Source organism: Paenibacillus ihbetae (assembly GCF_002741055.1).
GTDB classification, from domain to species: domain Bacteria; phylum Bacillota; class Bacilli; order Paenibacillales; family Paenibacillaceae; genus Paenibacillus_AQ; species Paenibacillus_AQ ihbetae.
This window is the reverse complement of record NZ_CP016809.1, coordinates 2,552,915-2,783,600: the sequence shown is the minus strand read 5'-3', so window position 1 is coordinate 2,783,600 and position 230,686 is coordinate 2,552,915. Positions and strand designations below refer to the sequence as shown.

200 protein-coding genes, 1 tRNA gene, 2 pseudogenes and 3 riboswitches (1 of these 206 only partly in view) are annotated in these 230,686 nt (G+C 53.4%); of the genes and pseudogenes, 127 read left to right on the top strand and 76 right to left on the bottom strand.

Annotated elements, in window-relative coordinates:
• The first annotated feature begins 272 nt into the window (after positions 1-272).
• The 7 genes and pseudogenes from BBD41_RS12475 (at position 273) to BBD41_RS12445 (ending at position 9,265) form a co-directional block, all read left to right on the top strand.
• Positions 273-2,078 (top strand): sensor histidine kinase, encoded by a 1,806-nt coding sequence (locus tag BBD41_RS12475; RefSeq protein WP_077570225.1) that lies wholly within the window; start codon positions 273-275, stop codon positions 2,076-2,078.
• Positions 2,075-3,637 carry a response regulator transcription factor gene (locus BBD41_RS12470; RefSeq protein ID WP_099477776.1) on the top strand — a complete coding sequence of 521 codons (1,563 nt, stop codon included), beginning with the start codon at positions 2,075-2,077 and terminating at the stop codon, positions 3,635-3,637. The genes BBD41_RS12475 and BBD41_RS12470 overlap by 4 nt, the downstream gene beginning before the upstream one ends.
• Positions 3,638-3,734: 97 nt before the next feature.
• Positions 3,735-5,060 carry an extracellular solute-binding protein gene (locus BBD41_RS12465; RefSeq protein ID WP_099477775.1) on the top strand — a complete coding sequence of 442 codons (1,326 nt, stop codon included), beginning with the start codon at positions 3,735-3,737 and terminating at the stop codon, positions 5,058-5,060.
• Positions 5,061-5,110: 50 nt separating this feature from the next.
• On the top strand, positions 5,111-5,986 hold the full coding sequence (locus tag BBD41_RS12460) for a carbohydrate ABC transporter permease (RefSeq protein WP_077570219.1): 876 nt from the start codon (positions 5,111-5,113) through the stop codon (positions 5,984-5,986).
• Between the two features lie 18 nt (positions 5,987-6,004).
• The gene (locus BBD41_RS12455; protein WP_099477774.1) at positions 6,005-6,874 is read left to right on the top strand and encodes a carbohydrate ABC transporter permease; all 870 of its coding nucleotides are present in this window, start codon (positions 6,005-6,007) and stop codon (positions 6,872-6,874) included.
• A gap of 320 nt (positions 6,875-7,194) precedes the next feature.
• A pseudogene (locus tag BBD41_RS12450) lies at positions 7,195-8,251 on the top strand (bifunctional transcriptional activator/DNA repair enzyme AdaA).
• A gap of 144 nt (positions 8,252-8,395) precedes the next feature.
• Positions 8,396-9,265, top strand: coding sequence for an arylamine N-acetyltransferase (locus BBD41_RS12445; RefSeq protein ID WP_157929294.1), 870 nt, complete (start codon positions 8,396-8,398; stop codon positions 9,263-9,265).
• Positions 9,266-9,365: 100 nt separating this feature from the next.
• On the opposite strand, the gene BBD41_RS12440 is transcribed toward BBD41_RS12445, so the two are convergent.
• Entirely contained in the window at positions 9,366-10,184 is an 819-nt protein-coding gene (locus BBD41_RS12440) for a helix-turn-helix domain-containing protein (protein ID WP_077570212.1), read from the bottom strand.
• 142 nt (positions 10,185-10,326) lie between these two features.
• Between BBD41_RS12440 and BBD41_RS12435 the strand changes: the two genes are divergently transcribed.
• Complete coding sequence (locus BBD41_RS12435; RefSeq protein WP_099477773.1) at positions 10,327-11,100, top strand: sugar phosphate isomerase/epimerase family protein; 774 nt, start codon at positions 10,327-10,329, stop codon at positions 11,098-11,100.
• Positions 11,101-11,135: 35 nt separating this feature from the next.
• Positions 11,136-12,155 (top strand): Gfo/Idh/MocA family protein, encoded by a 1,020-nt coding sequence (locus BBD41_RS12430; RefSeq protein ID WP_007130651.1) that lies wholly within the window; start codon positions 11,136-11,138, stop codon positions 12,153-12,155.
• 65 nt (positions 12,156-12,220) lie between these two features.
• Here the strand turns inward: BBD41_RS12430 and BBD41_RS12425 are convergent, their stop codons facing one another.
• On the bottom strand, positions 12,221-13,510 hold the full coding sequence (locus tag BBD41_RS12425; RefSeq protein WP_099477772.1) for a Gfo/Idh/MocA family oxidoreductase: 1,290 nt from the start codon (positions 13,508-13,510) through the stop codon (positions 12,221-12,223).
• 128 nt (positions 13,511-13,638) lie between these two features.
• On the opposite strand from BBD41_RS12425, the gene BBD41_RS12420 reads away from it, so the two are divergent.
• The 3 genes from BBD41_RS12420 (at position 13,639) to BBD41_RS12410 (ending at position 16,747) form a co-directional block, all read left to right on the top strand.
• Complete coding sequence (locus tag BBD41_RS12420) at positions 13,639-14,499, top strand: AraC family transcriptional regulator (protein WP_099477771.1); 861 nt, start codon at positions 13,639-13,641, stop codon at positions 14,497-14,499.
• A 235-nt stretch (positions 14,500-14,734) separates the two neighbouring features.
• Positions 14,735-15,856 carry a DUF4261 domain-containing protein gene (locus BBD41_RS12415; RefSeq protein ID WP_099477770.1) on the top strand — a complete coding sequence of 374 codons (1,122 nt, stop codon included), beginning with the start codon at positions 14,735-14,737 and terminating at the stop codon, positions 15,854-15,856.
• Between the two features lie 309 nt (positions 15,857-16,165).
• Positions 16,166-16,747, top strand: coding sequence for a hypothetical protein (locus BBD41_RS12410; RefSeq protein WP_099477769.1), 582 nt, complete (start codon positions 16,166-16,168; stop codon positions 16,745-16,747).
• Here BBD41_RS12410 and BBD41_RS12405 read toward each other — a convergent pair.
• The 4 genes from BBD41_RS12405 to BBD41_RS12390 all read right to left on the bottom strand — a co-directional run bounded on the left by BBD41_RS12405 (position 16,707) and on the right by BBD41_RS12390 (position 21,600).
• Positions 16,707-17,213: a hypothetical protein gene (locus tag BBD41_RS12405; protein ID WP_099480596.1), complete on the bottom strand. Its 507-nt coding sequence runs from the start codon at positions 17,211-17,213 to the stop codon at positions 16,707-16,709. The genes BBD41_RS12410 and BBD41_RS12405 overlap by 41 nt on opposite strands.
• Before the next feature lie 29 nt (positions 17,214-17,242).
• Entirely contained in the window at positions 17,243-18,202 is a 960-nt protein-coding gene (locus tag BBD41_RS12400; protein WP_099477768.1) for a phosphotransferase enzyme family protein, read from the bottom strand.
• Between the two features lie 215 nt (positions 18,203-18,417).
• Positions 18,418-19,092, bottom strand: coding sequence for a beta-phosphoglucomutase (gene pgmB, locus BBD41_RS12395; RefSeq protein WP_099477767.1), 675 nt, complete (start codon positions 19,090-19,092; stop codon positions 18,418-18,420).
• Positions 19,093-19,311: 219 nt separating this feature from the next.
• Positions 19,312-21,600 (bottom strand): glycoside hydrolase family 65 protein, encoded by a 2,289-nt coding sequence (locus BBD41_RS12390; RefSeq protein ID WP_099477766.1) that lies wholly within the window; start codon positions 21,598-21,600, stop codon positions 19,312-19,314.
• Positions 21,601-21,711: 111 nt separating this feature from the next.
• On the opposite strand from BBD41_RS12390, the gene BBD41_RS12385 reads away from it, so the two are divergent.
• The 4 genes from BBD41_RS12385 to BBD41_RS12365 all read left to right on the top strand — a co-directional run bounded on the left by BBD41_RS12385 (position 21,712) and on the right by BBD41_RS12365 (position 24,635).
• Positions 21,712-22,464: a helix-turn-helix transcriptional regulator gene (locus tag BBD41_RS12385; protein ID WP_077570194.1), complete on the top strand. Its 753-nt coding sequence runs from the start codon at positions 21,712-21,714 to the stop codon at positions 22,462-22,464.
• 355 nt (positions 22,465-22,819) lie between these two features.
• On the top strand, positions 22,820-23,290 hold the full coding sequence (locus BBD41_RS12375; protein ID WP_099477764.1) for a DinB family protein: 471 nt from the start codon (positions 22,820-22,822) through the stop codon (positions 23,288-23,290).
• Positions 23,291-23,334: 44 nt separating this feature from the next.
• Positions 23,335-24,003, top strand: coding sequence for a Crp/Fnr family transcriptional regulator (locus BBD41_RS12370; protein ID WP_099477763.1), 669 nt, complete (start codon positions 23,335-23,337; stop codon positions 24,001-24,003).
• Positions 24,004-24,080: 77 nt separating this feature from the next.
• On the top strand, positions 24,081-24,635 hold the full coding sequence (locus BBD41_RS12365) for a redoxin domain-containing protein (RefSeq protein ID WP_077570188.1): 555 nt from the start codon (positions 24,081-24,083) through the stop codon (positions 24,633-24,635).
• Between the two features lie 297 nt (positions 24,636-24,932).
• Here the strand turns inward: BBD41_RS12365 and BBD41_RS12360 are convergent, their stop codons facing one another.
• From BBD41_RS12360 to BBD41_RS12345, 4 genes are read right to left on the bottom strand one after another with little or no spacing between them, the layout of a single operon-like run.
• Positions 24,933-25,922 carry a ketoacyl-ACP synthase III gene (locus BBD41_RS12360; RefSeq protein ID WP_099477762.1) on the bottom strand — a complete coding sequence of 330 codons (990 nt, stop codon included), beginning with the start codon at positions 25,920-25,922 and terminating at the stop codon, positions 24,933-24,935.
• Positions 25,923-25,934: 12 nt separating this feature from the next.
• Positions 25,935-26,276 carry a hypothetical protein gene (locus tag BBD41_RS12355; protein ID WP_028406212.1) on the bottom strand — a complete coding sequence of 114 codons (342 nt, stop codon included), beginning with the start codon at positions 26,274-26,276 and terminating at the stop codon, positions 25,935-25,937.
• Positions 26,277-26,335: 59 nt separating this feature from the next.
• On the bottom strand, positions 26,336-27,961 hold the full coding sequence (locus BBD41_RS12350; RefSeq protein WP_099477761.1) for a thiamine pyrophosphate-binding protein: 1,626 nt from the start codon (positions 27,959-27,961) through the stop codon (positions 26,336-26,338).
• The gene (locus BBD41_RS12345; RefSeq protein ID WP_099477760.1) at positions 27,958-28,413 is read right to left on the bottom strand and encodes a GAF domain-containing protein; all 456 of its coding nucleotides are present in this window, start codon (positions 28,411-28,413) and stop codon (positions 27,958-27,960) included. Before BBD41_RS12345 ends, BBD41_RS12350 begins: the two co-directional genes overlap by 4 nt.
• A 953-nt stretch (positions 28,414-29,366) precedes the next feature.
• On the opposite strand from BBD41_RS12345, the gene BBD41_RS12340 reads away from it, so the two are divergent.
• From BBD41_RS12340 to BBD41_RS12305, 8 genes are all read left to right on the top strand, one after another.
• On the top strand, positions 29,367-30,707 hold the full coding sequence (locus BBD41_RS12340) for an ABC transporter substrate-binding protein (RefSeq protein WP_077570181.1): 1,341 nt from the start codon (positions 29,367-29,369) through the stop codon (positions 30,705-30,707).
• A gap of 5 nt (positions 30,708-30,712) precedes the next feature.
• Positions 30,713-31,663: a carbohydrate ABC transporter permease gene (locus tag BBD41_RS12335; RefSeq protein WP_077570179.1), complete on the top strand. Its 951-nt coding sequence runs from the start codon at positions 30,713-30,715 to the stop codon at positions 31,661-31,663.
• Positions 31,653-32,513 carry a carbohydrate ABC transporter permease gene (locus tag BBD41_RS12330; protein WP_077570177.1) on the top strand — a complete coding sequence of 287 codons (861 nt, stop codon included), beginning with the start codon at positions 31,653-31,655 and terminating at the stop codon, positions 32,511-32,513. Before BBD41_RS12335 ends, BBD41_RS12330 begins: the two co-directional genes overlap by 11 nt.
• Positions 32,514-32,620: 107 nt before the next feature.
• Entirely contained in the window at positions 32,621-33,340 is a 720-nt protein-coding gene (locus tag BBD41_RS12325; protein ID WP_077570175.1) for a glycerophosphodiester phosphodiesterase, read from the top strand.
• A 289-nt stretch (positions 33,341-33,629) separates the two neighbouring features.
• A complete protein-coding gene (locus tag BBD41_RS12320) occupies positions 33,630-35,078 on the top strand; it encodes an MDR family MFS transporter (protein WP_397311388.1) in 1,449 nt (482 codons plus the stop codon).
• Between the two features lie 59 nt (positions 35,079-35,137).
• The gene (locus BBD41_RS12315) at positions 35,138-35,713 is read left to right on the top strand and encodes a TetR/AcrR family transcriptional regulator (RefSeq protein WP_237087068.1); all 576 of its coding nucleotides are present in this window, start codon (positions 35,138-35,140) and stop codon (positions 35,711-35,713) included.
• 248 nt (positions 35,714-35,961) lie between these two features.
• Positions 35,962-37,284, top strand: coding sequence for an MFS transporter (locus BBD41_RS12310; protein ID WP_077570169.1), 1,323 nt, complete (start codon positions 35,962-35,964; stop codon positions 37,282-37,284).
• Positions 37,256-38,173: a polysaccharide deacetylase family protein gene (locus BBD41_RS12305; RefSeq protein WP_167392973.1), complete on the top strand. Its 918-nt coding sequence runs from the start codon at positions 37,256-37,258 to the stop codon at positions 38,171-38,173. Before BBD41_RS12310 ends, BBD41_RS12305 begins: the two co-directional genes overlap by 29 nt.
• Before the next feature lie 316 nt (positions 38,174-38,489).
• Here BBD41_RS12305 and BBD41_RS12300 read toward each other — a convergent pair whose 3' ends face one another.
• Positions 38,490-39,389 carry a hypothetical protein gene (locus BBD41_RS12300; protein ID WP_099477758.1) on the bottom strand — a complete coding sequence of 300 codons (900 nt, stop codon included), beginning with the start codon at positions 39,387-39,389 and terminating at the stop codon, positions 38,490-38,492.
• A gap of 160 nt (positions 39,390-39,549) precedes the next feature.
• Here BBD41_RS12300 and BBD41_RS12295 point away from each other — a divergent pair, with 160 nt between their 5' ends.
• The 14 genes from BBD41_RS12295 (at position 39,550) to BBD41_RS12230 (ending at position 56,396) form a co-directional block, all read left to right on the top strand.
• Positions 39,550-40,272 carry a response regulator transcription factor gene (locus tag BBD41_RS12295; protein ID WP_099477757.1) on the top strand — a complete coding sequence of 241 codons (723 nt, stop codon included), beginning with the start codon at positions 39,550-39,552 and terminating at the stop codon, positions 40,270-40,272.
• Positions 40,269-41,654, top strand: a complete 1,386-nt coding sequence (locus BBD41_RS12290) for a sensor histidine kinase (RefSeq protein WP_099477756.1) — start codon at positions 40,269-40,271, stop codon at positions 41,652-41,654. The genes BBD41_RS12295 and BBD41_RS12290 overlap by 4 nt, the downstream gene beginning before the upstream one ends.
• Positions 41,655-41,875: 221 nt before the next feature.
• The gene (locus BBD41_RS12285; protein ID WP_335582734.1) at positions 41,876-42,466 is read left to right on the top strand and encodes a TetR/AcrR family transcriptional regulator; all 591 of its coding nucleotides are present in this window, start codon (positions 41,876-41,878) and stop codon (positions 42,464-42,466) included.
• Positions 42,467-42,606: 140 nt separating this feature from the next.
• Positions 42,607-43,074, top strand: coding sequence for an SRPBCC family protein (locus BBD41_RS12280; protein WP_077570157.1), 468 nt, complete (start codon positions 42,607-42,609; stop codon positions 43,072-43,074).
• A 243-nt stretch (positions 43,075-43,317) separates the two neighbouring features.
• Positions 43,318-44,739: an aspartate ammonia-lyase gene (aspA, locus tag BBD41_RS12275; protein ID WP_077570155.1), complete on the top strand. Its 1,422-nt coding sequence runs from the start codon at positions 43,318-43,320 to the stop codon at positions 44,737-44,739.
• A 359-nt stretch (positions 44,740-45,098) separates the two neighbouring features.
• Positions 45,099-46,706, top strand: coding sequence for an ATP-binding protein (locus tag BBD41_RS12270; protein ID WP_099477755.1), 1,608 nt, complete (start codon positions 45,099-45,101; stop codon positions 46,704-46,706).
• A gap of 109 nt (positions 46,707-46,815) precedes the next feature.
• Positions 46,816-48,444, top strand: a complete 1,629-nt coding sequence (locus tag BBD41_RS12265; protein ID WP_077570151.1) for a Na/Pi cotransporter family protein — start codon at positions 46,816-46,818, stop codon at positions 48,442-48,444.
• 363 nt (positions 48,445-48,807) lie between these two features.
• On the top strand, positions 48,808-50,139 hold the full coding sequence (locus BBD41_RS12260) for a hypothetical protein (RefSeq protein ID WP_077570149.1): 1,332 nt from the start codon (positions 48,808-48,810) through the stop codon (positions 50,137-50,139).
• Positions 50,140-50,428: 289 nt separating this feature from the next.
• Positions 50,429-51,517: a DUF4349 domain-containing protein gene (locus BBD41_RS12255; RefSeq protein WP_077570147.1), complete on the top strand. Its 1,089-nt coding sequence runs from the start codon at positions 50,429-50,431 to the stop codon at positions 51,515-51,517.
• Between the two features lie 226 nt (positions 51,518-51,743).
• Entirely contained in the window at positions 51,744-52,760 is a 1,017-nt protein-coding gene (locus tag BBD41_RS12250) for an NAD-dependent epimerase/dehydratase family protein (protein WP_099477754.1), read from the top strand.
• A 1-nt stretch (position 52,761) separates the two neighbouring features.
• A complete protein-coding gene (locus BBD41_RS12245) occupies positions 52,762-53,844 on the top strand; it encodes a dihydrodipicolinate synthase family protein (protein ID WP_099477753.1) in 1,083 nt (360 codons plus the stop codon).
• A 39-nt stretch (positions 53,845-53,883) separates the two neighbouring features.
• Positions 53,884-54,567: an L-serine ammonia-lyase, iron-sulfur-dependent subunit beta gene (sdaAB, locus tag BBD41_RS12240; RefSeq protein WP_077570141.1), complete on the top strand. Its 684-nt coding sequence runs from the start codon at positions 53,884-53,886 to the stop codon at positions 54,565-54,567.
• Positions 54,564-55,484, top strand: coding sequence for an L-serine ammonia-lyase, iron-sulfur-dependent, subunit alpha (sdaAA, locus tag BBD41_RS12235; protein WP_099477752.1), 921 nt, complete (start codon positions 54,564-54,566; stop codon positions 55,482-55,484). The genes sdaAB and sdaAA overlap by 4 nt, the downstream gene beginning before the upstream one ends.
• 6 nt (positions 55,485-55,490) lie before the next feature.
• Entirely contained in the window at positions 55,491-56,396 is a 906-nt protein-coding gene (locus tag BBD41_RS12230) for a Gfo/Idh/MocA family protein (protein ID WP_099477751.1), read from the top strand.
• Positions 56,397-56,545: 149 nt separating this feature from the next.
• Here the strand turns inward: BBD41_RS12230 and BBD41_RS29790 are convergent, their stop codons facing one another.
• Positions 56,546-56,815, bottom strand: coding sequence for a hypothetical protein (locus BBD41_RS29790; RefSeq protein ID WP_157929293.1), 270 nt, complete (start codon positions 56,813-56,815; stop codon positions 56,546-56,548).
• A 122-nt stretch (positions 56,816-56,937) separates the two neighbouring features.
• On the opposite strand from BBD41_RS29790, the gene BBD41_RS12225 reads away from it, so the two are divergent.
• The 6 genes from BBD41_RS12225 to BBD41_RS12200 all read left to right on the top strand — a co-directional run bounded on the left by BBD41_RS12225 (position 56,938) and on the right by BBD41_RS12200 (position 65,432).
• The gene (locus BBD41_RS12225) at positions 56,938-58,560 is read left to right on the top strand and encodes an extracellular solute-binding protein (protein ID WP_077570135.1); all 1,623 of its coding nucleotides are present in this window, start codon (positions 56,938-56,940) and stop codon (positions 58,558-58,560) included.
• Between the two features lie 84 nt (positions 58,561-58,644).
• The gene (locus tag BBD41_RS12220) at positions 58,645-59,610 is read left to right on the top strand and encodes an ABC transporter permease (RefSeq protein ID WP_077570133.1); all 966 of its coding nucleotides are present in this window, start codon (positions 58,645-58,647) and stop codon (positions 59,608-59,610) included.
• On the top strand, positions 59,604-60,482 hold the full coding sequence (locus tag BBD41_RS12215; protein ID WP_077570131.1) for a carbohydrate ABC transporter permease: 879 nt from the start codon (positions 59,604-59,606) through the stop codon (positions 60,480-60,482). Before BBD41_RS12220 ends, BBD41_RS12215 begins: the two co-directional genes overlap by 7 nt.
• Positions 60,483-60,548: 66 nt before the next feature.
• Positions 60,549-62,789: a helix-turn-helix domain-containing protein gene (locus BBD41_RS12210; RefSeq protein WP_077570129.1), complete on the top strand. Its 2,241-nt coding sequence runs from the start codon at positions 60,549-60,551 to the stop codon at positions 62,787-62,789.
• Between the two features lie 27 nt (positions 62,790-62,816).
• The gene (locus BBD41_RS12205) at positions 62,817-63,815 is read left to right on the top strand and encodes a zinc-dependent alcohol dehydrogenase (protein WP_077570127.1); all 999 of its coding nucleotides are present in this window, start codon (positions 62,817-62,819) and stop codon (positions 63,813-63,815) included.
• Positions 63,816-63,857: 42 nt separating this feature from the next.
• Complete coding sequence (locus BBD41_RS12200) at positions 63,858-65,432, top strand: FAD-dependent oxidoreductase (RefSeq protein ID WP_099477750.1); 1,575 nt, start codon at positions 63,858-63,860, stop codon at positions 65,430-65,432.
• Positions 65,433-65,531: 99 nt separating this feature from the next.
• Here the strand turns inward: BBD41_RS12200 and BBD41_RS12195 are convergent, their stop codons facing one another.
• Positions 65,532-65,906 (bottom strand): hypothetical protein, encoded by a 375-nt coding sequence (locus BBD41_RS12195; protein ID WP_099477749.1) that lies wholly within the window; start codon positions 65,904-65,906, stop codon positions 65,532-65,534.
• 305 nt (positions 65,907-66,211) lie between these two features.
• Between BBD41_RS12195 and BBD41_RS12190 the strand changes: the two genes are divergently transcribed.
• The 14 genes from BBD41_RS12190 to BBD41_RS12125 all read left to right on the top strand — a co-directional run bounded on the left by BBD41_RS12190 (position 66,212) and on the right by BBD41_RS12125 (position 82,932).
• On the top strand, positions 66,212-67,438 hold the full coding sequence (locus tag BBD41_RS12190; RefSeq protein WP_099477748.1) for a family 8 glycosyl hydrolase: 1,227 nt from the start codon (positions 66,212-66,214) through the stop codon (positions 67,436-67,438).
• 390 nt (positions 67,439-67,828) lie between these two features.
• Positions 67,829-70,231, top strand: coding sequence for an arabinan endo-1,5-alpha-L-arabinosidase AbnB (locus BBD41_RS12185; protein WP_099477747.1), 2,403 nt, complete (start codon positions 67,829-67,831; stop codon positions 70,229-70,231).
• 254 nt (positions 70,232-70,485) lie between these two features.
• Positions 70,486-72,285 carry a sensor histidine kinase gene (locus BBD41_RS12180; protein WP_237087067.1) on the top strand — a complete coding sequence of 600 codons (1,800 nt, stop codon included), beginning with the start codon at positions 70,486-70,488 and terminating at the stop codon, positions 72,283-72,285.
• On the top strand, positions 72,260-73,441 hold the full coding sequence (locus tag BBD41_RS12175) for a response regulator transcription factor (protein WP_099477746.1): 1,182 nt from the start codon (positions 72,260-72,262) through the stop codon (positions 73,439-73,441). Before BBD41_RS12180 ends, BBD41_RS12175 begins: the two co-directional genes overlap by 26 nt.
• 291 nt (positions 73,442-73,732) lie before the next feature.
• Positions 73,733-74,650 (top strand): dihydrodipicolinate synthase family protein, encoded by a 918-nt coding sequence (locus BBD41_RS12170; protein WP_099477745.1) that lies wholly within the window; start codon positions 73,733-73,735, stop codon positions 74,648-74,650.
• Between the two features lie 12 nt (positions 74,651-74,662).
• Complete coding sequence (locus BBD41_RS12165) at positions 74,663-75,364, top strand: N-acetylmannosamine-6-phosphate 2-epimerase (protein WP_077570113.1); 702 nt, start codon at positions 74,663-74,665, stop codon at positions 75,362-75,364.
• A 48-nt stretch (positions 75,365-75,412) separates the two neighbouring features.
• On the top strand, positions 75,413-76,339 hold the full coding sequence (locus tag BBD41_RS12160) for an ROK family protein (protein ID WP_157929292.1): 927 nt from the start codon (positions 75,413-75,415) through the stop codon (positions 76,337-76,339).
• A 14-nt stretch (positions 76,340-76,353) separates the two neighbouring features.
• Positions 76,354-76,839, top strand: coding sequence for a NanQ anomerase/TabA/YiaL family protein (locus BBD41_RS12155; protein WP_099477743.1), 486 nt, complete (start codon positions 76,354-76,356; stop codon positions 76,837-76,839).
• Positions 76,840-76,882: 43 nt separating this feature from the next.
• Positions 76,883-78,289, top strand: a complete 1,407-nt coding sequence (locus BBD41_RS12150; protein WP_099477742.1) for an ABC transporter substrate-binding protein — start codon at positions 76,883-76,885, stop codon at positions 78,287-78,289.
• 96 nt (positions 78,290-78,385) lie between these two features.
• Positions 78,386-79,261: a carbohydrate ABC transporter permease gene (locus BBD41_RS12145; protein ID WP_077570106.1), complete on the top strand. Its 876-nt coding sequence runs from the start codon at positions 78,386-78,388 to the stop codon at positions 79,259-79,261.
• A gap of 9 nt (positions 79,262-79,270) precedes the next feature.
• Entirely contained in the window at positions 79,271-80,113 is an 843-nt protein-coding gene (locus BBD41_RS12140) for a carbohydrate ABC transporter permease (protein WP_099477741.1), read from the top strand.
• Positions 80,114-80,508: 395 nt separating this feature from the next.
• Positions 80,509-80,910 (top strand): DoxX family protein, encoded by a 402-nt coding sequence (locus tag BBD41_RS12135; RefSeq protein WP_077570102.1) that lies wholly within the window; start codon positions 80,509-80,511, stop codon positions 80,908-80,910.
• 33 nt (positions 80,911-80,943) lie between these two features.
• On the top strand, positions 80,944-81,570 hold the full coding sequence (locus tag BBD41_RS12130) for a nitroreductase family protein (protein ID WP_077570100.1): 627 nt from the start codon (positions 80,944-80,946) through the stop codon (positions 81,568-81,570).
• 258 nt (positions 81,571-81,828) lie between these two features.
• Positions 81,829-82,932 (top strand): hypothetical protein, encoded by a 1,104-nt coding sequence (locus BBD41_RS12125; protein WP_099477740.1) that lies wholly within the window; start codon positions 81,829-81,831, stop codon positions 82,930-82,932.
• 113 nt (positions 82,933-83,045) lie between these two features.
• Here BBD41_RS12125 and BBD41_RS12120 read toward each other — a convergent pair whose 3' ends face one another.
• The 6 genes from BBD41_RS12120 to BBD41_RS12095 all read right to left on the bottom strand — a co-directional run bounded on the left by BBD41_RS12120 (position 83,046) and on the right by BBD41_RS12095 (position 87,779).
• A complete protein-coding gene (locus tag BBD41_RS12120; RefSeq protein WP_007130585.1) occupies positions 83,046-83,480 on the bottom strand; it encodes a DUF6376 family protein in 435 nt (144 codons plus the stop codon).
• A gap of 248 nt (positions 83,481-83,728) precedes the next feature.
• Positions 83,729-84,199, bottom strand: coding sequence for a hypothetical protein (locus tag BBD41_RS12115; RefSeq protein ID WP_237087065.1), 471 nt, complete (start codon positions 84,197-84,199; stop codon positions 83,729-83,731).
• 408 nt (positions 84,200-84,607) lie between these two features.
• Positions 84,608-85,258, bottom strand: a complete 651-nt coding sequence (locus tag BBD41_RS12110; protein WP_099477739.1) for an amino acid ABC transporter permease — start codon at positions 85,256-85,258, stop codon at positions 84,608-84,610.
• Between the two features lie 66 nt (positions 85,259-85,324).
• Complete coding sequence (locus tag BBD41_RS12105; protein WP_167393016.1) at positions 85,325-85,978, bottom strand: amino acid ABC transporter permease; 654 nt, start codon at positions 85,976-85,978, stop codon at positions 85,325-85,327.
• Between the two features lie 165 nt (positions 85,979-86,143).
• A complete protein-coding gene (locus tag BBD41_RS12100; protein ID WP_034272895.1) occupies positions 86,144-86,953 on the bottom strand; it encodes an ABC transporter substrate-binding protein in 810 nt (269 codons plus the stop codon).
• 97 nt (positions 86,954-87,050) lie between these two features.
• A complete protein-coding gene (locus BBD41_RS12095) occupies positions 87,051-87,779 on the bottom strand; it encodes an amino acid ABC transporter ATP-binding protein (protein ID WP_077570719.1) in 729 nt (242 codons plus the stop codon).
• 192 nt (positions 87,780-87,971) lie between these two features.
• On the opposite strand from BBD41_RS12095, the gene BBD41_RS12090 reads away from it, so the two are divergent.
• Entirely contained in the window at positions 87,972-89,159 is a 1,188-nt protein-coding gene (locus tag BBD41_RS12090) for an acyltransferase (RefSeq protein WP_077570090.1), read from the top strand.
• 152 nt (positions 89,160-89,311) lie between these two features.
• Here the strand turns inward: BBD41_RS12090 and BBD41_RS12085 are convergent, their stop codons facing one another.
• Positions 89,312-89,845, bottom strand: a complete 534-nt coding sequence (locus BBD41_RS12085) for a P-loop nucleotide/nucleoside kinase family protein (protein WP_099480590.1) — start codon at positions 89,843-89,845, stop codon at positions 89,312-89,314.
• Positions 89,846-90,155: 310 nt separating this feature from the next.
• Between BBD41_RS12085 and BBD41_RS12080 the strand changes: the two genes are divergently transcribed.
• From BBD41_RS12080 to BBD41_RS12040, 10 genes are all read left to right on the top strand, one after another.
• The gene (locus BBD41_RS12080; protein ID WP_077570086.1) at positions 90,156-91,787 is read left to right on the top strand and encodes a cellulase family glycosylhydrolase; all 1,632 of its coding nucleotides are present in this window, start codon (positions 90,156-90,158) and stop codon (positions 91,785-91,787) included.
• A 22-nt stretch (positions 91,788-91,809) separates the two neighbouring features.
• Complete coding sequence (locus BBD41_RS12075) at positions 91,810-92,274, top strand: pyridoxamine 5'-phosphate oxidase family protein (protein ID WP_099477738.1); 465 nt, start codon at positions 91,810-91,812, stop codon at positions 92,272-92,274.
• A 330-nt stretch (positions 92,275-92,604) separates the two neighbouring features.
• Positions 92,605-92,805 carry a cold-shock protein CspD gene (gene cspD, locus BBD41_RS12070; RefSeq protein WP_006207896.1) on the top strand — a complete coding sequence of 67 codons (201 nt, stop codon included), beginning with the start codon at positions 92,605-92,607 and terminating at the stop codon, positions 92,803-92,805.
• A 173-nt stretch (positions 92,806-92,978) separates the two neighbouring features.
• Positions 92,979-93,221 (top strand): cold-shock protein, encoded by a 243-nt coding sequence (locus BBD41_RS12065; protein WP_028404717.1) that lies wholly within the window; start codon positions 92,979-92,981, stop codon positions 93,219-93,221.
• Between the two features lie 189 nt (positions 93,222-93,410).
• Positions 93,411-93,584: a hypothetical protein gene (locus tag BBD41_RS30005; RefSeq protein ID WP_167392972.1), complete on the top strand. Its 174-nt coding sequence runs from the start codon at positions 93,411-93,413 to the stop codon at positions 93,582-93,584.
• Positions 93,585-93,858: 274 nt separating this feature from the next.
• Positions 93,859-94,857, top strand: coding sequence for an ABC transporter permease (locus BBD41_RS12060; RefSeq protein WP_099477737.1), 999 nt, complete (start codon positions 93,859-93,861; stop codon positions 94,855-94,857).
• A 22-nt stretch (positions 94,858-94,879) separates the two neighbouring features.
• Positions 94,880-95,761, top strand: a complete 882-nt coding sequence (locus BBD41_RS12055; RefSeq protein ID WP_077570082.1) for a carbohydrate ABC transporter permease — start codon at positions 94,880-94,882, stop codon at positions 95,759-95,761.
• 172 nt (positions 95,762-95,933) lie between these two features.
• The gene (locus tag BBD41_RS12050) at positions 95,934-97,607 is read left to right on the top strand and encodes an extracellular solute-binding protein (RefSeq protein ID WP_206098301.1); all 1,674 of its coding nucleotides are present in this window, start codon (positions 95,934-95,936) and stop codon (positions 97,605-97,607) included.
• A gap of 116 nt (positions 97,608-97,723) precedes the next feature.
• Positions 97,724-99,724, top strand: coding sequence for a cache domain-containing sensor histidine kinase (locus BBD41_RS12045; RefSeq protein WP_237087064.1), 2,001 nt, complete (start codon positions 97,724-97,726; stop codon positions 99,722-99,724).
• Positions 99,699-101,282: a response regulator gene (locus tag BBD41_RS12040; protein ID WP_099477736.1), complete on the top strand. Its 1,584-nt coding sequence runs from the start codon at positions 99,699-99,701 to the stop codon at positions 101,280-101,282. Before BBD41_RS12045 ends, BBD41_RS12040 begins: the two co-directional genes overlap by 26 nt.
• A 181-nt stretch (positions 101,283-101,463) precedes the next feature.
• Here BBD41_RS12040 and BBD41_RS30000 read toward each other — a convergent pair whose 3' ends face one another.
• Positions 101,464-101,616: a hypothetical protein gene (locus tag BBD41_RS30000; RefSeq protein WP_007130568.1), complete on the bottom strand. Its 153-nt coding sequence runs from the start codon at positions 101,614-101,616 to the stop codon at positions 101,464-101,466.
• Between the two features lie 298 nt (positions 101,617-101,914).
• Positions 101,915-102,784: an AraC family transcriptional regulator gene (locus BBD41_RS12035; RefSeq protein ID WP_099477735.1), complete on the bottom strand. Its 870-nt coding sequence runs from the start codon at positions 102,782-102,784 to the stop codon at positions 101,915-101,917.
• A gap of 157 nt (positions 102,785-102,941) precedes the next feature.
• Here BBD41_RS12035 and BBD41_RS12030 point away from each other — a divergent pair, with 157 nt between their 5' ends.
• Positions 102,942-104,336 (top strand): MATE family efflux transporter, encoded by a 1,395-nt coding sequence (locus tag BBD41_RS12030; RefSeq protein ID WP_099477734.1) that lies wholly within the window; start codon positions 102,942-102,944, stop codon positions 104,334-104,336.
• Positions 104,337-104,545: 209 nt separating this feature from the next.
• Here BBD41_RS12030 and BBD41_RS12025 read toward each other — a convergent pair whose 3' ends face one another.
• Positions 104,546-104,878: a hypothetical protein gene (locus BBD41_RS12025; protein ID WP_157929291.1), complete on the bottom strand. Its 333-nt coding sequence runs from the start codon at positions 104,876-104,878 to the stop codon at positions 104,546-104,548.
• Between the two features lie 568 nt (positions 104,879-105,446).
• Here BBD41_RS12025 and BBD41_RS12020 point away from each other — a divergent pair.
• The 7 genes from BBD41_RS12020 to BBD41_RS11990 all read left to right on the top strand — a co-directional run bounded on the left by BBD41_RS12020 (position 105,447) and on the right by BBD41_RS11990 (position 113,326).
• Complete coding sequence (locus BBD41_RS12020; RefSeq protein ID WP_099477732.1) at positions 105,447-106,439, top strand: LacI family DNA-binding transcriptional regulator; 993 nt, start codon at positions 105,447-105,449, stop codon at positions 106,437-106,439.
• 149 nt (positions 106,440-106,588) lie between these two features.
• Positions 106,589-108,085: a glycoside hydrolase family 32 protein gene (locus BBD41_RS12015; protein WP_099477731.1), complete on the top strand. Its 1,497-nt coding sequence runs from the start codon at positions 106,589-106,591 to the stop codon at positions 108,083-108,085.
• Positions 108,082-109,503 (top strand): sucrose-specific PTS transporter subunit IIBC, encoded by a 1,422-nt coding sequence (locus BBD41_RS12010; RefSeq protein ID WP_077570067.1) that lies wholly within the window; start codon positions 108,082-108,084, stop codon positions 109,501-109,503. Before BBD41_RS12015 ends, BBD41_RS12010 begins: the two co-directional genes overlap by 4 nt.
• A gap of 141 nt (positions 109,504-109,644) precedes the next feature.
• On the top strand, positions 109,645-110,187 hold the full coding sequence (locus tag BBD41_RS12005) for an RNA polymerase sigma factor (protein ID WP_099477730.1): 543 nt from the start codon (positions 109,645-109,647) through the stop codon (positions 110,185-110,187).
• On the top strand, positions 110,177-110,998 hold the full coding sequence (locus tag BBD41_RS12000) for a hypothetical protein (protein WP_099477729.1): 822 nt from the start codon (positions 110,177-110,179) through the stop codon (positions 110,996-110,998). Before BBD41_RS12005 ends, BBD41_RS12000 begins: the two co-directional genes overlap by 11 nt.
• A 4-nt stretch (positions 110,999-111,002) precedes the next feature.
• Positions 111,003-111,707 (top strand): hypothetical protein, encoded by a 705-nt coding sequence (locus BBD41_RS11995; RefSeq protein ID WP_099477728.1) that lies wholly within the window; start codon positions 111,003-111,005, stop codon positions 111,705-111,707.
• Positions 111,708-112,108: 401 nt separating this feature from the next.
• Positions 112,109-113,326, top strand: coding sequence for an asparaginase (locus BBD41_RS11990; protein ID WP_206098300.1), 1,218 nt, complete (start codon positions 112,109-112,111; stop codon positions 113,324-113,326).
• 212 nt (positions 113,327-113,538) lie between these two features.
• Here BBD41_RS11990 and BBD41_RS11985 read toward each other — a convergent pair whose 3' ends face one another.
• Entirely contained in the window at positions 113,539-115,545 is a 2,007-nt protein-coding gene (locus BBD41_RS11985) for a S9 family peptidase (RefSeq protein WP_099477727.1), read from the bottom strand.
• A 413-nt stretch (positions 115,546-115,958) separates the two neighbouring features.
• Here BBD41_RS11985 and BBD41_RS11980 point away from each other — a divergent pair, with 413 nt between their 5' ends.
• The gene (locus BBD41_RS11980) at positions 115,959-116,543 is read left to right on the top strand and encodes a nitroreductase family protein (protein ID WP_099477726.1); all 585 of its coding nucleotides are present in this window, start codon (positions 115,959-115,961) and stop codon (positions 116,541-116,543) included.
• 113 nt (positions 116,544-116,656) lie between these two features.
• Positions 116,657-117,028, top strand: a complete 372-nt coding sequence (locus tag BBD41_RS11975) for a hypothetical protein (protein WP_077570055.1) — start codon at positions 116,657-116,659, stop codon at positions 117,026-117,028.
• A 113-nt stretch (positions 117,029-117,141) separates the two neighbouring features.
• On the opposite strand, the gene BBD41_RS11970 is transcribed toward BBD41_RS11975, so the two are convergent.
• A complete protein-coding gene (locus BBD41_RS11970) occupies positions 117,142-117,333 on the bottom strand; it encodes a hypothetical protein (protein ID WP_099477725.1) in 192 nt (63 codons plus the stop codon).
• 190 nt (positions 117,334-117,523) lie between these two features.
• Here BBD41_RS11970 and BBD41_RS11965 point away from each other — a divergent pair, with 190 nt between their 5' ends.
• Entirely contained in the window at positions 117,524-118,354 is an 831-nt protein-coding gene (locus tag BBD41_RS11965) for an aldo/keto reductase (RefSeq protein WP_099477724.1), read from the top strand.
• 82 nt (positions 118,355-118,436) lie between these two features.
• On the opposite strand, the gene BBD41_RS11960 is transcribed toward BBD41_RS11965, so the two are convergent.
• The 8 genes from BBD41_RS11960 to BBD41_RS11925 all read right to left on the bottom strand — a co-directional run bounded on the left by BBD41_RS11960 (position 118,437) and on the right by BBD41_RS11925 (position 126,728).
• Complete coding sequence (locus tag BBD41_RS11960; RefSeq protein WP_099477723.1) at positions 118,437-119,012, bottom strand: PadR family transcriptional regulator; 576 nt, start codon at positions 119,010-119,012, stop codon at positions 118,437-118,439.
• Between the two features lie 13 nt (positions 119,013-119,025).
• On the bottom strand, positions 119,026-120,531 hold the full coding sequence (locus BBD41_RS11955; RefSeq protein WP_077570047.1) for an MDR family MFS transporter: 1,506 nt from the start codon (positions 120,529-120,531) through the stop codon (positions 119,026-119,028).
• Between the two features lie 279 nt (positions 120,532-120,810).
• Positions 120,811-121,218 carry a VOC family protein gene (locus tag BBD41_RS11950; RefSeq protein WP_077570045.1) on the bottom strand — a complete coding sequence of 136 codons (408 nt, stop codon included), beginning with the start codon at positions 121,216-121,218 and terminating at the stop codon, positions 120,811-120,813.
• Between the two features lie 256 nt (positions 121,219-121,474).
• Entirely contained in the window at positions 121,475-122,536 is a 1,062-nt protein-coding gene (locus tag BBD41_RS11945; protein WP_099477722.1) for a BtaManbiosPhlase, read from the bottom strand.
• A gap of 166 nt (positions 122,537-122,702) precedes the next feature.
• Positions 122,703-123,650, bottom strand: coding sequence for an MTP-1 family protein (locus tag BBD41_RS11940; protein ID WP_099477721.1), 948 nt, complete (start codon positions 123,648-123,650; stop codon positions 122,703-122,705).
• Between the two features lie 60 nt (positions 123,651-123,710).
• Entirely contained in the window at positions 123,711-124,550 is an 840-nt protein-coding gene (locus BBD41_RS11935; RefSeq protein WP_099477720.1) for a carbohydrate ABC transporter permease, read from the bottom strand.
• On the bottom strand, positions 124,537-125,415 hold the full coding sequence (locus BBD41_RS11930) for a carbohydrate ABC transporter permease (RefSeq protein WP_237087103.1): 879 nt from the start codon (positions 125,413-125,415) through the stop codon (positions 124,537-124,539). The genes BBD41_RS11935 and BBD41_RS11930 overlap by 14 nt, the downstream gene beginning before the upstream one ends.
• Positions 125,415-126,728 carry an ABC transporter substrate-binding protein gene (locus BBD41_RS11925; RefSeq protein ID WP_099477718.1) on the bottom strand — a complete coding sequence of 438 codons (1,314 nt, stop codon included), beginning with the start codon at positions 126,726-126,728 and terminating at the stop codon, positions 125,415-125,417. Before BBD41_RS11925 ends, BBD41_RS11930 begins: the two co-directional genes overlap by 1 nt.
• Positions 126,729-127,089: 361 nt before the next feature.
• Between BBD41_RS11925 and BBD41_RS11920 the strand changes: the two genes are divergently transcribed.
• On the top strand, positions 127,090-128,121 hold the full coding sequence (locus BBD41_RS11920) for a substrate-binding domain-containing protein (RefSeq protein ID WP_223260658.1): 1,032 nt from the start codon (positions 127,090-127,092) through the stop codon (positions 128,119-128,121).
• Between the two features lie 252 nt (positions 128,122-128,373).
• Here BBD41_RS11920 and BBD41_RS11915 read toward each other — a convergent pair whose 3' ends face one another.
• A complete protein-coding gene (locus BBD41_RS11915; RefSeq protein ID WP_099480582.1) occupies positions 128,374-130,863 on the bottom strand; it encodes a UvrD-helicase domain-containing protein in 2,490 nt (829 codons plus the stop codon).
• Positions 130,864-131,022: 159 nt separating this feature from the next.
• On the opposite strand from BBD41_RS11915, the gene BBD41_RS11910 reads away from it, so the two are divergent.
• Positions 131,023-131,235: a hypothetical protein gene (locus BBD41_RS11910; RefSeq protein WP_237087062.1), complete on the top strand. Its 213-nt coding sequence runs from the start codon at positions 131,023-131,025 to the stop codon at positions 131,233-131,235.
• A gap of 31 nt (positions 131,236-131,266) precedes the next feature.
• On the opposite strand, the gene BBD41_RS11905 is transcribed toward BBD41_RS11910, so the two are convergent.
• From BBD41_RS11905 to BBD41_RS11885, 5 genes are all read right to left on the bottom strand, one after another.
• On the bottom strand, positions 131,267-131,893 hold the full coding sequence (locus BBD41_RS11905) for a hypothetical protein (protein ID WP_099477716.1): 627 nt from the start codon (positions 131,891-131,893) through the stop codon (positions 131,267-131,269).
• A 261-nt stretch (positions 131,894-132,154) separates the two neighbouring features.
• Entirely contained in the window at positions 132,155-133,282 is a 1,128-nt protein-coding gene (locus BBD41_RS11900) for an ArnT family glycosyltransferase (protein ID WP_077570031.1), read from the bottom strand.
• 155 nt (positions 133,283-133,437) lie between these two features.
• Positions 133,438-133,668: a hypothetical protein gene (locus BBD41_RS11895; RefSeq protein WP_077570030.1), complete on the bottom strand. Its 231-nt coding sequence runs from the start codon at positions 133,666-133,668 to the stop codon at positions 133,438-133,440.
• Positions 133,669-133,779: 111 nt separating this feature from the next.
• Positions 133,780-135,636 carry a bifunctional diguanylate cyclase/phosphohydrolase gene (locus BBD41_RS11890; RefSeq protein ID WP_077570028.1) on the bottom strand — a complete coding sequence of 619 codons (1,857 nt, stop codon included), beginning with the start codon at positions 135,634-135,636 and terminating at the stop codon, positions 133,780-133,782.
• 263 nt (positions 135,637-135,899) lie between these two features.
• Positions 135,900-136,517, bottom strand: coding sequence for a DUF5317 domain-containing protein (locus BBD41_RS11885; protein WP_099477715.1), 618 nt, complete (start codon positions 136,515-136,517; stop codon positions 135,900-135,902).
• A gap of 316 nt (positions 136,518-136,833) precedes the next feature.
• Here BBD41_RS11885 and BBD41_RS11880 point away from each other — a divergent pair, with 316 nt between their 5' ends.
• Positions 136,834-137,037 carry a cation transporter gene (locus tag BBD41_RS11880; protein WP_077570026.1) on the top strand — a complete coding sequence of 68 codons (204 nt, stop codon included), beginning with the start codon at positions 136,834-136,836 and terminating at the stop codon, positions 137,035-137,037.
• Positions 137,038-137,397: 360 nt separating this feature from the next.
• A complete protein-coding gene (nfsA, locus tag BBD41_RS11875) occupies positions 137,398-138,138 on the top strand; it encodes an oxygen-insensitive NADPH nitroreductase (RefSeq protein WP_099480580.1) in 741 nt (246 codons plus the stop codon).
• A 223-nt stretch (positions 138,139-138,361) separates the two neighbouring features.
• Here the strand turns inward: nfsA and BBD41_RS11870 are convergent, their stop codons facing one another.
• Entirely contained in the window at positions 138,362-140,686 is a 2,325-nt protein-coding gene (locus BBD41_RS11870; protein ID WP_099477714.1) for a helix-turn-helix domain-containing protein, read from the bottom strand.
• Between the two features lie 338 nt (positions 140,687-141,024).
• Between BBD41_RS11870 and BBD41_RS11865 the strand changes: the two genes are divergently transcribed.
• From BBD41_RS11865 to BBD41_RS11850, 4 genes are all read left to right on the top strand, one after another.
• A complete protein-coding gene (locus tag BBD41_RS11865; RefSeq protein WP_099480577.1) occupies positions 141,025-142,017 on the top strand; it encodes an ABC transporter permease in 993 nt (330 codons plus the stop codon).
• A 30-nt stretch (positions 142,018-142,047) separates the two neighbouring features.
• Positions 142,048-142,932 (top strand): carbohydrate ABC transporter permease, encoded by an 885-nt coding sequence (locus BBD41_RS11860; RefSeq protein ID WP_077570023.1) that lies wholly within the window; start codon positions 142,048-142,050, stop codon positions 142,930-142,932.
• Positions 142,933-143,026: 94 nt separating this feature from the next.
• Positions 143,027-144,580 (top strand): extracellular solute-binding protein, encoded by a 1,554-nt coding sequence (locus tag BBD41_RS11855; protein WP_099477713.1) that lies wholly within the window; start codon positions 143,027-143,029, stop codon positions 144,578-144,580.
• A gap of 270 nt (positions 144,581-144,850) precedes the next feature.
• Positions 144,851-145,027 carry an aspartyl-phosphate phosphatase Spo0E family protein gene (locus BBD41_RS11850; protein WP_028404736.1) on the top strand — a complete coding sequence of 59 codons (177 nt, stop codon included), beginning with the start codon at positions 144,851-144,853 and terminating at the stop codon, positions 145,025-145,027.
• A 136-nt stretch (positions 145,028-145,163) separates the two neighbouring features.
• On the opposite strand, the gene BBD41_RS11845 is transcribed toward BBD41_RS11850, so the two are convergent.
• From BBD41_RS11845 to BBD41_RS11815, 6 genes are all read right to left on the bottom strand, one after another.
• Positions 145,164-146,006, bottom strand: a complete 843-nt coding sequence (locus BBD41_RS11845) for a TatD family hydrolase (RefSeq protein WP_099477712.1) — start codon at positions 146,004-146,006, stop codon at positions 145,164-145,166.
• Positions 146,007-146,294: 288 nt separating this feature from the next.
• Positions 146,295-147,125 (bottom strand): ABC transporter ATP-binding protein, encoded by an 831-nt coding sequence (locus BBD41_RS11835; protein ID WP_099477711.1) that lies wholly within the window; start codon positions 147,123-147,125, stop codon positions 146,295-146,297.
• 193 nt (positions 147,126-147,318) lie between these two features.
• Entirely contained in the window at positions 147,319-148,074 is a 756-nt protein-coding gene (locus BBD41_RS11830; RefSeq protein ID WP_077570018.1) for an ABC transporter permease, read from the bottom strand.
• A complete protein-coding gene (locus tag BBD41_RS11825) occupies positions 148,071-148,364 on the bottom strand; it encodes a thiamine-binding protein (RefSeq protein WP_077570017.1) in 294 nt (97 codons plus the stop codon). Before BBD41_RS11825 ends, BBD41_RS11830 begins: the two co-directional genes overlap by 4 nt.
• Positions 148,365-148,479: 115 nt before the next feature.
• Positions 148,480-149,520, bottom strand: a complete 1,041-nt coding sequence (locus BBD41_RS11820; RefSeq protein WP_099477710.1) for an ABC transporter substrate-binding protein — start codon at positions 149,518-149,520, stop codon at positions 148,480-148,482.
• Between the two features lie 114 nt (positions 149,521-149,634).
• Positions 149,635-149,746: riboswitch (TPP riboswitch) on the bottom strand.
• A gap of 197 nt (positions 149,747-149,943) precedes the next feature.
• Positions 149,944-150,327, bottom strand: a complete 384-nt coding sequence (locus BBD41_RS11815; protein ID WP_099477709.1) for a VOC family protein — start codon at positions 150,325-150,327, stop codon at positions 149,944-149,946.
• A 303-nt stretch (positions 150,328-150,630) separates the two neighbouring features.
• On the opposite strand from BBD41_RS11815, the gene BBD41_RS11810 reads away from it, so the two are divergent.
• Both BBD41_RS11810 and BBD41_RS11805 read left to right on the top strand, forming a co-directional pair.
• The gene (locus tag BBD41_RS11810) at positions 150,631-152,169 is read left to right on the top strand and encodes a GGDEF domain-containing protein (RefSeq protein ID WP_099477708.1); all 1,539 of its coding nucleotides are present in this window, start codon (positions 150,631-150,633) and stop codon (positions 152,167-152,169) included.
• A 213-nt stretch (positions 152,170-152,382) separates the two neighbouring features.
• A complete protein-coding gene (locus BBD41_RS11805; protein WP_077570013.1) occupies positions 152,383-153,426 on the top strand; it encodes an EAL domain-containing protein in 1,044 nt (347 codons plus the stop codon).
• 262 nt (positions 153,427-153,688) lie between these two features.
• Here the strand turns inward: BBD41_RS11805 and BBD41_RS11800 are convergent, their stop codons facing one another.
• The 3 genes from BBD41_RS11800 to BBD41_RS11790 form a co-directional block, all read right to left on the bottom strand.
• On the bottom strand, positions 153,689-155,995 hold the full coding sequence (locus tag BBD41_RS11800) for a glycoside hydrolase family 65 protein (RefSeq protein ID WP_099477707.1): 2,307 nt from the start codon (positions 155,993-155,995) through the stop codon (positions 153,689-153,691).
• A 90-nt stretch (positions 155,996-156,085) separates the two neighbouring features.
• Positions 156,086-156,745, bottom strand: a complete 660-nt coding sequence (gene pgmB / locus BBD41_RS11795) for a beta-phosphoglucomutase (protein ID WP_099477706.1) — start codon at positions 156,743-156,745, stop codon at positions 156,086-156,088.
• 142 nt (positions 156,746-156,887) lie between these two features.
• Positions 156,888-157,922, bottom strand: a complete 1,035-nt coding sequence (locus BBD41_RS11790) for a LacI family DNA-binding transcriptional regulator (protein ID WP_077570010.1) — start codon at positions 157,920-157,922, stop codon at positions 156,888-156,890.
• Between the two features lie 611 nt (positions 157,923-158,533).
• Between BBD41_RS11790 and BBD41_RS11785 the strand changes: the two genes are divergently transcribed.
• Entirely contained in the window at positions 158,534-160,276 is a 1,743-nt protein-coding gene (locus BBD41_RS11785) for an alpha-amylase family glycosyl hydrolase (protein WP_099477705.1), read from the top strand.
• A 115-nt stretch (positions 160,277-160,391) separates the two neighbouring features.
• Here the strand turns inward: BBD41_RS11785 and BBD41_RS11780 are convergent, their stop codons facing one another.
• Positions 160,392-162,779, bottom strand: a complete 2,388-nt coding sequence (locus tag BBD41_RS11780; protein WP_099477704.1) for an ATP-binding cassette domain-containing protein — start codon at positions 162,777-162,779, stop codon at positions 160,392-160,394.
• Between the two features lie 167 nt (positions 162,780-162,946).
• Here BBD41_RS11780 and BBD41_RS11775 point away from each other — a divergent pair, with 167 nt between their 5' ends.
• The 6 genes from BBD41_RS11775 (at position 162,947) to BBD41_RS11750 (ending at position 169,774) form a co-directional block, all read left to right on the top strand.
• Positions 162,947-163,891 (top strand): helix-turn-helix transcriptional regulator, encoded by a 945-nt coding sequence (locus BBD41_RS11775; RefSeq protein ID WP_099480575.1) that lies wholly within the window; start codon positions 162,947-162,949, stop codon positions 163,889-163,891.
• Between the two features lie 142 nt (positions 163,892-164,033).
• Positions 164,034-164,708 (top strand): response regulator transcription factor, encoded by a 675-nt coding sequence (locus tag BBD41_RS11770; RefSeq protein ID WP_099477703.1) that lies wholly within the window; start codon positions 164,034-164,036, stop codon positions 164,706-164,708.
• Positions 164,705-166,165, top strand: a complete 1,461-nt coding sequence (locus BBD41_RS11765) for a sensor histidine kinase (RefSeq protein WP_077570006.1) — start codon at positions 164,705-164,707, stop codon at positions 166,163-166,165. The genes BBD41_RS11770 and BBD41_RS11765 overlap by 4 nt, the downstream gene beginning before the upstream one ends.
• Positions 166,166-167,410: 1,245 nt before the next feature.
• Positions 167,411-168,325 (top strand): ABC transporter ATP-binding protein, encoded by a 915-nt coding sequence (locus BBD41_RS11760; RefSeq protein WP_077570002.1) that lies wholly within the window; start codon positions 167,411-167,413, stop codon positions 168,323-168,325.
• Positions 168,322-169,038 carry an ABC transporter permease gene (locus tag BBD41_RS11755; protein ID WP_099477702.1) on the top strand — a complete coding sequence of 239 codons (717 nt, stop codon included), beginning with the start codon at positions 168,322-168,324 and terminating at the stop codon, positions 169,036-169,038. Before BBD41_RS11760 ends, BBD41_RS11755 begins: the two co-directional genes overlap by 4 nt.
• 1 nt (position 169,039) lies before the next feature.
• On the top strand, positions 169,040-169,774 hold the full coding sequence (locus BBD41_RS11750) for an ABC transporter permease (RefSeq protein ID WP_077570000.1): 735 nt from the start codon (positions 169,040-169,042) through the stop codon (positions 169,772-169,774).
• Positions 169,775-169,932: 158 nt separating this feature from the next.
• Here the strand turns inward: BBD41_RS11750 and BBD41_RS11745 are convergent, their stop codons facing one another.
• The 6 genes from BBD41_RS11745 to BBD41_RS11720 all read right to left on the bottom strand — a co-directional run bounded on the left by BBD41_RS11745 (position 169,933) and on the right by BBD41_RS11720 (position 177,005).
• A complete protein-coding gene (locus BBD41_RS11745; RefSeq protein WP_099477701.1) occupies positions 169,933-170,790 on the bottom strand; it encodes a Gfo/Idh/MocA family oxidoreductase in 858 nt (285 codons plus the stop codon).
• 33 nt (positions 170,791-170,823) lie between these two features.
• Entirely contained in the window at positions 170,824-171,906 is a 1,083-nt protein-coding gene (locus tag BBD41_RS11740; protein WP_099477700.1) for a Gfo/Idh/MocA family protein, read from the bottom strand.
• 170 nt (positions 171,907-172,076) lie between these two features.
• Complete coding sequence (locus BBD41_RS11735) at positions 172,077-173,009, bottom strand: AraC family transcriptional regulator (protein ID WP_099477699.1); 933 nt, start codon at positions 173,007-173,009, stop codon at positions 172,077-172,079.
• A 681-nt stretch (positions 173,010-173,690) separates the two neighbouring features.
• The gene (locus BBD41_RS11730; RefSeq protein ID WP_099477698.1) at positions 173,691-174,287 is read right to left on the bottom strand and encodes a TetR/AcrR family transcriptional regulator; all 597 of its coding nucleotides are present in this window, start codon (positions 174,285-174,287) and stop codon (positions 173,691-173,693) included.
• 7 nt (positions 174,288-174,294) lie between these two features.
• A complete protein-coding gene (locus BBD41_RS11725; RefSeq protein WP_099477697.1) occupies positions 174,295-175,050 on the bottom strand; it encodes an alpha/beta fold hydrolase in 756 nt (251 codons plus the stop codon).
• 206 nt (positions 175,051-175,256) lie between these two features.
• Positions 175,257-177,005: an alpha-glycosidase gene (locus tag BBD41_RS11720; protein ID WP_077569993.1), complete on the bottom strand. Its 1,749-nt coding sequence runs from the start codon at positions 177,003-177,005 to the stop codon at positions 175,257-175,259.
• Positions 177,006-177,444: 439 nt separating this feature from the next.
• Here BBD41_RS11720 and BBD41_RS11715 point away from each other — a divergent pair, with 439 nt between their 5' ends.
• Together BBD41_RS11715 and BBD41_RS11710 are read left to right on the top strand one after the other, a co-directional pair.
• A complete protein-coding gene (locus BBD41_RS11715) occupies positions 177,445-177,705 on the top strand; it encodes a metal-sensitive transcriptional regulator (RefSeq protein WP_077569992.1) in 261 nt (86 codons plus the stop codon).
• A gap of 153 nt (positions 177,706-177,858) precedes the next feature.
• Positions 177,859-178,872: an NADP-dependent oxidoreductase gene (locus BBD41_RS11710; protein WP_099477696.1), complete on the top strand. Its 1,014-nt coding sequence runs from the start codon at positions 177,859-177,861 to the stop codon at positions 178,870-178,872.
• A 116-nt stretch (positions 178,873-178,988) separates the two neighbouring features.
• Here BBD41_RS11710 and BBD41_RS11705 read toward each other — a convergent pair whose 3' ends face one another.
• From BBD41_RS11705 to BBD41_RS11695, 3 genes are all read right to left on the bottom strand, one after another.
• Positions 178,989-179,480, bottom strand: a complete 492-nt coding sequence (locus BBD41_RS11705) for a CcdC family protein (RefSeq protein WP_077569990.1) — start codon at positions 179,478-179,480, stop codon at positions 178,989-178,991.
• A gap of 216 nt (positions 179,481-179,696) precedes the next feature.
• A complete protein-coding gene (locus BBD41_RS11700) occupies positions 179,697-180,272 on the bottom strand; it encodes a TetR/AcrR family transcriptional regulator (RefSeq protein WP_099477695.1) in 576 nt (191 codons plus the stop codon).
• Positions 180,269-180,994 carry an MBL fold metallo-hydrolase gene (locus tag BBD41_RS11695; protein WP_099477694.1) on the bottom strand — a complete coding sequence of 242 codons (726 nt, stop codon included), beginning with the start codon at positions 180,992-180,994 and terminating at the stop codon, positions 180,269-180,271. The genes BBD41_RS11700 and BBD41_RS11695 overlap by 4 nt, the downstream gene beginning before the upstream one ends.
• A 241-nt stretch (positions 180,995-181,235) precedes the next feature.
• On the opposite strand from BBD41_RS11695, the gene BBD41_RS11690 reads away from it, so the two are divergent.
• From BBD41_RS11690 to BBD41_RS11680, 3 genes are all read left to right on the top strand, one after another.
• Positions 181,236-181,424, top strand: a complete 189-nt coding sequence (locus tag BBD41_RS11690) for a hypothetical protein (protein WP_099477693.1) — start codon at positions 181,236-181,238, stop codon at positions 181,422-181,424.
• 275 nt (positions 181,425-181,699) lie between these two features.
• The gene (locus BBD41_RS11685) at positions 181,700-182,230 is read left to right on the top strand and encodes a sigma-70 family RNA polymerase sigma factor (protein ID WP_099477692.1); all 531 of its coding nucleotides are present in this window, start codon (positions 181,700-181,702) and stop codon (positions 182,228-182,230) included.
• A complete protein-coding gene (locus BBD41_RS11680) occupies positions 182,223-183,629 on the top strand; it encodes a DUF4179 domain-containing protein (RefSeq protein WP_099477691.1) in 1,407 nt (468 codons plus the stop codon). Before BBD41_RS11685 ends, BBD41_RS11680 begins: the two co-directional genes overlap by 8 nt.
• Before the next feature lie 147 nt (positions 183,630-183,776).
• Here BBD41_RS11680 and BBD41_RS11675 read toward each other — a convergent pair whose 3' ends face one another.
• From BBD41_RS11675 to BBD41_RS11665, 3 genes are all read right to left on the bottom strand, one after another.
• A complete protein-coding gene (locus BBD41_RS11675; RefSeq protein WP_077569984.1) occupies positions 183,777-184,187 on the bottom strand; it encodes a hypothetical protein in 411 nt (136 codons plus the stop codon).
• 184 nt (positions 184,188-184,371) lie between these two features.
• A complete protein-coding gene (locus tag BBD41_RS11670; RefSeq protein ID WP_099477690.1) occupies positions 184,372-184,749 on the bottom strand; it encodes a cytochrome-c oxidase in 378 nt (125 codons plus the stop codon).
• Positions 184,750-184,921: 172 nt separating this feature from the next.
• Complete coding sequence (locus BBD41_RS11665) at positions 184,922-186,082, bottom strand: copper amine oxidase N-terminal domain-containing protein (protein WP_099477689.1); 1,161 nt, start codon at positions 186,080-186,082, stop codon at positions 184,922-184,924.
• Between the two features lie 244 nt (positions 186,083-186,326).
• Here BBD41_RS11665 and BBD41_RS11660 point away from each other — a divergent pair, with 244 nt between their 5' ends.
• Positions 186,327-187,406, top strand: coding sequence for a lactonase family protein (locus BBD41_RS11660; protein ID WP_077570706.1), 1,080 nt, complete (start codon positions 186,327-186,329; stop codon positions 187,404-187,406).
• Between the two features lie 176 nt (positions 187,407-187,582).
• Here the strand turns inward: BBD41_RS11660 and sleB are convergent, their stop codons facing one another.
• A complete protein-coding gene (sleB, locus tag BBD41_RS11655) occupies positions 187,583-188,242 on the bottom strand; it encodes a spore cortex-lytic enzyme (RefSeq protein ID WP_077570704.1) in 660 nt (219 codons plus the stop codon).
• Positions 188,243-188,806: 564 nt separating this feature from the next.
• On the opposite strand from sleB, the gene BBD41_RS11650 reads away from it, so the two are divergent.
• From BBD41_RS11650 to BBD41_RS11635, 4 genes are all read left to right on the top strand, one after another.
• A complete protein-coding gene (locus BBD41_RS11650; protein WP_099477688.1) occupies positions 188,807-189,901 on the top strand; it encodes a sulfate ABC transporter substrate-binding protein in 1,095 nt (364 codons plus the stop codon).
• Between the two features lie 40 nt (positions 189,902-189,941).
• Positions 189,942-190,790, top strand: coding sequence for a sulfate ABC transporter permease subunit CysT (gene cysT, locus BBD41_RS11645; protein ID WP_077569980.1), 849 nt, complete (start codon positions 189,942-189,944; stop codon positions 190,788-190,790).
• 22 nt (positions 190,791-190,812) lie between these two features.
• The gene (gene cysW, locus BBD41_RS11640; RefSeq protein ID WP_099477687.1) at positions 190,813-191,676 is read left to right on the top strand and encodes a sulfate ABC transporter permease subunit CysW; all 864 of its coding nucleotides are present in this window, start codon (positions 190,813-190,815) and stop codon (positions 191,674-191,676) included.
• A gap of 170 nt (positions 191,677-191,846) precedes the next feature.
• A complete protein-coding gene (locus BBD41_RS11635; protein WP_007130487.1) occupies positions 191,847-192,071 on the top strand; it encodes a YezD family protein in 225 nt (74 codons plus the stop codon).
• Positions 192,072-192,319: 248 nt separating this feature from the next.
• Here the strand turns inward: BBD41_RS11635 and BBD41_RS11630 are convergent, their stop codons facing one another.
• Complete coding sequence (locus BBD41_RS11630) at positions 192,320-193,210, bottom strand: hypothetical protein (protein ID WP_099477686.1); 891 nt, start codon at positions 193,208-193,210, stop codon at positions 192,320-192,322.
• Positions 193,211-193,683: 473 nt separating this feature from the next.
• On the bottom strand, positions 193,684-194,577 hold the full coding sequence (locus BBD41_RS11625) for a hypothetical protein (protein ID WP_099477685.1): 894 nt from the start codon (positions 194,575-194,577) through the stop codon (positions 193,684-193,686).
• 349 nt (positions 194,578-194,926) lie between these two features.
• Between BBD41_RS11625 and BBD41_RS11620 the strand changes: the two genes are divergently transcribed.
• Together BBD41_RS11620 and BBD41_RS11615 are read left to right on the top strand one after the other, a co-directional pair.
• Positions 194,927-195,559, top strand: a complete 633-nt coding sequence (locus BBD41_RS11620) for an NAD(P)-dependent oxidoreductase (RefSeq protein ID WP_077569976.1) — start codon at positions 194,927-194,929, stop codon at positions 195,557-195,559.
• Between the two features lie 215 nt (positions 195,560-195,774).
• Positions 195,775-197,517: an NAD(P)H-hydrate dehydratase gene (locus tag BBD41_RS11615; protein WP_099477684.1), complete on the top strand. Its 1,743-nt coding sequence runs from the start codon at positions 195,775-195,777 to the stop codon at positions 197,515-197,517.
• A 475-nt stretch (positions 197,518-197,992) separates the two neighbouring features.
• Here the strand turns inward: BBD41_RS11615 and BBD41_RS11605 are convergent, their stop codons facing one another.
• Both BBD41_RS11605 and BBD41_RS11600 read right to left on the bottom strand, forming a co-directional pair.
• A complete protein-coding gene (locus BBD41_RS11605) occupies positions 197,993-198,451 on the bottom strand; it encodes a hypothetical protein (RefSeq protein WP_077569974.1) in 459 nt (152 codons plus the stop codon).
• 73 nt (positions 198,452-198,524) lie between these two features.
• Positions 198,525-199,433 (bottom strand): SDR family oxidoreductase, encoded by a 909-nt coding sequence (locus BBD41_RS11600; protein ID WP_077569973.1) that lies wholly within the window; start codon positions 199,431-199,433, stop codon positions 198,525-198,527.
• Between the two features lie 191 nt (positions 199,434-199,624).
• Between BBD41_RS11600 and BBD41_RS11595 the strand changes: the two are divergent.
• The 4 genes and pseudogenes from BBD41_RS11595 to BBD41_RS11580 all read left to right on the top strand — a co-directional run.
• A pseudogene (locus BBD41_RS11595) lies at positions 199,625-200,440 on the top strand (VanW family protein); the annotation flags it as partial.
• 380 nt (positions 200,441-200,820) lie between these two features.
• A complete protein-coding gene (gene ssuE / locus BBD41_RS11590; protein ID WP_099480573.1) occupies positions 200,821-201,366 on the top strand; it encodes an NADPH-dependent FMN reductase in 546 nt (181 codons plus the stop codon).
• Between the two features lie 81 nt (positions 201,367-201,447).
• Positions 201,448-202,038 (top strand): P-loop nucleotide/nucleoside kinase family protein, encoded by a 591-nt coding sequence (locus BBD41_RS11585; RefSeq protein WP_099477681.1) that lies wholly within the window; start codon positions 201,448-201,450, stop codon positions 202,036-202,038.
• A gap of 196 nt (positions 202,039-202,234) precedes the next feature.
• Positions 202,235-202,993 carry an AAA family ATPase gene (locus BBD41_RS11580; protein ID WP_189636172.1) on the top strand — a complete coding sequence of 253 codons (759 nt, stop codon included), beginning with the start codon at positions 202,235-202,237 and terminating at the stop codon, positions 202,991-202,993.
• Positions 202,994-203,096: 103 nt separating this feature from the next.
• Here BBD41_RS11580 and BBD41_RS11575 read toward each other — a convergent pair whose 3' ends face one another.
• The 3 genes from BBD41_RS11575 to BBD41_RS11565 all read right to left on the bottom strand — a co-directional run bounded on the left by BBD41_RS11575 (position 203,097) and on the right by BBD41_RS11565 (position 204,702).
• Positions 203,097-203,900, bottom strand: a complete 804-nt coding sequence (locus BBD41_RS11575) for a DUF817 domain-containing protein (protein ID WP_077570698.1) — start codon at positions 203,898-203,900, stop codon at positions 203,097-203,099.
• 90 nt (positions 203,901-203,990) lie between these two features.
• Complete coding sequence (locus BBD41_RS11570) at positions 203,991-204,209, bottom strand: helix-turn-helix domain-containing protein (RefSeq protein ID WP_077569970.1); 219 nt, start codon at positions 204,207-204,209, stop codon at positions 203,991-203,993.
• A gap of 10 nt (positions 204,210-204,219) precedes the next feature.
• Positions 204,220-204,702, bottom strand: a complete 483-nt coding sequence (locus BBD41_RS11565; protein WP_099477680.1) for a DUF2975 domain-containing protein — start codon at positions 204,700-204,702, stop codon at positions 204,220-204,222.
• Positions 204,703-204,982: 280 nt separating this feature from the next.
• Here BBD41_RS11565 and BBD41_RS29995 point away from each other — a divergent pair, with 280 nt between their 5' ends.
• Positions 204,983-205,132 (top strand): hypothetical protein, encoded by a 150-nt coding sequence (locus BBD41_RS29995; protein WP_167392971.1) that lies wholly within the window; start codon positions 204,983-204,985, stop codon positions 205,130-205,132.
• Positions 205,133-205,278: 146 nt separating this feature from the next.
• Complete coding sequence (locus BBD41_RS11560) at positions 205,279-206,220, top strand: GNAT family N-acetyltransferase (protein WP_099477679.1); 942 nt, start codon at positions 205,279-205,281, stop codon at positions 206,218-206,220.
• A 288-nt stretch (positions 206,221-206,508) separates the two neighbouring features.
• Here the strand turns inward: BBD41_RS11560 and BBD41_RS11555 are convergent, their stop codons facing one another.
• Both BBD41_RS11555 and BBD41_RS11550 read right to left on the bottom strand, forming a co-directional pair.
• Complete coding sequence (locus BBD41_RS11555) at positions 206,509-207,540, bottom strand: ribonucleotide-diphosphate reductase subunit beta (RefSeq protein WP_007130468.1); 1,032 nt, start codon at positions 207,538-207,540, stop codon at positions 206,509-206,511.
• A gap of 1,105 nt (positions 207,541-208,645) precedes the next feature.
• Positions 208,646-210,979 carry a ribonucleoside-diphosphate reductase subunit alpha gene (locus BBD41_RS11550; protein WP_099477678.1) on the bottom strand — a complete coding sequence of 778 codons (2,334 nt, stop codon included), beginning with the start codon at positions 210,977-210,979 and terminating at the stop codon, positions 208,646-208,648.
• A gap of 195 nt (positions 210,980-211,174) precedes the next feature.
• Positions 211,175-211,408, bottom strand: a riboswitch (cobalamin riboswitch).
• Positions 211,409-211,764: 356 nt separating this feature from the next.
• Here BBD41_RS11550 and BBD41_RS11545 point away from each other — a divergent pair.
• The 9 genes from BBD41_RS11545 to BBD41_RS11505 all read left to right on the top strand — a co-directional run bounded on the left by BBD41_RS11545 (position 211,765) and on the right by BBD41_RS11505 (position 222,618).
• Positions 211,765-212,070 (top strand): MTH1187 family thiamine-binding protein, encoded by a 306-nt coding sequence (locus tag BBD41_RS11545; RefSeq protein WP_099477677.1) that lies wholly within the window; start codon positions 211,765-211,767, stop codon positions 212,068-212,070.
• 98 nt (positions 212,071-212,168) lie between these two features.
• Positions 212,169-212,240: transfer RNA gene (locus BBD41_RS11540), tRNA-Thr, on the top strand.
• A gap of 684 nt (positions 212,241-212,924) precedes the next feature.
• Positions 212,925-213,101, top strand: coding sequence for a hypothetical protein (locus BBD41_RS30270; protein ID WP_237087061.1), 177 nt, complete (start codon positions 212,925-212,927; stop codon positions 213,099-213,101).
• 690 nt (positions 213,102-213,791) lie between these two features.
• Positions 213,792-213,890: riboswitch (cyclic di-GMP riboswitch) on the top strand.
• Positions 213,891-214,130: 240 nt separating this feature from the next.
• A complete protein-coding gene (locus BBD41_RS11530) occupies positions 214,131-217,661 on the top strand; it encodes a DUF11 domain-containing protein (protein ID WP_099477676.1) in 3,531 nt (1,176 codons plus the stop codon).
• A gap of 196 nt (positions 217,662-217,857) precedes the next feature.
• Positions 217,858-218,505, top strand: a complete 648-nt coding sequence (locus BBD41_RS11525) for a hypothetical protein (protein ID WP_157929290.1) — start codon at positions 217,858-217,860, stop codon at positions 218,503-218,505.
• Positions 218,506-218,815: 310 nt separating this feature from the next.
• Positions 218,816-219,592, top strand: coding sequence for a hypothetical protein (locus BBD41_RS11520; RefSeq protein ID WP_099477674.1), 777 nt, complete (start codon positions 218,816-218,818; stop codon positions 219,590-219,592).
• 521 nt (positions 219,593-220,113) lie between these two features.
• A complete protein-coding gene (locus tag BBD41_RS30555) occupies positions 220,114-220,743 on the top strand; it encodes a ParB N-terminal domain-containing protein (RefSeq protein ID WP_335582733.1) in 630 nt (209 codons plus the stop codon).
• Complete coding sequence (locus tag BBD41_RS30550) at positions 220,655-221,407, top strand: DNA-methyltransferase (protein WP_335582732.1); 753 nt, start codon at positions 220,655-220,657, stop codon at positions 221,405-221,407. Before BBD41_RS30555 ends, BBD41_RS30550 begins: the two co-directional genes overlap by 89 nt.
• A 320-nt stretch (positions 221,408-221,727) precedes the next feature.
• Positions 221,728-222,618 (top strand): DMT family transporter, encoded by an 891-nt coding sequence (locus tag BBD41_RS11505; protein WP_099477672.1) that lies wholly within the window; start codon positions 221,728-221,730, stop codon positions 222,616-222,618.
• A 150-nt stretch (positions 222,619-222,768) separates the two neighbouring features.
• Here BBD41_RS11505 and BBD41_RS11500 read toward each other — a convergent pair whose 3' ends face one another.
• The 3 genes from BBD41_RS11500 to BBD41_RS11490 all read right to left on the bottom strand — a co-directional run bounded on the left by BBD41_RS11500 (position 222,769) and on the right by BBD41_RS11490 (position 225,800).
• Complete coding sequence (locus BBD41_RS11500) at positions 222,769-223,563, bottom strand: MerR family transcriptional regulator (protein ID WP_099477671.1); 795 nt, start codon at positions 223,561-223,563, stop codon at positions 222,769-222,771.
• The gene (locus tag BBD41_RS11495; protein ID WP_099477670.1) at positions 223,538-224,464 is read right to left on the bottom strand and encodes a DUF2268 domain-containing putative Zn-dependent protease; all 927 of its coding nucleotides are present in this window, start codon (positions 224,462-224,464) and stop codon (positions 223,538-223,540) included. Before BBD41_RS11495 ends, BBD41_RS11500 begins: the two co-directional genes overlap by 26 nt.
• Before the next feature lie 253 nt (positions 224,465-224,717).
• Entirely contained in the window at positions 224,718-225,800 is a 1,083-nt protein-coding gene (locus BBD41_RS11490; RefSeq protein ID WP_099477669.1) for an NAD(P)H-dependent flavin oxidoreductase, read from the bottom strand.
• A 242-nt stretch (positions 225,801-226,042) separates the two neighbouring features.
• On the opposite strand from BBD41_RS11490, the gene BBD41_RS11485 reads away from it, so the two are divergent.
• Positions 226,043-226,927 (top strand): LysR family transcriptional regulator, encoded by an 885-nt coding sequence (locus BBD41_RS11485; protein ID WP_099477668.1) that lies wholly within the window; start codon positions 226,043-226,045, stop codon positions 226,925-226,927.
• Between the two features lie 219 nt (positions 226,928-227,146).
• On the opposite strand, the gene BBD41_RS11480 is transcribed toward BBD41_RS11485, so the two are convergent.
• The gene (locus tag BBD41_RS11480; RefSeq protein ID WP_237087101.1) at positions 227,147-227,488 is read right to left on the bottom strand and encodes a hypothetical protein; all 342 of its coding nucleotides are present in this window, start codon (positions 227,486-227,488) and stop codon (positions 227,147-227,149) included.
• Between the two features lie 402 nt (positions 227,489-227,890).
• Here BBD41_RS11480 and BBD41_RS11475 point away from each other — a divergent pair, with 402 nt between their 5' ends.
• Positions 227,891-229,636 (top strand): ABC transporter ATP-binding protein, encoded by a 1,746-nt coding sequence (locus tag BBD41_RS11475; RefSeq protein ID WP_077569945.1) that lies wholly within the window; start codon positions 227,891-227,893, stop codon positions 229,634-229,636.
• On the top strand, positions 229,633-230,686 hold the 5' portion of the coding sequence (locus BBD41_RS11470) for an ABC transporter ATP-binding protein (RefSeq protein ID WP_099477666.1). Its footprint extends 761 nt past the window's final position; 1,054 of the gene's 1,815 nt are visible here — the first part of the coding sequence; the start codon lies at positions 229,633-229,635; the stop codon falls past the right edge of the window. Before BBD41_RS11475 ends, BBD41_RS11470 begins: the two co-directional genes overlap by 4 nt.

Here is a 230,686-nt window from a genome sequence, read left to right as displayed (position 1 = left end):
AAAGCATACGAAATTCGCGAGTAAACGGCGCTTGCTTATATTGCATATTTCTGCAAAGCGAAACGGTTTATGATCGATTATAGATGCAGCGCCGAAGGGAACGTTTATTTTCTCCCCTAAGTCTTTATTACCATTTACTTGAGACTTAAGAATCCTCTAAGATAGGTTATAAACTTGGTGGATGTCGACCGTTGTCCAATTTTGTAGTAACCGCATACAAAGATAACTAGCCTTACGGACCCATTCCCTAGGGTATAAATGAGGTGAACACATTGCAGCAATGGCTTGGGAAATCATTAAAGCATAAATTATCGCTGCTTATCATTATTACGACGATGGTTCCGTTGCTGTTTCTCGGCTTTTTCTCCTTTTACATGGCGGAAAGCCTGACGGAGGAGAAGGCCAAAATCACGGGCATGAACACCTTGCGCCAGCTTGAAGCGTATCTCGATACGATGGTGAAGGATGTTGAGAACATGTCGCTGTTTTTGATCGGCCATAACGGCGTGCAGTCCTATCTGAAGTCGTCCGAGAGCAATTACGTCCAGCAGACGACCGTCATCAACTTTTTGACCAATCTGGCGTTTTCCAAAGACTACATCGCCAACATTATCGTGGAGCCGCTCGGCAATAAGGACCCGATCTCCCACAAATCGCTGGTGCGGTCCGAGTTCAAGGACATTACGGAGGAGATTCCGGATTATTACGCGCAGCATCCGAAATGGTGGTCCTTCGTCCACCGTCAGTGGACTTTTGAAGGGGTCAGGAAGGTGATCACCCTGGCAAGGCCGATCCGCAGCACGGATAAGTACAAGCCGATCGGCAATTTGCAGATCAACCTCGATCAGGCGGTCATCGCGAATCAATTCCGGCAGGCGGTGCTGGAGAAGAGCGGCTTCGCGCTGCTTCTGGACGAGCAGAACAGAATCATCGTCGGCCCGCCGGATATGGAGACCAATCTGACGCTTTCGGATTACTATCCTTCCATCGGCGAATTTGAAGGGGACAGCGGCAGCATGGATTACGGCAAGGACGAAGACAAGAAGACGATTCTATATAAAAAAATGTCCAGCGTGAACTGGAAGCTCGTCGGCATCATCCCGTCGCAGGAGTACCGCTCGCAGAACCAATACTTCCTGAAGCTTACGGCGGTGGCGGTCACCGTGGCCGTCGTGTTCGTGATCGTGCTCGTCCTGTTTCTGATCCAGAAAATTACGAACCCGCTGTCCGTGCTCGCAAAGTTTCTGAAGAACTCCAGTCCCGAGGAGCCGCTGCCGGTCCTCCCGGTCAAAACAGTGGACGAGGTCGGTCAGCTGATTATCAGCTATAATCGGCTGAGCTCGCGGATCGTGAAGCTGACCGATGAAGTCAAGCTGAGCGAATCGCTGAAGAAGGAGGCGGACATGCACGCGCTGCAGGTGCAGATCAATCCGCATTTTCTTTACAATACGCTATCCTCCATTCACTGGCTGGCGCTGATGAATCAGGATGTAAAGATTGCCGAAATGGTGGGCTCGCTCAGCGACTTTTTGCGGTTCAGCCTGAATAACGGCCAGGAATACTGCACGATTCAGCAGGAAATCGCGCATGTTCGACATTATGTGAATATTCAGAAGATCAGGTATCCGGACAAGTTCGAGTTTGACGTCCGCGTGGAAGAGAGCTTGTATAACCGGACGATGCTGAAGCTGCTGCTGCAGCCCCTCGTGGAAAATTCCATGCTGCATGGTATTTTGAGCCGGGAAGGCCAAGGGACGATAACGATATCCGGGGAGCTCGTACCTGGCGGTATTCGCTTCACGGTGGAGGATGACGGAATCGGGATGTCCCCGGATCGCCTCAAATGGCTGCAGGAGCAATTGATGGAGCATCCGCAGCAGCAAGACCGGGAGAAAGCCGGGCGCGGCAGCTACGGACTGCGCAATGTGCATAAGCGGCTTCTTCTCCATTACGGACGGGATGCCGGCTTGGAGATCGAAAGCACGGAAGGCGCCGGAACCCGGGTCCTGTTTACCATACCGGATACGGTGGAGGACAACGGCCATGAAGGAAATGACAAAGGGGATGATAAACCTTGAAGGTACTGATCGTTGATGACGAAGTGATCATTCGCAATGGTCTAAGCACGGTGATTCAATGGGCGGAGCATGGCTATACGGTGCTTCCCCCCGCGGCTTCGGCGGAGGAGTCCCTTCAGCGGATTCCGCTCGAGATGCCGGATATCATATTTACCGACATCCGGATGACGGGCGCAAGCGGGCTCGATCTGGCTCATGAGGTTCGGCAGCATTATCCCGAGACCGAGATCATTATCATCTCCGGCTATGATGAGTTCGTTTATGCCCAGCAGGCGATGCGGGAGGGAGTCAGCGATTATCTGCTCAAGACGAGCAGGCCGGCCGAAATCATCGAGGCGGCCAATCAGGCGAGGGCGCGGATTGAAGCGCGCAGGCAGCATCATGCCAAGGGCATGGAGCAGGAGGCTGCCGTGAACCGCAGCTTTCTGCGAAGACTGCTTGCAGCGGGCTCTTCGCCCGATGAAGCGAGCATCGCGGAATTGTGGAACCGGTATCCCCGGCTTCGCATCGAAGCGGGCAAGTCTCTTCTCATATGGCTGCTGTCCATTCAAGCGATGGAGCAAGGGGGGGAAGCGTCCCGGCCGGCCGAAAGCAGTGCATCCCTCGGCTCCATGCTCGCCGAAGAGCTTCCCTGCGCCTGGATTGAATGGAACGGCGCGCTGCTCGTTCTCGCAAGAACCGAGCCTGGCGTCCCGGACCCGGTGATCGCTGCGGTCCGGGCATGGGAGACCCGGCACGGCTGCCGGGTCTTAGCCGCAAGCGGGCGGCCGGTTCATGAGGCCTCGGAGCTGCATATTGCCTTGGCTTCGGCTGAAGAAGCCGCCTCCTATGGATGGCTGCTCGGACATGAGCGGAGCATCCGCTATGAAGATATCTCGGGCCGTAAAGGGATCCGAACCGTATGCACGCAGGACGAAGAGGCGGAGCTCGCTTCGCTGCTTCGTTCGGGACAGGAGCCGGCTCTGTATGCCTGGATCGGGCGTTTGATCGAGCGGATATCAAGCGATCCGGAGGCTACCCCGGGATCGGTGCAGGCATATCTGCACTCCCTGCTCATCTACGCCCAGCGCTGGCTTGAACGCGCGGCGGCCTCTATCGGGCATTCCACCCCGCTGGCTTCCGAGGAGCCCATCCGTTTCGGGGAGTTAAAGATTTCGCCGGAGAGCGTGCTGACCCGTTATCTCGGGATGATCATGAAGCAGTATGGCGAAATGGTATCGGCAACGACGCCGGTTCAACGGGCGATCGCCTACATTCACGAGCATTTGGGCCAAAGCCTGTCGCTCCAGCAGGTCGCCCGTCATGTGCACATGAATCCGAACTATTTCAGCGAGATGTTCAAGAAGGAAACCGGTCAAAATTATATTGAATTCGTCACCCAGGCGAAGCTGCGGAAGGCCATGGTGCTGCTTCGGGAGACACCGGCCAAAATCAGCGAAATTGCCAATGAAATCGGCTATGAGGACATCAAGTACTTCAACCGGCTGTTTAAGAAATGGACTGGGCAGACTCCATCGGAATATCGGGCAAATCCTGAATTTTGTCCCTCTATGGACTGAAGTATATCCCCTGTGTAAGCGCTATATCCTCTTTTATACTGAAGACGATCATCAAGAGATTAACCCATCCGAACGATTATAAAAGGGGGATTTAACTATGAGACCAGGAAGAAAAATAGGTCTAGTGCTGCTGGCAATGTCTCTGCTTCTGGCCGCTTGCGGCGGCGGAAAGAGCAGTGAGAAGGCCGGCGAGAGCGCAAACGGCTCCGAGAAGGTAAAGCTGACGATCTGGCACAACTTTGCCGGTGACGATCTGCGGGCGAAGGCCGTTCGCAGCTATATCGATCAGTTCGCGCAGGATCACCCGGAGGTTACGCTGGATGCGCAGGCAATCCCGCCGGACGGCTACCGCCAGCGCTTGAGCACGGTGGCTGCCGCCAATGAAATGCCGGACGTATTCTTCGTTTATGCCGGAAGCCAATCATCCGAGCTGCATCAAGCGAAGCTGCTCCAGCCGATCACGGAAGTGCTGGATGCGCATCCGGATTGGAAAGAGAAGTTCCTCCCTGGCGCATTCGATCCGTTCGAATTTGAAGAAGGCCAGATTTATTCCGCTCCGCTCGGAATGTCGGCAACCTCCATTCTGTATTACAACAAGGCGCTCTTTGACAAGCACAACGTGAAGGTGCCGACGACGTGGGATGAAATGATGACCGCGATCAAGACGTTCAACGATAACGGAATTACGCCGATTGCACTTGGCAACAAGGCGCCGTGGGTAGCCCAGTCGACGATTCTCGGATCGCTTGCCGACCGGGTAACCGGTACGGAGTGGTTCAAGAATGCCGCTGCCCAGCAGGGAGCGAAATTCACCGATCCGGAATTCATCGAGGCGCTTGGGTATTTCAAGCAGCTCGTGGATAACAAGGCGTTCCAAGAGGGCGCGAACAGCATTGATAACACGCAGGCCGAGCAGTACTTCATTCAAGGCAATGCAGCCATGATGATCAGCGGTGCGTGGACCTTGACGAATCTTGCGGCATCTTCCACGGAAGAGCAAATGAAGGACATTGAAGTTACCACATTGCCGGCGATTCCAGGCGGCAAAGGTGAAGCTAATACCATTTCCGGCGGTGCCGGCGGCGGACTTGCGCTCAGCAGCAGAACCGAAGGCAAAGCGAAGGAGCTTGCGCTGGAGCTGATCTACACCGTGAGCGGACCGGAAGCCCAGAAATCCATCGCCGAGAGCAACTCCATGGTTATGTATGATGCCGAGATCGACCAATCCAAGGTTACTTCCCTGTACTACAAGGCGTATAACCTTGTGAAATCGACGGGAATCACGCCGGTATACGATGCTTATCTATCTGCAGAAGCAGCTGAAGTCATCAACAACGGCCTGCAAGAAATTATGATGGGCGGCTCCGTTGAAGATGTGGCTAAGAAGCTGCAGGATGCGCAAGCCAGATCCGCTACTCCGTAAATTACAGCCCTGAACATGCTAAAGGATAAGGATAGGAGGAGGAGGCTGCCATGCCTACAGCGATGAGAAGCAAAGGATTTATAGCCATAGCGCTTCTTCCTGCGCTTCTGTTGTTTCTGATATTTGTCATCATCCCGGTGTTCTGGTCGGCCTATTACGGATTTTTCAGCTGGAAAGGGTTTGGTGAAGCCACGTTTATCGGACTTGATAATTATAAAGAGATGTTCAAGGATCCGATCTTCTGGCGGGCACTTCGCAACAACCTGATCCTGGTGGTGTCCTCGATCATCGGTCAGGTGCCGATCGCGTTGGTTCTGGCGATCGTCTTGTTCAAAAATTCGTTCTTCAGCCGGTTCATCCGTTCGGCCGTGTTTATGCCGATGGTTCTCTCGACGGTGGTTGTCGGCCTCATCTGGGGGTACATCTATCATCCGCAGTTCGGAATCGCGAACCATGTGCTGGAGATGCTTGGATTGGAATCGTGGACCCGGGCCTGGTTGTCCGATCCGAAGGTGAATATGCTGGCGATCTCGATTCCGATCAACTGGGCCAACGTCGGGCCATACCTGGTCATCTTTATCGCAGCGCTGCAGAACATCTCCCCGGAGATTCATGACGCGGCCAAAATCGACGGATCCTCGGGCTGGAACAAGCTGAAAAACATTACGCTGCCAATGATCTGGAGCACGGTCGTCGTTACCATCGTGCTTTGTATCTCGGGAAGCCTGAAGGCGTTCGACCATGTTATCGTCATGACAGGCGGCGGACCGGCGCAATCGACGGAGCTGCTTGCCACCTACATGTACAACAGCACGTTCAGCGTCTATCGTTACGGTTACGGCTCGGCCGTATCCACCATGATCATGATTGTCAGCGCGATCCTGATCGCCATCAACTATTTTGCAACGCGCAGAAAGTCAAGTTAACAGGAAGGAGCGAGCGACATGAACTTACAGACAACCGGAACCGGAATCGCTTCGGGCAAGAGAACCATCATGAAGGGATTATCCGGGTTCGTCAAACTGCTGCTGCTTGGTTACGCCATTCTTACGCTCTACCCCCTGTACTGGCTTTTTACGAGCGCGTTTAAATCCAATCAGGATTTCTTCACCAATCCTTACGGCCTGCCGAAGGAATGGATGTCAGAGAACATATTCCGGGCGTGGGAGCTTGGAAATATGGGCCGCGCGATGCTGAATTCGACCGTGGTGACCATTATATCCGTCGCCCTGACGATTCTGCTCAGCGTACTTGCTGCCTATGTGCTGTCCAGATTCCAGTTCCCGTTCAAAAAGGCCGTCGTGGTTCTGTTCACGACAGGCCTGCTAATCCCGATTCACAGTACGCTTGTTCCGCTGTTCATAATGATGAAGAACATCGGCCTGCTCGATACGTACGGGGCGCTCATTCTTCCCTATACGGCGTTCGAGCTGCCGATCGCGATCTTCCTGTCGATGGCGTATATGTCGTCGATTCCAAGGGAGATCGAGGAAGCGGCCATGATCGATGGCAGCGGCTGGTGGGGAATCTTCGGCAGAATGATTCTTCCGCTCTGTATGCCGATCGTGGCCACCATTTCGATACTGGCGTTCCTGCGGTTCTGGAATGACTTCTCCTTCGCGCTCGTCTTTATCAACACCCAGGCGCTAAAGACGCTGCCGCTCAGCCTGTCGCTTTTCTCTGACGGCTTCGGTACGGATTATGCACTGACGATGGGCGCTATGGCCATCGCGGTCATCCCGACCATTGTCGCTTACCTGATCCTGCAAGAGCAGATCATGAAGGGCATGGTGGCCGGATCGATTAAAGGTTAAGCCAGCTGCAAGGGAGAGCATGCTCTACCGCGCAGCGGGGAAAGCAACCGATTTGTTTGACAAGTTCCATTTCATAAGCAGCTTGAAGCCCTCTACCGATTGATCGGAAGAGGGTTTTTTGTCGATACCGGTAGATTCAACGTCTGATGATTTTTTAAAAATTCATGCTCGATTTTCGGCGATGTCATGCTCGCAAAAGAAATATAATGAGAACACAATGACAGGTGCAGTTGCCCAGGATTACACCAAAGCAAAGCAGCTCATAACATGAACCGCTGTCGCACATGGTTTGCGAACATAGGATACGGGAGGAATTTTGCATGATATCAGCCTCGAATCAACAGGAATATTACCAGGCGCTGCTGGAGAAGAAGTCGGAATACGAGGGCGTCTTCTACGTAGGCGTCAAGACAACCGGCGTATTCTGCCGTCCGACATGCCCGGCAAGGAAACCTAAGATCGAGAATTGAGTTTTTCGGAACGGCTGAAGAAGCGCTGCTTGCTTCCTTCAGGCCTTGCAAACGATGCCGGCCGCTTTCGCATCCCAATCAGGTGTCCGATCTGGTGCGGCTGCTTGTAGACGCGGTGGAGGCGAACCCTGAGAAAAGATGGACCAACCGGGATTTTCAGGAGCTGTCGGTGGATGCCTCAACGGCAAGACGCCAATTCAAAAAGCGGTTCGGGATGACTTTTGTCGAGTATGCAAGGGCCAGGCGGATGGGGCTTGCCTTGAAGCAGATCCGGGAGGGACATGCCGTCATCGATGCCCAGCTCACGGCCGGTTACGAATCCAGCAGCGGCTTTCGGGATGCCTTTTCCCGGATTATGGGCGCAGCGCCTACCCGGTCCGGCCAGCACCGCATGTTAAGAGCTTCCTGGCTGGACACGCGTCTTGGGCCGATGATCGGGATTGCGGACGAGGAAGCGTTATATTTGCTTGAATTCGTCGATCGCAGGGGGCTGGAGCGCGAGGTTGAACGCCTTCGGCGGAGAACGAATGCGGCAATCATTCCAGGCTGCACGGCTCCCCTCCGTTCGATTGAGCGCGAATTGGGCGAGTATTTTGACGGGAAATTAGAGGCGTTTAAAACCCCCTTGCGCCTTTTGGGATCGCCCTTTCAACAAGAGGTCTGGAATCGGTTATTACAAATTCCTGCCGGCCAAACGTCATCGTATGGTGAAATCGCGGCAACGATGGGAAGGCCGACCGCTTACCGAGCTGTTGCCCAGGCGAATGGAGCGAATCAGCTCGCGATTGTCATACCCTGTCACCGCGTGATCAATGCGAATGGTGAATTAGGCGGTTACGGCGGGGGATTGTCCCGCAAGCAGTGGCTGTTAAATCATGAGAGAGCGATGAGTGACGGAGCTGAGTGATCAGACTTTAGTCGTAAGGGAAGTCTTGCTTTGCTAAGACTTTTTTGGTATCCGTTTTTTAGACGTTTGCATGACGCTTTTCAATGGAGGGTTCTTAAAATAAAGAATATACCTTGCAAAATTGGAGAGAGGAGACGGATCATCGTGATCAATCAAGAACGATTGCCTCAATGGGCCGCCAATTATCTGCAATATATTCAAGTTCCTTTAAGGGAGCCTTCACATGCGTATTTAACTGAAATCTGTACGGCGCATCTTAACCGGATTCCATTTGAGAATATCAGCACCCTGCTCCGGTTCCGCGAGTATCATCAACAAGGCCGGCTTGAGCAAGACGCGGAGAGATTCGTAAACCAGCTGCTGCAGTTCAATATGGGGGGAACCTGCTACATGATCAACAGCAGCCTTCATCGGCTGTTGACCGAGCTTGGCTTTCGCAGTCGCTATGCCTTACTCGGAGGGACTCATGTCGGTTTGCTTGTTCAGCTTCCTCATGAAGAGGAAGAGGTGTATGTGGATTGCGGCAATGCGGCACCATTCTTTCAGCCGGTTCGTTTGATGAGCGAGCCTGATTACGTGTCAGCGTATGCCGGTATTGAAGTAAGGCTTCGTCCTGCCGATGAACCGGGTACCTATACGTATCATCGGTATGTGGACGGTAAGCTGCTCACGGATCTCTTGTGGACCTTCGATCCGAGAAAAACCTATCAATTTGACGATTTCCAGCCTGCCATACAGCAATATTTCAAGCCGAATGATTTGTTTACTTCGTCTTTGCGCTGCCAGCTTTGGCAGCTGGATCAGCAGCGCTCGTTGTCCCTGGTCAACCATGTATTGAGCATCCGGGATCGCGATGGAACGGTCGAGAAGCGGATATTGTCGGATCTAGGGGAATTACGTGAAGTCATCGATCAAGAATTTAAACTCCCTAAGCTGCCGGTAGAAGAGGCGGTAAACGTTCTCCGGCAGCTGGGAGTGGATATATGGAAGGACAATGCAACCTCGTTTTCATAGAAGGCAAATCCCATAGGCCGCCGCCAGTTGGTTGAGGAATTCTCGTAGGCTGCTGCAAGTGGGTTGAAGAATGCTTATAAGCTTACGTTGAATAATACACTCAAGTGAGGCGTTCGGGACTCGCCGGGACGGTGGCGGCTTCCCGGAATTTTACCGGCGACATGCCGTAGTTGGCGCGAAAGACGCGGTGAAAGTAAGAATAGCTGGCGAACCCGGACGTTTCGGCGATTTCCTCCAGCGTCATCGTGCTGTATTTGATCCGCTCAACGGCGGCGTTGAGGCGGATTTCCAAAGCATATTGAATCATCGTCTTGCCGTAGTACTCCTTGAACAGCTTGACCGCCCGCGACAGGCTTAGGCCGACATGCTTTGCCGCATCCTCCAGCTTAAAGGTAACCGTGGCATGTTCCTCTACAAACCGCTTCAGCCGGAGGGCAGTAAAGGCGAGGCGGTCGGCCGGCTTCGTCTCGGTAATGGCGCGATCCAGGCTGAGGCACAGCCCGCGCAGCAGGTAGCCTGTCATCTCGTCGTTCTCCCCGTCCATTCCGCGCCGTTTCTCCAAGAGCAGATGTCTCCATAGTCCGAGCAGATGATCATCCAGCCCGATCCGGCTGACGACCGGGCGCTGCATGCGGCCCCACCACGCATCGATCCATGCCCCATCGCAAAATATGAAATAATCCCCGCTGGACACGCGGCCTTCCCCGCCGCCGTCCTTGACACGCAGTTCGTACTCGTCGCCGGGCTTCAGCAGCAGCAGATCTCCCCCCTGCACATGGTGGACGATTCCGTTGCAGTACACCTCACAGGATCCTTCCGTCTGAAGACGAAACAAATAGTTACTCAAGCCGCCCCGATGGCTGTTGCTGAATTGCTGGAAGTGGTACGAATAGTCGCAGATCAGCAGTCTTGCATCCATGATGGCCAAAACCTCCAGTGAAAAATATAAGCAGATAGTTCATGTTGCAGCCATATTGTTTATGTTCATTTTAGCCCATTTCCTTGTATGATAGTAGCAGATTGAGCATTAACCCAAATTTTGAATCGAGGTGCGCCAAATCATGAGAAGAATGAATATCGGTTTGCAAATGTACACGCTGCGCGACGAGACGGCACAGGATTTCCGCGGTACGCTCCGCAAGGTGGCGGAATTGGGTTATGAAGGTGTTGAATTTGCAGGCTATGGAGACATTCCCGCCGAAGAAATGAAAACGCTTCTCCAAGAGCTCGGGCTGAAAGCGATCGGCAGCCACGTCGGCCTGCATCTGCTTCGCGAGGATCTGCAGAAGGAGATCGATTACCTGAAGACGATCGGCGCGAAATACATGATGTGTCCATACGTCGCTCCGGAGGACCGCGAGAATGCCGAGGATTGGAAGGAGCTGTTCGCGTTCCTGGAAGAGGTAGGGGCGGAAGCCCGCAAGCAGGGTCTCATCTTCGGTTATCATAACCATGCATTTGAATTTGAAGATAAAGTGGATGGAGCTTTCGTATTTGATGCCATGTATGCGGCAACCTCTCCTGAAGCTGTGCAAGTGGAAATGGACGTATGCTGGGTACAATTTGCCGGGCAGGACCCGCTTGCCTATATTCCGAAATATGCCGGCCGTCTGCCGCTTCTCCATCTGAAGGACTTCAGCAAGGATGAAGAGGGCAACATGAAGACGCTGGAGCTTAGCCAAGGCGACGTGAACTTGCCGGGCGTCATTCAAGCTGCATCCGACGCAGGCACGGAATGGCTGATCGTTGAGCAGGACGTATGCCAGAATCCGCCGCTCCAAAGCGTGGAGAACAGCATGAACTGGCTGAAGCAGAACTATCTGAACCAATTTTAATTCGAACCCGAGAACGAGGAAAAGGAGAATTGTTCATGAGCAAAATTAGAGTAGCTGTATTCGGCTGCGGCGCGATCGCCCAGCGCAGACATATTCCTGAGTATGCCAACAATGAGAACGTGGAGCTGGTAGCTTTCGCCGACCCGGTGAAGGAGCGTGCCGAAGAAATGGCGGCCCAGTACGGCGGCACGGCGTACACGGACTACCAGGAGCTGCTGAAGAATGAAAAGCTGGATGCCGTCAGCGTATGTACGCCAAACTATCTGCATGCGCCAATGACGATTGCGGCAGCTAACGCCGGCCTGCATGTGCTGGTCGAGAAGCCGATGGCTTCCAATGCCGAAGAAGGGGAGCAGATGATCGAGGCTGCCCGAAAGAACGGCGTTTACCTGATGGTCGGACACAACCAGCGCTTGATGCCTCCGCATGTGAAGGCGAAGGAAATTCTGGACTCCGGCAAGCTTGGCAAAGTGCTGACTTTCCGTACATCCTTCGGCCATGGCGGTCCGGAGGGATGGAGCTTGGACGGACGCGACAGCTGGTTCTTCCGCAAGGAGGAAGCGGTTATGGGCGCCATGGGCGACCTCGGCGTGCACAAATCCGACTTCATTCGTTACTTGCTGAACGATGAAATCGTGGAAGTTGCCGGCTTCATCGGTACGGTTCATAAAGAAGGCACCGACGTGGACGACAATGCCACTTGTATCGTGCGCATGAAGAGCGGGGCCGTAGGCACCTTGATGGCGAGCTGGACGCATTACCGGGCCGGCGACAACGGCACCGTGCTCTGGTGCGAGAAGGGCGCCATGAAGATCGGTACGGTTCATGGCGACGAAGTGATCGTTGAGCTGACCGACGGCACGGTTGAGACATATAAAGTCGGTGCGATGGCAACGAACGAGAAGCAGGTGCCGAGCGGCGTTATCGACGAGTTCGTGGAGTGCATCCTGACCAATACGCCTCCGCGGATTTCCGGCGAAGAAGGTCTCCGTTCGCTCAACGTAATTCTGGGCGCGTTCGAATCCCAGGCTACCGGCAAAATCGTGAAGCTGTAATAAGAACATAGAAAAAGGCCGGTCTTAGGATCCTAGATCCATAAGACCGGCCTTTTTGTGCGCTCCTAGAAGCGGACCAGGCTATGAATATGAACCGGCATACCAGTTGCGATGGCGCGGTTGGCTGCAATTCCCGTGAGGATCGATCGGGCCCCATCGATATGATTGGCGGCGCGGTGGAATGGATCCTCCACGGCCTCACCGAACAGATCGTTCAGCAGAACCGGGTCGCCGCCGCCGTGGCCGCCTGCCTTTTCTTCAACCTCAACTTCATACGGAGCCCCGAAAATCGGAAGGACGCGCAGGCTTTTACCTTTCAACGCGCCTTCCAGCTTCTTATCGCCTCCCGAGTTGACGTAGGACTGCTCGATGACCGACATCTCGATCCGGCCCTTGGTCCCATTGATGGCAAGGCGGTATCCCTCCCATGGCTGGTAGGCGACCAAGGAATAGGTCAGGATGGCTTTGTTGCGGTAGCGGACGAGAACGCCCATCGTATCCTCGATATTAATGCCGTCCCCGAACACGCTCTGATCCCGCTGGTAGCCGTCCTCTTGCTCCGCATCCAAATACATCGCCTTCAGATGGTCATTGGAATCCAAATGGAGCGCGAAGGGATCGTCCTTGGCGACCGGATTTCCGGTCGCCCGGTTGTAGAACTGCGTTACCCCGCGGGCTTCCGCATTCTCCCTTCCATAATACATGAGATCGCCAAAAGCGAACACGGTTTCCGGCTGAGAGCCGATCCAGAAATTGACCAGATCAAAATGATGGGTGGATTTATGAACGAGAAGCCCGCCGCTATTGCGCTTATCCCGGTGCCAGCGGCGGAAATAGTCCGCGCCGTGGCGCGTATTGAGCAGCCACTCGAAGTGGACCGATGTCACCTGGCCGATGGTGTCGTTCATGATCAGCTCCCGCACTTTGGTATGATGGGGCGCATAGCGATAGTTGAAGGTGACCCGGATGTTTCGACCCGTCCTTTTGGCGGCATCCAGAATGGCTTGGCATTTCTCTTCATCGACGGTCATGGGCTTCTCCGTTACGACGTCGCAGCCGAGCTCCATGGCGCGGATAATGTACTTGTGATGCGTCCGGTCAATGCTTGTCACGATGACGTAGTCCGGCTTCTCCGTTTCGATCATCCGGTCGAATTGATCGGCGCCGTAGGTTGGCACCTCGGGGTGATTATATTTCTCGCGAAGCAGCCGGTTGGCATAGTTCATGCGGGTATGGTTGATATCGCAAAAGGCCGCAAGCTCGGATTGATCGCGGAAATGCTCGGCCAGCGCACCGTAGAAAAATTCGGCCCGGCCGCCGGTTCCGACCAGGACATAGCGTTTTTTGCTGCTCATCTTAAATCGCCTCCTTGAATATAGCTCAAGCCTATAACAAGGGAACACTTCTTTCTCCGCATTTTATGCGTAATCGCTTTCAAACCCCGCATATTTTGCTATAATTCAGAACAAGAGGGGGCGAGCGCATGGTGAGACCGTTCAAGGCGGAGTACCGCGATCCGGGCGGATACCTGGATATTGAATATGATCGCCGGATCGGGTATTTCTCGATGGCGACCGATCATCTTCATGACCATTACGAGCTGTATTATCTCTTGTCCGGGGAGCGTATTTACTTTATTAAGGACCGCTCGTACAGAGTGATGGCGGGGGACCTCGTATTCGTCGACCGGAATGCGGTGCATAAGACGCTGGACAGCGGCCGGCCCGACCACGACCGGGTCGTCCTGTATATAAGTCCAGGCTTATTCGGCGATTTATCGGTTTCGCCCGAGCTCGAGGAGAGCCTGCTGGAGCCCTTCCGCTGGGAGGTTCCCCTGCTGCGGCTTCCAACCGCCGAAGGAGAAGCGATCCGGCGCATCGTGGACGAGATGGTGGGCGAGATGATCCGCCCTCAAGCGGGGAGCGGCCAGCTGCTGCGACATCGCGCTTTGGAGCTGCTGCTCCAAGTTTACCGGGGCCGGCATCTGGGCCAGGTCCGCCCGGCGGACACCGAGCCGGCTCTTCATCCGAAAGCCCAGGCGATCGTGCAGTATTTGAACCGGCACTACCAAAGCCCCGTCACCTTGACCGGTGTCGCCGAAGACTTCCGGATCAGCCCGTATTACCTCAGCCGGTTGTTTAAACAGATGACAGGCTTTACCTTCAGCGATTACGTGAATCTGCTGCGGATCAAAGAAGCACAGCGTCTGCTGCGCGAATCCGGCGATTCCGTAACGGATGTCGCCTTGCATGCCGGATTCGGCAATTTCTCGCATTTCGGGAAAGTGTTCAAGCGGACCGTCGGCATGTCGCCAAGGGAATATCGTCGGCAGTACAGGCCGTAGGGATGAGGGTACCGAGAGCGTGATTGGTTTGGTTGCTTAAGAGGTAGCTGGGCGAGTACAGTGAGTGGCGTTTTGACATGGTCGTATGAGTTGAGGATATATGTAGTGGCAGCGACTGCCTCAGAGCCTCCAGGAGTGTAATGTGGCTGGGCATCTGCCGTTCTGTTGCTGAACCTGCTGGGCGCTGGTAGAATATAACAGATGCAATCTTAGATGATATTAAGGAGAGGAATCCATGACAGCTCAACAGCAAGCAGCCACGGAATCAATGATCGAATGGCTGGCCCATGAACAGGAGCTCGGCCACAAGCCCAGCAGAATCGAAATAGCCGGAGAATTTGATCTCCATGATATGCATTACTACATATTTAAATACAAGAAGTCCATGCTCGGCAAATGGCTGCTAGGCGTCTGCGGCGGCTACGAAAGCTCCTCCGACACCGATCACTGCGGACATGTGTTCAGCGAGATGCAGCCCTACAACCCCGACACAGCAGAGCAGGAAGCCATAGCCATGGTCGAAATGATCCGGGAATATTGGATGAAGCAGGCGGCAGCCTATGAACAAGAAACCGCAGAGGACAGCACGGCCGAGCAAGATGCATCCGGATCCGGCATCTTTAACGGGTTTGTTCTGTTGAACTCCCCGGAGTGTGACCTGGAACAGATCAAGGCCAATCTCCTGCATGATTGGAATATTTCCTGGTCCCCCGAAGAGGAGGGTGAATCCAGCAAGGAGAAGGACGGGATTTTGGTTTTTGAGGCAGAGGGCTGTATGGCGGCGGTCAGCTTCGTGGAAGCTCCGGTTCCGGATGGAGAGGCCGAGTATTACGCGCAAGGGAACTATTTGTGGCCCGAGGCGGCTGCGGTTACCCAGACCCATGTTGCGCAGCTGATCGTGGCGGTATTTTCACGCACGGGTTCCCCGCTGGACAGCGGGAAAATGTATGCCAAAGTGGCGGCAAGCTGTTTGAAGCTGCCGAATGCGGTTGGGCTTTATTCATCCGGAACGGTATTTCAGCCCGAAATTTTCGTCGATATGGCTGAGCTGATGAAGCAGGATTTATTTCCTCTGTTAAATCTGGTTCACTTCGGTTTGGTCGGATCGGAATCGGGCGTGAGCGGATATACCTATGGGCTGAGAGCTTTAGGTAAGGACGAAATTGAGGTGCTGGACAGTCAGGTGACTGCCGCCAAGCTCCGCGAATTTCTGATGGATATTTCCTTATATGTTGTTGAGCAGGACGTCACGTTAAGGGCCGGGGAAACCATTGGATTTTCGGCTGAGCATAAGCTGCCCATTACCCGCTCCGAAGGCGTGTATGTTCATGGTGACACGCTTAAAATCCAGTACTGATTCAAGGGTGTTAGCCGGGTTCCTCGCTCGCCGCGAGGATCCGCAGCTTTGCCAAGCTGCAGCAAAGAGTCTTTACCGCTTGGCGCGGTAAAGGCTTTTTTTTCTATAAATGACATGCTGCCAAACACGGATCCAATTGGATTAAACCTTCGAAATATAACTTAGTAAAGCACAGCTGGCCACCTAGTAAAAGTGGATTTTTGGTTATAGCATGTAACCTTGCCTTTCGTTTCGGAGTCTATAAGATATGAGCTAAATGTAGAAGGCCTTATTGAACGGGATCGCAAAGAGCGAAAGAGGTGCATGATTTTGAGAGGCTTGAAGATGCTTACGCTGATATGGATTTCTCTATTCGCATTGGCAGGATGCTTCGGGACGGAGCCGAGGGAGCCTGATCCGAAGCAAACCGTAGAGCAGGCTCAGGTTGGTAACCCGATGGACTCATCCGCAGCCGGGAAAGCCACTGGGGTACGGTTTACCCTTGAGCATGTAGAAGAAGCGTTGAAGGGGCAAGGGATCGACCTCCGCTCCAAGCATCTCAGCTCGGATTGGGTGCTAAGTGGCGTGCAAGCCATGATGTATGCGCTGGATGAGAACCAGCCGGAAGACTCAGGTATCGAGGAGCGAATCTCGGTGTACATTTTTGATACGGAAGAAGAACGCATCCAAGGCCAGGCTGATTTTCATAAGCAGACGGAGAAGTATAATATGCAGGTCCCGAATGTACATGAGCTTGCGAACGTCCTGATTCTTTACTGGCACCGGGAAAGCTTGGACGAGGCGGCCAATGCGAAATGGGAACAGGACATTAAGAGTGCCCTCAGCCTTCTGTCCGTTGTCAACAAACAGGCTATTCTTGAAAAAACCGCCCCATCGAGATGTCCCTCTTGAAGGTCAGCCCCAAGTATCGATATTTCAGCTCGACTTCCCGGATCGGCTCATCGTGCAATAAGCGTATCCCATAATTCAACGGGATGCGGGGGCTTTGGCCCAGCGCGGCCCGCTTGTCTTCCAGAGAGGGGTCAGGATGGAGGGGCATGTCTCCTAGCCCGACGAATGCGATATCGGGATTGCCCTCCAGATTGGAGCCGCCGACGAGGTGCAGCGAGTAACTCACGCCAAGCTCCGCCTTAACTGGCCGCTGCCCGCCGTTAACGAGCACGTCCAGCAGCTGCACGTCCGCCATCCCTTCGTTCACCGCCTCGAAGATGATCGTATGCTCTTGGTCGACCGTCGTAAAGAAATTCGTTTTAATCGGTGTGGGGCGAAGATACAGGAGATAGAACAAGGCGGCCGCCAGGAGCAGCCCCGCGGCAAGAAACAGAGTCCGCCGTGTTCGTTTCGTGGTTGGTTTCATTTTGGAATAAGCCCTGCTTTCCTTATCGATCATGATATCGGCAAATGAACGACCGGAGTGCCGGCCTCGATATCGGCTTTCATCCCTGCGAGATAATTGCGGGTCCGTCCGTCCAGTTCATGCCAATTAACGTATTTGGAGAAGTAGACGAAGGAGTAGACGTTTCGAAAATCAATGAAAAAAGGAATCCGCTTGATCCAATCGTTGCTGAGGGTATGCTCCTGAAGATATCCGGTTAAGAGCGCATCGCAGAAGCGGGAGGCAAACTCGGCTTTTCTAGGGCCGGGAACGGTCTGTACTGCATGATAGATCGAGATGGCGATATCGTAAGCGTACCAGTGATAACCGACGTCTCCGAAGTCGAAAAAGACGATGTCGCCGTCGTGGATATGGAAATTGCGATGGTGCAAATCGTTATGGACGATGCCGTAGCCTTGCGGATTATGGGGGAGTGAGGACAGCTCCTTCAGATACTCCTTCCATCTGGCGTGCACCTTTTCGCCAGCTGCATCCGGAAATTCATCCGTATAGATCGGATGGCTGTTCCAATGGGCAAAGCCCATTTGGTGAAGGAGAGCGGCGGAATCGTGCTTGCCGAGCGCATGCATCCTGCCCAGACCGCGTCCCCAACGCTCGATCACGGAAGCATCCGACTCCAGGTCGGTTAAAGGCTGACCCGGCGCGATCGTGAAGGCGACCACATAAAATAATTGCCCCTCATGGGCGACCTTTTCGATAAGAAGCCCCTCCCGCGAGGTTACGGATTCCGCGATGCGAAGGCCGTGTCCGGCCAGATGAGCCATCCAGGTGAGCTCTCGGATGATGTCAGCCTTCTGGTATTTGGCGGCATCCAAGAACTTTAATACGAAACGGGACCCATCTTCTCCGGCATACTCGAATACGCTTTGTTCAAAGCCCCCAAGCAGCTTGAGCGAATACGCTCCCTTGCCGAATTTCCCGGCACCTTGATCTAAAACGGCCTGTTCCATCGATATATCCCCTCTCTTCCGCTACTGGTCATAGACTCCCGCTTAAGGCATAAATCGCACTCATTAGATTGGGAATCAATCACTGTACTTATCAGTCTACCGAAGACGAGACGGGGTTGCAAAATAAGCCCTCCGGCAGCATCATGACCATACGAAAAAAAAGGGAGTGTCCCAAAGGCCGACAGACCTTTTAGGAATACTCCCTTGCCCCTTTATTACCCTTCGAACGTTAGCTTCAGCTCGCGGAAGTTAAGCTGCGACGTGTCTGGCAGCACGATATCCGCATGCGGGAATTGCTCGGCCTGGCCGATCGCAACCGCGAACATGCCTGCGGCCTTGATGGCCTCCACGCCGGACGAGGCGTCCTCGACGCCGATGCAAGCGGCCGGATCGGCGCCAAGCTGGGCAGCCGCCGTCAGGAAGATCTCCGGGTCCGGCTTGTTGTTCTTCAGCTTCGTCACGTCAACGATGACGTCGAAGCGATCCATGACGCCAAGCCGGGTAAGGACGGCAACGGCGTTCTTGCTGGCCGAAGCGATGCCGGTCGCCAGGCCCGCCGCCCGGATGTCGGCGACGAATTCGGCGATGCCGGGAAGCAGGTCGGCCGGCGTAATCGTCCCGATCAGCTCGACGTAGAGCTTGTTCTTACGGTCCGCCAGCTGGTGCAGCTCCTCGTCCGAATAGCTGACCGGCGTTTCCGCCTGGCTTAAGAGGAGCTTCAGGGAGTCCATGCGGGAGACGCCCTTCAGGTTCTCGTTAAACTCGCGGGTGAAGGGAATGCCAAGCTCCGCGGCAATGGCCTTCCACGCCTGGTAATGGTATTCGGCCGTATCGGTAATGACGCCGTCCAGGTCAAAGATGACGGCTTGAAGCGTTCTTCCTTCGCTCATGGTGCATATCTCCTTTTGCCAGAGGGAGCGTATCGATATTGGTACGTTCCCGTGATCTTATCAATCGTTGATAGCGGGATGGTGGATGGCGGATGGTCGTTCGTCTTCACCCAGCCATCCACGCAATCCGGGCAGTTATTGGGATTGGTTCCGAGCCTTGCACCGGAACATCTCATCCCATCGCGATCCAGGGGATTCGCCCCCAAAGCCGCGTGCTGTTTAGCCTTTAAGCGGCCGTTTCACCGGCTGTCCGGAAGCCAGCTCCACAAGCTCCTCGTACAGCTTGATTTCGAGGGTTTCGCCTTCGACGAGCTCGATCGTCACACCTGATTTTTCAATCGAGACGCCGATCAGCCGTCCCCGGAAGTTCAAGCGGAATGCATATTGCTCCCAATCCTTCGGCATGGCCGGAGAGAGGGACAGCCCGCTTTCCTTAATGCGCATGCCGGCAAATCCGTATACGATGGACATCCAGGTGCCGCCCATATTCGCCATATGCAGCCCGTCCTTCGTATTGCCGTGCGTGTTGTCCAGGTCCAGGCGCGCGGTTTCGATGAAATACTCATACGCCTTGTCTGTATTGCCGATCTTCGAAGCCATGATGCTGAAGATGCAGGAGGACAGCGAAGAATCGTGCGTCGTGATGCCTTCGTAATAATCGTAGGAGCGGCGGATCGTCTCGAAATCCTGCTCGTCCTCCAGCAGGAAATGGGCCAGCACAGTGTCCGCCTGCTTGCACACTTGGTACCGGTAAATCGTCAGTGGATGGTAATGCAGCAGCAGCGGATATTTGTCTTCCGGCGTGTTCTCGAAATCCCATACCGCTTTGCGCAGGAACGTATCATCCTGCGGATTGATGCCCAGCGTCTCGTCGTAAGGCAGCAGCATCGCGTCCGCAGCCTTGGCCCAAGCGGCGATTTCCGCATCGGTTACGCCGAGTCTGCCGCAGAGCGCTTTGTAGCCTTCCGCATCGTAGTCTTTCAGGATCGCGCAGCTCTTGGCAGCCCACTTCAAGTTATGCTTCGCCATCACGTTGGTGTAATAGTTGTTGTTTACACAGCAGGTATATTCATCCGGCCCCGTCACTTCATCGATATGGAACGCCCCGTTGTAATAATGGCCGATGTCCGCCCAGAGGCGGGCCGTCTCGATTAGCACCTCCGCACCGTAGGACAAGAGGAAATCCTGATCCTGCTCAGCCAGGTAATACTGAATATAGCTGTAGGCGATATCGGCGCTGATATGGTACTGCGCGGTTCCCGACGGGAAGAACGAGGAGCATTCCGTTCCCGAGATGGTACGCCACGGGTACAGGGCTCCCTGTTTATGCCCCATCTCGCGGGCTCTTGCCCGTGCCTGGTCAAGCGCAGCGTAACGGTACAGCAGCAGCTGGCGAGCGATATCCGGCTGGGTCATCAGGAATACCGGGAACATGTAAATTTCCGTATCCCAAAAGTAATGCCCTTCGTACCCTTCGCCGCTGAGGCCTTTAGCGGAGATGTTGCTGTACTTGTCCCGACCGGCGGATTGCAGCAGCTGGAACAGATTGAACCGGATGCCCTCCTGAAGACGATCATCGTTACGGATCGTGACATCGGCGGACTTCCAGTAATCGTTCAAATACCGGGTCTGCTCGGCGGTCAGATCCTCGAACGACAAATCCTGCAGCCGCTCGTGAAGCCGGATGCCCTCTTCCACGAGATCCGAGCCATGACGCAGGCTGTCCGTGTACATATTGTATTTCGTCAAAGTAACCGGTCCGGAGAGCGGGAATGAAGCGGTGAACAGAACTTCGCCCGATCCGGCTTCCAGCTGCACCTGGGCCTCGGAGCCTTCCAGACGGTGGCGCGTCACGCAAGCCGCACGCAGCTTGGAAGCCATCGTCTCGTCCATGACATAGCCGTCTTGACCTCGAACGCCGGCATCGATTACGGTCATTCGTTCCGCATGACCCGCTCCGACCCGCGGGTCGTTCGGATTCGTGTAGTTTTTTACATTGCCGTTCACCGTCGAGACGATGCGTACCCGGCCGTTGAAATTGACCGGCGTCAGCTCAAGCTGGATCGCAAACAATTCGCGGCGGGTGAAGGACACCAGGCGCCGGAACGTCAACCGGATTTCTTTGCCGGACGGAGAAGTCCATTGCACCTTACGCTCCGCATAGCCTTTATCCATGTGCAGATGGCGTTCGTGGGCTGAAATCGTCCCATGGTCCAGACGAAACGGCTCCGGCTCGTCGTCCAAGTAGACGAGAACGGTTTGAGCGTCGATATTGTTTACGAGCTTTTGCTGGGTATCGGGAAAGGCGAACAGTTTCTCGCCGTATGGAATTTCAATGACATCGTGAAAAGCATTCAGATAGGTTCCGCGAATGGTCGACATGGACGGGCCGTAGCCCTCCTCGAAGTTGCCCCGAACGCCGAGGTAACCGTTTCCAAGCGCGAACAGGCTCTCCATATTGAGCAGCGCCTGCTGTGATAATTCGGAATTTGAAATCTTCCAAGTCATCGTGTACACTTCCTCCCTAGCAAGGTTATGTTTGAATTTTAGAACCAAAAAGGGTTATATTATACTAAAATATTCAGATTTTTATCAATATTTTTAGGTGGTGTGCAAATAATGAAAGAGCTCTCCCGTTCGGCAAACCCGCCCTTCGTCTTGTCTTCCCGGATGCAATATTTGCGCGACAATTTTATCCATCCGCCGTTCGATTACGAGCATGAGCTGCTGGAAGCCATCCGTTTCGGCGACGAGGCCAAAGCGATGGATATGCTGCGCAAGATCAATGAGCTTGAAGCTGCGGTCTTGGCCACCTATCCGCTCCGTTCCAAGAAGAACGCGCTGATCGCCTCTTGTACGTTATTTACCCGGGCGATTATCAAGGGCGGCGTCGATCCGGAGACGGCCTTTCATCTCAGCGACACGCTTATTTTGGAAATCGAGAAGATCGGCGATGTGGAGCGCCTTGTCGCGTTCGAATACGAGATGCTGGTGCAGTTCGTCTCGATGATCCGCAAGGAGAAGGAAGAGCTGACGTATTCGCATATCGTGAATCTGGCGATCTATTACATTCGCGAGCATATTTTTCAAGAGCTGTCCCTGCAGGGAATCGCGGATCATCTGGGCGTCCACCCGAGCTACCTGTCCGACCGCTTCAAGCGGGAGACCGGCATGCCGCTGACCTCGTACATTAACCGGAGAAAGGTGGAGGAGTCCAAGCACCTGCTTGTGTACACGAATCAGCCCATTTCTGAAATTGCGTTTACGTTCAAGTTCTGCAGCCAGAGTTACTATACGCAGGTGTTCCGAAATTTTACGGGGATGACGCCGCGCCAGTTCCGTTTAAGCGGAGCCAAATCCATATCGACGTGAAGAAAGTCTGATCGGCGGGATTCAAAAATCGATATTTCCCTTGAGCCCTAAAGGCCGAATCGATCGCATCGGAAATGGTCCTCTGTCGGTCAGCGTCACGCGAGATGCCGGCGGGGCATCCTTCAGCGTGAAGGTGCTCGAAAATACGTCCGGATGTACGCTGGTCGGATTAGTAACACAGACCGTATAATATGCGGACAAACAACCTGGCTCTTAACCTACCGAAAGAGAGCCAGGTTGTTTTTTTATTGAAAACACGAGAACGTATGTTCTATAATATAGGGCGGACTCTTTGAACCAACTTACATAACCAGTTCATACTGAACAACAACCTAAGATAAGGGAGAGAACGGGAATGAATACCTTTTGTACATATGCGCTGCACCAGATCGAAGTGGCGGTGCTGTCGGTCGTGGCGATGATTGACAAGCTAACAGAGGAGGATCTGCTCGTTAGGCCAACGGCGGACAAGCATTCCGTCGGCGAGCTGCTGAAGCATATCGCGGTCATCTGCAGAGCCGACTTCCTCATATCCGGCGGGGCGACGCAGGAAGAGATGAGCGTTTACTACGCCGGAGTATCGCTGAACAATCTGAAGGATATCCAGGCTGAATTGTTAACGAGCTATTCGTACTTGGCGCAGGCATTTCATGAGATGAGCGACGATGAGCTGCATCGGGAGGTGACGTCCTATTGGGGCGCAGCCTATACCCGTTACGAGTGGCTGCTTGAGATTCTGGCCCACTTGTACCATCACCGGGGACAGCTGCATGCGATGCTGGTCCACTGCAATGGCAAAGACCCGAAGGTGCCGCTGTTCGAGTAAGATCCTTATCTAAATATCAATCTCTTTTAAGGGGGAAACGGAGCATGACTTCATTTCAGGACAAGCGATTGCTGGAAGTTTTTCCGTGTTTGAGAGATGTTTGCCCGGAGGATTGGGCTGAAGCCAAGCCTGAAGTGAGGATATTCTCCGCTAAAACGCGTCTGTTTCAGCGAGAGGAAGCAGCGCTCTATGGCATGTTATTGCTGAGTGGCAGTGCCCGCATCAGCCAAATCGGGGAGGAGGGGAGCGAGCGGGTCGTGAACAAACTGAATCCCGGCGAAATTTGCGCTCTCCTTGTCCTTAGTGGACTGAGTGAACGAGACTACCCGGCTGTTATAGAAGCTGAAACAGAGGTCGTGGCGCTGTTCATTTCCAAACTCAGTTTTCTTCGCTGGGTGCAAGAATACGAGTCGATTCGTAAAACTGTGTTCGGTAACCTCCTTGACGGAATCATGCATATGGGTGAACAGCTTCAAGGAAAACAGACCAAACCGATGGATATGCGATTGGCAGAAGCACTGCTGCGTGCCACGTCGGAGCAGCAGCCAATTTTGCGAATGACGCATGGCGAGCTTGCCGCCGAGGTCGGCACCGCCCGTGAAGTCGTAAGCCGCACTCTTCAGCGTTTTGAGTTGCAGGAGTTGGTGGAGAAAGGGCGAGGCTGGATACGGATCATCCGCCGTTCGGAATTGGAGAGGCTGTTTGGTGACTAGGTCACAGAAGAGGATTGCTCTTTCTGATACATTGGATCGGTAAATCAATCTTTTCCAAGTACAGGAGGTAACCACCGATGACTCACCAGCTTCAGCAGGGAATGGCCGCCCCGAATTTTCAAACCGTCGACCACTGCGGCAACCCCATATCGCTTGATAATTACCGCGGACGTAAAGTACTGCTAGCCTTTATGCGTTTTTCCGCTTGCGCCCTGTGCAATTTGCGCGTACATCAATTTGTCGACAGGTTTCCAGACTGGCAGCGTCAAGGTCTGGACGTTATTGCCGTCTTCGAATCACCGGAGGCTAATATGCGAACTTACGTTGGGACACAAAACCCCCCGTTCCCGCTCGTTGCAGACCCCAAGGCGTCTTTGTACGATTTGTATAGTGTCGAGACATCGGAAGAGAAATTACGCATGACAATGGCGGATGCGAACACGAAAAAGTTTGCCGAAGCAGCAGCAGCAGCAGGTTTTGCTCTTACTCCGGAGGAAGGCTCCAACTTCAATCGAATACCTGCTGAATTTTTAATTGATGAGCGTGGTATCATACAGCTCGCGCATTATAGCCGCATTGTTACTGACCATCTCCCGCTTGCGGTGATCGACAGGTATGCAGCAAGCAAATAACAACGCATTGCAGAAGGCATAATGACATTCAAGGTTGTTATGCCTTTCAGCTAGTTAAGCTAAAACGGTGTACGATAGGTCAATGCCTACACCGCGAGGTTGCAATAGGAGTTAATCGGCGGCTGCATAAGCTTTTAGTTAAATAAACAAATATACGCAGCTGGCAGGTTGATTGTCCCCCTGCACTAATCTATGATGACATGAAGAAGCCCGTCCATTGCGGAAATGGACGGGCTTCTTGCTGCAGATACCTTTTATTATTAACGATGAGAACGGTCAGCTGCCAGAGCAGGAGACTTAGTACTGCATCAACAGGCTGACATTTTGCCAACCCGCTCCCACCGTCCAGAAGACCAGGTAATCGCCGCGCTTCACTTTACCTGCCTGAACTGCTTCGTACAGTGCGAGGAAAGGGCTCGTTGTCGCGGTGTAACCGTACTTGTCCCCGATATAAGGAACCTTGTCATGATCAATGCCGAGGCGCTCGGAAACATGCTTGATATTGCCCAAGGTAAACTGGGAGAACATAAAGCCGGCAATATCATCCTTGGTCAGATGGTTGCGTTCCAGCAATATGCGGATCGAATTCACCGCCGATTCGGCACAGACCGAATCGTCGAATGGCGTAAACTTCACCTGCGCATCCTTAGCCGTAAACTCCTCACGGTACAGATTCGACAAGCCGTGGGCCGGGAAAAGGGAATTGTCGATGACGGACGTATCGGTTTGATAGACGGAATCGATCAAACCGCGGGTGCCTTCCACTTGCTCCAAAATCACGGCTACTGCCGATTCGGCAAAATTCGAATAATACACCGGCTCCTCCGGGCTGTGGACCGAAAGATAATCGGAGCCGACCACAAGCGCCCGCTCAACCCTAGGATTAGCGGTCATATAGCGGGAAGCCTGCTCGACCGCAACAAGGATGCCGGCACAATTCGCGTTAATGTCGAAGCAAGCCGTTAAGAGATCGCCTCCAAGGGCATGGTGGAGCTTCAGCGCATTGCTGGGTAACAAATATTCCGGTGTCTGGGAAGTGAAGATGATCAGATCCACGTCTTTTGCGGACAGCCCGCTCTTCTCCAGCACCAGCTTGGATGCCTGCACGGCCATCGTGAACGTATTCTCTTCCGGATTATCGATAATAAAACGCTTATTACGGCCCAGAGCGGTTACAAGTCCGGTAACATCCGTACCTCTTTCCGCAAAATAATTAATGTAGTATTCGTTGTCTACTTCATTAGCAGGATGGTAGATTTCAATCTCGCGAATTTGTACACCTCTCATGGCCATCTCTCCTTATTGTTCGATAATTTCGTAGTTGTCCAGCTTCACGCCCCGAGCTACACGCCCGAGCTGCATTTTCAGGATCGGATTTTTGGAAATGCGCAGCGTAACCTTTTTAAAGCCGTCTTTTTTATAAAGCTCGAAGCATCCTTCCAAAAGCGGCAGCGTCTCAGGCGCAGAGACGTTCAGCTTCGTGCAGTCGATGTCAATTTCATATTCCGGAACGGAAATGGTTGAAATGGCCTTGCCGTAAGCCTCAATGGATGCCATTCCGTCCTCCGGCGAGAAGGTGCCTTCCACCTCGGCATGAAATACTTTTGCAGCTTGATCGATTTTGATATTAAAGCTTCCCATGTTGCTCTTCCTCCTATGATCAATACATATTATGGTGAATTGGTGTTGTTCCTTATTGCTTATTTCTTCAAGGCCTTCAAGCGATCCAAGATCGGTGCAGGCTCACTGCCGTCCGTATTGACTTCAATGATGCAGGGCCCTGTCATCTCCCGCAGGAATCCCGGGATATCCTCCATATCCTCCAGACGGTCGACAGACATCGCTCGGATGCCGGCGATGCGCATCATGTCGGCGATGGAGATTCTCTCCTGCTTGTAATCCGGGATCGTGCGGTTATATAGAAACTTCTGCCCGCGCTCGACGTAAGACAGCATGGCGTTGTTAATAATGAAGTAAATGACGGGCAGACCGTATTCTTTAGCGGTAAGCACCTCGGTGCCATTCATGAAGAACGAGCCGTCGCCCGCAATAACGGCAACCGGGCGGGTCGAGTCCGCCAGATAAAGCCCCGGTCCACCTGCCATCGCCGATCCCATCGCTCCATAGTTCAGATTGATTTCAAAGTCGCCGCCGGCGGGCACTTCCAAATACTTCAGGACAAAGTTGGTGAATTCCCCGATATCGCATACATATCGCGTGTCTGCCGGCATCACTCGGCTCAGCTTCTCCAGAAACAGGCGCAGCGACAACCCCGTATGATTGGGCTCGTAGGCCTCGTTAAGCGGAGACGGCTTCTTAAAGGAAGCCGAAGACGGGCTCGCCTGCTCCACAAAATAAGGAACGGCGTCCCGAAGATCGGCAACGACGGCTGCATCGGTCCGGAACACTTTCCCGAGCTCTTTGGCATCACGGTCGACATGAATCACTTTGCGTCCGTCCACCAGGACGTCATTGAAGTTACAGGTAGAGGACTCTCCGAGGCTTGTACCCAAAATTAAAATGCAGGAGGCCTGCGAAGAGGCGACGTATTCCATCGCCGCATCGGTGCTAGAAAATCCGTAATTCCCTAAGTTCAGCGGAAATTCGGCAGGTATGATTCCTTTCGCCGATGGCGTTGTAATGATGGGCCACTGCAGCCGTTCGCTGAGACGCATGATCGCTTCGGCTGACGAGCGCCCGCCGCGGCCAACCATAATGATTCCTTGCTTGGCCTCATTCAGGAGGGCTGCAGCCCGCTCCAGCTCTTCCGGATTCGGGCGAATACGCTGGAGCGAGGAAGGCTCTGGAGCCGCAGGCAGGAGCGCCGGCGCTTCCATCCGCTGCACATCGATCGGAACCGAAATATGCACAGGCCCGCAAGGGGGAGTCAGCGCGATCCTTACCGCCTTATCCAGCTCGGCCAGCACATCGGCTTCGTTCATCACGGTGCTGCTGTATTTGGTGATGGGGCGGACGATATCCTGCGCATCCATCTCCTGGATGGCGCCCTTGCCGATCTGCCACCGGTTCACATATCCGGTGATGACCAGCAGAGGGGCTTTGGCGCGCATGGCATCGGCAATCCCGTTCATCATATTGCCGACGCCGACCGCACCGGCACCGGCACAAACGGCGAGCTTGCCGGAATTGCTGGCATATCGCGCGGCCATATAAGCGGCGCCGGCTTCATTTTTCGTAATGATCGGTTTGATATCGACATCAATCAACGCGTCGTAGATCGGCCCGATGATCCCGGCCGGAATCCCGAACATGCAGTCCACTCCGACATCTCGCAAATACTTCAGCATGGCTTCGGCTATATTCATGTAGAAGGATCCTCCTTATGCTGTAGTTGAAAGGCATCCCTGTATTCAAACACCAGTGATTCTGCACGTTGAACCTCTTCTTCCGTGAAATCATGCCGTGCTCCAATCGAGGCCACGACGACGATCCCCTTCACCGCCTCATGCTGCATGACAGGCAGAACCATAATGCTGTCGATCCCGAACAGGAAAAACTCGTCGGCTGACCGCGGATCGTTCTTCACGTCTTGCACGACAGCCGTTTGCGGATGCTCCATCATTTCGCGCAAAAGGCGGTCATGCCGGATGTAGACGGGATGCTCTGCATGAACGCTTTTCCACTTCTCCACGCCGAGCTGGTCTGTCTTCGTTTTGGATACCGGATTCAAACGGCCGTCCCGGATTTCATGATAGGCGATATCGGCCACGCCGGTGAGGCGTTCAAGCTCTTCAAACAGTGATGCTAATCGCTCCATGCCCATTTCTCCTCCGTATCAAAAAATGTCATTGTCCGATCGGATGTTTAGTTTCTTCGTCCGATTCAAGCAGCTAGGAGGACGTTAACATTTCTCCCTTAGCGGATAGCTTAAAGCCGCCGCTCTTGCTGTCCAAATTGTCGGTGTCGTTATGTTTGCTGAAGTAAGGTACGCCCCCTTTGTCGCAATGGCCGCGGCATTTCCGGGTACGGGCAAACTGCGGCTATTTTTGGAATTGCGTGTAACACACCATTTATATCGGATCCTTTTTTTCGTCCTTTCATGGTTTTTCGGAAATATTATAATTTTTTTCACATTTTCATAGCGTGTTATCCAGTTGTAGGGAAGCGATGGTTTCCTTTGATATGTTCGCAATGATATTTGTTACATCCGGCTAATTTTCTTTTAAATTCGACAAAAAAATACATATTTCGCTATAGACTCCTGCTAATTAATTCCTCTATGATAGATACTAAACATGATAGACACAGCTTGTGAGCAGTTTTGGCTATTCTGAAAGCGCTATCCTGGGGGAAGCGGCGAATAACTGAAGGATTGGAAGAGACTCAATCTGGCATGACCCCAATTCTATCGTTTTGTGCAGCGGTAACCGAAAGCGCATTCATAGGATGGCTGGTACTTGAGCAGGAGGTTGTTCACACATTTTTTGGTTCATACTCCCTTGATCAACCGTCGCTAACACGAGTGGTGCGTGTTTCATAGGGCGGTTCGGTCCGCAGTGAATGAATTGCTTAATTGCATATCGCTAGGGGTGGAGACGATGAGATAACCCTGGGAGGCAGCTGCTTTAGCTTTTGTAGGAGGTGGTGGCTCTTTTGGTTGCTCGTTAACGTCTCTATTTTTGTGCGCATTTTTTAGGGGATATCTAGGCTTTTGAATCACAGACAGCAGATATGCAGTGATAGGAACATTCGAAAGGGGCCAGAACATTGATGAAAAAGAAAACATGGTTGCTTACGCTGTTGACCATTTTGATGATCATGACGACCGCGTGCGCAGGAGGCAGCGGAGGAAGCGGGAACGCAGGGGGCGAGGTTAACCTCGATGACGTGGAAGCCGCTTCGATGGATCTGAAGAACGATACGACGCCGATCAAAATCCAGTATTGGCACTCGCATGCCGAAGCCCAGCTGGAAGGCTTGAACTACATGATTGCCGAGTTCCAGAAGAAGTATCCGCACATTACGGTCGAACCGGTATTCCAAGGCGGGTATCCGGATCTGCATAAGAAGCTGTCGGCTGCCGTGGCCGCCGGCGACGTTCCGGCTGTGACGAACGTGGAAGTATCTTCCCTGCCGAACTTCGCGGACAGCGGCGTATTCGCCGACCTGGGACCATGGATCAAACGGGACGAAGTGAAGATGGACGACTTCGCGCAAGGCATGCTGAACGCGTATGCATTTAACGGCAAGCAATACGGCTTCCCGCTGATCGTCAGCACCAGCGTCTTCGTGTACAACAAGACGATGCTGGACGAGCTCGGCGTAGAGCCGCCGCAAAAGTGGGACGAGATTGAAGCCTTCAACGCCAAAGTCGTGAAGAAGGAAGGCGACAAAACGACACGGTATGCCTTCTCCGTTCCAGGCTGGGATACCTGGTACTACGATCCGTGGAACATTAACGGCGGCGGGCAAATCCTGACGGAGGATATGAGCGCATCGGCAGTGGAGAACGAGGATTCCTTGCGCTACCTCCAGAACTTCTACAAGTGGCAAAACGAAGGCAGCATGCATATGGGCTTCGGCAAGGGCGCTTCCGACAATATGCGTCAAATGTTCCTGAACGGCGAGATCGCAATGGTACAGCATACATCGGCCATGCTGAAAATGTACCGCGAGAACGCGGACTTTGAAGTGGGCGTATCCTTCCTTCCTGGCGACAAGAAGCGTACCTCCAATATTGGCGGCGCAGGCATCGTGATGATGAACGGCGCCAAGGATCTGGAGAAGGAAGCCGCATGGAAGTTTATCGAGTTCATGACCTCGGCCGAGCATAACATCAAGTGGGCGGAATCGGTAGGCTACCTGCCGACCCGGAAATCGGCAATCGAATCGGAAGAAGGCGACCAATATTTCGAGAGATGGCCTCAGTACAGAGCGGTTTACGAGCATTTTGACGAAGTGACTCCGCGCCTGCAGCATCCGGCTTATCCGGAATTCAGCGAGGTGTACAAGGAAGTCATCGGCGAGATGGTGCTTAACAAGAAGGATCCGGTGCCGTTAATGCAGGAAGCGGCCAAGAAGATTAACGATATTCTGATGGATTACGAGTGATGTCTATGGGAACTAATCCAAAATTAAACAAGGCGGCGCCCAACCGGGCGTCCGCTTCCGTATCCAGACGGGTGTCGAATTCGGTCATCGAGAAATGGAAGGACTTTGCCTTTTCGGTGCCGGCACTGGTATTCATGGGGGCTTTCCTGTACTTCCCGCTCCTGTACTCCATTTATATCAGCTTCACGAACTGGAACATGACGCGCCCGGTGATGAGATTCGTCGGAGCGAACAACTATACCCGGCTGCTGACTAACGAAGAGTTCTATCAATCGATGAAGGTGACATTTCTATACACGCTCATGGATGTCGTCTTTACGCTGGCGATCGGCTTGCTGCTGGCGCTGCTGCTCAACGTGTCATCCTCCCGCCTGTTCGGATTCATGCGGGGCGTGATCTTCATGCCGTATTACATTTCCATGGTCATCGCGGCCATGGTGTTCACTTGGATTTATAACGGGCAGTACGGGCTTTTGAACCAGGTGGTATCCTGGTTCGGAATGGATCCGGTGGAATGGCTCATCAATCCTTCCACCGCGCTGCCGGCGCTTGTCGCCGTCTCGGTCTGGAAGGGCGTGGGGTTTGCCATGATCCTGTTCATCGCGGGCATGCGCGGAATTCCGGCGGAATATTATGAAGCGGCCTCCATTGATGGAGCCAGCCGGCTTCGGCAGTTCCGCAACATCACGCTCCCGCTCTTGTCGCCCATGACGCTGTTTCTTGTTATTACCAGCTTCATTTCGTCGATGCAGGTCTTCCAATCCATCGATGTCATGACTGATGGCGGACCGCTTAAGGCCACCAACGCAATCGTATACTGGATTTACACGATGGCCTTCGTCGAGTTCAAGACGGGCAGGGCTTCCGCACTGGTCATGATTCTGTTCGTCATTATATTGCTGTTAACGATGTTTCAGATGTGGGTCAGCAGGAAGAAGGTGCACTATGAGGGATAATTATATGGCCGGTTCGGCCGCAAACCGCAAACTGCTCATGACGCTTCGCATTATAGCAGCGGTCCTGGTCACTCTGGTCATGTTCTTTCCGGTATATTGGCTCTTGATCAGCTCGCTCAAGACGCAGGCTGAAATGCGAATGGCCGTACCGACGTTCTGGCCGCAGAGCTTCGCCTGGGAGAACTTCGCCGAAGCCTTCCGCGTCATTCCGTACGCGCGGTATTTCGGCAATACGCTGATTATGGCCGTAGGGACGATCATTCTGCAGCTGAACGTAGCGTTAATGGCGGCTTATGCTTTCGCGAAAGGGCAATTCCGGGGACGGGATGCGCTATTCCTGCTCGTGCTGGCCGCCCTGATCGTTCCCGAGCAGGTTACCTTCGTGCCCGTATACGTTATGATGTCGAAGCTTGGCTGGCTTGACACATTCTTGGCCCTCATCGTGCCTCATGGCGCTTCGGCTTATGCGATCTTCCTGCTGCGGCAATCGTTCAAATCGATCAACAATGATGTTCTGGAGGCGGCACGGGTCGACGGTGCGGGCCGGTTCTCCATCTTGTACAAGTTGCTGCTCCCGATGGCGCTGCCGACCGTCGTAACGATGGGCGTTCTGATCTTCATCTCGACCTGGAACTCGTATTTCTGGCCGCTGATCATGACCAATGACAACGATATGCGGGTGCTTACGGTCGGCATCGCGATGCTTCGCGATTCCATTGCAGGCAATGAAGCGATGTTCTTCCATATCATTATGGCATCGAGCGTTATGGCGATCATTCCGATCGTGCTTGTCTTTACGGTCATGCAGAAGCATATCGTAGCCGCTATGGCAAATTCGACATTTAAGTAAATAGGCATGCCAGAGCCACCGGGGCCTCACGCCCCGGTGGGCTTTCCATGTTAAGACGGCAGGCCGCATCATGGTAGTTTAACTAAGCTTACGAGGGGGAATGAACGATGACAGTACGTGGACTGGCCCATCGGGGGTATCCGCTGAAATACCCGGAGAACACGATGCTGGGCTTTCGGAAGGCGCTTGAGCTTGGGTACACGCATTTGGAGCTGGACGTTCAGCTGACGAAGGACGGGGTGCCCGTCGTAATCCATGATCCGACGGTCAACCGGACGACAAACGGGACCGGAGAGGTGAAGTCCTTCATGTTCGAGGAGCTCCGGCGACTCGATGCGGGGCAGGGGGAAGTCATCCCTACGCTGGAGGAAGCGCTGCTGCTGGCGAAAGACCGCATGACGGTGGATATCGAACTGAAGCAGACGGGACATGCTTATCCGGGGCTGGAGCAGAAGGTAATCGAGACGGTGCGGAATGCAGGCATGGAGAAGCAGGTGTTCCTGACCTCCTTCGATCATTATTCGATCGAGCGGGCGCGCACCCTGGATTCGGACATTGAGCTTGGCCTGGTTATTTACGGGGCAACGCCATCCGTATTTCCGTATCTGGATCAATTGAGGGCAAAGTATGTGTCCGTAAAATATGTGTTTATTACGCCTGAATTTTTGGAGGAAGCGCGAAAGAGGGAGATTCAGCTGATCGTGTGGACGCCTGACGATGAGGCGGTGCTCGAGTCCCTCGCGCAGTATCCGGACCTGTTGATCTGCACGAACAATCTGGAGGGCTGGGCGAAGGTGTACAAGGAGAAGATGCTGCAGAGCTCGTAGAGCTTTTGCAATGATTGCAGAGAACTTGACTTGAAGAGCTTCCAGCATGTAATGCAAGCTTGTTCTGCACTCCGCCGTTATGCCTACAGCGGGTTTGGAGTTGAAGCAAGCGGAATATGAATGGATAAGGGTAAGCCCGGGACGGTAGATGCCGGGCTTACCCTTTCTTTGTAAAGAATATGTAAATTTTTAAATTTCGGTTTGACTTGCGGACAATTGTCCGTTAGAATAATACCACGCTAACGGACAATTGTCCGTATATAGAGATAAGGAGGATACATTCTTGGATATGGGAGTGGGGCCGAGTTCGGCCAAAATTGATTTAAGCAAGATAAAGAGGGGACCGATTGTCGCAGCGCTGATTATCGGCGCGTTCGTCTCGATCTTGAATGAGACGCTGCTGAACATCGCGTTTCCAAGCTTGATGGAGCAGTTCGGCATCGGTGAGGGGACGGTGCAGTGGCTGTCCACGTCTTACATGCTCGTTGTCGGCATTCTCGTGCCAATCACGGCGCTGCTTCAACTATGGTTTTCGACAAGGCAGATGTTTATCGGCGCAATGTCGCTATTTCTTGTCGGGACCATTATATGCGGGTTCGCCCCAGTATTCGGGGTGCTGCTGACCGGTCGTATTTTGCAGGCAGTCGGAACGGGTCTCATGATTCCGGTGCTGATGAATACGATCCTCAGCATCTATCCGCCGCAAAACCGCGGAGCCGCCATGGGGATGATCGGGCTTGTCATTATGACCGCCCCGGCGATCGGACCGACACTGTCCGGTTTGATTGTTGACGCGCTGAATTGGCGCTGGCTGTTCTATCTCGTGATTCCGCTGGCTGCATTCTCGATTATTTTTGCAGCTATGTTTTTGAAAAATGTAACCGAGCTTACGAAACCGAAGGTCGATTTCATCTCCATCATTCTGTCGACGATCGGCTTCGGGGGCATCGTGTACGGCTTCAGCAGTGCCGGAGAGGGCTCCTGGTCTGATCCGGTGGTTATTTGGTGCATCACGGCCGGGGCTATCAGCCTGCTGCTCTTCGTATGGCGTCAGCTGAGCATGAAGGAGCCGATGCTGGACCTGCGTACCTTCAAATATCCGATGTTCTCGCTGGTGACGATTCTAATGCTTGTGCTGATGATGAGCATGTTCTCCACGATGATCATGCTGCCGCTGTTCCTGCAGAATGCACTGGGAATGACGGCGCTGGCGGCGGGTCTTGTCATGATGCCGGGCGGCATTATCAACGGACTGATGGCACCGATCACGGGCAAGCTGTTCGACAAGTTCGGGCCGAGAGTGCTGGTCATTCCGGGACTGATCCTGTTAGTTATTGCCATCTTCCTGTTTTCGCGCGTTAACGCTTCATGGACGGGTGGTTATGTAATCTTCCTTCATGTTATGATGATGATAGGGATATCCATGGTCATGATGCCTGCCCAAACAACGGCTCTGAATCAGCTGCCGAGACTGCTGTACCCGCACGGAACCGCAATTATGAATACTCTTCAGCAGGTGGCGGGAGCCGTCGGCATGGCGCTGTTTATCAGCATCATGACAGCAGGAGCTAAAAATTATGTCGTGACAACCGGGGATCTGAATCCGGTCGAGAGTATGATAGCCGGCCTTCATAGTGCTTTCATCACCGGACTTGTTCTGGCAATTGCCGCATTGGTGCTGGGTCTGTTCGTGAAACGCGCTTCTACGCCGTCTGAACAGGAACGGTCCGCCGCATAAGGATTCCTGTGTCGATGGGAAAGGATGCATGCATTCTGAGCAAAAAAGAGAATGACGAATTGAGTCAAAAAATCTTGGATACGGCTCAAGCGTTGTTTAATAAATACGGGGTCGAGGACGTGTCCATGCATCAGGTGGCCAAGACGGCCGGGATCGGCCAAGGCACGCTCTATCGCCGTTATCCAAGCAAGAGCAAGATATGCTTTTCCTTGATGGAAGCGAAAATCGATCGGTTCCTGCAGGAGCTGGATGAGTATCTTCGCAACAGTGATGAACCGGTCGCCGTCCGGATTCGGACGATTATCACCCGTGTGATCCTGCATTTTAATGAGGATTTGGAATGGCTTCGGGTGATGCTGACCACCGACAGGCTGGAGGAAACCAAGAATCAATTGTGCGAAAATCCGCCCTTCACCTATCTGCGGCTGCAGATCAAAACCTTGCTTGAGGATGCGGCGGAACAAGGCACCCTGATGCCCGTGGATCCGCAGTTTACTTCCGTCATGATGGCCTCGCTGCCGCGTGCAGATATTATCTTGTTCCTGCGCGACATGGGATACAGCGCGGAGCAGATTGCCGAGCAATATTGCCGAAGCTTTGTGGATCCGCTGTTTGTAGACCGTTCAACCCTATAGCATTCGCGGTAACCAAGCCGCTTCGCCTGAAGACCTGCCGGTCCTAAGCGAAGCGGCTTTTTCTGTTGCGTGCATCGGGCGCTGGTCTATAGCTTCAGGCGGGTAAAAGGGCAGGGTCTCGCGAGGCCTGTTGGCAAGGTGCCCATTGTCCGACACCGGCCGGGTGAGCAGGTATAAACCCAGGCTGCGGCGAATACTGTACACCAATATCGTCCATTCCAGGATGGACCTTTGGTGGGGGGATGCGCATGAAGCGCAGTTGGGTCAATTCGCCGTATTCATTTTCGCTCGGGATGTTTGCCATGATGGTTCCGAGCCAGGCGTTCAGCTCCTTTTACATCTTCTTTTATGTGGATCAGCTGGGATTGGGAATTGGGCTGGCATCTCTGGCACGGACGGTTTTTCTGATCTGGGACGCGGTTAATAATCCGCTGATGGGGTACTGGTCGGATCGGACAAAGACAAGAATCGGGAGGCGCAGGCCCTGGGTGTTCGGCGCGATTCCGCTCTTTATGCTCACCTTTGTGCTCGTATTTTCCCCGCCGGAGGGACTTGGGCAGAACGGACTGTTTACGTGGTTTCTGATAACCCTGATTCTTTACGAGGCAGTAGCAACGGTGCTGTGGGTCAATTACGGGGCCTTGTTTCCGGAGCTGTTCCGGGGCGACCGGCTCCGCGCCAAGGCTTCGGCGGTGCAGCAGGGCTATCAGGTCGTTGCCCTGCTGATCGGCACGGCCGTGACGCCGATTCTGTACGATGCGATGGGGTTCTCGAACATGGCGATTCTATATGCTGTGCTGTTCGGCGCGTTCATGTTCATATGCATGATGAGCGTCCGGGAGCAGGAGGCTTACCGGGAAGCAGAGCCGCTTTCGCTGGGCGCGGCATTCCGGGAAACGCTGCGCAACAAGAAATTCTGGGTGTTCAACATCTCGAATTCGTTCGCGCAGACGGTGAACGGGCTCATCAGCTCGACGATCCCCTTTTATGCCAAATATGTGCTGAAGATTCCTGATGACCAGGTGTCCCTGCTGCTGGCTTCGGTATTCGTATCGGTCATTCCGCTCGTATTCGTCTGGTACCGGATCATCCGCAGCATGGACGGCGTGAAGGCCTGGCGGCTGTCCTTGGCGATATACGGTCTGTCGGTCATTCCGCTCTGGTTCGGCTTTAACCTGGTCAGCGGCATCTTGGCCGGCATCGGCGTAGGCTTCGGGCTTGCCGGCTTTCTGGTGACCCCTGCGGTTGTCAGCGGCAGTATCATCGATGAAGATGCGCAGCGAACAGGCTTGCGGAGGGAAGGGATTTACACGTCCGTGAGCGGGTTTATTACGCGGTCGAGCGGTCTGATCTCCGCGCTTGCCTTCTGGGTGGTCGGGATCATCTTTGGATATGAAAGCGGCGACAACCCGGGGAACGATCCGGAATCGACCTTCCGTTATTTAATGAGCGTCGTTCCGCTATGCCTGCTGGTGGTTTCATTCCTCGTATCCTTCCTTACCAAAATCGAATTTTCTAAACCGATCGGAGGCGTGCATGAGCATGGAGCGAAGACTGATCATCAATTGTGACGATTTCGGGCAGAGCGGGCCGATGAATCAGGCCATCCAGCACCTGCTTGAGGAGAACAAGGCGTCATCGGCCACCATCATGACGGTCGCCCCCGGATTCGAGGAGGCGGCAGCGTGGGCCGCGCGGAGGAATCAGGCCAATGTGGGCCTGCATCTGACGATGACCAGCGAATTTGAAGCCTTGCGATGGCGAAGCCTGACCGGGCATCCCTCGCTTCATGATGCCGAAGGCTACCAATACCGGACGGTCCGCGAGTTCGAACAAGGCGCAGAGGCCGGAGCGGTGCTGAAGGAATTGGAAGCCCAGTACCGGCTTGCCCGCAGGGCAGGGATTCGGATTAGCCATGTCGATAATCATATGGGGAGCCTGTATGGGATAGAGACGGGGCGCAGCCTCATCCCTCAGATGCTGTGGAAGACTTCGCGCTGGAGGCTCCCGGTTCGGCTGTTCCGCTATATCGACCCGGAGGACTCCCTGCTCCGCTCCCTGCCGAACATCGAGCGTCCGGTAGCCCTGGCATCGGGCTTAGCCGATACATTCGGGGTTCCGATTCCGGATTATCTGCTCTCGCATCCCTTCCCCAAGCTGGAAGGGGAGACGTACGACAGCTTCAAGCAATCGATCATTGCCAGACTGTACCGGCTGCCGGAAGGCGTATGCGAAACGTATGTCCATCCGGGTGTGGAGGATGACTGGATGCAGGCGAATATTCCGAATTGGGAGAAGCGGGTGTGGGAATTTAAGCTTTTGTTTGACGATGATTTTGCCTACGGGATGCGGGATGCCGGCGTGATCCTGACGGATTACCGGTATGTCGAGGCGAATTTGAAGCGTCCCCGCGTACGGTCGGCGGTGAAGCTGGTCAAGGTGCTGGTCAAGAAATCGTAATAGGCGCCGGAGTCTGGCAAGCTTGGTCGCCGAATTCGCCAGCCGACAAACCCAAGCCTGCATGACATAGTCCAGCCAACAACTTGCCGGATCCAGCAAGCAGTCTCTGCCCGACCAGACCCGCCAACAAACTTGCCTAGCCTAGGCCCGCCAACAAGCCTGCCGGGTTCAGCAAGCAAGCCGTCCCGGAGCGGGTCAGCTATAATGCCTGCCTCGACTGGACCAAGCATCGAGCCTGCCGGGTCCACCAAGCCAAGCCCTGCCCAAACCGGGCAGGGCTTGTTCTTGAAAACGTAAGTATATCCATTCCTATAGACTATTCAGCGTCAGCGTCTTCCTTCGCAGCCTTCAGCTCCAGCTGGGCGATCTGTGCCTTATACTGTTCGAGAAGCTGGGCCAGGGCGTTCTTGATGGCGTCGGAGTCCTTTGATTCCACGGCCTGTGCAAGCTCCATTTGCGCTTTGATGAAGGCGATATCACGCTCGGTAAGTTTGACCGCCTTAACTTCCTCATGGCGGCCTGGAGCTGCTTCAATAAGGATATCATCCGGAGATACGGCTGCTGCCGCTTTGATAGCGATGCTCGCTTCTTTAGGCGAGGAGGTTATATCGCTAGCCGTACCATCGCTCTTAAGCTCTTTCCGTATGAGCGTTTTTACCCATTGCTTAGGGACGTCCTGGTCCGCGATATCGCTCGGTTTCGCGACATGTACCAGGCCGGCATCACCTTTTATCTCGTAATTTCCCAAGATCTCTGAATCTCCCAGGATCTCTGTAATTTCAACCGTTTTCGCAGCCTCTTTCAATTCCTTGATGTTTTCGCCCTGAAGGTCCGGCGCTTTAACTGCTGCAATGGCTATTCCATGGATGGGCGCCGACTTTTCCTGGGCTTCCGGATCCGGCTCAGTAGGAGGGGCTTCGGCCGCAATAAAGAAGGCCTTCCCTTCCGTTACAGCCAGCTTCTTGTATTTCTCCAGCGTCTGCTCCCAGTCTTTCAGCGTCTCCGTTGCATACTGCTTGACCAGCTCCAGCGGATCAGGCAGTATGCGAACGGAGGAAGCGACCGGACCGGCCTCCGTTGTCGTTTGGTATATCTTCACGTTGTGAAGGGGCCGATCCGTCGCAGACGAGTCTGCGGAGGCATGGGCCGTACCCGCGGAAGCCACAAGAAGAGCAGCCGAAAGGGCCAGTTTGCCAAAAACATGCTTGTGATTCATGGTAACACTCCTTTATTTGAGGGATAAGTTGTCTTACAGTTTCAATATACAGACCGGCATTGGCAGAACGTTGGTGCTTTTGTGGAAAAATAATGGCATTTCCCATCCGCCGGCCGCCGCTTGGTATACTGATAGAAGATAAAGCCCGGAGGTACATATGATGAATGCAAATGTGCTGATTGCAGTCGTTGACGATGACCAACATATCCGTAACTTGGTGGAGGCCTACTTGCGCAAGGAAAGCTACCGGACGGTAGGACTTGGAACCGCCGAAGAGGCTTGGGAGCTGTGGCAGACCAATCCTCCGGACATGTGGGTGCTCGATATTATGCTTCCCGGCATGGACGGATTCGAGCTGTGCCGGCGGATTCGCACGGAGGCCGAAGTACCGATCATCATGATTTCCGCCAAGGACAGCGAAGTGGACAAAATTTTGGGGCTCGAGCTCGGCAGCGACGATTACATGGTGAAGCCGTTCAGCCCCCGCGAACTGGTAGCCCGCATCAAGCGGCAGCTGAGCCGGTGGTATAAATTCCATCATGCAGGCGGTGCTTCGCAGCTTGCGCCGTCCGCGTCTGCCGCCATTACGAACGGCCGTCTCCGGCTGCTGCCGGATGAGCGGCGCGTATTTTGGGACGGAGCTGAAGTAGATATGACCAACAAAGAGTTCGAGATGCTCCGGGTGTTCGCCGAGCACCCGAATCGCGCATTCACGCGGGACGAGCTGCTGACCTCCGTATGGGGGGATGATTATTTCGGCAGCGACCGTGCGGTCGATCATCTGATCAAACGTCTGCGGAAGAAAGTGGAGCAGCTGCCGATCGAGGCGATTTGGGGGCACGGATACCGAATGCGGACCGAAGGAGGGGAGATATTGCCATGAAGCTGGTGCATCAGATCAATCTGGCGTTTGCGATATCGCTGATCGCCGTCCTGTCGGTGACGGCGGTGATCATTCATTATGTCCTTCTGGACCATTTCATCGGAACGCAGCGGAAGGACATGCAGTCTATAGGAGCCCAAATAACGGAGACATTGGTCAGCGCGGCCAAGAGGCAAATTCCGATTGAAGAGGCCCCTTTGGCAATGGCGAACGGGATTTCCACTTATCCGATCGTCGGCATGTCTGCCGTCATTACGGACACGCAGGGAAATGTGGTCAGCTCCACGCCGCTTCCTGCGGCAGTCCCGGCTGAGGCCGTCCCGGTCGAGGGTGGCGAGTACCAATCTGTCGGGGTAACCAAAGGCCTAACGGTCCGGCAGATACTCAAAGATGACCTCTTCCTTACGGAGGTGACCTCGGTGCCTCAAGGCACGCTTACGCTGATCACGCCGATCAGCAAGATCAAGGCGATCGAGCAGGCGCTGCTGGGACGGCTGCTGCTCGTCTTCGGCGCCGGGGCGGTCATGATGCTGATCCTCAGTCTGTTTATAACGAAAAAGCTGATCAAGCCGCTCATGCTGCTTCGGGAAGAGCTAAAGAAGGTGAAGGAGCGTCAGTTCTCGGAGGTCCGGCTAGTGGGCGCTCCGGGCGAAATCGGCGTGGTAGCGGAAGCCGTGCATGAAATGGCGAGTGAGCTGGAGCGGTACCACCATGTGCAAAAGCAATTTTTCCAAAATGCCTCCCATGAGCTGAAGTCGCCCCTTATGTCGATCTCCGGATATGCGGAAGGCATCCGGGATGGCGTGTTCGAAGGTGAGGATATCCGCAAGGGGCTGGATATCATCATGAGCGAAAGCAGCCGAATGAAAAACATCGTTACCGAAATGACCCTGCTGGCCAAGCTGGATAGCGAGGAGGATATTTTTCAGGCGGCTCCCGTCCATCTGAAAGAGCTGGTGGAAGAAGCCATCGAGAGGATCAATCCGGTCCTCGTCAAGAAGGGGCTGTCCGTGCATCTTTCCTATGCGGAGAACGAAACGTTAATCGTACATGCGGACCGCGATAAGCTGCTGCAGGCTCTTCTGAACATCGTCTCTAATGGTGCAAGGCATGCCAGCAAGCATATTTACATTCAGGCGGGCATTGAGAAGGGACGGGTGGTGCTGTCGGTCTCCGATGACGGGGAGGGAATCGCCGAGGAGCTCCTACCCTACCTGTTCCACCGGTTCGTAAAGGGGAAGAATGGGGAATCCGGTCTCGGCTTGGCCATCGCACGGGCGATTGTCGAGCGCTGCGGGGGGCTGATCATGGCTGCCAACCGCAAGGAGGGGGGCGCAGTTATCACGCTCGGATTCCCTCCGTATCGTGCTGCAGGAGCCTGAGCTGAAGCCGCTTAGGGACCAGGCTGCTGATACGAACGGCCCTTGGGAGGTAACGGATAGCCGCTAAAGCATGCATTTTGATCCGAGGGAAGATTGAGGGCGCGTGGAGTAAGCGGATCCGCACGCCCGATTACCATCTATTGACAATCGGAGTGCAATGGGCTAAAATACATACTTGATGATAGTGAACACTAACAATTGAAAGGGAGAGGATGCTTGGGGTGAAGCGTAGTAGTGAATCGATGAGCAACAAAGACAGACTGCTGCTTACGGCAATCGATCTGATGGCCTTGAAGGGATACAAGGGAGTATCGACCAAGGAAATCGCATCCGCCGCGGGGGTTAGCGAAATGACGCTGTTCCGCAATTTCGGAAGCAAGCAGAATTTGCTGGAGACGGCAATCGAACGCTTTTATTACGCCGGGGAAATGAAGCGTGTGTTTGATGAAGAGCTGGTCCGGGATCTGGAGAGCGACCTGCTGCTCATCAGCCGGCGATACCAGGACAGCATGAACCGCAACCGGAAGATGATCCGTATCGTGCTGCAGGAGCCTGAGCTAAAGCCGCTTAGGGACCAGGCACAACGACATCCGAGGCTGCTCAAGGAGCTGCTGGCGGAATATTTCGATCAGATGCAGCGCGAGGGGAGGGCAGCGCGAACCGACTCGGAAGCGGCGGCGTTGTCGTTCATGTGGATGAATTACGGGGCATTCATGAGCAGCTTGTTCGAAGCGGAACCGATTACCGACGGGAGTATGCCGGAGCTTCTGGTGAACGGGATCTCGCTGTTCGCAAAGGCGATGAAGCCGTGAGCCAGCCTCGTGCCCCGAAATTTACGCCAACGGTACAGGAAAAAGCTCGTCAAAACGATGTTTTTTTTACAAGTAATAGATAGTTAGCACTAACTAAAACTAAAGATAAAAGGCAAGAATGAAAAAGGAGGGATTTGCTTATGAAAGAGTCTCTTAATACACGCTCCGGGCAGAAGCCGGTCGGCTTGACCGCAGCTGCCGGTTTTCAGGTCGGGGTCCGCAGAACGTTACCGGTAACGCAGGAGGAGGCATGGCGCTTGCTGACTTCACCCCATGGATTGTCGCAGTGGCTGGGTGAGGTCGAGTCACTGGAGCTTGTCCGGGGAACGGCTTTTGCGACTAGAGAGGGAAACCATGGGGAATTGCGCGTCGTCAAGCCGCTGCACCAGCTTCGGATGTCATGGCAGCGGGCCGGCTGGAGCGCCCCCTCAACCCTGCAGATCCGCCTTCTGCCAACCAGGCAGGGAGGCACGACGATCAGCTTCCATCAGGAGAAACTGAAGGATCTGTACGCGAGGGAGCAAATGAAGGCGCATTGGGAGCAAGTGCTGCACCGATTAATGGAAGCATCCGATGGATTCGGCCGGGAAGAGAATGCCCGTGAGTAGCTTCTGCAGGGCCAATCTCGATGGAACGCCCTTCCTTCTCCCTTAAAAGCCTGTTCTTCAGGCTGGTGATTGCTGGCGCATCCGCACAAAATGATCAATCTTCCCTGACATCGGACGTAAACTATAGAGCGGGTAGATAGAGGATTTTCCCGTTACGAGCAGAATTCTATATATATCCGGGCATGATGGATGATAGCAGGTTCCCTGCATTTACAAAAAAAGAAAAGGCGATGGTGATTGTCCATGGGTATGCAATTTCGGGTTGAAAAAGATTTTCTGGGGGAAAAACAGCTTCCTGCCGAAGCTTATTACGGCATTAATACCGTCAGAGCCGTTGAGAATTTTCCGATCAGCGGCGTGCCGATCCACGCAGAGCTGATCTCTGCGCTCGGGGAAGTGAAGAAGGCGGCAGCCCTGGCCAATATGGAGCTCGGGCTGTTGCCGAAGAAGATCGGCCAAGCCATTGTGGAAGCAGCAGATGAAATTATCGCAGGCAGTCTCCGTTCGGAATTCATCGTGGATTCAATTCAAGGCGGAGCAGGCACCTCGATTAATATGAATATGAATGAGGTTTTGGCAAATCGTGCATTGGAGCTTCTAGGGAAGCAGAAGGCGGAGTATTTTTACTGCAATCCTAACAATCATGTCAATATGTCGCAGTCCACGAATGATGCCATTCCGACGGCGATCCGCATCGCCTCCTACCGTCTGGCTCAGGAGCTGCTCGCGGTGTTCCGGACGCTGGTGGATGGGATTCGGGCGAAGGCCCGGGAGTTCGATGATGTGATCAAAATGGGCCGCACGCATCTGCAGGATGCCGTTCCGATCCGGATGGGGCAGGAGTTCGGAGCGTACGCCAACGTGCTCAGCCGGGATATCGCCCGGATTGATCGTGCCGCGCAAGGGCTGCTCGTCGTGAACATGGGGGCGACAGCGGTTGGAACAGGACTGAATGCAACACCGGCCTATATGGACAGCGTGGTCAAGCATTTAGTGGAGCAGACGGGATTCGCCCTGAAGCAGGCCGAGGACCTCGTCGATGCTACCCAGAATACCGATGCTTACATGGAGCTCTCGGCAGCCCTGAAGGTATGCGCGGTGAATATTTCAAAAATGTGCAACGACATCCGCTTGATGGCCTCGGGGCCGAAGGCCGGGTTGAACGAGCTGAATGTGCCTGCAAGACAGCCGGGCTCTTCCATTATGCCGGGTAAAGTCAATCCGGTTATGGCCGAAGTGATGAATCAGATCGCCTTTCAGGTGATCGGCAACGATCATACGATCAGCCTGGCGTGCGAAGCGGGACAGTTCGAGCTTAACGTCATGGTTCCGGTGGCGGCGAACAACCTGATGCATTCCCTTAAAATTTTGAGAAACGGGATGGATGTGTTCTACAAGAACCTGGTGGTCGATCTGCAGGCTAATAAAGAACGCTGCAAGCACTTCGTCGATACCAGCTACGGCATCATTACCGCATTGAATCCGCATTTGGGTTATGATGTGGCGTCCCGCTTGGTGAAGGAAGCGCAGAAGACGGGCCAGAGCATTAGGGAGATTATACTGGAGCAGGGCCTGTTGACAGAGGAGCAGGTCGAGGTGATTTTGGATCCGTATCATATGACGTCCCCGGGAATCGCGGGCGAGGAGTTTCTGCTGAACCAGTAGACTGCTGGGGAGGCTAAATAACAATGTTTCGGATTACGGGGGAATGGTAAATACAGGCTTGCCGTAAACGGATAGCGCTTGAATAAAATGGCGGTGCAGGCTCATCCTGCGCCGTCTTTTTTTGCGTGGGCTCATCTCCGGGACCTTTATCCGGCATCCGGCACATGGTGAAGGAATCGAAACGGCCAAAAAAAGCCAAGGGCGGAGACAAGCCGTTATGGTATGATAACGTTAGATCCATTAGGCAGAGGGCAGGCCTTAGGGGCTTGTTGGCTTGGATTTCTGATGGTATTAAAGAGCAAAGAGCGATTTTTAAAATAGATGAAACGTAACAGTATTATATAAAGGGGTACGCACTTGTGGAAAATCAATACGGTGAAATCACGGATCGGGAGATAATACAGGATGCTAAGCAGCAGTGCAAAGACAAAGGGATGAATCCGGCGTTTCTTCCATCTCATCCTGATCGATTGGATCCCGAGACATTGGCCGCAAGGCGTGAAAAATACAAAGACTACATCGAAGTTACGCAGACGTTCGTTCGGAAGTTTCTCTCCTCGGGCTCAGGCAATCCGGTCATCATCACCCTTACGGATGAAGACGGGTACGTGCTTGATCTTGCAGGGGATCCTGCCATTATCGAAACGGTGAGAGAACTGGGAATCGGAGAAGGGATCGGGTACAGCGAGCATAACGGCCCAAGCTCGGTGCACCTATGCCTTCGCCATAAGCGTCCGTTCCGGTTAGTCGGAGAAGATCATTATCATCACATTCTCCAGCGGATGGCCTGTTATTCGGCTCCTTTCCGAAGCGAAGACGGATTAAGGATCCTAGGCACGCTTTCCCTCATGACGGATATCGAGTACGAGCATCCGCACCTGCTTGCACTGCTCTGCACAATGGCGGATTCACTCGAGCGCGAAATGTTTACCCGGAAGCAGAACACCCAGCTTCAAACCTTAAATCAGGTGCTCATGGACACAAAGTACCACGGGGTCATCATTACCGACGGCCGCGGGCGGATTCTGAAGATGAACGATTGCAGCTTAAGGCTGCTGTGTCCGGATGATGGCGACCGTTCGAACTATGTGAACCGGCCGATATCCGAGATTCCTGCGATCAGCCGGTATTATGAGGGGGTCATTAACCAGGGGGAATCCTGCATCGGCGCCGAGCTGACCATGGAGCTTGGAGGAGATATTCATCACTATATGCTGGATGTGCAGCCGGTCTACGACCGGGAGGGCAACCTCATCCGCGTGATCGGCACCCTGCGGGACATTACGGAGATGAAGCGAACGGAGGAAGTGCTGCGAAATACGGAGAAGCTGGTCTTTGCCGGACAGGTGGCCGTGAGCATCGCCCATGAGGTCCGGAATCCTCTAACAACGGTCAAAGGGCTGCTGCAGCTGGCCCATCGGGACACCCCTTTGCGTCATTATGATCTGATGATGTCCGAGCTGGAACGGGCCAACCTTATCGTCGGGGAATTTATGATACTGGGCAAGCCCCAGGCGACGGTGTTCAAGCTTGAGGATTGCGGCGGAATCTTGGAGGAAGTGCTCCAGCTGTTCGAGATACAGACCGATTTGAATGACATTGAAATAACCTGCACGCTTGAGCAGAGCGCCACCATCCGATGCGACCGGAATCAGATCAAGCAGGTGTTTCTGAATATTTTGAAAAATGCGATGGAGGCACTTCCTTACGGCGGCCATATTCATGTTCGGTTGGATGTATGGGAGGGGTATCAGCTGATTACCTTTACCGATAACGGCACCGGCATGACGGAGGAGGTGCTTTCCCGGATCGTGGAGCCGTTCCATACGACGAAGCCCGAAGGGAACGGCCTCGGCATGATGATCGTTCACCGGATCCTTGAAAGCCATCACGGGACGATGAATATTCAAAGCGAGGCGGGAAAAGGAACCTCTGTCGAAATCGGGCTGCCGATTCAGGATATGTAAACTATTAGATAGATGTATAATCATGCGATTCTATGATAAATTATCTGGGGGGTTCAGAGCTTTGCAAATCCTATCATCTTGATTATACAGTCTAAAGGGGGACTTATTCTTGGATTGGCAGGATATCCTGTTCAAATTTGTAGGAGGGCTTGGAATATTTCTGTTCGGCATTAAATACATGTCGGACGGGCTTCAGAAATCCGCAGGCGACAAAATGCGGGGGCTGCTGGCGAAGTATACGTCCAATCCGGTGCTCGGGGTATTGGTTGGCATCTGTGTTACGATTCTGATTCAATCCTCATCCGGAACAACAGTGATGGCCATCGGGCTCGTGAATGCCGGGCTAATGACGCTCAGGCAAGCGATCGGCGTTGTGATGGGGGCAAATATCGGTACAACCATGACCGCGTTTATTGTCGGAATCAAGATCGAGGAGTATGCCTTGCCTATTATCGCAATCGGAGCGATCTTTTTGTTTTTCTTTAATAAGAAAAAATTCCAATACATGGGTCAGATCGTATTCGGCTTCGGTGCGCTGTTTCTGGGATTGTCCACCATGAGCGGGGGCTTGAAGCCGCTTAGGGAGCTCCCGGTTTTCATAGATTTCATGGTTCAAATGAAAGACCAACCGTTCTTAGCGCTCCTTGTCGGCGTCGTATTTACGGTTATTGTGCAAAGCTCCAGCGCTACGATTGGAATTCTGCAGACAATTGCCGATGAAGGGATGATCGGCCTGCAGGGAGCCTTGCCGATTCTGTTTGGCGATAATATCGGGACGACCATTACGGCTGTGCTGGCCTCGATCGGCGCTTCGGTAGCCGCGAAGCGAACCGCATTAGTGCATGTCATATTTAACGTAATTGGATCTATCATTTTCATGATCTTCTTGGTACCCGTTCGCGATCTCGTCCTTTGGCTCGGCGAGGGGGTCAACATCCGAATGCAGATTGCTTATGCACATGGTATCTTCAATACGACGAACACGCTGATCTTCTTGCCGCTGATTCCGGTACTTGCCTGGATCGTAACCAGAGTCGTTCCAGGAAAAATGCAGGAAATCGAGTTCAGGCCGATGTACCTGGATGAGCGTCTGCTGGCGACGCCTGCCGTTGCGCTCGGACAAGCCCAGCATGAAATCGTACGGATGGGGCGGTATGCCCGCGAGACGCTGGAGGATGCGGCCGTCTTTTTCTTCACCAAGGACAGCAAGTCGGCCTCGCTTGCGCTGCAGAAGGAGCAGCTCATTAACGAGTTGAACCGGAAGATTACCGATTATATGGTAAGAATTCATCAGTCGAACGGCTTGCCGGCACAGGAGTCGGAGAAGGCTAGCGGCTGGCTGCAGACCGTGAATGATATTGAGCGTATCGGCGACCATGCGGAGAATATCGTAGAGCTGTCGGAATTCAGCATCAATAACAAGGTCGAGTTTTCCGAGCTTGCAGGACGCGAGTTGAAGGAGATGCTTGCAGTTGCTGATAAGGCTGTTGAGCGGGCAATATCTGCCCTGGAGCATAACGACGCCGAGGCTGCGCAGCAGGTGCTTGATTACGAGCGCGATTTGGATGAAATGGAAGCGCGTTTCCGCAAGAGTCATATCCAGCGCTTGAATCAGAATTTGTGTACGGGCAGCTCGGGTGCGGTGTATTTGGATATCCTGAGCAATCTGGAACGCATCGGGGATCACAGCAAGAACATTGCCCAGTTTGTGCTGCATGAGGAGGATTATACGGACTAACGAGCAAACGCTGACCGCTTCATCTTTCGGTCCGAATCGACCGGGATGGGGGTCAGCGTTTGTTATGTTGTGCGGGAAAATCCGGCGTGCCCGGTATTCTGTCATTCTTGTCGAAGAGCCTCCACATAGTTTCCGGGGGTAGTGCCGGTCATTTGCTTGAAATCGTGAATAACAAACGATTGATGTAGCACCGATATCGGCAACCGGCTTTAGCATGTCCGGCTGGCGATGCTTTCCGGCATTACAGCCACGTTGGCTTCTTCACTTGCCAAATTTTTGATAGCAGGTATGATTTAGGTAACCATGCCGGCTTGATTAACTCGAATCGCCGGTGCAAATCGAAAACAACGGGAGTGAAGGATCGTGAGTGAGAGCAGCCGGCTGCAGGTTCAGCAAATTCGCATCGGAGTCATTGGGACGCAGACCATTGTCGATAAAATCATGAAGATCATGGACACCTTCCCGTCCTTCGACCCGGTGCCGCTGGTATTTCAGGAAGAAGATGAAGCGCCTGCCTTGGCTCAACGAATCGGTGATGAGGTGGAGGTATTGTTCCTCTCCGATCCGTTGTCGCAGCGGAAGGTAAAGGAGAGCGGGCGCTTGGCAATCCCCGTTCATTATGTGCCGGTCACCGACGCCGGCTTGTATAAAGCGTTGTTCTCAGCCAGCCAGAAGGTGGAGCTTGCCGGCGGAATATCCGTGGATACGCTGACGGAGACGATGGTCGTGCGCACGCTGAAGGATTTACGCATCCCTTCGGTACGGGCCGTCGTCTATGATGGGCCGGCCTATGCCCCTAAGCAGCACATAACCGCCTTCCACCAAGCCCAGTACGAATCCGGTGCATGCTCCATTGCGTTTACCGGCGTTGAATCGGTCGCCAGGGAGCTGGCCACTCTCGGTATTCCGCATGAATGGCTGCTTCCCTCGGATCAGGATATCGTGGTGTCGCTGGAACGGGCGCTGTTATCTACGGCATCCCGCCGCAGCCGCGAAGGGCAAATCGTGGTCGGCATGATCAATGTCGATGATTTCGGAGCCCAGGCGCTCCGCCGCAGCAATGAGCACGAGGTGCAGAAGCTGAAGCTTGACATCCACCGGCTGGTGCTGGATTACGTGGAATCGCTCGATGGGTATTTGACCCATCTGGGCGGGGATGAATATTTGTTTTTTACGACACGGGGGATTTTTGAGCGGGAGAGCGGCGGGTACAAGACGATTCCGCTGGCCAAGGACGTGAACAAGACCCACGGGATTTCGCTGAGCATCGGGATGGGCTTTGGCAGATCGGCCAGCATGGCGGGGACGAATGCCCGCATTGCCATGCGGAAGGCGAAGGAGGTTGGCGGCAACGCCTGCTTCATCGTCCGGGAGGACGGAACGCTGATCGGTCCGCTGGAGATGGCCGATCCGGTGCAGGAGGTGCTCTCCGTGACGGATCCGGCGCTGATCAAGCGGGCGGAGGATGCGGGGATGACGAGCGCCTATCTGAGCAAGCTGCTGAACCAACGGGCCCGTTCCGGAAAGTATGAGTACAAGGTCCATGAGCTGGCGCATTTGCTGGATATTACGGTGCGGAGCGCGCATCGGCTGCTGCAGCTGTGGACCGACCACGGCCTTGTCGAGATCTCGGGGATCGAGAAGGTGCCCCGGGGAAGACCGAGGCAGATATTCAGGTTTACGTTTTTGGAATAGCATTTGATATGGCTTTGAGAACAGAACGGCGCCTTTTCCGTAATGCAGCGGAGGAGGCGTTTTTTGTGATGGACCGCAGCATCAAAAGTGGATTGGAGCAGGTGGGGCTAAGAGGGTGTCCTAAGCCGAATCGCCGAGCGCAATATGCGGAGTTAAGGGGATAGACGCGGCATATTGCGAGCCGTAAGACTCCGCCTGGATAATTTCTTTTAGCACGCCCGCAACCTTCCATATGATGGAACCGTTAGTAAATAAAATGGAAAATATCCATCGGCAGGGGGGCTAAAGGATGAGAAAGCAGAGTTTATGGATTGCTGTGTTGATGCTTATCGTGTTGCTGGTGAGCGGCTGCTCATCGGGTTCTCGAGCCAAAAGCGAAGGAGGTGCCGCGGGCGCCGAAACGCAAACAACGGCGGCGGATCATGCCTCAAACGCAGAAGGAGATGCGGCGGCCAAAAACGTATCGGAGGTAAAAAGCGATCGCAGTGCCGAGGAACCGGCATCAGCGGACGCCGAGCTCCCGAGTATGCCATCGCCTGCTCAGACTTCCGGCGCAGGCTTTAATTCGCAGGATTTGTCCAACGGGCTCAACAAAAAGCTGATGTACAAAGCGAATATCGTGATGGAGATTCAGGATTATGGCAAGGCGCAGTCTGAAGTCCGGAATATCGTGACGCTTTCGGGCGGCTATATCGTCAATTTCAGCGAAACCCAGTCCACGAGCGAAAGAGGCGGCACGTTTATCGTGAAGGTCCCTGCGAACGGCTTCTCCTCCTTCTTAAACCGTTTGGAGGACATTGCGCATGAGAACCTGCAGCGAAGCATTGAAGGACAGGATGCGACCGAGGAATACGTCGATTTGGAATCCAGGCTCAAGGCCAAGCAAATCATGGAGGAGCAGTACGTAGCCTTCATGAAAAAGGCGACCAAGACGACAGACCTTGTTGCTTTTGCCAACGAGCTGGAGCGCATTCAGTCGGAAATCGAGCAGATGAAGGGCCGGATGCGGTATATTGACCAAAACGTGTCGTATTCCACCGTAGAAATCAGACTTTATGAGACGCCGCAAAAAAAGGCTGCTCCGAACTCGTCCGCCGCTCAGGCACCGCTCGGCCAGCGGGTCTCCGAAGCTTTTCAAGGGAGCATCGACGTGATCACCATCATCGTCCAATGGATGATCGTCATATTGTCCGGCTCGCTTCCCGTCTTGGTCATCGCGGCCCTCGTGCTGCTCATCCTTTGGCTGGTTCGAAAATCGGGGCGCCGGAAACAGGAGGAGGCGGCCCAAAAACGAAAGCTGCTCAATAACGGGCCGACGCTTGAGGAAGGGCATCCGGAAGGGCCACAGGAGAAGGAAAAAGAAAAGAAAGACGAATAACAGCAGGAGTTAAACTTAAGAATACGATGCAGGCAGTCGCCTTGGTTTCAGATTTCTACTGTGCCAGGTTCTATACCGTCAAGAAATCTGAAACCAACAGCGATTGCAGAAACATTTTGCGTGCTTGCCCTAACATCCATCCATTTAAAGACGATTTAAAGATTTGTCTTTATATATCGTCCCCCCGTATGATGAAAGGGAATCCATACGAGGAGGAGATGGAAGGATGTTAACTGTTGCAGAATTAGAGGCAAAGCTTGCGGAGCCTTCGGAACAACTGGTCGCCGACCTGGCGTCATTGGATGGAGATATTATCGTGCTGGGCGTCGGGGGGAAGATGGGGCCGAGCCTTGCGAGACTGGCGGCGAACGCTGTTCGCGAAGGAGGCGGGGGCAAACGGATCATCGGCGTGTCCCGGTTCTCGAACCAGGAGGCCAGACGCGAGCTGGAGGAAGCGGGCGTCCACACGATCTCGTGCGACCTGCTGAACGATGGGGAGCTGCAGCAGCTGCCGGAGGCCCCGAACGTCATTTATATGGCCGGGAATAAGTTCGGCACGACCGGCCGCGAGTATTTCACCTGGGCAATGAATTCGTATTTGCCTGGGAGGGTGGCTGAGAAGTTCAAGCAATCGAAGATCGTGGTGTTCTCGTCGGGGAACGTATACCCTTTCTCCTCGGTAGGGAGCGGAGGTGTTAACGAATCGGTGGCGCCGGAGCCGATCGGCGAGTACGCGCAGTCCTGCCTGGGCAGGGAGCGGGTCTTTGAATATTTCTCCCACCAGAATGGAACACCGATGGCCATTTACCGTCTCAACTACGCGATCGATATGCGGTACGGCGTGCTGCATGAGCTGGCCAAGGCCATCCATGAGGACCGCCCGATTCACCTGGCGATGGGTCACGCGAATATTATATGGCAGGGGGATGCCAACGAGATGGCGCTCCGATCTCTCTTGCATTGCAGCACTCCGCCTGAGATCATTAACATTACCGGGCCGGAGACGATGTCGATCCGCTGGGCGGCACAGGAGCTGGCCAAACGGATGGGGAAAGAGGCGCAGTTTATCGGCACGGAATCGGAAACGGCGCTGCTGAATAACGCGTCGAAGTCGCACCAGCTGTTCGGCTATCCGAAGGTATCCCTGCTGCAGATGATCGACTGGACTGCCGCGTGGGTTCAGGCTGGAGGCGAAAGCTGGAACAAGCCGACACATTTCCAGGAGAGAAAGGGGAAATTTTAAAATGAGCGGACAGACCTCGACAACCGTGCAATTGGCACCTGAAAAATTGGCGGCGCTCCATCAAGGGCTCGTCATTCCGGCTCACCCCCTCGCCTTGGACGAGAACCGTAAGCTGGACGAGCGACGCCAGCGGGCCTTGTCCCGTTATTATGCGGCATCGGGCGCAGGCGGCATTGCGGTCGGCGTGCATTCGACCCAGTTCGAGATTCGCGAGCCGGGCATTGATCTGTACGAGCCGGTGCTGCAGCTGGCGGCCGAGGAAATCGGCAAGGCCAAGTTTAAGCGTCCGTTCATCATGGTCGCGGGCGTCTGCGGCCCGACTCCGCAAGCGCTCGAGGAGACGGAGATCGCCGGAAGGCTCGGTTATGACGCAGTACTTCTCAGCATGGGCGGTCTGGACGGCTGGAGCGAGGAAGACATCCTGAAGCGGACCGAGGCGATCGCCGCTAAAATGCCGGTTATCGGCTTCTACCTCCAGCCGTCGGTCGGCGGAAAGATCTTCTCCTTCGATTTCTGGCGGGCTTTTGCCGAAATTCCGAACATTGTGGCCATCAAGATGGCGCCGTTTAACCGGTACCAGACGATCGATGTCGTTCGTGCCGTCTGCTACTCCAGCCGCCGGGACGAGATCGCGCTGTATACCGGCAATGACGATAATATCGTGAACGATCTGCTGACCACGTACCGTTTTCAGGTCGACGGGGTGGCTGTAGAGAAGGAGATCGTCGGCGGGCTGCTGGGCCATTGGGCCGTATGGACACAGAAGGCCGTCGAGCTGCTGGAGGAGATCAAGGAAGCGAGAAAAGCCGGAAGCCTCTCCAAAGAATGGCTGACGCGCAATGTGGAAATTACGGATTGCAATGCGGCCTTCTTTGACCCCGCGCATGGGTTCGCCGGATGCATCCCGGGGATTCACGAAGTGCTCCGGCGCCAAGGGCTGCTGAGGGGCACCTGGTGCCTGAATCCGCATGAGACGCTGTCGCCGGGACAGGCTGAAGAAATTGATCGGGTCTATCGTGATTATCCGCATCTGAATGACGACGACTTTATTCGCGAGCACTTGGAAGAATGGCTTTCGGACTGATACAATGAGGGCAGAATAGTCGAAAGTGGGGAATCGCGCATGCGGTTTAAAGATGTGTTTTCAATTATCGGGCCGAGTATGGTGGGGCCGTCGAGCTCCCATACCGCCGGGGCCGTCCGGATCGGAAGGGCTGCGCGGCGCATTTTCGGCACGTTCCCCGATCAGGCGGAAATTGTATTTTACGGCTCCTTTGCCGATACCTACCGCGGTCACGGCACGGACCTGGCCGTCGTCGGCGGACTGCTGGATTTTGCCACGGACGATATGCGTATCCGAAGCTCCATTGAGCTGGCTGAGGCGGCAGGCATGAAGCTGACCTTTAAGACGGCGCAGAATGTCGCTTTCCATCCGAATACGGTGGAGCTGAGACTGACCAGCGGAGAGCGTGAAGATCGCATTGTAGGCGCTTCCATTGGTGGAGGCAGCGTTGAGATGCTCCGGGTGAACGGCTTTGACGTCAAGTTCACGACGAACTATCCGGTGCTGCTGGTCTTCCATGACGATACGCCGGGTATGGTGGCGCATATCACCCGGCTGCTCGAGGGCGGAGGCGTCAATATCGCCTATATGGATGTGGATCGCAAGGGACGTGGCGGTGATGCCCTCACCGTCGTCGAATCGGACGAGGCGGTTCCGCTGGAGCTGATGAAGCATATCGAGGGCCTGCAGGGCGTGCACCGCGTCGTATTCGCGGATTTGACGACTGAGGAGGCGGCGTCATGAAATTTTCCACATTGAAGGACATCATTGCCTGCTGCGAGAAGGATCAGGTGACGATCGGGCAGCTGATGCTGCAGGAGCAGATCAAGGAAACCGGCAAAAGCCGGGAAGAAACGTTCAAGCAAATGGCCGATTATTACGGCATTATGAAAGAGGCGGTTCATCGGGGCATTCATGAGCCGGTTCCGTCGAAGAGCGGCCTGACAGGGGGCGATGCCGTCCGGGTTCATGAATATTTGTCAACGGGCGTGCCGGCGCTCGGCACGGATGCCTGCACGGCGCTCGCGTATGCGCTGTCCGTATCGGAAGTGAACGCGTCCATGGGACGGATCGTGGCCACGCCAACCGCCGGCTCATGCGGCATCATTCCCGGCGTGTTCGTCAGCGCGCAGCAGCGATTCGGCTGGGATGACGAGCATCTGGTCATGGGGCTGTTCAGTGCGGGCGCCATCGGATATGTTATTGCCAACAATTCATTCATATCGGGCGCCGAGGGCGGCTGTCAGGCCGAAGTAGGCTCCGCAATCGGCATGGCCGCAGGCGCCTTGACAGAGCTGCGCGGCGGTACGCCGGAGCAGGCGGTTCATGCGGTAGGTCTTGCGCTGAAGAACTCGCTGGGCCTTATCTGCGACCCCGTCGGCGGTCTGGTGGAGATTCCGTGCATCGTCCGCAACGGCTTCGGCGCGGTTACGGCGCTGGCGGCGTCGGATATGGCGCTGGCTGGCGTTCGAAGCGTCATCCCGTCGGATGAAGTGATCGATGTCATGCTGGAGGTCGGCACGGCCATGCCGGCTAAGCACCGGGAGACCGCGAAGGGCGGGCTTGCACAGACGCCGACCGGCAAGAAAATTTTAAAGGACCTCTATGGTAAAGAAGGCAAGAAGCTGCGCGAGAAGGGTGCAAAAGGGAAGGGGGAGTAGCCGGATATGACGCTGTTGAATATCGGCATTATCGGACTGGATACGTCCCACGCGGTTGCGTTTACCCGGCTGCTGAACGATCCCGGACACCCGTACCATATTCCGGGCGGCCGGGTTACGGCTGCGTTCCCGGGAGGGTCGCCGGACTTTCCCCTTAGCGCCGGCCGGGTGGACGGCTTCACGAAGGAGATCAAGGAGCAATTCGGCGTCGCGATTCTGAGCACGCCGGAAGAGGTGGCTGCCGCTTGTGACGCCGTCCTTCTGCTGTCGGCAGATGGGCGGGTGCACCTGCGGCAGTTCCGCTCGATCGCTTCCTATGGCAAGCCGGTGTTCATCGATAAGCCGCTGGCGCTGCGTACGGATGAAGCGAAGGAAATCTTCGCCGCGGCCTCCGGCTCCGGCGTGCCGCTGATGAGCTCCTCCTCGCTCCGCTATGCGGATGCACTCGCCCAGGAGCTTGCCGGAGAAGGCGCAGACGGCATTCTGGGCGCCGACATATCGGGGCCGATGGATGTGCAGCCGACCCAGTCCCACTATTTCTGGTATGGCATTCACGCCGTCGAGATGCTGTATGCCGTGATGGGAAGGGGCGCCAAGGAGGTCACCGCGGTCTCTACGGAGACCGAAGAGCTGATCACCGGCGTCTGGGAAGACGGCCGTATCGGAACGGTGCGCGGGAGCCGGAGGGGCACCGGCCGGTTCACGGCGTTAATCCATCGAAGCGAAGGCAGCCGATTTATCGATGCCGGGGCATCGGATAAGCCGTGGTATGCCAGCCTGCTGGAGCAGGTCATGATCATGTTTACCGAGGAGCGAGCCGTTCTTCCGGCAGAGGAAACGCTCGAGGTGATCGCGTTTCTCGAAGCGGCAGAGAAGAGCAGGCTGAGCGGCTGCAAAGAGCAGCTCAAATGACCGTGTCATTGACGAATTTGATCGGTTGAAACAGGCGCACTACCTCCATTTCGGAGGAGAAAATGAACATCAAACGAACACATGATGTGAGGGATTTCCGGAGGGAAATCCCTTTGTTTTTTGTTCTATTTCTACCGCTTTAGCATTTTCTACACGGCCAAAAAGCCTGATGTATCAAGGGATTCGGCGATTTTAACGTCGGCTTCCGGGAAAAAGTCCAGCTGGATGAAATACGATGGTTTACGAAAACCTGAAAGCGCTTTTATGATGAGGGCGGGTAGAAAATGCAATATCGACTTCAGCCCGATGGCAGCTTTACGAATAGTAAGAAATGTATTCGCGAAAAAGCTGCACAGGACGATAGGACTTGGGAGGGGATAACCGCCTGCAGGAGCATCTAATGAACGATCATCATCCAAACGCATCACGCGGCAGGTCATGACTGAACGAGAATGAAGAAGGAAAACGACGGGGGTAGTATAACGAAGGCATCCTAGAATCCAGTTACTTACGAATATCCAGATTTAGGAGGAGCGCATATATGAGAAAACCAAAACCATGGTTTCGTATGGCACTTGTATTAACCATTATCATGTCGATGCTTGCTGCATGCAGCGGCGGGGGCAAGGGGGCTGCGCCGGAGGCGGGAGGCGGCTCAGGCGAAACACCTGCTCCGGCAGCGCCGGCCGATCCGAACCAATACGGAGATACGGGCGGGCTCACGCTGCCGCTGGTGGATAAACCGACAACCCTTACATGGATGGTGGCGAGCGAGAAGACGGACCTTAATGACTCTTTGCTGGCCAAGGAAATCGAAAAGCGCACGGGGATTAAGATCAACTTTCAAGCGTATTCCTCGGCGACATTCAACGATAAGCTGAAGGTGACGGTCGCTTCCGGCAAGCTGCCGGACATTTTCCACGGCCTGACGCCGTCGGAGCTGAAGAAGATCGGCAAGCAGAAGGCGGTCGTGGCGATCAACGAACACCTTGATATGCTGCCCAATTTCAAGCGGATGTACGTGGACGAGAATCCTTGGGTCATCCCATCCTATGGAGATGAATCCGGGAACATCTATACCTGGCCGGTGGCGAACATCAATCGTGACGTGAACCACGGCTTCCTGTACCGCAAGGATATTTTCGACGAGCTGGGCATTAAGGAATGGACGAATACCGAGGAGTTTTATCAAGCGCTTAAGAAGCTGAAGGAGGCTTATCCGGATTCCTACCCGTACGCCTCCAAGACGAAAGAGCATATTTTCCGCGACTGGGCATACGGCTGGGGCTTAGGCGGGGCCAACTATCCGGTGTATTACGATGAAGCGGCCAAGGTCTGGAAATATGCGACCGTGCAGCCGGAGCATAAGGAAATGCTCGATTTCATGAAGAAGCTGTACAACGAGGGTCTTCTTGATCCGGAATTCATGACCGATACCGACGATTCCTGGACCGCGAAGATGACAAGCGGCAACAAATCCTTCGTTACCTATGACTGGATCGGCCGCCTGGATCTGTTCTACAACCAAGTGAAGGACCAGAACCCGAACTATGATCTGCGTTACGGCAACCCGGTAGGTCCGACGGGCAACGGCAAAACGATTGAGAGCATTACGAACGGCTTCAGCATCGCGGTGGCGAACAATGATAACAAGGAAGCGGCCCTGAAGCTGCTGGACTACTTGACCAGCCCGTCCGGCGCCACGCTGGTGACGATGGGAGTGGAAGGCGAAACATTTAAGCTTGAAGGCGATAAAGCCGTTTATCCGGAGCTGACGGACGTTCCATTGGTGGATATCAGCGTGCTGGAGGACCGCTATGGTCTGTGGCTGCAAGGCTTGTACGTCAATGCCGACAAACGCAGCGTGTATTTCAACTACACGGAGAAGGAGCAGGAAGCCCAGGATAAGCTGCTTAACGGCAACAAATTCGAGCCGCTGGATCCGGTGCTGAACTTCACGGATGACGAAACGGCCACAATTGCGGAAATTCAAACCTCGCTGAAGAAATTGGCGGATGAATTCAACGCGAAGTACATTCTGAACAAGAGCTATGGCGATGCCCAGTGGCAGCAGTGGCAAACGCAAGCCGAAAAGCAGGGCGCCAAGCAGCTTGTCGACATCTTCAATGCCGCTCAGAAGAGACTGGATGAAGCTACGAAGTAAGCATCAACAGATATAAGGCTGATGGCGGCATCCGGGATTCGAAGCCCGGATGCTGCTCATCTTCTTAAGGAGGGAAAGAACACCATGGCAAGTGCAGGGACAGAGATGAAGCCGGCCGCTCCCCGCGGGGGAATCGGCGGACGAATGGTTGCAGCCTTTCAGCATATGAAGCGGGACCGGCAGCTGTTAATTTTGTTTATTCCGTGCCTGTTGTTTTATATTATTTTCCGATACGGACCCCTGTACGGCTTGATTATTGCTTTCAAAGACTACAGCGTGTTCACCGGAATCATGGAAAGCGATTGGGTGGGACTAAAGCATTTCGAGAAATTTTTCAGCAGTCCGGATTTTTGGCTGCTCTTTAAGAACACGCTGCTTCTCGGCGTATACAACCTGATTTTCGGATTTCCGTTTCCGATCATTTTGGCGATTCTCTTAAATGAGGTTAGGGTCCGGTGGTTCAAGCGTTCGGTACAGACGCTAAGCTATCTTCCCTCCTTTCTGTCGGTTGTCATCATCAGCAGTATGATTATCGATTTCCTCTCGCCGAACCAAGGGATCATTAACCAGTTCATCGCGGCGTTAGGCTTTGAGAAAATTTACTTCTTAGGGGAACCAAGCTGGTTCCGGACCATATACGTCTCCTCGGACATTTGGGCGACCGTTGGCTATGAGGCAATCATTTATATGGCAGCGATCGCGGGCATCAACCCTTCCTTGTATGAAGCGGCCAAGGTGGACGGCGCCAAGCGGCACCATATGATTTTTCGGATTACGATTCCCGCTATCCTTCCGACGATCATCATTATGTTCGTGTTGAAGACGGGTTCGATGCTGCGCATCGGGTACGAGAAGGTGCTCCTGCTCTACAGCCCGATGACGTACGAGGTAGCCGACGTATTCTCAACTTACGTCTACCGGAAGGGACTCATGGAGAGCAATTACAGCTATGGCGCAGCCGTGGGCTTGTTTGAAGCCGTTGTTGCGATGATCCTGCTGTTATCCTCTAATTACTTCAGCAAGCGATTGGGAGGCAGCGGACTATGGTAAACAAACGATTCAGTCTTCGAAACGTCTCATTGTTTGGCATCGTGAACACGATCATTCTGACGTGTCTTGCTATCATTACCGTCTATCCCGTGATATATATTACAGCCGTTTCGCTCAGCGCGACGTCCGAGGTGGTGCAGGGGAATGTTACGCTGTTTCCGAAGGGCTTCAATCTGGACGCCTATGCCCAGGTGCTTAATGACGACCGGGTGCCGCGCGCGTACCTGAATACGATCATGTACACGGCGCTCGGTACGGCCATCAACCTGCTCTTAACGGCCGTAGCGGCCTACCCGCTGGCCCGCAAAAACTTCTTCGGACGCAAGTTCTTTTTGCTGGCCATCATCATCACCATGTTCTTGAACCCGGGCATTATTCCGAACTATCTGATCGTCTCGGAGCTGGGGCTGCTGAACAGTGTATGGGCCTTGGTGCTGCCGAATGCGATCTGGACCTTCGAGCTGCTGATTTTGAAGAGCTTCTATGAGAATATGTCGGAATCGCTGCGCGAGGCGGCTGTCGTCGACGGTGCATCCGAATACCGGATCCTGTTCCAGATCGTGATCCCGCTCTCGAAGCCGGCGCTCGCTTCCATCGGTTTGTTCTACTTCATGGGCCACTGGAACAGCTTCTTCATCCCGATGATCTACTTGAACGATTCGGTGCTGTACCCGCTGCAGGTGGTGCTGCGCGATATGCTGATCTTCAGCGAGAACGGCAGCAATCCGAGCCTGGTCGACGCGGCGGCGCTGGCCCCGCAGGCGATGAAGAACGCAACGATCGTATTGTCGATGATTCCGGTGCTGCTGATCTATCCGTTCGCGCAGAAGTATTTTGCCAAGGGGGTTATGCTCGGCTCCGAAAAAGGCTGATCGTGAAGGGACCGGGCCCATGTGTGTTGAATATGAAGGGATGACATCAAGAGAGGTGAATCCATAATGAATCGACTGATCGCCAACAGAGGATTGCTTCAGATTTTCTTCGCTCTGCAACTGGTCATCGGCATCATGTTCATATTCAATTACATCGTGTACAAAAATTCCATCAGCGGGATTTATGACAAGGTGAGCGATAACAATCGCATGGTGATCAAAAACGTCATTCAGTCTTTCGATACCAGCTTCTCCTCCATCAACAACCTGATCTTCAACATTCATGCGCTTTCCTCGGACCGGATTCAGGCGGACAGCGGAGGGCTTGATATGGAGAGGGTGCTAACCCTGCAGGACAACTTGACGAGCATCGTGTCCAATGTGGATATCGTGGAGGACGTGATCATCTCGTTCGATGATCATGATCTTGCCATTACGACCCGGGGAACGAGCAACCTGGATGCCCTCTTTGACAGACGCTACACGTCCCAACGCTACAACTCGATGTTCTGGAAAAACTTCACCCGCTCCGAGCACGAGTTTACGGTATTTCCGGCCGAGGTATACATGGATCAGAGCAGCGGGTACGGGCGCAATCTGATGATTGCGGTGGACAGCAACAAGGTCCGGTTATCGAACAAAAACCTCATGATTCTGATCAACGTGAACAAGCTGCTGAAAGGCATCGACCTGAACTCGATGATCCCCGGCGCTTCGCTCATCGTGCTGGATGCGAACCGCAACGTCATACTGAGCACGGAGAAGGACCTGGATTTGGTGGACATCTTGAATGATGTGTATTTTAACCCGTCCCAGGAAGCTTCCCTGACGCATGGCAATTACGAGTACAATTTCTACAAATCCGACTATAACGGGTTTATCTATATCAACAAGCTGCCGTACAAGTTTCAAAATATCGATTCCGTCACCGACGCCAATCAGTGGATTATGTACGGGGCGATTGTGCTGGCGGTGCTGATGTCGCTGCTGCTCAGCGTTTACCTGTACCGGCCTGTCAAAAATATCGTCAAGCTGCTTGGCGGCAGCACGCTGAAAGGGAACGACTTCGTAAAGATTCAAAGCGGCATTATCAAGGTCCAGCGAGAGAACGAATCGCTGAAGAAGCAAATGGACCTAGTTGATGAAGAAATACGAAGGGGCGTCTTCCTGCAAACCCTTGATGGGCAGAATCATTCGCGGGAGCAGGAAATCCAGATGCAGAAGCAGTACACGCATTTTTTCCAGAGCAGGCATTTCGTGATGGCGGCAATCTATTTGCAGCCGGAAGACAAGCCGGACTCGGAGGGCGGATTCGTGCTGGAGGAGCTGACGGCAGCGATTCGAAGCGATTTGACGGCTCGTTACGAGCATGCGGTTGTGTATCATATCGAGCATTTGCAGTTTGTGGCGCTGATCGGCCTTGACCAGCCCTCGGAGCGAAAGAAGCTGGTGCGGCGGTTCGAGGACTTCCTCGAGGCAGCAAAGCAAAGTTATCTGCAGGCATTCGGGGTTTGGGGATGCGTCAGCCGGGCTTACGAGTCCAAGATCGGCAACTGCCGCGTCGCCTATGAAAATATTAAGGAAGGGCTGCTGTACCGGCATGTGAACGAGGGAACAGTGATTGTCGACACGGAACGCATCCGGTACGTCCCCGAGCTGTATTTCCCGCTTCAGGAGATCGAGAAGCTGAGCAACTGCATGTTGAGCGGTAAGGTGGATGAAGGGCTGCGGATCGTCAATGAGATCATTCAGGAGAACGTCTCACTGCAAATTCATCATCATCAGATGGTCCATATCGCCAAAAGCATGTTTTTCTTTGTCCTGAAGCAGGCGGAATCCTCCGCCGCGGACCGCAGCGAGCTGTTCCAGCTGGAGAGCGCCTTTATCCGCAAGGTCGATCATGCGTTTACGTACAAGGAAATTCAGGATGCGCTGGTTGAAGTGATTCGCGTGGTCGCGAATATGCGCAATCACGATCCGCGCAGCAAGCTGAATCCGGCATTCATCTCTCAATATATCGAGCTTCATTACATGGAGAATCTGTACCTGGACCATATGGCGGAGGTGCTGGATACAAGCTCCAAATACTTCTCGAATTATTTCAAGAAGACATTCGGCGTCAATTACGTGGAGTATTTGAACAAGGTCCGGCTGGCTCATGCCCGGGAATATCTCCGCAATACGGAGCTCAGCATCGCTGAAATCGGCGAGAAGACGGGCTACTCGAATTCGTCCACGTTCACAACGACATTTAAAAAGTATTGCGGCGTCTCCCCGAGCGAGTACCGTAAGGCCTCGGGGAAATAAGGGCTGCAAGGAAGCAGGAGGCATCATATGAAGGCGGTGGCTACGATTCAAGGCAATGTGATCATTGCCGATCTGGAGGAGCCGGTTGATGTGCCGGCGGGGCATGTTCGAATACGCACCGAGTATTCGGCCGTCAGCCCGGGAACCGAAATGACGTTTATCAAAAGAGCTTCGGATCAGCCTGTGGTAATGGGTTACAGTGCGGTCGGGGTGATCGAAGCGGTCGGGGAACGCGTCAGCGGCCTGTCGGTCGGCCAGCGCGTCGCCTGTTACGGTGCGCCTTATGTGCGCCATGCCGAGGTGCTCACCGTTCCCTCGAATTTGACGGCAGCGGTACCGGATGGGGTTGATCCGGAAGAAGCGGCATTCGCAGGTCTCGGAGCGATCGCGATTCATGCGCTGCGGGTGGCTGACTTACGCTTCGGCGAGTCTGCCGTCGTCGTGGGCCTGGGTATTCTCGGCCAGCTGATCGCCCAGATAGCGCATGCGGCGGCTTTCCCCGTCGCCGGATTCGACCTGAATCCGGAGCGGGTGAAGGAGATGCGGGAGTATATCCCGCATGCCTTCGATAGCCGTGAGCAGCTGGAAGAGAGCATCCGGCGCATGACGGGTGGGCAGGGCGTGGACAGCGTTATTTTGTGTGCAAGCGGCCCTGGGGAGGAGCTGATCAACGCCTCGATGGGTTGGATCCGGGACAAGGGGAACATCGTCATTGTCGGCGATTTGACCACCGTGTACTCCAGGGAAAAGATGTTCGTCAAGGAGGCGCAGGTCCTCATCTCGCGGGCAGGCGGTCCGGGACGCTATGATGCGAACTACGAGCTGGAGAACCGTGATTATCCGATCGGCTTCGTACGCTGGACGGAAGGGCGCAATGTCGCCGAATATATCCGTCTGCTTGCGGAAGGAAGAATATCCGTAAGACCGCTTATCTCGCATGTCGTTCCCGTAGAGCAGGCGGCAGGCGCCTATGAGCGGTATGGACCCGGCTCCACTACGCTCGGAACGATCTTTAAATACAGCTAATCAGGGCAGGCTTATAAAATACCGATACGAGGTGAACAGCCAATGAGTCAACATAGAGAGGCGGACATAATTATCCTCGGCGGAGGTCTGGGGGGGTGTGCCGCAGCGTTAGCGGCGGCTCGCAGCGGAAAACGCGTCATCATGACGGAGGCCGGAGATTGGATAGGCGGACAGATCACCAGTCAGGGCGTGCCGCCGGATGAGCATCCCTGGATTGAGCAGTTCGGCTGCACGGCGAGCTATCGCGAATTCCGGGCCAGAGTTCGGCAGTACTACCAATCGTGGTTTCCGTTAAAGCCGGAAGCCAGAGCGAGCGAACACTTCAACCCCGGCAGTGCGCTGGTGAGCACGATCGCCCATGAACCCAGGGCGGCGCTGGCCGTTCTCCGGGATATGCTGGCCCCTTACATCCACAGCGGGAGGCTCGTGATCCTTACGGAGCATGTCCTAACCCAAGCAGAAAGCGATGATGACCGGGTCACGGCCGTTTCGCTGCGGAACGTAAAGTCCGGCAATGAAATTACCCTTACCGGCGGGCTGTTTCTGGATGCCACCGAAGAGGGGGATCTGCTGCCGCTTGCGGGGATCGAGTATGTCACCGGCGCGGAATCCATGGAGGAGACCGGAGAGCCCCATGCGCTGTCCGGCTCGCCCGACCCGATGGATATGCAGGCATTCACTTGGTGCTTCGCCGTAGACTACCTTGAAGGAGAAGATCATACGATTCCGAAGCCGGATAGGTATGACTTTTGGAAAACGTACCAAGCCGATTTCTGGCCTGACCGCATGCTCAGCTGGAGCGGGCTCGTCCCGCATACGCTGGAGCCTGTCACCTACAGCCTGTTCCCGGACGGCAAGTCATTCTCGCTGTGGAAATACAGACAAATTCTGGACCGTGAGCATTTCGCCGCAGGCGCATTTGACAGCAGCGTGACGATCGTGAATTGGCCGCAGAACGATTATTGGCTGGGGCCGATCATCGATGTAAGCCCGGAGGAGCGGGAGAAGCATTTGAAAGAGGCCCGGAGCCTAAGCTTGTCGCTTCTCTATTGGATGCAGACGGAAGCCCCTCGTCCGGACGGAGGAGCCGGTTATCCGGGGCTTCGCCTCCGTCCGGATGTGCTCGGCACAGAGGACGGTCTGGCTAAGGCGCCGTACATTCGCGAGTCGCGCCGAATCCGGGCTGAATTTACGGTAAAGGAGCAGCATGTCGCCAGCGATTGCCTGCCTGATGGAAAGGCAGCGGAGTTCTTCGATTCCGTCGGCGTCGGCTGCTACCGGATCGATTTGCATCCAAGCACGGGACAGCGCACCTATATCGACATTTCGAGTCTCCCCTTCCAAATTCCGATGGGAAGCCTGATTCCGGTTCGGGTGAGCAATGTGCTGGCAGCATGCAAAAATATCGGCACGACACATATTACGAACGGCTGTTACCGCCTACATCCGGTCGAGTGGAACATCGGAGAGTCGGCAGGGTATTTAGCGGCTTATTGCGTGGAGCATGGTCTGAAGCCGTCCGAGGTCCGCAGGGATCCGGAGCGGCTGGAGGCGTTTCAGCAGCTGCTGGTGCGGCAGGGGATCGAGCTGTCGTGGCCATCCATTCACGCGGTCTAAACCAGGGTGGTGCAAGGATAATAGGGCGGTGCAGGTATGATCCTGCACCGCCCCTTTTAGGCTGCAACTATAGACCGGACGAACGAGGCTCCTTTTGGCTTAATATTTAAATAAATAGGACAGAAAGTAATGCAAAGCGGCCACCACCGATCCCGCCAGAACCAGGATGATAATGATTGAGATCGGCATCAGATTCATCGTGATGACATAGAAAAGAGCAACGTTGGCAGGATAGATCAGAATGTAGAGCATACGCCTGAACGCACGATACCTTTTTTGCTTTAAACCCAGCATGGCAGCCTGAAGGATCATGGACAGAAACAGAATAAAGAATGAAGGTGTGAAAAAAAAGGCCGTCGCAATGTCATTGAACAGAACCATTTCGTCATCCGCGGAATAGTTCGGCCAATATGTGATTACGCCGTACAAGGACAGCAGCGCAGAAACAACCAGCCATATATAATAAGGCAACATACCCACCACCTTTATCTTAAGGGCGTTCCTTTTTCGGATACTCCTCGTATTTCCCCTTCGCTATTAACAAACGCTTGGAGCAGTGGATTAGTTCGATGGTTGCTATCATTTTTTTTGAAATTATTGACGGGAAAACAAGAGTAGCGATTACATATTTAACCATTTTAGACTATACTTGGATTACAACGAGATTCTCCGTCACCGTGTCATCCGTTGATGAAAGGTGGTGATCGAAGCGAAATCGGCTGGACAAGCGGTTAGGATAACCGAAGTTTCAATTCGAATCTATGAAGGAGATGTGGTTGATGAAATCAAGCCGTAAGCGAGTCATCCGCAAGAGTGCGCTGTTGTTCTGTGCCGTCCTCCTGATGCTGCCGGCGGGACTGTCCATGGCGGAGAATCAGAGGCCGTTTCCGCAGCATACGACATATACGAGCGGTTCGATCAAGCCCAACCATGTGACGCAGACGGCGATGGACGAAGCCGTCAAGAGTAAGTGGAACAGCTGGAAGGCTTCGTTTCTCAAGCCTGCCGGCACGGGGCAATATTACGTAAAATACAACTCGGCCGGGGAAACCGTATCGGAGGCCCACGGCTACGGGATGATCCTGACGGTCATGATGGCCGGAGCCGATGCCAACGCTCAGACATACTTCGATGGACTGTACCGATATTATAAGGCTCATCCGAGCAACCAGAATCCATACTTAATGGCCTGGAAACAGAACAGCAGCTTCCAGAACATTGAGGGGGCCAACTCGGCGACGGACGGCGATATGGATATCGCATACGCCCTCCTGTTGGCAGATAGACAGTGGGGCAGCAGCGGAAGCATTAACTATCTGCAAGCGGCCAAGAACATCATAGGCGCAATCATGAGCCATGACGTGAATCAATCGCAATGGACTCTTCGTCTGGGAGATTGGGCGACGAGCGGCAGCTTCAATACAGCCACGCGCCCGTCCGATTTCATGCTGAACCATCTGAAGGCGTTCCGGAAGGCTACCGGGGATGCCAGATGGGATCAGGTAATCGACAAAACATACAGCATCATCAACTCCGTTCACGGCAGCTATAGCCCGAATACGGGGCTGCTTCCGGATTTCGTCGTGCTGCAGGGGGGGAGCTATCAGCCTGCGGCGGCCGGCTTCCTTGAAGGTGCGAACGACGGGAACTATTATTACAATTCGGCACGGACGCCTTGGCGAATCGCCACCGACTATTTGATGACCGGCGATACGAGGGCCTTGGGACAGCTCGATTTGATGAACGCGTTCATCAAATCGAATACGAGCCAGAAGCCGGCAAATATCAAGGCAGGCTATACGCTCGGCGGAAGCCCGCTTGTGTCGTATAACAGCGGCGCATTCTACGCCCCGTTCGGCATCAGCGCGATGGTCTCCCAGAGCCACCAAAGCTGGCTGAACGTCGTGTGGACCTATACGGCGAATGCATCGGCCGAGGGATATTACGAAGAAAGCATCAAGCTGTTCTCGATGCTGGTCATGTCCGGGAATTGGTGGAGCTATTAAACTCGGGTCTGCTAAAAACATTTAATTTATAAAAACATAAAACAAAACCCCGACCTCCGTTTGTGGTCGGGATTTTGTTCGTTCATTAAGATCCCATGCTCCGTGCAAGCTTCGGAGAGGGGGATGAGAATATAGAAAGGGCAGGGTTTTCTAAGGAAATTCGGTGGTTCCTTATCCTGGGTCTTTAAGACCATACCGATTCGCTTCGGATAAAATAAATAGAGAAGGGGATTGAAATTGGAGCATCTGCAATGATAATATCTTATATAATATAAAACGTTTTATATTTTAATGAATTAAAATCACCATGGTTCGGGTTTCATGTCACTCTTGTTCGTCCGTTTTGAAAGGGTTTACAAAAAATCAGCGATTGGTTGAAAGGAGCGTCGTATGCGAAAGAACATCATTCGAACTGGAGCTGCCGCAGCTGTTGTATGCGCTTTATTGACGGGAAGCGCCATGGCATTCGGGCAGGGGCCGGAGACGGGGAGCTTAGGCGTGAAAGTGGAGACGGCGGCAAAAAAGAAGGAGCCAAGCGCCCCGGTTTTCCGGGAGGCTTCCGTGCACGATCCCTCCGTGATCAAGGCTGGCGACACCTACTATGTCTTCGGCTCCCATTTGGCAGCGGCCAAATCCAAGGATCTCATGAAGTGGGACATGATCGCTTCCGGGGTAGTTGACGGAAATCCTTTGATTCCGAATGTAACGGAGGAACTGAAGGATACGCTGGCGTGGGCTCAGAGCGATACGCTATGGGCGGCCGATGTGATCCAGCTTGCCGACGGCAAATTTTATATGTACTACAATGCCTGCAAAGGCGATTCCCCGCGCTCGGCGATGGGGATTGCTGTAGCCGATCGGATCGAAGGGCCCTATAAGGATACCGGCATTATTCTGAAATCCGGCATGTGGGGCGAGCCGAGCGAGGACGGCACCGTGTACGATGCAACGAAGCATCCGAATGTGGTGGATCCGGACGTGTTCTTCGATAAGGATGGAAAGCTGTGGATGGTATACGGCTCCTATTCGGGAGGGATCTTCATTATGGAGATGAATCCTGCGGACGGCAAGCCGCTTCCGGGACAGGGCTATGGCAAGAAGCTGCTCGGAGGCAACCATAGCCGGATTGAGGGACCGTACATGCTCTACAATCCGGAGACGGATTATTACTACCTGTATCTTTCGTACGGAGGGCTTGATGCCGTTGGCGGGTACAATATGCGCGTCGTCAGATCCAAGAACCCCGACGGCCCGTTCTATGATGCGGAAGGAAACGATATGAGAGAGGTGAAGGCCGATCCGTCCTTGCCGCTATTCGATGACCGGTCGATCGAGCCGTTCGGCACCAAGCTGATGGGCAACTATCTGTTCAAGCGTTGGATTGGTGATCCGGGAGCAGGCCTGGGAACCGGTGCCGTATCCCCGGGACATAACTCGGTATACTACGATGAAGCAACCGGCAGAACGTTCCTGATCTTCCACAGCCGCTTTCCGCAGCGCGGCGAAGAGCATGAAATCCGCGTCCATGAGCTGTATATGAACGAGGAAGGGTGGCCTGTCGCAGCTCCGCTCCGTTATGCGGGAGAGGAAGCAGTGGACAAAAAGGTAACCCCGAAGGATGCAGCCGGGGAATACAAGCTGATCAACCATGGAAAGGATATTTCCGCAAACATCAAGGAGTCGCAGCCGATCCAATTGCATAAGAACGGCCGGGTGACAGGAAGCGTCTCCGGCACATGGAAAACGAGCGGCAAACAGCAGGTTACGCTGACTTTGGACGGTGTCGTGTATAAGGGTGTGTTTGCGCCGCAATGGAATCACGAGGCGGGGCAGCGGCTCATGACCTTTACGGCTTTATCGCCGGAGGGAACGGCCGTTTGGGGAGCGAAGCAGCCGGAGCGAAGCGATAAGCAGATTGCAGAGGACGTTCGAGCAGACCTGTCGCTCGGTGATCTGAGCGGCATCTTCTACGATTTGACCCTGCCTACCGAGGCGTCAGGCGGCACAACCATCCAATGGTCCACCTCCGATCCGAATGTGATCACCGCTGACGGCAAGGTGACGCGTCCGGCCGCGGGCTCCGGAAATGCGAAGGTTACATTGACTGCCGGGATCGTCAAGGGCAGCTACAAAACCTCCCGCTCGTTCGACGTCACGGTGCTGCAGCAGTCGGCCGGACCGATGCTGCTGAGCTATGGATTCGGTGAGAGTCGAGAGGGCGTCGTGATCGACAGCTCCCCGAACGGATATGACGGGCGGACGCATGGCGGTGTTCAGTGGAATGAGCGAGGTTATCAGGGCGGGGGCATTGATTTTGACGGCAAGAACGGATATGTTGAGCTGCCTAATCTGGTGACAGACACGGACGATCTAACGTTCGCCGCATGGGTGTATTGGAAGGGAGGCGCCCCGTGGCAGCGGGTGCTGGATGCCGGCAGCGGGCTCGCTAGGCATATGTTCCTGACCCCGTCCCAGCATACCGGCGTCCTTCAGTTTACGATTCACGGCGATGGCGGCGACCAAAGTCTCCTTGCTGACGCGCCGCTTCCGGTGAATGCATGGACGCATGTAGCCGTGACTCTTCAGGGCGACACAGGCAAGCTGTACGTAAACGGACAGCTGGTTGCCTCCGGCGATCATATGAAGCTGAACCCAAGCGGGCTGTTGACGACGGAAGCTTACTTAGGCAAAAGCCGGTTTGCGGCCGATCCTTATTTCAATGGAAGCCTGGATGAGGTTCGGATTTATAACAAGGCGTTAACCGAGAGTGAAATTAAGAAGCTGGCTGAATGAGCGGTTGTTATCTTAAACATACTGACGCGTTTTAGTATAGGTTAGATAAACATGCAGTTACACAATGTTAGAAGCAGCGGATAAAAAATCAAAGGGGCCCCGTCACTTGACGGGGCTCCTTTTTGTATTCCGAAAAGCCAAGCGGATGTATAAGCATGGCTGAGCCCGGCCGTTGAGAAAGCCTTTACAAAATCATGCCCCGAAGCCTAGACTAAAAATATAGAAGCAAGCTGTTCAGCAGGGGGAGTGATCTTGTGGTGCGTATCAAGCAATGGGCAAGCCGGCTGAATTCCATTCGCAACCGTATTTTTTTCTCCATACTGCTGTTTTTGGTTATCCCGTTTCTGCTTTCCAATCAGTATTTGGACAAGCCTTTGGAACGAACGATAGAACAGAAGATCGCGAAATCGGCCCAGGATGCACTGGTTCTGATGACCTTCAACGTCCAACTGTTTATGGAGGACATGCTGAATTCAGCTGTCGACATCACGATCAACGACGATACGAAAAGGATGCTGAAGGACCCGGGAGCCCTTAGCAAATATGAAAAGCTCAGGCTGAATGACGTTACGCTCAACCGTTCATTCAGCTCGTATTTTTCGAACACGTATGTTACGCTGTTTGACCGGCACGGGAATTGGTACAGCACCCGCTATCTGGAGGACAGCCTTTATCAGGAGTACATTCATTCGGATTGGTATGAGAAGATGATAAGCACCCCTTACCAGGTCCGCTGGATGTTTAATCCTCAGCAGTTTCTCTACACCGACCGTGAGCCGGTCATCTCCTTGGTGAAAAGTATCACGGAGCTTCAGAGCAATCAGAACATCGGCATGATCGTCTTTAGCGTTACCGAGAAGGACATTCGCAAATATTTGACCGGACTTGAGGGCGAAGTGTATCTTGTGGACAAACAGGGGAATATCGTTTCCAGCCCGAATCGGGAAATGATCGGCACGAGCATCGCGGAAGAATCCTATATGTCCAGTCTGTGGGCCAAGCGCAAAGGACAGGCCGTGGTGGAGAATGAGGACCGGAAATTTATTGTGAATTTTGATACCGTGGACTTGAATGGATGGAAAATCGTGCAGATGGTTCCCTATGACGCCGTCTTCAAAGAGATCTATGATTTACGTAAGGCGAAAGCCCTTATTGTTCTTCTGATCTTTGTTATTTTTGCCATGATTACGCTGTCCATCTCTTACGGGATGTCCAGGCCCTTGAAACTGTTGAAAAAACGGATGCAGGTGCTGGAGGAAAAAGATTTTCATTCCGTATTATCGGTGACGGGGCCCCAGGAAATTTCGTCCCTTATAGAGACTTATAATAAGATGGTTACGGAAATTCGTCAGCTGCTGAACCGGGTAAAGGACGAGTACCAACAGAAGGAAGACATGCGGTTTCGGGCACTCCAGGCACAAATCAATCCGCATTTCCTGCTGAACACGCTCAACAATATTAAGTGGATGGCTTATATACGTAATGACAAGGAAGTCGGCGACATGCTTTCCAGCCTGGGCGGAGTTTTAGAGCAGAGTATCGGGCGAGGCGGCACGCTCATTCCGCTGCGGCAGGAAATTGAGTATATCGACAATTACATTGAATTGATGAAAATGAAGTTTAACGACAAGCTTTCGGTGGAATATGATATCGCGGATGAGCTTTTGGATCAGGAAGTCATCAAAATCATGCTTCAACCTGTGATCGAGAACAGCTTGATCCATGGCATTGAGCCGATGTACGGGGCGGGAAGGATCGTTATCCGGGCAAGTAGACAGGAAGAGTGCTTTCTATTGACGGTGGCAGATAACGGGGTCGGCATTTCTCACGAGAAGCTGCAGGAGCTGAAAACGAGGCTGTCGTCCGGATCCGAAGAGCTGCCTGAACGCATCGGCATTAAGAATGTGCATGACCGGATTCGGCTTCAGTACGGAGATCCGTATGGAATTCATATTCACAGCCGAATCCATGAAGGTACAACGGTATCGTTCTTGCTGCCGGTGAAGAGAATGGAGGAAGGGGTTAACGATGACCTTAAAAGTGATGCTGGCTGATGACGAACTCCTTGTACGCTTAGGGATTAAATCGTTGATCGAATGGGATAAGCACGGTTTTTCCTTTATAGGAGATGCCCCGGATGGCATAAAAGCCCTTGAGCTGATGGAGGAGGAAGTGCCGGATATCCTGCTAACGGACATTATAATGCCCCGGATGGACGGGCTCGAGCTCATCGAAACGGCCAAAAAGCGCTATCCGGATATGCTGTTTATCGTGCTTAGCAGCCATAATCAATTCGATTATGTCCGAAAAGCCATGAAAATGGGCGTTGAGGATTATATCTTAAAGACGTCGTTAAAGCCGACGGAGCTGCTTCAGATTTTGACCGAAGCCTCCCAAAAGATTGAGAAAAACCGGGAGTATACCTTGCCAGACACCTCTGCATCGGAGCAAAGATATTCGCGTAAAGAGCTCCTGTCGAGCAAGGTGCGCGAAGGGCTTCAAACCCCCTTCCCGGTTGGAGGCGAGGTCAATTGGCAGGAGGAAGAGGATCTGCCTCCGGGGAGCTTCATGTTGATTATGCAGCCCCGTCTTTTGCGCGAAGGCGTGGAGGAGCTCTCCGCGATGAGGATGCTGACTCACCTCTTTCAATCAGAGCTGGGGGAACAGCTTGTCTGCAGCCCAATAGAGATGGAGGGCAGGGAAATCGTACTGCTGGTTGCGGAACGGGATCCTGCCGTCGTGACCGAGCTGTTGATCGGCGCATCGAGTCGGATGCTGGGCATTGCATTAAATGTCGGGGTAAGCGGATCCATTGAAGCTTGGCGGGATATTGGCTTTGCTTACAATCAGGCCAAAGACATGCTGAATGAGAACAGGATCAAGGAAACGGCCAGGGAGGATATTAAGCGTCTGCTGGAATTCATGAAAGAAAACTATGCAAAAGACATTTCGCTGAAAACAGCCGCGGACATTATTAACATGAGTGAGAGCTATCTCAGCTTTATTTTCAAGAAGGAGACCGGGACCGGATTCACGGATTATCTCAACAATCTGAGGGTGGATAAAGCAGCCCATTATTTGATGAATTCCCAGATGCCCATTTACGAGATTGCCATGGAGGTCGGATATGAAAATATCAATTACTTCGGCCGAATCTTCAAGAAAATAAAAGGGGTCAGTCCGCAAAAATACAGGGCGCAGTATAAGTGATGGATCAGCGAATGAGATTATCAGAGTCTGCTGAATAGGAGACTGTTTTCTAAGAGAAATGATCTTTTAGAAAGCAGTCTTTTGTGCGTTATACGGGGATGCGCAGATCCAAAAATAATGAACATCGGCACACGAATATGTGAACATGAGGTCGTTATCAAAACATTGTGAATAAAGTCCGTAAATCCGTTCCTGTCCCCCCTTCAGCCCAAACCCTATACTTACTGTAAGCCTTTTCAAATGTGTGAAGGGGAGAACCGAGATTGGAATAAGAAGGGGGAGCACGGCACAATGGGAAAGCATGATTTGAACAAATTCAGAGGTGTCATTGTTGCTTTCTACGGTTGTTATGACGGCAATGGAGATATCGACCCGCAAAGGGTACGGGATTTGGCCCGTTATTATCAGGATGCGGGTGTGAAAGGACTATATGTCGGAGGCAGCAGCGGAGAAGGCATGCTGCAATCAGCCGCGGAACGCAAGCTTGTTCTTGAAACCGTCATGCAGGAGGTCGGCGAAGAGATGACGGTCATTGCCCATGTCGGAGCACCTTCGACCAGGGAAAGTGTAGAGCTGGCCAAACATGCGGAATCCGTAAAAGCTGATGCCATATCGGCAGTCCCTTCCATCTATTACAGATTGTCTCCGGCTAGTGTAGAACACCACTGGAGAGCTATGATCGATAGCACGGCCTTGCCATTCATCATTTATCATATCCCTCAGCTTACCGGATTTCATCTATCGACGAAGCAGTTGGAGAAGTTGTCAGCATTGGATAATGTCATTGGTGTCAAAATCTCATCGGAAAGCACCTATGAGCTGCAGCAATTTAAAGCTGCGGGAGGGGCGGATTTTCTGGTTATGAACGGTCCGGACGAGCAGTATCTGGCAGGACGAAGCATGGGGGCGGACGGGGGCATTGGCGGAACTTACGGCGTGATGCCCGAGCTGTTTCTGAAGCTGGAGCAGTGCATTCAAGAGGGCAAGCTTGAATTGGCGCGCGAGTGGCAGACCAGAATCAACGAAATCATTTCGGAGCTGCTTCAGTTCCCATCGCTATACGGCGGCTGCAAAGCGATCTTGAGGCTTCGCGGGATGGATATCGGGGAACCGAGACTTCCGCTGCTTCCGATAACGGATAGCGATCAGGAAGCGGCAGAACGGCTTCATCAAAAGCTGACGAAATATATTGCACTGGCAAAGGCATAAGGAGCGAGGAACATGACGAGAAAAACGAATCGAACGATGTTCCCCGAACGAGGGCTGATCGTCTCCTGCCAGGCGCTGGAGCATGAGCCGCTCCATGGCGGAGATGCCATGGCCAAGATGGCCAAAGCAGCTATTCAATCGGGGGCGATCGGCATCCGTACCAACGGTGTGAACGATATTCGGGCGATCAAAGAGGCGGTAGATGTTCCGGTCATCGGCCTCATCAAACGGGATGTGCCTGATTCGGATGTTTTCATTACGCCAACGCTGGACGAAGTAGTACAAATCATCGCGGCAGGTGCAGACATAGTAGCGCTCGACGTTACGGACCGGGAGGACCGGCTAGCCACAGCTGCCGAATTGATCGACTTTGCGCATAAAGCAGGCGTTGCTGTAATGGCAGACGTCTCGACCTATGCGGAAGGAATGGCGGCTGAGAAGCTCGGCGCCGATTATATTGGGACGACGCTGTCGGGCTATACGCCGTACAGCACCCAGGCCGAGGGTCCGGACTTGGCTCTGGTGAGCAGCCTTGCCGCTGACGCTCAGGTGCCGGTCGTTGCAGAAGGGCGCATTTGGAGTCCCGAAGAGGCTGCATTGGCTCTGCAAGCGGGGGCAGCCTATGTGGTTGTAGGCAGTGCCATTACGAGACCTCAGCTGATTACGGCGCGTTATGTGGAAGCTGTGCGGCAAGTTATCGGATCGGAGGCGTAAAGATTGAACGAAGGGAGTTCACCTCAGGTATACGCCATAGGAGTAGACGTGGGAGGCACTAAGATTCATGCCGGAATCGTGGACGGGCAGGGAAATGTTCTACATTCGATCAACCTTCCAACACTCGCCGGGCAGAAGAAAGTGCCTGAACGGATTACAGAGGTCATTGAAGCGTTACTGGCCGAGCCCTCGATTAGAGACGCTTATCCTATCCAGGGTATTGGAATCGGGACCGCCGGACAAGTAAACCGCTCCGACGGAAGCATCCGGTTTGCTTCAGAGATTCTTCCCGATTACACGGGGGTCCCCCTGAAGCGGCTGGTCGAGGAGCGCTTCGGCGTGCCGGTTTACGTAGATAATGATGTGAATGTACTGGTTCTGACCGAGAAGACGCTTGGAACAGGCCGCGAAGCTGGCCATATACTCTGCATTGCGCTTGGAACGGGAGTCGGCGGCGCGGTATTTGCCGAGGGCAGGCTTGTCCACGGCGCATGGGGCGGCGCTGGAGAGCTTGGGCATCTTAGCGTGGATTTTAACGGCCTGCCCTGCGTATGCGGGGGCGTGGGCTGCCTGGAGCAGTACGCCTCTGGTACCGGAATCGCCAAGAGGATGCAAGCCAAACTGCTCTCCTTAGGAAGTGAACCGGCTTCACAGGTTGATGCAAGAGAAGTCCTCTCCCGGTGGCAGTCGGGGGACCCGGCTGCGGTAGAAGTCATGGATGAAACGTTCGCTGCTCTGGGCGCTGCCATCTCATCGCTGATCCACACGCTGAACCCTGAAATGGTGGTAATCGGCGGGGGCGTTGCCGAGGCAGGAGAGCCGTTCTTCGAACGAATACGGGAGGAGACGGCCAAACGCTCCATGAAATCTTTTGCGGAAAATGTGAAGATCGTGCAGGCGCATCAAGGGAATTTTAGCGGGATGATCGGTGCTGCGCTTCAAGTGTTTGAGCCTGCTGTCCATTCGGAACAATAAGGGAAGGATTAGCGATGATCATAGGACATAGAGACCATTGGGAGGCAGAGCGTGCATTTGCCCATCCGGTGATACGTAAAGCTGTCGATTATTTAACGTTAACGGACTTTGCTTCGCTTCAGACGGGACAGTATCCGATACAAGGCGAGGACATGTTTGCAAGAATTATTGATTTGAATACCGTTTCGAAGGATGAACGGCTTGCCGAGAAACACGAGCAGTTTTTCGATATCCATTACCTGCTGGAGGGAGATGAAACGATTGGCTGGAGCCTTCAGACAGGAGGCATCCCGTCTCCCGTAGAGCCCTATCGGCAGGATCAGGATGCCGCGCTCTATGGTGACATTCCATCCGAAATGCCCATCCGGTTAACGCCGGGTTCGTATATGGTATTGTTTCCGGAGGACATCCACCGGCCCGGACTTGCCATGGAGGATCCCGGAACGGTACGGAAGGTCGTTGTGAAAATCAATTCGGCGCTGTTCAAGCTGGCGGATTAGTTAAGGTCTAAACGGATTTTAAAAGATTGAGGGGGTATCATTCATGTTCAAGAAACGCTTTCTAGCGATGTTTACCGCATCCGTCATGATGCTTGCACTATTGGCTGCCTGCGGCGGCAAAGATTCGGGGACAAGCGGGGGCTCCGATAAGAACGCAGCGAACGGAAAAGATAATGTTGAGATCTCTTTATGGCTCACGCCACAGTGGAAGGGCGTGTACGATGCTTCCGAGGAGAATGCCGATTATGACAGCTTCTTTAAAGCTGCAGCCGAGAAATTTGCCGAGCAGTACGATAAGTACAACGTGAAAGTGAATGTGCAGGTCATCGCAGGGGACCAGCGTGATGAGCTCCTGAACGTCAACCTGAACGGCGGAACGCCGCCCGATATTTTCTTTGAGAGCGTATTCGCCATGGGAGACTTTGCTCATCGCGGCGCGTTGGTGCCTCTGAATGACATTATTGACGAGGAGTCGAGAAAAGACATCGCTCAAAGCTACTGGGATAACGTAACCTTCGGAGATAATATCTATTTCTATCCGTTCTCCCACAATCCCGGCACACTGGCGTATAACGCAGATATGTTCAAAGCGGCTGGCCTGGAGAACATGATCGGCGGAGAGAACGAGATCAAAACATGGACGCTCAGCGAATACGAGCAAATTTTGGAGACATTGAAAAACAATCTTCCGCAGGATAAATATCCTGGCGCACGCCCTATGGCCTTATTCGGCTTGAATAATCAAGGCGACACGTGGAATCTCGCTTATCTGCGAATGTTCGGCAACAAATTCTTTGATGATGAAGGCAATATTGTACTGGATGATGCGAATGGGGTGAGGGCTGCGGAATGGCTGAAGAAGATTTACACAGGCGGCTATAGCAATCCGGGAGCGGAATCCGTGTCCTCCAACGATGCGAACGCTATGTTCCAGAACCAGAAGCTGGCGATCAGCTTTACCAACGCAGTGCTGTTTAATAATGCCAAGGCCGATATGGAAAGCGGAAAAGCTCCGAAATTTGATATCCGTCTTGCGAATATCCCTTCGGAAAGCGGCGATCCGCTGTCCTTCACTTATGTGGTGGGATCAAATGTATTCAATACCGGTGACGAGAAAAGAACAGAGGCAGCCAAAGCGTTCGTTAAATTCTACTCGACGGATCCTGAGCTTGTGAAAGCCTCGAAAAACAGTATTCCGGTGCGAAGCTCGGTTGCGGATGAGCTGAAAGACCAGTACCCTCTGTTCGCGGCATATGATGCCAACTCGAAGTATTTATTTAACTTTACAGGCAACGTGCCGGGCTACAGTCAGCTTCGCCAAATTCTGTATCCTGAGCTGCAGGCGATCTTCATTGGCGAGAAAGAGCCGGCCCAGGCGGTGAAGGACTACCAGACTCAAGGCAATGCGGTGATTCAAAAGGCGAAGGAAAGCTCTAGCGTGTACAAATAATCCTCGCCCTGATACCGACATTACGATTCAGCGCTTGGAGCTCTTGTCCCTCAAAAAAGGCTCCAGGCCGCTGAATAAGAAAGGTAAAGGATACCCATGAAACTACGTTATCAACCTATAAGAGAAAGCATTACGGGTTATTTGTTTATTCTGCCTCAGTTCCTTCTCTTTCTCCTATTTGCGGTATATCCGATCTTGGAAGGGATCAGGCTAAGCCTATTCCGGGTCGATTATCAGAATGAAACCTTTGTCGGCATGAGCAATTATACGACGTTATTTCAAGATCCCGTCTTTTTCAAATCGATCGTCAACACCGTTATATTCGTGGTATTTATCGTTCTGCTTACAGTCATCTTTTCCTTGTTCGTAGCATCATCCATCTTTGATAAAAATGCCAAATACGTTTCCTTTATCCGGGGGAGCTATTATATCCCGGTTATGGTTTCCATGGTTGTTATGAGTATGGTATGGAGCTTTCTGCTCAATCCGGCAAACGGACTGATCTCCTATTTCACAAGCCAGGTCGGTTCGGGCCATGTCAATTTGCTCGGGAATAAAGCAACCGTCATGCCTGTCATTATTTTCGTTACCTTTGCCACGAATGTCGGTCAGGCTATCATTCTGTATATCGCGGCGATGATCGGAGTGCCGAAGGATTTATTCGAGGCGGCCGAGGTGGACGGGGCAAGCAGGATCAAAGTCATATTTAAAATCCTGATTCCGCTGGTGAAGCCTACAACCATTTATATCACCATCATTAACATTATCGCGGTATTGAAAATTTTCGTCGTCATTCAACTGTTAACCGGCGGTGGACCGAATAACGCCTCGGTAACCATGATGTACTATCTCTACAACAATGCATTCAAATACAACCAGATCGGCGTTGCTTCTGCTGTAGGGGTCATAATGTTCATCATTACGTTGCTGCTGTCCGTTCCCCAGTTGAGAGCGATGTTCAAGGATAAGTGAGGGATCAATATGCAGCTAATAAAAACCGGGAAGAAGCGGGAAAAGTTCGATGTGGTTGCGAATATAATCGTCATTTTCTTTGCGATCCTTAACTTGTTCCCTCTTTATTGGTTATTTACGAGTTCGCTAAAAAACAGCTCGGATGTTCTAAAAATGCCGCCGGACTGGTGGCCTGCCACCATTACCTTCTCCAATTATACCGAAGTATTCCAAAGTCAGCCCGCCTTGCGCTGGACGTTCAACAGCTTGTTCGTAGCGGGTGTAACAACGGTCTTTGTAGTCGTAGCCAGCTCTATGGCCGCCTATGCTTTTTCCAAGCTGAGATTCACAGGCAAAAACGTCATCTTCATTGTGTTCATCTCAAGCTTGATGGTGCCGAAAGAAGTTATGATCGTGCCGTTGTTCCGGATTTCCCAGGATCTCGGGCTCGTAAACAATCTGTTCGGAATGATCTGGCCGAACGTTGCTGCAGCCTTTGGCGTGTTTCTGTTGAAGGGCTTCTTCGATTCCGCACCGGATGCGCTTCGGGAAGCTTCCCGGATCGACGGAGCCGGTGAAGTCCGAACCTTCCTTCAGATTCTGCTGCCGATTGTGAAGCCGGGGATCGGTGCGCTGTTTATTCTGAACTTCGTCCAGGTCTGGAACGACTACCTTTGGCAGCTTGTGATCGGCCAGGATAAAGAGATGAAGACGCTCATGGTCGGGGTTGCAACTCTGATGCAGGATCTCAATCCGAATTTTGCCTACAAAATGGCTGGGGCTACGGTCGCTGCCATACCGATGCTCATAATCTTCATCATGTTCCAGAAATACTTTACAAGCGGCATCTCGATCGGCGCGGTAAAGGAATAATATTGATACCCTCATTTCTTACACGAGAGGAGGCATCCCTTAATGTCCATTAGGCATGGGATGCTTTTTCGTTGGTTTAAGGAATTTCGCTTGTCACCATTAAGACCATGGCCAATACAGAGCATCCATCCCTGCCGGAAAATCGGCGGGGATTTTTTCGGTTGCTTTTTTACATTAAAAAATAACAGTTGACACGAGGCTGATCATCATATATCTTGAAGTTAAGATAAATAACTATATAAAAGTTAGTTGATTAAAAGAGGTGAGTTAAAAGTGAATAAACGTTAGCGAATTTAATTGGATAAATTGTATATGTATGTTTCTGAATTAAGATAATCGATCAACAGGGTCGATCGTTTCTATAAATCATGTAAATAAACTTGGAGGTTTTTATAATGTCAATGGATTTCGGTTTGCTTATTCTTCGTTTGGTCATCGGGCTGTCGTTTATGGCCCACGGCGCACAGAAATTGTTTGGCTGGTTCGGCGGCTACGGTCCGAAGGGAACCGGGGGCTGGATGGAATCGATGGGCATCAAGCCAGGGGTTGCAGCGGCTGTCATGGCGGGTCTGATGGAGCTGGTAGGCGGGCTGCTGCTCGCTGCAGGATTTTTGACCGTGCTTGGAGCAGCGCTCATCACGCTGACGATGCTTGGGGCAATCGTTAAAGTTCACGGAAAGAACGGCTACTGGTCTACTGCGAATGGTTATGAGTACAATCTGCTGCTGATTGCAGCTGCGGTGGCGCTCGCACTGACCGGTGCGGGGACTTACTCCCTGGATGCATTGATCTTTTAATGAAAGAATTTGAGCGGAGGGGGCGTGAAAACAATGAATGATTTGACATCCTTAATCAAAAGCCGGAGATCCGCAAACCGGTTCATCGAAGGCATCGACATCCCGGACAAAACGCTGGACGACATATTTAATGAGGTGAAATATGCTCCTTCGGCTTTCAATCTCCAGCATGCCCGCTATGTAGTGGTAAAGTCCCCGGACCTTAAGGATCAGGTGTACGAAGCCGCCAACAAGCAGCATAAGATCCGGACGGCCTCTGCCGTAATCGTTGTGCTTGGCCATATGCGGGCCTATGAGGATGTTGGACGGATGAACGAGGGCTTCCTTAATCTGGGCATCATCGACAAGCTCGAATATGACCAGACGATTGAAGAGGTCACCCGGTTCTACGAGGAACGGGGAGCGTCCTTCATGCGGGATGAGGCGATTCGCAATGCAAGCTTGTCCGCGATGATGCTGATGCTTGTTGCCAAGGATAAAGGGTGGGATACCTGTCCGATGATCGGCTATGATCCCGAGCTGCTTCGTAAGGTGCTCGGTATTCCCGCTGAATATGTTCCCGCCATGCTGATTGCGATCGGCAAGGAAGATGCCGCGAAGCCTCGTCCGAGAGGCTACCGTAAGCCGGTGCTGGAGTTTGTCAGCTACGATCGGTTTTGAAGATGCGTAACGATTTATGATGCAGCGGACCTTCATATATTCCCGATGGGCTCGGTTGTCCCGGCTCGTGTGAGTAGGCGTGGAAGCCGGAGGGGTCAATGACAGCTATCGCACGGATGAATCCTTTTGTTCATCCGTGCGATTTTTATTACAGTATCAATTAACATTCGCTTTGGGAATGACGATGATGAATATATAGGGATTGACGGAAACCTTACATATACATCGTTGGTTGTCGTTACGAGGGGGTGTACAAGCTTGAATGATCGTATGAGGCGGTATCGCCGTTATGGAGGGCAATTCCTGTCGATTGCGTTGATGCTGATGGCTGCGGCGTGCAGCCAAGAGGGGACGTCGCCTCAGCCTTTGTCCGGCACGGTGCCGGCTCCCGTAGAGGAGCTCTCAACGGCTCGGGCGCAGCAGCCGCCAGCGGAGAAGTCCGAGGTGCAGCGTCCGGCAAACGAGGACAAGGAGCGAAAGGGCACGGCTTCGCAGAGCCTTTCCCCGCAGGAGGACAGCCGGGACCGCATGGCGGTCGATACCGTTCTGAAGATGTTTGAAGCGCTGCACGCGGAGGATCGCGAGGCGTATTTCCGGTATGCGGACATTGCCAGTGTTCGGATGACGCCCTCAAAGCTGGATGTGCTGATTGAGGAAGCAGGGAAGCGCGAGCTGAAACCGGAGCGCTTTCGTGCCTTCGATAAGCACACTCTAGCGGAAGACAGCAGGCGGCTGCTGTCCATCCATTACGGCAGCCAGGTCGAGCTTGTGCTGGAAGAGCTGAGCTATGGGGATCAGAATGTATGGTTTGTCAATGTGTTTCCGGACGGGCCGAAGGTGATCGACCATACGGCGATTTATCCGGGAGCATATGAGCTGGGAAGGGAAGCATCCTTCGAGGAGCTCGTATCGGCAGGCATACAGTCGGCCGCGGAGTACAGGGAGTTCCTGGCTTCCAATTATGATACGCCCCTCTGGACGCCGATTCAGACGGTTTCTCTGCTGTACCAGGCCGCTCAGGAAGGCGACGAGCAAGCCTTTGCAGCCCTGGCAGGGGGAGGCGAGGGGTATTATGCGGAGCTGTATGCATCGGATATGATGCCGTTCGCTGACTGGATGAAGGCCTATGGCAGCGTTCAGGCGTTCCCGCTGGAGCTCTTGCCCCGGGAAAGGGTTGCCGAAGCCTTTCGGGAATCCTGCGACGAGCGGTACGGAGACGCCTGGCAGTTCGTTGCCGCCTGGGAACCGGAGAATGCCGGGGAGAGACGCGGCGCGTATTGGATTTTGACACCTAGCGCGGACCAGACCCGGTATGTCGTCCGGGAAGCTTTTACGGGGAATCTTCAGCTTATTGTTCAGTGAGTCGAAATTGATCGCGATGCATGACTTCATCTGTCTTCGGACACAAGCGATAAGGCTGTCCTCAAGATCCGCGGGATCTTCGGGAACAGCCTTATTGCTGTGCCAATGTTCGATTATGGCTGGAGATTTTGGATCAGGTCCATGGTCTCGTTGATTTTGTTCACCGTCTCAACGATGCCGGAATTTTGGAGATCGGTCACACCATTTTGGATCTGGTCCATATATCCGTTGATGTCGGTCAACAGCGTGTCATTTAGCGCTACAAGCTGCTCGTGTATATCCTGCGCAAAAGCGGGAGCCTCGATCCCGTTAAACTCCGAGATGCGTGTCTTCATTTCTTCGAGCTCCTTGGTCAGCGTCTCTTTGGCATCCGCGCTCGTAGCCGCCTGTTGGGCCAGATCCGGGATGGACTGTGCAAATTGGGAAGCCTCATTGATGAACGTGCCGGCTTCCTTCGTATAATCCAGGGAATTGTTCACGCTGTCCAGCAATGAGCAGCCCGAGAGAACCCCCAGTAGAAGCGTCAGCAGCAAAAATCTCTTGATCATCTCTCATCCTCCTGTCGGCTTGTGCATTCTTATTGTTATATACGCGTGTAAGGGGAATTGGTTCGATATTTTTGAAGATATCAGGTAAACTTCGAAGGATCTGCTGCCTGATATCGCAAGAAAAATTACCGCTAAACGCGGTCTGTCTTCTGTTTAGGTGCATCGATAGATGTTTTTCTTATGGAAGTGACAGGAGACATGAGGGAGGCGGTTTTAATATTTGCTGCACAGGAAGCGGATCATTTCAATCACGCTGGCGAGAATGCCTCTAAGTCCGGCCCCAGATGCCGTCGTTTCAGGCTGCCGGGAAGCTTCAGGCTGTTTGCCTTCGCCAAGGAAGAGGCATCGACCGAAGAGGACGGTCCCGTATTCCCGCAGAGTCGGGCTTTGGCCCTTTCTTTACCGGCATTCGCGAACACGATGTATTCCTTGCCTTCTTCAAAAGTGTCCCAGCCGGTAGGATGGAGCGTGATCGTCCCTTCCTCCAGATCGCCCTTCCACCATTCCGAAACCGAGAAGATATAGGTGCTCTTCATGAAGTCGGAGTTCTCGTCGTAGGAGACGAGGGTTCCGCGGAACACGATATCCGATACTTTGAGCTCTTCGGTGATTTTTCGGGGCTCGGCACAAGATAAGGCCGAGGCTTCGGGGATCGCCGGGCCGGGCCAAAGACCCGCCATCAGGGAAAAGCCGACCAGCAGCTGCAATCCTTTCTTCATCGTAAGCACTCCTTCAAGAATCGATTAGCGATATGCTCATTAGACGATGCGTTGACGCACAGGGTTGCAGCCCGCTTGGATAATCACCGATTTTTCCTATGAATGAGCAGTGCGACGAAACGGCAAAGAACCGCAGGGGTAAAAGACCTCGCGGTTCAGCAGTAACCTTTGATTTAGGGAGCAGCGCCGCGGTTCAAAGCAGCTTTGCGATGTAAGAAGCAGCGTCGCGGTTCGAAGTAGCCGTGCCATATAAGAAGCAAGAATCCTTGCGGGTTCAAGCTGCAGCCCTGCGGCTTAAGGGGCAGCCTTAGGTTGCCTTGCTGTTCCAGAAGCAGCCTCGCGGTTTACGAAGCTCCGTTCTCATTGACGGAGGCTTCATCGGAGCAAGCGCCCTGGGTTTTCGTCTCCTTAAATCTGCCTGGCCTCGAGCCGCTTAGCGACGAGCGACAGCGAATAATTCAAGGTGAAGTAGAGCAGGGACGCAAATACAAGGGCCGGAATGACATAGGAGAAGCTGGATCCGCTTAGAATCTTTACGTTCCGCATCAGCTCCGGCAGCGAAATGATGATGGCCAGGGACGTGTCCTTTATCAGCGATATGAATTGGCTCACCATCGGCGGGGACATTCGGCGCAGCGCGAGCGGGAGGATAACATGCCGAAGCGTCTGCATGTAGGAAAGGCCCGAGGCGCGGGCCGCCTCAATCTGTCCCTTATCGACGGATACGAGACCGCTGCGGACGATTTCGGAGATCATCGCCCCTTCGAAGATGCTCAGCCCGACGACCGCCGCCCAAAAGGTCGGAATGCGGATGCCGGCTTGGGGCAAAATCATGCCGATGAAAAAAATGATCAGCAGGAGCGGCAGATTCCGGATGGCATCCACGAGAATGGCGACCGTCCTCGAGACGAAGGCGACCCTTGCATACCGGACGGTTCCCAGCACGGTTCCGATGATAAAGCTGAATAGAATTGACAAGCCGGCAACCTGTACCGTAATCCAAAAGCCCTGAAGGAGATATCGCAAATTCGGCCAGGAGTATGCGCCGATAAAATCCATCTTGTGCCACCTCCCTTATAGATGAGGATTTTGCAGAATTCCGAGATAGTCAAGTTGCAAGGGAAATCAGTTGCTCTTGGCAAAGCGCCGCTCCATGTAATGAACCGCCTGACTGAGCGGTATGGTCAGCAGCAGGTAGAACAAGGCAACAAGGGTATATACCGGAATCCCCTTGAACGTTTTCAGATTGATGATGTCCGCGTAGTACATCAGGTCGAGACCGGCGATGACCGCCAGCACGGAAGAATTCTTCACGAGATTAATCATCTGGTTGCCGATCGCCGGCAGCACGATTTTGACCGCTTGGGGCAGAATAATGCTCCGCATGGTTTGAATATAGCTGAGCCCGGAGGAGCGGGCCGCCTCGGATTGTCCTGAAGGGACAGCCTGGATGCCGGCCCGGATAGACTCCGCAACGAAAGCGGCGGTGTAGACGATTAAACCGAGCGTGCCGGCGGTAAACGGCTCCATTGCTATCCCAAGCGCAGGCACCCCAAGGAAAAAGAAAAAAACGGTCACCAGCAGCGGAATGTTGCGGATAAATTCGACATACACGGTGCCGACCACATTGAGGATGCGAAACGGAGCGATTCGGAGGACGGCAATCAAAGTGCCGAGAACCAAACTGCCGATCAGCCCGAGGAGGCTTGCCAGCACCGTCCGGCCCAGGCCCGCCATAAAATCATCCCAGTAATCGATCAGGATGCTGAAATCCCACAGGTTCAATATTCCTCACCTCCGATAGGGGATTGAGCTTGCCGTTCGGATAAGACGAAATCGCTCCCTCCCCCGATCAACAAGAGGAGGGGCGCATGCATACAACGGGAACACTTTGCATAAATAACGCTTTGCATGACATGAAAAACGCCTTGCAGGACTTGCAGATTATTCCGGCTTGATGCCCATCCACTGCTCATACAGCCGGTCATATTCGCCGCTTTCCTTCATTTCTTTAAGCAGCTCGTTGACGGTCTTAACAAACTCGGGATTCCCTTTCTTAATGGCCATTCCGTATGGCTCATCCGTAAAATTGCCGCCAACCAGCTCGTAATTCGGGTCCTGCTTTTGCATACCGAGCAGAATGGAATTGTCGGTAGTCAGCGCATCGCCTTGACCTGCCCGGAGGGCGGTGAAGGCATCCTGATAGTTCTCGAATTCCAGGATCTCGGCGTCCGGCGCTTTCTCGCGGATATTTTGCGCAGAGGTCGAGCCTTTAACGGTGAGCACTTTCGTATCTTTGTTCAGGCTCTCCAGTCCTGTGATCGGGCTGCCCTTCTTGACGAGAAGCGATTGGCCGGCCTCGAAATAGACGTCACTGAAGTCGACCTGCTCCTTACGCTCCTCCGTAATCGTCATGGTGGCGATGATAATATCGATATCCCCGTTTCGCAGCATGTCGATTCGCGTTTTGGAGGTGACTTCCTTGAGCTCGAGCTTGGTTTCGTCGCCCAGGATTTTTTTGGCGAGGGCCTTGGCCATATCGATATCGAAGCCCTCCACCTGGCCGGTAGCAGGGTCCTGCAGCCCGAACAGCTTCGTGTCGTATTTCACGCCGGCCACCAGTTTGCCGCGCTTCTTGATCGCCTCAAGCGTGTCAACCTCGCCAGAGCTGCCGCAGCCCGCGGCGATCAGCATGATGATCAGCGACAGCACCGCCGCGCTCCACCTGAACGTTCTGGACAATCTTCTATTCATTCCGGATCCCCCTTCAAAATCAATATTCTTCACGGTATCAATCATTTAGGTCATGAATAATCCCGAGACCAAGGAGCCTCTCGCTTCCTACTCCTGACTAATGATGCAGCAGACGGCTTAGAAAGGTTCGCGCCCTCTCTTCGCGCGGCTGCGAGAAAAACTCGGCCGCCGCAGCGTCTTCAATGATCTTGCCTTCATCCATGAAGACAATGCGGTCCGCCGCTTCCCGGGCAAACCCCATCTCATGGGTGACGATGACCATGGTCATGCCCTGGTGGGCAAGCGAACGCATGACGTCCAGAACTTCGCCGATCATCTCGGGATCGAGAGCCGAGGTCGGCTCGTCGAACAGCATGATTTTGGGATTCATCGTCAGCCCCCGGGCGATCGCCACGCGCTGCTGCTGGCCGCCGGACAGCTGGGAGGGATAGCTGTCCGCTTTGTCCGCAATGCCGACGCGCTTGAGATAGGTCATCGCCTTTTCCGTGGCTTCTGCCTTGGTCATCCCCAGCACCTTCATGGGTGCAAGAATGATGTTGTCGATCACCTTTTTGTGCGGATACAGGTTGAAATGCTGGAACACCATCCCGATATCCCGCCGGAAGCGGTTAATATCGATTCGCTTGTCATGCAGCCTCACGCCGTTTACAACGAGCTCGCCGTCGGTGATGCTCTCGAGCCGGTTGATGCAGCGAAGCAGCGTGCTTTTACCGGAGCCGGACGGCCCGACGATAACCACGACTTCCCCTTGCGAAACGGTCAGGTCGATTTCTTTCAGAACGTGAAAGCTTCCGAAAAATTTGTTGACGCGTTTGAATTCGATCAGCAGAAATCTCCTCCTATTCGCTAAATATTGGATGCAGCCTAAAGCCGGTTGTTGTCCGGCCTTGCCTGCCAGGCTCTTTTTACACTGGTATGGCAAAGGATGCTTGTTCCATACCAAATTCAGAAAAATTTAAGTACCAAGCCGGTGTAACCTGGGCTATAATAGGGGGCGTTCGGAAAAGAGGGGAAATGAATGGAGAAACGCGCAAAACTTACGGAAATCGACCTGGTTCGAGGCTTTGCGATGATGGGCGTGCTGATGGTGCATGCGACATCGTTCGCGACGGTCCAGATGCGCGGGGACGATTTTTTTGGCTTATACAACTTTTTGAACATATTTTCCAAAGTGGGCACGACGACGTTTATTTTTCTGAGCAGCTTCGTGCTGTTCTACAATTACTATCACCGTCCGTTTCGGGGCAAGGACCTTGCCCGGTTTTACCGCAACCGGCTGATGTACATTCTGGTGCCGTATTTCATCTTCTCGGTGCTGTTTTTTACGGTGGCCTGGTACCATCGGGGAGGCGTGACCGACGTCTCATCCATGCTGGATAGCTTCTGGCCCAAGCTGGCCACGGGGAAATCCTATACGCATTTGTATTTTATTTTCATCAACATCCAGTTCTACTTGCTGTTTCCGCTGATACTGCTCCTGCTGAAGCGTTTCCGGCGCTTTGCCGCCGTCTGCGTGCTGGCCGGAATCGTGCTGCAGTGGATCTTCTACTTGGCGAATGATGCATGGTGGCATGTGACGAACCGGAACAGCTGGTCGCTGTCGTTTCTGTCATATTACTTCCTCGGTGCCTGGATGGGAATCTACTATGAGCGCGTCAAATCCTGGCTCACCGATGCCAGGCATGCCGCTCGGCCGCTGCTTCGGAGGCTTGGCTGGGCCGCGCTGTGGACAACGTGGATCGCCAGTGCGCTGGTGCATATCGGGCTGCGTTATAATCAGAGGCTGCATGGGATCGAGGTTCACCCGCTTGTCTATGACGCGTTCTGGAACGTGCATACGCTGACAACGGCGCTGGTCATGATGCAGGTCGCCCTGCGGGTCGGCGGGAAGCGGAGCCTGCTCGTTCGGGGCTTTCGAAGAATCGGGGTGTATTCCTTCGGGATTTATCTCGTGCACCCGCTGGTGCTGCTCGTTTACCGGGACTATCGGCCGAAGACGGACCATTCCTGGCTTTTGCTCGCATGGTATGCTGGCGGACTGGCGGCGGCGCTGGTTGTCTCCTATTTGCTGGTGTACGGCATTCGGCGGCTCGGGGGCTGGACATGGGTCCTGTTCGGCAAACTGCCGGGCGGGGAGCGCAGGGGCTCGGCGGGAATACCGGCTTCAGCTGCTTCTACACCAGGGATTACCAAGGCGGCACCGTAAACATTCGGGATCAGCCGCGGTTCTTTCGCAGGATGAACTTAAGCGTTAAGGCACGTGGACAAGAAATAAGGGGGGCTCCCGGCAGAAGGCATCTGCCAATGGGGAACCACCCTTTTTGTGTCGCACGAACGTACTGCAATTTTTTGCCGATGTCATGCATGCATCTGAAAACGGGGATCCAGAAGAATTGCTTCCGCTGTGTCCTCGGGCCGTTTCAGCGTCGTGTCGTACAGGAACTGCCGGTTCTGCGGCATGGATTCCAATTTGTCCAGCAAAAATAAAGAGCGCTCCAGGGAATCGATATCCCCTCTTGTTGTCAGCCTTTCGGCGATTTTCTCCTTGTCTGCACGCAGCACAGCATATTTTATGCTTACATCCAGGTCGGACAACTGCCCGCAAAACCACTCGAGTTCATCCTCTACGACAAAATCAATCACGATATTCAGTCCTTGCTGCAGCACATTTCGCGTTAAAGCCAGAATGTTCTTCCAAGTTACGCTTAAGCGTTCATCCCATGAAAGCGGCAGCTCATGATGCAGCATATGAAGAAGCAGGTCGGCCTCAATCAGCACACACCGTTCCGCGCGCGCTGCCAATATCTTCGCTGTCGTTGATTTTCCAACGCCGAGCGGACCCGAAATCAAGTACAGCAGGCACGGATTATTCTCATCTGTCAAAGGGATCATCCTTTCCAAAAGCATATGGCTTGAAATTACCAAGGCTTAACGGTTATGCCTTACATAACTGTTCGGCTCAGAGTGGCGTTCTGTTCGCTTGCAGTATACCATGGCCGCCGAAGCAGCGGCACGAAATTTCAGGATGCATCCCTGATTTTCGGCAGCGGGAGGATTCGCCCCCCGGCCATCGTATAGAATTTTGGGTGTTACGCGTTAAGAGCCGAAGGCTGCTTCGCTGCTTCATCGGAAGCGGCGACTGGGAAATCGGCAGTCGGGAGTCAAGTACATTCGTTACAGACAAGAGAGCAGGGAGGATGACATGATGGGATTGAGCGTGAGCGGCAATTCATTGGTAAACGGTTTCATTCGGGCAGACGGCAAACGCCTTGTGAACGGGGAAGGACAAGAAATTTTGCTTCGCGGCGTAGGACTTGGCAGCTGGCTGCTGCCTGAAGGATACATGTGGAAGATGCCCGAGCAGGGAGACCGGCCGCGGCGGATCGAGGCTATGGTAAAGGACCTGATCGGAGAAGAGAAGGCAGCGGCCTTCTGGGAAACCTATTATGAGCGGTATATCGGCGAAGCGGATATCCGGCAAATGGCCGAGCAGGGCTTCAACTCGATCCGGCTGCCGATTAACGCCAGGGTAATCATGGAGGAGGGGCAGCAAAAGCCCTTTCAATTCCACGAAGGCCATCTTCGATTGATCGACCGGGTGATCGATTGGTGCAGGTCCTACCGGCTGTATGTTATTCTGGATTTACATGGAGCGCCCGGAGGACAGACCGGAGCGAATATTGATGATTCGGCGCGCGATATGCCGGAGCTGTTCACAGACCCGCTGAATATCGAGCGTACGGTGGCGCTGTGGCGGATGCTCGCCGAGCGCTACAAGGATGAGTGGATCGTTGCCGGCTATGATCTTCTGAACGAGCCGCTGCCGGATTGGTTCAGCGAGTATAACGACCGGGTTATGCCGCTCTATCGTGAAATAACGGCAGCTATCCGGGAAGTGGACCAGCGCCATATGATCATTTTGGAAGGCGTGCACTGGTCGACGGATTGGCAAATATTCGACGATCATTTTGACGATAACCTCCTGCTGCAATTCCATAAATATTGGAACAATCCGGATACGGAGAGCATTCAGAAGTATTTGGATCACCGGGAGCGATGGAATGTTCCCATCTTTATGGGCGAAGGCGGGGAGAACAACCCTCAGTGGTATACAGGGGCATTCCGGTTGTTCGAGGACCATAATATTTCGTGGAATTTCTGGACGTGGAAGAAGATGGACACAAGCAACTCGCCGTACTCGATCCGCAGGCCGGAAGGCTGGGATAAGCTGACGGACTACCTTGAGGGCGGAGCGAAGCCTTCCCAAGAAGAAGCCGAGGCCATCCTTCAGACGTACTTGGATAACCTTCTGCTGGAAGCTTGCGACGCCTATCCGAATGTATCGCGTTCGCTGTTTCGGCAGCTGCCGATCCAGATACCTGCGGAATTTTACGGCTACCGCGGGGAAGGCGTTTCTTACCACGTCGGCTCGAAGGCAGAAGGAAACATTGGTCTGCGGGTAAACGACGGCGTTCCGATGAGGATGATCACCGGCAAGGCCGAGAAGCCGAGCTACGCGCCGGAAGGCGGAAAACCGTGGGAGGCGGACAATCTGGTTTGCGTCCAGCTGCAGGCAGGCGACTGGCTCGCCTATGAGGCGCTGTGCGCCCAAACGGCTGCGTATCAGCTCGATATCCGGGCGCTGCTTCCGGAAGGAAGCGCAGAGTTAACGCTGCGGATCAGGGACAGGGAGCTGGTGAAGCTGTCTGTCAGCGGCGAAGGGTGGCAGGTGTTCAGGCTTGCTTCGGAGCTAGTGGTTGAAGAAGGGCCGGTCCATCTCGTAATTGGTGTCAGCCAAGGCAGGGTCGAGCTGGATTGGGTGGAGTTTTCTTAAGGAAAGGAAGGAGAGAACCGCTGTGACGCAGAGGGCTTTAATCTCGGAAGGTTTATGCCAGTGGCTGAACGGCCGGGAGCTGGAATCGAAGCAGCATGTCGCAATGATGCTGCTGACCGTAACGGAGGATTTATGGCCGCATACCGCCATGGTCAGCGCCGGGGAAGTGCTGGCGCTAACCCGGAGCACGATCCGGATTGCGCTGTGGCCGGGCACGGTAACGACGGGCAATATTCTTCGTTCCGGCCAAGCCACATTGGTGGCCATTCATGAGGGGGCGGCCCACTATGTCCGGCTTGCGCTTCGCGCACTTCCGGATGTGCAGGACTCCCGCCATCCCCGGCAGCGATTCAGCGCCGAAGTTGTGGCGGTTCGGGAAGACCGGGCGAAATATGCGGATATTCTGTCTGCCGTTACGATCCGGCTGCATAACTCGAATGATGTGCTGGAGAGATGGCGGGAGACGCTGCTGGAGCTTCGGCAATAATGCGATGCCTTCGATGAAGATGCACAGCTGCAGGAAGTCCCCCTAATTTTTAAACCGGGGGGCTGCCTGCTTGGTCTTCAGCGCGGATAAAACGCCGCGATTGCCCGTCAGATCGGGCTTGCGCACCGGTTCATTATGGTGTACGATTATTTTTTTAAATTATTTGCTATGTAAGCGCAGATGTGGTAAGATATGAATATCGAAATCGACCTGAATTCACATATTGTAGAGGGTTGTCATTTCAGATAACCTTGTGCAATATGTGAATTTTTTTATTCCGCTTGCGAAGAAAAAAAGGTCATATAAATATAAATCAAGGAGGATTCCCCCATGCAAACAGGAACTGTTAAATGGTTTAATGCTGAGAAGGGCTTCGGTTTCATCGAAGTTGAAGGCGGAAACGATGTATTCGTTCACTTCAGCGCGATCCAAGGCGATGGCTTCAAGACGCTGGACGAAGGCCAACGCGTTGAGTTCAACATCGTTGAAGGCAACCGTGGACCACAAGCTGAGAACGTTGTAAAACTGTAAGTACGAGCGAGGACTGCCCTTAATGTGTCACATTAAGGGCAGTCCTCTTTTCGTTTTTCAACAAAGCAGGATGTTCAGGGGTCCCTGCGGAGTTGGGCTGGCTGCAGCCGAGCTCACGTTTGCAGGAGGGTTGTTTTTCGATTTCTAACGACAAGCACAAGGAGGAGCGTTATATGTATTCGCGTAAAAACTCGATGGAAAGTATTCCTGAGGAAATTACGGAAGTGTGGGCATGCACGAAGGAAGACTGCAAAGGGTGGATGCGGGACGATTTTGCGTTCGACACGGAGCCTGTGTGCCACTTGTGTCATTCCCCTATGGTCAAGGAAACGAGAAAGCTTCCCCAGCTCATCAATACGAACAAACAGCAGAAATCGCTCAGCAAGGGAATCCAGATTAACGGAAGCAGCAGCTAATACCCAGAGATAGAGCCGGAAGAAGGGGGCTCGGGGGGTTCGCTCACGAATACCCCGATACCTGGAAATTCGGCCAAAACTGATTCATCGGATGGAGTTTGGTTAGGTAATACACATGTCCCTGTCATAGGTTGTCAGATTTTTAGGCAAATCTGCAGGGGTGTAATTATTTAAAAGGAGTGAATCATATTGAACACGCATAGCGAGGTACTCAAGCGCAACATCGACAACATGATCATTCAGGATAACCAAGGAAGCCTCAATGATCAGGAGAAATTCATCATGCAGAAGCTGATGCGCGAGAAGTTTCAGCAAGAGCATGAGAGCAAGCATGAGCAGCGTGAGCAGGAGAAATCGGAGTAACCGAAAGATAGCAGCTTAATATAAAATGAGAACATGAGCGGGAGCGAGCATCAGCTTCCGCTCATGTTTTTTTGTGTGCAATTTTTTTGTCGGCGTTACGGACACGGGATGCCGAGTGAGTCTAGCAAGGCGGATTCCCGAAATCACCCGAAAAATGAGCACCCCGATACGAAATCTGAAACCTTACGAGAGGATGCCGTGTGGGACTACAATATAGCTAAGGATTTGAAAGGGTTTACAAAAATAGAGAGACATCAACCTGGAGGTCATAACCATGCGCAATCAACCCCATGCCGAACCTGCAGCAGAGACCGGAGGGGGCACGGCGCCTGCGCCGCCCCTTGAGGACGGGAGGAAGTTTGCCCGAAGCCGATGGCTCAAGAAGCTTTACAGCCAGCGGCATCTGCAGATCATGGCGCTGCTCGGCGTCATCTGGATGATCATTTTCAACTATATCCCGATGTACGGCGTCATCATCGCCTTTAAGGAATTCAACATCGTCAAGTCCATTGGCGAGGCCCCTTGGGTAGGACTGGAGCATTACAAGGAATTTTTCGCCAACGACGATTTCACGAGCGTCATGCGCAACACGCTCGGGATCAGCTTGCTGAAGCTGTTCATCGGGTTTCCGCTGCCGATCATTTTTGCGCTGTTTCTGAATGAAATCCGGTCGTTTCGCTACAAGCGGACGATCCAGACGATATCGTATTTGCCGCACTTCATCTCCTGGGTTATCCTCGGCGGCATTCTGATGACCTGGCTGGCGGATGTCGGCATTATCAACAAAATCCTGCTTTCCCTGAACGTGATCGATCAGCCTATTACGTATTTGGCCGAGCCGAAGTACTTCTGGGGCATCGTTATTACGTCGGATATTTGGAAGGAGCTCGGCTGGTCCGCGATCATCTACCTGGCGGCCATCGCCAGCATCTCACCGGAAATGTACGAGGCTGCCACGATCGACGGGGCGGGGCGCTTTCAGAAAATGTGGTACATCACGCTCCCGGGAATTAAAGCAACCATCTCCATTCTGTTCATTCTGGCCGTCGGCGGTGTGCTGAATTCCAACTTCGACCAGATCCTGGTGCTCCGCAACACGCTGAATGAAAGCGCGAGCAATGTCATCGACATCTTTGTCTACCATACCGGTTTGCAGAACGGACGCTATTCATACGCCCAGGCCGTTTCGCTGTTCAAGTCGATCATTGCGATCATCCTGCTGCTGATTGCCAACCGGGTTACCAAAAAACTGAACGATACATCCCTGTTCTAACGAAAGGAGGCAGCGGCAAACGATGTTTAAACGCAAAACAAAGGGCGAAGCCATCTTCGACATGTTCAACAATTTCGGCATGCTGATCGTATGCTTTCTGACCATTTACCCGATCTGGTACGTGCTGGTCAATGCCTTCAACGACGGGCAGGACGCCATGCGCGGAGGGATCTACTGGTGGCCGCGGCAGTTCAGCCTGCAAAACTTCGAGGCGGTCTTCCAAAGCTCCGGCATCATGACGGCCATGGGCATTACGGTCGCCAAAACGGTGATCGGCGTATTCGTCCACGTTCTGTTTACGGCGATGGTAGCTTATGCGTTCTCCCGCAAGGGGCTGATCGGCGGGAAACTATATATTTTCTTGGGCACGGTCACGATGTTTTTCGGCGGCGGATTGATTCCGACGTACCTGCTGATCAAGGACCTTAACATGCTGGACAGCTTCCTGGTCTACATCATTCCCGCCATGTTCAGCTTCTTCGACCTCATCATCTTCATGACGTTCTTCCGGGAAATTCCGGACGGGCTGGAAGAAGCGGCGAAGATCGACGGGGCGAACGATTGGTCGATCTTCCTGCGGGTCGTGCTGCCGGTCTCGATGCCGGTCATCGCCACCATCGCCCTGTTCCACGGCGTCTACCAATGGAACGACTATTTCACGGGTGTGATCTATATCAACAACACGGATCTGCAGCCGATCCAGACCTACTTGTACAAGGTCATCGCGCAGTCCAGTTCGAACCAGATGATGGCCCAGGTGCCGGGAGGCATCTCCAAGACGGTGACCTCGCAGTCGATCAAAATGGCGACGATGGTCGTCACGACGCTTCCGATCGTGTTCGTCTATCCGTTCCTGCAGCGCTATTTCGTCAAAGGGATGATGATCGGCTCGATCAAGGGATAAACCGGCATCGGCCGCGGGAGCGCCAGGGCATGAATGCAGCCGGACGGCGCTTCCGGATGGCCGACGGGGCAACCGCTTGGCATGTACTGCCGTAGCAAGGGTAGTTTCTCTTGCCACTCCTGGCAAGGGTTCTATATAATCATATCTCTAAATAAGAAAAGGGGAAAAACACATGAGCAAGATGCTTAAGCCAAAGAGCCTTCTGCTGTTGATGTTCGCGCTGGTCATGGCCTTTACGACAGCATGCTCGTCCGGCGGCGATAACAAAAACGCCTCGGAGAAGGAAGGGGAGCAGTCGCCCCCTGCAGAGGAAGTGAAGCTGACCCAGGACGATCCGGGCTGGAAGGTGGACACATCGCCGATCACGTTCGACTGGTACATCAACTTCGCCTGGTTCCCGAACAAATGGGGAGAAGACATCACCTCTCAATACGTAACCGAGAAAACCGGGGTTAATATCAACTTTATCGTTCCTGCCGGCAACGAGACCGAGAAGATGAACACGATGATCGCCTCCGGCACGCTTCCGGATTTCATCACGCTGGACTGGAACAACGACGCGGTTAAGAAAATGATCGAAGGCGAGCTCGTCCTGCCGCTGAATGAGCTGGCGGAGCAATACGATCCGTATTTCTTTAAAGTAACCGATCCTGGAAAGGTATCGTGGTATACGAAGGACGACGGCAACATCTACGGCTATCCGAACGCGTCCTCTTCGCCGAAGGATTACGAGAAGTTCAGCGACAACATCACGTCCAACCAGACATTCCTCGTGCGCAAGGATATGTACGAGGCGCTCGGCAAGCCGGATATGCGCACGCCTGAAGGTTTCTTGAAAGCGCTTGAAGATGCAAAGAAAATGTTCCCGGACGTGAACGGGCAGCCGCTGATTCCGCTTGGCCTGCACGACTTCCACGAGAAGGGCAACTATTCGCTCGAGAGCTATATCCAAAACTTCCTGGCGATCCCGCTGGAGAAGGACGGCAAGCTGTATGACCGCTCCACCGATCCGGAATACGTGAAATGGCTGAAGACGCTGCGCCAGGCGAATGAAAAAGGGCTGCTGTCCAAGGATATCTTCGTAGATAAGCGTCCGCAAATGGAAGAGAAGATTGCCCAAGGCCGCTATTTCGCGATGCTGTATCAGCGAAGCGACATGGCTAACCAGCAGAACGTGCTCTACGCGAACGATCCGAACTCCGTATATATCGCGGTAGACGGACCGGCCAACTCCAATCTGGACCAGCCGACGCTGTCGGGACCATCGATCTCCGGCTGGACGTTAACGCTGATCTCCAAAGATGTTAAGGACAAAGCACGCGCCATCCGCTTCCTGAGCTATCTGATCTCCGAAGAAGGACAGCGTGACCTGTACCTCGGCAAGCAGGGCGTTACCTGGGATACGATTGACGGCAAGGACCAGTTCCTCCCTGAGGTTGTGGAGCTGCTGAACAGCGACCGCGGCGCGTTTGACAAAAAATACGGCGCGTCCCACACCTTCTGGATGATGATGGACACAAACATGACTCCGGCATGGGCCCCTCCGGCCGTCGAGCCGTTCAAGCAGATGGAAGACTGGACGCGCGGCAAGGCTCACAGCTTCTCGCAATTTGATCAGCTTGATCCGGACGGCAGCTCCGAGGAAGGGATTATTAACGACAAGGTCCTGACCGAATGGGGCAAGACGCTGCCGAAGCTGCTGCTGTCCTCCTCGGATGCGGAGTTTGACCAAGTGTGGAACGATTACTTGGCTAAACGCGAGTCGCTCGGATTTGCGAAAGTGCAGGAATACAGACAGAAAGAATACGAGGAGAATGTGAAAAAGCTTGAGGAGTTCCTGAAATAATGGAAGCAACCCACTTGAGGTGAATGGAAATTAGATGCGAAGGTACCCTATTTCTTTTGATGTCGAAATAGGGTGCCTTTTGGCATGTCAAGCGATATGATAGGAGCATATCCGGCTTGTCGGGGCAGGAAGAGCGTCAGTTCACGATGGAAGCGCGGACGTTAACGAAACAGGAAGTGACCGTCATGAGAAAACGATGGGTGCAGCTAATTTCATCCTTTACCTACTGGGTCGGGCGCAGGTCCATGCAGAGCCGCCTGGTGGCCGCCTATATTTTGATTTTGCTCATTCCGAGCATCATCGTGTCGAACTACTTTTTTCAGCAGATTCGGGATACGTATATCAGCGATGCGCTGAATCAAAACACGTTCCTGCTGGAGACCGAAAAGATGAACATGCAGAGCCAGATCGAGTCGATCGAGATGGCGGCGCAGCTTGCGATCTCCGACCAGTCCATCAAGGATTACCTGCGGATCGAGGAGGAGCTCAGCTCGGCCGCGCTGATGGAGGTGGCGTGGGGGCCGTCCAAGGACATTCAGCGGATTCAGACGAATAACCCCAACATTGCACACCTCCGCTTGTTCACCGGCAATGAGCATGTCATGGAAATGTGGCCGATTATCTTCAAAGAGAGCCGCATTGCCGCGGAGCCCTGGTTCGCCCAGATGAAGTCGCAGGGCGTCAGTGAGCTGTGGGTATTCAATCACCGGGATCCGGATATTCTTCAGCGCTATGCGACAGATGTTCCCGAAGAGCAGCCGAAGGTGTCCCTGATCCGGCGGGTCGGAAGCGGTGCCGAGGACGGGCTTATTCAGGTCGATATGCTGCTTAAGTATTTCGCGCCGAAGACGTTTGGGGGAATTCATGATACCGGCTCGCAGATGGTGATCGTGGATCGGGACGGCCAGTTTTTCATGGATCGCAGGCAGTCCTTCATGTCCAGCCGAGAGGGGCTGCGGGACGAGGTAGAGACCCAGTTCAAGAAGCTCTTACAGGAGGAGACCGATCCGGAATCGGACCGCATCGTCCATTCCCGGTTCAGCGTGGACGGGGCGTCTTACCTGCTTATCGCCGCGCCGGTGGAGCGGCTGCAAGCGCATGTGCTGAATGTCGTTTCCCTGGAGGGGGCGCTGAACAATGTATCCAAAGCGCAGTGGCAGATCATAGCGGCGAACGTGATCCTGATCATTTTGCTGTCGGTGATCACGTATTATTTGAACTCGATTATCTTGAAAAATTTGCGGCGCCTGACCGACACGATGAAGAAGGTGCGCAAGGGCGAGGTTTCCTCCGGTATCGATATCCGGGGCGGCGGCGAGGTCGGCGAGCTTGCGCATCATTTCAATAAGCTGATCCGCACGATTAATGAGCTGATTGCGCAAGGGATCCGGAAGCAAGCCGTCACGAAGGAAGCGGAGCTTCGAACGCTGCACAGCCAGATCGACTCGCATTTCCTGTACAACACGCTCGAAAACATCAAGATGCTGGCCGAAATCGAGGGACAGCGCACGATCTCGGATGCGTTAACCTCGCTGGGCGGCATGATGCGCTACAATTTCAAATGGTCGGGGGAATACGTCAAGCTGAGGGATGAAATCCGCCATATTCGCAATTACATTGACGTTATGAATATCCGGTACGATGAGCCGATTGAGCTTGAGCTTAATATACCTTCGGAATTCATGGAGCTGGAGGTGCTGAAGATGTCGCTGCAGCCGATCGTGGAAAATGCGGTGAAGCACGGTTGGCCGGACGGCTCGGCCGAAGCGAAGCGGATCCAGATCGATGTGGTGGCCTGGGAGGAGGACCGGATTACGATTTACGTGAAGGATAACGGGGTTGGCATCGAAGCCTACCGTCTGGGCAGGCTGCGCGAAGTTTTGCGCACCGTGCATGATGAGGATCTTCCGTCCGGAGATTACGGGCGAGGCGGGCAGCAGGCCGGAGGCATCGGGCTCCGGAACGTGCATCAGCGGATCAAGCTGTTCTACGGGAATGAATACGGCTTGGACGTGAATAGCGAAGAAGGAGGGTTTACGCTGGTGACGATGACGTTTCCGAAGGTGTTGTTAACGGGAGGAGGAGGCGGACATGAGAAATCTGTTGATCGTGGATGACGAGAAGAACATCCGCTTCGGATTGAAGATGATGATCGAGCGGGAGTTCCCGGAGGTGTACGATATCCGGATGGCTTCGCAAGGGGAGGAAGCGCTGCAGCTGCTTCGCGCCCAGCCGGCGGACATCGTGATAACCGACATCCGGATGCCGGTCATGGACGGCATCCGGCTAATCGAGTCGCTGGCCGAGCTGGAAGGAACGGGGGCAGCCAAGCCGGTCGTGCTGATCCTGAGCGGCTATGAGGACTTCGAATACGCGAAGGCTGCGATCCGGTATCAGGTGAAGGAATACCTCCTGAAGCCGATCCGGCGCGAGGAGCTCTTCGCCGCGCTGCGCAAGACGGAGGAAGCGCTGATTCGGCAGGCCGAAGTGGACAGCCGCATGGCCGCCACCGACGTGTATCTTCAGCAGCTGCAGTCTCACCGTCTCAAGGAGCTGCTGGAGCAACCGGAGGATACCGGCATTGATTTGGCGGCAGCGGCCGAATCGATCGGCTTCGAAGCGTACGTCAAGCCGTTTCGGGTGGCTGTCATGAAATATAAGTACGAAGACGGCAATACGATGAACAAGGATGAGCTGAAGCAGCTCGTGGAGAAAATGATGGAATCCGTCGAGGGGCGAATCAGCGCCAGCCTTTTGGACGGCCGGGGGAGGCTCGTGCTGGTCGGCAGCCCGGACGGACAGTTCGAGAAGCTGGCACGGCAGTTTGCGGAGCGGGAGATGGACGGATTATTCGTCGGCATCAGCCGGGAAGGCTCCCGGATCGAGGATGTCCGGATCTGCTATAGTCAGGCGCTCCTGGCGCTCAGCTACACCTTCATTCAACCGAATATCAGGCTGATGAATCATGAGGACATAAACGGCGAGCTGCGCACTTATCCGATGCCGGAGGAGGATATCCGCAAGCTCGGCAATATGCTGGGCACCGGGCGCGACCGGGAGATCAAGACGCTGCTGCTGGATATTTTTCATATCGGGGATATGCCGCATGTGGATATCGCTTATCTGGAGCGCGTGGGCAAGCAGATCAATGAGCAGGTGCTCGATGAGGTGTTCCGCGTATACGGGGAGTCGATGGTCGAGGTGCTCAAGCTCTACCGAAGGGTAGGGACGATGGATAATTACCGTCATTTTCATGCGTATTACCGCAGTCTCGAGCATCTGCTGCTGAGTGTGAACGAATATATTCAAGGCATCCGGTCCGCTCATAGCGAGCATTCCGAGATGAAGGCAGCCATCGCTTATATGGAAGAGAACTACCACCGACCGCTGAACATGGCGATGGTCAGCAATCACGTGTCGCTTAATTATTCGTATTTCAGCGAGGCGTTCAAAGCCCATACGGGCGAAAACTTTGTCGCTTACCTGAAGAAGCTGCGGATCTCGCGGGCCAAGTCATTGCTTCAGGACGGGGCGATGAAGCTGGCCGATATCGGCAAGGCGGTCGGATTCGAGAACACGAAGCAATTCTCGCGCGTGTTCAAGGAGCTGGAAGGCATATCGCCGCATGAATACCGCATGAAGCTGCAGACTGACGCGGAGCTGGGGCGGGGATAGAGAGGTGGAGTCGCTCCGTCCCCAGCCATGCTGAGGATTCAAAGCATCTCGTCATTTAACGTCAAAAAAAGACACCTTAAACGCTCTTCACGGCCACGGTACTTTCCGGGGCACAGACGTCCAGGTGTCTTTCGTATATATGGGATCATGTGGCCATAATCCTTGAAATGCATGGATGTGATTATTTCGAGGTCGTTTCCAGAGAGGACAGCGTCATTTCCATCTTGCGGGTAATTTCTCTCTGCCATTTCACATCGCCAAGCTGGATGGCAAGATTCAGCAGATCCAGGTAATCGTCAATCTGCAGTGAACAACGGCGGGAAGTCGTTTTCATAAGACCATCGGCTCTCCTTTATAATTCAACTTTTCAAGCAGAAAAATGACGGTCATGGAGGTGGCTTTGCCTGCAGCGGATGTTCCAGACCCGCACGGATGTCTGTCTGAGCCCTCCGCGCTTATTGCCCTATAGAACTGCTTGCAGCCACGAGTACAGCAGCCAGGCGGCCGCTGCGTCCATTCTCAGCTAATTCTCACTTGTCCGGTAATGATAATCATTATCATGTAACTACTGTTTATTATAAAGACTTCCCGCGTAATTGCAAGTGATTTTCCTATCTGGAATCAAAATAACATTAACTCATAAAGAAACGCTGCCTGTACTTTCGAGGCGAGATCCCTTCCTGCTTGGTGAAGCAGGAGGTGAAGTAGGCCGCATGGTTAAACCCCACCTCTTCCGCGATGCGGCTGATGCTCAGGTCTGTCTGAAGCAGCAGCAGCTTTGACTGCTCGATCCGGTAGTGCTGCAAATATTCGACGGGCGAGCAGCCGTATTCCTTCTGCATGCAGCGTGCGATATACACCGGATGGAAATTGATCCGCTCCCCTAGCTGCTGCACTTTGAACTCCTCCTTGTAGTGCTTTCGCAAATAGGCGGCGGCCCGATCGGCGCAGGCGGAGGAAGGCGTGGAGATCGGCGCATCCAGGGCGGCGGCAAGCTGCTCGATCAGCTCCTGGAAGACGACCTGCTGCCGCCATAGGAATTTGGCCTGCTGCCCATGCTGGACCAAGGCGTTTAGCGTGGCCAGCAGCTCCACCGCCTTTTCCGGCTGCGGGAGGCTTCCGAATTGCGGGATTTTGACGGAAAAATAGTTCGGTGTCATCGCCTTCAGCTCCACGATGTCTTCTCTTCTCGAAGCATCGCCGGATTCCTCCGCGCTCCATGGCCCCGACGACTGAAAGTGCAGCCAATAATAGTCCGTTTCCTCCGTGCAGCCTCTTGTACCGAAGTGGTGGGTGTCGGGACGCAGAATAAGGAACATGCCCTGCCTGATTTCATAGGGATGGCCGTTCTCGGTCACGTCAAGCTGCCCCTTGACGACGACAAGCAGGTCGAAGATGCCGATGTTTTTACGGTTCGGATGCCCTCCATTCACGGGGGCACGGGTGAGTCCGCTATGAATATAGACCGGCAGCGGCGGAACGGTAAAATTCAGGATCGTCATAAAGAAAGCCCTTTCGTGATGAGTGAGGTTGGATTTTTTATAATTTACGTTCGGATACTGATATTATAACCCTAGTATACCATCTATAATTTGAAAAGGTTATCGCCGTTTGAAGCGAATTTGGCGTGTAACCCTTACATCATGGGTGGAGGTTGGAATGTTGGATAAAGATACAAAAAAATTTACGCTATGGGTTCTGGCATGGCCCATATTTATAGAGCTGTTCCTGCAGTTTTTGCTGGGAGCGGTGGATACATTGATGGTCAGCCGCATTTCCGATGACGCGGTGGCGGTGGTCGGCTTCTCGAACCAGCTGTTCCAGGCGATGACGACGCTGTTCATGACGGTGGCGAGCGGGGCGGGGATTCTGATCGCGCAGAAGATCGGCTCGTACAAAACGGGCGATGCCCGGACGATCGGCATCATGGCGGTGAGCGTCACGACCCTGATCGGCCTGGCGTGCAGCGTGATTCTGTTCGCCATGCCTGAGGCGATTGCTTCCATGCTCCAGCTGCCGGACCGGCTGCTGCCGCTTGCCGGCACCTATATCTCGATTGTCGGCGGGGGGATGGTGCTGATCGCCATGATGGCAACGATGAGCACCGTCATTCGCAACACGGGCAATACCCGCGGGCCGATGTACGTGGCGATCGGCATGAACGTCATCCATGTCATCATGAACTATGGCTTTATTTTCGGCGCCTTCGGCTTCCCGCAGTGGGGCTTGACCGGGGTGGCGATTTCTACGGTGGCCAGCCGGCTGCTCGCGGTGCTGATGCTGCTGTACATGTTCCTGCGCGCGTTCGAATACAAGATCAAGTGGAAGGAGTTCCGGGTGTTTGACCGTCCGCTGTTCGGCGAAATTTTGAAGATCGGCTGGCCGCTCGGCATCAATATGTCCTGCTGGGTATTCTCGCAGCTGGTCATCTACTCGTTCATCGCGCAGCTAGGGGCAGCGGAGCTGGCAGCGCGTACGTACATGAATACGCTGGAATCGTTCTGCTTCCTGCTCGGCTCCTCCATTGCGATGGCGGCCCAGATCCAGATCGCGCATTTGTACGGGGCCGGCCGAACCCGGGAAGCGTACCGGAGCGCATATCGTGCGCTCGGCATCGGCGCGATTTACGTGATCGTAAATGCATTCGTGCTATATATATTCGGTAAGCAGCTGCTCGGGCTGTTTACCGATGACAAGACGATCATTGCGATCGGCGCGTCGCTGCTCGGCATGAACCTGATCCTTCAGCCAGGTAAAATGCTCAATATGGCGCTGGGCAACTCGCTCAATGCAGTGGGGGATACGCGGTTTACGATGTATATCTCCCTCGGCTCGATGTGGATCGTGGCGACGGTCCTGTCCTACGTGCTGGGGATCTATATGGGATGGGGGCTCATCGGCATCTACTCCTGCATGATTGCCGACGAATACTTGCGGGGCGTCTTATCCTATTTCCGATGGCGGGGACAGAAGTGTCTGCGCAAGGCGGAATCGCAGGCACCTGCGGATTCCGTGAAAATGCCGGGGGAATCGGTGGCAGCTGCCGGAGTGTAGGTGTAATAAATGCAACAATGTGGAACATGGATTGTATGTTAAAACGAAAGCAAGACTGCGCTTTGTTTTAATTGGTGGGGTTTGGCCCAAAATGTGTCCCAAAGTCATCGTGAAGACTTTGGGACACTCTCTTTTTCGAGAGGCGATTGCATCAGGCGGGCTTTTTCTTTTATACAATTTAAATCTTCGTATCTGCATAAACCATCGTTTCAACGAATTAGATAAACTCTATCCTTTTCCAATTGGTCAGGATATAAATCCATAAAAGTGTTATAATCCAATTCTTCATTTGGTAGTGAAGAGATAATGTCCTGTATTTCCAATTGTAAGTTGGTATATTTATTGTTATCTAAGATAATGCAGAAGGTAATATCCGTACATAAATGTAATGCTTGAAATAACTCTTTTATTTCTTTAGCCTGATTTCTTTTGGGGTCAGAAGAGACAAAATCGCAGGAGCATTGGTTGGTAATATCATAATAGTACTTCTCTGGATGTTTATGCTCCACACCCTTTGTTATGTCCCTAATATAGATATTCATGTCGATGAATTCCCCGATAATAGAATCCGGGATATTACGATCTACTACAATATGCATAAAATAACACATAGCTGCCTCCTATTTAATATTCCGTTTTTAAGATGAGGTAGACCCTGATCAGTATCTGTTTTGGCGGTATCTGGGTAATAACCGGATGCTATTATTACCTAGAAAGGTACAGCAGCATAGCAGTACCTCTTTTTGCATTTAACTTACATAACAGTTTGAAATTGATAAATGTTACATCCTTGGAGTAAAAAATCTGATAGAACGTGAACATCATTCGAATAATTCTTGGAAAGAACAGATACAAAGTAGGAAAATGGGGGAGGGGGAGAGGGTAGCAGTAATGAGAGATCCTCAAGAAATTTGGTTTTGAAGTTAGGAATTCAATGTACCCCTGTCAACAGCTAAGTTGTTCACTACCAGCCCCCTTAGTTTCCCGCATCCCTGCCTGCATGTTATATTTAGGGGAAACAGAGGATGAAGGAGAGAGTACTGTGTGCAGACATATCGCAACCATTCTCGGGGCGGGACAGGCCGTTGACGTCATGGGTGGAGGACAAGAATGAACACTACCATTTCAGATATCGCCAAAATCGCAGGCGTGGCCAAAAGCACGGTGTCCCGTTACCTGAACGGCGGTTCCGTCAGCGAGGCTACCCGGCGGAAAATCGAGCATGTCATCAAGGAAACGGGCTACATTCCAAACTCCTTCGCCCAAAGCTTGAAGGCCAAGAAGACAAGCATGATCGGCGCGATCGTACCCCGGCTGGATTCCTTCGCCGCATCACAGACGGTGACCGGCATGGATGAGGAGCTGAGGGAGAACGGCTACCAGCTGCTGATTATCAACACAAGCCAGAATCTATCGCGGGAGATCGAGGCCCTGTATGACCTGGCAAGGCAAAAAATATCGGGAATTGTCTTGTTCGCTACGCAGATCACGGAATCCCATCTGACGGCGATCGACGAAATCGGGATCCCGGTCATTTTTCTCGGTCAGCAGCATGAGGATGTCCACAGCATTATTTATGACGATTACACGGCGGGGTATGATATCGGCCGATATATTTTAGCCAAGGGACACCGGGATATCGCTTATTTGGGGGTAACCGAGATGGACGTGGCTGTTGGAGTGCGGCGCAAGCATGGGTTCCAGCAAGCGCTGAAGGAGCAGGCCGGCGCCTCGGCCGATTTTTATGAGAGCGGGTTTAGGATGTCGGCAGCGGTAGAAGCCGCTTCCCTTATCCTGGATAACCGGGACCGGCGTCCAACGGCCATCGTATGCGCAACGGACAATATTGCGCTTGGAGTGATGAAGGCGGCGCATATGCGGGGAATCCGGATTCCGGAGGATATTTCGGTTACCGGCTTTGGGGGCTACGATGTGACCGAAGTGATTCATCCCGGCCTTACGACGGTTAAATACGGCTATGCAGCTGCAGGGCGACTGGCGGCGCGTCAAGTCATGAAGCTTGTTCAAGAGGAATCCGTCGACACCCTGACGGTACTGGATTATGAATTTATCGAGCGCGAAAGCGTTGACAATATCGAATAGAATCGATTATACTCAAAGCATCGGAACCGGTTCCAAAGTGTTGAAGCACTTTGGAACTGCGTCCATTATTTTTACCTCATGTTGGAACCGGTTCCACTACAATGTCGCTGTTGTGATGTTGTTAAGAACAGACCAGTAAGGAGAAGGATATGAACAGAGAACAGAAATACCGCCGCCTGGAACAGGCTTCTCCCGAAGAAATGTCCGCCTTGAGGAAGAAGGTGGAGGATAGCGGCTGGAGGCAGACGTATCACATTCAGCCGATCACCGGCCTTTTGAACGATCCGAACGGGTTTGCTTATTTTGCAGGAGAGTATCACCTGTTCTATCAGTGGTTTCCGCTCGGAACTTACCACGGGCTCAAATATTGGTACCACACGGCATCGAAGGATCTGGTCTTTTGGCGCAATGCCGGAATCGCGATCGAGCCGCAGGATCCCCATGATTGGTATGGAGCCTACTCGGGGAGCGGCATCGTGAAGGACGATAAGCTGCACCTGATGTACACGGGAAATACCAGGGATCGGGACTGGAACAGACGCTCCTTCCAGTGCATGGCCGTCATGGATGCAGCGGGAGCTGTCACCAAGCTTCCGGAGCCTCTCATCGATCATGTGCCTGAAGGTTATACCGAGCATTTTCGCGATCCGAAGGTGTGGAAGGATCCCGATCTGTACCGCTGCGTCATCGGCGCCCAGAGGGAGGACGCCACCGGGACCGCCGTCATGTATGAGTCTCCGGATTTGCTCGATTGGCGCTTCGCCGGGGAGATCAAGACCGGGCTGAAGCATTTTGGCTACATGTGGGAATGCCCCGATTATTTTGAGATGGATGGCCAGGGAGTTCTTCTCTTCTGCCCCCAAGGGATAGAGCCTGATGGGGATCGCTTCCGGAATGTTTACCAATCCGGTTACCTGGTCGGCAAGCCGCTGAACCGGGAGACGCTGGATTTTGAACACGGCGCCTTTCATGAGCTGGACAGAGGCTTTGATTTCTATGCGCCGCAGACGATGGAGGATGATCAGGGGCGCCGGATCTTGGTCGCCTGGATGGGGCAGGCGGAGATCGGCTACCCGACGGATTCGCACGGCTGGGCGCACTGTCTGACGCTGCCGAGGACACTGGAGCTTCGGGACGGCAAGCTGGTGCAGCAGCCTGTGCGGGAGCTGGAGAAGCTGAGAAGAGAGCGCCGCGAGGTACAGGACACTTTAACGAATGAGAAAAAGTCATATGCAGGTGTGAGCGGAACCGCATTCGAGCTGATCTGCGAGTTTGCCGATGTGAACGCCGAATCCGTAGGCATCGAATTTCGGGCCGGTGAAACGGAGCGTACCGTCATTCATTATGACTTCGAGCGGCAAATCCTGACGCTTGATCGCTCGGAGGCCGGCGAGAGGATCGACAGCAAGTACGGCTCGACCCGGTCATGCAGAGTGCAGACGAAGTCCCTCAAGCTCCATTTGTTTGTGGACACTTCCTCGGTGGAGTGCTTTATCAATGACGGGGAAGAAGTGTTTACTAGTCGTATTTTTCCACACCCGGACAGCACGGGCATTCGGTTTTTCGCCAATAACGGCAGTGCCGGCTTGAAGGTAGCCAAATGGGATTTGGCGCATGCCGTAAATGATATGGAAGGGAATGAATGAGCATGGCAGCTAATAACCGCGAGATTGCTAAGCAGGTCGTTGAAGCCATCGGCGGCAGGGAGAACATCGCTTCCTTTGCCCATTGCGCCACCCGGCTTCGCATTATGGTTCATGATCAGCAGAAGATCGACCAGAAGAAGGTCGAGAATATCGACAAGGTGAAAGGTGCGTTTTTCAACTCCGGCCAGTATCAGATCATCTTCGGCACCGGTACCGTCAACCAAATCTTTGAAGAAGTTGAGAACCTTGGTTTGGAGAGCACAAGCAAAGAAGAGCTGAAATCCGAAGCGAAAAAATCGGGCAATGCGCTTCAGCGCGCGATCCGCACATTTGGCGACGTATTCGTTCCGATCATCCCGGTATTGGTCGCTACGGGACTGTTCATGGGGCTGCGGGGCCTCTTGACCCAAGAGACGGTGCTTGCCTGGTTCGGGATGGCGCCGGACGATATTTCGGCTAATTTCCTGATGTTCACCCAGGTGCTGACCGATACGGCGTTTGCGTTTTTGCCTGCCCTTGTCGCCTGGTCGACCTTCAGAGTATTCGGCGGAAGCCCGGTGCTCGGTATCGTGCTGGGATTGATGCTCGTCAACCCGGCTCTGCCTAATGCTTACAGTGTGGCTAACGGGTCCGAGGAAGCCCTTATTATGTTTGGTTTTATCCCGGTAGTCGGTTATCAGGGGTCGGTGCTGCCGGCATTCTTCATGGGGCTGCTCGGAGCGAAGTTCGAGCGTTTCCTGCGAAAGCGCATTCCTGAAGCGATCGATCTGATCGTAACGCCATTCGTCACGCTGCTGGTGATGATCGTTCTGGGCCTGTTTGCGATCGGCCCGATCTTCCACTCGCTTGAAGACGTCATCCTGAGCGCGGTCACGTATCTGCTGGATCTTCCATTTGGCATCGCCGGACTGTTGATCGGCTTCTTCAATCAGATCATCGTCGTGACGGGGGTTCATCACATCTTTAACTTCCTGGAAATCCAGCTGCTGGAGCAGACGGGAAGCAATCCGTTCAACGCGATCGTTACCAGCGCGATGGCGGCTCAAGGCGCAGCCTGCCTTGCCGTCGGCATGAAGACGAAGAACAAGAAGCTGAAGGCACTTTCCCTGCCATCTTCGTTCTCGGCATTTCTCGGCATTTCGGAGCCGGCCATATTCGGGGTGAACCTGCGATATGTGAAGCCTTTTATCATGGGTCTGATCGGCGGGGGCATCGGAGGCTTCATGGCTTCGATCTTTCACTTGAAGGCAACCGGCATGGCGATTACGGTTATTCCGGGTACGCTCCTGTATCTGAACAGCCAGCTGCCGCTCTACATTTTGTGCAACCTGACGGCGATGGCGATTACCTTCGTGCTGACCTGGATGTTCGGCTTTAACGATAAAATGCTGGACGACTTGAAGACGGAAGCGAAATAACAAACACGAAAAGGGTACTGTGACTGCACTGCAGCATGGTATCCTTTTTTTGTCATGAGAAAAAATAATAAATCGAAAACTTTTCGCAGCCATGCCGGGGTATCTTAAGTGATTGGCCAATTGGAAAGGAGGCAGGCGCGGTTGGTACACGACCTGATACAACGATTACAACAGGAATATAGTGACGAGCTGTTTGAACAGCTATACCGGCTGTATGCGGATCGGGCGATCCGAACGGCAACGGCGATTACCGGCAGCGCGGCGAGCGCCGCGGATGTCGTCCAGGAGACCTTTATCCGGGTATACCGCAATTTGGGGACGTATGATCTGAGCAGACCGTTCGACCCTTGGTTTCACCGGATTCTTTATAACGAATGCAACCGTTACTTGAAGAAGCATGCGAAGATGGTGCCTTCGGAAATTTCCGAGGAGAAGGATCTGCCGGCTGAGACGGACACCTACGAGTTTGACAGGCACGGCGAAGTTTATGAGATGGTACAGCGGCTGGATGACGAGCACCGGATTCCCATCGTGCTGAAATACTTGAATGATCTGGCGGAGAAGGATATCGCGGACATGATGGAGCTGAACGTCAATACGGTGAAATCAAGGTTGTTCAAGGCGCGGAAGAAGCTGAAGGAATGGATGCTGCAGAGACAAGGAGGGAGTCAGCATGGGACGTGAGCCATGGGAGAAACAGTTGAAGGACGGCCTGGAAAAAGGGACGGAGGACGCGATGAAGCAGCAGGATGAGATATGGGCGTCGATTAGGGAGCGGATTCACAGCGAGCGCGCATCGCAGTCTTCGGAGCCGGCCGCGGTGCCGTTCGCCCCGCGGAAGACGAAGGCGCGCCGCCCGGGTAGAAAGACGGCCGGCTGGATGGTCGGAACGGCTGCAGCGGCGGTCATTGTGCTGGCCTTGAGCGTCCAAACACCGCCGGTGCAGGCATTTATCGACCAGGTGAAGGAGTGGTTCGCTCCCCAGAAGACGGTGGAGCAGGAGCTGGAAGGCTCGCCGGAGACGAGCGTGGATTCCCTGCATGAGAGCGCCGATTACGTCATCTATATTGACGAAAGCCGGTTCAAAATGATTCAGGGCGAAGGCGTGGACCGGATTGAGCCCGTCCATAAGCCGGAGGATGACCGCTATCCGGAAGTGTACATGGAGATTTCGCAGGACCAGGAAGCGCCAAAGGCGGTATCCGAACGGCTGGAAGCCGAGCTGTCGGATCAGCCGAAGGTAGAGGCGGAAGCCATTCAGGAGCCGGTTAACGGCTTCGAAGTCCGGGCGGTCGGCGGGACGGGCGGCAAGGAATGGAATGATCCGATCGTGCGCTACTATATTTTCGATAACGGACAGGGCGGAAGCTTTGTGGTGAAGCAGCAGTATTTCCTTGAAGCGGCTGAAGGCTACGGGGCGCGTTTCCACAATATGATGAAGGAGTTCCACATTACGACGAATGCCGGTGAAAAACAGGCGGGAGAAGGAGAATAAAGAGATGAGAAATATCAGCTTGGTGCTGGCTGCCGCGTTGGCAGTGTTGGTATTGGGAGGCTGCAGCGGCGGCGCTCCCGAGCAGGTGAAGGAGACGGCAGGTGCAGAGGACACCGCCGGAACCCAAGGCTTGGAGCTGTCGATGCCGTCTGCTGAAGAGACAGAGAAAGCTGGCGAGGAGCAAGCCGAGCCGGCAAGGGATGAGGCGAAGGAAACCGGGCTGGCAGCAGAAGGAACGGGAAAGGGAGAGGAGCCGGCCGCGGAAGGACCAGAGCCGGGAGACTCGTCAGCCTCGGCCGGGAGCTCCCCGGATCGGAATGATAAGGCGAAGGCAGCAGGCGGCGATGGCGGATCGCAGGCTCCGGTTGAGAGCGCTCCCGACGCTTCGTTAAAGGATTTTCCGTTCGTCGGCAAGACGATGGACGACATCCGGGCGCGGCTCGGGGAGCCCAAGACGACGGGCAAAGCCGGCGGCACCGCAACATGGCAGTACGACTTCGCCAAGGAGGGCTACCAGTACCCGGAGAAGGCCGTATCGGTCGATGTCCAAGGCTTGTCGAACGGCAGCATGAAGGAACAGCTCTTTGTGACATTCGGGGAGGATAGGACCGTGCAGTCTGCCTCGCTGTACTACATGACGGACGGGGAGATTATGGAGTATCGGGTAACGGAAGACGGTGCCGTTGAGGAGCCTGCCGGTAGAGATTGAGATTGATCTAAACGGGACAATGGGCGGCGGGGGTTAAGGTGAATAAGATACGGGGCCAACAGAACGAGTGATGTACAATGTACAGAATTTGAAAATTCAAACAAGCATATAAAAACGGCTCGCCTAGTGGCGAGCTTTTTTATGCTGTGAAAATAACATACGTCATTAATGTTATATATAGTGACATGCAAGGTGAACTTATGCAGTCGTAAACATGGTGTTCACAAATCGAAAATTAAAGATAAAAGCCGATTAAAGGGTGATAAACAATGATTTAATTAGATGTAATCGCTTAATTGAAGGAATTTATTATTTGTGATATTAACTAACATAAAATAGAATGAACTCAATAAATACATAGTATTGAGTTAGAGAATATGACATCAGAGGAGCGTGCGATCATGAAGTCCAGAACCAATCACCCTATAGCCGTCTGGAGCACGGCAGCTTTAACCGCACTAGTCATTTCGTTAACCCCGGTCGGCAGCTATGCGGCATATGCCCAGACGGTAACGGAGGTCAAAGGGACGGTTAGTACGCCTGCACCCGCATCGACAGCTGCGGCGCCGGGACGGAATACGACGGTTCCGCCGTTGTCCGAGGCTTCTAAACAGTCGACGCGTCCGAATGTGCTCGTCATTGGAACAGGCGGCACGATTGCCGGGCAGTCGACGGATGCGACCAGCTTCCAGTCCTACAGAGCAGGAACGTTGGCGATTGAGGATATGGTCGGCGAGCTGCCGAACAAGGATAAAGTTGCCGATGTGACGGCGCTCCAGTTCGGCAACTCCGGCTCCAGCGCCTATACGATGGAAGACTTATACGACCTGTCGCTGACGGTGGACAAAGCGCTTGAGACGTATGACAGCGTGGTGGTAACCACCGGGACGGACACGATGGAGGAAATCGCGTATTTCCTTGATCTGACCGTGCAGAGCGACAAGCCGGTCGTCATTACAGGGGCGATGAGGCCGTGGACGGTGATCGGTTCCGATGCCCAGGCCAACCTGTACAATGCCATCAAGCTGGCGGGCAGCGGGCGCACCGCCTCGTTCGGGACGGTGCTGATGCTCAACGACACGATACATCTGGCCCGCGGCGTCACGAAAACCAACGACTATCGTACGGACACGTTCGAGACGCCGATGCTCGGGGCCGTCGGTTACATTGATGAGGAGAATATCCGCATTTACCGCGCACCGCTTCGGGCAACGAAGGCGGATGGCGAGGGCAAGCCGGTGTTCGATCTGAGCAAAATTTCGAAAGTCGATCTCGCTAAGGTGGAGATCGCGGTTTCTTACCAGCAAGCTGGGGGAGGCGCGATTAAGGGCTTTGTCGCCGACGGCACGAAAGGCATCGTCACGGCGGGCACCGGAGCCGGCGGCATCTCCCGTGAGATGAGCGCCGCACGAAAGGAGGCGATTGAGAAAGGCGTTGTTTTCGTAACGACCACCCGCACCGGTTCGGGAAGCGTCTACGGCGGGGGAGAAGGCATTATTTCGGGCGACAATTTAAGCCCGCAGCAAGCGCGGATCCTGCTGCTGCTCTCCCTGTCCTTTACCGACGATTTCAATACGATCAAGGGCTGGTTCGAAACGTACGGTACGCCTGAAGTGTAAACGCGTTGTTGTCTGTTGGCTCGGTCATCCTACTGAACTTATGAAGTTCCTTCCACCATTTTATACACTTGCCGCCAGGGATGCCCTGGCGGACTTTTTTTGTTTGAACACAAAAAAACGCCCCTGAAATGTTCATTAGCAAGCGATGCATTCCAATGAACATTGCAAGGGGCATTGTGAAGTTAGGGGCGAAGCAGCCGATGATATCGATCTTAACGCTCGATATGCTCCTCAAACCAGCGAACGATATGGCTCAAGCGTCTTACCCGCAGATGCGGATGGCCGCTCCGGGACAGATTATGGTCTGCGCCAGGGAAACGGATGAGCTGCGTCTTTCTGCCGAGCTTCTTCAAGGCGATAAACAGCTGCTCGCCCTGCTCGATCGGACAGCGAAGGTCCTGCTCCCCATGCAGAATCAAGAGCGGGGTATTCACGTTCTTCACGTAGGCGAGCGGGGAATGCTTCCACAGCTTCTCCAGATCGTCCCACGGGTTGCCCCAGATCTGGTCATGCGTGAATGTATACCCGATATCGCTGACGCCGTAGAAGGAGATCCAGTTCGAGATCGAGCGCTGCGTGACCGCTGCCTGGAACCGGTCGGTATGGCCGACGATCCAGTTGGTCATGAAGCCGCCGTAGCTGCCGCCGGTTACGCCAAGGCGGGAGCCGTCCACGTAATCATAGGTATCCAGGACATAATCCACGGCTTCCATGAGGTCCTGGTAGTCGCGGCCGCCATAATCTCCCCGGACGGTGTTAACGTGAACCTGCCCGTAACCATGTCCGCCGCGCGGATTAGTGTAGAATACCGCATAACCGGCAGCCGCCAGCAGCTGGAATTCATGCATGAACGTGTGCGCGTACATTGCCTGCGGTCCGCCATGAATTTCAAGCACCGCCGGAACCTTCGAGCCTTCCTGGAAATCAACCGGCTTCATGATCCAGCCTTGGATCGACCAGCCGTCGGAGGTGCGGAACGTGAATGCCTCCGGCTTGCTGAGGTCAAGCTCATCCCACAGCTCCTTGTTGCACTCCGTAAGCCGCTTCTCCCTGCCGTTGTCTGACGAGTAGAGGAACAAATCGCCGGGCTGCAGGGAATCGGCTGCGGCGAATACGATGTTCTCCTCCGGAGTCAGGGCGAATTGATAAACCTCGCGTTCCCCGGATACGACCAGCTCGTAGGAGGAGCCGTCCAGTGCAAAGCGGCCGATGTGCACGCCGCCGTCCTGGCTGAGCTGGAGATATACCGATTGGCCGTCTCTGCTGAACAGCGGCGGCGTGCCCGCCCCGGTACGCATATCGCTGACAGCGGCATGGCCAAGCTGGACATCCATGTCCGGGAAGAGCATACGGGATTCTCCACCCGCTAACGGAACCAGATGAATCTTGGAGAGGGTGGCGAATCCGCAGGACAGATCGCTGGCGAGCAGGAGAACGTGACGGCCGTCCGGCGTGAAAGCGATCGTTCCGATGGATAGCGATCCATCCGTAATTTGGCGGGCGTTGGAGCCGGACGCCTCGGTTACGAACACATCGTTCGTCAGACGGAAGTCCGGATCGGGATCGTCTTCGGAAGCGGTGCTGGCACTATAAGCGATACGTGTGCCGTCCGGCGACCAGGCAAAGGACTGCACATCGAACTCGCCATCCGTCAGCTGCTTGGTTTCTCCGGCCGCAAGATCCGCGACGTGCAGATGAGACCGGCGTCCGTTCCACAACCCCGCGCCATCGGCTTTATATCGGATGCGGTTGTAGATTTTCTCTTCCGGCAGCTTATCCTTCCCGCCTTGCTCCTGCGCTTCTTCATCTCCGCTCTCTTGCGCGGCATCCGCCACTTCACTTCGCACAAGCAGCATCTTGCTGTCCGGCGACCACTTAAAGGCGCTGACGCCATATTTCAAATCGGTAACAGGGCGAGCTTCGCCGCCGCTTGCCGGCATCGTCCATACTTGAGGCTTGTGGTCCTTCTTGCGCAGGAAAGCCAGCTGTTGACCGTCCGGCGACCAAGCCGGGGCGCCATCCGCTTCGCCCGCGGTGAACGGAATATCCTGATCCGCCCCGGCCGGGAACAGCCGGATGTGGGAGCGGTAGCCGTCCTTTTTCTCATTAACGGTCTTATGTACATAAGCAATAGCGCCGCTGGCAGGTGATACGACCGGGTCGTTCACCCAGCTCATCCGGTACAGATCCTCAGGGGTCATCCGTCTCTTTGCAGTCATAAATCATCCTCCAATTCTAGTATATATTAATGCTCATTATCCCAGATAATGGCATGGATTACTAGATGAAAATCGAGAGAATTAGCCTGGTATTTTTCATCTAAAACCGAAGATATCAGGAATATATGACAAAAATGAAGTGGATGCTGATTCCTGCTAAAGATGAATTCACCCTATTAATTATCAGACGGTCAATTTACCCTCGTTATACCTGCGCATTCCGGCCCTGACCCGGATGCGTCTCGGGAGCGTCCCGGGCAATTCGTGAGCCTCTTCTCTTTTTGGTATAATTGAGATAGACTCTCAATTAGGCATTGGTGAAAGCCGGATTCTGAAAGAGAAATGAATCTGCTGGCTTATGCGAAGGCATAGGAAGGCCTAATATCGATAATATGCTTAGGAGGATGCAGGATATGAACGTAAGTGAAGCGATCCGCACGCGCCGCAGTATCGGCAAAGTAAAGCCTGATGCCGTGCCGCAGGAGCTGTTGGAGCGAATTATTGAAGCGGGTACCTGGGCGCCGAACCATAAATTGACGGAGCCTTGGCGATTTTTTGTGATGCAGGGGGAGGGCCGGGATGTACTCGGTAACGCTCTCGGCGACATTCAAGCTGCAGGTGCAGGAGACACCAGCGAAGAAGGGATTGCCGCCGCCCGTGAGTCGGGACGCGCGAAGGCATACCGTGCCCCGGTCGTGATCGGGGTAGCTGTCGAGCCCTCCACGGATCCTAAAGTGATTGAGATTGAGGAGTACGGCGCGGTATTCGCCGCCATCCAGAACATGCTCCTCGAGATCCATGGCCTTGGACTCGGTGCTGTATGGAGAACAGGAGAGCCATGCTTCCACGCCCTTATGAATGAGGCGTTCGGATTGGGCTCGAATGGCAAGATGCTCGGCTTCCTGTATATCGGATATCAGGATATGGAGCCGAAGCAAGGCAAGCGCCAGCCGGCAGCCGATAAAACCGTGTGGCTGAACGGTTCTCAGGACGCGTAGTTTCTCTACCGCCCCCGGACAAAATCCGGTATAATTATCCCTGACTTTGTTGAAGTCCACGGTTCATCCCGCCCCTTGGCGGCGATGGACACGGGCTAGGGGAGTGTAATGGAATGAAGCTTCGTTTTATGGAATGGGATCTGGGCGGCAAAATCATTTTTATCGCCACCTGCCTCGCGCTGGCCTCTTTCTTCTTCAACTGGCTGGATATCGGAATCGCTGCGGAGAACGGGTTTCTTCAGGGCGGGGTGTTTTTTATCGTGTGTTATATCTATCCGTTCGTGAAGGTGGTACGCGGCAAGCGGATGAACAAGATTATCGCATACGGCTTTGCGCTGCTGGCCGTGGTGTTCACCATCATGTACGTGTCGTCCAAGACGATCGAATTCTTCGGGGAAACGATTCGGGGCGCAGCGGCAGGTCCGTATCTGTTCATGGCTGCTTGCGGTCTGCTGACCTTCGGCATTTTCAAGCGTAAATATTGACTGACGGTTCGGACCGCTTGTTAACCCAAAAGCGGGGGCTGGTCTTTGGGGCACTGTTTCTATTTGCCTTGAGATCAGCCCTTTTCGCGTTTTAGCTCCAAGACCTACCCGCGTTAGATATTCCTGAGAAGCACGAAGCAGCTGATGGAAGCGGCGTAGATGATTAATGACACAACGGCGTACTTTTTCGCGCGGGAATTCATGGAAAAGGCGGATGCAATCCCGTTGTTCCAAATGTTGCCTATAAAAAGAATCGCGGCTACCGCAAGTGCGGCGAGCGCAATGACCAGCGTTACTTTCTCCATCCGGCAATCCTCCTGTGTTGTAAGCTTGCCTCCATTGTACATGTCCAAGTTTAAATCCCGTTTAAAGCAAGTTTAGAAATCGCTATGGACGGCGGGTAACGACTAACGTTGAGCGGGATACTTGGAATTTGATATACTGGAGAAAGCGGCGTTAACCGCATGACATTACATAATCAGGAGGGATTTCAGAATGGCCAATCAAGTTTTTACCGATGGACCTACTTTGAATGACGGCGTCAAGATGCCTTGGCTGGGCCTCGGCGTATGGAAGACCAAAGAAGGCGAAGAGGTTATTCAGTCCGTAAAATCCGCCATTGCCGCGGGATACCGCATGATCGATACAGCTGCGATCTACGGCAATGAAGAGGGTGTAGGGCAAGCCATTCGCGAATCCGGAGTTTCTCGGGACGAGCTGTTCATTACAACCAAGGTGTGGAACGACGATCAGGGCTACGAGAAGACGCTGCAGGCTTTTGAAACGAGCCGTAAGAAGCTGGGTCTGGAAGTCGTGGATTTGTACCTGGTTCACTGGCCGGGTAGAGATAAGTATCTGGAGACATGGAAGGCACTTATTCACCTGCAAAAAGAGGGGCTTGTCCGCTCGATCGGTGTGAGCAACTTCCAAATCCGCCATCTGGAGCATATTATCGAGGAAACGGGCGTCGTTCCGGTCGTGAATCAGGTCGAGCTGCATCCGCTGCTCTCCCAGAAGGAGCTGCTTGCCTATGCGCGCGAGAACAACATCGTGCTCGAAGCCTGGAGCCCGCTGATGCAGGGCAATCTGGATCATCCGGTACTGGCGCAGATCGCCGAGAAATACGGCAAGACGACGGCACAGGTCATTCTGCGCTGGGATATTCAGAACGGCGTGATCGTCATTCCGAAGTCAATCAAAGAGCATCGTATCCGCGAGAATGCGAACATCTTCGATTTCGAGCTGTCCGCCGAGGATATGGCAGCTATCGACGGCTTGAACGAGAACAAGCGCTTTGGATCCAATCCGGACGAGTTCCTGTTCTAAATCTGACAATACACAAAAAGAGCGAGGCGCCCCTACAGGCGGCCTCGCTCTTTTTCATTTTCAACATCCGTTCAATGTCCGATCAGCGTTCATCCTCATCGAGCGGCAGCGGATCTCCCTTAATGCCGAGCCGTCCATCGATCACATCCGCATATAGTCGCTTCAGCCAGTTGAGATCGGTCTTCGCATGCTCATACATTCCGACCATCAGATGCTGCGTGCTTCGGGGAACGAAGCCGCGGTGCTCCACATACAATTGATACGCCTGATTGACGCGGTGCTCGGCATCGCGAATCCGGGTCTGAAGGATCGGGCCGAGGGCTTCGGGATCCGCATGTCGGGAGAAGGGCAGCGCGATATAGAGCGGATGGTGCACCGGCTCGATATCCCTGAACTTCTTCAGCAGCAGCAGCTCAAAATGCTTGCGGCCGGCATCCGTGATCCGGTAAATGGTTTTGTCGGGCCGGTTGTCGCTCTGAATCGTTTCTACCGCTTCGATATAGCCCTCCTCGGCCAGCCGGTCCACGGCATAATATAGGGAGCCCAATTGGAGTTTGGTGTATTGGTCCATGCCGCGGTCCTTCATGATGCTGCGAATTTCGTACGGGTGGTAGTCGCCCTCCAGCAGCAGCCCGAGAATCGCCAGCTTCATCGACATAGGCTATGCCCTCTTACGCATTGTTGGTCTGCTTGCCGGGAACGATAACCCGCTCTTTGCCCATCATGAGCACGAAGACAAGAGCAAGTACAGCCGGCACCAGGGCCCACATAAAGGTACGTGCAACGGAATCCGCCAGCGAGCCGATAATCTGCTCCCGCACCTGAGGAGGCATTTGGCTCATCACCTCAGGCGACAGGATGGCATCGGCGCTGAGGTCGGCGCCCGCAGGGGCGTTTCCGCCCAAATCGGCGAGGCGGTTATTCAGGCCGTTGCGCTGTATGATGCCGAATATCGTAATTCCGACCGTCATCCCGAAGGAGCGGAGGAAGGAGTTCGTTGACGTGGCGGCGCCCCGCTTCCGTGCGTCAAAGTTATGGATGGAGGCCATACTGAGCACGGAGAAGGAGAATCCGACGCCAAAGCCTGTCAGCACCATATAGACCGTCAGCAAATAACGCGGGGTTTCCGAACTGATGGTGCTGAGGCAGAAGATTCCTGCAATAAAGCATACCGCGGACAGAATCATAATGTTCCGGAATGCGGCACGGGTTGTCAGCATGCCGCCCAGCTGGCTCCCGACTACGCTGCCGAGCATCATCGGCATCAGGATCAGCCCGGAATTGGTGGCGCTGCCGCCGTATACGCCGCTGACGAAGATCGGGATGTAAATGGTCGCCACGATAAAGGTGGCGCCATAGAACAGGGCGACGAGATTGCTTGAAGCGAACAGGCGCTTGCGGAACATCTGGAACGAGATAATCGGCTCGGCTGCGCGGGTCTCCGCAAACAGAAACACGATGAACAGGACGAGGAAGCCTGCGAACAGTCCCAGAATTTGCGGGGAGTCCCAAGGATAGGTCTGGCCGCCGAGCTCCAGGCCGAACATAAGGCAGATGATGGCGCCGACAAGCGTAGCCGCTCCCGTCCAGTCAATCTTCTGTTTGGTGTGCGAAGGGGATTCCTTGTATGCCGTCATAATGAAGATGAAGGCTACGATCCCGATCGGAACGTTGACATAGAAAATCCATTCCCAGCCAATGCTGTCGGTGATGAAGGCACCAAGAAGAGGCCCCATGATGCTCGAGGTCCCGAAGACGGCGCCGAGCAGGCCCGTCATTTTTCCCCGTTTCTCCGGCGGGAACAGGTCGAACACGATCGTAAAGGCGATCGGCATGAGGGCGCCGCCCCCAATGCCCTGAATGGCCCGGTAAATAATGAGCTGGGTCATGCTTCCGGCCATTCCGCATAAGGCGGATCCGATAAGGAAGACGACAAGCCCGAAGATGAAAAACCGCTTGCGTCCATACATGTCGGACAGCTTGCCGAAGATCGGCGTACCGGCCATGACGGCAACCATATACACCGAGGTTACCCACACCACTTGATCGAAGCCTTGCAGATCGCGAATGATGGTGGATAACGCCGTGGCGACAATCGTATTATCGATTGCGGCCATGAAGATCCCGAGCAGCAGCCCGGCCACAACGAGCTTGATGTTGCTTTGCTGTGCATTCATGATATGTATGCTCCTTTTTTCATATGCAAATCGATTCATATTATTCAAATTTGAATAATACGGTGGTTCTATTGTAGCCGGATTAACAGAAGTTGGCAAGAGGTTAGGAGAGAGGGGAACAGCCCGGTTTTTGCGGAGAAAAAAAGAGCTGCTCAGCAGGGAGCGCGCCCCGCGGAACAGCCCTGGCCGAGCCGATGCTTCCGGATGTTTAGGCCAACCGCTAGGACGGTACGTCTCTAAGCCGGCTCAAGGAATGAGTGCCCTTCTGTAAAAAATCCATTAGCAGTTCATCTGAGGCGATTTCGGATCCAGCTGCATGAATTCGATCCGGTTCCCGTCAGGGTCCTTGGCCCAGCACTGCCAGTTGTGATCCTTGCCCTGCACAGGCTCCACGTCGAGGGGGACGCCATGCTTGCGGAGATGCCCGGCGATCTCATGGATATCGCGGACCTCCAGGCAGAGATGCGAGAAGCCGATCGGCTGCTGCACGTGCTCCGGCTTGTTCCGGCCGCCGTAAAACAATTCGATGAATTGTCCGTCCCTGACCTTAATGTACTCAATCCATGGCCGGCCCTGATCGTCCGGAATATCGAACGCGCGGGTGAATCCGAGAATGCCGCAGTAGAAGTGCAGGGATTTCTCCATGTCGGCCACATCGAAAGCCAAATGGGCAATGCCTTGAATCATGCGCCTATTCCTCCTTAGGGATCCAGGGAGCATTTCAAGAGTAACGGCTTGCATGCGCACCTGGAACGTGAAAATGGACATCGTTTGCCTTCTATTGTAACGCAATTCGAATGCGCTTCCATAATCTTTTTTTCGGGTGGATCTGCCGGTTCTATGGAGAGGGTTTATCCCGGGAAAAATAGCCGAGACCCCAGATTCAGCGGGTCCCGGCTTCATGCGCATCAGTCGTCCGGCGAGTTACTCATGAGCGGGCGCATTACTCATAGGCAAGGCTGTCCAAAATCTCGCTAAGGCTCAGCTCGGCGCAAGCCATCGACGTATCGGCAACGCCGTAATACATCTTCACAACGTCACCGTGGACAAGGGCGCCGCAGGAGAACACAACATCGCCGAAAAATCCGTTCTTCTCATAGTCTGCTTCAGGCTCCATAATCGGCCGGCTCGAGCGGGCAATCACTTTCGACGGGTCGTTCAGATCCAGCAGCAGCGCACCCATGCAATAACGGTGTTCCTTGGTGGCGCCGTGGTAGAGCTCGAGCCAGCCCTTCTCCGTACGGATGGGTACGGCCCCGCCGCCGATGCGGCCGCTGTCCCACATGCCTTCGCGGAGTCCGGCAAGATGCTTGTGGTTGCCCCAATACACAAGATTGTCGGATTCAGCGATCCACATTTCCGGATTGCCGGTGCTTTTGGTGGTCGGACGATGAAGCGCATAGTATTTGCCGCCGATCTTCTCAGGGAAGATCAGCACATCCTTGTTGTCCGGCCCGAAAATCATGCCGTGATGGGTGAAGGTGACAAAGTCCTTGGTGGACACCATCGATTCTCCGATCCCGACAGGGGAGACGGCGGAGAAGTATATATAGTAGGTGTCCCCAATCTGCGTAACCCGCGGATCCTCGATGCCGAACGTCTCTAAGCATTGGGCCGGGTACACCAGGGGCTGATCCTCGATCGTAAAGCGATGGCCGTCCTTGCTCCGCGCCAGTCGAATATAGGACAGGGAGGTCAAATATTCGAAGGATGCGCTTTGACGGACGTTGCGGATGACGCGGGGATCGGAGAAATCATAGCGTTCATCGTCCGTACGGAATTCCAGGATATCGAGATCCCGGGTTCGGGCGTTGAATACGGGGGCCTTCACGATGCGCGGATCGCTGCTCACCGGCCGCTCCGCAACGCGCAGCAGCAGCAGCACTTCGCCGTTATATTCGGCAACGCCCGCATTGAAGGCGCCGATGACCTCAAAGCCCTCGTGGTACGGCTTTACGTCGGCCGGTGTGATCAGAGGGTTCTCCTCGTATCGATATATTTTCATAGCTGCAACCCCAATCATTAAGCAGATTTATAATTAAGAAGCTGAATAACTTCCAGGTTTAAGCATCGATCCGCAATGATCATCAAGCATACGATCATCGTGCAATGATCATTGGAGAACGATCATCAAGCTCAGCAATCAAAATAACAAGTAACAAGCAGCGGCATCAGGACTCAAATCGCAGAAAAGGATCGGGCATGGTGATTCGCTGCGCCTCGGCATCGCTGATTCCCGCGTAGAGGTCTGCCGTTCCGTCGGGCTTGCGCATGAGCCCGCCGCTAAACACGACATCGGCGAGATCGGGACGCTTGGCTTCGCCCGGCAGGAAATCGGCCCGGACTGCGATTAGGGCCATGTCGGAATGCTCACCCGTAGCCGGGTCGAGCGCGAACACCATCGGGTAGTAGTGCCGGTCCCCGGCGTCATCGAAGCAGGCGACGTGTCCGAGCACGCCGATCCGGCCGTTCTTGAGCAGGTGCAGCTCGTTGGCACCTCCCCATTCCGCGTCAATGAACTGATCCGCAAGCAGCGGTGCCTCGTTGACCAGCTCTATGGTCAGGTCGCGCAGCGAGGAGGCGACGGCGTACCCGATTTTGCCCCGGCCGCCCTTCGCTCCTTGCGGCCGGGTAAAGACCGCGATCTCCCCGCCCGGCAGCTCGGCGATGCGCAGATCCTTCATGGCGTCGGGGCCCGTGAAGAACGGGGTCAGCTCATGGAGCGTTTTTCCCTTGTACAATACCGTCCGCCACAGCGGGGCATCCGCCTTGTGGGGGTGCGGGAAGACCTCGACCCCGCCGAGGATCAGCTCCCCTTGAATGAAGGTGAAGAACGGATCCTGCAGGGTAAAGACGGGAGCGCCGCTTAGAGGCGCCCAGCTGCTGTCCGGGCGCTCGGTAAAGAAGCGGATTTCCGAACGCTCGCTGTCCCGGGATTCCACCCGGCCGGCGAGGATGGTCTTCCCGCCAAGCGTGAACGGCGCCGTGATGTTATACACATCCTTGCCGCCGACGCCGGTGAATGACAGCTTCACCGGGTTATTGACGGCTCTCGGCTTATTCTGGTATTCGCGAAGCAGAATCTCGCATGTTTTTATGGTTGAACGGTTCATAGTCAATCCAGTATGCCTCCTTGGGTCAGTAAACGTAAATGATGGGCCCGGCCTCAGCAAGTGGCCTTATTTCAGGCTGAACTGCATGCCTTCCTTGAACTTCTTGCCGAACATGATGAACAGGATGATGATCGGCACCGTGAGCAGCACGGATGCCGCATACAGCGGGCCGGGATAGCTGCCGTACGGCCCGAACATCTGGGACAGGAGCACGTTCAGCGTCAGCATGTCGTCGCTGCGCGCCACGATCATATCCCAGAGCAGCTCCGTCCACCGTTCCATCAGCAGGAACAGGAAGATGACCGCGGTAATGGATTTGGACATCGGTACCATAATTTTATACAAAATTTTAAAGTCTGAAGCGCCGTCCAGCTTGGCTGCCTCGATGAACGCGTCAGGGATCGCCTTGAAGAAATTCGTGTACATGAAGATGGCCCACAGGCTGACCGCCTTCGGTATGATCATCGCCCAATACGTGTCGTACAGCCCCAGCTTCTGAATAATCAGAAAGTTGGGGATCAGCAGGATGATGGCCGGGAAGAACATATGAAAGAGCACGAAGTTGTTCACGGTGTCCCGGCCCCGGAACTTCATCTTGGACAGGGCATAAGCCACCATGATCCCGAAGAGCATCATCAGGAAGGTGGAGGCGATGGACACGATAACGCTGTTCAGGAATGCGTTCGTCCACGGCCGGGCAATGCCGACCTCGCCGCCGGTCAGCAGCCATTCATAGGATTGAAGCGAATATTTGCTCGGAACCAGCTGCCGGTCCACCTGCGACCAATCGGCAAACGAATTGAGCACCATGTACAGATACGGATAGACCATGACCAGGAGCAGCAGGGTTGCCAAGACATAACGGACCGCAAGACGCCGCTTGTTGTTTTTATTAGACCCAACCATTGCGTTTCCCCCACATTTCCAGCACTTTGCGAATTGCGAAGATGGAGATGAACGTTACCAGAGATGCCAGAATGGCGATCGCCGAAGCATATCCCGCTTGCAGATTCGTAAAGGCTTGATTGAAAATTTCCATCTGCCAGGTGTTCGTCGCGAAGTTCGGACCGCCGCCCGTTAGCTGGTACACTTCCGTGAAGATGCCGAAGGTAACGCCAAACGAGAGAATAAGCGTCGTATAGAGGGCAGGATACAGGAGCGGCAGCGTAATTTTCCAAAAGCGTTGCCGGTCCGTGACGCCGTCAATGGCCGCGGCCTCATAGACTTCCTTATCGATGCTCTCCAGTCCCGAAGTCAGGATCAGCGCATAGTAGCCCGTAAATTTCCAGGCCAAAATCAAACCGACGATAAACAGCGCCGAGAGAGGGGAGCCGAGCCAGTCGATCTGAATGCCGAATGTCCCTCTCAGAAATTCGTTGACCGGACTGTTGTAGGACAGGAAGCCTTGCACGATCAGCGATGCGACGACCCCCGAGGACAGATACGGCAGGAAGAACCCGATCAGGTATACGCTTTTGAACCGGGGCAAGCCTTGGATGACGACGGCGACGGCCAGCGACATGGCCGTGACCAGTGGAACGAAGATGATCATGAATTTGTAGGTCACCCAGAAGGCCGCCTGTACCCCAGGCGTTGCCATGGCTTTCAGGAAGTTGTCTAGCCCTACATAATCATATTCCGGGGCAATGAGATCCCAATCCGTGAAGGACAGGTAGAGGGACCACACGAGCGGCCCCAGGAAGAACACCAGTCCGAAAATAAGGTAGGGGCTGGAGAATATCCAGCCCAATTTATCATTTCGCTTATCGATCATGATTGAAGCTCACCTTCAATCGCTTTCTTCATGTTATCCCACCCGGTCTGCGGATCGATTTCACCGCGGATGATTTTATTGAAGGCCTCTTGGCCGATCAGCGTCTGAATCTCGTTAAACTTCGGATTGTCCATTGCCGGCACGCCCTTGGACACCGCTTCGGCGTAAGGAGCAAGCTCCGGCTTCTCCGCGAGGATCTGCTTGAAGCCTTCCAGCTCCGTCAAATCATCGCGTGCTGGCGGCAGATTGGTCTGCTCGAACCATTTCACGTCATGCTCTTCCTTGGAATACACCCATTTCAGGAACTCGGCGGCTGCCTGCCGGGATGCTTCCGGTGCGCCCCGGAAGATGACGAGGCCCTTGGCGTCCGCATAAGTCTTCGCATCCGCAGGGTCCATGCCCTCCGGAACAGGAGGCAGCGTCAATTCATAATTCTCGCCGTACTTAAGCTCCGGATACTTCGTCTTCCACATATCGAAGGTCCAAGGGCCGATATCGGTGAATACGCCGGCTCCGGTCTCGAACGGGTCCGTTGCGTTCTGGGACAGAATGCCGCCCGCTTGGCGAAGCTTATCGACGAAGCTCAGCACTTCGACGCCGGCTTTGTCATCCGCAACCAGGCTGGTTCCCTCGACGAACTTGTTGCCGTCCGAGGCCGCATTGTACAGCAGGAAGAAGTCGAACCAGCGCTTCCATGCGGTCGGATCCGCCAGGTCGGCGCCTTTCGTCCACATGAATTTATCCGGATGCTTCTCCTTCAGCTTGCTCGTGGCATCCAAAATCTCGCCGTACGTACGGGGCGGCTCGTTGTAGCCGATTTCGCGGAGCAGGTCGGTGCGCCATCCGATCAGCATCGGATTGGAATAGATCGGCAGCACGTACTGGTGACCGTCGGCGAATACCCATGGCTTGATCGTCCCCTTCATGTTGCGGGAGCTGACGATCTCTTGGAATTGGGGCAGCTCGTCAAGAGGAATGAGCGCTTTGCTGTTCGACAGCTGGGCCGCGAAGCCGCGATTGATGTTTTCGGCTACCGTCGGCGCATTGCCGCCTGCGATGGCTGCCTGGATGCTGGCTTCCGAGCTTGGCGATTCCTTGATCGGGCTGACGTTGATCTTCACGCCCGGCGTAACGCTCTCGTATTCCTTGGCCATCTCCTGCCAGAAGGCCTGCTGCGGCGGGTTCGGTGCGGCCCAGAACTCTACGGTGGTCGTCCCGTCAGCAGCTTTCCCGCCGCCTCCGCAAGCGGTGAGCATAGTGCCGCATACCAGCGTCAAGGCGAGAAGCATGGCGATTCTCTTTTTCCTCATGTTGACGCATCCTCCTAATTACGTATGACTTTTAAACGGGGAATTGCATGTAATTCTAATTGTAACGTTACAAAATCCAATAAATGACTTGACTGTAAGCGCTATAACCACATTATTATGGATACAAACCCAGTTTGTCAACGCTATGATTATGAAAATTATCGGATTTCGTCTATTGGGTGACGAAAGGTGTAGAATGACTATAAATTTACAATATAAACTAATAACGTTACAATATTAACTGTAATGTTTATGGAGAATCTTTCAAATCTCTATCGGTTTTCGGTATAGTATGATGAGAATCCAATATTTCGATGCGATGCTACTATTATTCTTCATGTAAGAGAAAGGAACGTTATCCTTGACGAAGCCAAAAATTACGATGCAGGATATCGCAGACCGGTTGAACATCTCGAAGAATTCGGTTTCCCAGGCCCTGTCCGGCAAGGCGGGCGTAAGCGAGGAAACGCGCAAGCTGATTTTCCGGACGGCGGATGAGCTGGGTTACGTATACACGGGGAACCGGAAGCGGAGCGCCGATCAGGCGGAACAGGCGGGAGGAACCGGCAGCATTGCGCTTGTTGCGACGGACTTTGCCTTTTCCATGAGAGGTTTCTTCGGGGAAATCTACTTGACGATCGAGAAGGAGGTGCAGAAGAGGGGCAAAAGCTTGCAGATTCAATCGATATCCCAGCAAATGATGGACGAGGAGACGCTGCCGGCCTTCATTGAACAGCGGGAAGTCGACGGGATCCTCATCCTCTCCCACTTGAGCACCGACTATATGAATAAGCTGGTGGACACCGGCATTCCTACGGTGCTGATCGATCATCATCATCCCGACGTGCATGCGGACGCCATTTTGACCAACAACCGCTTCAGTGCATACCGGGCCGTGAAGTACCTGTGTGAGCTGGGGCATTCCCGAATGGGCTTTATCGGGAACACCTCCTTTTCGCCGAGTTATTACGAGCGGCTGGAGGGCTTTCATCTTGCCCACCATGAGCTGGGGCTGGCCGTGAACCCGGAATGGGTCGTTTCGGACGCACTGGAGGACCCGGAGTTCATGGAGAAGCGAATCCGGGCGATGGGGGAACAGCCGACCGCTTGGTTCTGCGTCAATGACGGTCTCGGCTTCATCGTGAATTCGACCGTTCAGAACATGGGGTATCAGGTTCCGGCGGATATATCCATCGTCAGCTTCGATAACGGGCAGCTGTCCAGGCTCGCTACGCCGAAGACGACCACAATGGCCGTCGATCTAGCGCTGTTCGGCCAGACCGCGATCCGGCAGCTGTTCTGGCGGATGGAGCAGCCGGAAGCCCCGTACATGGAGCTTCTGCTTCCTACGACGCTGATTGAGCGCGATTCCACGTCGGCGCCCCGTCCGTAAGCAGGGGGAAGCGAACATGTGCTGCGATTATAAATGATCTAAGGCGTCACGGACATGAGGGCATGAATATGCCGGATAATCAAACCAAAGAGCCTCCTCTCTCGTATCCCAGCATGCGAGAGAGGAGGCTCTTTTGGCTCTCCTTTGAATATAGGGATGGATCGAATGCAAATGGCGTCAGGACTTTTTCGGGGGTGGGCACATTGCCCCTTACGGCTTCCTAGGTTCGATTCGCCGCCGTGATGCTCGCAATTACGACCGTCGCGCCCGCTTCTGGACAGGCACCTCCTTGCGGCCCTGCTTCATCGGCGCTTGGCATAGCGGGCACGCCTTGCCCTCAGAACCCCGGGAGCCGCGGACAGGAGCTTGCCCGGCAGGCTGGATCCGCTGCCAGCCCTTGCAGCCCGCTCCCGTGCACAGCCATACGTTGACGGTTTCCATTTCAACGGGCGGCTTGGGCTCTCGGCGCTCAGGGCTACCCGTGACGGGAACGGTTACCGTAATCGGCTTCCGCTCCCGTGATGCTCCGGCGGAGCTGGCGCCGCCAGCCGTTCGCGATGACCCGGGCCGTCCCGAAGCGACCGGCCTGCGGGCTGTCTCTAAGCCGATCCCGCGGGTTCTCCGGGGGGCGGCCGCTTCCGAGGCTTTTCCGCGCGCTTGTTCGCGCTGCTCCTCGGTAAGGAAGACGTCCCGGAAGAAGCGGGACACGTCGGTTTTACGCCCGCGATAGTAAGCCGGCGAGCTTATGATGAGCTCATCCCGGGCTCTGGTGATCGCAACGTATGCCAGCCGGCGCTCCTCCTCCAGCGCATCCAATGCTTTGTCTTCCTTGTCCGACAACGGGTGGTGATCGTCCAAATGCTCGGCGAGGAGCGAAGAGGAATGGGGCAGAATGCCTTCGCTTGCCCCGATCAGGCAAACCGAAGGGAATTCAAGCCCCTTCGATTTATGAATCGTCATCAGCCGGATCGCATCCGCTTCCTCGTCCCGCTTCATTGCCGCCATCTCCCGATGGATGTCAATGAGACGGTCCACGAATCCGACGAACTCGGAAACCTCTTTGAACCGCTTGGCTGAGGCCTCCAGCTCATCAAGCCCTTCCTGAATCAGCTCCTTATGCAGCGTCAGCTCCTGCCGCTCATCCGCCTCCAGGAACTTGTCATAGAAGCGCCGCCGGATCTCTTGAATGGCCGATACCGGCTCCATGGCCTGCAGCCCTTTAATCAGCTTGGAGCGTTCCCGGATTTGCTCGACCTGAAAGTCTTTCAGGCCGGGATAGCTCAGCAGGTGGGCAAGAGGTCCCTTTTTGGGACGGGGCGCATCCTTCTCCCGGATAAAGGCCATGCCTTTGTCCCGGTTCACATACAAGGTATGGAGCACTCCCTCCATAGCATGAAAATTGCGGCGGTCCAGCGACAGGCGCAGATGGTCCATTACCGGCTTCACGACCCATTGCTCGTAGAACAGCTCGCCATTTTCATAATGAATGAACGGAATATCCCGCATCACAAGCTGTTCGAAAATGGCTCTGCTGTTGCTGGCGGTCCGATATAAGACCGCATAGTCCCGATAGGACCTGCCGCGCTCCCGGACCTCTTCCGTAATATGGTTCAGCAGCAGCTCTGCTTCCTGATCAGGGTCGCCGGGTCGCAAGTACAGCGGCACGCTGCCGCTCTTGCGGGTGGATCGCAGCAGCTTGGGACGGCGCCGCTGGTTGACCCGGATAATTTCGTTGCCGAGCCCGACGATCGAGGAGAGGGAGCGGTAATTGATGTCCAGGGTGATGATTTTGGCATCGGGGTACGTTTGGTCGAATTCGAGAATAAATTCGTTTCGGGCACCGTTGAAGCCGTAGATTGTCTGATCATCATCGCCGACCACCATGAGGTTGCGATGCGGGGCGACGATTAGCTTCAGAAGCTCGTACGGGAGCAGCCCGGTGTCTTGAAATTCATCGACCATGACATACCGGTAGCGTCTTTGCAGCGATGCCAGCAATGCCGGCTCGGTTGTAAGCAGGCGATGCGACAGTACCAGGATATCGTCAAAATCCATCTGGTCGTGCGCCACCTTCCACTCCTCGTAACGGGCGAAGATTTCCCGCTGCTCCACTTCCGCCGGCGTGCTGCCGGGCAGCTCATTCATTCCGGTCATGTTCATCCGGTAAGCGGACCATAGCGAGAGCAGCGTTTCTGCCTCGTAGCGGTCCTGCAGTCCCATTTCCCGGAGTATGCGCTTGATGATGAATTGCTGATGCCTGGCGTTTCCCAAAATTTCCTGACGATATCCTCGCGTTCGGAGCAGGTACAGGAAAAAGGAGTGGAACGTTCTTGCCGTCACTTTGGCCGCTTCTCCGGCTCTGAGCCCGGGAAGGGCCATGATGCGCTCCTTCATCTCGGCCGCGGCCTTGGATGAGAACGTAACGAGCAGGATGGAGGACGGGTCGGCCCTGCGGCAGGCGATCAGGTAGCCGGTGCGGCTGACCAGCACGGACGTCTTGCCGGAGCCTGCTCCGGCAAGGGTAAGCAGCGGGCCCTGCGTATGCCGTACGGCTTGGATTTGGGCGCGGTTTAAATACAGGCCCTGCGATTCCAATCCGCGAAAAAAAGCCGCGTCCGGCGCATCGTGGGCCACCAGATCCCGGCTGTTTTCCAAGGAGGCCAGCTTTGCCAAGGGAACATCCAAGCGGTTCGTGCCGAACGGGCGTTTATAAAAAGGTATGCTAACGGTTGAGGTTGTCATAAGCTTCACCAATCATTTCGTCATCCGATATTTGGGGTCCGATTCAGGCAATCGGAGTTAAAAAACATGCCTATCCAGTTTACCGGATTCGCGGAAATCTGGCAAAGCGTCAAACCAACCGTAAGACCAAGGTGTTTTATATATTAGGGGCAGCTTTGGGTGAACCATACTTTATCGTTAGGGGGTGGTGCTGTGCTGGCTATTATCGTCATTCTGCAGCTAGTCATTATTGCCATACTGTTGAATATGAATGGCAAGCTTAAGCCTCGCGATTATATCGCGGAAGCAATGGAGCGGGATCGCAAAGCGAGAGAAGAGCGGGAGAGAAAGCAGCGGATGGAGCAGTTGGCTTCGGAAAACGAACTGCAGTAAGGGTAGGGCGTTCTCCGCCAAATGATAGGTGTTACCACTGCATGTCCGGATCCAGCACTTTCACCGTACCATCCTTCAAGGCGGCTTCCAGCAGCTCGTTTCGAAGCGCATGTCCGGTGGCAACCACGTCCCGTCCGTCCTCCTTCTGCTTGGCGACAAGCGAGCTCACCAATTTCTCTCTGGATAATTGCTCCTGATACACCGGGGCAGCGTAATCCTCCCAGTAGGTTTCCTCGCTAACCTTCAGCTCATCGATAAATGCAGCATGCTGCTTCTGCACTTCGGCGGGCTGCTCCTGTAATGTCTTCCGCATCCGCTCAGCCTCCCGAATCCCTTCCTCACGGGTTGCGGTCAGCCCTTGTTCATCCGCCAAATGCAGCATCAGCTGGTCGATGACAAGCTCTTTCACAAGCGTGGGGTCATCAGCCGGGGTTGCCGAAGTAAGCTGTAAATGCTCTTTATATCGGGTGAGATCAGCCTCCGTAATGTAAACGGGCCCGATCTGAACCAGCGGCTGTCCGGAAGCAGTATCCACAGTTTCACGTCCTCGCAGCTCTGCAGGATTCGGGCGATCGCCAAAGTAAAGAATCAGGCTGACGATAAGCACGCAGGCAGCAGCAATGCCGAGGAGCATCATGGATGTTCGTTGTAATTTCATAGTAGACCATCCTCTTTGACGGGTATTCGTCAAATTGCCTTTATCTTAATAGACGTTCAAAGCGGACAAAAAGTTATCGAGAAAATGACGCTTTTAGAAGAAAATGTAAGAGGAATTGCGGCCCTGCACATAAAAAAGCCTGAATGCACTTGCCGATCATCCTCTGTGCATTCAGGCTGAATTTGAAATATATAGATCCATCCCTGCAGGAAGGCGGGCGGGGAACGAGCCTGGCGGACCATCCGGCATCCGGCGTCTGTTTTACGACCGCAGCAGGCGGGTCTTATGCGCGTATATAATGGCTTTGTCCGCCAGAAAACCGACATACAGCAGCAGGAACACCGCATACGGGAAGCCGGTGCCGTCGAGGCTTGGGACAAGCCACTCCGCCGTAATGAAGTACAGCAGCGTGAGCAGCACGGGAAGCTGCCGCTTCAGCCGGTATTTCCATACCGACCAGATTACGCCGCTGACCCCGGCGTAGAGAAGCACCAGCCGGACTGCGTCAAGGGCGGACTGCACGACCCTGCGTGCCTCTTCGTTGCCGAGTGCGGCGGCATATTTGGAGGTGCGGCCTTCGAATATGCTCCGGTACAGATGCACCAGCGGGTTGCCCTCGATGTATCTGGAGTCCAGCCATAGGGAGACCAGATTCCAAGGGCCCGGCAGGTATGTCGCCAGCCGATTGAAGAGGGGGATGTTAAGCCACCACGGCGACAGGATCAGCAAATAACCGGCCATAATGAGCAGGGTTCCGCCGGCAATGATGCTGGCCGGGCTGCGGTATTTGATCCAGAACGGAATGAATAAGAGCGGATACAGCAGCGCTTGGAGATTGTAGCAGGCCATTATCGCCGTAAGGGCCCCGGCAGCGGCATACCAGCCGGCCTGCTTCAGCTCGAGCGCACCGATGACGGCGCAGACGAGAAGCAGCATCAGCATCTGCATCGTCGTATCCGGCAGGATCAGCCGTACGGCCCCGTAGGCCGGCCAGAATAGGGCATAGATGAAGCAGCACAGAAAAGCGATCCGCGGATTAAACATATACCGTGACAGTACGAACACCAGATAGACAGAGAACGCATGGAAGATGCACTGGAGAAGCTGATAAATGATCAGCGCCGCATCCATGCTTCCGAGCAGCCCGATCAGTCCTGACATCATAAGCGGTACGCCGGGCATGACGCCCGAAGCCTCTTCGGGGGCTGGCCCCGGATCGCTGATCATGGCCGCGCTTTCGATATATTTCTGTTCGATGACGGCCGTAATGCCTTGAGAGGCTTCGTGGCCGCCGGCTATCACCAGCAGGCATGAAAGGGCCAGAACGGCTCCGATCAGTGACAGCAGCATCCTCCGCTGCAGGCGGTTCAATGTCCAGATGGAAAACAACAGGTCCAACTCCACTCTTTTATAATCTCTAGGGCGTTTGCCAATAATCTATCCTCCTCTATATTAAAGAAAAAAGGCGGAAATAAAAAGGCTCCGTCAGAACGGAGCCCGCATGTTAAGGGAGGGAGGGGGAGGATGGAAGGTTCGTTTACCGCCTAAAAGCCGCTGTGATACTTGCCTGGACTGGAGGATTGATCCTTGGAGGTGCCGTCCCGCTGTTTCTCCTCCCGCCGCTCCATTGCAGCATCCTCCATCGGAATCGGGTCGACATGACGCTCGCTTTCGAACTTGTCGAACAAGCTTTCCTCTTCCGTCGGATATTGCTCGGGATGATCCTTATGGCCCGGACCGTGATCAAGCGGAAGCTCCTTTTTGCGATCAGCCATGAAACTCACCTCATTATTTGTTGGGATACTACCTTTTACCATTTTTCAAGGCATATCAAACATCAAATCAGGGAGAATCAGGCTGCAGAGACCGATTGTCCGTCCATTATGCTAATTGGTTTCCAGACCTGCAGCGGGCTGCTGCTGTCCCGCGATCTTGTCCAGGATGTACTGGATGAACAGTTCAACAAGATCAGGATCGAATTGCGTCCCGGCGCAGCGGCGAAGTTCGTCAATACCCTCCTCGAACGTTTTGGTTTTTTGATAGGGCCGTTCCGTCGTCATCGCATCGAAGGAATCGATAATGGTAAGCATCCGGCACAGCTTCGGAATTTGGCTGCCCTTGAACCCGTGCGGGTAACCGCCGCCGTCATACCGTTCGTGATGCAGCTCGATATACGGAACAAGCTCCTTGAATTTCTCGTTCGTTTCGGCGATGCGCTTGCCCCAGCTGACATGCCGTTTCACGGTTTCCCATTCACTAGCTGTAAGCTTGTCCCGTTTATTGAGGATTCCCCATGGAATTTCGAGCTTACCGATATCGTGGATGAGCGCTCCGAGCACGAAATTGCGCCGTTCGACGCTGTCGAGGCCGAGCACCTCGCTCATATCCATCGCATAGCGGAATACCCGTTTCGAGTGCTTGAACGTATCCACATCCTTATAGAGAAACAGCTTCAGCTGCTGCTCGATATCCCGCGCATCCTCCGCAAAGTCGATCTCGAATTCCTTCTTCTCGCCGCTTCCGTACACATGGACATTGTTCTTGCCCTGTTTCTTGGCGTAATACAGCGCCTGATCCGCCTGCTCGACCAACTGCGATTTATCGTGGATATCGATTCGGTAAGGAGCGATCCCGGACGAGAAGGAGAGGCAGCCGGACGGGAAGATTTCCACGCCGTCGAAATAGGTATCATTCAATTTCTTGCGGAGCCTGTTGATGAATACCTTGGCTTTGCTCTCGTCATACCCCGGCATAAGAAGCGTAAACTCCTCGCCGCCGAAGCGGGACGCCACAACTCCGGCCGCCTTGGCCTCGACCTTCAGGTAATTTCCGAGAAAGCCGAGCAGCATGTCGCCCTTCAAATGTCCGAACTGATCATTATATTTCTTGAAGTCATCAATATCGATCATCGCCAAAGACAAGGGAGACTGACTGGCCTTGGCTTTTTTGATTTCGTCTTCCAGCAGGCTCTCGAAATAACTGTGGTTATACAGGCCTGTCCGCTGGTCCTTGATCGCTTTCTCCTGCACCTCGTTATACATCAGGAACAGCTGCTTAAAGGAGTACGAGAGCATGACGCTGAGCCCGATGAACAGCGTGAGTCCGAAGACGCCGTTATGTACGATCAGAACGGATAGCACCAGGGAAAGGATCAGTGTGCTCAAGTAGACCAGCAGCGTATCCCTGATAAAGGATTTGAGAATATCATATAAAGAGCCTCTGTATAGTAAATAGTAGTAGAATCCAAGCAGAAGCACATTAATGATGAAATATATGAGAAGGGCTGCCAGATAAGCGCCGAAATGATTGTTAAGAATAGGACCTGTCTGCCCTCCGGCGGCTTTGAACACCAAAGAGGAGCCGACGATCATGAGCGTGTAGATGGAGAAGTTGACAAAATGCTTCCAGAACGGCACCTTCCTGTCATAGAGAGCGATTGCGAGCGTGTTAAACAGGATGACGGAAAGGGCGAACGGAGCACCATAGATAAATATGCACGCCAAATAAACGGAGGAATCCATTGATTGCAAGTTGCCTTCAGGAGGGAGCTGGAAGGTGAAATAATTCAATATTAGGGCGGCCCCTAACATGGCATAAACCCATACCCACTGCGAAGGAGCGTAATTTAAAAATTCTCCTTGATGTACGATCATAAAGGTTAAACAGCCCATCAGCGAAATTAACACAAAGTACAGCTGTCCTGATAGCTCTCTGGAGATCTGAGGGCGCTTGAATATGGACATAATGGTTTCTCCTCAATAAAGCATGTTGTTTTCTACACATTTTAAGATATATTACAGAGCAAAACAACGAAAAAGATGTAAAAAAACAGGCTGAAATTTCCAGCCTGTTTCCTTGTGAGATTTTTATTATCCCAATCTGTAACCGGAAGTCAGAGCGACAACGACGGAAGCAACGATGATCGCATTCAGCACGATGCGGGAATACTTGATTTTATCAGTTTTCTTCATAGTTCTCCCTCCTTTCCAGGTAGTATGATGTATGATTAATTTTGCGGTTCCACATGTTCAGTCTTGCCTTGCTTGCGCATAATGTTCTTAACGGCGGCATTCTTACCGGAAGTCATGAGATGGACGATGTAGATGAATATCCCGATATTCATGATAATATCGCCGATGCTGATAACCTGCGTTCTCGGATACGGCGGAGATAATGGAATGATATCACCAAGGAATGCAAGACGCGTAGATGCATCCATGAGATAATGCTTGGTTGTTGCCGTTGCATCCATGAGCATGTCCACATAAACAGGATCCAGTACGGATGCGGCGCTCATCGACACCGGCATTCTGCCGCCGTTGACGGCCATGACGAGGAAGTTAAGGAACACGCCTGCCAGTATGCTGCCGAAGCCCTTCTGATCCCGGTTCATCCATAGGAAGATCATGCCCGCAACGTAGATAAGCATAAATATATATCCGCTCGCGTCTGCCAACCAACCGATATTCTCTTGAAAGCGGAATATGAGCAGCTGCACAATCAGGAGGATCGGGAATATAAGGCCGCCCTTCAGGCGAATCTTGCTGAATTGCTGCAGTCCGTGACGGAAACCGCCCCGAATCAGTCCGACAAGTATTCCTAATATAATACCGTCAAATACCATGATCGAATTCCTACTTTCATCATTCATTACGTCCGTAATAAGAGAGTTCGACAACGGATTGGTAATTCCTGCAACAATATTCAAATTTTGTGGAAAAAATTTCGAGGATACCGCTGAAATGTTGTCCGAAATTGTTCGAATTGCAATTAAATCGCTGAGATTGTTTTCATTATAGCAAAATTAAAGGATAAATCTTCCTACTTTTTTCGTGTTTTTTCCCGCGGAAGCATGCGTAATCATGGACTTTACATACCTACCGGGGGTATAGTACAGTGAAGATGTGTAGGATGAAACGATCGATAGGAGGAGGAGCATCATGAAACAAGTGACGTTAACCGTAGAAGGCATGTCCTGCAACCACTGCGTAAACTCGGTTGAAGGCGCGTTGAAGAATGCCGGAGCTTCGGGCACCGTAGATCTTGCATCGGGCACGGTAAGCATTGAATATGATGATTCCAAGGTAAGCCTTGAGGCGCTGAAGGAAGCCATCGAAGATCAGGGATACGACGTTGTATCTTAAGTGAAGGATAGTGGAACAACCGGAGGCTGTTAGCTTCGGGCTGAATAGAGAAACCGGCTGCTGTCTCAACTGGCGGGCCGGTTTTTTTGCGCTGCTTCCTTTCATATGCTGGCGGGGCGCGGAAGCTTGCGGCTCCAAGTCCAAAGTTACATAATAGATTGAAAGTACCACGCAAGGGGATAATGACTTTTGGTACAACTTTGCATGGCAAGTCTTCCCGGGCGAGCAAGCGCTCTTGCATTGCACTGTATATTGGCGGTGAATGCCGATGAGAGGCAGGCAGTAATTATGCACACGCGGAGCATTCGCCGGGAGGGCGAAATACCTCATACTTCAAAAGCCAAGGAGTGAGAATAGATGATGAACGATACGTTGTCCCTGCTGATGAATCATCGATCGATCCGGAAGTTTACGGACGAGCCTGTGACGGAGGAGCAGCTGAAGACGATTGTGGCGGCCGGGCAGATGGCATCCACCTCCAGCAATGTCCAGGCTTACAGCATTATCGCGATTACCGATTCGGAGAAGAAGAGGACATTGGCGGAACTAGCGGGGAATCAGGCGTACATTGTAGAATGTCCGGTATTTCTCATATGGTGCGCGGACCTGTACCGGCTGAAAAAAATAACAGAGCCGCATGTTGGCGACCAGCCGACGTATGAGGATTCGACCGAAAACTTCATCGTCGCGACGGTAGACGCCGCGCTCTCTGCACAGAATGCCGCCGTTGCCGCGGAATCGCTTGGCCTCGGCATCGTATATATCGGCGGGATCCGCAACAGGATTGCCGAATTTGCGGAAATGCTCGATTTGCCGGAGCTGGTCTATCCCGTATTCGGCATGTGTCTCGGCCATCCGGACCAGCAGCCGGGCCTTCGCCCGCGGCTTCCGGTGGAAGCGGTGCTGCACCGGGAAAGCTACGACCGGGCGGCGATTGAGGAAGCGAAGCGATATGATCAAATTTCCGCCGATTACCTGTCCAAGCGAACGAACGGCAAGAATCGTACGCCTTGGTCGGAGCAGATGGGCAAGCGGCTCGCTGAGCCGGTGAGACTCCATATGAAGGAATTCCTGGAGGGGAAGGGCTTCATGAAGCGGTAGGCAGGCGGCATTACGAGGGCCAGGCATAACTGGACGATACAGCCGCGAGGAGCCCGGATTTCTACTAAAGGGAGTTTTCGTCCGCTTGTCCTTCCAATATCGAATAGGAAAAACCTATTTATCAAGACGAAATCAAGCCGCAGGTGGATTGCTGTTGCAGCCAACCTGCGGCTTTTCGATCTCTCCGGACGACGAAAGCGGACTTCCTTGCATCATTGCCGGCCTAATCGGCGGAGCCTTGCTGGCGGTATTGGCCGGGCGTTACGCCTTCAAGCTTCTTGAACATCCGATTGAAGTAGGAGGGCTGATACCCTGCGGCCTCCGCGATTTCATGAATCCGCAGGTCGGTCGTAAGCAGCAGCTCTTTACAGCGGTTCATGCGCACGGTTGTCAGATAGTCCATATAATTGGTGCCCGTCATCTGTTTAAACGCCTTGCTCAGCTGAGATACGCTGACGCCGGCTTCCATGGCGATCGTATCCAGGGACAGATCCTGCATCCCGTTCTGCTCGATTTGCTCAAGCACGTGTTCGACCAGAGATTTCATGGAGCTGTTGAAATTCTTCGTCAGCTGATCGAGATAGGGCTCGATGATCTCCCTTTGGAACCAGTCCACGCAGGCTCTGGAATCGCGGAGCAGGGACAGCTGCTCCTGCAGATTGGAGAAGTCGTATACCTGGTAAGGATTCAGCCCGGCCTGCAGCATGGAGCGGTGAACGCTGGTCAGCAGCCTCATCAGCCCATGATGGACATGCCACTCCGAGCCGCCTCCCGCCTGAAGGGCCGTGACGAACCGGCTTAGGGAGCGCCGCGCATTGTCGCCCAGCCCCAGATTCAAGGCGTGAATAAACTCCTGCTCCAGCTCCAGCGGAAAGTCGACCCAGTCATTTTTCTGGGACAGCACCGTTTCGGCCTCAAGCACCTGACTGCCGGCATCGAAGGAGCGGTAATGCAGCGCCCGCTTGGCCTGCTCCAACAGATGGGGGACATCGGTCCATTTCCGGCTCGGCCCTCCTAGCACAAGGGTTCCCGTCATGCGCAGCGTATCCCGCAAGGCGCGCATGATCTGATCGCACAATGATTTAATGTCGGCGCGGCCGTCGTTTGGATTGGAGGAGGCCGGAACGATCAGGATGACGCCGAAGGAGCCGTCGAAGAAGTTGATCGGGTGGACGTAGGCCTTCAAATCCTCCGCCAGCTCTCGAATGACATTCAGTGCGGCGTAGGTAAGGAGATGCTGGTCATTTTCCGTTAACGGAATCCGGTCTTCGCCGTGCGTATGCTGCTGAAGGACGATGGCGGCAAACTGTTTACCGGTAATATCGAGCTCCATTTCCTGCAGCTTTGCCGCATATTCGCTCTCGGACAGATGAGCCGCCTGTCCGCTCAGGAACTGATTGATATAAGCCTCGCGAATCGCCGGCAGCGATTGGCTCCACTGGCTCTGCAGCGTGGAATGGGAGAACCGGTACTGCTTCCACTCATTCTCTATGTAATCGAGCTCGTTATACCTTGCGCCAGGCTTGGCTTTATCGCCGCCGATCATATGGAGCATCTTCCGGATCGGACGGTACATGCTCTTGGAGGCATACCAGCTTATTGCCAAGGAAGCCGCAAGCGCAAAGGCAAAGCAGATCAGAATGATATGCGTATACGGCTTTGTCGGCGCGATGATTGCCGATTGAGGCGTACCGGATACATAGGTCCATTGCTGCTGCATCTTTTCAAATTGAACGGTATTTACAAGCAATACATCCTGAGGGATCCGAACCTGCATCCGCAGCTGATTGGAGGTCTGGGCGCCTTCGCTCCCGCGCAGCATCAGCTGCTCCCGGATTGCTTGCATCGCCTCCGGCATTTGGCTGCTCATCCCGGATTCCCCGATCACATGGCCCTGGTCATCCAGAAGGAAGGATACGTTCTCGCTATTTCGGATAACGTGCAGCTTCGACGGGTCAATGTAAATGACGATGGCCCCGTACGGCGTATGGCCGTTAAACGGAAGCCTCATCACGAGCGCATGGGTGGAGCCGCCTTTATTGAAAGGACGCTCAAGATCATGTACCCAGAACATATCGGCATCCCCGTCCATCAGGCCCTTGAAGCTGGCCGCATCCTTCTCACGATCCAGCGATCGGAGACCGAGATCAGGCTCCATGATTTTGTTTTGCTTTTTGATATAGAGGTATACCTGGTCTACAAGAGGGTCGGCATTCTCCACCAGGTTTAACGTATTGAACAGCTCGTCCGTCTCCTCGATATTCGATACGAAGTCCATATCGGACAAGGAAGGCTTGAAATGGGGCTTCACCACCATATTGAGGGCGTATTGGACCAGCTGGGTGAACTGCTCGTCCACTTGCCTCGCAGCATCGACCAGAGTTTCCTCGTTCCGCTGCTGATATTGATTGATCATATGCTGATTGCCCACGTACAGATAAACAGCCGTGATAGCCGAGATGGGAAGGCATGTCAGAAGCACGGCAAGCGCTATGCTTCTCCAATACATAATTCCTTTGAAATCGGTTTCAAGATTTCTTGCCCTCATTGCGTGAACCCCCTGGTTGGTTATAAACGAAATCAAAGGCTTGGCCGAAGTAAGCCGGGACGGATTAAGTATTATCATAACGAATGAGCGGTGTAGTGAAAAGGTCGTATCTGCCTAAATTAACCCCAGGAAAAAAAGTGCAAGAGCAGGAAACGGACATGCCAAACCGCTTGATTCATCAAGCTTTATGCCGATGCAGCACCGATTCGGGGGAGGGGAAGGGCATGCGGAAAAAAAGTGAAATTGCAGGTAATGCTGCAACCGTTTACATTAAGGATGCGTTCCATATGAACGGCAGATCGAAACGAGATGACAAGGCTGAAAGCGAGGGAATATCGATGAAAGAACTGGAGACCGTTCAGATCGAACCGAAGAATAGGAGAGCGAGCAAAAAAGCCTCCGCCTCCGGGAAGTCCAAAACGAAGCGGGGACGGCTGTGGGCGGACATGGCGCGCGATAAATATTTGTATGTGCTGGCCTTGCCGGGCCTAATCTTTTTTATCATTTTCAAATATATTCCGATTACAAATCTCGTCATTGCCTTCCAGGAGTATTCGCCGTACTTCGGGGTGCTGGGGAGCCCTTGGGTAGGCTTTGAGCATTTCATCCGCTTTTTCTCCAACAATGATTTCTGGATGCTGCTGCGCAATACGCTCGCGATTAGCTTTCTGAGCTTGATTTTCTTCTTCCCGGCGCCGATTATACTAGCTTTGATGCTGAATGAGGTTCGGAGCTCCCTTTATAAACGTACGATTCAATCGCTAGTGTATATTCCGCACTTTTTGTCCTGGGTGCTGATCTATGGCCTGACTTATCTGATGTTCTCGCAGTCCGAGGGCTTGTTCAACAAGTGGTTCATGTCCATGAACTGGGAGACGGTCGATATTCTCTCCGATCCGAATTACTTCTGGGCCATGCTTACGGCACAGTCCATTTGGAAAGAGGTCGGGTGGGGGACGATTATTTTCCTTGCGGCCATCGCCGGCGTTGATCCTCAGCTGTATGAAGCGGCCGTCATGGACGGCGCGGGGCGCTTCAGGCGGATGTGGCATGTTACGCTGCCCGCCATGCGCAATGTGATTATGATCCTGCTCATCCTTCGTCTGGGAACGATCCTCGATACGGGATTCGAGCAGATTTACCTGATGATGAATGCGCCTGTCACCCATGTGGCCGAAGTATTCGACACGTATGTTTACCGAGTGGGGATCCGGCAGGGAGAGTTCAGCTACAGCACGGCTATCGGATTATTTAAATCGATCGTCGGCGTCATTATGGTCGTCACCGCCAACCGATTGGCCAGACGATACGGCCAGGAAAGCCTGTACTAGAACATCGAGGAAGACAAGGAGGATGGAAGCATGCATGAGAAAGGATGGAAGACGCGGCTCTTTAGCCTCGTAAATAACGGACTGCTGCTGGTCGTCGGTCTGGCAACGATATTTCCCATTTACTATACCGTGATTCTTTCGTTTACGGATCCGGTGGAGTATTATCAACGAAGCCTGATTTTATGGCCGCGGGTCTGGACCCTGGATGCATACAAGCATTTGCTGTCGAACGGACTATTTGTCAGCTCGATATCCGTGAGCGTATTTCTGGCCACGATCGGCACGCTGCTCAGCCTGCTCGTTACGGGCGGGATGGCATATGCGTTGTCCCGTAAGCGCCTGCGGTTCCGCAAAGCGATGATGATTATGGTGCTGATCACCTTTCTCTTTACGCCAGGGCTCGTTCCGCTCTACCTGGTCGTCCGTAATCTGGGACTGATCGACAGCATCTGGTCGCTCATATTGCCGAGCTTGACCAGTGCATGGTATGTCCTGCTCATGAAGGGCTTCTTCGACAGCATTCCGGTCAGTCTGGAGGAGGCCGCCATGATCGACGGCTCCAATGATATCGGCGTGTTCTGGCGCATCATTCTGCCATTGTCCTTGCCGGCCCTCGTCGCCTTCGGGTTATTCTTCGCGGTCGGGTATTGGAATACATACTTTAACGCGCTGATGTTCATTAACGACCAGAAGATGTGGCCGCTGCAGGTGCTGCTGCAAAATATGCTCGTTGATCCGACAACGATGGGATCAGGCAATGGCGGCGGGTTTGCGTTCCAAGTGAACCGGCAGGTCCCGACCGAAACGTTGAAGATGGCGGCGGTCGTTATTGCAACCGTGCCGATCATGCTGGTGTACCCATTCCTGCAGAAGCACTTCGCCAAAGGGGCGATGGTGGGCTCCGTCAAGGAATGATTCGATATAAGGTTACACATGGATGCACCATCCATCATTTATCATCCATCAGGTTCAGACAGAAGCCCATCCAACTATAAAGGGAGGTCCATTTATGAAAACAATGAACAACAAACCCGGAAAATCGCTTGTTAAGACGGCAAGCCTGCTGCTTTTGGCCAGCTCGCTCCTGCTCGGTGCATGCGGCGGCGGCTCTGGAGGCACAGCCAGCGGCAGTGATGGAGGAAAGGATAGCAAGGAGCCGACAAGCATCACGATTCAGACCCTGAACTATGCGACTGAATTCATTGATAACACGAACCCCCTCTGGAAGGAGCTGGAGAAGCGAACCAACACGAAGCTGAACATCACCTGGCTGTCCCCTTCCACGGCGGAGGAGAAAATTAACGTCATGCTTGCATCCGGCGACTTACCGGAGGTTACGTTCGTTGAATCGATGATGCAGAACCCGCAGCTGCAAAAAATGCTGAAGCAAGGGGTGTTCTGGGATTTGACCCCGTTCCTTAAGGATTATCCGAACTTAAACCGCGAAGAGCTGAAGGAAATGTGGGAGATCACCAAGGTGGACGGCAAGAACATGGTTATTCCGCGCTACTATCCGAGCTACGGCGGCGGCGTGTTCCCGATGATCCGCAAGGATTGGCTGGATGCGCTGGGCCTCGAAACGCCAAAGACGCTTGACGAGTTCTATAACGTGCTGAAGGCCTTTAAGGAGCAGGACCCGAACGGGAACGGCCAGGCGGATGAAATTCCGTATGCGGCCAATCCGGGCGCGCTCGCTTATATTTATAATATTTTCAACGAGACGCAAGGGGGCTGGAAGCTGGAGCCGGACAATACGCTGTCTCCGATCATCACGTCGGATGCGTCGCGGGAGGCTATGCTATGGATCAAGAAGGCTTATGACGATGGCCTGTTCCCTAAGGACTTCGCCATCATGAAGTTCTCGCAGGTTATGGATACGATGCGCAGTGCCAAGGCCGGAGTCGGCGGCATGTCCATGAACCATGCCTGGGTAACCGGCAAAGCCGTAAGGGACGTGGATCCGAAGGCGGATCTCATGCCGCTGGCTTATCTGGAAAATGCGAATGGAGTGAAATACACCCCGTCAGGTTCTCCATATTATGGCGTGTATCTGATTCCGAAGAAGGTTCCTGAAGCCAAGGTGAAGAAAATTCTGGAGTTCTTTGACTACGGCTACAGCGTGGAAGGCAACGAGATGCTGACGTATGGCCTTGAGGGCGTTCATTATAATGTAGAGAACGGCAAGAAGGCGGCGACGCCGCAAGCGGCGATCGATAAGACGGGAGACGGAAACCTGAACAATATGATTCATCTGGTGAGCGACGATATGGCGATCAGCGCCGTGGGGATGCCGGATGAAGTATATCAGCGCAACGTGGAGATCGTAACGGAACGCAAGACGGTCAAGGTGCCGAATCCTTCGGGAGAGCTGTATTCGGAGGCGTATAATAAATACTATCCGGAGATCTCCAAGAAAGTGGATGACATGCGGGTCATGGTCATTACGGGCAAGGAACCGATTGAAGCGTATGATCAGTTGATCGAAACGATCAAGAATGATCCGAAGATGGCGGAAATTACAGAAGAGATGACCAAGGCGTACCAGGAGAAGTACATGAAATAATGTTATAGAGGCGGTTCAAACCTCGTTGCTTAAAAATCCGACGATTGAACCCGCGCTTATACTAGGAAAGAGGCCGTCCGGGCAGAGAAGCATCTGCTCATGGGCGGCCTTTTTTTGTATGAAGGGGCGCGACGTTTCAAGCCGTGCCGGTGATTACTCCGCATCGCAGCAAGCTTAGAGCGTCTATGTGATGCCTCCCTGATGTCTAACACCAGAGATTCTAGAATTTTACATTAAAGTATAAAATATTACATAAGGGAGGCATTTATCATGAAAACGAAGGACGGCATGAAATTTGATATCGAGAGAGAGAGGAACAAGCTTCATAAGATGAAGCAGCGATATCGCGATTTTAATCATCCCAAGGTCCTCGAGCAATCGGCGGTGCTGGACGAGCTGATCAATCAATATAACCGCTTCCTTCGGGAGGACAAGCCGATTGCATAAAGATTGACTTGAAGCAGTTTACCGAAAACGCAAGATTCATAGATTCAGATTCCCTATAACTCCACGAACCGTGGATAGAAATCAGCCGCCGAACTCCTCGAGAAGCAGCTTTACGGTCATCGTATATAGCTCGCTGTTATAATCCGTACAGTCGTGCGGCATTTCGATGCAGCAGCCAGCGCCCCTCCTGTTCGGAAATCCCCTGCAGCCGGGCCCAAGCGGCAGCGACAAGCGCGGTCATCTCCGGGCGGGTCGTCTGTCCTTGGAGGGGACCCTCGAACGGCCACGGGCCATCCGTCTCGGTCATGACGAGCTGCGGAGGATACATTCTCGCGATGTCGCGGATCTCTTCTTCATAAAGGATATCCGGCGTAAAGGAGATATGATAGCCGTTTGCGGCCATCCGGTTTAACGTATCGCAGGAGCCCTTGAACCAATGAAAATGGGCGCGGGCGATCCCGTAGGCTTCAAGCAGACCGCACGCAGTGTCCGCATCCTCATACACGGCGTGCAGGATGATCGGTTTATCGTGCTTCTTCGCAAAGGCGACGAATTTTTCAAGCAGCTCTATATAGGGTGCGTTGTCCCACGAATGTCCCGCCGACTCCGCCTCCAGTCTTGCATAATAGGGGAGGCCGACCTCCCCGACTGCCACCATGTCGTTGACATGGCCCTCCATCCAGCGAAGCAACTCTTCGGTTTCGTTCGGGGAAGGGAGAGGCTGCTCCGGATGATAGCCGAAAGCAGGCCTAATGGTATCCCCGTAGATCCGCGACAGCTCCAGATTGCGTCGGCATGAGGGCAGGTCCATGGATACGGTGATGACCGATCGGACCTTTCCCTTGCCGAGCGCTGACGCTATGCTCTCCTGATCGGCGGGCGAATAGCTGTCCAGATGGATATGGGTATCGATGAGCGGACTTTCCGCGCGATCGAACGGTTCAAGCGGTAATGATATAGAAGATGTCCCGGATGCCATATATGAGTCCCCCTTCGTTCCAGCGTGTCGTGCTCTGTACGCAGGTTATATCAATACGAAGATTATGAACAGAAGCTATTCTTTACATATCCGGCTACGTGCCGGAACCTATAACAGCCGGCCGCTTGCTTCATGCATGCAGCCGGCTGTACAGTCTGAGGAAAATGATCTGGATCAGCATCAAAAGATGACGTTGGCCAGCAGCATGCCAAAAGCAGCCAAAGAACGGCAAGTCAGCATCCTGTAAGCAGGCGGAGAAATCAGCTTTCTGTAAGCAGCGGGTGCTTGTCAATTGCGCTTTTGCTGCTCCTGCCGCAGTACGGCTGAAATCTCGGATTTCAGCTCGATGAAGGACGGATCCAGCAGCAGATCTTCCCGGCGGGGACGGGCGAACGGAACCTCAACCCGTTTCAGAACCGAGCCGGGCCGGGCGGACAGAATATAGATGCTGTCCGAGAGCAGCAGCGCCTCTTCAATATGATGGGTGATCATCAGCACCGAGCGCCGCGTGTCCTCCCATATATCGAGCAGCCAGCGCTGCATATCGCTTCGGGTCAGCGCATCGAGCGCGCTGAACGGCTCATCGAGGCACATGACCTCCTGCGGGCTCATGAGTGCCCGCAGGAAAGCTGCCCGCTGCTGCATACCCCCCGATAGGGTGTGCGGATATGCCTGCTCGAAGCCGCCAAGCCCGGCCCGTTCCATCCAAGTGCGGGCATGGACACGGGCGGAAGCCTTTGAGGTCCCCCGAAGCTCCTCCGGCAGCAGGACGTTGTCCTCAATCGTCCGCCACGGGAACAAGGCCGGCTGCTGCGGCATGTAGGCGATGCGGCCTTTCCCCCCGGTGACCTCCCGTCCCTCCATCAGGATTTGGCCGGCATCTGGCGCAATCAATCCGCCGATGATGTGAAAGAGCGTGCTTTTTCCGCTTCCCGAAGGGCCGATGATGGATACGAATTCCCCGGGAAGCACCTTAAGCGACAGCTCTTCGAGCACATGCACTTCACTGCGCCGCTCGCGGAACACCTTGCGAATCCCCCGGACCTCCAGGGCAGGAGCGGGAGCGGCGGCCGTGCCGCCGGTTGAATGCAAGACGGAATCAGGCGCTTGCTGCGTCATTAGGGCAGCCTCCCTTCTTTTTAAAGATCCCTGATTTCAAACTTATCTGTATCCCCTATCCGAAAGAACCATTCCAAGCATGGGAGCAGCGGTGATGCAACTGGAATTATCCACGAGCTTGCTCCGCCTCCCGGCTTCAATCGTTCAGCTTGACTTATGAAGAGAGAATATGAACATGGCCGAGCCATGCGAATTAATGCTTCCGGTTCCAGCGGATCAGCCGTTTCTCCAATAGGGTGATAACGCCTACCATGAGCAGGCTGAGCAGCACGATAACCAGAATGGCCACGAAGACGCGATCGGTCCGGTAACCGGATTTTTGCAGCATCATATAATAGCCGATGCCCCGGTCAGACCCGATCCATTCCCCGATGACCGCTCCCATGACCGAATACGTGGCCGCGATCCGAATCCCGGAGAAGATGGAGGGCAGCGCGTGCGGGAGCTCCAGCTTCGCGAAGATTTGCCATGGCGTCGCACCCGTCATCTGCATATAATTCATCATCGTGCGGTCGGTCCGTGCCAGCCCGTCGAGGGCCGCTACGGCTACGGGGAAGAAGCAAACGAGCGTAATGACGATGACCTTCGGCAGCATGCCGAACCCGAACCAGATCATGAGGAGCGGGGCCAACGCGATGGTCGGCACGTTCTGGCTTAAGATGAGAAGCGGATACAGGGCTGTTTTGAGAAAAGGGACCCTGTGCAGTGCCAAAGAGAGCAGGAGTCCGATCCCGGTTCCGATGGCAAATCCGATCACGGTTAGCTTCAGGGTAGCCCAGGTGTGCTCCATAAGTCCCGAGGCCCCGGAGATGGCTTCATGCCCGATAGCCGTCGGCGCAGGCAGGATGAATTTTTCGATATCGAACATCCAGACCGCAGCCTGCCACACGATCAAAAAGAAGAGGACCGCCACGACGGGCGGCCATATCGAGCTCCACCAGCTTTTCATGGACGGTATTTCTCCGTAAGCTTGTCCATGCTGATGCCCTGCGGATGATGTGCGATTTTAACTTGGGAGATGATGCTCGGGCTCCCGGCTTTCACCAGCGCTTCATGCATTCGCTCCACGATGCGGAGCAGCTCGGACAGCTCGCCTTCCATCGTCGTTTCCAAAGCATGGACCTCGTATTTGACGCCGGAATCCTGGATTACCTTGATGGCTTCATCCACATAAGGGATGCTGTCGCCGCCGTCCGGCGTACGCGGGATGACTTGAATGCTCAGCAGTGTATTCGCCATGAGTCTCTCGTCCTTTCGTTTATGGTGGATCTCATCTGCACGGCTCTGCACGGCCGCAAAGCTTCACGCAGATGAGATTCGAAGCAGCCCTGTGAAGCCGCGGGGCTTGCTATTCCTATTTATCAGGCAAAAATTCATTCGTAAACGCGCGGTCCGCGTCCAATTCCTTCTCCAGCAGCTTACGCTCAAACATCCAGTCGGCATATCCGGACCAAACCTCGGCCTTCTGCTCGCCCCAGCGCGGCGCGTCATCTTGATAGCGCGGGCTGAGCCACTTCTGGCTTTCCAGCACCAGCTCGGCATCCAGGTCGGGAACAGCCTTCGACAGCAGTGCCGCGGCATCTTCCGGATGTTCTATCGCGTATTGATAGCCTTTGGAGGTTGCGCGCATGAACGCTTTGACAAGCTCCGGGTCATCCGCGATCAGCTTCTCGTTCGTTACGATGACCGGCGTATAATAATCCAGCTGTTCAGAATATTCCTTCACGTAGATCATGTCCAGCGGCTCGCCGCGAAGCTGGGCTTCAATGCCTGTCCAGGCATAATAGATCCAGGCGAAATCAATATCCCGCTTGACCGCCGTAAAATAATCGGCGTCTCCGATGTTCACGATGTTGACCTTGTTAACGTCGGCTCCATCGATTTCCATGATGGATTTCATGACGGCTTCCTCAATCGGAGAGCCCCAGCCCCCGTAGGACTTCCCTTCAAAATCGGCGGCCTTCTGGATGCCCCGATCCTTCGGTGCGGCGAATCCGGACGTATTATGCTGAATGATGGCTGCGATCGAAACCAGCGGCAGGCCCTGCGTCCGGGCCAGCGTTACGCCCTCCTGGTAGCTGATGCCGAACGGTACGTTGCCGGAAGCGACCATCGCATCGGTTCCCCCGGAGCCCGGCTGTACAATTTGTACGTTCAGCCCTTCCTCCTCATAGTATCCGAGCTCCTTGGCCGCATATAATCCGGTGTGGTTCGTGTTCGCCGACCAGTCAAGCATCAATTGAACATCGCGGAGCTTGGCCGGCTGTTCTCCTTCTCCGCCAGCCTCTTGCTTGCCGGGCGCGCTGCCGCCGCTTTGGCCGCTTGCCCCGCAGCCTGAAGCGACCAGAAGCAGGACGCAGGCAAGCAGCAGAGAGAGCCATGTACGTTGTTTCATCGTGTTTCTCCTCTCCTTATATGTCTACTATTTTCCGTATTCACTTCATAACAAAAAACGCCCCGATCGTATCGGAGCGCATGACGGCGTAAGTATATACTGCGGCTAATAAACAGCCGCAATCCTCTGGCTTCCTACGCTGGCATTACCCAGATCAGGTATAAGGGTCAGTATCTGTATGGGATACACTCTCAGCCGGCCGATTCCAGCTCCCCCGGTATTTATGAATTTATGAAGTTACGGGTTGTACTTCCGTTATTATAGACCTACCGGAAGCACCTGTCCAGTACGGGAATGCCCATGCCTGAAGGCGATTTCCAAGCCGATATAGGCCGCCGGGTAATGGTTCTGCCCTGTCCGCGAGAGACCCTGGTGATCCAGGCGGCCCATATCAGCCTCGATATGCAGGCAACCTGAGACCTGTTAGCGCTGGAAAAATTCAATCCATTCGCCTTCCGGACCGTATACGAAGAAATAACGGTATCCGTTCGGCAGCGTGACGATTTCCTCATCCAGATGCGGAACGTCCAGCTTCTTCACCCGTGCATATTCCGCTTCGATGTCGTCCGTGCTGACGGCAAAGTGATGCACCGTTCCCTCCGCGGGAAGGGAGTCGCTGTATCCTTGAATCAGCTCGACCTCCGTTTCATCGCTGCCGTTAAAGCCGAGGAAAGCCAGCTGGATGACCCCGTTCGTGTGCGTCAGACGGTCCTTGAGCTCAAGACCGACCACCTTCGTATAGAAAGCGATCGTTGCTTCCAGATCCCTTACAACTATGCCTACATGGTCCAATCGTCTTTGTCCCATAATACAAGAACCCCTCCCATAAAAATATGCTGAGATATGTAACCAAAGCTACGTTGATATGAAAGAATAATACTACATAAACCCCATGTGTCAAGTGGGAATTGGGTGACTTCCAACCCGGGACCCTTCCGCAAATAACGACCCCGGCGCGGCCTATATGCCTATGAGTATCCAATTGCTGGCGCTTCTTTTCTTTACTTTTCCTCAGGCTAAAAGTATGATTGGATATGGAAACGCTTTAATTCAAAAGACCTATTCATCATGAACGACCAAGCCTACCTTTTGTTTCAGGGAGGGATATGTATGAGCCCGGCTCCATCCGATTCCTTATATATTCGGCTTGCGATTGGATACGCATTGATTCAATGGATATTGGCCTTATGGATGCCGGAGACTTTAATGCTTCACCGCATACTAGCTGTTATGGCGCCTGCAGCCGCATTCGCTTATTTGATCCGGGTGATCGGCAGTCGGTATGAGCAAGGCCATCTTCGCAGGTTTTGGCTTCTGATTGCAGCCGGATTGGCCGGCGATGCCATCGGGCGCATCCTGTATGCGGGTGATGAATGGGCAGGAGGGACGTTTGGCGGCTCGATCCGGCTGGCAGACCTGTTCTGGAGCTTGGAAGCATTCCTGTTCGCCGGCGCTCTGATTTATTTGTTTAGGCAGGTGCAGGGTCCGCTGCGGGGCATTCGGTTTACCCTGGACATCGTCATTGTTGCGGTAACCCTGATCACGGTCGGCTGGGAGTATCTCATCAAGCCGGAGCTGGCGGGCGGAACGGACACCGTCTGGAGGTCTGCCGGGGGAGCGATGCTTTATCCGCTGTGCGGAATCGTACTGATGTTCTTTACGCTGGTGGTGTATTTTAACACCAGGCAGCTGCGCAAGCGGTCGGTTATCTTCCTATGCCTGGGCGGAGGCGCATTCGTGCTGGGAGATGCCCTTCGGATCTTTCTTGACAGCTTCATGAATATGAGAGCAGACCTGTATGTAGATCCCCTGCACAGCCTCTCCGCATTTTTCATCGGCTTTGCGGGAGGACAATCGCCGCCTCGGAAGGGGAGGAGATCCCTATCCGAGAAGAACCCGTGGCCGGCAGGCACCTTGATCGTAAGATACATGCTGCCCTACAGCGTCCTTGGCGGAATGTTTGCCCTGATGGCCCATCGGTTCGGGGGATGGAGCGGTCTGTTTACCGGCTTGACCCTCTGCTTCATTCTCATCTTGATCCGGCAGATCCTGATCCAGGTCGAGAATGACCGCTTGTTCGAAAGGCTGCATGTCAGCCTGCAGAAGAGCGAATCGCTCGCGCACCGCGACGATTTGACAGGCCTGTATAATCGTCGTTATTTTAACGCCAGGCTGTCGGAAGCCTTGAGCGAAGCGGATCGGGCCGGTTTCCGCGTCGGGCTGCTGTATATGGACTTGAACCGGTTTAAACGGGTGAATGACAAGTACGGGCACCGTGCGGGGGATTTGCTGATCCAGAAGGTGGCGCAGCGCCTTCATTCGCTGGAGTCGAGGGGCGTAATCGTATCCCGGCTCGGCGGCGATGAATTTACGGTTATGCTGTATCCGGCCGGAGAGGATCAGGAGCTGATCTGGATGGCGGAGGATATCTGGACGATGCTGAGCGACCCCTATGAGCTGGAAGGAGCCCAAATCTATACCTCGCCGAGCATCGGGATTGCGGTCTATCCCGATCATGCCAAGGATGATCAGGAGCTGATCGGCCGTGCGGATGCGGCGATGTATGCGGCGAAAGAGCGAAAAGCCCGGTGGCATTTTGACGTGGAGCAAACCATGCGGCTTCAGCTTCTTCATAAGAAAGCGGATTAAAGGTGCGATTCCTTGGGCGCAGTCATCGCATTTCAGTTGTTATCGGCAATTATTGTCGATTTTTGCTGGATCATGAGTCGCTTTTAACACGGATATTACGCATAAACAGTAAAATTAGGTCATAAGTTTGATAGAAATCCATAAAATGCAAAGAAATCATATTCTAAATGCCGATAAAGCATAGTGAGAGCTAGCTTGCCAAGGAGGACGAACATGATTTGCGACAATTGCAGCACCTTTGAACCGATTGAGGGCCAAGGAAGAACCGTTCATATGAAGCCTGCTCGGCAAGAGCTTGTGCACTTGCTTGCGCAGAACGGCTACACGGTGCAAGAACACAATGAGAGTTGTGCTGTGAATTATAAGGAACGTTCCGATCTGATCTCCATTATGGAGTGTCTGCAATCCCTTCCGCGAAATCTATGTAATGAGCTGTCCTTCTGCGTTACCGGGGGGGAAGCTCCGAAGACCCGGCATATTTGGACGCCGATGCAGAGGTTTGAGCTGCAGATGGAGCATTATGATATGATGAACGTTATATTACATAAAGAATTTACGAGTTATATGCAGCCGATCGTGGATCCGTCCGAGCAAATTGTTGCCTATGAATTTCTACTGCGTCCGCTTGAGGGCGGAATTCCGTTTAAGCCGCATGAGCTGTTCGAAACGGCCCGCAAGACCGGCTTGCAAGCTTTTCTGGACCAAGCGGCAAGAACGTCTGCGATTGAAACCAGCGCACAATGGCTTCCGAAGGGCGTGAAGCGCTTCGTGAATTTCCTCCCGTCATCGATTTACGACGCCCAGATGTGCTTGCACCATACCTTTCATACGATTGAACGACTTGAGCTTGATCCCGGGGATTTCGTATTCGAGGTGGTGGAAACCGAGAAAGTCGATGATGTGGAGCATCTGCAATCGATCTTCGAGGCTTACCGCAACCACGGAATTTCGGTAGCGATGGATGACGTAGGGGCAGGCTATTCCACATTGGAGCAAATGATCAAGCTGAAACCGGATTATGTCAAGATAGACCGAAGCCTCATCGACGGCTGTGATCGGAATCCAACCCAGCAAAGACAGCTTGTGACCATTACCCATATGGCCCACGAATTCGGAGCGATGGTGCTTGCCGAAGGAATTGAAAGGCGGGAGGAATTCCATTTCTGCCGGGAAATCGGAATCGAGCTGTCGCAAGGATATCTATTCGGGAAGCCGTCCCACCGGCCCCCATGCGGTCCGGAGCCTCAGCTCATTTAACCGAAGCTAACCTGGCGGCTTAACCTGATCATCACGGTTTTACATAGTCTCAGTCTCAGCCTTAGTCAAAACGCATTCTTTCCTAGCGTGCCTGCGGTAAGGCGAACGATCCGTTTATATACAGAAAGACGCTCCGCATATCGATGGCGGAGCGTCTTTCTTTGGTCTGTAATGTGTAATGATGGTTCAGTGGCCGGGTATAGTAAATCCTAGTGCCGTCTTAAGCGCCAGCAAGTCCTACAATCAGTCGGACCTCCAATGATCAAGCTCTCGGCGCTCTTACCTCGCCACGGCCGGCAATGCTGTATTCCTTGCCGCTGACGTTCAGCACGGCAGGCGTGTCAGTCTCGTTAACGATGATCGTTTCCTTATCGTTCACCTGAACCTTCAGGCGGGATCCGCGGAACATCACCTTGAACGAGAAGGAGGCCCAGTGGCCCGGAATGAACGGATTCAGATGAAGAACGCCGTCTCTCACGCGCAGGCCGCCGAAGCCATGCACGACGGACATCCACGTGCCTGCCATGCTGGTCGTATGGCAGCCGTCTTCCGTATCGTTGTTATAGTTGTCGAGATCAAGGCGCGCCGTGCGCAAATACATCTCGTATGCCTTCTCCTGATACCCGAGCTCGCAGGCGAGTATCGCATGCACGCAAGGGGAGAGGGAGGATTCGTGTACGGTGAACGGCTCATAGAAGTCGAAATTGCGGCGCTTGGTCTCCAGATCGTACCGATCGCCCAGGAAGAACAGACCCTGCAGAACATCGGCCTGCTTGATGTAAACCGAACGCAGGATCCGGTCCCAGGACCAGTTCTGATTCAGCGGCAGGTGCGAAGGATCAAGCTCCTTGACCGGAACCAGCTCCTTATCCAGGAATCCGTCCTGCTGCAGGAAAATGCCGCGCTCCGGATCCTCGGGATAATACATTTTGCTGATGATGTCCTGCCACTTGGAGGTTTCGCTGTCCTCGAGCTCCAATTTATCGATCAGCTCGGCATAGCGGGAGGCTTCGTTCTCCTTGACGTAGGCCAGTACGTCCAGCGTATACTCCAGCGTCCAGCTGGCGATCCGGTTCGTGTACCAGTTGTTGTTCACGTTGTTCTCATACTCGTTCGGGCCGGTAACGCCCAGAATCATATAACGGTCCTTCGCAGGCACGTAATTGACGCGCTCCTCCCAGAAACGGGAAATTTCCACGAGAACTTCAAGCCCGTATTGGCCCAGGTACGACAGGTCGCCGGTGTAGTTGACATAGTTATAAATCGCATAAGCAATCGCGCCGTTGCGGTGAATCTCTTCGAACGTAATTTCCCATTCGTTGTGGCATTCTTCACCGTTCATGGTGACCATCGGATAGAGCGCGCCCTTCGTGAAGCCGAGCTTCTTGGCGTTTTCCTTTGCTTTTTCCAGATGCTTGTAACGGTAGATGAGCAAATTCCGGGAGATGCTTGCATCGGCCGTGCTCAGGTAGAACGGCAGGCAGTAAGCTTCGGTATCCCAATACGTGCTGCCGCCGTACTTCTCGCCGGTGAAGCCCTTCGGACCGATATTCAGGCGGTCATCCTCGCCACTGTATGTCTGGTTCAATTGGAAAATGTTAAAGCGGATCGCCTGCTGTGCCGCCACATCGCCTTCAATGACGATATCGCTCTCTTTCCATTTATCGCCCCAGGCGTCAGCCTGCTCCTTGAGCAATTGCTCGAAGCCGGCCTGGGCCGCTGGCGCCAGCACCGAACGGGCTGCGTCAAGCAGCTCGCCGAGCCCGTGGTTGCGGGACGTTACGTTAGCGACATATTTATAGACGGTGACCTCGTCATCCTGAGCGATCTGAACGCGCAGGCGGTTCGCCGCATATTTTTCCTTCTCCACCAATTCCGCTTGCAGGTTCAGCTTCTCGCCGTTTTTCACAATATCATAGGACATGACGGAAGTGACGTGGAAATCGAGCTTTTTGGTTTTGACCGTCAGCGCCGCAGAGCCCTGGGAAGCTTCCTTGAACACTTCCAGCCAAAATTTCTCGTCATAGTTGGCATCCTTGTTCTTCACATCCCCATCGAGGTACGGGGTGATCGTCAGTTCGCCGCTGAAGTTCAGAGGCGTTACTTTGTAGCGGATGGCCCCGATCTCGTGGCGCACGATGCTAACGAAACGGATGGCTTCCACCTTTAATTCCTTGCCGTCCTCCATACGCGCGGTAAAGCGGCGGGAGAGGTAGCCTTCCTTCATGTTCAGCTCGCGGACGAAGTCCTTCACCGTGCACTTGGCCAGATCGAGCGGCGTGCCGTCAACTTCTATGCCGATCCCGATCCAGTTCGTACTGTTCAGCACTTTGGCAAAATATTCGGGATAGCCGTTCTTCCACCAGCCGACGCGGGTCTTATCCGGGTAATATACGCCGGCCATGTAGCTGCCCTGCAGGGAGCAGCCGCTGTAGGACTCCTCGAAGTTGGCGCGCTGGCCCATAAAGCCGTTGCCGATACTGAAAATACTTTCCGAAATTTCATGCGTATGCGGGTCAAAGCCCTCTTCAATAATTGACCATTCATCAAGCTTTAAATATTGTTTCACAATCATCGGCTCCTTTTGATTTTAGGAAAATGGTTGCTAATGCAAAAAATATATGGATGATCGCTGCCGGAGATCGGGGGGAGAGCAACTTTACGTCTCCTGCAATCCGAGCAGACGGTCCACCGTAAAGCCTTCGAGTGAGGAGATTACCAGATTGGCGCGCCCCAAGGTTTCCGGGGATCCGATGCCGACACAGCGCATGCCGGCCCGGATGGCGGCCTCGACTCCAGCCTCGGCATCCTCGAATACGACGCAGCTCTCAGGCGGTACGCCAAGCTCCCGGGCGCCGAGCGTGAAGACTTCCGGGTCCGGCTTAGCCTGCTGGGTCTTCGTGCCGTCGATAATGGCATCGAAGTAGGGAGTGAGCCCCGTGTTGTTCAGAATGAGCATCGCGTTCTTGCTGGCGGACCCCAGCGCGACCTTTATGCCGCGCTCCTTCAGCGACTGAATGAACTCCAGCGCGCCTGGCAGAATTTCCGAGGCATCCATGGAGGAGATATACTCCACGTACCAGGCGTTCTTTTTCGCGGCAAGGTCCTGTTTGGTCTCCTCATCCGGAGAAAGCCCGCCAATCTCAAGCAGGATGTCCAAGGAAGCCATCCGGCTTACGCCCTTCAGTCGCTCGTTGTCCTGCTCCGTGAATTCAAATCCAAGCTTTCCGGCAAGGCGCTTCCATGCGATGTAGTGGTATTTGGCCGTATCAACCAAGACGCCGTCCAGGTCGAATAAGCATGCGGTGATGGGTGACATACAATTCCTCCTCTTGCATAAAATCGTTGAAATGCGAATTAGTGCAAACGTTTGAACCAAACGTCAAAAATAAAGGAAGCACTTGAGGGCTTCTTTATTTTACAAAAATGTTGGTGGCCTGACGGCAAAGCAGCCGCCTGGCTTATGATTTCGGCATCGAGTACATCGATGACTCCCGGATCATCAAGCGATGCGGGATGATATAGCGATGGGGCAGAACCGTCTCGTCATCGTGGCGGATCGACTGGATCAGCGCCTGTGAAGCGGTATAGCCTAGGTTGTAAATCCCGATGTCCACGCTGCTCAGCGGTGGTGTCGACAGCTCGGTCAGCGAAATGTTGTTAAAGCTGATGATCGATACGTCCTCGGGAACCTTGTAGCCAAGCTCGTGCAGGCCCCGAAGCACGCCGAACGCCACAATATCGTCGACGATTACAAGGGCGGTTGGGCGCTCCGGCAGATTCATGAAAAAGGACATGGCGCGATAGCCGCTTTCCTGGAGGAACTCGCCTTCGACAACCCACTCCTTCCGCATGTCGAGTCCGGCATCGGCGAGTGCTTTGCCATAGCCCTTCATCCGGTCCTGGGACACGATCAGGTTAGGCGGACCGCTGACAAAGCCGATCCGTTTATGGCCCAGGGAGATCAGATGCTTCGTCGCATCATACGCCGCCTGGACGTTATCCGTATCGACCGACAGCAGATCCGGATACTTCTCGCTGCGTCCGACCAGCACGAACGGATAATCGTTGGATTTCAGGAAATCGACTACGGCATCGTCCTGCCGGGAATACAGCAGAATCGCGCCATCGACGCGGCGGCCGTTCAGAAGCCGCGATACCGCTTCGACCTCTTCCTTCTCATTGCCGCCCGAGCTGATCAGGACATCGTACCCCGAGCGGTTCGCTTGGGCGACGATCCCGCGGATCAGCTCCATGAAGAACAGGTTGAGAAACAGCTCTTCAGCCGGTTTGGGAAGGATGACACATATGCTTTCCGTTGTTTTGGAAACAAGGCTTTTTGCCATAATATTGGGGTGGTAGCCCATTTCCTCCATAATGTCTCTGACCTTCCGCGAGGTTTCGCGGCTGATTCTCGGGTGATTTGACAGCACCCTTGAGACGGTAGAGGGGGATACGCCCGCTCGTTTAGCGACATCTTTAATCGTCACAGACATAATAGGACCTCCAGTGGAACCGTTTGCGTTTTTTTGAAAACAAGAAAAGGGCAGCCGCTGTTTCTAGAACAGAATGAACTGCTCTTGCGCGAGCCGCGGTGCACCTCTTCATTTCCATGTTGGGTCTGTAAGGCCCCAATTATACAAGGTTCAAGCTGATAATAAGCCGTATTCATGCAATACTTTAAACGGTTTCACACTGTAATATTAACGTTAATCGAAATGCTTGTAAATACGTATCCGGATCGACCGAGCGCAATTATTCACAAACGCAACAAAAATAAAGATATCGGCAGATACCGGAAGAAAACCCCGTTTTATTATGAAAAAACAACCTAAAACAGCATAATTCGGTCTTGTGCAAACGATTTAACAATTCCGTGAAGTAAGGTATGATAAGGGGAGTTGGGGCATTTTCATAAAATGGATATAAGCACAGAGGGATAGTCAGGCTGGGTAACGAAAGAAAATTCAGCATTTGGATTCGAGAATTGTAACCGTTTTATTGGTAAATGTTAGGAAATTAAATTCAAACGTTTGCGCGTTGTTATGAGCGATTTCCGATAAGAGCTCTAACTTTAAAAATAACGACAATACAGGAGGAAGCGAAGATGATGAAGCAATGGAGCAGCAGGCGGTCTTGGGCCGTGTGGTTGAGCTGCGCGGCGCTTGTAAGTGCTCTGCTTGCCGGCTGCAGCGGCAGCGGCGGGACTTCGGCACAGGAAGAAGCCGGATCCACGGCACAGACCGGACAAGAGCAAGGGCAGAATGCCGGCAAGTCGGAGTCTGCCCAAGAGCCGGGGCAAGAAGCTGGCACGAGCCCATCCCAGTCCGCGCAGGCGGAGGTGGATGAACAGCCGTCCGATGTGTATTACGAAATTTTTGTGCGATCCTTCTATGATTCGGATGGGGACGGTGTCGGCGACTTGCGGGGCGTTATCGAGAAGCTGGATTATCTAAACGACGGCAATCCGGACACGACCGATGATTTGGGGGTCACCGGCATCTGGCTCATGCCGATCAATCCTTCGCCCAGCTATCACGGATACGATGTGACGGACTACCGGGCCATCCATCCGGACTACGGAACGCTGGAGGATTTCAAAGCGCTGCTGGCCGAGGCGGAAAAGCGCGGAATCAAGGTCATCATGGACCTGGTCGTCAACCATACAAGCACGGAGCATCCATGGTTCAAGGAGGCAGCCGCCGCTCCGAATTCGCCGAACCGGGATTGGTATGTATGGGCCGAGGACCAAGGCAAGAAGCCGACAGGCTCGAGCGCAGCCGGCAGCGGCACCCCTTGGCATGAGTTAAACGGAGCCCATTACATGGGGACGTTCTGGGGCGGCATGCCGGACCTGAACTTTGACAATCCCAAGGTCAGGGAAGAGATGAAGGATATTGGAGCCTACTGGCTGGAGATGGGGGCAGACGGCTTCCGCATCGATGCGGCCAAGCATATTTATGAGGATCTGATGTCCGACAAGGGCGAGGCCACGACAGCCAAAAATACCGCTTGGTGGCAGGAGTTCCGCAGCCGCATGAACGAGGTGAACCCGGACGCCTACATTGTAGGGGAGATTTGGGACAATTCGGCGGCCGTAATTGCACCGTATCTGGATAAGGCATTTGATTCGGGATTTAATTTCGGTCTCGGCGAAAGCATGATCGGGGCCGTGACGAATGAGAAGGATAACAATCTGGCCTTCACGCTGGAGCGGACATATGGCTTGTTCAGCAAGGTGTCGGGAGGCTCATTTTCGGATGCGGCTTTTCTGACCAACCATGACATGAATCGTGTTATGACCCAGCTGAACGGCAATTTGGATCATGCGAAGATGGCTGCGGGCATTCTGCTCACCATGCCGGGCAACCCGTTTATTTACTACGGTGAGGAAATCGGTATGCTGGGAGCGAAACCGGATGAACAGATCCGCGAGCCGATGATCTGGTCCAATACAGGCAGCGACAAGGGACAGACCACTTGGGAGCCGCTCAAGCATAACCGGGGCGATCAGGTCGAAGGGGTGGTCCAGCAGACGGACCATCCGGGTTCCTTGTTGTCCCGCTACCGTACCTTGATCGCATGGCGCCATGAAATGCCGGCGCTAAATCGGGGAACGATCGAATCGTTTGCCTCCGGCAACGAGAGCGTGATGGCTTACGTTCGCCGGACGAACGACAGTAAAGCGCTAGTCGTCCACAATCTGTCCGGCAAGGAGCAGCGTGTGGAGCTGGCGGGAACGAGCGGCGGCGATCTGTTCAAAGCGCTGGCCAAAACGACGGATGACCGCTCGGCATTAAACGGATCAAGCTTAACGCTGCCGCCGTATACAACCGCTGTATTGGAGTAGCGGCCGTCAGGAAAGCGACAAAAATAGCTGCAGCAAGACCCCCGAGCCTGCGTAAGAAGAGGCTCGGGGGTCTTTTTAAATGCTTGCAATTTCCGGATACCTTCGTGACTTGCTATTAACGGTACGCTTCTAGATATCTTGCGGTTAAGGAGTCTTTGCACATGAACAGATCCCTCGGCTTGCCGGAGAACAGCAGCCGCCCCCCGTCCGAACCCGCGCCGGGGCCGAGATCAATGATCCAATCCGCCTGGCGGATGATATCGAGATTATGCTCGATGACGATGACGGTGCTTCCTTGCTCCACCAGCCGATCGATAACCGATACGAGCTTCTCGCAGTCGGACAAATGCAGCCCCGTCGATGGTTCATCGAGTACATAGATCTTGCCGTGCTTGTCCAGCTCCGCCGCCAGCTTGACCCGCTGCCGCTCGCCGCCCGACAATGTGCTGAGCGGCTGGCCCAGCGTCATATAGCCGAGGCCGGTATCGTGCAGGCGCTGCAGGGCGGGGCGGATGTCCTCCTCCGGGAAGAAGGCCAGCGCCTCGTCAACCGACATCGCCAGCACCTCGCTGACGTCTCTGCCGCGAAGGCGGTACTGCAGAACGTCATCGCGGAAACGGCGGCCCCCGCATGCTTCACAGACGGTGACCAGCTGATCCATAAAGGCGAGATCGGTCGTGATCGTTCCGGCACCGCTGCAGGCAGGGCAGGCGCCCTTGGCGTTAAAACTGAACAGGGATGCGCTGACATGGTTGGCTGCAGCATACAGCTTCCGGATCGGGTCGAAAATGCCGGTAAATGTGGCAATATTGGAACGGTTCGAGGCATGGATGGCGTCCTGATCGACGATCACCGTTTCCGGATAGCACTGCGGGAGCACGTGGTTGATCAATGTGCTTTTGCCCGAACCGGCGACGCCGGTGACAACCGTCAGCACCCCGGTGGGGATCCGAACCGTGACGCCGCGCAGATTGTGCAGGGCGGCGTTCGATATCGTGAGCCATCCGGAGGGTTCCCGGACCTGCTCCTTTAACGATGCCCGCTGCCGAAGATGCTTCCCGGTCAGGGTGCCGGACCCCAGAAGTCCTTCGTAATCTCCTTCGTAAACGATCGTACCGCCGGCAACGCCGGACCCGGGCCCCATGTCCACGATGTGGTCGGCCAACCGGATGACATCCGGATCATGCTCCACGATGAGCAGCGTATTGCCCTTGTCGCGAAGCTGGAGCAGCAGCTTGTTCATGTTATGGACATCATGAGGGTGAAGACCGGTGCTCGGCTCGTCGAAAATGTAGGTGAGATCGGTTAAGCTGCTTCCGAGCTGCCGGACCATTTTGATGCGCTGCGACTCTCCGCCCGACAATGTACCGGTCTCACGATCCATGGACAGGTACCCGATTCCGACCAGCTTCAGCTGTTCCAGCCGGGTTATACAGGCATTCACGATCGGAGCTGCCTCCGCCTCGCGAATATTCCGCAAAAATGCAATCAGCTCATCCGCTTGTATCCGTGAACAGTCGGCGATGGAAAAGCCGTTGATTTTGCAGGACAGCACTTCCTGATTAAGCCTGCCTCCCCGGCATTCAGGGCAGACCGAGCGGGGGGCTACGTCGTTGATCGCTTCCCTGTACAAATGCGAGTCCCGGGAGTCCTTGCTTAAAAATGATCGTTCGATCCGCGGAATGATGCCTTCATAATAAGCGGTCGGCGGCCATTCCGGCGTCGGGTTCGGCGGCTTGAATCCCGATTTGTACAGGAGCAGGTCCCACTCTTCCGGACTGTAATCCTTCAGCTTCCGATCGTTGTCGAATAGTCCCGTGGCCGTATACCGCTTCCAGCGGAAATCGCCGGGCCGGAAGGTCGGGAAGCGGATGGCCCCTTCATTCAGCGATTTTTCTTGGTCGATCAGGCGATCGATCCGGATGACGTTGACTTTGCCAAGCCCTTCGCAGCGCGGACACATCCCTTGCGGATTGTTGAAGGAGAAGACGTCCGAGTGCCCGACGAAAGGCTGGCCGATCCGTGAAAACAACAGCCGCAGCAATGCGTGGATGTCCGTAGCCGTTCCGACGGTGGACCTGGCGTTGCCGCCGATCCGCTTTTGATTGATCAGGATCGCGGCGGATAGATGCTCGATCGATTCGACATCCGGTTCCCCGTATCCCGGAAGGCGGTGCCGGATAAAGCTGGAATAGGTCTCATTCATCTGGCGCTGCGACTCGGCGGCAATCGTATCGAAGACGAGGGCAGATTTGCCGGAGCCGGATACGCCCGTGAACACGGTAATCCGCTTTTTGGGGATGTCGAGGCTGACGCTGCGCAAATTTTTATTCTTGGCACCGATAACGCGAATGACATGGTTTGGATTTGAGGGGGCGCTCTTGTCGGTAATCATGTCCGAACGCATGCTCGATTTCGTGTTCAGGTTGCTGTCTGAATTCATGCCCAATTTCGTGTTTGAATTGCTGTCTGATTTCATGCCCGAGTTCATGTCTGAGCTCATGATTCCTTCTCCTTTCGGGTAACTGTCTTTTTTGACCTGCTTACGGGAATAGCATATCTTATAAACATGACAGTATTTGTCTACTTATTGGCCAGAGCTATTTATTGGCCAGAGCTATTTATTGGCAAAAGCTGCTTATCGGCAAGAGCGAAAAGGAGGAGCAAGCGGTGTCTAAAGCCAAACTGTTGATGGACATCATTCTGTACGTCAATGCCAAACGAAGCTTTACCGCCCAGGAGGTCGCCGATGAATTTGGCGTTTCGGTGCGCACGGCGCACCGTTACTTGACCGAAATCAGCGATATGGGCGTGCCCTTATATACCGAGCAGGGGCGTAATGGAGGCTACCGTACGCTCAGCAGCCGAGTTCTTCCGCCGGTGCTGTTTGATGAGGATGAGGTGTTTGCGATCTTCTTTGCCTTCCAGTCTTTGAAGCGCTATCGGTCGCTGCCATTCGAGCTGAACATGGATTCGGCCGCCCGGAAGCTGCTGGCCGGTTTCCCCGAGGATGCCAAGGAGATGATCAGCCGCTTGGAATCCGTGCTGGCCTTTTGGAGTCCGCGCCGAACGGCGGGGTCTCCGTTTCTGAAGGAAATGATCGAAGCGGCTCTTTACCGGCGCGTTGTGAGGATCGGGTACCGCTCGAAGAACCGTATGAGCGACCGGGAAATCCAGCCGATCGGCGTGTATGCCCGCGATGGTCTGTGGTACATGCTGGCCGCCGAGGGGGAGACGGAAGAGCCCCGTTTGTTTCGGGCGGACCGGGTCGAGTCATGGACTCCGTTGGATCGGTCAGGGGAACTAGATATGACGCTGGAGGAATGGCTCCAGGAATACCCGATCCGTCAGCCGGTCCGCTTGTATGCGGAGCTCACCAGGGAGGGGGCCAGGCAATGCGAGAGCATCCCATGGCTGGAGGATGAGGTGGTTATGCTCGAAGAGCACCGCGGCGTTGTCGACGTGACGGTAGACCGCAGTGATTTTGAATATATAGCCGATGTGTTTGTCCGGTTTGGAACCGAAGCGAAGGTCATCGAGCCTCAGGAAATGGTGGATTTGATTCGGGATAAGGCGAGGCGGCTCATCGCCCACTATGAGCAGGAACGGTCGTAAGGGGCAGCAGGTGTAGCTCTTCCTTTTTTACGTGTTACAATGACAAAGACAGGTGCCGGAGGAAATAATCGCTGCACCCGCATGTTAGCGGATGGAAGAAGCATGGCAGACATTTTGGTGGCGGAAAGGAAGATATATATCCATGAGCGCAAGTATTTTATATATCGAGGATGACCGGGAGATCGGCGGATGGGTGAGTGACTTTTTGAAGGAAAAGGGCTATGGGGTGAAATGGCTGCAGAGCGGAGAAAAGGCAGTGGAAGAAGCTGCCCCATGCGCGGTTGTCGTCTTGGACGTGATGCTCCCGGGGCTCGACGGGTTTACGGTGGGACAACGGCTGAAAAAGGCGTACCCCGAATTGCCGATTCTGATGTTGTCGGCCAGAACGTCCATCGACGACAAGCTCCAGGGGCTGGAGTTCGCGGACGACTACTTGACCAAGCCCTTCCATCCGGACGAGCTGGCGGCAAGGGTCGAGGTGCTGCTGCGCCGTTCTGCTGTACAATCCGCCGAGCCGGTGAGGGTCAAGCATTTGACGGTTTATGAGGGCGAGAACCGGATTGTCAATGAAGATACCGGGGAGGAGATTTTGCTGACCGGCAAGCAGTATCAAATTTTTATGTACCTGCTTCAGCATCAGGGGCGCGTCATGACCAAGGAGCAGATCTATGAATCGGTATGGGGTGAGTCTTATATCGAGGGGGACAAGACGTTGATGGTCCATATCCGTTACCTGCGCGAGAAGCTGGAGCGGGACCCGGCGTCCCCGGAAATTATCGAGACGGTCCGCGGGCTCGGCTACCGGGTGAAGGCATGAAAGGGTGGAGAGCGAAGGGGCGGTTTCGCAAATCCCTGACGAATCGGTATCTGCTGCTCATTTCGGTGGCCATGATTTTCATGCCGATCTTGTTCCCGCTCGCCTCCGTGTTCTACTGGTTCGTCGCCAACACAATCATAGACGCGCCGCCGCATCCCGACAAAAAATATGAGAATGGGGCCGTACTGGAGAAAATGTGGCACCAGGAAGCTGCCCAATTAAAGGGCGCATCGCCGGAGGAGATCGAGCAGCGGCTGAAATCGCTGCGGCAGGATTATCCCGAAATTCAAATGCTGTGGGTGGACAGCGATGGCGAAAAGCGGATTGAGCTCCCGGTACAGCAGGATATGCCTGCGATATGGAGCGCCCAGTTTATCGTGCAATTCATGAAACATTCCGTCGGAGCCGATCCGTTTACGGTGGTCGCTTTTATCGGGGATGAGGGGGCGGACGAGGGCTTCATGGTGATGCGGATTCCGCGAAAATATATTAGCGTACAGGATCCAATCGCGAGCGAGACGACCTTGTACGGTTTGTTCATGGCGACCATGTCCGGTCTCTTCATCCTGGTATCCTGGCTGTTCTTCGTACGCATCCGCAAGCGGCTGCTTCGTCTTCGAAACGCAATGACATCCCCGAATGAAGCAACAGGCATCCCGCAGCCGGTCACGTTGACCAAGCTGGATGAGATCGGTCAGCTGGAGGAGGGCTACAACGATATGGTGGGCCAGCTGGAAGAGGGCCAGCGCCGCCAGCGCGAGGAGGAGGAGCTCCGCAAATCGCTCATTGCAAGCTTGTCGCATGACTTGAGAACGCCATTGACGGTTATACGAAGCCATATTTTCTCGTTGGAGCGGGAGCCGCTCAGCGGGAAGGGCAAGGAATCGCTCTCCCTTATCGAGGCCAAAATCGGCGATCTGGGGGGACTAATCGATAACCTGTTGTCTTATAATCTGCTCACGAGCGGCAAAGTGCAGCTGAACCTGGAAGCGAAGGACGTTCTTAGACTGGTCAAGGAGAGTGCGGCCGCCTGGTATCCGGTATGGGAAAAGGCAGGCATCGAGCCCGACATTGAGCTGCGCGAGGAGCCGCTGATCTGGAATGTCGATGTATTATGGTTCCGGCGGCTGCTCGACAATCTGTTTCAGAATGTCGTGCGCCATGCCCAATCCGGTAAGTATATCGGCATTTACACCGAGGAACGCCAAGTCGAAGGCGGTGGAGAGACCGGAGCGCTGGTCATCTCGGACCGCGGCCGGGGATTCGACTGCGAATCCCATAACAAGGGCGCGGGCATCGGGCTTGCGATTGTAGATTTCTTGACGAAGGAAATGGGATTAAAGTGCGAGGTGGAGAGCTCCGACGAAGGAACGAGGATCACCATCTGGAAGCCGGGAAGCAGCGGCACTAACCCTGGGGCTGGAGCTCTATCCGGGAGCGAAGCAGGTCCAGCTTGAAGTGGACTACGTGGAAAAAATAAGCCGCGCTGACATGCAAGCGGATGCGGGAGCGGGCAGATTATCATGATGACACATTAGCGCCGTATGAGCCGAGAAAGACGAATAATCGAGGTGCGATGGAAGGAGCCGGACGTTTCCGGGTCCTTTTCTTTGTGCCGGTTGCCACCTTACTGCTGCATTTACCGAGGAAAGGCTAAACCTCCCTCCCTTTATTAAAACAATCTCATAATTAAACGAGGGATATACAAGATTACATCCAGGATCAAAGTCGCGTAATTGGATACGTTGTCCAGCTTGGTTCCTCCAGGCCAGTTAATCTTTTTCATGCGAATGACCTCATTTCGAATTGAATTGTCGGGCATATATCCATGAACGGAGGACGATAGCCTGCCTATAGTGCCTATAGAAGCCGCACCACTACCAGCAACAAGCACAGCCGGGACCTTAGGCTGTAACATGTCCTTATCGTGTTGGCTAGCGTCAGCTAGCACGCATTCAGTGATTAAGCCCTAAGTGCACATACGTTAACGAGGGATTGGAAGTTTCAGTAAAATTGGGGTGGTATTTGCGGGTTGCATATCTGATATGCTCGCACCAGCGGAGGGGGAGGAATCGGTCTGGAGAAGCGGAGCGCTCGCCTTTAAATCCGGGAAACAACCTCGTTTAGGATGATCCCGGTTTCCCGGATTTAACAGCGATCGGAAGAACGATCCGCGACCGAAGCGGCCGTAGTTGCACGGGTTTTCTATAGCTGCCAGTGAGTTGCACGAGGAATGTAAGACCACCACACGAAGCGGTGGTGGTTGTCCTACCTATCCCCCACAATGCGATCAAGTGCAGAGTGAGCAGCTGAATAAGAGTTTGAGTGCAACTCATAGAAACCCCGGATAGCATAACTCATATCCGCCGCACCAGCGAAGGGGGAGGAATCGGTCTGGAGAAGCGAAGCGTTCGCCTTTAAATCCGGGAAACAACCTCGTTTAGGATGATCCCGGTTTCCCGGATTTAACAGCGATCGGAAGAACGATCCGCGACCGAAGCGGCCGTAGTTGCACGGGTTTCTAATAGCCGCCAGCGAAGCGGCCGTAGTTGCACGGGTTTCTATTGCCGCCACCGAACATCCATCGTTGCACGAAGCAAGGAGCGCGCTCTGCCCTGATCCGCTTTTTTAAAGAAAATTTAAACTTGCCCCCGACCGCCGTTTAACCTTGACCAAGTACGATGGTTTACGAGGTGATGAACGTGACGGAACTCGTCATTCAAACAAAGGGACTTTATAAAACATACAAAAAACGCGCAGCTGTCGAGGACTTGAATCTGGAGATCGCGCGCGGTGACATTTACGGCTTTCTCGGGCCGAACGGGGCCGGCAAAACAACGACGATTCGGATGCTGCTCGGGCTGATTCAGCCGACACGCGGGGCCATTCATCTATTCGGCAAGGATTTGAAGAGCGAGAAGATGGACATCTTGCGCCGAACCGGCTCGCTCGTTGAATACCCGTCGTATTATGGACACTTGACGGCGGTGGAAAACTTGGAGGCCATCCGCCGGATCACCGGCAGCCCGAAATCCCGTATTGCGGAAGTGCTGGAGATCGTCTCGCTGACGAAAGAGGCAAAGCGCCCGGTGAAGGGATACTCCCTCGGCATGAAGCAGCGTCTCGGCATTGCGGCTGCGCTGCTGAACAATCCGGAGCTGCTGATTCTGGATGAACCGACAAACGGATTGGACCCGTCGGGAATCCATGAAATCCGGGAGTTGATCAAAAACATGCCGCGCCAATACGGCATCACCGTTCTGGTCTCCAGCCATCTGCTGGGCGAGGTAGAGCAGATGGCCGATAAGGTCGGCATTATCCGTGAAGGCCGAATGGTATTCCAGGATTCGATCGACAACCTGATCCGGACCGCTTCCAGCGGCTTCCGCCTGGCGGTGTCGGAGCCGGAGGACGCTCTGCGGCTCGCGCTGGAGCTCGGCTGCGAAGGCTCGCTCAGAAACCATGTGCTCGAGCTGGAATCGATGCAGGATGCCAAGGTGGCGCTGCTCGTCAAGCGGTTGGTCGAGAATCGGCATGCGGTTTATCGGGTCGAGGAAAAGCGGAAGTCGCTCGAGGATATCTTCATGCAAATCGTAGGGGAGGGAACCCGGCCATGATGGTCCGAGCACTATCAGCCGATTGGCTGAAAATCCGGGGCAAAGGCATTTGGTTTCTCGCCGCGCTGGGACCGCTCGGGCTGGTGGCGATGCAGGGCCTAAACTTCGGACTGCGGTATGATTACTTGATGAAGTCCTATGCGGATGATCCGTGGGGCGGATTGCTGGAGAGCGTGCTGTTCTTCGTGCCGATTGCGCTGTTTCTTGGCATCACGCTGGTTTGCTCCCTCATGGCGAACGTCGAGCATCAGCTCAGCTCCTGGAAGCAGCTGCTGGCATTGCCGATTTCACGAACGGCCGTGTTCAGCGCGAAATTCGTACAGGCGTTCCTGATTCTGTGCGTTTCCTGTATCCTGCTGACCCTAGGCACCGCTGGCTTGGGGCTGCTGCTGGGGATGGGCGCCGAGCAGATGCCGTATCTGGATCTGCTGCGGATCGGCTTCGTGCAGTTGTTCGCCGCACTACCGATGCTTGCGCTCCAGCTGTGGCTGTCGCTGACGCTGAAGAATCAGGGGTTGCCGGTAAGCATCGGCATTACGGCATCGGTCGTGTCCATGTTCGCCTTCCAATTTCCGAATTGGATGCCGCTCAAGTGGCCGCTGCTAGCGTATATGGGGCCGGGCGAAGCGAAAGTAATCGGTGCAGGCCTGCTGCTGGGCGTTGTCATTGCTTGCGCCGGGCTGATTCATTTTAACCGGAAGGATGTGGATTGAGATGACGGCCTATACAAGAGCGGTGTCCTGCGAGTGGCTAAAATTATCGAAGTCAAGACTATGGGTGCAGATTCTACTGTGCGCGGCCCTGGTTATGCTGCTTGGCATTGTGGAAGGGTCCTCGAATCCGATCGCGCCTTGGGAAGGGCTGGTCGGCATCATGAGCATCCTGCATGCGATGCTCTTTCTGCCCATCATGACGGGGATCTTCAGCGCAATGGTGTGCCGGTATGAGCATTCGGGCGGAGGCTGGAAGCAGCTGCTGGTGCTGCCCGTTTCGCGCAGCGCGGTATATTTTGCGAAATTTACCGTAGTCAGCCTGCTGCTCGCAGTCGTGCAGGCGCTGTTCCTCGCAGCGGTGCTGGGAGCAGGGATGATCAAGGGGATCGACGCTTCGATTCCATGGGACATGATGGGACGCAGCCTGCTTGGCGGCTGGGTGGCCTGCCTGCCGCTCGCAGCCTTACAGCTTGGCGTGTCCACGGCTTGGAGCAGCTTTGCCGCTCCGCTGGCGCTGAACGTGGTGTTTACGATTCCGAATATGCTCGTGGCGAATTCGGAAACCTATGCGCCGTACTATCCATGGGCTCAGCCGTTTTTGGCCATGATGCCCCAGGGACAGGCCGGCTTCGGAGCGTTCAATCTGCCGTTCGAAAGCCTGATGATGGTCGTGGTCGGCGGGTTCCTGCTGTTCTTCCTCGCAGGTCTTATCTATTTTCAGCGGAAGGAAGTATAGCTCGTAAGGGGGAGGGGACTCTCCAACCGACCGAAGTTGCGCAGACGGAGCCTTACACGACATGAAAAGAGCTGTTCTTGAGGACGCGTCCTAAGAACAGCTCTTATTTTTCCGTGATGGTAATGAACCCTATATGGCGATGGAAATGCCGTTAAACCTTATTGCAAGTTGTTCGCGAATACCGGCAGTTCCACCCAAACAAACGGCGTCGTGGATGCCTTCAGTCCGTACTCGATGATCGTAATGACGGCAATCGTCTCGGCGGGATCGACCGCAGGCTTGCCTGTCTCGAAGAAGTGCACCAGATTCTCGATGAACGCCCCGAAGAAGTTGGAGTTCGCCGTTGCCTGCTTGAAGCTGCCGGAGTCGTAACGGACACCTAGCGTAAACGGGCAATTGTCCCCGAGGTGGTTCACTGCAGCCTGGCGTCCTTCGCCGAAGTCGATCAGCAGGGCGGGAGACTCCACGGTTCCGGTGAACATGACGCGCTTCGGATTCGAGCCCATCAGCTGGACGATCGGTTCGATCTGATGGATGGAATAATTCGAGAAAGCACCGGGCCCCCAGCTGCTGATCGTTTGAATCCCTGCCGAATCAAGCTCGGCATACTCGCTGGCGAAGCGAAGGGCCGAGGTCGAGTACATCGGCGTTCCATGCTTCGCGGCCAGCTCGAACAAACGGATGGCCGTCTTGCGATCAGGCGCAAACGTTTTGTCGATATACGTAGGCTTGCCGGAAGCCAGCGGCAGCTGCGACAGCTCCTCATGGTACTCGGGATTGTCCGGGGACAGAACGATCAGATAGTCGCTTCGTTCAACGACTTCCTCAATGGAATGCACCTGCTCGATCCCGTTCTCCTTGCACCAAGCTTCATTGGTGAGGCCGCCTTCTTTGTCCTGTTTGCCGTAGGCGCAGACGACTTTCATGGTTCCGTTGCTTGCCTGCTCAATCCAACCGGGATATTTATTCGCATGGAACTGGTCGAGATGCAGATCGACAAATCCGATTTTTTTCATTAAGCCTATGCCTCCCTGACGTTTCGAACTGGGTTAGTTGCTGCTTTGGGCTACGGGCTGAAGCGATACCTCTGCTCCCTTGTCGGACGAATCATAGATCGCCTGGATGATCTGAGAGGACAGAATGACCGTATCGATATGCGATGGCTGCTTCTCCCCGGTCTGGATGGAGCGGATGAAGCCATCGATCTCATTCTGGAACATGTTGCCGATATTGAACTTCGGCGTCGTTTCAAGCAGCGCGCCGTCCTTCGCGGTATAGAAGGTGAACTCCGCCCCGTATTTCAGCCGGATGCCGCCTTTGTCGCCCAGGAAGTCGATGAACATTTCTTCGGCTCCGATATTTTGCGCCCATGCCCCGTTCAAGGAGATCGTAGGACCCTCCGTCCGAATGAGGGCTGTAACGAAATCGTCGACGTCATACGTGCCATCGTATTTCGGCGGACCTGCCCACATCTTCAGGAAGGTGTAATCCTCCATATCCTTGCCGAGCTTGCAGTAAGCCTGGCCGGAAACGGTTTGCGGCTTCGGATCGCCGGTACAGTACATGACGACATCCAGGAAGTGAACGCCCCAGTCGATCAGCGCGCCGCCGCCGGCGATCGCCTTCGTCGTAAATGCGCCGCCGAGACCCGGAATGGAGCGGTGGGCACGGAAGCTGGCATAGACGTGGTACAGCTCGCCGAGCTCGCCGTTTTGGATCATGTTCTTGATACGGTTAACGCTTTCATTATAGCGGTTTACAACCCCGATATTGAGCGTCTTGCCGGTCTCGTGCTGAACCTTCTGCATTTCAAGTGCCTCGGCATAGGTCCGTGCTGCAGGCTTTTCGCATAATACATGCTTGCCGGCCCGCAGGCTGTCGATGGCGATCGAGGCATGAACGTCATTCGGTGTGCAGATGGATACAGCGTCAACCTCCGGATCGTTCAGCACTTGCCGGTAATCCGAAACGGCTTGGCCGCATTCATATTTGGAAACGGCAGCCTCCGCCCGGTCCAAGGCAATGTCACAGAAGTATTTGATTTCAGCATCTTCGTTGGCTATGTAGGCGGGAATATGGGCGCTGTTCGCAATCGTGCCGCAGCCAATGACGGCAATTGTAATTTTGTTCATCGGTTCTCCTCCAAAATCGTGGATTTGGTAAGGCCTGCATAATTATGACGCCGAGTTGAACTTTCATTCATTTCTTGCACAGAGTATATCATGTGCTGCATCCGTTCGGATTTCACTATTGTGTTTATTTATTGGATTATCGTTCAGGTTAGGAAAACAACCCTTGCCATCTAATAGGCGTTCTTCTTATAGTAAGCCGGGGTGGTGCCGGTATATTTCTTGAAAACGCGGCAAAAGTAGGGCAGCTCGTTAAATCCCACCTTATAGCATACCTCCGTGACGGTCAGCTCGGGCTGCGCGAGCAGTCTCATCGCCATGCGGATCCGGTAGTTGGTCACATACTGGCTGAAGGTGCGGCCGGTCACCTCTTTGAAATGCCGACAGAAGTTCGTCCGGGACATCATCGTGACGGCACACAGCTCCTGCAGGCTGAGGGGCTTATCGTAATGGTTATGGATAAACTCGATGGACTCCATAATGGGCTCGCGATACTGGTTGTTGGGACCCGTCAATCCGCCGGCCCCGTTCTCCTCCAGCTCCCGGCTCAGGATGCCAAGCAGCTTGAGCAGATTCGCCTTAAGCAGCAGCTCAAAGCGGGGGCCTCGCCGCCCGAATTCGGCAAGCATCTCGGTCATCAGCTCCCTGACGGCAAGATCACTGTTGCTGGAGAGCATGATTTTGAGCGGGATTTTGTCTTCAGGTACCATGAACGACTCGATAAAGGCTTGGTCGAACCCGCCGGATTGTTCCGTGCGGGCATGCAGATGCTCGTTAATGAACTCGGGCATAAACTCGCAGCCGAGCACTTCAAGCTCTTTTCCTGGAAGCATTTCAACCCTGTGCACGCTGTAGGGAGGAAGGACGAATATGCTGCCCTGGGTCATCCGGTATTTCTGGCCGAATAGGGTGTGGTCGAACTCTCCCCGGCTGATGTACCAGATTTGGAAGTAGTCGTGCATATGGTCCGACAGGCTGCCGAATTCCTCGGTAATCCGGTATATTTTGCACGGCAGGCCGCTGATCATCTCCAGCTCCGACGTAAAGTAGGCGACGCCCCGGCGGGTGCATTCGGCAATATCGGGCTTGATCCAGTGAATGGCCATCTCGTTGTCCTCCTGAAACATATCTTCGCTGAATTTGATAGTTCATCATATATACTATTCATAGCATAACGGATTCATGGCATGAAGGAAGAGGGAATATTTATTTCGATCAAGTAATATGGGATAGAGCTAAAGTGCAGCTCTTAAATATAAAGTCATAAACTGCTCTGCCACGTCCCCAAATGGGGTTAATGCCAAGGGATCTATCAGAAGCTTATAGCGGGAAATTCTAGCGTTCAAGTAACGGAAATGAAAGTTGACCCAGGGGAACTACAGTATAATTGGAGAGACAAAGTAACCGGTGGGAGTGACGCGGCGAAAGGAGATGACGCCGTGTCCCTTCTTGAGTTGACGCTCAAGCTTTTGGGGGAATGCTGAAGCTGGCCGGGATTATGACTGGCCTGAATGCTTTAGTTAACGCCCGGAAACGATCGCGGCCAAACAAGCAAAACCACCGGGAAAGAGGTTGGCGCCAAGCTATCCGGTGGTTTCTCATTGAATTGTGAAATTCCCGCCGTGGTCGCCCGCCGGCCTTTGTTAGAAGTCGCGATGTGTCCAGCATCGCGGCTTTTTAAATTTACGCATCTTTAACCAAAGTTATACGACAAAAGCTTGAAACCAACACAGGCAATTCAATGGATGAGGCATGCCCGTTCCTTCTATCAGGGGCCGTCAATGGCGTTAATAGGGTTGCCGGCGGCTGAATTCGTCCAGCATCTGCGCTTTGATCTCCTCAATCGGAAATTGCTGGGGGTAGGTGGAGATCATGAGCATGATGCCTTGGAGCGTAGAGGAAAAATAAAGCGAGCGCTTGCGCGGTTCAGGAACGCCGAGCTGCTCGAAAATCCTGCATTGGAGCTCGAACTGCCGGGCTGCTTCCTCTACGAGGAGCCTGCTGTACTTGATCAGCTCCTGGTCGGCTTCGGGCTGAGTCTGGAGATGGAGGTAGAACCGGTGCTCCTCCGGCTTTTGATAAACGCTGTCGATGGCATGCCCGATAATGAACTTCAGCTGCTCAATAGGCTCGGCGAGCGCCGCCGCATCCTGCAAGACCTGCGCGATGGCCTCGACGCGTTCCGTTACCATCGTGGCGAGCAGCTCCTCCTTGCCTTGAAAATAATTATACATCAGGCCTTTGGAAATCCCGGCATGGCGGGCTACATCGCTGATGGAGGTGGCATGGTAGCCTTGGCGGATAAACAAATCCATTGCGGCTTCCAAAATGTTGGCTTTCGCCATTTGTCGAATGCGTTCGTTCTCGCTAGGTGTCCGCGGCATGAATCCTTCAGTCCTCCACAAAATCGCTAATATGCTGAGATACGGCTTCAGGATGAGTCAGCGTGACCATGTGATCGGCCCCTGTCATCCTGATGAATCGGATGTCCGGCACGCGCTCGAAGCTTTCGGCGACCAGCAGGTTATCCGGCAGCTCCTGGTCCCCGATGATGAATAGCGTCCTGGCCCGGATCTCTTCGAGCCGCTCGTAAGCAGGCGGCGCCGGCCAGATCGGCGCAAAGGCAGCGGCAGGCCACGTAAAGGTACGCATGAAATGACGGCGCAGCATGTCAACCATAAGCTCCCGCTGGGGGCTGCTTCTAGCAACCTTGTAGGAAGGGGCGCCGATCGAACGCTCAATCATCAGCTCTACATCCGGTGCGGCCTCGTCCACATGTTTCATATAGTCCTGGAATTCATCGGAATACGGATAGCCGGATAAGGCGGGTGCGATCAGGACTAACTCCGATACTCTTTCAGGATAATGGATCGCGAATTCGGTGGCAATCTGGCCGCCCATGGAGTGGCCGACGATGGCGGCCTGCGGAAGGTTAAGATGGTCCAGCAGGGACAGCACATCAAGAATATAATTGGGCTGCTCGACAGGAGAAGGGGAGTTGCCGATTCCTCTACCGTCCATCGTAATCACTTGAAAGCGATGTTGGAGCAGCGGCGTGATAAGGCTCCAGTCCCGCGAATCGGCGCCGCCGCTGTGAATCATCAAGATCGGCTTTCCGCTGCCGTGTATCTCGTAATACAAATCCATGTGAATACCCTCCATTCATTTTCCGAAATATGGATCGGCCGATGCGTTCATTTTATTATTGATTGACCGGTTAGTCAATAGAAAAAACGGAGGAATTCGAGCTTTATGCAGGAAAGCCGAGAAACGAAATCCCCGGCATTAAAAAAGCTCCCCCGAGCCGTAAGCCACGGCGTTCGAAGGGAGCTGCTCTTATTGTAGAATATCAATTATTGCTGGGCCTTCAAAATCGCAAACCCGTACGCAGGCAGCTTCACGGTCAGCTGGCCTTGCTTAGCGCCGAGCGGTTGACCGTTCCACAGGTTGGTCCATTGCTGATGCTGGACAGGCAAGGACAGGGTATTGCCGGCTTTATCGTTGTTGACCGCCACGATAATCGTTTCGTTGTCGTCCTCGCGCAGGTAGGCAAGCTTGCCGCCGTTCTTCTCCGCCTGCAGGAACTTGAAGGAGCCTGTGCGCAGGGCCGGATGGGATCTGCGAAGCTTGATGAGGGTCTGGTAGAACGTGAACAGGTCCTTGTCGTGCTTGGTCTCATCCCACTCCATGCATTTGCGGCAGCCCGGGTCGTGTCCGCCGTCCATGCCGATTTCGTCGCCATAGTAAATGCAAGGGGTGCCGAAATAAGTGAATTGGAACATGGCCGCAAGCTTCATCAGGCGCTTGTCGCCGCCGGCCTGCGTCAGCAGTCTCGCGGTATCGTGGCTGTCCAGCAGATTGAACATCACTTCGCTGGCCTGTCGCGGATAACCCGCAAGCTGCTTGCCGAGCATGAACGAGAACTTCTCCGCATCCGCGGTGCGGTTAATGAAGAAGTCCAGCACTGCATTCGTGAACGGATAGTTCATGACCGCGTCGAACTGGTCCCCTTCAAGCCAGATGGAGGATTCGTGCCATACTTCACCTAGAATGTAGGCGTCAGGATTGGCTTTTTTCACGACCTGACGGAATTCGCGCCAGAAGCTGTGTCCGACCTCGTTCGCAACGTCCAGACGCCAGCCGTCGATACCAGTCTCTTTAATCCAGTATTCGGCAGCCTTCAGGAGATAAGCCCGCACCTCCGGATTTTCCGTGTTCAGCTTCGGCATGAGCGGCTCGAAGGCGAAGGTATCGTAGGTCGGGATGCCGTCAACCACTTCAAGCGGCAGGGAACGGATATAGAACCAGTCCTTGTACTTTGATTTTTCGCCGTTCTTTTGCACGTCCACGAATGGCGCGAACGTTCTGCCGGAATGGTTGAAGACCGCATCCAGCAGCACGCGGATCCCCCGGGCGTGACACAGGTCGACCAGCTTCTTCAGCGTATCTTTATCCCCGAACTGAGGGTCGATTTCCAAATAGTCTTCCGTATCGTATTTATGGTTGGTCGTTGCTTTAAACAGCGGCGTGAAATAGATCGCGTTGACGCCCAGCTCGCTCAGATGATCCAGATGATCGATCACCCCTTGGAGGTCGCCGCCGAAGAAGTTGTTCGGCGTCGGCTCTGCGCTTCCCCACGGCAGGGCGCCTTCCGGATCGTTGCTCGGATCGCCGTTTGCGAAACGCTCAGGGAAAATCTGATAGAATACGGCGTCCTTCACCCAAGCCGGCGGCTGGAATACGTCATCCGGGTTGATGAACGGGTATTCGAACAGGCGATCCGGATTAGCCGGCGGCTCCGTGAGGAAGTCGTATTCCGTCATCCAGCGCTTCTCCTGTCCCTTTTGGAGCAGGAAGCCGTATTTCAGGCGGCGGTACGGCGGCGTAGCCTCGCACTCCCAATAGTCGAACAGCTCATCCGAAGCCAGCTTGGTCATCGGAATGTATTCCATCGTCTGATCCCACATGTATTTATCGCCGGCAAGCGCGTACACCTCGGTGAGGTCATCCTTTTTCGCGCGGATTCTGAGGTGAACGGTCGTGCCGTCGTAGGCGTAGGACCAGTTTTTGCGCGGACGATGATAAATGGCTTCCAAGAACATCGATAAATTCCTCCTTTGATTGACAAAATTAAAAAAGGCACATCCAGGACTAAAAAATAGCCGAGGTTGTACCTTTTGTAAGTCAGGGATTTTGCAAAATCCGATTCCAGCTGCTTCAGGTATACAATATACAGACGAATTAGACCGTTTCACCTCTATATTGTTGATTGAAAACCGCTCTATGGATTTGTGCAAAACCTCAAGTAAGATAACATTGCCTTTAAATTATGAATGTGATGACTCTGCTAAAAATATACCATGCGCTCCGCAACGATACAAGCCCTAAGCCAGGAGCAATAATGAGATTCAGCAGCCGATCATAGTACCGAACCTGTGCCGGATATGGGTATGATTGCGGGCTTCGGGGGCATGAATGATGCTATAATTAGAAGAAGAGGGACGAGCATGAACGGATAAACGTTAAAGGGGATGACAAGGAATGCAGTACGACGATCAGGTGAAGAACCGGGTAAAGCGGATTGAAGGACAGCTTCGGGGGATATTGAAAATGATGGAGGAGGCGAAGGACTGCCGGGAGGTTATCACGCAATTAACGGCTGCCCGTACGGCGATCGACCGCACGATCGGCGTCGTGGTCAGCGCCAATCTGGTGGAATGCGTGCGCAAGGCTGAGGAGGACGGCGAGAATACGGAGAAGCTTGTTCAAGAAGCGGTGAATCTCCTCGTCAAGAGCAGGTAGTCCTGCCGGGGCATTCCCCAAGCAGGGGCATGGAGAATTGGGGCTGCGCTGCGTCTTAAACGGTAAATTTGCATCAAGCTGATTTATGAAATGGATCAGGATCGGACAAAATGGGTAAATGAATGTAATGACTTCATAAAGGAGGGTACTCATATGTCTGTCAATGAGCAAATTATACTGGCCAAGCGTCCGCAAGGGATGCCGAATCAGGCGGATTTTGCGTTCGAGGAACAGCCCATGCCTGTTCCGCAGGCCGGCGAAGTGCTGGTGCGGACGGTGTATCTTTCGGTTGACCCGTATATGCGGGGAAGAATGAGCGATGCGAAAAGCTATGTCAAGCCCTATGAGGTGGGCGAGGTCATTCAGGGCGGCGCGGTCGGCCAGGTCATGGAATCGACGCACCCGGGATTTCGGGAAGGCGATTTCGTTGCAGGCAACTGGGGCTGGCGGCGGTACGCGGTCGTGAGCTCATCCACGCTGCGCAAGATCAATCCGGAGCTGGCTCCCGTATCAACCGCGCTGGGCGTGCTCGGGATGACCGGCTTGACGGCGTATTTCGGGCTTCTCGACATCGGCCAGCCTCAGGCCGGCGAGACGGTCGTCGTCTCCGGGGCCGCCGGAGCCGTCGGCATGATCGTTGGGCAAATTGCCAAGATAAAGGGAACCCGTGTGGTCGGCATTGCCGGGTCGGATGAGAAGATAAGGTATTTGACGGAGGAGCTCGGCTTTGACGCGGCCCTGAATTATCATTCGGAGACGTTTGAGGATGAGCTCCGGGAGGCTTGCCCCGATGGGGTGGACATTTACTTCGATAACGTCGGCGGGGAGGTTTCCGATGCGGTGCTGCGCCTGATTAACAAAAATGCCCGCATTCCGATTTGCGGACAAATTGCGCTGTACAATCTGGAGAAGCCGGACACCGGTCCGAGGATTCAAAGCCTGCTGCTGACCAATACGGCCTTAATGAAGGGATTTCTCGTCGGCGATTATCAGAGCCGGTATAATGAAGCGCTGCACGAATTGGCCGAGTGGCTGCGTGACGGAAAGATTAAGCATGCCGAGAATATCATCGAAGGCTTCGAGAATACGCCGGAGGCGTTCCTGGGGCTGTTCAGCGGGGAGAATCTCGGGAAACAGCTGGTGAAGGTAAGCGAGGAGCAGAATTGATCCATTGGAACCGACCATCCGGCAAATAGAAAAAGAGTGGCGGCCGCACAAGGCTTGGCTCAAGGGAGCCCTTGCACCGTGCGGATCGGCACTCTTTTTTCGCGTCTTGTTTAAGCTCACATGGCCGCTTCGGGGCCTGTGATTTGCTGATACTGGCGGTACATGGAGATGCGCCAATGTACGATCATTCCGTATGCGAGCAGGAAGAACAGCGCCGCCGTCTGCGGAATGGAAATATGCTGCTCGATATACCCGTGCAGCAGAAGCCGGAAGGCCAGCAGGCCAAGCAGAATGTAGACAAAGCTGCGTGACTTCTGCATGAAGATCTGCCCGTCCACCTTCTCGAACCGGGTGCTCCGAATGAGCGGGTAGGAGAAGATAAACCAGCCGACAAGAAAAGCGATGATCCCCCACCAGATCGGGATTCGCACCTGCTTCTCCACGAACATCAGAAACCCCGTGCTCATCGCGAGCGGCGGGATAATGATCTTCTTCACGGTTACAGGCCGGTGGCTGGCCTTCATCCGGATGAATATCACCGTTAATGCCATGACGAGCATCGCGACCGTGGAGCCTATTTGAAGAATTGGGGAATTGAAATCAACCACAATTCAGAACCTCTTTCCCTAAGTAAGATGAGATGGCTATATTCTGTTCCTTGATTATAGCACATTCTCATGACAGGCAAAATCAGGGGGGATAGAAGCCGGCCGGTGAAGAAGCAGGCGCTGGCCAAGCCGTCCGTACGCCGGCTTGTGAGACATCGAACAGCGGCCATCATCGTCCGGCGCCGCCTGACAGCACCCGAAAAGGGCGATGGAAGGTTAATGCTGTCTGCGCTGAGCGCTGAGCCCCTGGATGAATATCTCGATCATGTACGCGAGGGTATCGTCCAGGGACAGATTCATGGCGAACTGGCCGCCGCGTTCCAGGGAGGAAAAGCCGTGGCACAGACTTCGGAGCGTCCGCACCGCATGCAGCGCCCCGGCTTCTTCGAGTCCGTAAGGAGCGAGCACCAGCAGCAGCAGCCTGACAATCTCATCGCCGATCTGCTTCGTGTCGGCCTGATCCGGCTGGATCGGCTGAAGAGCGGCCTCATATAGGCCGGGATGCGTTCTGGCGAACTCGACATAAGCGATGCAAACGTGTCGAAGAGCCTCCTCGCCGGAACGGCCGGCGACAGCCTTCAGCAGCCGGTCATGCAGAATCTGAAGGCCATACTGCGTTAAAGCGGCATGCAGGCCGGGAAGTCCGTCGACATGGTTATAGAGCGACGGCGATCTGACGCCGAGCCGGCCGGCCAGCGCGGCCAGCGTAACGGAATGGAAGCCGCTGTGGTCAGCGATCTCCGCCGCAGCCTGCAGGAGCTGGTTGCGATCAATGCCGGGTCTTGGACTCATCGTGCAGCCCTCCCGATGCGCCTATGCGCCTCTTCAATTGCACGCTGCATGCGCGCCTCCGGCTGAATAATCATCGGACCATGTCCGACGGCCAGCACGGCAGGCTGAAGCGCTGCATGGGCAATCGCGGTCGACAGAGCCAGCTCCTTGCTCCAGGTTGCCATCGCCGGAAAAGGGAACCAAGGCCGGAGCACGCCGGAGACAGCCAATCCGCCGCGGGTCTGCCAGGCGTCACCGGCGATCAGAATGCCGCTGCGCTGGTCCAGAAACGCCATATGTCCCGGCGTGTGGCCCGGCGACGCGAGCGCTTTAAGCGAGCCGACGCTGTCCCCGTCCTCAAGCAGCACATCCGGTACCGTCTTTACCGCTTTAGGCTTAGGCACGCCGCCTCGGATCGCGGTTTTCGGCTCGCCCGGGAGCAGGTCCCGATGGCCGGCGAGCAGCTGCGCATCCCGCCGGGAGATATACACGGCGGCTTGAGGCAGCGCCTTCTTCAACCCGTCGAGGGCACCGATATGGTCATCGTGGGCATGGGTTAACAGGATGCGCGTAATCGGCTTTCCGATAGCCGCCGCGGCTTCGAGGATTCCTTTCTCGGAGAACGGCATGCCGGCATCGATCAGCGTCAAGCCGTCATTTTCTTCAACGAGATAGACATTAACGGGAAATAGGCGGGGCAAAAACGAAACTTGGGTAACCTGTTCGATCGTGCGGGTTAACATGAAATCAATCCCCTCTCGCTCATAAACTAATTATGTTAGTAAAATAACTAATGATATTAGTTTTAGCAAGCCCAATTTTAAATATTTCTTGAACATGAATGTTCCATCACTAGAAAACGTGTAGTTTTACCAAAATTTGAGTGCAATTTTATAATAGATGCGTTACCATAAAGAATAGATATTACGGAAAAAAATGTAGATTATTTTAAACTTTTACGCAAAGGGTGAGAGGGCGGACGAGATGGACTTTTTCAAGCGTATCGTTCTGTTGATGCTGATGTATGCCTTCTCGGCAGTGCTGCTGTATGTGGCAAGCGAGCATGCGCCGTATCTGCTTCCGGTCATCTGGTTTTCGGCGCTCTTGCTGTTGCTGTGCGGGGTTGCCTACTTAGGATATCATTATTTATATAAGGGCCGCAGAAGAAGCTGACAGATGGCCGTATGATTCGCCTGTCCGACCGCCGGACAGGCTTTTTTGCTGTTTTTTTCAAAAAAACAAAACGATTTCCGATGCTGCACGGTCTTTATTATTAGTGAGGAATTTGCTGGAACCCAAAAAGCGACTTTCAATCAGCAATAAATGAGCGAAAACGGTCTAGTTGATCTCTTGATTGTACCCGGGAGCGGCTGAAATCGAACTTTTGCAAAAGCCTGTAATATGGCTTTTTACAAAACTGCAGGATTAATGAGGGGAAGGAACGACGGATGGACGAGAAAGAGCTTGCGCTGGCTGCATGCCGGGGGGACGAAGAGGCGTTTTACATGCTTGTCGCAAGGCACCGAAGGCGGTTATACGGGATCGCGTACAGCTATCTGCATAATGAGATTGATGCGCTGGAGGTATTACAGGAGACGGTGTGCCGGGCATGGATGAAACGCCGGAAGCTTAAGCGGCCGGAGGCGTTCGTTCCTTGGCTGATCCGGATCTTGATTCATTGCTGCATCGATGAGCAAAAGCGAAAAGCGCGGACGGTGCCGGTGGAGAAAGTGCTGGAATCGGGGACGGTATTCGAGATGATGAATGACAGCAAGCTGGATCTGGAACGTGCGTTAAGCCGGATGAAGCCCAAATATCGGCATGTGCTGATTCTTAAATATTATCAAGACATGACCGTACCCGAAATCGCCGACATTCTGGACTGCCCTGAGGGCACGGTAAAAACGCGGATCCATCAGGGACTAAAGCTGCTGCGGCAGAAAATCGGGGAACCGGGGGGTGCCTTATTCCATGTTTGAGAAAGAAGAACGGTTGCTGGCTGACATGAAGGATGAAAAGGAGAAGGAATCCATGATGGTGCCCGATGAGGCGCTCGATTCGGCCATTCGGGGCGGGATTCGGGCGGGGGAGCGGAGGCGGAAGAACCGGTATCGTCTTCGCGCTGCTTCTGCCGCGGTCATCGCTGCCGCCGCCGTGCTGCTGCTGACTCTTTGGGGAGGCGGCAGCCCGCCGGGGCCATCGCCGGAGCTCGCCCAAGGACCGTATCCGCCGCTGACAGGGTACGATCTTGCAGGGGATATTACGGCTCAGACGGCGAATCGGCACGGCTTGATCCAGCCGGTGAACCAATCCGAAGCATCAGGCGAGTATACGGTCACGATCCATGGTGTGCTGACGGGACCAGAGCGGCTGCAGGTCTTCTACACGCTGGAGAATCGAGCGGACCGAAATGCCATGGTGCTGAGGGAAGAGCTGAGGCAGCCGGACACCGGCAAGAAGCTGTCCTACGCCTCCAGCACAGGGGGGGATCCGCTTGTGAAGGCTGGAACGTGGGCGAGGCAGGTAAATTTTTATTTTGAGGAGAGCACGCCAATCCCCGAAACAGTCACCCTCGACATCGCGGTGGCTCCGTATTCCACGAATACGATGTACAGCACAAAGTCACCGGATGAGAAGGTCATGGAGATGGACCTGAAGCTTGATCTGGAAACGATGAGACGGTTTACAAGCACCGTGCCGTTAAACCGAGTGATTGAAATCCAGGGGCAGACCATGACGCTTAAGGAGGCCGTGCTGTCACCGGCGGGCATCACAGTGAAAGCGAATATTCCGAAGCAAAATTCGATGAAGGTATCCGGATTGTTCCAGCCTAATATCGAATCCCGCAAGGACGGTTTCTCCGCCGTGCAGCTCGGCAATTCCCTGACGTGGCTGCCGGGTGCCGAGGGGGACATGACGTATTTTTTTGAGAGCAATGCACTTGATCATCCGGATGGACTCGTGTTGAAAGCTGGAGGGATGCAGGCCGTAAACCGGGGAGATATGCAGGTCGTCGTGGACGTTGAGCGGCGGAAGGTGCTGAGCTCGCCGGAGAATCGTATTCAGTTCGGAGACTACACGAAGAGCAAGGACAAATATACGCTATCGCTAAAATATGAAGAACGCGATTTCAATCATGGAGCAGTCTCCATCGACTCCCTGGGTTTTACGGATGGGAAAGGGAAGCGGCATACATTTAAAGAGCAGGAAGGCTCCCGGTCCACTTCGGAATCGACCGGAGTGGACGGATACTGGAGTACGACGCTATACCTGTATCTGGAGCCCGAGGATTACCCGCAGCCGTTGACCTTTGACGTCAGCAGCTTTCCCGGCGTGATCGAGCAAGCGATCGAGGTGCCGATCCCGTACCGGGATTGAAGCGGCCATTCAAAGTCCGGACCGCATAGGTGGACCCGGTGCAGCTTGGAAGCTCCATCCTGCCGACGGTGCAAGGAAGGCCCGCCCCAAAATGAAGAAGCCCTCCGGGATCTCCCGGGGGGCTTTTGTATCGTTAGTTCCACCGATCTACTTCCTGCGTTCGGTCGGCGAGCTTCCTTCCGGACGCTTGGCGTCGAACAGCTCGATGAGCGGTTTGGGCACGCCGTTTAGCAGCAGCCACTGCCGCAGCGTTTCAATAGCCCGGACGTGGCCGTTCCCCTCATCCTTCCAGGTCAGCAGCTCGGCGACTTTGATCACCAGGAGCGTAAGCTCGAGCTTGTCCTGTTCGGACTGGTCGGCCCGAACCTTGTGGAAGATGGCCTCCTTCTGCCAATCGAGCAGTATTTCTTCCCCAATGGTCGGCCGCATGAGGGAGTAGCTGTGCTCGCAGTGCGGGCAGTGAACCGTCGTGAACGGTTCTTCATGGAAATGGGCCTCTACTTCGCCGCCGCACTCGCGGCAGCGGAAGGTGACGTGTACTTCACTATTGGTCAACATGTCTTGGATGCCTCCTTCGAAGAGAACGGTACCTATCCTTACCCAAAACTTGGAGGAGGTGACCCACGCGGGCCAAGACGTGCGTCCGTACGGCACGGAAAAAACGGGTCATCCAAGAGAGTATTTTGCATAAAAGCCATTTCCCCTGGATGCCCGTACAGCTTCAATCGGCCAAGCACAAGTCCTACCGTCTTGCACCTTCCCGGACATTCGTTAACACGTTATACAAGAAAACCACAATACCAAGCGTCACCAGGACTCCTCCTACTGCGATCACCGGTTCGACGGATTCGGCCCCGTTCATCAGGAGGAACAGTCCGATCATCATAATGGGCAGGCCGATGTTATGCAGCCAAAAATGAACCTTCCCCGCGGCTGACTCCGCTGCGGCAGGGAACACATAGTAAACGATCCCTGCGAGAGCCAGAGACGCCCAGCCGAGCAGGTTGATGTGCGCGTGAATCGAGCTGTAGGTATAGCTGTGGGAGATCGACATATACATGCCGAGCAAAACGCCGATCACAAAATAGACGGCTGCAATTTTGATGAGTTTGATTCCCATAACAGGCCCCCTTCATGGATAACTACTATGGTATATGTCCATTTCAGTGAAGTAGAACCGAAGGAAGGGGGAGGTTATAACCCAAATAGAAAGCCGGCGACTCCGATAGGAATCGCCGTTAAGCACGTGCCCGGTTCATAGTCCGGGCAATCCAGGTTTAATACAAATGCTGCTACTCCACCTCGAGCACATCATAGATCATCCACTTGCCTTCTGACTTTGTCAGCCAGTACAGATAGGTGGTGGACAGCATATCGCCGTCGGCATCATCGCTCTCCTCGATATACAAGACCGCGTCCTCCCCGTCGAAGAAGAGCGGATGGGTTACCTCGTCCTTCAGGTTGAAATTGAGCTCGTCGAAAATGCCGTCATCGATGCTGCTCTGGAACAGCTCATAATATTCGGAGTTCGGGTGAATGACAGACATCAGCAGCTGGCCATTCTCGGTGTTAAAGCCTTTGTACTGGGTATCGATCACGTCCTGAATCGCCTTCAGCTCCGCTTCAGGCACGTTGGCCCGGGACTCAAGGAATTCGTCGGAGACGTTGTACTCCTGCTCGTACTCTCCCGGGAATGCAAGCTTCCAAGCGCCGGAGGCGTCCTTCTTGAAGTAGTTGTAACTGTAGATCGTAGAATCCCATGTAAAGGGACCCGATACGCGCTGGACGGTCGTGGCCACGAACGCTTCAGCCGTTGTGCCCGCAAGCGTAACGTCCGCTATCTTGCTGGATACGTTAAGGTCAAATTGGAATTGATCCTTATAGTATTCCTCAAGTCCGGCCAGAAGCGGGGATTGCGGATGATATACCGTTTTGGCCTTAGCGAGATCCTTGGCATTCTCGGCTGCGTCCAGCGTGCGGTACAGCTTCTCGATATCGGCTTTCGCCTTCATGGTCGGCCCTTGGCGGTCGATCTTGATCGTCCGCGCCTTGGCATCCCATTTGACCGGCAGGCCGGTCGCTTCCGCGACGAACCGCAGCGGAACGAGCGTGTTGCCTCCTTGCGTAAACGGAGCGCCCGGAAGCTTGCTTTTCACGCTGTTGACGTAAGCTGAGGACTGGCCGAGCGTCATCTGCAGCTTTTGGTCGATATATGTTCCCGTAATTTGCTTCTTGGCGCCATCCCATCCAACCGTGTAGTTCAGTGCCTGAAACAGCGGCCGGAATTGGACGTAGGTCACCCCGTTCTTCATGACCGGCGGGGCCTGAAACTTGATTTCCTGGCCGTCCAGATACACGCGGATACGGGTCTGCTCCTTCGCCTGAACGGCTTGGGCTGCACCGCCGAGCAGCAGAAGGAAGGCGATGGCCAGAAGGCCGATTTTTTTGTACAAGTTACTGTCATCTCCCTTATCTAATGATAGAATAGAGTAGTAATCGTGGTAATCGTACATGATAAAACCAGCTCCGGCAATACTTTTCTACGGAACTAATATATGGAATGCCCTGCCTTCTTGGCTGACCCCGTTTTTTGCCCGAGTAACGGTAAGACCGGGGCTGCATTGGGTAATACATAGTGAACGAAGAGGAACGCCGGTGGATTTGCTTTTCGTATCCAATGATAAAGGAGTGGATCACATGACAGCAGGACAGGAACTGATATTTTACATAGGAACATATAATTCCGAGAAAGAGAATGCCATTCATTGGGGAGCGATGGACCGGAATACGGGAGAACTGAGGCTGCTTGGCGGTACCGCCGGCATCGAGAATCCGACCTACCTGGATTTTGACGAGTCCATCTCGGTGCTGTATGCCGCCAGCGAGGTCGGCGAGAGCAAGGTGGCCGCGTACTCTGCGAATCTCGTAAACGGTGAATTGACCATATTGAACGTCCAGCCTACCGGCTCGTCCGGCGCTTGTCATGTGTCGCGCACGTCCGACGGTAAATATCTGCTTACGACGGGGTACAGCGACGGGACTATTTCCGTGCTGGCTTTGGAGGAGGACGGGAAAGTGGGCGAAATCGTCTCCAAGATCAAGCACAGCGGACGCGGGCTTCGCGATGACCGCCAATCGGAGGCGCATCCGCACTCGGTGTTTGAGGACCCGCATCATAAATATATCGTCGTGAGCGATCTCGGCATGGATGACGTCAACTTATATCGGCTGGACGAAGGGAAGCTGGTGACGCACCGCGAAATCAGCCTGCCGCCGGGTTCGGGTCCGCGCCATGTGGCCTTCCATCCGAGCGGGAAATGGGTATACGGCACCAATGAGCTGAACAGCACCGTAACGGCGTATGCTTATGATGCAACGTTCGGGGATTTGAAAATTCTTCAGCATGCTTCCACGCTGCCGGAAGATGTCGTGATGGACAACAACACATCCTCCCATCTGCTGGTAGCCCCATGCGGCCGCTGGCTGTACGCTTCCAACCGGGGTCACGACAGCATTGTCCAGTATGTCATCGACCAGGATACCGGCATGCTGAGAGCCGTGAATTGGGTTTCCTCCGGAGGGAAAACCCCGCGCCACTTCAATATACTCCCGGGAGGGTTTCTGCTTACGGCGAATCAGGACAGCAGTCTGGTGGCGAGCTACCGGATCGATCCGGAAACCGGAAACCTGGTATCGACCGGCTATACGCTGGAGGTTACGCGTCCGGTATGCATCTGCCCGGTAGAAAAAGCGAAGGCAAAATCGAAGGTGATTTGAGGATAACATATAGCAAGAAGATCCCCGAAAGACGGGGATCTTCCTTCCCGAGCATAGATTAAAGGGGCAGCCATCACCGTCTGACGGTGCGGCTGCCCCTTGCTGTGTCTGCTTTTTAGCTTCGTTAGATCTCCCCGCCAATGATGACGGGCGGCCGGTCCTTGGCCAGACGAAGGTTATCGTGCAAAAATATGCTTGCCGATCTGCACCGTCTGGGGCCTGGACCAGATCCAGGTGCTGGTCGCCGTGACCGGATTGAAATAATAAAGCGACTCGTAGGTCGGATCCCAACCTCGCACCGCATCAAGGGCCGCCATATAGGCGGTTCGGTTCGGCGTCAGCCAATATTGGCCGTCATCTACGGCCGTAAAGGCGCGCGGCTGGAATACGACTCCCCTAATGTCATTCGGAAATTCACTCGACTGTATACGGTTCATGACAACGGCTCCGACCGCGACCTGGCCTTTATAAGGCTCGCCGCGGGCTTCGCTGTAGATGATTCTGGCCATAATGTCCATTTCGGACTGGTTCAGCGTATATTTTTTCAGCTGTCTCCAGGTCTGCGGACCCGTGATGCCGTCGGCAGGAACGCCGTACTCTTTTTGGAAACGCAGGACGGCTGCCTTGGTGTTCGGTCCGTATTTACCATCGAGCGGCTGGGTATAGAAATCAAGCGTTTTCAAGCGATACTGAAGATCCCATACATCTCCGTTGGCGCTGCCGGGCTTTAACGTGGCTGCTGCCTGGACGGGCTGCGCGAGCACCGGGATCAACAGAAGAATGCTTAAGATAAGAGCAGAAATGATTTTCCGCAAATTCGTTCGTATGATGATCATCTCCTTTCGGGTTGAATTATAAGGACGGAAGCGGCGGCGTACAACCATCAGGATCTGGAAAATCGCGTAACGGCGGGAGATTTGCCATGAAAAATGGTGCTTTGGACCGAGCATAAACTTGCTGGATTTTATTCAAAAAAAGGTTTGACAGCAGCACCGGGACTCATTAGAATTACAGATAACAAACTAAACAGGTAGGAATTATTATATATCGTTCTCACCGTACGGACGGAGGAACGCTCCCAGGCATGAGGCAGGGCCCTAAGGTCGAACAGACCGGGTTCAACGCTCGCTTCATGCTGCCGAGCCTTCCTCTGTCTTTTTTTATGGCGTCGTCCTGCAGCCTGTTTAGTAAATACGAGTTCAAAAAGTCGGTTTTTCAGCACCGAGAAGGTTGAATGAAGTTAGGGACTGAGAAGTGGAGCGTACGTTTTGGGTACGTGAGCATCGGAAGGCCCGGCTGAATTCAAGATTCGATGCCGAGTTACTTCTTGACTGACTTCGTGATCAAAAGGCGACTTTTTGAACAACCTCTGTAGAGAAAAAGAAGGGAAGTGGTCTGGTATGAAGAAAACGTTGAAAATAGGGGTTCTGGCAGGATTAACGATGCTGCTGGCCGTCATGCTCACGGCATGCGGATCGGGCACGCAGGGCGAAAGCAAGAATGCGGCGGATGGAAGTACGCCGAAGGCTTCGGATTCCGCACCGGATGGCGCCAAGGAGAGCGTAGAGCTGCTGAATGTGTCCTATGATCCGACGAGAGAGCTTTATGACCAGTACAATAAGGCATTTGCCGCGTACTGGGAGAAGGAGAAGGGGCAGAAGGTTACGTTTAAGCAGTCGCACGGCGGCTCGGGCAAGCAGAGCCGGTCGGTTATCGACGGTCTGGAAGCCGATGTCGTAACGCTGGCGCTCGGCTATGACATCGATGCGATCCGTCAGGCCGGGCTGATCGAAGAGGGCTGGGAGGGCAAGTTTGAACACAACAGCTCCCCCTATACATCCACGATCGTGTTTCTCGTTCGCAAAGGCAACCCGAAGGGGATCAACGATTGGCCGGACCTGATCAAGGAAGGCGTCGAGGTTATTACGCCGAACCCGCAAACCTCCGGCGGCGCACGCTGGAACTATCTCGCGGCATGGGGCTATGCGCTTAAGGCCAACAACAATGATGAAGCGAAGGCGCAGGAATTCGTGAAGGAATTGTTCAAGCATGTGCCGGTGCTCGACAGCGGAGCGCGCGGCGCAACGACCACCTTCGTGGAGCGCGGCATCGGCGATGTGCTTCTGGCGTGGGAGAATGAAGCCTATCTGTCCATCAACGAGCTCGGTCCCGACAAATTCGAAATCGTCAATCCGTCCGTCAGCATCCTGGCCGAGCCGCCGGTCGCCGTCGTGGATAAGAATGTCGACAAGCGCGGAACGCGGGAGGTGGCTGAAGCCTATCTGCAGTACCTGTACAGCGAGGAAGGACAGACGATCGCGGCTGACAATTACTACCGGCCGACGCTGGCAAGCGTAAGCGAGAAATATAAGGACAAGTTTCCGGAGATCGAGCTGTTTACGCTCAAGGACGTCTTCGGAACATGGGAGGAAACGCAGACGAAGCATTTCAATGACGGCGGAATCTTCAATCAAATTTACGTGCCGGGCAGCTGATCGGCTAAGAGGGCCGAAGGCGGAAAGGGATGAGTGAATAATGGCTGTGCTTAAGCGACAGAAACGGGGCGGCAGCAATCGCAGCGTGCTTCCCGGGTTCGGGGTCGGCATGGGCGTTACGGTATTTTATATGAGCTTGATCGTGCTGGTGCCGATGTCGGCTCTGCTGCTCAATCAGACGGGGCTGACCTGGGAAAAGTTCTGGTCGGTCGCAGCCGACCCGCGGGTGCTGGCATCCTATCGGGTCAGCCTGACGACCGCCGCATTGGCGGCCTTCGCGGATACCGTGCTGGGCTTGCTGCTGGCATGGGTGCTGGTCCGCTATGACTTTCCCGGCAAAAAGCTGTGGGATGCGCTGATCGACCTGCCGTTCGCCCTGCCGACGGCCGTGGCCGGCGTCGCCTTGACGGCGATCTATTCCGCCAATGGCTGGATCGGATCGCTGCTTGAACCCCTAGGGATCAAAGCGGCGTTCTCGCCGCTAGGCATTACGCTGGCCCTGATGTTCATCGGCATCCCGTTCGTCGTACGGACGGTGCAGCCGGTGCTCGAGGACGCGGAGCGGGATACCGAAGAAGCAGCTGCGACGCTTGGCGCGGGAAGATGGCGGACCTTCCGTACGATTATTCTTCCGACGCTGATCCCGCCCCTGCTGACGGGCTTCGCTCTTGCCTTCGCCCGCGGCATCGGGGAATACGGCTCCGTCGTCTTTATATCGGGCAACATGCCGATGAAGACGGAGATCGCGCCGCTTCTGATCATGTCGAAGCTGGAGCAGTTCGATTACGCCGGGGCAACGGCGGTGGCCTTGCTGCTGCTGCTTATCTCCTTCGTGCTCTTGCTCGGCATTAACATTCTGCAGCATTGGACGCGGAAGACCGCGCGCTGACCTTGGAAGGGGAGGATTGACGATGGCTGGAATTGTTCCTGCAGGGGCATCCGTGAAGAAGAGAGCTTCGGCGTCCCCGGCTGCCGAGGAGAAACGCTGGGTGAAGTGGACGTTGATCAGTCTGGCCGGACTTGTGCTGCTGTGGCTGATCGTCCTGCCGCTCGTCACGGTGCTGACGGAGGCGCTTAAGAAGGGCTGGGACGTGTATATCGCGGCTTTATCCGACCCGGATGCGCTATCCGCGCTTCGGCTCACTTTGCTGGTGGCCGCCATTGCGGTGCCGCTCAATACGATCTTCGGCGTCATCGCAGCCTGGACGATTACGAAGTTCAGCTTTAAAGGCAAGCAGCTGCTCGTTACGCTGATCGATCTTCCTTTTGCCGTATCACCCGTGATCGGCGGGCTGATCTTCGTGCTGGTCTTCGGCCGCCAGGGCTGGTTTGGCCCATGGCTTACAAGCCAGGATATCAAAATCATATTTGCCGTCCCCGGCATCGTGCTGGCAACGATGTTCGTAACATTCCCGTTCGTGGCCAAGGAGCTTATTCCGCTCATGGAAGAACAGGGGACGAAGGAAGAGGAGGCGGCCGTGACGCTCGGAGCGAAGGGCTGGCAAATCTTCACGCGGGTGACGCTGCCCAACATCAAGTGGGGCTTATTGTACGGCATCATTCTGTGCAATGCGAGAGCCATGGGCGAGTTCGGCGCCGTCTCGGTCGTATCCGGCCATATCCGCGGAGAGACCAATACGCTGCCCCTGCATGTCGAGATTCTGTACAATGAATACCAGTTCTCGGCATCGTTTGCCGCAGCCTCCCTGCTCCTGCTTTTGGCGCTAATCACCTTATTATTTAAAAACTGGCTTACTCGGAAAAATGTCCATTGACAGTCGTTTCCATCCCATGCTAATGTAATGTTAATTCATAGTATACAGGTTGGAAAAGAGAGGATAAGCTTTGGATGAGTGAACGTCAGCTTGACCCCCCGCAAGCATGAGCAGATCAATCATCCGCATATTCACATATTTTGGGCCCTGCCCGTTAAGGAGGCGTATCCATGGCTAAACCTCTTAAAGTAGATGAAAAGTGGCTTGAACGCATTGCAGGTCTGCTAAACGACATGGAATTTGGTTCGCTGCAAATTGTGGTGCATGAGGGACAAATCGTTCAGATGGAACGAACGGAGCGTAAGCGGTTTGAGAATACAGCCTCCGGAGCGGCCAAATCGGCAGGGCAGTCCCGAGGTTCGGGCCAGCAGAACCGGAGTGCCAACGTGAAATGATCGTTCGGGCCGGCAGAACCGGAGCGCCAACGTGAAGTAATCGTTCGGACTTGCAGAGCCGGATTGTCAACGAGAGCTACAAGCGGCATAGAGAAATAGAGCACCTCCGCGTATCGTAAGCTAACTTACGAAGCGGAGGTGCTTTTTTTGTATCCATTATAACCCGGTTGGCCGGGTAACGTCGGCAGGGTGCTACGCGTGCAAACGAACGTGCACCGGCCTGCGGCATTAGCACGAAGTCGGCGGCTTTAGCGTACGCCTTCTTCATCCGGGGCTGCCGGTTCGCTGCCGGCCTGTGCGGTGCCCGGCTGCTGCACGAACTGCTCAAGCAGCTCCGGATGCCCCGCATACGGACGCTCCCGTCTTTGGCGCGTGACGGTAAAGCGAAATCCGGCAATGTACAGGAGAATCTGGGTCGTCAGTACATACGGCGAGGCTTCGGCCCATGCCAGATTGAGCAAGGCTAGAGCGGCAATCAGCAGATGAAGCAGAATGTAGACCAGCCCGTGGGATTTCTTGCGGGAATCCATGAGCAGCCGGTAAAAAGAAACGGTAGCAATCATATTCGACAGCCATAAGCACCATACATACGGGTTGGCCCAGCCTTGGTCCTCCTGTAGTCCCTGGACAAGGGTTGCAGTCCACACGATAGCCGCCGCCAGGGATAAAGCCGGGATGGCCGGCTTCAGCAGCAGCCACAGTCCCATGCCCCAGCCCGGCTGCTCCAGCCGTTTTACAAGCTCGTCGCGCTCCTGCACCAATTGGTTGATTTCGCGGTTCAGCTGCTTATGCAGCAGCACGAGCCTCGACTCATCGCGATCGCTCAGAAAGGTATCGATCTGCCCGTGAAGCTCGCGTGTCAGCCGGTCCGCAGATTTGCATTCCTGCAGCAGCCGGATCAGCTGCTCCTCGGGAACAGCGCTTCGGCCCGGATGATCAATCAGGGTGCTGAGCGGGCCTGCCAGCTTCGTATAGAGCGATAGGGATTGCCGGATGCGGGAGAGCGAATCCTTGCGCGCTCCCAGCAGCCGTGATGCGCTGTATATGTAGAGGCCCGAAAATACGGCAGCAGCAAGCAATACGGCCAGCAGCCCGTTCAGCGAGCCGAACAGATCGTAAATCCAATCCGTAAGGGACAAGCGGATCCCTCCTTCATTATTCTATTTTCACTATTGCATAAGAAGGAAATGATTTCAAGCTGATTCGAGGAGCGCGCGCGGGGAAGCCCGATTCTGATCGCATTAAATCTTAACGGCAACAGGATTGAATCCGATATTGCCCCGTATAAAAAGTGTTTCCCTGAGGAAACAAAAGGGACCGAGCCGCATATATTGAACTAGATCACTGATTGCAGGGAGAGAGGGAGGGACGGGATCATGGAAATGCAGGTGAAAAAAGCGCCGTTTTGCCGCGCGAAGATGACGGTGGGATATGTCCTATTTCTCTTGTTGACCGTTTGAGCTCGACCAGTCGGGATGGACGAATTCGGCAGCCAGCAAAAAAAGATGGCGTCAGAGGAACGACCTCTTGAATATGCCATCTTTTTTGTATTGTCTGCTAACATTATAGAAATCTAAGCTTATCGGCAATTTACGGGCAGGGACTCCCCCCCTTACCGGCCGGATTCGTACAATGCTCTCCAGCTTCGGTATTCATGGACCGCAAAGCCGGAAAAGGAGGAATGCGAGCCCGCCATGGCATCGACCTTGAGCAGCTGCTCTTCCATAAAGGAGACGCCTTCCTCGTAGAAGGTGATAAACTGCCCTTCATTGCTGGATTTCGTTTCGACGGCGATCAGCGCTTCTTTTCCGAGCGCATCCGCTTCTTTAAGCTCCGTAGCCGCCAGGTTATAGATGTTCGCAGCGGAGTCGCGATAAGCCATAATCGCGATTTGATCGAACTGGCCGATCATCCAGCGGCTGATCGTCATCGATTGATCCGGAAGGCTATACGTATGCAGCCAGAACGTAATATCCGCGCCGACCGGCAGGTCGAGGCAGTGGCCCCGGCTGACCAGATAGCGGACATTGGATTGCCACTGCTCAACGAGCCAGTCGCGGTTCGTTTTCCATTGAGGCAGCGTATGCGGCTCGATATCGACATGAATGCCGGTGAAGCGTTCTTCCGGAGCGGCAGCAACCTGATATTCGGCGGTCCAATTCAGGAACGTATCGATCCGGTGACGCTCCGATTCCAGGGCCCATTTCGGGGCGCCGCCGAGCACATGCACCTGAATTCCGTTTTCCCCGGCCAGCCGGATGAATTTGCGGTAATGCTCGGCACGAACATCTTGATTCATTTGGAGATAGATGAGATTGACGCCTTGACGGGAAGCGAAGCCGATAATATCATCAGCCGAGCTTTCTATCATGGGGGTGTACCACAACCAGGTGGCTTTGAGATGGGACTGTGCCTTCGCAGGCCCGGGGTGGACGGACATGCCGGTCAGCAGCAGCAATCCGCAAGCGAGACAGAGGGTCAGGAAGCGAAGGGCATGCTTTTTCATTGTGGGATGGCTCCTTTTAATAAAGATCGAGAATAGCAAGCATAATTTCGACAATCGAAGAAACGTTGTCGGGGCGGCGAATGGTTTTATATGCAATAAAATTTCGCAATTATGCACTTACGTTTACTATCGGAAATGTACATAACGCTTTATATAGGTCTATAGTCGCTATATTTGGAGAAAAAATGAAAGGGTGGGAGTTTGAACCCCGCTGACTGGGGATAAGTAAATAGAAGGCGCATTTTGCGTCTTACGGCTGCCTGGCTCATGAAGCTTGGCGGCGAATGGAATGTTCCGCATTCGATCGAATGAAATGTACTATAATTGTGAATTGAAGGAGCGATGAATAATGAACATAGCATTGATAGGAGCAAGCGGCACGATCGGGCGGCGAATTGCAGAGGAGGCTTTGCGCCGCGGCCATGAGGTGACGGCGATTATGCGCAACCCGGAAGGGCTTGACACCGAGCATGAGCGGCTGAAAAAGCATAAGGCGGATGTCATGGACCCTGCCTCGCTGGAAGAGGCGATCCGGGGGCATGACGCGGTGATTTCCGCCTTCGGCCCGTCATTCGGACAGGAGGAAGAACTGGTCGCTGCGGCCCGCACGATTGTGGAAGGAACAAGACGCGGCGGCGTATCCCGTCTGCTCATCGTCGGCGGTGCAGGCAGCTTGATCACGGACAGCGGGGTTCCGCTTATGGAGACGCCCGAATTTCCTGAAGAGATCCGGACGCTCGCCCGCGCCCATGCGGATGCTTACGATCTGTACGCGCAGAGCGATCTTGAATGGACATATGTCAGCCCGGCGGCGATCATAGAGCCGGGGAAACGCACGGGCCAGTTCCGGATCGGAATGGACCGGCTGGTGACGGACGAGAGCGGAGCAAGCCGCATATCCGCAGAGGATTATGCGGTAGCTTTGATCGACGAGCTGGAGGATCCGCAGTTTATCCGGGCCCGTTTCACGGTTGCGTACTAGTACTGGGCGCACCTGAAGCTTTCTGCAGCAGAAGTTTTGTTGAACAAGCTTCAATAAAAGCAGCATCGAAGATGTGGGGTCATTGATTCTTTGGAGACAGGCTTCAACCGTTGATGTGTTGTTCCAGGGGACAAGCGGTTCAATGAGCGATAAATGAGTGATAAGGTGCAACAACCGGAGCACAAGGATATATCGAAGCGAAGGGGAGAGCTTAGATGTATGTTGTATCATCGGAGCAAATGAGGGAGCTCGACCGCCATACGATCGAGAAGATCGGCATTCCGGCGGTGGCGCTGATGGAGAATGCGGGCAGGGTGATTGCGGAGGAAGTGCTGAAGCTGTGCTTTCAGAAGAAAGCCGGAAGCGGTTGGATGGCGGAAGCCTCGCATGGCCCGGCGGCCAGTGATGCAGCGCTGCAATATGGCGCTGCGGATGGGGCCGTGCGGCGGGGCGTCTGTCCGCCCGCCGGCGCATTCGAAGCGGGCGCAGCGCCGCTTCGGGGCTTGGGCCCTGCCTGCCCGCCGCCTGTGGCAGGGGATGAGCTTCTGCCGGCCGAAGCGGCGGGGCAGGAGCACTGGCTCATTCTGGCGGGCAAGGGCAACAACGGCGGCGACGGCGCAGCCGCCGCCCGCTATTTGCGTGACGCCGGCATGCGCGTCACGCTGCTCTACGCCGCCGAGCCGTCGACGCTTGCCGGCGAGGCGGCGCTGCAGCGGGATGCTGCGGCTTCGCTCGGCATCCCGGCCCTGGTCCACGGCAGAGATGCCGTGGACTTCCGCGCGTTCACCGGGATCGTGGACGCGCTGCTGGGCACGGGATCGGCGGGTGCCCCACGCGGGGCTTACGCCGATTTGATCCGGGCCGCCAATGCGAGCGGCCTGCCGATCGTGGCCGCGGATATCCCGAGCGGCCTGGACGCCGACACCGGCGCGCTGCACGAGCCGTGCATCTCGGCAGAGGTCACGGTGTGCCTCGCCTTTCTGAAGCGGGGACTGGCCCAGTATCCCGGCGCCGGGGCCGCAGGCCGTGTGGTCGTGCGCTCCATCGGCATTCCCGCTTCCCTCTGCCGGGAGCTTGGCATCGGCACCTACCTGCTGACGCCGCATGTTCTGCGGACGGTGCTTGATGCCGATGTTGCCCGTCCCCGCTCTCCGGAAGGGCATAAGGGCATCTACGGGCATGTGCTTACCGTAGGTGGGAGCCGCACAATGAGCGGTGCAGGCCTGCTCGCTACCCGGGCTGCCCTGCGCGCCGGCTGCGGCCTCGTGACCTGGGCCCTGCCTGCAAGCCTGGTGCTGCCGCTGAGCGGTGCGGCTCCGGAGGTCATGCTTGCCCCCGCTACTGACGAGGAAAGCGGAGGCTATTGGGACGAAGCCTCCGCCGAGCGGGTGCTGGAGCTGGCCAAGACGCGGGACGTGCTTGCAGTAGGTCCCGGGCTTGGCCGCTTCGAGGGTGACTCCGGATGGCTTCGGCGGCTGTGGGAAGGCTGGGACGGCCCGATGGTCGTGGACGCCGATGCCCTGAATATGCTGTCATCGGCAGATGGCGTCGATGCCTGGAAGGTTCGCCCGGCGGCAACGGTGCTCACGCCGCATCCCGGGGAGATGTCCAGGCTGCTCGGCATCTCTACGGCCGAGGTGCAGCGGGACCGGATCAGTGCCGCTACCGCATATGCGGTCCGGCACGGCGTTACGCTCGTCCTCAAGGGCGCGCGAACCATTGTCGCCTCGCCGGACGGCAGCGCCTACATTAACACAACCGGCACCTCCGGCATGGCGACCGGCGGCACCGGGGACGTGCTGACCGGCATCATCGCCGGCTTGCTGGCGCAAGGATATTCCGGTCCCGGTGCGGCAGCGCTCGGCGTGTGGCTGCACGGGCGGGCCGGGGAAGAGGCGGCCAGGCGCCGAGGGCACCCGGCTTCCGTTCTTGCCGGCGACGTCATCGATGCCCTCTAAAAGCTTGACTGACTAGCGGCCATACAGGCGGAACATGCATACTGTTGGACGTACGCCTGGTCTAGCAGCACCTGGCTTTTAGGTGGCGGGCATCCAACTGGTGTAACGTGCATACTGTTGGGCGTACGCTCTGTCTAGTAGCACCGGACTTTTTTGGAGGCAGGTATGCTGTTGGCGGTACGTGTATACTGTTGGACGTACGCCTTGTTAAGAGGCACCGGACTTTTAGGTGGCAGGCATGCTACTGGTGGTACATGCATACAGGTGGATGTACTCCCAGTCCAGCGGCACCGGGCGTTTGGTAGCAGGCATGCTGCTGGCGGAACATGCATACTGGTTGAGCACGCCCGGTTCAGCGGCAGCGTTTTTTCGGTTGCGGATAGTCTTACTGGCGTTACATGTTTACATGCAACAGATTTACGTTCACCCTGCCTAACCGCATGTACCGGAACGTACGCTTCTGACGGCACGGGCGCTAGATTGCCCAGCACAGGAGCGGTACGGCAATCGCAAAGATCGGCGTGATCAAAGAATCGGCAGGGAAGGCATACTTCCCCCATAGAAACAGCAGCAGCGTCACAGCTCCCAAGGAAGCCCGGATCCACAGCTGGTCCGGGCTTCCGCCATTGAACAAGGCGAAGAAGCCAAATCCGACCGCCGCATACAGCCCAATTTGCAGGCTTTTGGCGAGCTTGGGCAGAAAGGACAGCAGCGCATCGGCAACCAGCGAAGCAATCAGCGCATAGCCGTAGACCCACTCCTTCTGCTCCATGGAAAGACCGAGCAGCTCGGCCGGCTTCTCCATCCCGGAGGGCCACACCCGGCCGATTACCGTGAGCAGCAGCAGTACAACGCCGGCGCTGGCCAGCTTGTTTAATGCGTAGAATCCAACGTCCAACCGTCCACTGGACCATTTGGCATTTCCATTGTTCATTACCGACACATCCTCTGTATATGATGACAAAGTTTTGAAGCTATGGAGCTTCTCAAGGTCAGCGGTCCCGGCTTTAGCTGGTCACCATCTGACCTCCGTTTACATGGATTGCTTGACCGGTCACAAACGATGAATCGATGGAGGAGGCCAGATATACGTAGGCCGGAGCAAGCTCATAGGGCTGTGCCGCCCGCTTCATGGGTGAATCGGTGCCGAATACGGCGACTTCCTCGGCCGGGAAGCTGGAGGGAATGAGCGGTGTCCAGACCGAGCCGGGCGCAACGGTGTTGACACGTATGCCTTGATCAACCAGCGAGAGGGCCAGTGACCGGGTAAGCGAGACGATAGCCCCTTTAGTGGAGGAATAATCGATCAGCTCCTTGAAGCCCTCGTAGGCGGTTATGGATGCCGTATTAATGATGGAGGCGCCGGCTTTCAGATGCGGCAGAGCGGCCTGGATCATGAAGAAGAACGGGAAAATATTGGTCTGGTAGGTCTGGTACAACTGCTCCTCCGTAATGTCCAAAATGCTGCGCTGCACGTATTGGACGGCATGATTGTTGACGAGCACGTCCAGCCTGCCGAACTCGGCAAGGGTTTGCCGGACGACGGCCTCGCAATTTTTTTTGTAGCGCAAGTCGATTTTTATCAGGATGCATCGCTGCCCGAGCTGTTCGATTCGGGCTTTGGTGACTTCCGCATCCGATGTCTCATATAAGTAGGGGATGACCAGATCGGCGCCTTCCTTGGCAAAAGCAATCGCTGCCGCCTTGCCGATTCCGCTGTCTCCGCCGGTCACGATGGCGACTTTACCCTCCAGCTTGCCGCTGCCGCGATATGCCGGGTCTTCCGTTATGGGGATCGGCTTCATCAAGCTTTCAAGACCGGGCTGAACGGGCTGGTGCTGCGGCGGGAACGCAATGGGCTGTTCCTTGCATACCGTTTTGAAGCCGATATAAGGGATGGGCTGCTCAGCATTCATGACAATCCTCCTCGGGCATAGATGACATTGCATCCACGTTGATGTTTTATCTCTATGCATTCGCCCAGTTGGGGGTGCGGCTTCATTACAAGATATTCACAACATCCTGCAAATCGTGTGTTAAACTGTTTCCAAATGGATGGAAAGTGTTGGGATTAACGGGAATGAAGCGCAAGGGAGGATAGAATGTCTTGAAACCGGTAAAACGCTCTAAACTGAGGCTTTGGGCGGGGAGGCAGTATTTTACCTGGCGGCGCTATTGGGGATGGCTGAAGCAAGGCGAAAAAGGCATGGCACGGATACGGTCTTCCAAGCCGCTTCACTATCCCGTCTTCGAGCATCGGACGCCGCTGATGCGAAGGCTGAAGGATGTCGATATGTGGTACCAGCATAATAAAGTGATCAATCTGCGCCTTGCGGTTCGCCGTCTGGACGGTCTTCTCCTCCGTCCGGGTGAGACCTTGTCCTATTGGAGAACGATCGGCCGACCTACCCGGCGCAAGGGTTATGTGGATGGCATGGTGCTCTTCTATGGCGGCTTTAGAGCAGGCGTCGGAGGAGGGCTGTGCCAGCTCTCGAATTTGATATGCTGGATGACGCTGCATACCCCGCTTCAGGTGACAGAGCGTCACCGTCACAGCTACGACGTGTTCCCGGATTCGGGGCGCACCCAGCCGTTTGGCAGCGGAGCGACCTGTGCTTACAATTATTTGGATCTTCAGATTTATAATCCGACGGAAGATACCTATCAGCTGTCGGTATATGTTTCGGACGAGGAGCTGATCGGGGAGTGGCGCTGTACGGCTCAGCCGCTCTACCGCTATCAGGTGTATGAGCGGGAGCACCGCATCACCCAGGAGGCGTGGGGCGGATATGCGCGGCATAACGTGATCGGCCGGAAGGTGTTCAGCCGGGATGGCGAGCTGCTTGACGACGAATGGATTACGGAAAATCATGCGCTCATGATGTATTCTCCGCTGCTTGCCCAGAACGCAGAGAACACAGAGAATACACAAGCAGCAAAAACACCAAAAACAGCAAAAACAGCAGAGAAAGAAACCACTTTTACCGGCTGACGAATCGTCCCTGTTCATGCACTGCCTGCAGAGCATTATATGTCCGTAGGCATCCATTGACAAACGCGCAGACACATTGATACGATGATAATAATTCTGACTAATTTGCTCTGATTTGACATTCCGTAACGTTCCGGGAGGGCTGACGGCCATTATGGATGAACGAAGACTTTACGGGTGCGTTTAGGTAGAGCCTTGGTATATGGAAATGGAGCATACATACTGTCCGATCGTTCCCTGAAGGGGGACAATAGCGAGGTCGTCCTGGAGGGGATGACGGAAACATGATGAAATTAACCGAGGTGAGAAAAATGGCGAAAGCTGTCATCATTAACGGGAGCCCGACAGCGGGCTCTCGCTTGAATGCGATTATGGAATATGCCGAGCAGGCGCTGACTGCTGCGAATTTCGAAGTGAGCCGGATTGATGTTGCTTCTCTTCCGCCGGAGGATCTGATCCATACCAAATTCGAGAGCGAGCATATCGTCAAAGCGAACGGCCTCGTCGCGGAGGCCGATGCCGTCATTGTGGCGAGTCCGGTGTATAAGGCCTCCTATACGGGGGTACTCAAGACGTTTCTGGATTTGATTCCGCAGAAGGGCCTGGCCGGGAAGATCGTGCTTCCGCTCTTTATCGGTGGTTCATTGGCACATTTGCTGGCGATTGATTATTCGCTGAAGCCCGTGCTCTCCTCAATCGGAGCCCGCCATATTCTCGGCGGCGTGTATGCCGTGGACGCCCAGGTGGCTCGCACGGAGGATGGCGGCTTTGATGTGGCGGAGGTGCTTCAAGAGCGTCTGGCCCAAGCGATAGAGGAGTTAATCGAGGAGACTCACTACCGGACAGAGCGCGGTTAACCGCTTGCCGCTGCTGGCCGCTTGATCGAGGGAACAAGGATATTTTGAACCTATATACATCAAACCGTGGAGGGATACCATTTGCAGAAGCTAGTGTTTTTTGTCGGAGTCGCAGGGACGGGGAAAACGACCGTTGCCAAGAGGCTTGCCGTGCGTATACCGGCTGCTTTTCTTGACCGCGATACGGTAGGCGGCCGTTTTGTTGAAAAATTCCTGGAGAGCAACGGACTGGATCCGAATGACCGGGACTCTTCCTTCTACAAGGAAAATCTGCGCGACCTCGAATATGATACAACGAAGGATATTTGCATCGAGAATTTGAATGCGGGGCAGAACGTATTCATGATTTCGCCATTCACCGCCGAGCTCAAGAACCGCGAGTGGATCGAGGAGGTCATTACGGCCGCCGGTCTGACGAAGAGCGATGTGGACGTGAAGGTGATCGTCGTGACGTTAAAGGATATGGATCTGCAGAAGGAGCGGATTATCGATCGCCAAACGGAGCGGGACCAGTGGAAGCTGGACCATTGGGATGACTTCAAGAAACGGGTGGATTTCGTACCGGAAGTGAATTGGGACATTCCGCAGACGTCGATCAAAGTGTTCGACAACAGCGGTGACCTTACCGATGACAAGGTGGACGAGCTGTACCAATTCATCGTGCAGGAATAGAGCGCTCCCCTTTTTGCAAAGCAAAGGATCGGCTTTTCGTTCATCACGAAGCTCATGCTGCGCGCATGGCAGGCTATCTTCATGAAGCCGCCATGCGCGCTTGTTGTATAGGGAGACGGAGTGCATGCCCTACGATCGTGTAACCCGTCGAAACGTTCATTTTATACTAACCTTAGGAGGCAAGGAGGGAAGGCCCTTGGAGAGCTCTGCCATGCTGGCTTATTTACGAAGCGTTGTGCTTATGAGAGAACGGATACCTTCATTTCGGGAATATCCTTTCAATCTGCCGGCCGTCGCCGCGATGGACGGCTTGACGTTCCATCCGAAGGTCACCTACATCGTTGGAGAGAACGGAATGGGCAAATCGACGCTGCTGGAGGCGATTGCTGCCGCACTCGGCTTCAATCCGGAAGGGGGAACCATGAACTTCTCGTTCGCCACCGAGGAGACCCATTCCAGGCTGTACGAATACATTCGAACGGTCCGGGGCGTCCGCAAACCGAGGGACGGCTTCTTCTTCCGCGCGGAGAGCTACTACAACGTTGCGTCCGAGGTCGACGCTCTCGAGCGGGAGATTCCCGGGCTGTATGATTCCTACGGGGGGAAATCCTTGCATGCGCAGTCGCACGGGGAATCCTTCTTTGCCACCTTTCTGCACCGGTTCCGCGGCAGCGGGCTGTACATTATGGACGAGCCGGAAGCGGCGCTTTCTCCGTTTCGCCAAATGGCGCTGCTTCGGAGAATTCATGATCTGGTTCAGGAGGATTCGCAGTTCATTATTTCGACGCACTCCCCGATTGTCATGGCTTATCCGGACTCGGTCATCTATAAGCTGACCCCTGAGGGCGTAGAGGAGTCCAGCCTGGAGGAGACGGACCATTATATGATCACGAAGGAATTCGTAAACAACCGGGGAGCAATGCTGCGGGAATTGTTTGCGGACGATGAGGAATAGCGTTATCGTATTCATGAAAAGCTGTAATTCCAGCAGAACGCTGCACGAAAAAAAGTCGAACCTTACCATGTAAGGATTCGACTTTTTATCATTAACAGGGTCGCTAACCGTTATGCCAGTGGCCAGCTTCTTTTCGGTTGGCCTGCTTCCCATTTCCCTTGACCAGCTTTAATGTTGCCACGATCAGAAAGCTGACAATCACTAGTAAGAGCCATGAGCTCACCTTTCCCAGATGAACGAGGCTCCATGCTTCGGCCTGGTTCGGATATTTCCATGCGCCAAAGAATGTTGCGATATTTTCGGCAATCCATATAAAAAATCCGATCAGTACAAAAGAAAGGGCAAGGGGCATCCGATAACGAGTCCCGTTTACCTCGTAGGTGACCCAGGACGGCCAAAAGACGAGAATGACGAGTCCGGATAACCACCATCGAACGTCGATCCAATAATGGTGTGTAAAGAAATTCAAATATATCGCGGCTGCCAGCGATACGACGAGCCAGAATGGAGGCCATTTCACCAGCTCAACCTTTAGCCGCCTCCATGCCTGGCAAAGATAACTTGCTACGCTTGCGTACATGAATCCGCTGTACAGAGGCACGCCAAAGATTTTAAAATACCCCTCCTCCGGATATGACCAGGAGCCCATGCGAACCTTGAAGATCTCAAGAGCGAGTCCGATCAGGTGGAACAACGTGATCACTTTGAGCTCATCCCGTGTCTCAAGCCCGGAACGCACCATCCACCACTGCATCAGCAGGCAGATGACGAGCAGCCAGTCATAACGCGGTAGGAAGGGAAGCGGCACGAATTTCGTGAAGGCTAATGAGGCAAAAATAACGACCGGAAACAAGCACGATAAGGCCTGCTCCCAACCAAAGCGAACGAGCTGCCGTAGTGCCCTCATGATTCGCGCCTCCATTTTTGAATGGTCCATGAGCAAGCTCCCCTTCTTGAATGGATTCATTGAACTAACTCCCTGATGTATGAATCCCGTTTAATCCTGGGCGTCCTCATCGCGGTATTCTAAAATGTCTCCGGGCTGACAGTCCAAAGCCTTGCAAATGGCCTCCAACGTTGAGAAGCGAATCGCCTTGGCCTTTCCATTCTTCAATATCGACAGATTGGCCATGGTGATTCCAACCCTCTCCGACAGCTCGGTTACGCTCATTTTCCGTTTGGCCAGCATCACATCAATGTTGATTATAATTGCCATTGTTTTCACCTCAGACCGTTAAATCATTTTCGGATTTGATATTGATCGCTTCTTGTAAAAGCCTTTGGAGAACCGCGGCAAAGACGGCGATCACGGCTGAAGCGAAAATAATGACCATCCCGAGCACGATGATCCCCGGTGCATCGTCTTTCTCCGCCATGAGATAGAAGAGCGGCATGCCGGCCGCATACAAAATGCAGATCGCAACGGCACAGTTTCTTATACTCTTTAAGGCCTGCACGGATAATTCGGAGAAGGCTTTATTCTGATCGATGTAGTTTAGCAGCTTAAATGCCTGATACAGGGCAAAGTAAAACGGAATCGCCGATGCATACAAATCGATGGAAACGAGATATTTTAGATAAGCATGATCCGGATACAATTCAGCCGCAAAACTCCCGATATTAGGCACCGCAAATATGCACAAAGCAAGAACCGGTAGTCCAATCAGAATAACCGCGATTCTTAAAAAGAGTGTTGTTCCTTGTTTCATAACCTACATGCACCTCGCTTATTTATTGTTCATCATAATAACATGATTTTTATCGTTTATCAATAAATTAATATTGATTTTTATTATATTATTGTTGTAATAAAATATTCCTGCTGACATAAAACCCACGGCCCCGAGAGCTTGGGTCAGGGTAGAATCGGGAGGGGAGCGGATGCGGCGGTGATTTGCCAACCATTCTGAAATGATGTATTCTATGGGAGATGAAGAACGTACGGCAGGTCAGAAAGACCATTAGTTAACGAAGAGGAGGAGTATTCGGATGAAGAAGAGATCGCTTGTTTCATTGTCCCCCGGCATCGGATACTCCACCGCTGTTTTCTTTGATTTTGGCCAATCACGGGAGAAGTGTGTCCATAATTGGAAACTGAACGCGACCCGTTATCCTGCGATCGGCCTCATGATCATGTAAGGATACAGTGGAATAAACGCCACAGGTCGCTTACCTGTGGTGCATGGATCGGCAGCGTACGCCACAGGTATAACCTGTGGTGTTTTTTTTGTTGTGCCGCATAGGAGATGCGGCCATATCATCCTATCGAAAAAGGAGAGGTTTGCATGCAGCTGCAAGGGGAACGTATTGTTGTGAAGCCGGTGGAGCTTTCGGATGCCGAGGCTTTGCTGAAGCTGGAGAAGGAGAACCGGGATTTTTTTCAGCGGTTTACGGGCAAGCGGGACGAGCATTTTTTCACCAAGGAGGGACAGCTCGAACGAATCCGGAAGGCGATGGACGATCGCGAAGCGGATCAAGGCTATTTGTATGTTATCGTATTGCGGAACATCGGGAAGATCATCGGTGAAGTCATGCTGACCGAGCCGGTCCGTGGAAATTTGCAAAGCTGCTGGATCGGCTATTTCCTGGATAAGTCATTCAATGGGCAGGGGTACATGACGGAAGCCGTCCGGCTGGTCGTCCGCCATGCCTTCGAGGAGCTGCGGTTCCACCGGATCGAGGCGGGGGTCATGCCGCATAATCTCGGTTCGATGAAAGTGCTGCTGAAGGCCGGGTTCCATAAGGAAGGCATTGCCCGAAAAAACGTCAACATCAACGGACGGTGGGAGGACCATCAAACGCTGGCGATCCTTAATGAAGCCGATGAGGAGAAGAGCTCCCGAATTGAACGTTACAATCCGCCCGTCATTGTGCCGCCGCTCGGTCCGTACACCCATGTCACCAAGGTTCCGCAGGGTGCCGAGCTGCTGGTTTTCTCCGGCCAAGTCGGAACCGATGCGGAAGGGAAGCTGCCGGATGACATGAAGCAGCAGGTGGAGCATACGCTTGCGAATATTCAGCGGTTGCTGGAAGCCGAGTCGCTTACGGCGGACCATATCGTCAAAATCAATATTTGGGCGGTGGAAGAGGTCGATTGGAGCCATTTCCATGAGGTGTGGGCAAAGTTCCATGGCGGTCGGCCGCCGGCGATGACGATGGCTTATGTGCCGGCGCTTGCGATGCCGACGCTGAAGGTCGAGATCGAGGTATGGGCGGCTGCCGGATAAGAAGGCGGGGGAGGGAATCGCGTCAGGCAATTCTTTGCATCCATGGTAATTCATCCGTGTAATCCATTCGCGAAATCTTTCATGTAATCCGTCCAAATAAATTCATCATATTCATCCGCCCAAGTAAAATCATCATGTCATCTATCATGTTCATTCAATGAAATTCATCGTCCACCCTGTCATTCATCCGTGTAAAAAAACCTCCGTCCATCCCTTTGCAGGGATGGCGGAGGTTTTGTTTATGAGCGATAGGATTCTTGGCAATCCGGGCTCACCGGCGGGTGCAGCTTACAGATCGTCAAACCCGTTGTCGTCGCCGACTTTTCCATAGTTGCGGGACTTCGCTTCGAAGAAGTCGGTCTTCGTCGCGTTCAGCGCTTCGTCCGAGAACGGCTTGATCCATGGCATGCAGTTCACGTCCACGCCTTCGTACGCCTTCTCCAGCCCCATCATGGTGATGCGGCGGTTGGCGATGTATTTGATGTAATCGGACAATTCGTTCAGATCGATGCCGCGCACATTGCTCAGCGTGTAATGCGCCCAGTTCGTCTCCAGCTCGACCGCGCGATCGATCGTGCGGTACACGTAGTCGATGTTCTCCTTCGTGTTCAGCTCAGGAAAGTCCTTCAGCAGCTGTTTGAACACTTCGGCGAAGAAGTAGCAGTGCTGGTTCTCGTCACGCTGAATATAGGAGATCATTTGGCTCGTTGCCATCATCTTCTGGTCACGGGCCAGGTTGTAGAAGAAGGCGAACGTGCTGTAGAAGAAAATGCCCTCGAGAATGAGGTCGGCGACCATCGCTTCAAAGAAGGATTGCGGCGACGGATTGTCCCGGAAGCTCTGGTAAATGTTCGAAATGAACTGATTGCGCTCCAGCAGAACCGGGTCATGCTTCCAATATTCGAAGATTTCCTTTTGCTCCTGCTCCGTAACGATCGACGAGAGCACATAGGAGTAGGATTGGTTATGAACGACTTCCTGCTGCCCGATAATGGCTGAGATGGCCTCAAGCGAGGAGTCGGTGAAGTAGCGCTTCACGTCGCCGACAAACATCGTCTGCATGGAGTCCAGGACGGCCAGCAGGGAGATGTTGATCTTGAACGTGCGCTGCTCCTCCGGATCAAGGTGCGGGAATTGCTGCGCATCCTTGGACATCGGGATTTCGTCCGCGATCCAGTGGTTCAGGAGCAGTACCTTGTACAGCTTATACATATGAGGCATCCGAATGTCGTTCCAGTTGAGGATCCCCGAGCATTCGCCTTCAATGATCCGTGTGGAGCGGTTAGGTGCTTCGGTATTGAATATTTTTTGCATTTGCATAACCATTCTCTCCTTACATTAATAGTAGGACGGGTATCAGCAGGACGGGTATCAGCAGGACGGGTATCAGCAGGACGGGTATCCACTCTCCGGCCGCTGTTGTCCGCCCTTTGCCTGAATGTATTGGAAGGGTGCAAAGGGCTCCCAAAGGCGGACGTAAACTCCTCCGATTGGATACCCTTACCCTTGTAGTCTTTTTTTGTAGCTTACTCAACGGATGTTCGCTTCGCTCCCAAATATATGCACACCGTCACTCAACGTGTTTGCGCCGCATGAGCAGCGAATCCCAAAGGGAGAGCGATCCTTGCAGGAAGTTGCGCCAAACATGCACGCAGCCGCTCATTATGTTCGCGCCGCATGAGCAGCGAATCCCAAAGGGAGAGCGATCCTTGCAGGAAGTTGCGCCAAACATGCACGCAGCCGCTCATTATGTTCGCGCCGCATGAGCAGCGAATCCCAAAGGGAGAGCGATCCTTGCAGGAAGTTGCGCCAAACATGCACGCAGCCGCTCATTATGTTCGCGCCGCATGAGCAGCGAATCCCGAAGGGAGAGCGATCCTTGCAGGAAGCTGCGCCAAACATGCACGCAGCCGCTCATTATGTTCGCGCCGCATGAGCAGCGAATCCCAAAGGGAGAGCGATCCTTGCAGGAAGTTGCACCAAACACGGAAGCAGCCCGCTCATTGTGTTTGCGCCGCATGAGCAGCGAATCCCAAAGGGAGAGCGATCCTTGCAGGAAGTTGCACCAAACATGCACGCAGCCGCTCATTATGTTCGCGCCGCATGAGCAGCGAATCCCGAAGGGAGAGCGATCCTTGCAGGAAGTTGCACTAAACACACACGCAGCCGCTCATTGTGTTCGCGCCGCATGAGCAGCGAATCCCAAAGGGAGAGCGATCCCCGCAGAAAGTCGCACCATCAAAGCACGCATGAAATCATTCGTCCCTGCGCCAACATTCCAGCGTTCCCGCAGGGAGAAAGCGCTCCTAGCACCAAAGTACCTGAAAGAAGCGCCTTACCCGATCATTCCACAACCTTGCGGGTGTCCAGAGGGCAGAGCCCTTGGGGCCCTCCCTTGGAAGGGAGGGTTTGGGTGGGTTCGAAATTAACTTGCACAGCTCTCGCATTCTTCGATCGTCAGCGCACGGCTGCGCACATAGTACGTCGTCTTGATGCCGGCTTTCCAGGCATGCAGGTGCAGGTCCAGGAACTCCGATGCACGAATGTCAGGACGAACATACAGGTTGAAGCTTTGTGCTTGGTCCACATGGCGCTGACGGGCAGCCGCCATTTTGATGGACCAATGCTGGTCGATCAGGAAGGCTGTTTTGTAATACCAGATGGTTTTCTCAGACAGATCCGGAGCCGGGTTGGCCACTTTATACGTCGTCTTCTCTTCATAAGACAGCAGCTCATACAGTGGGTCGATGCTTGCCGTAGAACCGGCAATGATCGACGTGGAGCCGTTCGGCGCGATCGCGAACATCCAGGCGTTGCGGACGCCGTGCTCTTGAACTTCCTTTTGCAGCTCGCGCCACTGCTCGGTCGTTACGAATTTGCCTTCATGCTCGCCGTCCGTGTAACCGCGGAACGTGAAGTATTCGCCGCTTTCCCAGGCAGAGCCTTTGAATTTCGGATAGTGGCCTTTTTCCTTGGCCAGCTCCATGCTGGATTTCACGAGCAGGTAATTGATGTGTTCGTACAGATTATCATTGTATTCAACCGCTTCGTCGGATTCCCAGCGGATGCCTTCGAGGGCCAGCAGATGATGCAGACCGAAGGTGCCGAGTCCGACAGCGCGGTACTGGCTGTTCGTATATTGAGCTTGCAGCACTTCGATATTGTTGATGTCGATCACGTTGTCCAGCATGCGAACCTGGATCGGTACGAGCCGCTCCAACACGCCGGCAGGCACCGCACGGGCCAAGTGAATGGAGTTCAGGTTGCAGACAACGAAATCGCCAGGGATTTTCGAAATCACAATCCGGGTTTGGCCGTCTTTGGTGACGAGCTCTTCTTGCTCAACCACGGTTGGCGACTGGTTCTGCATGATTTCCGTGCACAGGTTCGAAGAGTAGATCATGCCATGGGCGGAGTTTGGGTTCGCACGGTTTACCGTATCGCGGTAGAACATGTACGGAGTTCCGGTCTCCAGCTGGGATTTCATGATCCGCTTCATAATATCGATTGCTTGCACGGTAATGCGCGGCAGGTTCGGATTCGCCAAGGCCTCCGCATATTTCTCGCGGAACGCGCCTTGACCCGGCGTTTGATCGTAGAAGTCCTCAAGACCGAGCGGGCGGCCGTTCTCATCTTTCCAGCCCATGATCTTCTTCACTTCATGCGGGCAGAACAGGCTCCATTCTTCACGGGCTTCAACAGCCTCCATGAACAGGTCAGGCAGACATACGCCGTGGAACACGTCATGCGCTCTCATGCGCTCATCGCCATTGTTCAGCTTCAGGTCAAGGAAGGACAAAATGTCCTTGTGGAACACGTCCAGATAGACCGCAATGGCGCCTTTGCGTGTGCCGAGCTGGTCAACGCTCACCGCCGTGTTGTTCAGCTGGCGGATCCAAGGGATGACGCCGGAGCTGGTGTTCTTGTGGCCGCGGATATCGGAGCCGCGTGCGCGAACCTTGCCGAGGTAGACGCCGATGCCGCCGCCCATTTTGCTAAGACGGGCTACGTCGGTGTTGGAATCGAAGATGCCTTCCAGGGAATCGTCAACGGTGTCGATAAAGCAGCTGGAGAGCTGGCCTGCGACCTTCTTGCCGGCGTTGGACATCGTTGGCGTTGCAGCCGTCATGTACAGATTACTCATTGCCCAGTATGCTTCCTTAACAAGCTCGAGGCGTTTGTCTTCCGGCTCCTGGTGCATAAGGAACATGGCAATGACCATGTAGCGCTCCTGCGGGAGCTCCATCACGCGTCCGTCGAAATCCGTTGCAAGGTAACGCTCGGCCAGCGTCAAGAGACCGATGTAATCGAACAGCAGGTCGCGGCTTGGATCAATGCACTCGCCGAGCTCCTCGATTTGCTCTTTCGTATAGCAGGTCAGAAGGTCTTCACGATAGATGCCCTTCTGGACAAGCTCCGTAATGAGCGGATAGAAAGCGCCGTAAGGCTCTTCCGGATAGGCTTTGTAGCGGCGGTTGTGGGCCGCTTTTTTATATAAAGATGTCAGGAATGAACGAGCCGCCGCAAATTTCCAATCAGGCTCTTCCTTGGATACGAGCTCAAGCGCGGACATCGTGAAGGCATTGCTGATTTCCTCGCCGGTAACTTGCTCACCGCGGAGTTTGGCATTCACGCCTCGAAGCAGACGCTCCTTGTCTAGCATGTCCAATCCCTTTAGGATCCGGTCGGCATAAACGGAGAGGCGGATTTCATCGAAGGCAAGCTGACGGTTATTTGGTTTAACTACGAGCTGGGGCATACAAAAATCCTCGCTTTCTTTGGGGGAAATTGAAAAAAGAACATGAAAAAAACATTTTCTAAAACCTAAGGGCAGGCTTGAAAATGTCCGTGCGCTGTGGATGGTTTGAATAAAGCTGACATAAGCCCATATTCGGGCATGATGTTATGTACAGACGCAGTTTCACGAACACACATCCCTATAACCCCGTAGGTCGGTGTCTGAAGTATACAGGCAGGTCTCCTGACTTAGGCCGTACATATTCGGCGTCTTCCCAAAGTTCGCTTTCGGGGAACTTCAGTGACGTATTGCCAAACTGCCGGCAGCTGTATATGCATAACAGCCCCGAGGCCTTTACAGTGGCGGGTCCGTGATGGATTTTCACCATGCTTCCCTATTAAGCCGGACTGCCTGATAGGCTAGCGCGGCACCTGTACACACTATATTTGGTTGTCGTTAATCTAATGTAACCCAATATCTTGTATCTGTAAACCAATTTCTTAAAAATAAACGCAAGGAGAATTATAGCAAACGGACAGGTAATATGCTAGTTGGCCAACAGTCAAAACCGCTCAAGATTCCATGGATTGTGACCAAATGCGACGGTTTTTGCGCGGATTCCGCATCGGTTGCGTTTTGACAACGGATCGTATGACTCATATAAAAATTTGATCTTGGACATACAAGATATTGTGTGTTGATGAGTTTTACGAAATTTTGAAAAGACGCCCCGGAATTGATATGATATCTATATCGGATTCAACCACGTTGTGGATGAATGGAATGCTTCGAGGGAGGTTATTGTGATGGCAATTGCAGAAGTAACGGTCATTCCGATCGGAACGGCAACGACCAGCTTAAGCTCATATGTCGCGGAAATGCAGCGTATATTGAAGCAACAGGAGGGAATATCGTACGAATTGACTTCGATGAGCACGATTATTGAAGGGGAGCTTCCTATGATTTGGCGTGCAATCGAGGCGTTGCACGAGGCGCCGTTCTTGGCGGGCGCCAAGCGGGTATCCACCTCGGTCAAAATTGACGACCGGCGCGACCGGGCATCCTCAAGCAAGCAGAAGATTCAATCGGTGCAGGAGAAATTAGGCGGGTAATGCAACTCTCCTATAGGGTGTTTTTTCCATTAATGAGGGACTTGCATTTTCCCGTCGAAGGAATATAATATATTTTGTTGTTTCAAAATAACAAACTTGCTGGTGTAGCTCAGGGGTAGAGCAACGCACTCGTAATGCGTAGGTCGGGGGTTCAATTCCCTTCACCAGCATCCTTAGAAAGTCAATAACGGCGCGGTTTTCCGAGTTTATCGGAAACGCGCCGTTTTTGTTAAATAACCTGCACGTCTAACATTCTTCTAACCTTTAGTCGAGTAAAGTGGGTTTTTCGTCCTCGATTTGGTTCCCTAAGATCGAGTCACCAATTGTATTTAGAATAGCTTCTTTGCACTCGATTTAATTTCTTTTAAAAGGAAAGCAAGAAAGGGCCAGCTAGTGGCCCTTTCTTGCAAGATTGATCGTTCAGTTAATCTAGCGGCGTGTTTTATACGACTTCATTATTTTACGACGATAATAATAACTACCTTCTTTTTTTTCCGGGACATAGTAATCACCTCCCGTTTTCTAGATACTTCAACATATTCAAAGATAGTAGAGTTGGTTTGGATTTCTATCGAAAATAGTAGAATGGCATGCTTTTGGAACCAACTTTATTGTTCAAAAATAATAGAAGGTTCATGAATGCTGTTGGGGTATCACTAACAAACGAGGTAATAGTAGATGACAAAGCAAAGCCCCCCACATCCTTGGTCGGGGCGGGGGTCTGAAGATAATTAATTCCACTCACCATTATGGCGGTGGCATGGAGACAAGCAGAGCTCTTTCCAAAGGCAAATGAAGCAGAGATCCAGCGGACAAAATTCCTGCTCAGCTAATATAAAGAAATGACACTGCTTATGCAGGATTTTGAAAAGTTTGAGGAAGAGTTGAAGCAGACGACAATTGACGGAGAAGTCGCCCGCCGGATCGATCAGGAGGATCTGCATGCGGACAAGAGAGCCAATGCTACGATACCGATTCAAAAGCAGCGCTGGGTGTATCAACGGTATCGGTTCTACACCGCAGCAACTTGAAAGGGCCATAGTTTGATACAGGATGACGAGTCAAGGAAGGCTGTCGATTACAGATACATGCAGGGATACTCTTATAAGGAGACGTTGTTGATCTTTCGACATGGTTTGTCCGATAGCACGATCCGCAGGAAGATACTTGAGGGAACCGAGAGTATGGCCAATACATTAAAGCTAATGGGATTCTTTGAGCAGGACCATGAGGAGTTTTGAGAAGATAAGTTATTAGTCCAGTTCATTTTTAAATGTCTGCATAGTATGAATTATCTTCTTCGAAAGGAGGAGTTCGTTCTTATGAATAAACATCATCATAAGGTTAAAGTTATTGTCCTCAAACCTGGACAAAAAGTCATTGTAAAATGCAAAAAACACAAGAAGCATCGTGCATAAAAAGCTAAGAGCAAAAAATTAAAGTTTTTGAGAATACCCAAAAGAGCGGCAAACTAAGATGCTGATTGGGCCTTAGTTTGCCGCTATCTCTATTAAATATTTGTTTTCATTTAATGATAATTAATTCGATTTTAAATAACCCCTTCCTATTATCAATAATGATATGTATGCTAGTCATATTCTTCCTAAAAACGACAAATAAAAAGAAATAACTACAAAAAATGAGACTAAAGAACCTAACTTGTGATACTGATATATTATATGTTTTAGTAAATGTTAAAAATTTCAACTACATATAAGCTCGTACGATAGTGGCAAACTCATTGAAAAATGGGGACGCAAAGCTAGAGGGGCTAACGGATTTGCAGACAATGCAAATGCTACTGCCAGCCAGCTGCCGAATACGACGGACAACTCCGTCTGTTAGCGTTTGCTATAAGACGGTTTTTTCTTTTTAGTTATTATGAATTTTAATAAGCGGTAGTCGAGGCAACAAGCCTTGTCTATAGATGAGATAAATAAGCGAGGAGGATAGAATGAGCATAATTGTCGATAAAAACGACACTACAACAATCGTCCTATGAATACAGGGCAATTTGTTTTTTGTGACCTAAATTTCATGAAAGAATAGGAGGGGAAAGATTGGATAACAGGCGTTTTAGGAAATCGTTAACAAAAGTCCAGCTTTTATTTATGGCCTGTTTAATTACTTTCAGTGGAACGCTCCCATTTGGGGCAGAGGTAAAGGCAGCGACTGGGATAACTATTAATGACACTGATTCGTATGGTCTTGCTCATGATTTTAATACAACAAAAAGTTATATCTATCAACTGGATGGAAACGATCCTACCACTCTCAAGGGAAGCGTGGAAGTTGGGATGCCTCTATATGGCAACGGGTTTGCTATATCAGAGACGGAGAACGTTTTTTACGCATTTGGTCCCACAGCAAGTAGTGGCGGTCTGTACCGTATTAATCCTGACGGTAGCTACCAGTTCGAAGCAGCGTTACCCACAGGTGTTAGTAACGGAGTTATTGCTGGTACAAAATTTTACTATGGCTATAGTAGCGGTACGCAAAGTTTCATAAGATCATATGATTTGGTTACAAAAACTCAAACCTCTGCTGAAGTTAAAGGGTACGTTTGGGATGAGGGGGATTTGGTAGTTGATAGTAACGGTTATGTTTGGTTTTCTTCACCTCCTTCATCAGCTAAGACAGATACTTTCATTCAAATTGACCCGAACACCGGTAGAGTATTACGCGAAATTCCCTTCACAAATGCAGATGGTATTTCTGTAGAAGGCACAGTAAGAGGACTCAGCTTTTTACCTAACGGTAAGTTACTAATTGCTAGTGGTGCGAATACAACAAACCCTACATATTATTCTCTTGACCCTGCTACAATGAGTACAACTTATCTGGGTTCGGTTACAGGTCTCGGAGTTTATGATTTAGCATCACGAATAACCCAAAAATTCGATACTAATCCGCCAAACCCGACGCCGCCTGGCGTATGCGGGCCGAGAGTGGTATTGACTAACGGTAGTTTTGAACAGCCGACTGCAAGAATGCCAGGGGATACTGGTTCTCCAGGCTCCGAAACATATTGGCAGTATTTTCAGGAGCATGAAGTTCCAGGTTGGAAAACAACAGCCTCTGATAAATTTATTCAAATTATGAAAAATGAATATATTTATGAAGGGATGAAGATTAACCCACCTCATGGGAATCAATATGTTGAGTTAAATGCGCAACAAGTATCGACATTGTATCAAGATGTTACAACGACGCCAGGTCAAACCATTTATTGGCGATTGGCTCATAAAGGGCTTCTGGGTGTCGATACAATGGCTGTACAAATAGGCTCAGCGGATATTCCAATAGATCAGCTACCGGTAATTCAGCAAATTAGTACCGGAAATACGGAGTGGAAATATTATTCCGGCTCCTATACAGTACCAACAGGCCAAACAACAACACGGTTTGCTTTTAACTCCGTAGATGCAGCTGGTGGAAGTCAACATTATGGTAATTTGTTAGACGATATCTTCTTAGGCACGGAACCTTGCGGAGTCGTCACAAAGTCCGTAGACCCCGTTGACAATGTTCAGGAAGCAGATACTTTAACCTATACGGTCAACTTTAAAAATGATGGAGGGGATGAGACAAGTAACACATTATTTACGGACCTTATCCCCGACGGAACGGGATACATCCCCGGCTCCCTAGAAATCGTATCCGGGCCTAACAGCGGGAAACTAACGGATGCAGCGGGAGATGACCAGGGTGAGTATATTGCAAGCGAAAATCGGATTGTCGTTCGGTTAGGGAACGGAGCGGACGGAAGCCAGGCAGGCAGATTTCCGAACGTCGACGTCTTACCTGACGGGACAACGGTCCAATTTAAAGTTAAAATCCTCTCGAAATACAAAACGACTACTGTAGCCAATCAAGCGACCATAGAGTATGATAATATGCTTACAGGGAATCATGAAACCCGGAAATCGAACAACGTTACGGTCGATGTGAACCGTCCGCCGATCGCGCCGGATTTTGAAGAAACGACATGGAAAGACACAACCGTAACCGGAAGCGTGTACGGCGTGGACGCAAACGGCGATCCGCTGACGTTCACCCCAGGAACGCCTCCTGGAAATGGTACAGTGGTCGTCAATCCGGACGGAACGTGGACGTATACTCCTGATCCGGATTTTGTCGGTGAAGATAGCTTCACGGTCATCGTAGAAGACGGCAAGGGCGGAACCTCCACCTCCACGGTGAAGGTGAACGTAGAGGATCCGCCGAATAATCCGCCGGTGACCAAAAATTACGACGTAACGACGCAGAAGGATACATCGGTAACTGGCAGTGTCTATGGGACTGATCCGGATGGGGACACGCTTACGTACGACATCGAAAGTGATCCGAAGCACGGTACGGTAGTTGTTAATCCGGACGGAACGTGGGAGTATGTGCCGGATCAAGGATATGTTGGCCCGGATATCTTTACCGTCACGGTAAGCGATGGTAAGGGCGGGGTTACGACATCGACGATAACGGTGGACGTAAAGGATAAGCCGAATAACCCGCCAGTATCTTCTGGTAAAGAAGTAACGACGGAAAAAGGCACTTCCGTGACAGGTGATGTGTATGGCACCGACCCGGATGGTGATCCATTGACGTATACCCCTGGCAAGCAACCGGGGAACGGAACCGTCATTGTGAATCCAGATGGAAGCTGGAAGTATACCCCAGATCCTGACTTTGTTGGCGAGGACAGCTTCACGGTTATCGTTGACGATGGCAGGGGCGGCAAAACTGAGGTTAAGATTATCGTTGATGTGACGGAACCAACAACACCGCCACCAACAAATCAACCTCCAGTATCTCCGGATAAAGAAGTAACGACGGACAAAGGTACATCCGTGACAGGCGATGTGTATGGTACGGATCCGGACGGAGATCCATTGACGTATACTCCTGGCAAGCAACCTGGGAACGGAACTGTCATTGTGAATCCAGATGGAAGCTGGAAGTATACCCCAGATCCTGACTTTGTTGGCGAAGACAGCTTCACGGTTATTGTAGATGATGGTAATGGCAACAAGACAGAGGTTACAGTTACCGTTCGAGTAACAGAGCCGAATACACCGCCAACCAATCCTGGAGATGGCACGAACCCGACAGACCCAGGAAACGGCACGAATCCACCGGATCCGGGCAACGGTACCAACCCAACAAATCCAGGCAATGGCACGAATCCAACGAATCCGGGCAACGGAACGAACCCGACGGATCCAGGGAACGGCACCAACCCAACAGACCCGGGCAATGGAACGAATCCAACGGATCCAGGGGACGGTACCAATCCGACAAATCCAGGTAATGGCACGAACCCTACTGATCCGGGTGACGATACGGATACGGGAGGATCGGGAGACAACCCGACATCTCCACCTCATTCCGGGGGTGATTCCTCGTCCGAAGAGAACGATGGAGCTCAATCTCCTACCGATGAAAACATCGGAGGGGATTCTACTGTACCAGTGGGGGCAAAGGGTAGCAATAAACTGCCGAATACTTCAACAAACCTCTTCAACTTGGGACTCGCAGGACTCATCACCTTGAGTGCTGGCTTGGTTCTCATGTTCAGAAAAAGAAAAGCTTAATTGACGAAAGAAAGCAAACACAATTTTCCTTTGGGAAGGTGTTTGCTTTCTTCTTTTTGCTTGAGGAGCGGGGCTTTTCGAACAGGATTATGCCGAACGTATTGGATATATTAAACAAATAATGAATGATATAATGATGAGAGTTATAAAACAGGAAATTCCTGTGACTTTGAAGGTTCTGCAGGGAGTTGTTTTGATGAGAAGAACAATATTAATTATTGCAACGATGGTTTTTGTTTGCTCAGCTTGTACAATGTTCAATAAGTATGAGGGATATATGAGGCAGGCCAAAGATTCCATGAGAGAAGAGAATTATGAGGGATCTCTTGAGTCTATAAATAGTGCCTTAATAGAAGAGCCCACCAGTGAAGAGGCAATTGCTTTAAAGGCGATGGCGGAAGAAGCGCTCAAAAAAGAACAAAATAAAGTTGAAAAAGCTAAGTTTGTTGAAATGACTACTCCAATTTATGAAAGACTACTTACACTGACTAAAGAAATAAATGAGGATGCTTCAAATCTCTCTATAAGTGATGCTGAAATTTTACGGCCACAAGTAGAGCAAATCCAGGCGGAATTGTCCAATATGTCTAAGGAGTGGAATGACTCAGAAAGGTACTCCAAAGCTTTTCAATATCTGAACACAGCTGCAGATAATTTAAATCTATGCATAACCGCGATTATAGAGAATATATCTGAACCAATACTAGTGGATGAAAACAGCAGCAAGTTCGATGTAATTAGACAAAATTTAAATAGTGATGATTCTAAAGTTAGAGCCCGTTTATCATTTCAGGACTTCACCTCTAATTTACAGAGGTTTTATTCGGAGCTTCCGAACGAATGATTTTTGACCCTAATGTGAACATAAGTTGAATGTTCATTGACCCTGATTTGAACACCACATGACGGTTATCCCGTGATAGGATGTAATCATAGAAAAAAGGCGAGAATGACACGCACGGCTGCATGAATGCAGCAATAGTAACCGGGGCGTCCCTCTTCTCGTCTTTTTTATTATCTTTGTAAAAGTAATAATATGTAAATAAATTCCTGTACAAGGAAAATATAAATATTTACGATATAAATGTACTAAAATTTCACAATAAAGGTGGATAGAGGTATATTATCCTAATTTAAAACGGGAGGTATTATTTTTGAGAAAATTAAAAAAGTTGATTGCTGCTGTCGTTTCAATGTCCTTATTGTTGTCGGTGCCTATTAGTGTTAGCGCGAATTCAACAGAGTCAGTAGAGTCTCAGCTTACATATGATGTTAAAACTCCAGAAGACTACATTACTTTTCTAAAACAAACTCAAGTTAAATATTCATTTAGTAACTCTGTAGACAGTACAGATATTAATGAGTATATAGATAAATTCCTTAGTTTACCGGAAGATAAACAGCAAAAGTTTGTTGATTATTTAAATGATCCTGAATTTTTAAAAACCACTTTTTCTGCTATAAATGAACAAACAGAAGGTAGTCAATCATTCTATAATGGAGACCTTGTTGTTCGTTCATCAATGGTAGAAGTATCTCCTGCTTCATCTAATATTTCTCCGATGGCAATAGGAGATACTAAAGACTATTCTTACTATCATGAAAGTATTACTCAGTTAATGGGTCTTGATTTTGTGAAAACACGGGTGGAGTTAAAGGTAAGGACTACCGAAGTAAAAACTAACGCGAGTCAAATTACTGAAATTGTCCATGCGCGTGGGGTATTGGTTCAAAATTATGTACCGCTAGCTCACATTGCAAAAAAAGAATATCCTGTAGACATAGCTTCGGATAAATCCTCAGCCAAATTTACAACTGATTGGTCCTGGAACTTTATCTGGGATAAGTTGGGTTTGCAAGTAGGAACTAAAAGACAATGGGTACAAATTACTAAAGCTGGAACTGCTACTGGTGGAATAAGTAATTTGTAATTGTTTTATGTTATAATTATTTGGAATATGTTAAAAACAAGAGGAAATCATAAAGGGGTGACAACATGAAACTAAAGAAGAAGATAGTTATTGTAGTCTCAATAATTATTTTGCTTTTGCTGATAATGTACCTCTTCATGATATTAGTATTCAATGTAGAAGATAAGCAGAACGTAGAACAAACTTCACTAAATGCGGTATCATCATTGGAATTAGTTGTTTACAAGCCTAGTGTCGATACTTGATACTAGGCTTTACTTTATCTTTTCTTTTTTCGACTGGCGATTTGCAGCAAACAGCGGTGTATCAAGAAGGGGAATACTTCCTGATGTCGAATTGTGATGTTTTTGCTCTCAACCGTCCAAATCTAAGCCGATTTAAGGCATCTGTGACCGATCATGGACACGAATAGAGGAACGTGTCAGGAAAACGGCAGAGAATGGGCACAGCGTTGGCGTGTGCCCCTATTTTGCGTGCGTGTATATGTAAAACCAACTCAACTCAAATAGGATGGTGCAGGCATGGATATCAGAGTCATCTCGATAGATCAGATTAACGTAGCTGCTTACAACCCGAGGATTGATCTGCAGCCGGGAGATCCAGAATATGAAAAGCTAAAGCGTAGCATCGAGGAGTTTGGTTATGTGGAGCCAATCGTCTGGAACGAGCGCACTGGCAACTTGGTCGGCGGGCATCAACGATATAAGATCATAGTCCAAGAGCTGGGTCGGACCGAGCTCTCGGTTTCAGTCGTTGACCTGGACGATCAGCAGGAACGGCTTCTCAATCTGGCGCTGAATAAGGTTTCCGGACGATGGGATGAGGAAGCGCTGGCAAGGTTATTAGATGAACTGCAGGGGTCCGGTGCGGATCTCTATTTGTCCGGATTCGACCAGGAGGAGATCGAGGACCTTGTCAGCGCTCTTCCCGAAGTTCCAGATATTGAAGGGTCGGTCGTTGAGGATGATTTCGACGTAGGGAAGGCATTGGATGACATCAAAGAACCGGAGACGCAGCGGGGCGATGTCTGGCAGCTCGGTCCACATCGGTTAGTCTTCGGAGATGCTACGGATCCGGAAACGGTTGATGGAAGGAGCCAAGGTGGCCCTAGTTGTCACGGATCCCCCGTACAATGTCGCAGTCGAGAGTGATTCAGAGCGTCTTGCTGCGGATGGACGTAACAGCATAATGAACGACGATATGCCCGCAGAGGAGTTTGCGGGCTTTTTGCGTTCCGTCTTTGAACGGTATTCGTCGATTATGGAGGCGACGGCCGCTATCTATGTCTTTCACCCGTCTTCGTACCAGCGCGAGTTTGAGGATGCCATGAACGCGGCCGGTATTGTCGTTCGCAGCCAGTGCGTTTGGGTGAAGAATGCAGCATCCTTTGGCTGGTCGCAGTATCGCTGGCAGCACGAACCGGTCTTTTATGCTCATCTACGGGGTAAGGCTCCTGCTTGGTATGGCGATCGGCGGCAATCAACGGTATGGCGCGCCGGGCTTCCTGGTGAGCCAAAGGAACCGGCGACGGTCTGGAAGGTCTCCCGTGGAGATATCAGCAAATATGTTCACCCGACGCAGAAGCCGCTCGAGCTCCTGGCCATACCGATCAAAAACAGCAGTCAGAACGGAGATATGGTGGTCGATTTCTTCGGTGGATCTGGTAGCACCTTGATGACTTGTGACCAGCTCGACCGTGTTTGTCGGACACTGGAACTTGATCCGAAGTTCTGCGACGTAATCAAGCAGCGGTATCGGGAGGCAACTGGCATTGAACCCGTATTGATTAATCGAGTAAATGCTGAGGAATATTGAAACGTAATAATTATATTTGCAAAGAATATTCTCGTTAAGCTAACGGGCAACGGTATATGGTATTTTGTAGCGTAACCAAGTTAAATTTCGTGTGTTATACTGTAAAAACATGCCAGACACATTATATATATCAATCCACTAGTGAAGGAGGATAAAAATGTATAATTTTATTGCCCCCCCTGTAGAACCACAACAGTAGAATCTACTGTCAAGGTGTCTACATGAAGTTTGATGGACCTTTTCCATAGATTCTACTGTATGCAATGGAAGACTTGATCTTGTCGGTCTAACCATCATAATAGTAGAAAGTGGGAAAAAAATTGAAAGAAAAAATGTATTTCGTTTTGTCTATGGTGATTTTCGGTGCGGTTGGAGTATTTGCTAAGTATATCGATTTGAGTTCAAGTGAAATAGCTCTATTCATGAGTCTGATTGGCGGTTTGTTATTGTTCGGAATCTCAATTATTACCAAGAATAAAGCATCTTGGCTTAATATCAAAGAGAATGCTTTTACCTTATTACTTGCAAGCATCGCATTGAGCGGAAATTGGGTCTTTCTCTTTCAGTCTTATAAGGAAACAACAATCGCTAATGCCGCTTTAAGTTACTATTTCGCTCCTGTTTTGGTAATTGTGGTGTCACCTATTGTCCTTAAAGAAAAGCTCTCTCTAAAAAAATGTTTATGCGCCTGTGTTGCCCTTTTCGGGTTGGTTTTAATTTTACAGAGCGGGAGAAGCGGTGAAGATGGCAATCATTTGCTTGGTATCGTATATGGACTTATCGCTGCCACTTTTTATGCCATCCTGACTTTGACCAACAAATTTATCAGGAACATGAACGGGTTAGAAATCACGGTTACACAATTATTATTATCTTCGGTATTGTTGATTGCCTACCTTTTTATTGTGAAAGAGAAATCAGGATTATTTCAGATATCCAATGATTCTTTGATCCTTATTTTGATTTTGGGAATCCTGCATGCAGGCGTGGGATTTTACCTGTTCTTTTCCGGAATGAAAGGGCTAGAAGGCCAAAGCATCGCTATATTAAGTTATGTAGATCCCCTAACATCATTATTGATTTCAGCTCTTGTCATAGGCGAAAGTATGACAGTGTTTCAAATATTCGGAGCTATCCTGTTACTGGGATCAACGTTTATTAGTGAAGTTAGCATAAAAATAAAAAATTCTTATAGGACTAAAAATGAGTAACCTCTCTTTTTATTGTTAACCTCAATTAATACTCGAAGGCAGCCGTCCAGGCTGTCTTTTTTGACTGATTAGGTGGTTTTCTTTTGCTTTTAGATCACCATCCACTATAAATAAGCAAGTTTAAAAGGAGGACGCGGTAACGTCCTCCCCTTAGTCCAGGGTATCCTCCGGCTGAGATAGCGGCCCGCCGCGAGATGCTTCCCGGTTGATATTATGCATGATTGCGGAGTAAAGGAAATCTGCTAAATCCTCATTGCCATATTGATTGAAATAGTTTTTGAATCGTGCGTCGAATTTGTAAGTATGGGCAATGCAGGCCAGCAACTCTGCATCACAGGTCATGAATTGCATCAGATTTTGCTTCCACTCCTCGATTAATCGCTGAACTTCTTCGGAGGACGGATCCTGATCGATGCAAGACGCCATTTGTTTGAATATGTCCTCCATGGATTGATAACGTGCTTCCTTATCCTCCGGTGATAATTCTTCCAACGTTTCATTAAACTCTTTATACGCCTCGGTTTCGCCATAAAAGAATCTCGCCTCATTTGCATACTGCTCTTTCAAAGGCAGAACGGAAGTACCGTTGAAGAGCTGCAAACTACTGATATCTTTCCCCGAAACGTATTCTTCGAGAGCCGCCATGATCGTCTCTAGTCTTTGCTTTCTCAAGAATAAGGTTTGTCGCTGCTCCTTTAATATTTGATTCTGCTCTTGTCTGGGCAGCTTTAAAATGTCCGCAATTTCTTTCAAGGAAAAATCCAATTCCTTTAAAAACAAAATGGTTTGAAGTTTTTCCAAGCTGCTTCGGTCATACAGGCGATACCCTTTTTCCGTCAGATGTGTCGGTTTGAGTAAATCAATTCTATCGTAGTAATGCAGGGTCCGACTCGTAATGCCTGTAATCTGAACAATATCCTTAACCGCTAATAATGGTTTCTTCATCCCAGAATCCTTTTACTTCGTCTAGTATTTGAGCAGCAGGCGTGATGGTGGCCTCGAAAATCGTTTTACCTGTTCTTCTTAAATAATATCGGATCAAATAATATCCGCAAGCGTATCCGGCACTATAAGGCATATTGACCGGTTGGGAATTTTGAAGCTTTGCAATCTCGTCACCGTAAAGATACGGAGCAATTTGATCAAACCCCGTTAATTGCAGCTGCTCTCTAAGCACAGGCTTTATCTGCCGGTTAAGCGTTTCTGCATTTGTCTTCGTTACCCAAGGACCGAGCAATTCTTCTCCAAACATGAGCGTAGCATAGTTTTCAGCCAATCCTTCACTTACAATAAGCTCGCCCAAATTCACGGTGTGATCCCACTGAATAAATTGGTATCGCACATTATGGTTGCATTCGTGCGCCAGCGCAGCCTTCATTCGAGGCATTGTGTACTCATTTGGCAGGAGCGTACCCCAGATAAACCCGGGAATGCCCCCAAATCCGCTATATCCTTCGTTTATGATTAAGGCACGGCTTTCCGGATTCCCGAGTTGAATGGTAAACAAATAATCGGAAAGGGGAAGATTTATGCCATGCTCAACAAATTGATTCAAGCTTCTCTTCACGGCATGCTCACACTCTAACCAAAAGTCTTCGGATGAGATCAGCTCGATCTCTGCCGAGATCTGAGGGGTAATCTGATGAGGGGCTCGATGCATCATACTGTTAAACGTAATCACGTCAAAACCGTTCGCCTCTTCAGCTTTAAAAGGGATCTGTTGAATTTCCCACTGCTTCATAAAGGGAGCCATCATTTCGTTTCTGAATAATTCAAGCTTTTCCTCGGGCGGAGCCTGGGCAACCTTTTGATAAATTTGGTCCGAACGCAGTGTTGTTATGTTCATCTCTTTCACTCCTAAATGTATTGATAGCGCGATTATGCACTATGACCTAACGTCATAGTCAAGGCTTTGAATTAAATCATGAAATTAAGGTGCGCCTCGAGATGGGTGTGCATTTTAAAAATACGCTTATCGATCACAGGCCCGATGCTCCCATCTTCCAGGCCGCGTTCAATAAAAAAGGAAGCCGCGTATCGTTCCGATCGCTGCTTCCGTTCAGTGCGAGGCTATTCGATATTTGAGAGTCATGAATACTTTAATCATTCTTACAGTGCAAACTCTTGTTTACAAGCCGATTTGCCTGATCCATGGTTTGTTTAATAATGGCAGCGGCAGATCGGGACTTAGCCAGCCTCAAGCCTTGCCCGGCCCAGAGTGACATATACTCCGGGTTATTCGCCATTGCCGCAGCCTGTCTAATATCCCGTGTCATGACATGCTGAATGGGATAAGGAGGGATCCTGCCGGGATATTCATGCATGCCGCGTATGAATTCTGTATGAATACCACGCGCTGCTTTGCCCGAGTAAGCACATGTAATTACAGTAGCGTCCTCGTTTGCCGATAGTATCTTTTGTTTGTGCGCTCGATGTGCGCCGCTCTCCGTAGAGGTCAAGAACGCAGTGCCCATTTGAACCGCTGCTGCTCCTAAAGCGAGGCTGGCTACGAGTCCCCGTCCATCCATGATTCCCCCTGATGCGATCACGGGAATCGAAACATGATCACAAATTTGGGGAACCAAAGCCATGAGTCCAATTAACGCATCCGAACCGTTATTGAGAAATGTTCCTCGATGTCCTCCTGCTTCGCTGCCTTGCGCTACAATAGCATCTACCCCCGATAACTCCAACTGTACAGCCTCATCCACTGTAGTAGCTGTGCCAATAACGAATGTTCCGCGCTGTTTCATGCTTTGAATAACGCCCGGTGAAGGGATGCCAAACGTGAAACTAAAAACAGGAACGCGCTCCTCCAGCAGTACCTGCACCTGCTCTTCAAACGACTCCGAATATTGGGGAAGGGGTGGATTTTGCGGGATGCCAAGCTCCTTGCGGCAGATGTTCAGGTAATCAGCCATTTGGGCAATGGTTTCATCGGATTCCTCCGGTTGCTCCAGGACGAACAAATTTACCCCGAAAGGCCCGTCGGTTAACGCTCTGATTTTATGGATGGCATGACGGAGCTGTTCAGGGGTTAAATAGCCGCCGCCAAGGCTGCCCAGTCCGCCTGCATTTGAAACGGCGGCGACTAGCTCAGGAGTCGTTGGCCCGCCTGCCATCGGTGCCTGAAAGATCGGATAGCGAATATTGAGCGTGCTTGTGATCGCTGTTTCAAACATTTTTAATGCCTCCTGTTAACTGTATATTTCGTGCCTCCATATGGGCGAGGACATGTTTAGCTTTTAACTGCAGATAAAGGCTGAGCTTGAGATTGGGCGCCATCACGGCAACCATTACGAAGCTGGATGATGAGACGTAGGTAAGAATCACTGCTTATTTTACCTGCCTTCATATATCAAGTAAAATGAACCTAAATGATGTTTTCCATTGAAATTTTCAATGTTTAGTTGGAGGTATAACCGTGGACATCCGGGACATGCGCATTTTTTTGGCTGTTGCCAGCGAGGGGAGCTTTACCAGGGCAGCCGAGAAGTTAGAATATGTTCAGTCAAGCATAAGCATAAGAATTCAGCAGCTTGAAAGCGAGCTGAACACCGAGCTGTTTCATCGCGGTCGTCAGGGCGTTCGGCTTACATCTTCCGGAGAGGCGCTAAAATCTTATGCTGAAAAAATTATTTTCCTTACCCAAGAAGCAGAGCGGGTCGTATCCGACCGTTCAATCCCCCGAGGGCCGCTTCGAATCGGATCATTGGAAACCACAACTGCGATTCGGCTTCCATCGATTCTCGCTGAATACCATCATTCATATCCCGACGTTGATTTAGTACTCAGAACGGGAACGACGGAGGAGCTTGTCCATTCGGTACTGAAATACGAGCTGGACGGTGCTTTGGTATCCTCGCCAGGCGAGCACGCAGAGCTTGAAACCGTAGAGATCGGGAGTGAGGAGCTTGTACTCCTGTCAGGCGGGCAAACTGGCCCGATCCATCGGCCGGAGCAACTGCGCGATCTGACCATACTCGTATTTCGGGTTGGATGTCACTACCGCCGAATACTCGAGGATTGGCTGCATATAAAGGGAATTTCCGCTAAAATGATGGAATTCGGAACTTTGGAGGGGATTCTGGGATGTATTCATGCCGGGCTCGGCGTGTCGCTGCTGCCTCGGTCGGTAATCGAAAGAGCCATGATGAAATATAACGTGTACCATCACAGCATCTCGGATGAGTTACTAAGAACGCCGACTGTGTTTATACGCCGTAAAGATACCTTCAAAACCGCAGCGGTATCCGAATTCATCAGGATTTCGAGAGAACGGTTCAACGATCATCTAAACGAAAACTAGTAATCGGACTGGGATGATGCGAACGATCCGGAATAGGAGTATGTTCCCAAAGTATGTTTTTTATCTTTCGCTAATCCAGCTTTAAGCTTCCTTTAAGATTCGAGGACTATGATAAGAGCACCCCTTACAATAGATTGGAAGCCCCGCCGAGTGAGCATCGGCGGGGCTTCTTCGCATACAGGGCTTATGTAGCGGGTTAGGCCTTCTTACACAACAAGGTTATAATCCCAGCAATCGGGTGATGTAGGCCGTCACGGCCTGGTCCTGGAATGCCTGCCAGCTATCGAATGGGGTGTGCTCCGCCATGAACCGGCTGATCGAGGAATGCTGAATGAAGCGGTCGAAATCCTCGTCGGTCGTTCCTTGATATCCGGCAGATTTCAGAAGCTCTCCAATGGAGGAGAATCCGGTGTGCCGCTGTACGAAAGCATCCGTGAACACGTCCTCCACGGGCACCTCCTGCTGCATTTCGGACAGCTTTGAGGCGTTGTCCCGAATTTCCTGCAGCTTCTCTTCATTAAGTCCATCCAATGGGTTCATTTCCGTATTCAAGATGTGCACCTCCGGTAAGATCACGCAGCGATGGCGTACGTGGTTTTGATCCATCCATTATATATACAAGTTTATAAATATCCGATTTCAATTTTTATGCATAAAGTGGTTGTTACGTGTTGGCGAAGGTCAGCGCTTGTGCTTATTTAACCTCATAAACGATCACCAGAATCAACGGGAACGATAGAGTCACCTTGCGTAACCAATCTACATGACAGACAGTTGTCAATTATCCATTTACTATACCACTGGTCGCCGGCGCCGGGAAGGAACTTTATAATCATTCTTTACCTAGGAAAGGCCGGAATTTTCATGTAGACTGGTAATGATTTACTGGTGAGCGGCTTTATCCGGCCATGGCTTGGTAATCGTCGACATACAATATTTGGTTGTTTAATGGGGGTGGGCACTGTGCCCAAAAAAGAAAAGATATCCATGTCCTGGCTCCTGCGGTACTTGAGTCCAGTCAAGGGAAGGCTGATCATTCTGCTCGTCATGCTGCTGACATCAAGCGGTCTGCAGCTATTGAACCCGCAGATCGTAAAGCGGTTTATCGATACCGCTGCGGGCGGAGGGCTGCTTAGCAGCCTGCTGCAGCTGGCAGGACTGTTCCTGATTGTCGCCGTCGCCAATCAGCTCATTACGGTGGCGGTCAGCTATTTAGGCAACGACATCTCATGGCGGGCGACGAACCGGCTTCGCGGGGATCTGCTGAAGCACTGCCTGCGCTTGGATATGCGGTTTCATAATACGAAAACGCCCGGCGTCATGATCGAACGCGTGGACGGCGATGTGACCAGCATCTCCAATTTTTTCGCGATGTTCATCGTGCAGGTTATCGGCAGCTTCGTGCTGCTCGCCGGCATATTAGGATTCATGTTTACGGTCAATCTGCCAATTGCCATGGTCATGACGGTCTTTACCTTGCTGTCCATTATGTTTATGGTCATCATCCGCAACCTGGGCGTTCAATCGTCCAAGAACGAGCGGGAAGCGAGCGCGTCCTTGTTCGGTCTGATTGAGGAGCGCATTGCCGGGATCGAGGACGTGCAGGCAAATGGTAACGTACCGTATGTGATGAACCGGTTTTACCGGCTGATGCGGGCCGTGTTCCTGAAAGGGCGGAAGGCCTGGATGCTTCGCGTCATCCCTTGGAACACGACGGTTATCCTGTTCGCGCTTGCGGTCACGGGCGTGCTTCTGCTTGGAGTCCGCTACTATCTGATCGGCGAGATCAGCCTCGGAACGTTGTTTCTTATCTATCAATACACGCAGATGCTGAACGATCCGATTGAGATGCTGGGCGACCAGGTGCAGGAATTCCAGAAGGCAAAGTCCGGCATGCTGCGCTCCAGGGAGCTGCTCTCGAACCGCAGCGAGATCGTAAACGGGCAGAAGGAACGGCTGCCGGAGGGACCCCTTGGCCTGGAGTTCGAGCGCGTGAACTTCAGCTACAACGAGGATAAGCCTGTCCTGAAGGACATCACGTTTACCGTGAAGCCAGGAGAGCGCCTCGGCATCATCGGACGCACCGGAAGCGGAAAGTCGAGCCTGAGCCGGGTGCTGCTGCGGCTGTACAATATCGACAGCGGAGTCATTCGCGTGGGCGGCACGGATATTACGGAGCTGACGCTCCCGGCGCTGTACCGGCGGGTCGGGATGGTGACGCAGGACGTTCAGCTGTTCGACGGCACGCTCCGCGACAACTTGACGCTGTTCGATGCCGGCGTATCGGATGACTTCATCCTGGAAACGACGGAGCGGCTTGGACTTCGCCAATGGATCGATGCGCAGCCGGAAGGGCTGGACACCCATCTGTCGACGGGAGGGTCATCCTTGTCTGCCGGGGAAGCCCAGCTGTTCGCGTTGACGCGAGTCTTTCTGACGCAGCCGAGTCTCGTCATTCTGGATGAGCCTTCCTCGCGACTGGATGCAGCCACGGAGACGATGCTGCAGGCGGCGGTAGATCAGCTGATGCGTCAATGCACGGGAATAATTATTGCGCACCGGCTGGCAACGCTGGAGCAGGTGGACAAAATCATGGTGCTCGGCGACGGACGCATCCTGGAATTCGGGGAGCGGGAGGCGCTGGCCCAGGATCCGTCTTCCCATTATGCCAGATTGCTGACGACAGGCAGAGAGGAGGAGCTTGCATGACGGTAGCCGGTTTTATCGGGCGATTGTTTCGTTTCCGCCCCGCATTGTTTTTGATTAACGGCGTCTTGTGGTGCGTATTCCACTCTTTACCGCTGCTGATCGGTCTCGGGATGCAGTGGTTCTTCGACCGGGCGACTGCAAGCTCCGGGACTGCCGACTACTTGTGGCTGGCCGTGCCGCTGATTTTTATTGCGGCTGTGCGGGTAGTTAGAGTCGGGACTTTCTTCGCCGCATTCTATGAATGGGTAACGTACATTTATCACATTCAGGCGATTCTGCGCACGAATATGCTGGCCGGCATTATGCGCTGGCCGGGACGGAATCTGCCCGCTTCGCCGGGCGAGGCGATGAGCCGCTTCCGCGATGACGTGGACGAGGTTGTCGAGTACGTTGAGTCCTGGGTGGATTTCTGGGGCCGTCTCGTATTTGCATTGGTGTCCGTTGTCATTATGGCGAGCATTAACTGGAAAATCATGCTGGTCGCCGTATTGCCGCTGGTCATCGTAACGCTGCTGAACAATCTGTCCGGCAACCGGGCGCGGAGATACGGTCAGAAGAACCGGGAAGCGACCGGCCGAATTACGAGTTTTATCGCGGAGACCTTCGGCGCGGTTCAGGCGCTCAAGCTTGGCCAGGCTGAGGATCACGTCCATGAACGCTTTACGAAGCTGAACGAGGAGCGCCGCCAGGCAGCGCTCAAGGACAATCTGTTCAAGCAGTGGATGCGGTCGCTGAACCAGCATGTGCTCAGCATTTGCACAGGGTTGATCCTGCTGATGTGCGCTGCGGAAATGCAGGCCGGGCGGTTTAGCGTCGGCGACTTCGCCTTGTTCACGAGTTATTTGGCGAATATCGGATTCAGCATTTCCTTATTCGGCTACATGGTGTTCCAGCATAAACGGCTGAAGGTATCCTTCGACCGGATGCGAATGCTGTTCCGGCCGGGGGAAGAGGACCGGATCATTGAGGGGCGGGAAACGTACCTGAACGGGGAGCCGCCGGAACTGCAGGAGCCTGTAAGGGACCCGAGGCTGCAGCTTAAGGAGCTGA

Coding starts and splice junctions, on each gene's coding strand:
- BBD41_RS12465 (WP_099477775.1), top strand. CDS start 3,735: ATGAGACCAGGAAGAAAAATAGGTCTAGTGCTGCTGGCAATGTCTCTG.
- BBD41_RS12460 (WP_077570219.1), top strand. CDS start 5,111: ATGCCTACAGCGATGAGAAGCAAAGGATTTATAGCCATAGCGCTTCTT.
- BBD41_RS12455 (WP_099477774.1), top strand. CDS start 6,005: ATGAACTTACAGACAACCGGAACCGGAATCGCTTCGGGCAAGAGAACC.
- BBD41_RS12440 (WP_077570212.1), bottom strand. CDS start 10,184: ATGGATGCAAGACTGCTGATCTGCGACTATTCGTACCACTTCCAGCAA.
- BBD41_RS12435 (WP_099477773.1), top strand. CDS start 10,327: ATGAGAAGAATGAATATCGGTTTGCAAATGTACACGCTGCGCGACGAG.
- BBD41_RS12430 (WP_007130651.1), top strand. CDS start 11,136: ATGAGCAAAATTAGAGTAGCTGTATTCGGCTGCGGCGCGATCGCCCAG.
- BBD41_RS12425 (WP_099477772.1), bottom strand. CDS start 13,510: ATGAGCAGCAAAAAACGCTATGTCCTGGTCGGAACCGGCGGCCGGGCC.
- BBD41_RS12420 (WP_099477771.1), top strand. CDS start 13,639: ATGGTGAGACCGTTCAAGGCGGAGTACCGCGATCCGGGCGGATACCTG.
- BBD41_RS12415 (WP_099477770.1), top strand. CDS start 14,735: ATGACAGCTCAACAGCAAGCAGCCACGGAATCAATGATCGAATGGCTG.
- BBD41_RS12405 (WP_099480596.1), bottom strand. CDS start 17,213: ATGAAACCAACCACGAAACGAACACGGCGGACTCTGTTTCTTGCCGCG.
- BBD41_RS12400 (WP_099477768.1), bottom strand. CDS start 18,202: ATGGAACAGGCCGTTTTAGATCAAGGTGCCGGGAAATTCGGCAAGGGA.
- pgmB (WP_099477767.1), bottom strand. CDS start 19,092: ATGAGCGAAGGAAGAACGCTTCAAGCCGTCATCTTTGACCTGGACGGC.
- BBD41_RS12390 (WP_099477766.1), bottom strand. CDS start 21,600: ATGACTTGGAAGATTTCAAATTCCGAATTATCACAGCAGGCGCTGCTC.
- BBD41_RS12385 (WP_077570194.1), top strand. CDS start 21,712: ATGAAAGAGCTCTCCCGTTCGGCAAACCCGCCCTTCGTCTTGTCTTCC.
- BBD41_RS12375 (WP_099477764.1), top strand. CDS start 22,820: ATGAATACCTTTTGTACATATGCGCTGCACCAGATCGAAGTGGCGGTG.
- BBD41_RS12370 (WP_099477763.1), top strand. CDS start 23,335: ATGACTTCATTTCAGGACAAGCGATTGCTGGAAGTTTTTCCGTGTTTG.
- BBD41_RS12365 (WP_077570188.1), top strand. CDS start 24,081: ATGACTCACCAGCTTCAGCAGGGAATGGCCGCCCCGAATTTTCAAACC.
- BBD41_RS12360 (WP_099477762.1), bottom strand. CDS start 25,922: ATGAGAGGTGTACAAATTCGCGAGATTGAAATCTACCATCCTGCTAAT.
- BBD41_RS12355 (WP_028406212.1), bottom strand. CDS start 26,276: ATGGGAAGCTTTAATATCAAAATCGATCAAGCTGCAAAAGTATTTCAT.
- BBD41_RS12350 (WP_099477761.1), bottom strand. CDS start 27,961: ATGAATATAGCCGAAGCCATGCTGAAGTATTTGCGAGATGTCGGAGTG.
- BBD41_RS12345 (WP_099477760.1), bottom strand. CDS start 28,413: ATGGAGCGATTAGCATCACTGTTTGAAGAGCTTGAACGCCTCACCGGC.
- BBD41_RS12340 (WP_077570181.1), top strand. CDS start 29,367: ATGAAAAAGAAAACATGGTTGCTTACGCTGTTGACCATTTTGATGATC.
- BBD41_RS12335 (WP_077570179.1), top strand. CDS start 30,713: ATGGGAACTAATCCAAAATTAAACAAGGCGGCGCCCAACCGGGCGTCC.
- BBD41_RS12330 (WP_077570177.1), top strand. CDS start 31,653: ATGAGGGATAATTATATGGCCGGTTCGGCCGCAAACCGCAAACTGCTC.
- BBD41_RS12325 (WP_077570175.1), top strand. CDS start 32,621: ATGACAGTACGTGGACTGGCCCATCGGGGGTATCCGCTGAAATACCCG.
- BBD41_RS12320 (WP_397311388.1), top strand. CDS start 33,630: ATGGGAGTGGGGCCGAGTTCGGCCAAAATTGATTTAAGCAAGATAAAG.
- BBD41_RS12310 (WP_077570169.1), top strand. CDS start 35,962: ATGAAGCGCAGTTGGGTCAATTCGCCGTATTCATTTTCGCTCGGGATG.
- BBD41_RS12305 (WP_167392973.1), top strand. CDS start 37,256: ATGGAGCGAAGACTGATCATCAATTGTGACGATTTCGGGCAGAGCGGG.
- BBD41_RS12300 (WP_099477758.1), bottom strand. CDS start 39,389: ATGAATCACAAGCATGTTTTTGGCAAACTGGCCCTTTCGGCTGCTCTT.
- BBD41_RS12295 (WP_099477757.1), top strand. CDS start 39,550: ATGAATGCAAATGTGCTGATTGCAGTCGTTGACGATGACCAACATATC.
- BBD41_RS12290 (WP_099477756.1), top strand. CDS start 40,269: ATGAAGCTGGTGCATCAGATCAATCTGGCGTTTGCGATATCGCTGATC.
- BBD41_RS12280 (WP_077570157.1), top strand. CDS start 42,607: ATGAAAGAGTCTCTTAATACACGCTCCGGGCAGAAGCCGGTCGGCTTG.
- aspA (WP_077570155.1), top strand. CDS start 43,318: ATGGGTATGCAATTTCGGGTTGAAAAAGATTTTCTGGGGGAAAAACAG.
- BBD41_RS12255 (WP_077570147.1), top strand. CDS start 50,429: ATGAGAAAGCAGAGTTTATGGATTGCTGTGTTGATGCTTATCGTGTTG.
- BBD41_RS12250 (WP_099477754.1), top strand. CDS start 51,744: ATGTTAACTGTTGCAGAATTAGAGGCAAAGCTTGCGGAGCCTTCGGAA.
- BBD41_RS12245 (WP_099477753.1), top strand. CDS start 52,762: ATGAGCGGACAGACCTCGACAACCGTGCAATTGGCACCTGAAAAATTG.
- sdaAB (WP_077570141.1), top strand. CDS start 53,884: ATGCGGTTTAAAGATGTGTTTTCAATTATCGGGCCGAGTATGGTGGGG.
- sdaAA (WP_099477752.1), top strand. CDS start 54,564: ATGAAATTTTCCACATTGAAGGACATCATTGCCTGCTGCGAGAAGGAT.
- BBD41_RS12230 (WP_099477751.1), top strand. CDS start 55,491: ATGACGCTGTTGAATATCGGCATTATCGGACTGGATACGTCCCACGCG.
- BBD41_RS12225 (WP_077570135.1), top strand. CDS start 56,938: ATGAGAAAACCAAAACCATGGTTTCGTATGGCACTTGTATTAACCATT.
- BBD41_RS12220 (WP_077570133.1), top strand. CDS start 58,645: ATGGCAAGTGCAGGGACAGAGATGAAGCCGGCCGCTCCCCGCGGGGGA.
- BBD41_RS12215 (WP_077570131.1), top strand. CDS start 59,604: ATGGTAAACAAACGATTCAGTCTTCGAAACGTCTCATTGTTTGGCATC.
- BBD41_RS12210 (WP_077570129.1), top strand. CDS start 60,549: ATGAATCGACTGATCGCCAACAGAGGATTGCTTCAGATTTTCTTCGCT.
- BBD41_RS12205 (WP_077570127.1), top strand. CDS start 62,817: ATGAAGGCGGTGGCTACGATTCAAGGCAATGTGATCATTGCCGATCTG.
- BBD41_RS12200 (WP_099477750.1), top strand. CDS start 63,858: ATGAGTCAACATAGAGAGGCGGACATAATTATCCTCGGCGGAGGTCTG.
- BBD41_RS12195 (WP_099477749.1), bottom strand. CDS start 65,906: ATGTTGCCTTATTATATATGGCTGGTTGTTTCTGCGCTGCTGTCCTTG.
- BBD41_RS12190 (WP_099477748.1), top strand. CDS start 66,212: ATGAAATCAAGCCGTAAGCGAGTCATCCGCAAGAGTGCGCTGTTGTTC.
- BBD41_RS12185 (WP_099477747.1), top strand. CDS start 67,829: ATGCGAAAGAACATCATTCGAACTGGAGCTGCCGCAGCTGTTGTATGC.
- BBD41_RS12175 (WP_099477746.1), top strand. CDS start 72,260: ATGACCTTAAAAGTGATGCTGGCTGATGACGAACTCCTTGTACGCTTA.
- BBD41_RS12170 (WP_099477745.1), top strand. CDS start 73,733: ATGGGAAAGCATGATTTGAACAAATTCAGAGGTGTCATTGTTGCTTTC.
- BBD41_RS12165 (WP_077570113.1), top strand. CDS start 74,663: ATGACGAGAAAAACGAATCGAACGATGTTCCCCGAACGAGGGCTGATC.
- BBD41_RS12155 (WP_099477743.1), top strand. CDS start 76,354: ATGATCATAGGACATAGAGACCATTGGGAGGCAGAGCGTGCATTTGCC.
- BBD41_RS12150 (WP_099477742.1), top strand. CDS start 76,883: ATGTTCAAGAAACGCTTTCTAGCGATGTTTACCGCATCCGTCATGATG.
- BBD41_RS12145 (WP_077570106.1), top strand. CDS start 78,386: ATGAAACTACGTTATCAACCTATAAGAGAAAGCATTACGGGTTATTTG.
- BBD41_RS12140 (WP_099477741.1), top strand. CDS start 79,271: ATGCAGCTAATAAAAACCGGGAAGAAGCGGGAAAAGTTCGATGTGGTT.
- BBD41_RS12135 (WP_077570102.1), top strand. CDS start 80,509: ATGTCAATGGATTTCGGTTTGCTTATTCTTCGTTTGGTCATCGGGCTG.
- BBD41_RS12130 (WP_077570100.1), top strand. CDS start 80,944: ATGAATGATTTGACATCCTTAATCAAAAGCCGGAGATCCGCAAACCGG.
- BBD41_RS12120 (WP_007130585.1), bottom strand. CDS start 83,480: ATGATCAAGAGATTTTTGCTGCTGACGCTTCTACTGGGGGTTCTCTCG.
- BBD41_RS12115 (WP_237087065.1), bottom strand. CDS start 84,199: ATGAAGAAAGGATTGCAGCTGCTGGTCGGCTTTTCCCTGATGGCGGGT.
- BBD41_RS12110 (WP_099477739.1), bottom strand. CDS start 85,258: ATGGATTTTATCGGCGCATACTCCTGGCCGAATTTGCGATATCTCCTT.
- BBD41_RS12100 (WP_034272895.1), bottom strand. CDS start 86,953: ATGAATAGAAGATTGTCCAGAACGTTCAGGTGGAGCGCGGCGGTGCTG.
- BBD41_RS12090 (WP_077570090.1), top strand. CDS start 87,972: ATGGAGAAACGCGCAAAACTTACGGAAATCGACCTGGTTCGAGGCTTT.
- BBD41_RS12085 (WP_099480590.1), bottom strand. CDS start 89,845: ATGATCCCTTTGACAGATGAGAATAATCCGTGCCTGCTGTACTTGATT.
- BBD41_RS12080 (WP_077570086.1), top strand. CDS start 90,156: ATGATGGGATTGAGCGTGAGCGGCAATTCATTGGTAAACGGTTTCATT.
- cspD (WP_006207896.1), top strand. CDS start 92,605: ATGCAAACAGGAACTGTTAAATGGTTTAATGCTGAGAAGGGCTTCGGT.
- BBD41_RS12065 (WP_028404717.1), top strand. CDS start 92,979: ATGTATTCGCGTAAAAACTCGATGGAAAGTATTCCTGAGGAAATTACG.
- BBD41_RS12060 (WP_099477737.1), top strand. CDS start 93,859: ATGCGCAATCAACCCCATGCCGAACCTGCAGCAGAGACCGGAGGGGGC.
- BBD41_RS12055 (WP_077570082.1), top strand. CDS start 94,880: ATGTTTAAACGCAAAACAAAGGGCGAAGCCATCTTCGACATGTTCAAC.
- BBD41_RS12050 (WP_206098301.1), top strand. CDS start 95,934: ATGAGCAAGATGCTTAAGCCAAAGAGCCTTCTGCTGTTGATGTTCGCG.
- BBD41_RS12040 (WP_099477736.1), top strand. CDS start 99,699: ATGAGAAATCTGTTGATCGTGGATGACGAGAAGAACATCCGCTTCGGA.
- BBD41_RS30000 (WP_007130568.1), bottom strand. CDS start 101,616: ATGAAAACGACTTCCCGCCGTTGTTCACTGCAGATTGACGATTACCTG.
- BBD41_RS12035 (WP_099477735.1), bottom strand. CDS start 102,784: ATGACGATCCTGAATTTTACCGTTCCGCCGCTGCCGGTCTATATTCAT.
- BBD41_RS12030 (WP_099477734.1), top strand. CDS start 102,942: ATGTTGGATAAAGATACAAAAAAATTTACGCTATGGGTTCTGGCATGG.
- BBD41_RS12025 (WP_157929291.1), bottom strand. CDS start 104,878: ATGAATATCTATATTAGGGACATAACAAAGGGTGTGGAGCATAAACAT.
- BBD41_RS12020 (WP_099477732.1), top strand. CDS start 105,447: ATGAACACTACCATTTCAGATATCGCCAAAATCGCAGGCGTGGCCAAA.
- BBD41_RS12015 (WP_099477731.1), top strand. CDS start 106,589: ATGAACAGAGAACAGAAATACCGCCGCCTGGAACAGGCTTCTCCCGAA.
- BBD41_RS12010 (WP_077570067.1), top strand. CDS start 108,082: ATGAGCATGGCAGCTAATAACCGCGAGATTGCTAAGCAGGTCGTTGAA.
- BBD41_RS12000 (WP_099477729.1), top strand. CDS start 110,177: ATGGGACGTGAGCCATGGGAGAAACAGTTGAAGGACGGCCTGGAAAAA.
- BBD41_RS11995 (WP_099477728.1), top strand. CDS start 111,003: ATGAGAAATATCAGCTTGGTGCTGGCTGCCGCGTTGGCAGTGTTGGTA.
- BBD41_RS11990 (WP_206098300.1), top strand. CDS start 112,109: ATGAAGTCCAGAACCAATCACCCTATAGCCGTCTGGAGCACGGCAGCT.
- BBD41_RS11985 (WP_099477727.1), bottom strand. CDS start 115,545: ATGACTGCAAAGAGACGGATGACCCCTGAGGATCTGTACCGGATGAGC.
- BBD41_RS11980 (WP_099477726.1), top strand. CDS start 115,959: ATGAACGTAAGTGAAGCGATCCGCACGCGCCGCAGTATCGGCAAAGTA.
- BBD41_RS11975 (WP_077570055.1), top strand. CDS start 116,657: ATGAAGCTTCGTTTTATGGAATGGGATCTGGGCGGCAAAATCATTTTT.
- BBD41_RS11970 (WP_099477725.1), bottom strand. CDS start 117,333: ATGGAGAAAGTAACGCTGGTCATTGCGCTCGCCGCACTTGCGGTAGCC.
- BBD41_RS11965 (WP_099477724.1), top strand. CDS start 117,524: ATGGCCAATCAAGTTTTTACCGATGGACCTACTTTGAATGACGGCGTC.
- BBD41_RS11960 (WP_099477723.1), bottom strand. CDS start 119,012: ATGTCGATGAAGCTGGCGATTCTCGGGCTGCTGCTGGAGGGCGACTAC.
- BBD41_RS11955 (WP_077570047.1), bottom strand. CDS start 120,531: ATGAATGCACAGCAAAGCAACATCAAGCTCGTTGTGGCCGGGCTGCTG.
- BBD41_RS11950 (WP_077570045.1), bottom strand. CDS start 121,218: ATGATTCAAGGCATTGCCCATTTGGCTTTCGATGTGGCCGACATGGAG.
- BBD41_RS11945 (WP_099477722.1), bottom strand. CDS start 122,536: ATGAAAATATATCGATACGAGGAGAACCCTCTGATCACACCGGCCGAC.
- BBD41_RS11935 (WP_099477720.1), bottom strand. CDS start 124,550: ATGGTTGGGTCTAATAAAAACAACAAGCGGCGTCTTGCGGTCCGTTAT.
- BBD41_RS11925 (WP_099477718.1), bottom strand. CDS start 126,728: ATGAGGAAAAAGAGAATCGCCATGCTTCTCGCCTTGACGCTGGTATGC.
- BBD41_RS11915 (WP_099480582.1), bottom strand. CDS start 130,863: ATGACAACCTCAACCGTTAGCATACCTTTTTATAAACGCCCGTTCGGC.
- BBD41_RS11905 (WP_099477716.1), bottom strand. CDS start 131,893: ATGAAATTACAACGAACATCCATGATGCTCCTCGGCATTGCTGCTGCC.
- BBD41_RS11895 (WP_077570030.1), bottom strand. CDS start 133,668: ATGGCTGATCGCAAAAAGGAGCTTCCGCTTGATCACGGTCCGGGCCAT.
- BBD41_RS11890 (WP_077570028.1), bottom strand. CDS start 135,636: ATGTCCATATTCAAGCGCCCTCAGATCTCCAGAGAGCTATCAGGACAG.
- BBD41_RS11885 (WP_099477715.1), bottom strand. CDS start 136,517: ATGGTATTTGACGGTATTATATTAGGAATACTTGTCGGACTGATTCGG.
- BBD41_RS11880 (WP_077570026.1), top strand. CDS start 136,834: ATGAAACAAGTGACGTTAACCGTAGAAGGCATGTCCTGCAACCACTGC.
- nfsA (WP_099480580.1), top strand. CDS start 137,398: ATGAACGATACGTTGTCCCTGCTGATGAATCATCGATCGATCCGGAAG.
- BBD41_RS11870 (WP_099477714.1), bottom strand. CDS start 140,686: ATGAGGGCAAGAAATCTTGAAACCGATTTCAAAGGAATTATGTATTGG.
- BBD41_RS11865 (WP_099480577.1), top strand. CDS start 141,025: ATGAAAGAACTGGAGACCGTTCAGATCGAACCGAAGAATAGGAGAGCG.
- BBD41_RS11860 (WP_077570023.1), top strand. CDS start 142,048: ATGCATGAGAAAGGATGGAAGACGCGGCTCTTTAGCCTCGTAAATAAC.
- BBD41_RS11855 (WP_099477713.1), top strand. CDS start 143,027: ATGAAAACAATGAACAACAAACCCGGAAAATCGCTTGTTAAGACGGCA.
- BBD41_RS11850 (WP_028404736.1), top strand. CDS start 144,851: ATGAAAACGAAGGACGGCATGAAATTTGATATCGAGAGAGAGAGGAAC.
- BBD41_RS11845 (WP_099477712.1), bottom strand. CDS start 146,006: ATGGCATCCGGGACATCTTCTATATCATTACCGCTTGAACCGTTCGAT.
- BBD41_RS11835 (WP_099477711.1), bottom strand. CDS start 147,125: ATGACGCAGCAAGCGCCTGATTCCGTCTTGCATTCAACCGGCGGCACG.
- BBD41_RS11830 (WP_077570018.1), bottom strand. CDS start 148,074: ATGAAAAGCTGGTGGAGCTCGATATGGCCGCCCGTCGTGGCGGTCCTC.
- BBD41_RS11825 (WP_077570017.1), bottom strand. CDS start 148,364: ATGGCGAATACACTGCTGAGCATTCAAGTCATCCCGCGTACGCCGGAC.
- BBD41_RS11820 (WP_099477710.1), bottom strand. CDS start 149,520: ATGAAACAACGTACATGGCTCTCTCTGCTGCTTGCCTGCGTCCTGCTT.
- BBD41_RS11815 (WP_099477709.1), bottom strand. CDS start 150,327: ATGGGACAAAGACGATTGGACCATGTAGGCATAGTTGTAAGGGATCTG.
- BBD41_RS11810 (WP_099477708.1), top strand. CDS start 150,631: ATGAGCCCGGCTCCATCCGATTCCTTATATATTCGGCTTGCGATTGGA.
- BBD41_RS11805 (WP_077570013.1), top strand. CDS start 152,383: ATGATTTGCGACAATTGCAGCACCTTTGAACCGATTGAGGGCCAAGGA.
- pgmB (WP_099477706.1), bottom strand. CDS start 156,745: ATGTCACCCATCACCGCATGCTTATTCGACCTGGACGGCGTCTTGGTT.
- BBD41_RS11790 (WP_077570010.1), bottom strand. CDS start 157,922: ATGTCTGTGACGATTAAAGATGTCGCTAAACGAGCGGGCGTATCCCCC.
- BBD41_RS11785 (WP_099477705.1), top strand. CDS start 158,534: ATGATGAAGCAATGGAGCAGCAGGCGGTCTTGGGCCGTGTGGTTGAGC.
- BBD41_RS11780 (WP_099477704.1), bottom strand. CDS start 162,779: ATGAGCTCAGACATGAACTCGGGCATGAAATCAGACAGCAATTCAAAC.
- BBD41_RS11770 (WP_099477703.1), top strand. CDS start 164,034: ATGAGCGCAAGTATTTTATATATCGAGGATGACCGGGAGATCGGCGGA.
- BBD41_RS11765 (WP_077570006.1), top strand. CDS start 164,705: ATGAAAGGGTGGAGAGCGAAGGGGCGGTTTCGCAAATCCCTGACGAAT.
- BBD41_RS11755 (WP_099477702.1), top strand. CDS start 168,322: ATGATGGTCCGAGCACTATCAGCCGATTGGCTGAAAATCCGGGGCAAA.
- BBD41_RS11750 (WP_077570000.1), top strand. CDS start 169,040: ATGACGGCCTATACAAGAGCGGTGTCCTGCGAGTGGCTAAAATTATCG.
- BBD41_RS11745 (WP_099477701.1), bottom strand. CDS start 170,790: ATGAAAAAAATCGGATTTGTCGATCTGCATCTCGACCAGTTCCATGCG.
- BBD41_RS11740 (WP_099477700.1), bottom strand. CDS start 171,906: ATGAACAAAATTACAATTGCCGTCATTGGCTGCGGCACGATTGCGAAC.
- BBD41_RS11735 (WP_099477699.1), bottom strand. CDS start 173,009: ATGGCCATTCACTGGATCAAGCCCGATATTGCCGAATGCACCCGCCGG.
- BBD41_RS11730 (WP_099477698.1), bottom strand. CDS start 174,287: ATGCCGCGGACACCTAGCGAGAACGAACGCATTCGACAAATGGCGAAA.
- BBD41_RS11725 (WP_099477697.1), bottom strand. CDS start 175,050: ATGGATTTGTATTACGAGATACACGGCAGCGGAAAGCCGATCTTGATG.
- BBD41_RS11720 (WP_077569993.1), bottom strand. CDS start 177,005: ATGTTCTTGGAAGCCATTTATCATCGTCCGCGCAAAAACTGGTCCTAC.
- BBD41_RS11715 (WP_077569992.1), top strand. CDS start 177,445: ATGCAGTACGACGATCAGGTGAAGAACCGGGTAAAGCGGATTGAAGGA.
- BBD41_RS11710 (WP_099477696.1), top strand. CDS start 177,859: ATGTCTGTCAATGAGCAAATTATACTGGCCAAGCGTCCGCAAGGGATG.
- BBD41_RS11700 (WP_099477695.1), bottom strand. CDS start 180,272: ATGAGTCCAAGACCCGGCATTGATCGCAACCAGCTCCTGCAGGCTGCG.
- BBD41_RS11695 (WP_099477694.1), bottom strand. CDS start 180,994: ATGTTAACCCGCACGATCGAACAGGTTACCCAAGTTTCGTTTTTGCCC.
- BBD41_RS11690 (WP_099477693.1), top strand. CDS start 181,236: ATGGACTTTTTCAAGCGTATCGTTCTGTTGATGCTGATGTATGCCTTC.
- BBD41_RS11685 (WP_099477692.1), top strand. CDS start 181,700: ATGGACGAGAAAGAGCTTGCGCTGGCTGCATGCCGGGGGGACGAAGAG.
- BBD41_RS11680 (WP_099477691.1), top strand. CDS start 182,223: ATGTTTGAGAAAGAAGAACGGTTGCTGGCTGACATGAAGGATGAAAAG.
- BBD41_RS11675 (WP_077569984.1), bottom strand. CDS start 184,187: ATGTTGACCAATAGTGAAGTACACGTCACCTTCCGCTGCCGCGAGTGC.
- BBD41_RS11670 (WP_099477690.1), bottom strand. CDS start 184,749: ATGGGAATCAAACTCATCAAAATTGCAGCCGTCTATTTTGTGATCGGC.
- BBD41_RS11660 (WP_077570706.1), top strand. CDS start 186,327: ATGACAGCAGGACAGGAACTGATATTTTACATAGGAACATATAATTCC.
- sleB (WP_077570704.1), bottom strand. CDS start 188,242: ATGATCATCATACGAACGAATTTGCGGAAAATCATTTCTGCTCTTATC.
- BBD41_RS11650 (WP_099477688.1), top strand. CDS start 188,807: ATGAAGAAAACGTTGAAAATAGGGGTTCTGGCAGGATTAACGATGCTG.
- cysT (WP_077569980.1), top strand. CDS start 189,942: ATGGCTGTGCTTAAGCGACAGAAACGGGGCGGCAGCAATCGCAGCGTG.
- cysW (WP_099477687.1), top strand. CDS start 190,813: ATGGCTGGAATTGTTCCTGCAGGGGCATCCGTGAAGAAGAGAGCTTCG.
- BBD41_RS11635 (WP_007130487.1), top strand. CDS start 191,847: ATGGCTAAACCTCTTAAAGTAGATGAAAAGTGGCTTGAACGCATTGCA.
- BBD41_RS11625 (WP_099477685.1), bottom strand. CDS start 194,577: ATGAAAAAGCATGCCCTTCGCTTCCTGACCCTCTGTCTCGCTTGCGGA.
- BBD41_RS11620 (WP_077569976.1), top strand. CDS start 194,927: ATGAACATAGCATTGATAGGAGCAAGCGGCACGATCGGGCGGCGAATT.
- BBD41_RS11615 (WP_099477684.1), top strand. CDS start 195,775: ATGTATGTTGTATCATCGGAGCAAATGAGGGAGCTCGACCGCCATACG.
- BBD41_RS11605 (WP_077569974.1), bottom strand. CDS start 198,451: ATGAACAATGGAAATGCCAAATGGTCCAGTGGACGGTTGGACGTTGGA.
- BBD41_RS11600 (WP_077569973.1), bottom strand. CDS start 199,433: ATGAATGCTGAGCAGCCCATCCCTTATATCGGCTTCAAAACGGTATGC.
- ssuE (WP_099480573.1), top strand. CDS start 200,821: ATGGCGAAAGCTGTCATCATTAACGGGAGCCCGACAGCGGGCTCTCGC.
- BBD41_RS11575 (WP_077570698.1), bottom strand. CDS start 203,900: ATGAGGGCACTACGGCAGCTCGTTCGCTTTGGTTGGGAGCAGGCCTTA.
- BBD41_RS11570 (WP_077569970.1), bottom strand. CDS start 204,209: ATGGCAATTATAATCAACATTGATGTGATGCTGGCCAAACGGAAAATG.
- BBD41_RS11565 (WP_099477680.1), bottom strand. CDS start 204,702: ATGAAACAAGGAACAACACTCTTTTTAAGAATCGCGGTTATTCTGATT.
- BBD41_RS29995 (WP_167392971.1), top strand. CDS start 204,983: ATGAAGAAGAGATCGCTTGTTTCATTGTCCCCCGGCATCGGATACTCC.
- BBD41_RS11560 (WP_099477679.1), top strand. CDS start 205,279: ATGCAGCTGCAAGGGGAACGTATTGTTGTGAAGCCGGTGGAGCTTTCG.
- BBD41_RS11555 (WP_007130468.1), bottom strand. CDS start 207,540: ATGCAAATGCAAAAAATATTCAATACCGAAGCACCTAACCGCTCCACA.
- BBD41_RS11550 (WP_099477678.1), bottom strand. CDS start 210,979: ATGCCCCAGCTCGTAGTTAAACCAAATAACCGTCAGCTTGCCTTCGAT.
- BBD41_RS11545 (WP_099477677.1), top strand. CDS start 211,765: ATGGCAATTGCAGAAGTAACGGTCATTCCGATCGGAACGGCAACGACC.
- BBD41_RS30270 (WP_237087061.1), top strand. CDS start 212,925: ATGCAGGATTTTGAAAAGTTTGAGGAAGAGTTGAAGCAGACGACAATT.
- BBD41_RS11525 (WP_157929290.1), top strand. CDS start 217,858: ATGAGAAGAACAATATTAATTATTGCAACGATGGTTTTTGTTTGCTCA.
- BBD41_RS30555 (WP_335582733.1), top strand. CDS start 220,114: ATGGATATCAGAGTCATCTCGATAGATCAGATTAACGTAGCTGCTTAC.
- BBD41_RS30550 (WP_335582732.1), top strand. CDS start 220,655: ATGCTACGGATCCGGAAACGGTTGATGGAAGGAGCCAAGGTGGCCCTA.
- BBD41_RS11500 (WP_099477671.1), bottom strand. CDS start 223,563: ATGAAGAAACCATTATTAGCGGTTAAGGATATTGTTCAGATTACAGGC.
- BBD41_RS11495 (WP_099477670.1), bottom strand. CDS start 224,464: ATGAACATAACAACACTGCGTTCGGACCAAATTTATCAAAAGGTTGCC.
- BBD41_RS11490 (WP_099477669.1), bottom strand. CDS start 225,800: ATGTTTGAAACAGCGATCACAAGCACGCTCAATATTCGCTATCCGATC.